194 protein-coding genes, 1 tRNA gene and 3 pseudogenes (1 of these 198 running past the window's edge) are annotated in these 214,718 nt (G+C 43.4%); 102 read left to right on the top strand and 96 right to left on the bottom strand.

All coding sequences use genetic code 11. The features are described from left to right. Together AC1DV1_RS03810 and AC1DV1_RS03805 are read right to left on the bottom strand one after the other, a co-directional pair. A partial coding sequence (locus tag AC1DV1_RS03810) for a transposase family protein (RefSeq protein ID WP_477355482.1) occupies positions 1 to 120 on the bottom strand: 120 nt, incomplete at its 3' end. A 132-nt stretch (positions 121 to 252) separates the two neighbouring features. Beyond that, entirely contained in the window at positions 253 to 675 is a 423-nt protein-coding gene (locus AC1DV1_RS03805) for a hypothetical protein (RefSeq protein ID WP_477355470.1), read from the bottom strand. Positions 676 to 819: 144 nt separating this feature from the next. Between AC1DV1_RS03805 and AC1DV1_RS03800 the strand changes: the two genes are divergently transcribed. Next, the gene (locus AC1DV1_RS03800; protein WP_477355466.1) at positions 820 to 1,086 is read left to right on the top strand and encodes a DUF2185 domain-containing protein; all 267 of its coding nucleotides are present in this window, start codon (positions 820 to 822) and stop codon (positions 1,084 to 1,086) included. A 4-nt stretch (positions 1,087 to 1,090) separates the two neighbouring features. On the opposite strand, the gene AC1DV1_RS03795 is transcribed toward AC1DV1_RS03800, so the two are convergent. After that, positions 1,091 to 3,454 (bottom strand): S9 family peptidase, encoded by a 2,364-nt coding sequence (locus AC1DV1_RS03795; protein ID WP_477355463.1) that lies wholly within the window; start codon positions 3,452 to 3,454, stop codon positions 1,091 to 1,093. A gap of 89 nt (positions 3,455 to 3,543) precedes the next feature. Between AC1DV1_RS03795 and AC1DV1_RS03790 the strand changes: the two genes are divergently transcribed. Then, positions 3,544 to 4,065, top strand: a complete 522-nt coding sequence (locus AC1DV1_RS03790; RefSeq protein ID WP_477355460.1) for a GNAT family N-acetyltransferase — start codon at positions 3,544 to 3,546, stop codon at positions 4,063 to 4,065. Here the strand turns inward: AC1DV1_RS03790 and AC1DV1_RS03785 are convergent. Further along, positions 4,062 to 5,399 (bottom strand): FAD-dependent oxidoreductase, encoded by a 1,338-nt coding sequence (locus AC1DV1_RS03785; RefSeq protein ID WP_477355457.1) that lies wholly within the window; start codon positions 5,397 to 5,399, stop codon positions 4,062 to 4,064. The two genes, AC1DV1_RS03790 and AC1DV1_RS03785, sit on opposite strands and share 4 nt — an antisense overlap. Positions 5,400 to 5,487: 88 nt before the next feature. On the opposite strand from AC1DV1_RS03785, the gene AC1DV1_RS03780 reads away from it, so the two are divergent. After that, positions 5,488 to 6,018: a YfiT family bacillithiol transferase gene (locus tag AC1DV1_RS03780; RefSeq protein ID WP_477355454.1), complete on the top strand. Its 531-nt coding sequence runs from the start codon at positions 5,488 to 5,490 to the stop codon at positions 6,016 to 6,018. 56 nt (positions 6,019 to 6,074) lie between these two features. Here AC1DV1_RS03780 and AC1DV1_RS03775 read toward each other — a convergent pair whose 3' ends face one another. The 4 genes from AC1DV1_RS03775 to AC1DV1_RS03760 all read right to left on the bottom strand — a co-directional run bounded on the left by AC1DV1_RS03775 (position 6,075) and on the right by AC1DV1_RS03760 (position 11,911). Then, entirely contained in the window at positions 6,075 to 9,782 is a 3,708-nt protein-coding gene (locus tag AC1DV1_RS03775; RefSeq protein WP_477355451.1) for a sensor histidine kinase, read from the bottom strand. A gap of 91 nt (positions 9,783 to 9,873) precedes the next feature. After that, positions 9,874 to 10,761: an ACP S-malonyltransferase gene (gene fabD / locus AC1DV1_RS03770; RefSeq protein ID WP_477355448.1), complete on the bottom strand. Its 888-nt coding sequence runs from the start codon at positions 10,759 to 10,761 to the stop codon at positions 9,874 to 9,876. An 85-nt stretch (positions 10,762 to 10,846) separates the two neighbouring features. Then, positions 10,847 to 11,485: a GTP cyclohydrolase I FolE gene (gene folE / locus AC1DV1_RS03765; protein WP_147054189.1), complete on the bottom strand. Its 639-nt coding sequence runs from the start codon at positions 11,483 to 11,485 to the stop codon at positions 10,847 to 10,849. 9 nt (positions 11,486 to 11,494) lie between these two features. After that, entirely contained in the window at positions 11,495 to 11,911 is a 417-nt protein-coding gene (locus tag AC1DV1_RS03760; protein ID WP_477355479.1) for a 6-pyruvoyl trahydropterin synthase family protein, read from the bottom strand. A 97-nt stretch (positions 11,912 to 12,008) separates the two neighbouring features. On the opposite strand from AC1DV1_RS03760, the gene mqnB reads away from it, so the two are divergent. After that, positions 12,009 to 12,629, top strand: coding sequence for a futalosine hydrolase (gene mqnB, locus AC1DV1_RS03755; RefSeq protein WP_477355445.1), 621 nt, complete (start codon positions 12,009 to 12,011; stop codon positions 12,627 to 12,629). Between the two features lie 140 nt (positions 12,630 to 12,769). After that, positions 12,770 to 13,630, top strand: a complete 861-nt coding sequence (locus AC1DV1_RS03750; protein ID WP_477355442.1) for a menaquinone biosynthesis family protein — start codon at positions 12,770 to 12,772, stop codon at positions 13,628 to 13,630. A 114-nt stretch (positions 13,631 to 13,744) separates the two neighbouring features. Here the strand turns inward: AC1DV1_RS03750 and hflX are convergent, their stop codons facing one another. Next, complete coding sequence (gene hflX / locus AC1DV1_RS03745; protein WP_477355439.1) at positions 13,745 to 14,929, bottom strand: GTPase HflX; 1,185 nt, start codon at positions 14,927 to 14,929, stop codon at positions 13,745 to 13,747. 377 nt (positions 14,930 to 15,306) lie between these two features. On the opposite strand from hflX, the gene AC1DV1_RS03740 reads away from it, so the two are divergent. The 6 genes from AC1DV1_RS03740 (at position 15,307) to AC1DV1_RS03715 (ending at position 21,395) form a co-directional block, all read left to right on the top strand. Further along, positions 15,307 to 17,241 carry a DUF3857 domain-containing protein gene (locus tag AC1DV1_RS03740; protein ID WP_477355436.1) on the top strand — a complete coding sequence of 645 codons (1,935 nt, stop codon included), beginning with the start codon at positions 15,307 to 15,309 and terminating at the stop codon, positions 17,239 to 17,241. Between the two features lie 7 nt (positions 17,242 to 17,248). Continuing rightward, a complete protein-coding gene (locus AC1DV1_RS03735) occupies positions 17,249 to 19,186 on the top strand; it encodes a DUF3857 domain-containing transglutaminase family protein (RefSeq protein ID WP_477355434.1) in 1,938 nt (645 codons plus the stop codon). An 11-nt stretch (positions 19,187 to 19,197) separates the two neighbouring features. Continuing rightward, positions 19,198 to 19,836 (top strand): leucyl/phenylalanyl-tRNA--protein transferase, encoded by a 639-nt coding sequence (gene aat, locus AC1DV1_RS03730; RefSeq protein WP_477355431.1) that lies wholly within the window; start codon positions 19,198 to 19,200, stop codon positions 19,834 to 19,836. Between the two features lie 19 nt (positions 19,837 to 19,855). Next, the gene (ruvC, locus tag AC1DV1_RS03725) at positions 19,856 to 20,437 is read left to right on the top strand and encodes a crossover junction endodeoxyribonuclease RuvC (protein ID WP_477355428.1); all 582 of its coding nucleotides are present in this window, start codon (positions 19,856 to 19,858) and stop codon (positions 20,435 to 20,437) included. 257 nt (positions 20,438 to 20,694) lie between these two features. Beyond that, positions 20,695 to 21,108 carry a hypothetical protein gene (locus tag AC1DV1_RS03720; protein WP_477355425.1) on the top strand — a complete coding sequence of 138 codons (414 nt, stop codon included), beginning with the start codon at positions 20,695 to 20,697 and terminating at the stop codon, positions 21,106 to 21,108. An 80-nt stretch (positions 21,109 to 21,188) separates the two neighbouring features. Continuing rightward, entirely contained in the window at positions 21,189 to 21,395 is a 207-nt protein-coding gene (locus AC1DV1_RS03715) for a GIY-YIG nuclease family protein (protein WP_477355423.1), read from the top strand. A 22-nt stretch (positions 21,396 to 21,417) separates the two neighbouring features. Here AC1DV1_RS03715 and serS read toward each other — a convergent pair whose 3' ends face one another. Further along, entirely contained in the window at positions 21,418 to 22,689 is a 1,272-nt protein-coding gene (gene serS / locus AC1DV1_RS03710; protein ID WP_477355420.1) for a serine--tRNA ligase, read from the bottom strand. A gap of 132 nt (positions 22,690 to 22,821) precedes the next feature. Here serS and rsmI point away from each other — a divergent pair, with 132 nt between their 5' ends. Genes rsmI through lnt form a run of 3 tightly spaced genes read left to right on the top strand, consistent with a single transcriptional unit; the run spans position 22,822 to position 25,728 of the window. Continuing rightward, positions 22,822 to 23,544, top strand: coding sequence for a 16S rRNA (cytidine(1402)-2'-O)-methyltransferase (rsmI, locus tag AC1DV1_RS03705; RefSeq protein WP_477355417.1), 723 nt, complete (start codon positions 22,822 to 22,824; stop codon positions 23,542 to 23,544). A gap of 2 nt (positions 23,545 to 23,546) precedes the next feature. Further along, on the top strand, positions 23,547 to 24,083 hold the full coding sequence (locus tag AC1DV1_RS03700) for a DUF1572 domain-containing protein (protein WP_477355414.1): 537 nt from the start codon (positions 23,547 to 23,549) through the stop codon (positions 24,081 to 24,083). 19 nt (positions 24,084 to 24,102) lie between these two features. Further along, positions 24,103 to 25,728: an apolipoprotein N-acyltransferase gene (gene lnt, locus AC1DV1_RS03695; RefSeq protein ID WP_477355411.1), complete on the top strand. Its 1,626-nt coding sequence runs from the start codon at positions 24,103 to 24,105 to the stop codon at positions 25,726 to 25,728. 73 nt (positions 25,729 to 25,801) lie between these two features. Here the strand turns inward: lnt and AC1DV1_RS03690 are convergent, their stop codons facing one another. Next, positions 25,802 to 26,179 carry a DUF6249 domain-containing protein gene (locus AC1DV1_RS03690; protein WP_477355408.1) on the bottom strand — a complete coding sequence of 126 codons (378 nt, stop codon included), beginning with the start codon at positions 26,177 to 26,179 and terminating at the stop codon, positions 25,802 to 25,804. Between the two features lie 254 nt (positions 26,180 to 26,433). On the opposite strand from AC1DV1_RS03690, the gene AC1DV1_RS03685 reads away from it, so the two are divergent. The 5 genes from AC1DV1_RS03685 to AC1DV1_RS03665 all read left to right on the top strand — a co-directional run bounded on the left by AC1DV1_RS03685 (position 26,434) and on the right by AC1DV1_RS03665 (position 30,971). After that, positions 26,434 to 26,796: a hypothetical protein gene (locus tag AC1DV1_RS03685; protein WP_477355405.1), complete on the top strand. Its 363-nt coding sequence runs from the start codon at positions 26,434 to 26,436 to the stop codon at positions 26,794 to 26,796. A gap of 134 nt (positions 26,797 to 26,930) precedes the next feature. Beyond that, positions 26,931 to 27,272: a hypothetical protein gene (locus tag AC1DV1_RS03680; RefSeq protein ID WP_477355402.1), complete on the top strand. Its 342-nt coding sequence runs from the start codon at positions 26,931 to 26,933 to the stop codon at positions 27,270 to 27,272. 279 nt (positions 27,273 to 27,551) lie between these two features. Then, complete coding sequence (locus tag AC1DV1_RS03675; RefSeq protein ID WP_477355397.1) at positions 27,552 to 28,592, top strand: hypothetical protein; 1,041 nt, start codon at positions 27,552 to 27,554, stop codon at positions 28,590 to 28,592. Between the two features lie 116 nt (positions 28,593 to 28,708). Then, on the top strand, positions 28,709 to 30,295 hold the full coding sequence (locus AC1DV1_RS03670) for a hypothetical protein (RefSeq protein ID WP_477355394.1): 1,587 nt from the start codon (positions 28,709 to 28,711) through the stop codon (positions 30,293 to 30,295). Positions 30,296 to 30,536: 241 nt separating this feature from the next. Then, positions 30,537 to 30,971: a hypothetical protein gene (locus AC1DV1_RS03665; RefSeq protein WP_477355391.1), complete on the top strand. Its 435-nt coding sequence runs from the start codon at positions 30,537 to 30,539 to the stop codon at positions 30,969 to 30,971. A gap of 92 nt (positions 30,972 to 31,063) precedes the next feature. Here AC1DV1_RS03665 and AC1DV1_RS03660 read toward each other — a convergent pair whose 3' ends face one another. The 3 genes from AC1DV1_RS03660 to dusB form a co-directional block, all read right to left on the bottom strand. Next, positions 31,064 to 31,540 (bottom strand): HAD domain-containing protein, encoded by a 477-nt coding sequence (locus AC1DV1_RS03660; RefSeq protein WP_477355388.1) that lies wholly within the window; start codon positions 31,538 to 31,540, stop codon positions 31,064 to 31,066. 120 nt (positions 31,541 to 31,660) lie between these two features. Then, entirely contained in the window at positions 31,661 to 32,047 is a 387-nt protein-coding gene (gene apaG, locus AC1DV1_RS03655; protein WP_147054231.1) for a Co2+/Mg2+ efflux protein ApaG, read from the bottom strand. Positions 32,048 to 32,094: 47 nt separating this feature from the next. After that, positions 32,095 to 33,087, bottom strand: a complete 993-nt coding sequence (dusB, locus tag AC1DV1_RS03650) for a tRNA dihydrouridine synthase DusB (protein WP_477355385.1) — start codon at positions 33,085 to 33,087, stop codon at positions 32,095 to 32,097. Between the two features lie 40 nt (positions 33,088 to 33,127). Between dusB and AC1DV1_RS03645 the strand changes: the two genes are divergently transcribed. The 4 genes and pseudogenes from AC1DV1_RS03645 to AC1DV1_RS03630 form a co-directional block, all read left to right on the top strand. Next, positions 33,128 to 34,075, top strand: a complete 948-nt coding sequence (locus tag AC1DV1_RS03645) for a lysostaphin resistance A-like protein (protein ID WP_477355383.1) — start codon at positions 33,128 to 33,130, stop codon at positions 34,073 to 34,075. Then, positions 34,075 to 34,287 (top strand): hypothetical protein, encoded by a 213-nt coding sequence (locus tag AC1DV1_RS03640; protein WP_090651382.1) that lies wholly within the window; start codon positions 34,075 to 34,077, stop codon positions 34,285 to 34,287. Before AC1DV1_RS03645 ends, AC1DV1_RS03640 begins: the two co-directional genes overlap by 1 nt. Continuing rightward, a complete protein-coding gene (locus tag AC1DV1_RS03635; protein ID WP_477355379.1) occupies positions 34,284 to 35,090 on the top strand; it encodes a phosphatidate cytidylyltransferase in 807 nt (268 codons plus the stop codon). Before AC1DV1_RS03640 ends, AC1DV1_RS03635 begins: the two co-directional genes overlap by 4 nt. Before the next feature lie 26 nt (positions 35,091 to 35,116). Then, positions 35,117 to 35,770 (top strand): annotated as a pseudogene (locus AC1DV1_RS03630) (phosphatidylserine decarboxylase family protein); the annotation flags it as partial. Between the two features lie 245 nt (positions 35,771 to 36,015). On the opposite strand, the gene AC1DV1_RS03625 reads toward AC1DV1_RS03630, so the two are convergent. After that, positions 36,016 to 37,143 (bottom strand): SGNH/GDSL hydrolase family protein, encoded by a 1,128-nt coding sequence (locus tag AC1DV1_RS03625; protein WP_477355376.1) that lies wholly within the window; start codon positions 37,141 to 37,143, stop codon positions 36,016 to 36,018. Positions 37,144 to 37,181: 38 nt separating this feature from the next. Here AC1DV1_RS03625 and AC1DV1_RS03620 point away from each other — a divergent pair, with 38 nt between their 5' ends. Then, the gene (locus AC1DV1_RS03620) at positions 37,182 to 37,400 is read left to right on the top strand and encodes a hypothetical protein (RefSeq protein WP_477355373.1); all 219 of its coding nucleotides are present in this window, start codon (positions 37,182 to 37,184) and stop codon (positions 37,398 to 37,400) included. 97 nt (positions 37,401 to 37,497) lie between these two features. Here AC1DV1_RS03620 and nadB read toward each other — a convergent pair whose 3' ends face one another. Beyond that, entirely contained in the window at positions 37,498 to 39,090 is a 1,593-nt protein-coding gene (gene nadB, locus AC1DV1_RS03615; RefSeq protein WP_477355370.1) for an L-aspartate oxidase, read from the bottom strand. Positions 39,091 to 39,497: 407 nt separating this feature from the next. On the opposite strand from nadB, the gene nadA reads away from it, so the two are divergent. Together nadA and AC1DV1_RS03605 are read left to right on the top strand one after the other, a co-directional pair. Further along, a complete protein-coding gene (gene nadA / locus AC1DV1_RS03610) occupies positions 39,498 to 40,490 on the top strand; it encodes a quinolinate synthase NadA (protein WP_477355367.1) in 993 nt (330 codons plus the stop codon). A gap of 230 nt (positions 40,491 to 40,720) precedes the next feature. After that, positions 40,721 to 41,347, top strand: coding sequence for a hypothetical protein (locus AC1DV1_RS03605; RefSeq protein ID WP_477355364.1), 627 nt, complete (start codon positions 40,721 to 40,723; stop codon positions 41,345 to 41,347). Positions 41,348 to 41,442: 95 nt separating this feature from the next. Here AC1DV1_RS03605 and AC1DV1_RS03600 read toward each other — a convergent pair. Next, positions 41,443 to 41,515 (bottom strand) — tRNA-Gly (locus tag AC1DV1_RS03600). A gap of 113 nt (positions 41,516 to 41,628) precedes the next feature. On the opposite strand from AC1DV1_RS03600, the gene AC1DV1_RS03595 reads away from it, so the two are divergent. Next, positions 41,629 to 41,844: a four helix bundle protein gene (locus AC1DV1_RS03595; protein WP_477355361.1), complete on the top strand. Its 216-nt coding sequence runs from the start codon at positions 41,629 to 41,631 to the stop codon at positions 41,842 to 41,844. 290 nt (positions 41,845 to 42,134) lie between these two features. Then, entirely contained in the window at positions 42,135 to 42,644 is a 510-nt protein-coding gene (locus AC1DV1_RS03590; RefSeq protein WP_477355358.1) for a gamma carbonic anhydrase family protein, read from the top strand. Here AC1DV1_RS03590 and AC1DV1_RS03585 read toward each other — a convergent pair. From AC1DV1_RS03585 to AC1DV1_RS03565, 5 genes are all read right to left on the bottom strand, one after another. Continuing rightward, entirely contained in the window at positions 42,634 to 44,280 is a 1,647-nt protein-coding gene (locus AC1DV1_RS03585; protein ID WP_477355355.1) for an Ig-like domain-containing domain, read from the bottom strand. The genes AC1DV1_RS03590 and AC1DV1_RS03585 overlap by 11 nt on opposite strands. Positions 44,281 to 44,395: 115 nt before the next feature. Then, positions 44,396 to 46,258: a tRNA uridine-5-carboxymethylaminomethyl(34) synthesis enzyme MnmG gene (gene mnmG / locus AC1DV1_RS03580; protein WP_477355352.1), complete on the bottom strand. Its 1,863-nt coding sequence runs from the start codon at positions 46,256 to 46,258 to the stop codon at positions 44,396 to 44,398. Between the two features lie 423 nt (positions 46,259 to 46,681). Further along, positions 46,682 to 46,927, bottom strand: coding sequence for a CBU_0592 family membrane protein (locus tag AC1DV1_RS03575; RefSeq protein ID WP_477355350.1), 246 nt, complete (start codon positions 46,925 to 46,927; stop codon positions 46,682 to 46,684). A gap of 1 nt (position 46,928) precedes the next feature. Continuing rightward, the gene (locus tag AC1DV1_RS03570) at positions 46,929 to 48,797 is read right to left on the bottom strand and encodes an ABC-F family ATP-binding cassette domain-containing protein (protein WP_477355345.1); all 1,869 of its coding nucleotides are present in this window, start codon (positions 48,795 to 48,797) and stop codon (positions 46,929 to 46,931) included. Next, a complete protein-coding gene (locus AC1DV1_RS03565) occupies positions 48,794 to 49,450 on the bottom strand; it encodes an NAD(P)H-binding protein (protein WP_477355342.1) in 657 nt (218 codons plus the stop codon). Before AC1DV1_RS03565 ends, AC1DV1_RS03570 begins: the two co-directional genes overlap by 4 nt. Positions 49,451 to 49,620: 170 nt before the next feature. On the opposite strand from AC1DV1_RS03565, the gene AC1DV1_RS03560 reads away from it, so the two are divergent. The 4 genes from AC1DV1_RS03560 to AC1DV1_RS03545 all read left to right on the top strand — a co-directional run bounded on the left by AC1DV1_RS03560 (position 49,621) and on the right by AC1DV1_RS03545 (position 52,777). Next, positions 49,621 to 50,331, top strand: a complete 711-nt coding sequence (locus AC1DV1_RS03560) for a pirin family protein (protein ID WP_477355339.1) — start codon at positions 49,621 to 49,623, stop codon at positions 50,329 to 50,331. Between the two features lie 91 nt (positions 50,332 to 50,422). After that, a complete protein-coding gene (locus AC1DV1_RS03555) occupies positions 50,423 to 51,199 on the top strand; it encodes an MlaE family ABC transporter permease (protein WP_477355336.1) in 777 nt (258 codons plus the stop codon). A gap of 1 nt (position 51,200) precedes the next feature. Continuing rightward, the gene (locus tag AC1DV1_RS03550) at positions 51,201 to 51,992 is read left to right on the top strand and encodes an ABC transporter ATP-binding protein (RefSeq protein WP_477355333.1); all 792 of its coding nucleotides are present in this window, start codon (positions 51,201 to 51,203) and stop codon (positions 51,990 to 51,992) included. Further along, on the top strand, positions 51,989 to 52,777 hold the full coding sequence (locus AC1DV1_RS03545; RefSeq protein ID WP_477355330.1) for an MlaD family protein: 789 nt from the start codon (positions 51,989 to 51,991) through the stop codon (positions 52,775 to 52,777). The genes AC1DV1_RS03550 and AC1DV1_RS03545 overlap by 4 nt, the downstream gene beginning before the upstream one ends. A gap of 344 nt (positions 52,778 to 53,121) precedes the next feature. Here the strand turns inward: AC1DV1_RS03545 and AC1DV1_RS03540 are convergent, their stop codons facing one another. Then, on the bottom strand, positions 53,122 to 54,546 hold the full coding sequence (locus AC1DV1_RS03540) for a DNA/RNA non-specific endonuclease (protein WP_477355327.1): 1,425 nt from the start codon (positions 54,544 to 54,546) through the stop codon (positions 53,122 to 53,124). 525 nt (positions 54,547 to 55,071) lie between these two features. Between AC1DV1_RS03540 and thiL the strand changes: the two genes are divergently transcribed. Next, the gene (thiL, locus tag AC1DV1_RS03535) at positions 55,072 to 56,118 is read left to right on the top strand and encodes a thiamine-phosphate kinase (RefSeq protein ID WP_477355324.1); all 1,047 of its coding nucleotides are present in this window, start codon (positions 55,072 to 55,074) and stop codon (positions 56,116 to 56,118) included. After that, positions 56,119 to 56,544 carry a hypothetical protein gene (locus tag AC1DV1_RS03530; RefSeq protein WP_477355321.1) on the top strand — a complete coding sequence of 142 codons (426 nt, stop codon included), beginning with the start codon at positions 56,119 to 56,121 and terminating at the stop codon, positions 56,542 to 56,544. It begins immediately after the preceding gene. A gap of 72 nt (positions 56,545 to 56,616) precedes the next feature. Here the strand turns inward: AC1DV1_RS03530 and AC1DV1_RS03525 are convergent, their stop codons facing one another. From AC1DV1_RS03525 to AC1DV1_RS03505, 5 genes are all read right to left on the bottom strand, one after another. Next, a complete protein-coding gene (locus tag AC1DV1_RS03525; RefSeq protein WP_477355319.1) occupies positions 56,617 to 58,269 on the bottom strand; it encodes a M28 family metallopeptidase in 1,653 nt (550 codons plus the stop codon). A gap of 159 nt (positions 58,270 to 58,428) precedes the next feature. Next, entirely contained in the window at positions 58,429 to 59,841 is a 1,413-nt protein-coding gene (locus AC1DV1_RS03520) for a glycosyl hydrolase 53 family protein (RefSeq protein ID WP_477355316.1), read from the bottom strand. A gap of 97 nt (positions 59,842 to 59,938) precedes the next feature. Beyond that, positions 59,939 to 61,279 carry an APC family permease gene (locus AC1DV1_RS03515; protein ID WP_477355313.1) on the bottom strand — a complete coding sequence of 447 codons (1,341 nt, stop codon included), beginning with the start codon at positions 61,277 to 61,279 and terminating at the stop codon, positions 59,939 to 59,941. 2 nt (positions 61,280 to 61,281) lie between these two features. After that, the gene (locus AC1DV1_RS03510) at positions 61,282 to 62,148 is read right to left on the bottom strand and encodes a KilA-N domain-containing protein (RefSeq protein WP_477355309.1); all 867 of its coding nucleotides are present in this window, start codon (positions 62,146 to 62,148) and stop codon (positions 61,282 to 61,284) included. 150 nt (positions 62,149 to 62,298) lie between these two features. Then, positions 62,299 to 64,101 (bottom strand): M61 family metallopeptidase, encoded by a 1,803-nt coding sequence (locus tag AC1DV1_RS03505; protein ID WP_477355306.1) that lies wholly within the window; start codon positions 64,099 to 64,101, stop codon positions 62,299 to 62,301. A gap of 70 nt (positions 64,102 to 64,171) precedes the next feature. On the opposite strand from AC1DV1_RS03505, the gene AC1DV1_RS03500 reads away from it, so the two are divergent. Genes AC1DV1_RS03500 through AC1DV1_RS03475 form a run of 6 tightly spaced genes read left to right on the top strand, consistent with a single transcriptional unit; the run spans position 64,172 to position 71,506 of the window. Continuing rightward, the gene (locus tag AC1DV1_RS03500; protein WP_477355303.1) at positions 64,172 to 64,678 is read left to right on the top strand and encodes a MarR family winged helix-turn-helix transcriptional regulator; all 507 of its coding nucleotides are present in this window, start codon (positions 64,172 to 64,174) and stop codon (positions 64,676 to 64,678) included. Positions 64,679 to 64,691: 13 nt separating this feature from the next. Further along, positions 64,692 to 65,771, top strand: coding sequence for an efflux RND transporter periplasmic adaptor subunit (locus AC1DV1_RS03495; RefSeq protein ID WP_477355300.1), 1,080 nt, complete (start codon positions 64,692 to 64,694; stop codon positions 65,769 to 65,771). A 4-nt stretch (positions 65,772 to 65,775) separates the two neighbouring features. After that, complete coding sequence (locus AC1DV1_RS03490) at positions 65,776 to 68,904, top strand: efflux RND transporter permease subunit (protein ID WP_477355297.1); 3,129 nt, start codon at positions 65,776 to 65,778, stop codon at positions 68,902 to 68,904. 5 nt (positions 68,905 to 68,909) lie between these two features. Continuing rightward, positions 68,910 to 70,229: a TolC family protein gene (locus AC1DV1_RS03485; RefSeq protein WP_477355294.1), complete on the top strand. Its 1,320-nt coding sequence runs from the start codon at positions 68,910 to 68,912 to the stop codon at positions 70,227 to 70,229. A 45-nt stretch (positions 70,230 to 70,274) separates the two neighbouring features. Continuing rightward, entirely contained in the window at positions 70,275 to 70,655 is a 381-nt protein-coding gene (locus AC1DV1_RS03480; protein ID WP_477355291.1) for a response regulator, read from the top strand. Beyond that, positions 70,652 to 71,506: an N-acetylglucosamine kinase gene (locus AC1DV1_RS03475; RefSeq protein ID WP_477355288.1), complete on the top strand. Its 855-nt coding sequence runs from the start codon at positions 70,652 to 70,654 to the stop codon at positions 71,504 to 71,506. The genes AC1DV1_RS03480 and AC1DV1_RS03475 overlap by 4 nt, the downstream gene beginning before the upstream one ends. A 129-nt stretch (positions 71,507 to 71,635) precedes the next feature. On the opposite strand, the gene AC1DV1_RS03470 is transcribed toward AC1DV1_RS03475, so the two are convergent. Next, entirely contained in the window at positions 71,636 to 72,151 is a 516-nt protein-coding gene (locus AC1DV1_RS03470) for a DinB family protein (protein WP_477355285.1), read from the bottom strand. Beyond that, complete coding sequence (locus AC1DV1_RS03465) at positions 72,129 to 73,334, bottom strand: sensor histidine kinase (protein ID WP_477355476.1); 1,206 nt, start codon at positions 73,332 to 73,334, stop codon at positions 72,129 to 72,131. The genes AC1DV1_RS03470 and AC1DV1_RS03465 overlap by 23 nt, the downstream gene beginning before the upstream one ends. A gap of 245 nt (positions 73,335 to 73,579) precedes the next feature. Between AC1DV1_RS03465 and gltX the strand changes: the two genes are divergently transcribed. Next, entirely contained in the window at positions 73,580 to 75,100 is a 1,521-nt protein-coding gene (gene gltX, locus AC1DV1_RS03460; protein ID WP_477355282.1) for a glutamate--tRNA ligase, read from the top strand. 116 nt (positions 75,101 to 75,216) lie between these two features. Here gltX and AC1DV1_RS03455 read toward each other — a convergent pair whose 3' ends face one another. The 11 genes from AC1DV1_RS03455 to AC1DV1_RS03405 form a co-directional block, all read right to left on the bottom strand. Then, a complete protein-coding gene (locus AC1DV1_RS03455; RefSeq protein WP_477355279.1) occupies positions 75,217 to 76,857 on the bottom strand; it encodes a hypothetical protein in 1,641 nt (546 codons plus the stop codon). A 90-nt stretch (positions 76,858 to 76,947) separates the two neighbouring features. Next, complete coding sequence (locus tag AC1DV1_RS03450) at positions 76,948 to 77,469, bottom strand: CPCC family cysteine-rich protein (RefSeq protein WP_477355276.1); 522 nt, start codon at positions 77,467 to 77,469, stop codon at positions 76,948 to 76,950. 24 nt (positions 77,470 to 77,493) lie between these two features. Further along, the gene (locus AC1DV1_RS03445; RefSeq protein WP_477355273.1) at positions 77,494 to 78,054 is read right to left on the bottom strand and encodes a cytochrome c oxidase subunit 3; all 561 of its coding nucleotides are present in this window, start codon (positions 78,052 to 78,054) and stop codon (positions 77,494 to 77,496) included. A 144-nt stretch (positions 78,055 to 78,198) separates the two neighbouring features. Beyond that, entirely contained in the window at positions 78,199 to 78,612 is a 414-nt protein-coding gene (locus tag AC1DV1_RS03440) for a YeeE/YedE family protein (protein WP_477355270.1), read from the bottom strand. Continuing rightward, entirely contained in the window at positions 78,609 to 79,169 is a 561-nt protein-coding gene (locus AC1DV1_RS03435; RefSeq protein WP_477355267.1) for a YeeE/YedE family protein, read from the bottom strand. Before AC1DV1_RS03435 ends, AC1DV1_RS03440 begins: the two co-directional genes overlap by 4 nt. Positions 79,170 to 79,196: 27 nt before the next feature. Continuing rightward, entirely contained in the window at positions 79,197 to 80,615 is a 1,419-nt protein-coding gene (locus AC1DV1_RS03430) for an MBL fold metallo-hydrolase (RefSeq protein WP_477355264.1), read from the bottom strand. Positions 80,616 to 80,688: 73 nt separating this feature from the next. Continuing rightward, complete coding sequence (locus AC1DV1_RS03425; RefSeq protein ID WP_477355261.1) at positions 80,689 to 81,489, bottom strand: sulfite exporter TauE/SafE family protein; 801 nt, start codon at positions 81,487 to 81,489, stop codon at positions 80,689 to 80,691. Between the two features lie 73 nt (positions 81,490 to 81,562). Then, positions 81,563 to 82,207: a Crp/Fnr family transcriptional regulator gene (locus AC1DV1_RS03420; RefSeq protein WP_477355258.1), complete on the bottom strand. Its 645-nt coding sequence runs from the start codon at positions 82,205 to 82,207 to the stop codon at positions 81,563 to 81,565. Between the two features lie 55 nt (positions 82,208 to 82,262). Next, positions 82,263 to 82,718: a DsrE family protein gene (locus tag AC1DV1_RS03415; protein WP_477355255.1), complete on the bottom strand. Its 456-nt coding sequence runs from the start codon at positions 82,716 to 82,718 to the stop codon at positions 82,263 to 82,265. A 24-nt stretch (positions 82,719 to 82,742) separates the two neighbouring features. Continuing rightward, the gene (locus tag AC1DV1_RS03410) at positions 82,743 to 83,762 is read right to left on the bottom strand and encodes a c-type cytochrome (protein WP_477355252.1); all 1,020 of its coding nucleotides are present in this window, start codon (positions 83,760 to 83,762) and stop codon (positions 82,743 to 82,745) included. Positions 83,763 to 83,935: 173 nt separating this feature from the next. Further along, the gene (locus AC1DV1_RS03405) at positions 83,936 to 84,781 is read right to left on the bottom strand and encodes an N-acyl homoserine lactonase family protein (protein WP_477355249.1); all 846 of its coding nucleotides are present in this window, start codon (positions 84,779 to 84,781) and stop codon (positions 83,936 to 83,938) included. Between the two features lie 140 nt (positions 84,782 to 84,921). Here AC1DV1_RS03405 and AC1DV1_RS03400 point away from each other — a divergent pair, with 140 nt between their 5' ends. From AC1DV1_RS03400 to AC1DV1_RS03375, 6 genes are read left to right on the top strand one after another with little or no spacing between them, the layout of a single operon-like run. Continuing rightward, positions 84,922 to 85,248 (top strand): ArsR/SmtB family transcription factor, encoded by a 327-nt coding sequence (locus AC1DV1_RS03400; protein ID WP_477355246.1) that lies wholly within the window; start codon positions 84,922 to 84,924, stop codon positions 85,246 to 85,248. A gap of 50 nt (positions 85,249 to 85,298) precedes the next feature. Then, positions 85,299 to 85,859, top strand: a complete 561-nt coding sequence (locus AC1DV1_RS03395) for a DUF6428 family protein (RefSeq protein WP_477355243.1) — start codon at positions 85,299 to 85,301, stop codon at positions 85,857 to 85,859. A gap of 58 nt (positions 85,860 to 85,917) precedes the next feature. Beyond that, entirely contained in the window at positions 85,918 to 86,343 is a 426-nt protein-coding gene (gene arsN2 / locus AC1DV1_RS03390; protein ID WP_477355240.1) for an arsenic resistance N-acetyltransferase ArsN2, read from the top strand. A gap of 5 nt (positions 86,344 to 86,348) precedes the next feature. Continuing rightward, on the top strand, positions 86,349 to 86,765 hold the full coding sequence (locus AC1DV1_RS03385) for an arsenate reductase ArsC (protein WP_477355237.1): 417 nt from the start codon (positions 86,349 to 86,351) through the stop codon (positions 86,763 to 86,765). Between the two features lie 44 nt (positions 86,766 to 86,809). Beyond that, positions 86,810 to 87,889: an ACR3 family arsenite efflux transporter gene (gene arsB, locus AC1DV1_RS03380; RefSeq protein ID WP_477355234.1), complete on the top strand. Its 1,080-nt coding sequence runs from the start codon at positions 86,810 to 86,812 to the stop codon at positions 87,887 to 87,889. Next, positions 87,889 to 88,626 carry a metallophosphoesterase family protein gene (locus tag AC1DV1_RS03375; RefSeq protein WP_477355231.1) on the top strand — a complete coding sequence of 246 codons (738 nt, stop codon included), beginning with the start codon at positions 87,889 to 87,891 and terminating at the stop codon, positions 88,624 to 88,626. The genes arsB and AC1DV1_RS03375 overlap by 1 nt, the downstream gene beginning before the upstream one ends. A 453-nt stretch (positions 88,627 to 89,079) precedes the next feature. On the opposite strand, the gene AC1DV1_RS03370 is transcribed toward AC1DV1_RS03375, so the two are convergent. Further along, a complete protein-coding gene (locus tag AC1DV1_RS03370) occupies positions 89,080 to 89,661 on the bottom strand; it encodes an RNA polymerase sigma factor (RefSeq protein WP_477355228.1) in 582 nt (193 codons plus the stop codon). 138 nt (positions 89,662 to 89,799) lie between these two features. Between AC1DV1_RS03370 and AC1DV1_RS03365 the strand changes: the two genes are divergently transcribed. The 6 genes from AC1DV1_RS03365 to AC1DV1_RS03340 all read left to right on the top strand — a co-directional run bounded on the left by AC1DV1_RS03365 (position 89,800) and on the right by AC1DV1_RS03340 (position 98,842). Beyond that, positions 89,800 to 90,966 carry a FecR family protein gene (locus AC1DV1_RS03365; protein WP_477355225.1) on the top strand — a complete coding sequence of 389 codons (1,167 nt, stop codon included), beginning with the start codon at positions 89,800 to 89,802 and terminating at the stop codon, positions 90,964 to 90,966. 205 nt (positions 90,967 to 91,171) lie between these two features. Further along, entirely contained in the window at positions 91,172 to 94,507 is a 3,336-nt protein-coding gene (locus tag AC1DV1_RS03360) for a TonB-dependent receptor (protein WP_477355222.1), read from the top strand. Between the two features lie 10 nt (positions 94,508 to 94,517). Then, positions 94,518 to 96,038, top strand: a complete 1,521-nt coding sequence (locus tag AC1DV1_RS03355; RefSeq protein ID WP_477355219.1) for a RagB/SusD family nutrient uptake outer membrane protein — start codon at positions 94,518 to 94,520, stop codon at positions 96,036 to 96,038. A gap of 243 nt (positions 96,039 to 96,281) precedes the next feature. Next, positions 96,282 to 97,400 carry a Gfo/Idh/MocA family protein gene (locus AC1DV1_RS03350; protein WP_477355216.1) on the top strand — a complete coding sequence of 373 codons (1,119 nt, stop codon included), beginning with the start codon at positions 96,282 to 96,284 and terminating at the stop codon, positions 97,398 to 97,400. Positions 97,401 to 97,626: 226 nt separating this feature from the next. Next, positions 97,627 to 98,058 carry a response regulator gene (locus AC1DV1_RS03345; protein WP_477355213.1) on the top strand — a complete coding sequence of 144 codons (432 nt, stop codon included), beginning with the start codon at positions 97,627 to 97,629 and terminating at the stop codon, positions 98,056 to 98,058. 283 nt (positions 98,059 to 98,341) lie between these two features. Continuing rightward, complete coding sequence (locus AC1DV1_RS03340) at positions 98,342 to 98,842, top strand: lipocalin-like domain-containing protein (RefSeq protein ID WP_477355211.1); 501 nt, start codon at positions 98,342 to 98,344, stop codon at positions 98,840 to 98,842. A 23-nt stretch (positions 98,843 to 98,865) separates the two neighbouring features. Here the strand turns inward: AC1DV1_RS03340 and AC1DV1_RS03335 are convergent, their stop codons facing one another. The 6 genes from AC1DV1_RS03335 to AC1DV1_RS03310 all read right to left on the bottom strand — a co-directional run bounded on the left by AC1DV1_RS03335 (position 98,866) and on the right by AC1DV1_RS03310 (position 109,839). After that, a complete protein-coding gene (locus AC1DV1_RS03335; RefSeq protein ID WP_477355208.1) occupies positions 98,866 to 99,555 on the bottom strand; it encodes a pirin family protein in 690 nt (229 codons plus the stop codon). Positions 99,556 to 99,701: 146 nt separating this feature from the next. Then, a complete protein-coding gene (locus AC1DV1_RS03330) occupies positions 99,702 to 100,436 on the bottom strand; it encodes a dioxygenase family protein (RefSeq protein ID WP_477355205.1) in 735 nt (244 codons plus the stop codon). A gap of 297 nt (positions 100,437 to 100,733) precedes the next feature. Continuing rightward, positions 100,734 to 103,394 (bottom strand): hypothetical protein, encoded by a 2,661-nt coding sequence (locus AC1DV1_RS03325; protein ID WP_477355202.1) that lies wholly within the window; start codon positions 103,392 to 103,394, stop codon positions 100,734 to 100,736. Between the two features lie 147 nt (positions 103,395 to 103,541). Further along, positions 103,542 to 105,986, bottom strand: coding sequence for a hypothetical protein (locus tag AC1DV1_RS03320; protein WP_477355199.1), 2,445 nt, complete (start codon positions 105,984 to 105,986; stop codon positions 103,542 to 103,544). 426 nt (positions 105,987 to 106,412) lie between these two features. Further along, the gene (locus tag AC1DV1_RS03315) at positions 106,413 to 108,218 is read right to left on the bottom strand and encodes a serine hydrolase domain-containing protein (protein WP_477355196.1); all 1,806 of its coding nucleotides are present in this window, start codon (positions 108,216 to 108,218) and stop codon (positions 106,413 to 106,415) included. Next, positions 108,205 to 109,839 (bottom strand): amidohydrolase, encoded by a 1,635-nt coding sequence (locus AC1DV1_RS03310; RefSeq protein ID WP_477355193.1) that lies wholly within the window; start codon positions 109,837 to 109,839, stop codon positions 108,205 to 108,207. The genes AC1DV1_RS03315 and AC1DV1_RS03310 overlap by 14 nt, the downstream gene beginning before the upstream one ends. 221 nt (positions 109,840 to 110,060) lie before the next feature. Here AC1DV1_RS03310 and mutL point away from each other — a divergent pair, with 221 nt between their 5' ends. The 6 genes from mutL to cysS all read left to right on the top strand — a co-directional run bounded on the left by mutL (position 110,061) and on the right by cysS (position 117,097). Further along, the gene (mutL, locus tag AC1DV1_RS03305; protein ID WP_477355190.1) at positions 110,061 to 111,926 is read left to right on the top strand and encodes a DNA mismatch repair endonuclease MutL; all 1,866 of its coding nucleotides are present in this window, start codon (positions 110,061 to 110,063) and stop codon (positions 111,924 to 111,926) included. A 186-nt stretch (positions 111,927 to 112,112) separates the two neighbouring features. Beyond that, on the top strand, positions 112,113 to 112,670 hold the full coding sequence (locus tag AC1DV1_RS03300; protein ID WP_477355186.1) for a rhomboid family intramembrane serine protease: 558 nt from the start codon (positions 112,113 to 112,115) through the stop codon (positions 112,668 to 112,670). Positions 112,671 to 112,718: 48 nt separating this feature from the next. Continuing rightward, positions 112,719 to 113,594: a rhomboid family intramembrane serine protease gene (locus AC1DV1_RS03295; RefSeq protein WP_477355182.1), complete on the top strand. Its 876-nt coding sequence runs from the start codon at positions 112,719 to 112,721 to the stop codon at positions 113,592 to 113,594. Then, positions 113,584 to 114,699, top strand: coding sequence for an endonuclease/exonuclease/phosphatase family protein (locus AC1DV1_RS03290; RefSeq protein ID WP_477355179.1), 1,116 nt, complete (start codon positions 113,584 to 113,586; stop codon positions 114,697 to 114,699). Before AC1DV1_RS03295 ends, AC1DV1_RS03290 begins: the two co-directional genes overlap by 11 nt. 9 nt (positions 114,700 to 114,708) lie before the next feature. Further along, on the top strand, positions 114,709 to 115,551 hold the full coding sequence (locus tag AC1DV1_RS03285) for an NAD-dependent epimerase/dehydratase family protein (protein WP_477355176.1): 843 nt from the start codon (positions 114,709 to 114,711) through the stop codon (positions 115,549 to 115,551). Between the two features lie 82 nt (positions 115,552 to 115,633). Next, on the top strand, positions 115,634 to 117,097 hold the full coding sequence (gene cysS, locus AC1DV1_RS03280; RefSeq protein ID WP_477355173.1) for a cysteine--tRNA ligase: 1,464 nt from the start codon (positions 115,634 to 115,636) through the stop codon (positions 117,095 to 117,097). A gap of 129 nt (positions 117,098 to 117,226) precedes the next feature. Here cysS and AC1DV1_RS03275 read toward each other — a convergent pair whose 3' ends face one another. Next, complete coding sequence (locus AC1DV1_RS03275) at positions 117,227 to 117,907, bottom strand: hypothetical protein (RefSeq protein WP_477355170.1); 681 nt, start codon at positions 117,905 to 117,907, stop codon at positions 117,227 to 117,229. A gap of 319 nt (positions 117,908 to 118,226) precedes the next feature. On the opposite strand from AC1DV1_RS03275, the gene AC1DV1_RS03270 reads away from it, so the two are divergent. Further along, positions 118,227 to 119,099, top strand: coding sequence for a hypothetical protein (locus tag AC1DV1_RS03270; RefSeq protein ID WP_477355167.1), 873 nt, complete (start codon positions 118,227 to 118,229; stop codon positions 119,097 to 119,099). Between the two features lie 93 nt (positions 119,100 to 119,192). Here the strand turns inward: AC1DV1_RS03270 and AC1DV1_RS03265 are convergent, their stop codons facing one another. The 5 genes from AC1DV1_RS03265 to AC1DV1_RS03245 form a co-directional block, all read right to left on the bottom strand. After that, positions 119,193 to 120,791: a C45 family autoproteolytic acyltransferase/hydolase gene (locus AC1DV1_RS03265; RefSeq protein ID WP_477355165.1), complete on the bottom strand. Its 1,599-nt coding sequence runs from the start codon at positions 120,789 to 120,791 to the stop codon at positions 119,193 to 119,195. A gap of 284 nt (positions 120,792 to 121,075) precedes the next feature. Next, the gene (gene tnpA, locus AC1DV1_RS03260) at positions 121,076 to 121,543 is read right to left on the bottom strand and encodes an IS200/IS605 family transposase (RefSeq protein WP_477355162.1); all 468 of its coding nucleotides are present in this window, start codon (positions 121,541 to 121,543) and stop codon (positions 121,076 to 121,078) included. Between the two features lie 625 nt (positions 121,544 to 122,168). Beyond that, on the bottom strand, positions 122,169 to 123,677 hold the full coding sequence (locus AC1DV1_RS03255; RefSeq protein WP_477355160.1) for a phytoene desaturase family protein: 1,509 nt from the start codon (positions 123,675 to 123,677) through the stop codon (positions 122,169 to 122,171). A gap of 180 nt (positions 123,678 to 123,857) precedes the next feature. Further along, positions 123,858 to 127,700 (bottom strand): 1-acyl-sn-glycerol-3-phosphate acyltransferase, encoded by a 3,843-nt coding sequence (locus AC1DV1_RS03250; RefSeq protein ID WP_477355157.1) that lies wholly within the window; start codon positions 127,698 to 127,700, stop codon positions 123,858 to 123,860. An 11-nt stretch (positions 127,701 to 127,711) separates the two neighbouring features. Beyond that, positions 127,712 to 128,899: a DUF2062 domain-containing protein gene (locus AC1DV1_RS03245; RefSeq protein ID WP_477355154.1), complete on the bottom strand. Its 1,188-nt coding sequence runs from the start codon at positions 128,897 to 128,899 to the stop codon at positions 127,712 to 127,714. Positions 128,900 to 129,157: 258 nt separating this feature from the next. On the opposite strand from AC1DV1_RS03245, the gene AC1DV1_RS03240 reads away from it, so the two are divergent. From AC1DV1_RS03240 to AC1DV1_RS03220, 5 genes are all read left to right on the top strand, one after another. Next, positions 129,158 to 129,547 carry a hypothetical protein gene (locus AC1DV1_RS03240; protein ID WP_477355151.1) on the top strand — a complete coding sequence of 130 codons (390 nt, stop codon included), beginning with the start codon at positions 129,158 to 129,160 and terminating at the stop codon, positions 129,545 to 129,547. Positions 129,548 to 129,781: 234 nt separating this feature from the next. Next, positions 129,782 to 130,960, top strand: a complete 1,179-nt coding sequence (locus AC1DV1_RS03235; protein ID WP_477355148.1) for an acetyltransferase domain-containing protein — start codon at positions 129,782 to 129,784, stop codon at positions 130,958 to 130,960. Positions 130,961 to 131,374: 414 nt separating this feature from the next. Then, complete coding sequence (locus AC1DV1_RS03230) at positions 131,375 to 131,956, top strand: Crp/Fnr family transcriptional regulator (RefSeq protein ID WP_477355145.1); 582 nt, start codon at positions 131,375 to 131,377, stop codon at positions 131,954 to 131,956. A 123-nt stretch (positions 131,957 to 132,079) separates the two neighbouring features. Further along, positions 132,080 to 132,901, top strand: a complete 822-nt coding sequence (locus AC1DV1_RS03225) for an alpha/beta hydrolase (RefSeq protein ID WP_477355142.1) — start codon at positions 132,080 to 132,082, stop codon at positions 132,899 to 132,901. Positions 132,902 to 132,908: 7 nt separating this feature from the next. Beyond that, the gene (locus tag AC1DV1_RS03220) at positions 132,909 to 133,877 is read left to right on the top strand and encodes a zinc-binding alcohol dehydrogenase family protein (RefSeq protein ID WP_477355139.1); all 969 of its coding nucleotides are present in this window, start codon (positions 132,909 to 132,911) and stop codon (positions 133,875 to 133,877) included. A 104-nt stretch (positions 133,878 to 133,981) separates the two neighbouring features. On the opposite strand, the gene AC1DV1_RS03215 is transcribed toward AC1DV1_RS03220, so the two are convergent. Continuing rightward, positions 133,982 to 134,185: a hypothetical protein gene (locus AC1DV1_RS03215; RefSeq protein ID WP_477355136.1), complete on the bottom strand. Its 204-nt coding sequence runs from the start codon at positions 134,183 to 134,185 to the stop codon at positions 133,982 to 133,984. Positions 134,186 to 134,523: 338 nt separating this feature from the next. Between AC1DV1_RS03215 and efp the strand changes: the two genes are divergently transcribed. After that, positions 134,524 to 135,087 carry an elongation factor P gene (gene efp, locus AC1DV1_RS03210; protein WP_477355133.1) on the top strand — a complete coding sequence of 188 codons (564 nt, stop codon included), beginning with the start codon at positions 134,524 to 134,526 and terminating at the stop codon, positions 135,085 to 135,087. Between the two features lie 140 nt (positions 135,088 to 135,227). On the opposite strand, the gene cphA is transcribed toward efp, so the two are convergent. After that, complete coding sequence (gene cphA / locus AC1DV1_RS03205; RefSeq protein ID WP_477355131.1) at positions 135,228 to 137,855, bottom strand: cyanophycin synthetase; 2,628 nt, start codon at positions 137,853 to 137,855, stop codon at positions 135,228 to 135,230. Positions 137,856 to 138,110: 255 nt separating this feature from the next. Between cphA and AC1DV1_RS03200 the strand changes: the two genes are divergently transcribed. After that, on the top strand, positions 138,111 to 139,031 hold the full coding sequence (locus AC1DV1_RS03200; protein WP_477355128.1) for a cyanophycinase: 921 nt from the start codon (positions 138,111 to 138,113) through the stop codon (positions 139,029 to 139,031). Between the two features lie 115 nt (positions 139,032 to 139,146). Next, positions 139,147 to 139,989 (top strand): isoaspartyl peptidase/L-asparaginase, encoded by an 843-nt coding sequence (locus tag AC1DV1_RS03195; RefSeq protein WP_477355125.1) that lies wholly within the window; start codon positions 139,147 to 139,149, stop codon positions 139,987 to 139,989. Between the two features lie 14 nt (positions 139,990 to 140,003). On the opposite strand, the gene AC1DV1_RS03190 is transcribed toward AC1DV1_RS03195, so the two are convergent. Further along, positions 140,004 to 140,360, bottom strand: coding sequence for a bleomycin resistance protein (locus tag AC1DV1_RS03190; RefSeq protein WP_477355122.1), 357 nt, complete (start codon positions 140,358 to 140,360; stop codon positions 140,004 to 140,006). 144 nt (positions 140,361 to 140,504) lie between these two features. Here AC1DV1_RS03190 and AC1DV1_RS03185 point away from each other — a divergent pair, with 144 nt between their 5' ends. Beyond that, a complete protein-coding gene (locus AC1DV1_RS03185; protein ID WP_477355119.1) occupies positions 140,505 to 142,073 on the top strand; it encodes a M28 family metallopeptidase in 1,569 nt (522 codons plus the stop codon). 55 nt (positions 142,074 to 142,128) lie between these two features. Here AC1DV1_RS03185 and AC1DV1_RS03180 read toward each other — a convergent pair whose 3' ends face one another. The 3 genes from AC1DV1_RS03180 to AC1DV1_RS03170 form a co-directional block, all read right to left on the bottom strand. Continuing rightward, on the bottom strand, positions 142,129 to 142,578 hold the full coding sequence (locus AC1DV1_RS03180; RefSeq protein ID WP_477355116.1) for an RES family NAD+ phosphorylase: 450 nt from the start codon (positions 142,576 to 142,578) through the stop codon (positions 142,129 to 142,131). 1 nt (position 142,579) lies between these two features. Beyond that, the gene (parS, locus tag AC1DV1_RS03175) at positions 142,580 to 143,071 is read right to left on the bottom strand and encodes a type II RES/Xre toxin-antitoxin system antitoxin (protein ID WP_477355113.1); all 492 of its coding nucleotides are present in this window, start codon (positions 143,069 to 143,071) and stop codon (positions 142,580 to 142,582) included. Positions 143,072 to 143,148: 77 nt separating this feature from the next. Next, on the bottom strand, positions 143,149 to 144,552 hold the full coding sequence (locus AC1DV1_RS03170) for an MBL fold metallo-hydrolase RNA specificity domain-containing protein (RefSeq protein ID WP_477355111.1): 1,404 nt from the start codon (positions 144,550 to 144,552) through the stop codon (positions 143,149 to 143,151). Positions 144,553 to 144,715: 163 nt separating this feature from the next. Between AC1DV1_RS03170 and AC1DV1_RS03165 the strand changes: the two genes are divergently transcribed. Then, positions 144,716 to 145,087 carry a BlaI/MecI/CopY family transcriptional regulator gene (locus AC1DV1_RS03165; RefSeq protein ID WP_090638409.1) on the top strand — a complete coding sequence of 124 codons (372 nt, stop codon included), beginning with the start codon at positions 144,716 to 144,718 and terminating at the stop codon, positions 145,085 to 145,087. 2 nt (positions 145,088 to 145,089) lie between these two features. Beyond that, positions 145,090 to 147,099 (top strand): TonB family protein, encoded by a 2,010-nt coding sequence (locus AC1DV1_RS03160; RefSeq protein WP_477355108.1) that lies wholly within the window; start codon positions 145,090 to 145,092, stop codon positions 147,097 to 147,099. A gap of 140 nt (positions 147,100 to 147,239) precedes the next feature. Here the strand turns inward: AC1DV1_RS03160 and AC1DV1_RS03155 are convergent, their stop codons facing one another. Further along, complete coding sequence (locus tag AC1DV1_RS03155) at positions 147,240 to 148,643, bottom strand: tetratricopeptide repeat protein (RefSeq protein ID WP_090638257.1); 1,404 nt, start codon at positions 148,641 to 148,643, stop codon at positions 147,240 to 147,242. Positions 148,644 to 148,877: 234 nt separating this feature from the next. On the opposite strand from AC1DV1_RS03155, the gene amaB reads away from it, so the two are divergent. Genes amaB through AC1DV1_RS03140 form a run of 3 tightly spaced genes read left to right on the top strand, consistent with a single transcriptional unit; the run spans position 148,878 to position 152,622 of the window. After that, positions 148,878 to 150,419, top strand: a complete 1,542-nt coding sequence (gene amaB, locus AC1DV1_RS03150; RefSeq protein ID WP_477355473.1) for an L-piperidine-6-carboxylate dehydrogenase — start codon at positions 148,878 to 148,880, stop codon at positions 150,417 to 150,419. A 25-nt stretch (positions 150,420 to 150,444) separates the two neighbouring features. After that, the gene (locus AC1DV1_RS03145; protein WP_477355105.1) at positions 150,445 to 152,085 is read left to right on the top strand and encodes a S8 family serine peptidase; all 1,641 of its coding nucleotides are present in this window, start codon (positions 150,445 to 150,447) and stop codon (positions 152,083 to 152,085) included. Between the two features lie 18 nt (positions 152,086 to 152,103). Beyond that, the gene (locus AC1DV1_RS03140; RefSeq protein ID WP_477355102.1) at positions 152,104 to 152,622 is read left to right on the top strand and encodes an Imm42 family immunity protein; all 519 of its coding nucleotides are present in this window, start codon (positions 152,104 to 152,106) and stop codon (positions 152,620 to 152,622) included. 275 nt (positions 152,623 to 152,897) lie between these two features. Here the strand turns inward: AC1DV1_RS03140 and AC1DV1_RS03135 are convergent, their stop codons facing one another. Next, a complete protein-coding gene (locus tag AC1DV1_RS03135) occupies positions 152,898 to 153,029 on the bottom strand; it encodes a hypothetical protein (protein ID WP_262713510.1) in 132 nt (43 codons plus the stop codon). A gap of 313 nt (positions 153,030 to 153,342) precedes the next feature. Here AC1DV1_RS03135 and AC1DV1_RS03130 point away from each other — a divergent pair. Then, positions 153,343 to 153,609: pseudogene (locus AC1DV1_RS03130) on the top strand (SPW repeat domain-containing protein); the annotation flags it as partial. 2 nt (positions 153,610 to 153,611) lie between these two features. On the opposite strand, the gene AC1DV1_RS03125 reads toward AC1DV1_RS03130, so the two are convergent. Further along, positions 153,612 to 154,496, bottom strand: coding sequence for a PAS domain S-box protein (locus AC1DV1_RS03125; RefSeq protein WP_477355099.1), 885 nt, complete (start codon positions 154,494 to 154,496; stop codon positions 153,612 to 153,614). Between the two features lie 96 nt (positions 154,497 to 154,592). Next, a complete protein-coding gene (locus AC1DV1_RS03120) occupies positions 154,593 to 155,801 on the bottom strand; it encodes a BamA/TamA family outer membrane protein (protein ID WP_477355096.1) in 1,209 nt (402 codons plus the stop codon). A 340-nt stretch (positions 155,802 to 156,141) separates the two neighbouring features. Between AC1DV1_RS03120 and AC1DV1_RS03115 the strand changes: the two genes are divergently transcribed. The 5 genes from AC1DV1_RS03115 (at position 156,142) to AC1DV1_RS03095 (ending at position 162,186) form a co-directional block, all read left to right on the top strand. After that, entirely contained in the window at positions 156,142 to 157,176 is a 1,035-nt protein-coding gene (locus tag AC1DV1_RS03115; RefSeq protein WP_477355093.1) for an SAM-dependent methyltransferase, read from the top strand. Continuing rightward, on the top strand, positions 157,173 to 158,306 hold the full coding sequence (locus AC1DV1_RS03110) for an alpha/beta hydrolase fold domain-containing protein (RefSeq protein ID WP_477355089.1): 1,134 nt from the start codon (positions 157,173 to 157,175) through the stop codon (positions 158,304 to 158,306). Before AC1DV1_RS03115 ends, AC1DV1_RS03110 begins: the two co-directional genes overlap by 4 nt. Before the next feature lies 1 nt (position 158,307). After that, positions 158,308 to 159,600, top strand: coding sequence for an NAD(P)/FAD-dependent oxidoreductase (locus tag AC1DV1_RS03105; RefSeq protein ID WP_477355086.1), 1,293 nt, complete (start codon positions 158,308 to 158,310; stop codon positions 159,598 to 159,600). A gap of 281 nt (positions 159,601 to 159,881) precedes the next feature. After that, positions 159,882 to 160,727 (top strand): DUF1365 domain-containing protein, encoded by an 846-nt coding sequence (locus AC1DV1_RS03100; protein WP_477355083.1) that lies wholly within the window; start codon positions 159,882 to 159,884, stop codon positions 160,725 to 160,727. Positions 160,728 to 160,947: 220 nt separating this feature from the next. After that, a complete protein-coding gene (locus AC1DV1_RS03095; protein ID WP_477355080.1) occupies positions 160,948 to 162,186 on the top strand; it encodes a class I SAM-dependent methyltransferase in 1,239 nt (412 codons plus the stop codon). Between the two features lie 165 nt (positions 162,187 to 162,351). Here AC1DV1_RS03095 and AC1DV1_RS03090 read toward each other — a convergent pair whose 3' ends face one another. The 4 genes from AC1DV1_RS03090 to AC1DV1_RS03075 form a co-directional block, all read right to left on the bottom strand. Continuing rightward, entirely contained in the window at positions 162,352 to 163,698 is a 1,347-nt protein-coding gene (locus AC1DV1_RS03090; RefSeq protein WP_477355077.1) for an MFS transporter, read from the bottom strand. A gap of 240 nt (positions 163,699 to 163,938) precedes the next feature. Then, positions 163,939 to 164,733, bottom strand: a complete 795-nt coding sequence (locus tag AC1DV1_RS03085) for a molybdopterin-dependent oxidoreductase (protein WP_477355074.1) — start codon at positions 164,731 to 164,733, stop codon at positions 163,939 to 163,941. Further along, on the bottom strand, positions 164,714 to 165,427 hold the full coding sequence (locus tag AC1DV1_RS03080; protein WP_477355070.1) for a cytochrome b/b6 domain-containing protein: 714 nt from the start codon (positions 165,425 to 165,427) through the stop codon (positions 164,714 to 164,716). Before AC1DV1_RS03080 ends, AC1DV1_RS03085 begins: the two co-directional genes overlap by 20 nt. A gap of 270 nt (positions 165,428 to 165,697) precedes the next feature. Then, positions 165,698 to 166,492 carry a DUF1223 domain-containing protein gene (locus AC1DV1_RS03075; RefSeq protein WP_477355067.1) on the bottom strand — a complete coding sequence of 265 codons (795 nt, stop codon included), beginning with the start codon at positions 166,490 to 166,492 and terminating at the stop codon, positions 165,698 to 165,700. A 254-nt stretch (positions 166,493 to 166,746) separates the two neighbouring features. On the opposite strand from AC1DV1_RS03075, the gene AC1DV1_RS03070 reads away from it, so the two are divergent. The 6 genes from AC1DV1_RS03070 (at position 166,747) to AC1DV1_RS03045 (ending at position 170,086) form a co-directional block, all read left to right on the top strand. Further along, positions 166,747 to 167,319, top strand: coding sequence for a sigma-70 family RNA polymerase sigma factor (locus AC1DV1_RS03070; RefSeq protein ID WP_477355064.1), 573 nt, complete (start codon positions 166,747 to 166,749; stop codon positions 167,317 to 167,319). Between the two features lie 12 nt (positions 167,320 to 167,331). Beyond that, positions 167,332 to 167,610, top strand: coding sequence for a hypothetical protein (locus tag AC1DV1_RS03065; RefSeq protein ID WP_477355060.1), 279 nt, complete (start codon positions 167,332 to 167,334; stop codon positions 167,608 to 167,610). An 82-nt stretch (positions 167,611 to 167,692) separates the two neighbouring features. Further along, the gene (locus AC1DV1_RS03060) at positions 167,693 to 167,932 is read left to right on the top strand and encodes a hypothetical protein (RefSeq protein WP_147054586.1); all 240 of its coding nucleotides are present in this window, start codon (positions 167,693 to 167,695) and stop codon (positions 167,930 to 167,932) included. Between the two features lie 86 nt (positions 167,933 to 168,018). Beyond that, complete coding sequence (locus tag AC1DV1_RS03055) at positions 168,019 to 168,600, top strand: peroxiredoxin-like family protein (protein WP_477355057.1); 582 nt, start codon at positions 168,019 to 168,021, stop codon at positions 168,598 to 168,600. A 323-nt stretch (positions 168,601 to 168,923) separates the two neighbouring features. After that, a complete protein-coding gene (locus tag AC1DV1_RS03050) occupies positions 168,924 to 169,433 on the top strand; it encodes a hypothetical protein (RefSeq protein WP_477355054.1) in 510 nt (169 codons plus the stop codon). A gap of 5 nt (positions 169,434 to 169,438) precedes the next feature. Beyond that, positions 169,439 to 170,086, top strand: a complete 648-nt coding sequence (locus AC1DV1_RS03045; RefSeq protein WP_477355051.1) for a DNA-3-methyladenine glycosylase family protein — start codon at positions 169,439 to 169,441, stop codon at positions 170,084 to 170,086. Between the two features lie 52 nt (positions 170,087 to 170,138). On the opposite strand, the gene AC1DV1_RS03040 is transcribed toward AC1DV1_RS03045, so the two are convergent. From AC1DV1_RS03040 to AC1DV1_RS03030, 3 genes are all read right to left on the bottom strand, one after another. Beyond that, positions 170,139 to 170,906 carry an exodeoxyribonuclease III gene (locus AC1DV1_RS03040; RefSeq protein WP_090638585.1) on the bottom strand — a complete coding sequence of 256 codons (768 nt, stop codon included), beginning with the start codon at positions 170,904 to 170,906 and terminating at the stop codon, positions 170,139 to 170,141. 132 nt (positions 170,907 to 171,038) lie between these two features. Then, positions 171,039 to 171,749 (bottom strand): peptidylprolyl isomerase, encoded by a 711-nt coding sequence (locus AC1DV1_RS03035; RefSeq protein ID WP_477355048.1) that lies wholly within the window; start codon positions 171,747 to 171,749, stop codon positions 171,039 to 171,041. A 217-nt stretch (positions 171,750 to 171,966) separates the two neighbouring features. Then, positions 171,967 to 172,314, bottom strand: a complete 348-nt coding sequence (locus AC1DV1_RS03030; protein WP_477355045.1) for a hypothetical protein — start codon at positions 172,312 to 172,314, stop codon at positions 171,967 to 171,969. A 199-nt stretch (positions 172,315 to 172,513) separates the two neighbouring features. On the opposite strand from AC1DV1_RS03030, the gene AC1DV1_RS03025 reads away from it, so the two are divergent. The 3 genes from AC1DV1_RS03025 to AC1DV1_RS03015 all read left to right on the top strand — a co-directional run bounded on the left by AC1DV1_RS03025 (position 172,514) and on the right by AC1DV1_RS03015 (position 175,728). Next, positions 172,514 to 172,879, top strand: a complete 366-nt coding sequence (locus AC1DV1_RS03025; RefSeq protein ID WP_477355042.1) for a hypothetical protein — start codon at positions 172,514 to 172,516, stop codon at positions 172,877 to 172,879. A gap of 79 nt (positions 172,880 to 172,958) precedes the next feature. Continuing rightward, positions 172,959 to 175,472 (top strand): TonB-dependent receptor, encoded by a 2,514-nt coding sequence (locus tag AC1DV1_RS03020; protein ID WP_477355039.1) that lies wholly within the window; start codon positions 172,959 to 172,961, stop codon positions 175,470 to 175,472. Between the two features lie 85 nt (positions 175,473 to 175,557). Continuing rightward, positions 175,558 to 175,728, top strand: coding sequence for a hypothetical protein (locus AC1DV1_RS03015; protein WP_477355036.1), 171 nt, complete (start codon positions 175,558 to 175,560; stop codon positions 175,726 to 175,728). Here the strand turns inward: AC1DV1_RS03015 and AC1DV1_RS03010 are convergent. The 8 genes and pseudogenes from AC1DV1_RS03010 to AC1DV1_RS02975 all read right to left on the bottom strand — a co-directional run bounded on the left by AC1DV1_RS03010 (position 175,711) and on the right by AC1DV1_RS02975 (position 183,278). Then, positions 175,711 to 175,929: pseudogene (locus AC1DV1_RS03010) on the bottom strand (four-helix bundle copper-binding protein). The gene AC1DV1_RS03015 and the pseudogene AC1DV1_RS03010 overlap by 18 nt on opposite strands. A gap of 166 nt (positions 175,930 to 176,095) precedes the next feature. Next, complete coding sequence (locus AC1DV1_RS03005; RefSeq protein WP_477355033.1) at positions 176,096 to 177,217, bottom strand: DUF6515 family protein; 1,122 nt, start codon at positions 177,215 to 177,217, stop codon at positions 176,096 to 176,098. A 182-nt stretch (positions 177,218 to 177,399) separates the two neighbouring features. Next, positions 177,400 to 177,975, bottom strand: a complete 576-nt coding sequence (locus tag AC1DV1_RS03000; protein ID WP_477355030.1) for a thiamine diphosphokinase — start codon at positions 177,973 to 177,975, stop codon at positions 177,400 to 177,402. Positions 177,976 to 178,072: 97 nt separating this feature from the next. Further along, complete coding sequence (gene msrB / locus AC1DV1_RS02995; protein WP_477355027.1) at positions 178,073 to 178,594, bottom strand: peptide-methionine (R)-S-oxide reductase MsrB; 522 nt, start codon at positions 178,592 to 178,594, stop codon at positions 178,073 to 178,075. Then, positions 178,591 to 179,220: a peptide-methionine (S)-S-oxide reductase MsrA gene (gene msrA / locus AC1DV1_RS02990; protein ID WP_477355023.1), complete on the bottom strand. Its 630-nt coding sequence runs from the start codon at positions 179,218 to 179,220 to the stop codon at positions 178,591 to 178,593. Before msrA ends, msrB begins: the two co-directional genes overlap by 4 nt. 319 nt (positions 179,221 to 179,539) lie before the next feature. After that, positions 179,540 to 180,856, bottom strand: coding sequence for a leucine-rich repeat-containing protein kinase family protein (locus AC1DV1_RS02985; RefSeq protein ID WP_477355020.1), 1,317 nt, complete (start codon positions 180,854 to 180,856; stop codon positions 179,540 to 179,542). A gap of 12 nt (positions 180,857 to 180,868) precedes the next feature. Continuing rightward, positions 180,869 to 181,831: an AAA family ATPase gene (locus AC1DV1_RS02980; RefSeq protein WP_477355017.1), complete on the bottom strand. Its 963-nt coding sequence runs from the start codon at positions 181,829 to 181,831 to the stop codon at positions 180,869 to 180,871. 10 nt (positions 181,832 to 181,841) lie between these two features. Next, complete coding sequence (locus tag AC1DV1_RS02975; protein ID WP_477355014.1) at positions 181,842 to 183,278, bottom strand: peptidylprolyl isomerase; 1,437 nt, start codon at positions 183,276 to 183,278, stop codon at positions 181,842 to 181,844. A gap of 275 nt (positions 183,279 to 183,553) precedes the next feature. Here AC1DV1_RS02975 and AC1DV1_RS02970 point away from each other — a divergent pair, with 275 nt between their 5' ends. The 4 genes from AC1DV1_RS02970 to AC1DV1_RS02955 all read left to right on the top strand — a co-directional run bounded on the left by AC1DV1_RS02970 (position 183,554) and on the right by AC1DV1_RS02955 (position 185,584). After that, the gene (locus tag AC1DV1_RS02970) at positions 183,554 to 184,150 is read left to right on the top strand and encodes a hypothetical protein (protein ID WP_477355011.1); all 597 of its coding nucleotides are present in this window, start codon (positions 183,554 to 183,556) and stop codon (positions 184,148 to 184,150) included. 83 nt (positions 184,151 to 184,233) lie between these two features. Further along, on the top strand, positions 184,234 to 184,812 hold the full coding sequence (locus AC1DV1_RS02965) for a non-canonical purine NTP diphosphatase (protein ID WP_477355008.1): 579 nt from the start codon (positions 184,234 to 184,236) through the stop codon (positions 184,810 to 184,812). Between the two features lie 75 nt (positions 184,813 to 184,887). Next, on the top strand, positions 184,888 to 185,058 hold the full coding sequence (locus AC1DV1_RS02960; RefSeq protein WP_158642903.1) for a hypothetical protein: 171 nt from the start codon (positions 184,888 to 184,890) through the stop codon (positions 185,056 to 185,058). Positions 185,059 to 185,104: 46 nt separating this feature from the next. Next, positions 185,105 to 185,584, top strand: a complete 480-nt coding sequence (locus AC1DV1_RS02955) for a hypothetical protein (RefSeq protein WP_477355005.1) — start codon at positions 185,105 to 185,107, stop codon at positions 185,582 to 185,584. A 150-nt stretch (positions 185,585 to 185,734) separates the two neighbouring features. Here the strand turns inward: AC1DV1_RS02955 and AC1DV1_RS02950 are convergent, their stop codons facing one another. Then, positions 185,735 to 186,865, bottom strand: a complete 1,131-nt coding sequence (locus AC1DV1_RS02950) for a lactonase family protein (RefSeq protein ID WP_477355003.1) — start codon at positions 186,863 to 186,865, stop codon at positions 185,735 to 185,737. An 81-nt stretch (positions 186,866 to 186,946) separates the two neighbouring features. Next, positions 186,947 to 188,476 (bottom strand): pseudouridine synthase, encoded by a 1,530-nt coding sequence (locus AC1DV1_RS02945; RefSeq protein ID WP_477355000.1) that lies wholly within the window; start codon positions 188,474 to 188,476, stop codon positions 186,947 to 186,949. Between the two features lie 230 nt (positions 188,477 to 188,706). Between AC1DV1_RS02945 and AC1DV1_RS02940 the strand changes: the two genes are divergently transcribed. From AC1DV1_RS02940 to AC1DV1_RS02920, 5 genes are all read left to right on the top strand, one after another. Continuing rightward, positions 188,707 to 189,489 (top strand): lytic transglycosylase domain-containing protein, encoded by a 783-nt coding sequence (locus AC1DV1_RS02940; protein ID WP_477354997.1) that lies wholly within the window; start codon positions 188,707 to 188,709, stop codon positions 189,487 to 189,489. Between the two features lie 415 nt (positions 189,490 to 189,904). Beyond that, positions 189,905 to 192,751: an excinuclease ABC subunit UvrA gene (uvrA, locus tag AC1DV1_RS02935; protein ID WP_477354994.1), complete on the top strand. Its 2,847-nt coding sequence runs from the start codon at positions 189,905 to 189,907 to the stop codon at positions 192,749 to 192,751. A 40-nt stretch (positions 192,752 to 192,791) separates the two neighbouring features. Continuing rightward, a complete protein-coding gene (locus tag AC1DV1_RS02930) occupies positions 192,792 to 193,523 on the top strand; it encodes a phosphodiester glycosidase family protein (RefSeq protein ID WP_477354991.1) in 732 nt (243 codons plus the stop codon). 115 nt (positions 193,524 to 193,638) lie between these two features. Next, positions 193,639 to 193,893, top strand: a complete 255-nt coding sequence (locus AC1DV1_RS02925; protein WP_477354988.1) for a type II toxin-antitoxin system Phd/YefM family antitoxin — start codon at positions 193,639 to 193,641, stop codon at positions 193,891 to 193,893. After that, positions 193,890 to 194,144, top strand: a complete 255-nt coding sequence (locus AC1DV1_RS02920; protein WP_477354985.1) for a Txe/YoeB family addiction module toxin — start codon at positions 193,890 to 193,892, stop codon at positions 194,142 to 194,144. The genes AC1DV1_RS02925 and AC1DV1_RS02920 overlap by 4 nt, the downstream gene beginning before the upstream one ends. Here the strand turns inward: AC1DV1_RS02920 and AC1DV1_RS02915 are convergent. Next, a complete protein-coding gene (locus tag AC1DV1_RS02915; RefSeq protein WP_477354982.1) occupies positions 194,141 to 194,707 on the bottom strand; it encodes an RNA polymerase sigma-70 factor in 567 nt (188 codons plus the stop codon). The two genes, AC1DV1_RS02920 and AC1DV1_RS02915, sit on opposite strands and share 4 nt — an antisense overlap. Before the next feature lie 245 nt (positions 194,708 to 194,952). On the opposite strand from AC1DV1_RS02915, the gene AC1DV1_RS02910 reads away from it, so the two are divergent. The 4 genes from AC1DV1_RS02910 (at position 194,953) to AC1DV1_RS02895 (ending at position 202,755) form a co-directional block, all read left to right on the top strand. After that, on the top strand, positions 194,953 to 196,014 hold the full coding sequence (locus AC1DV1_RS02910; protein ID WP_477354979.1) for a FecR family protein: 1,062 nt from the start codon (positions 194,953 to 194,955) through the stop codon (positions 196,012 to 196,014). 263 nt (positions 196,015 to 196,277) lie between these two features. Continuing rightward, entirely contained in the window at positions 196,278 to 199,715 is a 3,438-nt protein-coding gene (locus tag AC1DV1_RS02905) for a TonB-dependent receptor (RefSeq protein ID WP_477354976.1), read from the top strand. A gap of 22 nt (positions 199,716 to 199,737) precedes the next feature. Further along, positions 199,738 to 201,519: a RagB/SusD family nutrient uptake outer membrane protein gene (locus AC1DV1_RS02900; RefSeq protein WP_477354973.1), complete on the top strand. Its 1,782-nt coding sequence runs from the start codon at positions 199,738 to 199,740 to the stop codon at positions 201,517 to 201,519. 105 nt (positions 201,520 to 201,624) lie between these two features. Next, positions 201,625 to 202,755, top strand: coding sequence for an acyltransferase family protein (locus AC1DV1_RS02895; protein WP_477354970.1), 1,131 nt, complete (start codon positions 201,625 to 201,627; stop codon positions 202,753 to 202,755). A gap of 68 nt (positions 202,756 to 202,823) precedes the next feature. Here AC1DV1_RS02895 and AC1DV1_RS02890 read toward each other — a convergent pair whose 3' ends face one another. From AC1DV1_RS02890 to AC1DV1_RS02825, 14 genes are all read right to left on the bottom strand, one after another. Next, positions 202,824 to 203,624 (bottom strand): hypothetical protein, encoded by an 801-nt coding sequence (locus tag AC1DV1_RS02890; RefSeq protein WP_477354968.1) that lies wholly within the window; start codon positions 203,622 to 203,624, stop codon positions 202,824 to 202,826. 21 nt (positions 203,625 to 203,645) lie between these two features. Continuing rightward, positions 203,646 to 204,146, bottom strand: coding sequence for a heavy-metal-associated domain-containing protein (locus tag AC1DV1_RS02885; RefSeq protein WP_477354965.1), 501 nt, complete (start codon positions 204,144 to 204,146; stop codon positions 203,646 to 203,648). A gap of 72 nt (positions 204,147 to 204,218) precedes the next feature. Further along, positions 204,219 to 204,608 carry an HYC_CC_PP family protein gene (locus AC1DV1_RS02880; RefSeq protein ID WP_477354962.1) on the bottom strand — a complete coding sequence of 130 codons (390 nt, stop codon included), beginning with the start codon at positions 204,606 to 204,608 and terminating at the stop codon, positions 204,219 to 204,221. A gap of 259 nt (positions 204,609 to 204,867) precedes the next feature. After that, entirely contained in the window at positions 204,868 to 205,548 is a 681-nt protein-coding gene (locus tag AC1DV1_RS02875) for a YiaD family glycine zipper/OmpA-like lipoprotein (protein WP_477354959.1), read from the bottom strand. Positions 205,549 to 205,781: 233 nt separating this feature from the next. Next, positions 205,782 to 207,116, bottom strand: a complete 1,335-nt coding sequence (locus AC1DV1_RS02870) for a sensor histidine kinase (RefSeq protein ID WP_477354956.1) — start codon at positions 207,114 to 207,116, stop codon at positions 205,782 to 205,784. Positions 207,117 to 207,120: 4 nt separating this feature from the next. After that, the gene (locus AC1DV1_RS02865; protein ID WP_477354953.1) at positions 207,121 to 207,804 is read right to left on the bottom strand and encodes a response regulator transcription factor; all 684 of its coding nucleotides are present in this window, start codon (positions 207,802 to 207,804) and stop codon (positions 207,121 to 207,123) included. 9 nt (positions 207,805 to 207,813) lie between these two features. Continuing rightward, positions 207,814 to 208,686 (bottom strand): hypothetical protein, encoded by an 873-nt coding sequence (locus AC1DV1_RS02860; RefSeq protein WP_477354950.1) that lies wholly within the window; start codon positions 208,684 to 208,686, stop codon positions 207,814 to 207,816. Positions 208,687 to 208,719: 33 nt separating this feature from the next. After that, the gene (locus AC1DV1_RS02855; protein ID WP_477354947.1) at positions 208,720 to 209,055 is read right to left on the bottom strand and encodes a hypothetical protein; all 336 of its coding nucleotides are present in this window, start codon (positions 209,053 to 209,055) and stop codon (positions 208,720 to 208,722) included. Positions 209,056 to 209,245: 190 nt separating this feature from the next. Further along, positions 209,246 to 210,187, bottom strand: a complete 942-nt coding sequence (locus AC1DV1_RS02850) for an FAD:protein FMN transferase (protein WP_477354944.1) — start codon at positions 210,185 to 210,187, stop codon at positions 209,246 to 209,248. A 332-nt stretch (positions 210,188 to 210,519) separates the two neighbouring features. Continuing rightward, positions 210,520 to 211,194, bottom strand: coding sequence for a metal-dependent transcriptional regulator (locus tag AC1DV1_RS02845; protein ID WP_477354941.1), 675 nt, complete (start codon positions 211,192 to 211,194; stop codon positions 210,520 to 210,522). A gap of 122 nt (positions 211,195 to 211,316) precedes the next feature. Next, a complete protein-coding gene (locus tag AC1DV1_RS02840) occupies positions 211,317 to 211,952 on the bottom strand; it encodes a hypothetical protein (RefSeq protein ID WP_477354937.1) in 636 nt (211 codons plus the stop codon). A 200-nt stretch (positions 211,953 to 212,152) separates the two neighbouring features. Continuing rightward, positions 212,153 to 212,674, bottom strand: coding sequence for a hypothetical protein (locus tag AC1DV1_RS02835; RefSeq protein ID WP_477354934.1), 522 nt, complete (start codon positions 212,672 to 212,674; stop codon positions 212,153 to 212,155). Between the two features lie 127 nt (positions 212,675 to 212,801). Continuing rightward, entirely contained in the window at positions 212,802 to 214,547 is a 1,746-nt protein-coding gene (locus tag AC1DV1_RS02830; RefSeq protein ID WP_477354931.1) for a S41 family peptidase, read from the bottom strand. Positions 214,548 to 214,614: 67 nt separating this feature from the next. Continuing rightward, a protein-coding gene (locus AC1DV1_RS02825) for a hypothetical protein (protein WP_090638442.1) crosses the window boundary here: on the bottom strand, positions 214,615 to 214,718 show its 3' end. The gene runs 112 nt beyond the window's last position; 104 of the gene's 216 nt are visible here — the last part of the coding sequence; its start codon lies off the right edge, out of view — the gene reads right to left on this strand; its stop codon occupies positions 214,615 to 214,617.

Genomic DNA, 214,718 nt, shown 5'->3' with positions numbered 1-214,718 from the left:
AGCACCACATAACACTGCCAAGACCGATAAAATGATTACTTCCAGTAAATTATGCTTCTTATTATTGCCCGTGCGTGGATCGGGTATCCATCTGAAATGATCGTGAAGGGATGTGGGCATATTCTTTTTTACAAAGAAAAAAACTTGAAAGCCTTTTTGACAACCGCAACCCTTAAACTTATCACCTCTTTATCAACATTTTGTTGGCAACACCTCCCGTTTTTAACGTTTCTTATGCGTCAGCCCTGAGGGTTATTGCTTAAAAATCAAATCTGTATAATGTAAGCTGCCCAGTTTATTTTTTCCTAATATAAAATCGGAGGCTTTACTGTTGGCATCATATTTATAATAGCGAACAAAATAAGTTTGGGCCGCTGCAAAAGGGGTATCGGGCGTAAATGTAACCACGCTATCAGCTACCGCGTATTTGCCCGGCTGAATAGGCTGATAGTTTTTCAGATCTGTATCGGCTGGCATTTTGTACACCGGCACCAGGCTCTGCCAGTTCCCGGCTGATGAATCGCGGTTAATATCCTGAACAATCAGCGGGTCGAGGCCGGTTATTTTGAGGGAATGTTTATCGGAGGTAAGGTTTATTTTGACTAAAGGTGCGTTTGCTGTGTTAGTATTACATGCACAACATATAATTACAAAAAGCATAATTAATTTATTCATGGAGAGGGATGCGCAATTTGGTTATGCACAAAATTAAACAGAAATTAGGGTGAATATTTCGGATTGGCAATTTAAAATGCTAAAAAAAACTTTAAGCTGAAAGCAGAACAGATCAGTAAACTTATTCCATCTATGGGTGGATGTATGGCGACGGATAAAATCACAGTTGATGGACTGCAAGTAATATACATGTACCGGGAAGAGTCTGATTTTCACTTAGATAGTGGCTGGCGTTTCTTTTCGGGTACAGAAACTCAGGAGTATGTTGACGATCCAAATAACACGATGATTTATGATGTAAACACGATTGCAAACTACGATAAAGCAATAATCCCATACCTGAATCTCCCTCTTGGTGTTGAACTAGAAAGAATTCCCGGAACCAACGAATTTCAGATGATCCCGGGATAAAAAATTATTTCTTCAACGTATCCTCAAATAATTTATAAATCCGTTTATACTCATCCGTCCAGCTGCTGGGTTGCTCAAAGGCGTGGTCTTCTACTGGGTACGATGCCAGTTCCCAGTTTTCTTTGTGCAACTCAATTAGTTTCTGCGTCAGGCGGATAATATCCTGGTAGTTAACGTTCTGATCTATCATGCCGTGCAGCATCAATAAATTGCCTTTTAAGCCATTGGCAAAGTAAATTGGTGAGCTTTTGCGATAGGCTGTTTCATCTGTAAAAGGCTCGTTCAAAATATTGGAGGTATACTCGTGGTTATAATGTGCCCAATCGGTAACCGAACGAATGGCGCCGCCAGCAGCAAAAACATCAGGTTCGGTGAACATACCCATCAGCGTAATAAACCCGCCATATGAGCCGCCATATAAACCAACATGTTTGGGGTTTACGCCATATTTATCAACCAGGTATTTTACGCCATCAACCTGGTCTGTCAAATCTTTGCCGCCCATATGCCGGTAAATGCCGGTGCGCCAGTCGCGGCCGTAGCCTGCGCTTGCCGTGTAATCAACATCCAATACGGTATAGCCGTTATCGGCCAGCATATTGTTAAACATAAATTCGCGGAAGTAATAGCTCCAGGAATACGTTACGTTTTGCAGGTAGCCTGCACCATGCACAAACACTACAGCCGGTTTTGCGGCGTCTGCTTTTTTGGGCAAGTACAAACGGGCGTAAACCTCGCTGCCATACCTGTTTTTAAAGGTGATGATTTCCGGCGCGCGCCACGGGTACGATTCGTATTCGGCGCTGATGGATTTGGTAACCTGTACCGCTTTGGCTCCAAGTTTATTGGCCTGCACATATAGTTCCCATGGTTTGTTGGAGTAGGAGTAACGGATAGCCAGCCATTTTTCGTCGGGCGATAGTGTTACATCGTTGCCGCCCTTTAAGCCTGTTATTTTTGTTGGCGTACCACCATCAACGGGCAGGCTGTAAAAATCGGTTAATCCGGGATGGTCGATATTGGCGGTGAAGTAGAACCTTTTTTTATCATTGGATAGCTGCAGAGTTTGTACTTCCCATTTACCGCTGGTAATTTGCTTTTTTACACCGCTAATAATATCTACTATATAAATGTGCGAGTAGCCGCTGGCCTCGCTCTGAAAATAGAAATGATCGTTATCAATAAAACCGACGTTCCCCGCCGCCGAGTTTTCAATTCCGGGACCACCTATCCAGGCTTCGTCGCGCTGCCGGTCAAGCAAGCTAAGTTTGCCGGTAAGGGCGTCTAATCGCATAATCCAGCGGTCTTTATTATCCTGGGCTGATATTACGACTACGGCATTTGCCGAGTTTTCGCTCCAGAATACGCCTTCGATAGCTACCTGCCTGTCGGCATCCGCTTTTTTATAGGCTTCCTGCTCCTTTGGGTAATCTTTTAAATAATCGGGCGCGTCTTTAATGCCCGGCAGGTCTGATGTTTTTATCCGGTAAACGCTATCGCGCTGCCTGTCGTAAATAAACGTTTCGGATGTTGATGATGGGCGGCCTACTTTTGAGCGGTTCGGAATATCCTCTGTGAAGCCCGATTCGGTTACATAATTAGAAACGATGGCGTTTTTAACATCGTCGGCCGGTTTTGTGAGCCGGTAAGTAACAAAGCGCTCATCGGGGCTTATTTTAATCCGTCCAACACGTTTAGTTCCAAAAACCAGTTCCCTTAATCCCTTCGGCGCTAAATCTGCTCTTTCGGCCGAGTCTTGTTTTTCGTCTTTCTTCTCCACCTTAACAATATCAAACAACTCCAGCTGCTGCTTTTTAAGCCATTTTTCTTCTTCGTTAAGTTCGTCGTTGCCTTTTTTACTTTTTGATTTAACAAAATTAGTTAGCTGCTCCAACCCATTTCCGTTAAGTTTCATGGAGAACAGGTTACTGCCTTGCGAAAATATGATGTGGCTTTCATCGCCACTAAAAACCGGTGAGCTTTCCCGCTCCTCAGTATGGGTAAGCTGGGTTATTTTGCCCGATTTAAGGTCTTCTAAAAATAAGTCGCCATTTTTTTCAAAAACTTTTTGGGTGCGTTTTTTATTCCAGCTACCGTTTTCAGCGGGTAAACCGCGCCTATCGGCAATGCTTACTTTTTGCGGCGTTGTACCGCCGGGCGTAGCGGCAAACAATTCATCGGGGCCGGTTTTACCAGGATTCCAGGTAAAAAGGATTTTTTTGCTATCATCGCTCCAGTGAATGTTTGATGGGGATACACCTATCCACTTTGGATCGCGCATAATTTTTTCAATGGTAAGGGTATCCAGTTTTTGGGCAAAAGCACCGGCAGTATTGGCCAGCAATAGCAGCGTAAATATTTTTTTCATGAGTCAGTCTTGTGTCGCGCAACTAATACGCGGATGCAATTTAACAGTTTGGCTTTGCTTTGCTAATTTTAGACGTTTTATTGTTACAAATGGAAATTAAAGGCGACGGTTTTATTTTACGGGAGTTGCGGTTGGCTGATGCTGAATCGTTGCAAAAACATGCCGATAACCCAAGGATTTTTGATGCCCTTCTTGATCGCTTTCCATCGCCATACACGCTTGCAGATGCCATTGATTTTATCGGGCTTGCAATGGCCGAAGAAGTGCAAACCAAATTCGCGATAGCTATTAACGGCGAAGTAGCCGGCGTAATAGGCATTGATTTAAGGGGAGATATTTACCGAAAATCGGCATTGATCGGCTACTGGCTGGGCGAGGTGCATTGGGGAAAAGGCTTTATGCCCAAGGCGGTGAAACTGATTGTAGATTATGGATTTGCCAACCTGGATATTGTACGGCTTCAGGCTGGTGTATTAGGCAACAATCCAAAATCGATGCGGGTATTGGAAAAAGCAGGGTTTGTAAAAGAAGCTGTCTGTAAAAATGCGGTTATTAAAAACGGCTTTATTTTAGACGAGCATTTATACGCCATACTTAAGCCTTCTGTCTAATTAACAAACCTACCCGATAAATCCACCGTTCGGGCAAAAGGGTTTAAAAACTGGTTAACCAATATAGCAAACTCCCGCCGGGTTATTGGCCGGTTAACATCAAAGTCCGATTGGAATTTATATTGATTTTTCCAGGCTTTGCCCATGGAGGTGTGCAGCGTTTTAGGATCCGTTAATGTTATTTCACTTATAAGCGATAATGTGTTTTCTACTGTAAATTTCGGCTTGGGTTTTTCCCTGTTAAACCATAAAAATGTGCGGGTATAAATATCATTTAATACCGGTTCAATCTCGGCGGTGTTAACTGCAGAATCGGGCATAAACAGCATACCTGATGTATTGCTATCCAATTTTTGCCAACCTTTTAATAACCCGGTAGCTGCAACCTGCTGCACCGACCTAAAATAACGATCGTTTTGGCCAACATCTGCAAATGGAAGCAGGTAGCTTTTAAAATCCAGCAGTTCGCCCTGCACGGTGCGTGCGTTTAATTTGTGGGTGGTGGTTTTAAAAAACGCGCAAAATGCCGCGGCAGCACCGGCACCCTGGCCCAGCATAAGCTGGTTGGGCAGGTATTGGATATCATCATCCGGAAAAAGCTTGCCTGTAACTAACAGGTTCCCGACGCCCGGCGCCACAATGGAGCTCAGCGGAATACAATATGATGGCAATCGCGGATAGTTGCCAGAAAGACTTTTTTTATCCCCATTTTGCCCCGGATAACCATCGCCTGTTGCAATGCTGGTGCGGTATGTGGCCGATTGATGGTTATCGGCCATCAAATCAACCGGTTTAAAATTGATATTCAATTTTTCGGCTATCGAAGCATTTGGCGTGGCATCGATAATCAGCTTTGCTTTTATTTGTTGCGATTTTGAATCCTGGCTAACAGTTACCACCCAACCGTCCCCATCTTTTTTTATCGTACTAACAACTGTATTTAATTTTATGGTGAGATTTTTAACCGTATCGGCCATTTTTTTGATAATGGCTGCACCCGTGTATGGCTCTAAGCTCAGCGGGGCATTATAAGCGGTATCGCGGCCCGGCGTATTTTTATAAAAAGTTATTACCCATTTTCGGAATTCCCCCCAAATACCCGATTGAAGGTTTCTCCCGTTACCGATAGTTGTCATTGTTTGAGCCTGCATTGATGGGCATAATTGCGCACCTGCTTCAACCAGTACTGTTTTAATTTTGCTGCGGGCTCCCTGTATGGCTGCCGAGGCACCGGCTGGGCCGCCGCCAATTACAAGGATATCGGTTTTAATGGTTTGGGCATATGTAAAGGAGCATTTTAACAGCAGCAGTACTAAAAACAGTTTTTTTATCATCGTTTTAACTAACACGTACAGAACGCTAATTTAGGTTAAAGCTTGCTGTAGTATAAAATTATCCCTAATTTAATTTTTTTAAACATTTATGACAGACGAACAAATGAGGTTCCCGATTGGGAAATTTGCACCACCGGCATCTTATACCGACGAAAACATCCGCGAATGGATAGATGATCTGCGCACATTGCCGGGTAAATTGCGTAATGCTATAGCTGGTTTAAACTACCAGGAACTGGATACCCCGTACCGAACCGGCGGATGGACATTGAGGCAAGTAATCCATCACCTGGCCGATAGCCACATGAACTCGATTACCCGTTTTAAGCTGGCACTCACCGAAAATAACCCTGTTATAAAGCCATACGAAGAAGCAGATTGGGCTTTACTACCCGATTATCGCCTCCCTGTAGAATCGTCATTAAAAATATTGGAAGGCATCCATATACACATGGTTGCCTTATTTGAAAGTTTTACCGAAAACGAATGGGAACGCACCTTTGTACATCCCGCATCCGGTGATACCGTTTCGCTTAAAAAGGGGCTGGCATTATACTCCTGGCATAGCAAACATCATTTGGCACATGTTACAGAGACAGTGACGAAGCTTAAAGCATAAAGCCAAAGGCAGAAAGCTTAAAAAAAGCTTTGGGCTTTCTGCTTTAAGCCTTCGGCTTACGCCGACGGAAAACTCAGGTAAAAAGTGGTGCCGATGCCAATGGTTGTCTCAAACCAAATTTTACCGTTGGCATTTTCAATTGAGTTTTTCACAAAGGCAAGCCCAAGTCCCGTACCAGAACTTTTGGTAGTAAAATTGGGCTCGAATATTTTTTCGCGCATATTTTCCGGAATTCCGTTACCATTATCTTTAATGGTAAGCAACACATTTTTGCTGGTTATAAGGTAGTTGATGTTTATCAGCCCATTTCTATCTGCTGGTGTGGCTTCTATGGCGTTCTTCAATAAATTGTTAAAGCATCTCAATAGCTGATCTTTATCAGCATTTATCATAAAAGGAGCATCGGGCAGCTGGTACACTATTTGCATATTATCCATCTGCTTAAATATGGTTACCGCCTGGTTAAGCATTTCAAAAACATTCAATAGCTCAATACGGGTATCGGGCATTTTCGCAAAAGCCGAGAACTCAGACGCGATGGACGATAAGCTTTCTATCTGTTCAACAAACGATTTGCTAAAACGTTCAAATTTCTGATCAAACTTAGGGTCCTTATCCCGCCACGATTTATCAAGTAGTTGCAACCCTAGTTTCAATGGCGTTAATGGGTTTTTAATTTCATGGGCTACTTGTTTGGCCATTTCGCGCCAGGCGCTTTCGCGTTCAGATTGCGCCAACCTGGTTGCGCTATTCTCAAGGGCCGAGATCATTTTATTATATTCCTTAACCAAGGCCCCAATCTCATCATTTCGTTGCCATTTTATCGGCTCGTTCTTTTTGCCGTATATGGTTTTGCTCAGCGTTTCCTGTATAAAACTAAGCGGTGCGGTTATTTGCCTGGCAATAATAATGGCCAATAAGCCAATGGCTAAAAACACCAATGCGTAAACATTTATCATCACATTCAACAACGAGCTTATGCGTTGTTTATAATCTGCCTCATTTGAAAAATAGGGCAGCTGGATGTAAGCGATAATCTTTTGGCCAGAGCTTACTATGGGTGCATAAGCGGCCTTGTAGTTCAACTCTCCTATTTTTTCATCATTCACAAATTCTGTTTTTTGCAGCCTGCTCAGGTAAATAAAAGCTCGGGAGTTCATTTTTTTTGCCACCAGGCCAGCCTCATACATTTTTGGCTGGGTTGTAACCAGTGGCACCCCGTTGGTATCAAACAGGATAAGGTCGGTAGAATATGTTTCGGCCAGTACGTTAAAATCAACCTGGTTTTTTTCGTTTACATTGTATATGTATCGGTTTAATGCGCCGGTTTGAAAAGTCTCGGCAATCCTGCTTATTTTATCGCGAATCTGTTTATCCTGCTGTTCATGGTATTGGCGCCCTATTGATACAAAGGTGATAAAGCCTACTACAATCAGTGTAACAACAACCGCAAATATCATTACAAACTGGATGCGGGTTCTATAAAGTACCTTATCAAAATTGATCTTGAATTTCCAGCGGATTTTATCATCCTTAATACTCAAAATCCTTACGCGTACCCATACGCCCCTGGCTATAATAATAACTGCACTAAATACCAATAGCGCCATAAAAAAGAAAGTGATAGAGGCCACCCCGTTATATAGTGGGTTTGTTTCCTTACTTACTACTATGATATTGCGTTTGTTGGGTTTATAAATCAGGTGGTCGTATTTTGTAAAAGCATTGTACCATTCGGGATTATTGAACCGGGTGGTTTTTATAATATAGCTTTTTAATACCCCTTTAAAATCTGGGTTATTAAGGGTGTAAACATAACTTCCCCGTTGACTTTGCAAGCGATTATCATAGTAATAAGCATACGAGTAATCTTTAAATTCGTCTTCGGATTGTAACGACCCTTCGATCAATAGATCCGGGAAAGCCCCAAGCACCTGAACAGGTTTTGATGTAAACTCAATGGCCAATGTTCCTAATTGCTTATTCCCGTTTTTTATGGGCAGTATCGCAAAATAACTCTGACGCCCAAACGATGCAGTGCCCCGGTAAAAATAAGATGTTGGTACAACCTTATATGAATTATATACAACCTGGTCTTTAAACCCGGTTATCGGGATGTCGTCGTTAGCCAGGGGCTGGTCATTGGCATCATACTCGTGTATTTTAATAACATATTTTGACAGGTACCCATCAAAATACAGTTTCTGAAAACGGGTTAACAAGTACTCGTTGTTATGTATATTTTCCTTAAAGTAGCGCACAATAGTTGTGTCAACAAGAATCCGCTTCTCAACCTTTATAAATGCGTTTTCGGCATAATGGTCAATTGGGTCGCCTAGCCGTTGCAGTAACTTTTTTCGTACCGACTCCTCTTTAATGCCTTCAAAGTGGTTTAACTTAATAGCCGAAATTACCGAGCAGATTAAAAGTACGCCCAAAAAGGCACTTGTTGTAAGTTTACCGCCCTGGTAAATAAACCCAAATGCCCTCATCACCACCAGCAGCATCCACAACAGGTAAAACAAGCTAAAATCGTAATTCCGGGCAAAAACAATTGTACTTATAACAACGCCTACTACCAGCAGTAATAACTGGTGCAATTTTGGCACATCCAGCTTGAGGCATATAAAAAGAACCACCTCATCAACAAGATAAAAAATGAGAAAACTAAAGCACAACATTAAAACACCCAGAATGCTGAATGATGATAAACCAAGTACATTGTTTACGTTAAAGTTGATGCCCGCATGAATAACCAGGTCATAAAACAGCCTTAACAGCGATGTGGATAACCCTATAAGCAAAAGAATACAGCCAACTACAATAAAATAGCCAACTGAGTTTTTGTAAACAGCTGTAAACAATCTTCGCCGTTGCAGGTAAATGAATGCAACAAACCAAAAAACACAAAGCAGGTTAATACACAGGTCGCCAAAAGACGGATACAAAACTCCGGAATGGTAAATGGCGGGATCAAACAATTTAAGCATCCCCCGAAAATCGGGCAGGTGATAATATAAATTAACAAAGCGGAGCAGGATTATGTACAAACCCAGGAAAACCACTGACAACCAGCCATAACCCTTTGCCGCCATATGGCAGCAAATATTATGAATTAATATACAAAGCGTTATGATGGTTAAAATCCAAAAAATAGCCTGGTAATATATAAATGCATAATTGACGCTGCTGGCTTTTTGTTTTACCGAGAAAAGATAATCGTTGTTGATGCTGTGTACATCGTAAGCATTTTTATCGCCCAGATCGGTAAGCTCAATATTATCTGTCGTTATTAAATCTTTAGCAAACGTGTTTTGAAGATACTGGTTGGTAAAGCTGTAATTGATTTTTACCGGGATAAAAAATATTACAGAAAAAGCCCCCTCCGTTTTCTTAATCGCTTCATAATACCCATTCGGCTGCCTGATAAAGGAATTGCCCTCGCGGATATTGCCTATGCTATCCGGCAAAACTTTAATACCGCTCCAAAAACTTAAATGGTTATTGTACGCTGTTATAAACCAGGTGTTCCTTTGAGTAGTAAATTCCTCTATCCTGTTAATGGCCTCCTGGTCATTATCGCCCAGGGTTTTAAATTTGTTAAGCTGTTCTTTATCTTTTAGCAGCTTATCAATATAAGCTTCCTTTTTGTGCAGGTTAGCCTCAAGAGCCAGGGCCGATTGATCGAGGTTATTTACCGGCGTATATGTTTTTTGGATAAAAATAGCGGTAAACAACAGCCCTATACCAATTAGGGTTAGCAACAAACGTATTTTTCCCGAGGTTGTCAAATTGCTATCAGATATTACTGGTTTAAAAACGAAAGGCACTACTAAATAGTGCCTTTTTTAAATATTATTGAGGTATAGCCGCGCTTTGGGTAACTATTGCCCTATCAACTTTTTTAACAAGCCCCTGCAATACATTACCCGGCCCAACCTCGGTAAATGAGGTAGCACCATCCTCCAACATATGCTTCACGGTTTGTGTCCACCTTACGGCGCCGGTAAGCTGGGCTATTAAATTTTGTTTAATAACAGCAGGATCGGTATAAGGTTTGGCATCAATGTTTTGATAAATAGGACAAACCGGGGCTTTAATTTCGGTGGCAACAATTGCCGCCTCTAATTCAACCCGGGCCGATTCCATTAACGGCGAGTGGAAAGCACCGCCAACTTTGAGTTTTAAAGCCCGCTTGGCACCAGCGGCCAGCAATTTTTCGCAGGCTTCGTCAATGCCTTCAATACTGCCGGATATAACCAACTGGCCGGGGCAGTTATAGTTTGCTGTTACAACCACGCCGGTAGCGCGCTGGCAAACATCTTCTACAGTAAAATCATCAAGCCCTAAAATGGCGGCCATTGTTGAGGGTTGCAGTTCGCAAGCTTTTTGCATAGCATTGGCACGTGCGGCAACCAGGCGTAAACCATCTTCAAATGATAAGGCTCCTGCAGCAACCAGGGCCGAAAATTCGCCAAGGGAGTGGCCGGCAACCATATCCGGTTTAAATTCATCGCCCAACACGGTAGCTAAAATAACCGAGTGCAAAAATATGGCCGGCTGGGTAACGTTTGTTTGAACCAAATCTTCGGCTGTGCCATCAAACATTACATCGGTAATCCGGAAGCCTAATATTTCATTTGCTTTTTCAAATAACTCATGGGCCTTATCAGATTGCTCGTACAAATCTTTACCCATACCCGGGAATTGGGCGCCCTGCCCTGGAAAAATATATGCTTTCATTGCTTTGGTTTATTGGTTGATTGAGTTGATTAAGTGAGTGGTTTTTGTTTTCTGAAACCACTCAACTAATCAACCATTCACTTAATCAACTTAATTTAGAACTTATTAAATTTAAAAATTCCGTACGGGTTTTTTCTTTTAAAAACTCGCCGGTAAAAGCCGATGTGGTGGTTACCGAGTTTTGCTTTTGCACACCGCGCATGCTCATGCACAGGTGGCGGCATTCAATTACTATGCCTACACCAACCGGGTTTAAGGTTTCCTGTATACAATCGCGAATTTCGTTGGTTAAGCGCTCCTGCACCTGCAGCCTGCGGGCAAAAGCATCAACTACGCGTGGTATTTTGCTTAGCCCAACCACATAGCCATTAGGAATATAGGCTATGTGCGCCTTTCCGAAAAATGGCAGCATGTGGTGCTCGCACATCGAGTATACTTCTATGTCTTTTACAATTACCATCTGGCTGTATTCCTCTTTAAACATGGCCGAATTCAAAATGCTTTTAGCATCCAGGTCATAACCATGAGTTAAAAACAGCATTGCTTTGGCTATCCGTTCCGGCGTTTTTAATAGCCCTTCTCTTTGAGGATTTTCACCAATTTGTTTTAAAACGTCAAGATAATGAGCCGATAGGTTTTCAATCAGTTGTGGGTTATACCTGTCTATTTTGGTGTAACCGTCAATATCATCGTCGCGGTCGGGGATGTGGTTTTTATCAATCATTTTATCCGGTTATCCGCCAAAATATTCCGCGGAATTATTTTCAGTTTCATATAGTTTTACCGAGTGTAAAAACACCCCCTCATAAGCCTCAATTGGCGCCTTAAGCTGATTAAAAATCTCGATGCAAAGCAACTCCGTAGATGCCATTTTACCCGCCATGAATTCAACATCCAAATTGATGTTTTTATGATCAAGCTTTTCAATAACGTGCTCGTTAATAATAACCTTAAGCTCTTTCAAGTCCATCAGATAGCCGGTAGCGTGGGTAACTTCGCCCTTAACCGTTACAAATAAATTGTAATTATGACCATGCCAGTTACGATTGGCACATTTGCCAAATACCTCATTGTTTTTTTCAGCGCTCCATTCCTCACGGTACATCCGGTGAGCGGCATTAAAATGTTCCTTGCGCGTTATATGTATCATCATAATAATAAGTGGGTGCAAATATACAAAACAAAAACAGGCCAGTTGTTTTATATTCGTGGTCAAAAATCTGTAAATAAAACGTACAAAAAGCAATATGCTTATATTAATTGTTGCCGCAACAGCACCCGAAGTTGAACCTTTAGCCAAATACTTTGGTAGCAAGATAGATGTTTTAATAACCGGCGCAGGCATGGTTCCCACAGCCTTTGCCCTGGGGCGTCATTTTGCTCAAAACAAGTATGACCTGGTAATAAATTTAGGTATTGCAGGCAGCTTCGACAGAAGCATTGAACCCGGCTTTGTAGTAGAAGTAACCGACGATACCTTTGCTGAAACCGGTGCGGAAGACGACGAACAGTTTATCCCCATGAACGTTTTGGGCTTTGGCGAGGTTACCTATAAACCAACAACTACCTTAGATGAGGTTGAAAGTAACTTTTATTTGAAAAAAGCCCGCGCCATTACAGTAAATACCGTTCATGGGAATGATGCCTCTATAAAAAAGGTTCAAGATCGCTTAAACCCACAACTGGAGAGTATGGAGGGTGCGGCTTTCTTTTATGCCTGCCAACAGGTTAACGTGCGTTGCATCCAAATCAGGGCTGTGTCAAATTATGTTGAAAAGCGTAATCGGGACAGCTGGCAGATAGGGCTGGCCATAAAAAATCTGAATACCTTTGCCATCGATCTGATTGACGCAATCATTCGGCTTTAATTACGGTTGAGGTTTTACGTTTGACGTGGTACGTTATACGTGGAGCTTCAAAAACGCAAGCCGAGGTTTTACGTTTGACGTAGTACGTTATACGTGGAGCTGTAAAATGTACAACTTAAAACGTAACACGTACAACCTATATGAAATTAACTCTCGGCTTTTCGCCCTGCCCCAACGATACTTTTATTTTTGATGCCCTTATTCACCATAAAATTGACACCGAAGGCCTGGAGTTTGAGGTTTTTTATGATGATGTAGAAACCCTGAACCAAAAAGCATTTCGCGGCGAATTGGATGTGACTAAACTTAGCTACCATGCCTTTGCTTACGTGGCCGATAAATATGTGCTGTTAGATTCGGGCAGTGCCCTGGGCTTCGGCGTAGGCCCGATGCTGATCTGCAAATCAGATCCGGAAAAACTACTCTCGCAACTCGAAACCGGCAACCCGAACCTCAAAATAGGAATCCCCGGCAAGTACACTACCGCCAATTTTTTATTAGGCAACGCTTTCCCCAAGGCGATTAACAAAGTAGAACTTGTTTTTTCTGATATCGAGAACGCGGTACTGGAAGGCCGGGTTGACGTAGGATTGATTATCCACGAAAACCGCTTCACCTACCAGGATAGGGGCCTAAAAAAGATCATCGATCTGGGCGATCATTGGGAAAAGCAAACCGGCTGCGCTATTCCGCTTGGCGGCATTGTGGCTAGCCGTAACCTGCCTGCAGATGTTCAGCATAAACTAAACAGGGTATTAGGTAAATCGGTTGAGTTTGCTTTTGCCAACCCAAAATCGGGCCTCGAGTTTATCCGCTCGCACGCCCAGGAAATGAGTGAAGAGGTGATGTACAAGCACATTGATTTATATGTAAATAAATATTCTGTTGAATTGGGAGAGGAGGGAAGGAAGGCGATAAAGTTGCTTTTTGATACGGCCCAGGAAAAACACATTATCCCGCAAATAAACCAGGAAATATTTCTAAGCCCCCTAACCCCCTGAAGGGGGAACAGTCGTTTAAAATAAAACGGCGCTTCTTTCATCAGAGGGGCCGTTTTATTTATGGACATAGTGAATCAAAAATCCCCCCTTCAGGGGGTTAGGGGGCTTCGCCGTTTAATACAACAAATGATCATACGGATACCTTTCGGTATGTATCGCTTTCACTTCCTCATAAAGTAAATTCCTGAACTCATCTACGTTTTCCCTTTTGGTAGCAGATATAAATATGGCCGGGCTATTGTTTTTGGCCATCCAGCTGTGTTTAAAATCATCCAGCGTTAGCGGCTCTTCCTGCTGCTCTATCTGGTGATCTTCCGGTTTAAAGGCATCTATTTTATTAAATACCGTTATCATCCGTTTATCAATAGCGCCAATATCTTTCAGGGTTTCGTTAACGGTACGTATCTGATCCTCAAAATTAGGGTGCGAAATATCTACCACGTGAACCAGAATATCTGCTTCGCGCACTTCATCCAGGGTCGATTTAAAACACTCTACCAGTTGGTGAGGTAGCTTGCGAATAAAACCAACCGTGTCTGATAACAGGAAGGGGACATTCTCCAGCACCACTTTCCTTACTGTTGTATCTAATGTGGCAAACAGTTTGTTTTCGGCAAACACTTCCGATTTGGATACCATGTTCATAATGGTCGATTTGCCAACGTTGGTATAACCTACCAACGCAGCACGCACCATCTGGCTACGGTTTTTGCGCTGGGTCTCATTTTGCTTGTCTATTTGCTTTAATCTCTCTTTCAGTAAGGCTATTTTATTCAAAATCAAACGCCTGTCGGTTTCAATCTGCGATTCACCCGGTCCGCGCATACCGATACCACCCTTCTGGCGCTCAAGGTGAGTCCACAAACGGGTAAGGCGTGGCAGTAGGTATTGTAGCTGGGCCAGCTCTACCTGGGTTTTGGCCTGGGCGGTTTGCGCGCGATTGGCAAAAATATCCAGGATAAGGTTATTCCTGTCAAGAATCTTTACCTGTAGTTCGTTTTCAATATTACGCAATTGCGATGGTGATAGTTCATCGTCAAACACCACCATATCAATCTCTTCTTCAATAACAAAAGCCTTAATATCTTCCAGCTTGCCGCTGCCCACAAAGGTAGCCCTATCGGGCCTTTGTAGCTTTTGGGTAAAATGAGTTATTGTTTCGCCGCCTGCCGTAGCAACCAGAAACTCCAATTCCTCTAAATATTCTTTCTCCTGCTCATCGGTTACGTGGGGTGTCATCACGCCAACCAAAACAGCTTTTTCCTGCTTCACAGCAGTATCATAAAATTTTTGCTTCATTAACTATGGTATATCAATCGCGGTGCCAATTTACTAATATAGCACAAACGGGCCTATTTAACGCCAAAATAGCACATACAAAGGTAATTGACTGTCATTACTAATAAAATATGTTTTACAAAAAACATAGGGCAAACGCATCTAATTGGGTTAACATAACTTAACACATTTCAGACATTTTTTTATAAGTATTTCACAATCAATATTTTGCATTTTTAACATGGTTAACACTAAACTGATCGCCGTTAACTATTTAAATGCGTTTGCCCAGCCAAAAACACGTTGCCCAATTACAAACAAATAAATAAATTGTTTTATTTATTTTAACAAGAATCATTTTCCTATTATTATATTCGTACTGATTAAACCTTATTGACATGAACAAAATCTTTTCCCTGCTATTGCTGGGATCTTTAGCAATTACCGCAAACGCACAAACTACTGCCCCCTTGCCAACCGCCCAATCTTTCGGTAAAGTTGATAAGGCCGACCTGGAAATGACCAAATGCGATTTTGAGCCCGATGCCAACGCCGAAATTCTATTCGATAAAGGCGATACGTATTTTGATACGCAATACAATATCAATACCGACAGGCACAAGCGCATCAAAATTTTTAACGATAATGGTAAGGATGAGGCCAACATCCGCATAAAATATTATAGCGCCAATCGCTCACAATATATAACCGGCCTGCAGGCTCAAACTATTAATTTAACCAATGGTGCCGTTGAAATTATTAAGGTAGATAAAAAGCAGATCTTTACTGAAGCCGTAGATAAGTACTACTCGGCGCTGGTTTTTTCATTTCCAAATGTAAAACCCGGTTGTATCATCGAATATAAATACCGCTTAACCAGTGCCTCTGTGAGCGATTTTCCCGACTGGTATTTTCAAAGCGACCTCCCCACCAGATACAGCGAATTAGATACTAACATCCCGGATATTTTAACTTATAAAAGGTTGCAAAATCTGCACTCGCCTTACGTAATTGATAAAACCAGTTCGTCAAATACCCATACCGAGGCTATGGCCAATATTCCATCGTTAAAAGATGAGCCCTATATGGACGCCCGCAATGATAATTCTGAACGTATCCTTTTCCAGTTGTTAAGTATTCGCATTCCCGGTTATTTCTATCCCAACTTCCAGGATTCGTGGAAAAAAGTTGGCGAAAACAGGATAAATAACGAGGATTTTGGCGGGCAGCTAAACAGGAAATTAACAGGCGAAGAGTTAATCATCAACAAGGCAAAAGCCCTTAAAACTGATGATGAAAAAATTGCCTATGTTTTTAACGAGGTTAAAAACACGATGAAGTGGAATGATATTTACGACATTAACAGTACAGACGGAACGCCGAAAGCATGGGAGAAAAAAGTGGGTAACTCTACCGAAATAAATGTTGTGCTTTACCACTTGTTAAAAAAAGCGGGATTAAAAGTTTACCCCATGATGGTAAGCACACGTGCAAACGGCCGCATAAACCCAAGCTACCCGAGCGTTTATCAATTTAACAGCATGATTGCCTATATCCCGGTTGATAGTGCTAAATATTACGCCCTTGATGCAACCAGCAAATACAACCTTTACAACAGAGTGCCCGATAACTTTTTAAACTCCTTTGGCTTTTATATTGATGACGCCAACAAGGTATATGAACTTTCGTTTTTACAGGAACCGGAGCCCGTACGCCAGGTTGTTTTATTGAATGCCGAAATTAAGCCCGATGGCAAAATGAGCGGCAGCGCCGATATCAGTAGCTTTAGCTACAACAAAATAAAATACACCAAAAAGTATAAAACCGACGGCGAAAAAAAATATAACGACTATTTACGCGAGGAAAATAACAACCTTAAAATATCGGCGCTTACGTTTGAGAATATGGATATTGACACGCTGCCGTTGCGTCAAAAACTCAACTTTAACCTCGACCTTACGGGCAGCGATGATAATTACATTTATTTTAACTCAAATCTGTTTACCGGCCTTAAAACAAACCCGTTTTTGGCCGAAAACCGCTTTACCGATATTGATTTTGGCTACCGCGATAACTACGCAATAACCGGCATTTTTAAAATTCCGACAGGATATAAAATTGATGCAATGCCCAAAAGCATCAGCATGGCCATACCCGATGGAACTGTAGTTTTTAAACGCATGGTTGCCGAGCAGGATGGATCAATAATGGTTCGCTTTAGCATCGATCATAAAAAGTCGATGTATTTTAAGGAGAACTACCCCGAGTTCCGTGAGTTTTGTAAAAAAATGTATGATATGCTTAACGAGCAGATTGTACTTAAAAAAGGCTAATACGATTATGTTTATTAAACATTACACCAGGCTGCTGCTCACCACAGCAGCCTTATGTGCGCTATACACCCAGGGGCATAGCCAGGATAAAAACATCCCTAAAGAGCTTTATATCGCGGCAACAATACCCGATTCGTTGAAGGAGGATGCAAATGCTGTTGTACGTTATTCAAGCGACGAAGTGATTGTAAAGAGCCTAGGGCATATGGTAAAAAAGCATCATAGTATTATTGCTGTTTTAAATGAAAAGGGCGACGGCAACGCCGCCCTGGTGTTAGGTTACGACAAAAAATTTACCAGCATAGATAATGTTCAAATGATGATATATAATGCTGCGGGCGTACAGATAAAAAAATATCGGAAAAGCGACTTTTATGACCATGCAGCCGTTGATGGAATATCAATCGTTACAGATGATCGTGTCTTGATACAGGAACATTCCATTGCGAGCTACCCCGCAACAATTGAGATAACCTATGAAAAAGACATGAACAGCTATCTTGATTTAAGCGAGTGGAATATTGAAGGCTCTGAAAAATCTGTTCAATTTGCCGAATACAAGATAAGCGTTAACCCATCATTGGGCTTTAGATATATGAACAAGCATATCCAAATTAAGCCCGAAAAAACCAAAGATGGAGAATTGGACAAGTATACCTGGCAGGTAAGCAACTTAAAGGCTATTAAACCCGAAGACGATGCGTTAGCATGGCAGGTACTTCCCAAAATCTTGTTTGCTACTAACTCTTTTCAGTTTGCTGGCCTGCCGGGGGATATAAGCAGTTGGGAAAGCTACGGTAAATGGCAGCTTGCATTAAATGCCGATGTATGTACGCTAAGTCCGGAAAGAGCTGATGCGATTAGGAAAATGACGGCCGATATAAAAACCGACAAAGAAAAAGTCAGATTTTTATACGAATATATGCAGCAGAATATGCGTTATGTAAGTATACAGTTAGGCATCGGAGGCCTAAAGCCATTTCCGGCAGCTTTTGTAGATCAAAAAAAATACGGCGACTGTAAGGCGCTTTCAAATTACATGTATGCACTGTTAAAGGCCGTTAATATTCCGTCCTATTATACGATAATAAATGCCGGCACAAATGAAGAGCCAGCAGAACCTTCGTTCCCAAGCGACCCATTTAACCATGTAATTTTGTGTGTGCCGCTTAAAAGCGATACAACATGGCTGGAATGTACAAGCATGACTCAGCCATTTGGCAAATTAGGGTCGTTTACCGAAAACCGGAATGCCTTGTTAGTAACAGAAACGGGAGGTAAATTGGTTTGTACCCCCAAAAGTAAGGATACCGATAACCAGTTTAATAGCGAAGCGCACTTAATATTAGATGCAGATGGCGGAGCCAGGGCGCAGATAAAGATTTCGAGCACTGGCGATTACAGGGACGGGTATATTGCCCTTGCGTCGTTAAAAACCGACGACCAAAAACAAAGAATGATACGACGGCTCAATATGAAACAACCTTCCGTTTTTGAATTCAAACCTTCAACAGATAAGGACGGCGTTAAAGAGATAAATATCGAATTGGAATACGATAAATTTGTTGACGTTGCGTCTGGAGATAAGCAGTTTTACCGTCCACGTGTTTTTGATTTATGGCAGTTAACTATTCCGGTTGTCGACAAACGCAAGTATGATTATTACTTTGATAACCCGATGTTAAAAACGTGCGTTACCACTATCGACCTTCCCCAGGGCTTCGAGGTTGAAACCTTGCCAGCCAGCCAAAGCCTCAAATTTGGTTACGGTACCTATGAGGTTAAGTACACATACGACGCTGCTAAAAACCAGGTAATTAATAGCACCAAATTCAATTTAACCAACCATGTAATCCCTGCAACCAAATACAACGAAATGCAAACCTATTTTGACGCCATTGCTAAAGCGCAAAATAAAAAACTGGTGATACGCCGCAAAGCTTAAATTTGCGCCTGATGATATTCAGGCTCGATGAACGTTTACTTTTTCCTGAGCCCGATCTGGCCGAACCAGACGGGCTTTTGGCTGTAGGCGGCGACCTATCAACCCAAAGGCTGTTGTTAGCTTATCAAAATGGCATTTTCCCATGGTATGGCGACGATTCGCCTATCCTGTGGTATTCGCCCCATGAGCGCTTTGTGCTGTATCCCGATGAATTAAAAATTTCCAAATCAATGGGACAAATACTCCGTTCCAACCGATTCAGGGTTACAACCAATACCTGTTTCGCCGATGTTATAAAAGCCTGCTCAACTGCGCCGCGCGAAGGGCAGGACGGCACCTGGATTACCGACGATATGCTTGCCGCCTACATCAACATGAATGCTGAAGGATATGCTTATTCTGTTGAAATATGGGAGCAGCGCCAGTTGGTTGGGGGGCTTTATGGCGTTTGGGTGGGCGATGTTTTTTGTGGCGAAAGCATGTTTAGCAAAGTAAGTAACGCTTCAAAAACAGCGTTAATTTACCTGTGCCAAACCAATAAATTTAAACTGATTGATTGCCAGGTGCATACCAGCCACCTGGAATCTATGGGCGCGCGAATGATATCGCGGGAGCAATATATAGCCGTTTTGCACAATAGTTTACTTTGATTGGTTACCTTTGAGGGGTATGCAACAGGCCAGCACAAAAGAGCGTATTATTTTAGGAATCGACCCCGGAACCGCCGTTATGGGTTATGGCCTGGTGAAAGAAACCGGCCCCAGGATAGAGCTTATTGCCCTTGGTGTGGTAAAAATGGAAAAGCTTGACGACCATATGCTGAAGCTACAGCGCATATTTGAAAAAACCGTTGCCCTTATTGACAATTACCATCCAGATTGCCTGGCTATCGAAGCTCCGTTTTATGGTAAAAACATCCAGGTAATGCTTAAACTGGGCAGGGCGCAGGGTGTGGCCATAGCGGCGGCACTATCGCGCAATTTAGATATTACAGAATATGCTCCCCGCAAAATAAAACAATCAATAACCGGCAACGGAAATGCCACTAAAGAGCAGGTTGCGGCCATGCTGCAAAACTTGTTAAAGTTTAAAGAAACGCCCGATTTTTTAGATGCTACCGATGGCCTGGCTGTTGCCGTTTGCCATTCTTTTCAAAGGATGGGTACAAGCACAAAATCTGCCTCGGGCAGTAAAAAATCATACTCGGGCTGGGATACATTTGTGAAAGATAACGCTAAGAGGATAGTATAAATTCGGGCCACCGGTGTCATCGTAAAAACCAACCAAGCCTCGGTAACATTTTGTGTTTTTCTCCCGTATAAGTCGCCATGGCCGACGAGGGTTAATTTAGGGGCAAAGCGATTTAACCCAAAAGAAACCCCGTGTCTGTCAACCTATTAAATTTGCAACAAACTATACTTTTTTGCATTATTTTTTTAAAATAAGCAATAATTTGTTGACAAAGTGCACTTTAACAATTACTTTTAAGTCCCCTTAATTGATTGATCATGATCCGAGTACGGTCTAAGAATGTGCTATTGGTTGCTCCCGATACTTTTTCGGTTGAGTTGTTGCCGAATAATAAACAATTTAAGCATATTTCGACGACGAGTCATATTTTCCCATCCATTCACGAGCAGAAACCCAACCTGGTAATTTTTGACTACGATCATTTAAACGCCGACATAGAAAAGATATTGCGTCGCTTACAATCAAACCCAGCCTACAATAAAATAAAGGTTTGCTGTTACAAGCAAAAAGAACATACCAGGGTTGATAGTCTTTTAAAAGTGCTGGGGGTTGATTACATTTTTTATCCCGAAGATTTTAAAAACGCCGAAAAGGGCAACAGCTTTGTAAATGCCTTCGCCAATATTTTCGACGCCCCGGTTATGGCTTTGATGGCAAAAGCATCAAGTTAGCAAATAAATTTACCCCCTTGTCATTGCGAGCGATAGCGTGGCAACCTCGTCGCCAACCTTGGCCGCCATGCACGTCAATCATGAAGGTTCACGAATACTATATCTACATCTTATCCAATAAAGCCAATACGGTCTTCTACATTGGCGTAACCAACGATTTACAAAGCCGCATTGCACAACGTAAGCAAAAAGTTAATAATGGAGTGCTATGGATAAATGTCATTGCAAGCGCTTTAAATTTGTTGGCGATGAGGTTGCCGCGCTGCGCCCGCAATGACATTATTTAATTTATGATACTGTTGCAAAAAGTTAATCAATCCACTCAAACTTAGTATAAGGCACCAATACCTCTGGTATTTTAATCCCCTTTTCAGTCTGGTTATTTTCTAATAACGTAGCAACAATGCGTGGCAATGCCAGTGCGCTACCATTTAAGGTGTGTGCTAATTGTGTTTTGCCTTCGGCATTGCGGAAACGCAGTTTGAGCCTGTTGCTCTGGAATGTCTCGAAGTTTGATACGGATGATACTTCCAGCCAACGTTGTTGCGCCGCGCTCCAGGTTTCCATATCATAAGTTAAAGCCGATGCAAAGCCCATATCGCCGCCACATAAGCGTAGCACACGGTATGGTAAGCCAAGATTTTGCAGCAAACCCTGTACATGGGTACTCATTAGCTCCAATGTTTCGTATGATTTATCCGGGTGTACCACCTGTACAATCTCTACCTTATCAAACTGGTGCAGGCGGTTTAGCCCGCGCACATGCGCCCCATAAGAACCTGCCTCGCGGCGGAAACATGGCGTATGCCCGCAATGTTTAACTGGCAAATCATCCCCCTTTAAAATTACATCCCTAAAGATATTGGTGATAGGCACCTCGGCGGTAGGGATCAGGTATAGCTCATCCTCATTTACAAAATACATTTGCCCTTCTTTATCAGGCAGCTGGCCGGTGCCAAAACCAGAATCTTTATTAACCATCAGCGGAACGCTTACTTCGCCGTAACCCGCTTTTTCAGCCTCGTCAATAAAATAATTGATGAGCGCCCTTTGCAGTTTGGCCCCTTTTTTTTTATAAACGGGGAAACCAGCGCCGGTTATTTTAACGCCCAGTTCAAAATCAATCAGGTTATATTTTGCAGCCAGTTCCCAGTGTGGCTGGGCGTTGGCTGGTAATTCCGGCTTTGCACCATTCTCCAAAACAATTTCGTTTTCTTCGGGCGTTAAGCCTTTGGGAACCGAGCTATGTGGCAGGTTGGGTAGCAACACCAGTTTTTGGTAAAGTTCTTCTTCGGTAGCAGCCAGTTGATCGCCAAATTTTTTGATGTCTTCTTTCCAGGCACCGGTTTTGGCTTTAATCTCTTCTGCCTCGGCTTTTTTACCGGCACGCATCAGGTCGCCAATTTGTTTTGATGCTGCATTGGCCTCGGCCGAAACGTTATCCATGCTGGTTTGGGTGGAGCGACGTTTGTCATCTAACCCTATTAACTCATCAACCAGTTCGGGCTGTTTAAAATTTTTTACAGCCAAACGTTCCAAAACCTGTTCCCGGTTATCCCGGATATAACTAACTTGCAGCATTATTTTATTTTTTAGGCAAAGATATAACGAGTTATCAGTTTGGAGTACTGAGTTATGAGTTTTTTGTAAATAGTTAATTTGCCCGAAACCCATCACTCAACTCAAAACCCAAAACTCAAAACTTACAACTACATGCCAGGCAAATTATATTTAGTTCCAACACCAATAGGTAATTTAGAAGATATCACCCTTCGGGCGCTTCGCGTGTTGAAAGAGGTAGACCTGATTTTGGCCGAGGATACGCGTACATCGGCACCACTGTTAAAACACTTTGACATTCACCAGAAAGTATTTGCCCATCATCAGCATAATGAGCACCAGTCGTCAAACGAGATCATTAAATTTTTGCTGCAGGGTAAAAACATAGCGCTGATATCCGATGCTGGTACACCAGCGATATCCGATCCGGGCTTTTTCCTGGTGCGCGAAGCTTTGAAATTCAATTTGGATGTGGAATGCCTCCCTGGCGCTACTGCATTTGTGCCGGCACTGGTAAATTCGGGGTTCCCTACGGATAAATTTTGTTTTGAGGGTTTTTTACCGTTGAAAAAAGGACGCCAAACCCGCTATAAGTTTTTGGCTACAGAAGAGCGCACGATCATACTATATGAGTCGCCGCACCGTTTATTGAAAACGCTGGACGAAATGGCCTTGTATTTTGGTGCCGACAGGCTCATTTCGGTATCGCGCGAGCTCACTAAAATGTTCGAAGAAACCGTGCGGGGAACGGTTGCCGAAGTAAAATTATATTTTGAAACACATCCGCTAAAAGGCGAGTTTGTAATGTGTGTGGCCGGTGCCGAACCGAAGCCGGCAAAGAACAAGTACAAAGACGACGATAACGACGACGAATAGCCATGGATATTTATTTGAAGAGTGCCATCACACAGTTTGCCTATTACAAAAAGTTRGGCGAAAAAACATTTGCGCAATTAAATGATGCCGACCTGTTTTGGCAGTTTAACGCCGAAAGCAACAGCATTGCCGTTATTATCAAGCACCTATCGGGCAACATGCTCTCGCGATGGACCAATTTTTTAATCACCGATGGCGAGAAAGAATGGCGAAACCGCGACACAGAATTTGAAGAAACAACTAATACCCGCGAACAGATCATGGCTGCCTGGGAGCAGGGTTGGGATTGTTTGTTTAACGCCCTAAACTCGTTAACCGCCGAAGACTGGGAAAAAACAGTGAAAATTCGCAACGAGCCGCACCGTATCGAGGATGCTATAAACCGACAGCTGGCCCATTATCCCTATCATATCGGCCAGATTGTTTTTATCGGCAAAATGATAACAGGATCAAAATGGCATTCGCTATCTATCCCAAAAGGAAATTCCGACAAGTACAACGCCGATAAATTTGCAAACCCCGGCGATACCTTTAAATAGATCCCTCTTACTCTTATTAATGAAAAAAAATCTTCCCTTAGCCATACTTTCCGGTTTATTGTTGTGGATAGCCTGGCCGCCAACACCTTATACAACGTTCCTTCTTTTTATCGGCTTTGTGCCCATGCTGCTGGCGATGGAGAACATCATCCAATCTACATCTGCCAAAAAAGGAAAACTGGTTTTCAATACTGCATTCATAGGCTTTTTTGTATGGAATGTAGGATCTGTATACTGGGTTTACAACGCCTTGAAACAGGTTGGCAACGTGGCAGCCATCCCGGTTACGCTGATCCCTTATTCATTAGGCCCATTGCTTATGGCTACTGCCTGCTGGCTATATTACCGCTTAAGGTTGTTAACCACCCGCAGCTGGGGCTTGGCCGGCCTGGTTTGCCTATGGGTAGGGTACGAATACCTGCACCAAAGCTGGGATTTAAACTTTCCTTGGATGACGCTGGGCAATGGCTTTGCTGTTAGCCATCAATGGATTCAATGGTACGAATATACCGGCGTTTATGGTGGCACCATTTGGATTTGGGTAGTAAACATCCTGGTCTTTTTAATTTACGTTGGCCTGCGCGAGGCACAAACCAAACAATTGAGGTTAAAGCTTATCAGCGGGTTTGTGGTGGCCATTGTTTTGCCACTCGGCTTCTCGTTATATACCTATTATAACTACACAGAGCAAAGCAATCCATCAAATATTGTTGCTGTTCAGCCAAATATCGATCCGTATGAAAAGGAGGGGACCATTCCCACGGCCACCCAGATTGATATTATGGTCAGCCTTTCAAAGGGCATAGCGCAGCCCAATACGGAGTTTATTTTATGGCCCGAAACGGCCATCCCCGATTATATAGATGAAGACCGGATACAGCAAAACCCTTACTACAGGCAGGCGCACGCCTTTTTGCATAACTATAAAAACGGCAACCTGGTAACCGGGGCCGAAACCTACAAACTATACAATACCCGCAAAACAGTTACCGCAAGCCCAACGCAACAACCTGGCGTTTATGCAGATAGTTTTAGTACTGCATTGAATATTGAAAACGACGGCGACCCGCAATTTTACCATAAATCGCGGCTGGTGCCGGGGGCCGAATCATTGCCTTTTGGCAAGGCCTTATCGTTTTTAAAGCCTGTTTTTGAGCACCTTGGGGGCGCAACCGGGGCCTACGGCAGCCAGGCAGATGCCGATGTTTTTTATTCGCAAAGCGGTATCGGTGTCGATCCGGTTATCTGTTATGAATCTATTTTTGGGGGATATATTGCACGCTCGGTAAAAAAGGGGGCGCAATTTATAGCCATTATTACCAACGATGGCTGGTGGGAAAACACATCGGGCAAAGATCAGCACCTGGATTATGCCAAACTGCGCGCCATCGAAACACGCAGGTGGGTAGCCCAATCGGCTAACACGGGGATTTCGGCATTTATTAACCAGCGGGGCGATGTTGTGCAGCAAACCAAATGGTGGACCAAAACGGCCATCAAACAAGATATCAACCTAAATTCCGACCTTACTTTTTATGTGATGCACGGCGATTACCTGCCCATGGCCGGCAGCGGCATAGCCGTTTTGCTCATCCTGTTTATCATCATAAAACCTTGGGTTAAAAAGAAACCTGTCGTCGCTTAATTCATTCCCGGCACAAACAAAAAAGGCCTTCCCGGTGATCAGAAAGGCCTTTTTTGTTAATTGGCTCAGTCAATTATTTCCCGGCCCTTGCGTCTTCTTTATCCAGCACTTCCTTTTTTTCTATCCGGTATGATAGGAACAAGCCGCCACCGCCAAATATGGCTATAAGTGAAAAGTAAAGTGCCGGAATATCATCGTTATCTATACTATGGAAAATCGTATGGCCCAAAACAAAAGCTAAAAACAATCCTATGCCGGCCCCAATAAGTAACAGGCCCCATTTTAAGTTTTGATAAGGTGCCGATTGAGGCTTGTAACTGCGTGGGTCCATACCCCGCTCTATCATTGCCAGCTTTTCGCGTTTGTTAAGATATACTATTCCAAATATCATTACAAACAGACCAAGTGAAACAATGATTACCATTAATACTGCTAAATTCCCGGTGTCCATTTTATTTAAGTTTTAATAAGTTAATAAAGTTCTTTTTTCAATCACCCAAACTGGTGTATTTGTAAGCTTTGACAACATGGTTTTGAAGGAGGTTACAGGCGGTATCAAAAAAGTTTAAATAAGTGTTAGCTTAGAGACAAGAATAGGAGAAAGGTATTCGGGAGACCGCACGTAATTCACTCATTATTGTTTACATCACCGGGCTTCGTGCGGACACGCGAACCCCAATCCATACAATCAATTGTAACAGAACAATGCGCTATTTAACCGAAGAACAATTGAAATCCAATTTAAAACTTGGAAAATCTGTTGAGCAGTGGATAAATCATGAAAAACACGATGGTTACACTGTTTTGAAATGGCTACGGATTGATAAAGAAAGAAATGCGACATATAGTATATGCTATATTGAATGTTTTGATGATGGCAATGAGCTCTTTACAGATATTTACCATTTTGATCCGTTAGATCCTGATGAACCTTATATTATCGATAATTTCGAATCCATAGATGAGGCACTGGCGTTTGCAATAAATAGTTATGCGGCTACAGAAACCAGGTTTGTTTCGGCCGGAATGATTCAGGAAGAATACAAGGATTTTCTTAATTCAAAATAAAGCTCCAAAGCCGTTGTTGGAGTTGCCGGGTAAACACCATGTTAAGTAATGAATATGCAAACCCTGTGTGCCCGTTTCATCCAGGATTTTGTACTTTAAACGGAGCAAAAGAACATCAAGCCAAATAATAAACAATGGGCACATTCAACACCCTAATTATCGATTTTAAGTGTGAGCACTGCGGGCAATTATTTACCCACAGGATTCAGTTTAAATTTGCAGAAACCTGGCAATACGAATATAAAGTAAACGATAAGCTGGCCCGCGGGAATCACCGCTATGATATTGGCGCTCCCGGCCTGGATAGGGTTAGGGCTTACGGTATCCTGGAAAATGAGCTTTGCCCGCATTGCAACGAGTTAAATTCAGAATACTGCGATGTTATCATTGAAAAAGACGTTATCAAAACCATTGCCCCGATGGCAGACGTGAAAAGGTATGACGATGATGATTACAATTATTATATCGATGAGTAACATTTCGGCGATAAATATTTTTCGGCGGCCATTTTTGGAGTTGTCTTTATAAACAAACAATCTATCACAAAGGCCGCTCGCCCGTTGCCCAATTAATTTATACTGAAAATATTTTTAAGATATCTCTTTGTAGTAAATTAATGATTAGCTAAGTTTGACTTAGTAAGACTCCCTGAATTACTTGATTTACAATACCTAAGCAAAATATTTAAACCTGGTTAAAATCATTAAAAAACATTAACGCGGTATCTTATTAATTAACCTAAATTTTTTTTCACGATGAGCGGGTTCCCAATACTTGACCTTGTAATAGGTTTATTTTTTATCTTTTTCCTTTTAAGTATAATTTCAAGTTCGATAGTCGAAATTGTTTTAACCGTCACCATGGTGAGGGCAAAAATATTGGGCGAATGGCTGCTGCGTATTTTCGATACCGAAATAACAGATGCTAAGGGAATTAAAACGCCGCTGGGGCAGGTGATCATGAACCACTGTGCTTTAACAGCATTGTCGCCTACAAACAAGGCCCCATCATATATTGATGCTAAGAATTTTGTTTCTGCTTTGTTGGATAAGATTTTCACCTTTTCTACCATTTCCGGCCCTAAATCTATCGACGAGATTATTTCTTCCATCAGCAGTTCCACGGCTCTTTCCGACGAACTAAGGCGCACCTTCCTCATCTACGCAACCGAAGCAAAAGATACCTTTAAAGCCATGACCGTTAAAACCACCGGAGGAATTGAACTATTCCGGTCAAAAATGGAAAACTGGTACGATAGTAATATGAACAGCCTTACCGGTACGCTAAAACAACAATATACTCGCAGGTTTACCCTGCTTACCGGGGTTATTGTATGTATTGCATTAAATGCCGATACCATAGAAATTGCCAAATACCTGTACAATAACCCCCAGGCAAGGGCCAGCCTTGCAATTAAAGCTGATGCTGCCATTAAGGATAGTACCTATATAAAACAGGTTGCCAATATTAACAAACTTGCCACAACGGTTAAAGATACCGCGACAAAACAAAAACTGGAGGTATCTGCCCAACAACTGGTAAAAACCATGAATGAAAAAGTTGCCGATATTAGTGCAACCAAAGCAGTTTTGCAAGATTCGCTGCCCCTGGGCTGGAATGCCAGCGAATTCAATTTACAGGGATGGGATATTATCTTTTTTGTGCTTTCTAAACTTGTAGGACTGTCTGTTACCGTTGCGGCAATTATGATGGGCGCACCATTTTGGTTTGATGTACTCAATAAAATTTCGAACGTGCGCGGCGCCGGTACCAAGCCTAAACAAAGTGACAAATAAGAAAGTACCATGCTGCCGATAGCCGGACTATAGTCCCCATGTGGTATCATCGCCTATCGGCAAACACATTGGCTACACGGTTCGTAAATCACGTTACAATGCTTATCTTCATAGTTATGAAACGCCGCCTTATCATCCTCGTCCTTTTTTGCGGCTTATTCAACAAGGTTTGCGCCCAGTCGCCATCGGCTGCTGTTGACAGCCTTGTTAAATTCCGGGTAATATCGGCAAAACAGGTGGCGGCGCTGAAAACAGACCTTAAAAGGTATAAAAATGATGTTTCGTACCGTATTGCCATTCTTGCGGGCCTGCACGGCATTATGCTGCAAAAAGTATTTCATGTAAACCCTCGTAAAACGGGTATTTCTTTTTCTTATAGTGATAGCTATATAAAACATATAAAAAACAAGGACAGTATTAATATATCCCTGCGCGTTTTATTGAATAAAATTAATAAAGCCGGATTGCTCACCGATAGGGTTTATTCGCACACGCTTAAAGATATCGATAGCGGCCTTTACGTAGCCGAAGTACAATTGACAGGTAGTTTGGTAGAAATGAGTTCGCGGCTGGAGTGGCTGGCTCCGGGCAAATTGATGCCGGTTGCAGAACAATTACACAAAAGCGGCATAGTAAATGATTCGTCGTTCGTGCGGCTGCAGAACGATATCCGGACTGGCAAAATAGAATCGGCATTTGAGCTGAACGACTATTGCACGCTGGACCGAACGCTCAACCTTAAAAAATATCCTGATGATCCGCACCTTTGGCTGGAGCAGATGCACCGGGATATTGCATCAATACTGCCTGGGCTTAATTTTACCAACTTTAGTTACACTACAGCCCGTGATTCGGCTTCATCAATACCCGGTATGCCGGAAATTAAATATAAGGTGAGTTTAACCTGCAACGGGCGTGTTTATAAGCACACCAGCAATACTTTCGAATATGGAAACAAGAAAGGGATTCAACCCACCTATGCATTTACCGGTTTCCTTTACCGCATTTTCAATAAGGTTTTGGCAGATCAGCAATCACCATTCCGGCTGCATAATATCATGTTCAGTATGGGTGCCCGCCAGGACGGTATTTACCGGCATATCGCCCTTATTGCACTGCAGGCAGAGCAGGCCGAAATATTTATGAAAGATCCCTGCATGTCCTACATGCTTGTAAGCATGGATAGTTATGACAATACGCTAACTTCGGGCAGAATTGATAGTACCATAGCCGGCTGGAGAAAGATTGGCCTTTTTGCACATCTTTCGGAAGCTGAAATAGCAAAGGCTATTGATGATGCCGAAGCGGATAACCGATACTCGATCAATAAATTGTTATCAAATTTTCCTGGGGTAACCTATTCTTTACGTTCGGAGATGATGAGCCCGCAGGCTCCCTATAGTGAGGGTTTAAAGAATCTTGCCGGGATTACCCATGGTGCATTTAATCCAACCAAAATCACCCAGAAAAAAATAAAAGGCGGCATAAAATTGCAATATTTATTTAATGGAAGGTTGCACGCTCACACATTCTATACAGCGAACGGATGGCTGGGTGATGCGTTTGCCTCATTCATTAAACACTTAGGCCAGGAAAATAATTTGGCGGGAAGTTTCTACATACTTCCGTACGAAGACGAGGTTGTTTATCTGACGGATGAACAGCATGCCGATGTAGTAAAGAATAAATTGCTGGATTTTTAAGGGTGGGCGGAAAGTGCGAAGGAAAACCGATAGGAGGGCGATAGCTGCCGATAATTCAATCAACGACTATCTGCTGGCGCAGTCTTATGCGGGGCACTGCAGGTCCGCTCAATGTGCCTAATAAACGAAAAGGGCAAAACATCGCTCAACCTATAACTCCTGTGCCAAAATTTTGGCAGTTATTTTGTGCCCTATTCTTTATTACTGCAAAATCTAAATTTTATAGCACATTTGTTTTATAATGGCCCATCGTTTAATTTTTATCTTCAGCTTTTTTGCGATTGTATTGGTATATGCCATTCTTTATTTCTTTTATTCACTTTTTAAAGCTCACAACAAATGGAAAGAGGGAATTAAAAACAATCCTAAAGACAGGATGAATAAAAGCAAACAAAATTTTATTGACTTTTATCTGAACTTAGGTTATGAAGAAAAAAGTATTGTCTTCGTTTATAGTCAAACACAGAAATTTTTAAGGGCACAGGATTTAGTCCTGCTACATACCGACGATATTGTAAACCTTTACGAGCGAGGAGAAGAAGAATGGTTTTATATTCTGAACAGATGGCTTAAACAACTTGGCTATGTTGAACTTTCTGAATCTGATTTTAAAGACAAAAGTGCTAAGGCTTTGGACTTTGAATTTTTAATCCGAATAATCCAATTGCGGGGGTGATTTGGACCTGAGGTGTTTTACTCACTCCGGTGATCATGAATTGGTGTAGCGTTTGTTTCTTTCTTACCCACAAAAAAGCCCGGACAATTAGGCTATGCAAGTATTTCCCGCTGCCGCATATGCAAAATGGAAATAGCTTCATCGGCAAGATCATCGGTTAAGCCAACTGAAGGGCTGGTCAAGACCAGGTTGTTTTTTATATTTTCAGGCAAATCATTTAACCTTTTGTCGTCGTCGATAATAACAAATTCCTCGTTGGCTACATGCTTTTTCTCATACCATTGCAATATTTCATCTTTACGACTTGTTTGCAAACTGTTTGTCGTCAGTCTTTGTGCTCTTCGGGGCTCAATTCCTCTTGATTTTAATAAGTCTCGCCATTGCGCTACATTATATTTCGTTTTATGCGAGGTTGTTAATAAAACAGATGCGTTGGTTTCAGAAAGAATTCGCTGAAGTGCTTTTACCGATCTTGAATTAAACATAGGAAAGCCATCGGCCATGAACTCTGGTTCTCTCCACGAGTTTGCAGGGACTAATACACCATCTATATCTAATAAAATCAACATAATACAAATTTATACTAATTATTCATCTTAAAGGAAACTCCACTTCCACCCACAAAAAAGCCCGGACAATCACTCATCCAGGCTTTATATTTTCTTCCTCCCCCTTCAGGGGGCCGGGGGCTAATTCATCCTATACGGCGCTATCAAATAAAACTCCGGGATTTGTACATTAAAGCTGGCGTTATCCATCAGGCGGGTCATCTGGTATTCGCCTTTCATGCTGCCCATATCGGTTTTAAGGTTACAGCCCGAAACGTATTCGTGCGCATGGCCTGGTTCTATCACCGGTTGCTGGCCTACCACACCTTCGCCTTCCACTTCGCGCTTGGCGCCGTTGGAATCAAAAATATACCAGTGGCGGCTAATTAGCTGGATAGCATAATTGCTCATATTTTCGATGCTTACCTTGTAGGCAAACATAAAATGATCATTAGCCGGGTTAGAATACTCGGGCTGATATATGGTTTCTATGGAAACCTTAACACCGTCAGTAATAGTGGTAACCATGAGGATTTTGTCTCGTTAAATTCAAATATAATGAAAGCGAACAAATATTAAGCCATTTCTATGGCATATTTTTCGTCAATCTCGGCCAGTATCTGTTGCACCTCCTCTAAATTGCCTGCCGTTACCAGCCTCATCCGGAATTCTTTAAAGTGTTCAATCCCTTTAAAGTAGTTTGAATAGTGCCTGCGCATTTCAAAAATGCCCGTTTTTGGGCCTTTCCACTCTATAGATTTTTGCAGGTGGGTTGAGCAGGCTGCAATACGTTCGGTAATGGTTGGTTTATCTAAATGCTGGCCGGTATTAAAAAAATGTTTTATTTCCCTGAAAATCCATGGGTAACCAATAGCCGCACGCCCTATCATCATACCATCAACGCCGAATTCCATTTTCCAATCGGCCGCTTTTTCGGGCGAATCGATATCCCCATTGCCAAAAATGGGGATTTTTATACGCGGGTTTTTCTTAATATCCCTTATTAACGACCAATCGGCCACGCCTTTATACATCTGCGCGCGGGTACGGCCGTGAATAGTGAGGGCTTTTATGCCTACATCCTGCAGCCTTTCGGCCACTTCATAAACATTTTTGGTATTATCATCCCAGCCTAAACGGGTTTTTACAGTTACGGGCAGGTGGGTAGCGTTAACAACCGCTTTGGTCATGGCCACCATTTTATCAATATCCTGTAGCAAACTGGCGCCGGCGCCACGGCAGGCTACCTGTTTTACCGGGCAGCCGTAGTTAATATCCATCAAATCGGGCCCGGCAAGGGATGCTATTTCGGTAGCCTCGCGCATATGATCAATATCGCTGCCGAATATCTGGATGCCAATGGGCCTTTCGTACTCAAAAATATCCAGTTTCTGGCGGCTTTTCGCTGCATCGCGGATGAGGCCTTCGCTCGAGATAAACTCGGTATACATCATGTCCGCACCGTTTTGCTTGCACACGTAACGGAAGGGAGGATCGCTCACATCTTCCATCGGCGCCAACAACAGCGGGAACTCTCCTAAATCAATATTTCCTATTTGTACAGACATGCTTATCTTTAGCCCTGCAAAAATACGAAAATTACCCTAAATGATACAAGAACCTATAAAACAGTACACTCCGCAAACAAATACCATTAATCCCTTCCTGCAGTTTTTAACCATTACCGGGGTAACTGTTGGCCTGGTAATCGTTTTTTCGGCGATAGCAGCCGGCGTTATAATGGCTGTTTTTGGGATGAAAACCCTTACCGATACCTTCGCATTTAATACCGGCAACCCACATCTGGGTTCGGCGTTGTGGATATTGCAAATAGTAAGCACAACTATCCCGCTGTTTCTGGCTCCGGTAATTTTCGCCCGCTTGATTATGAACAATACCCGCGAGTACCTGAAGCCCTCCTTCAACTTCAACCCGGTGTTTTTGCTGCTGATATTTACCATTATGCTGTTTTCAAATCCCATAATGGAGGCTTTAACCGATATTAATCAAAAGCTGGTTTTACCCGCTTCGTTAAAAGGACTGGAAGAGTGGATGCGGGCGGCCGAGCAATCGGCACAAAAAGCTACTGAAGCTATGCTCAGCATGAAAAACATCTGGAGCATGCTTTGGGCGGTGTTTGTGGTTGGCCTGCTTACCGCCATTGCCGAAGAGTTTTTGTTTCGCGGGGTTATCCAAACCATTTTTGTACGCCTTACCAAAAACAAACATGCCGCCATCTGGATAACTGCTATCCTGTTCAGTGCTTTTCACATGGAGTTTTTTACTTTTTTGCCGCGGGTGTTTTTGGGCGCCATATTTGGATATTTTGTAGCCTATAGCGGCAGCATCTGGACGGGTGTTTGGGGCCATTTTTTAAATAATGGCTCGGCTGTGGTTATTACTTATCTGTATAATCAAAAAATAGTTAAGCTTAATCCCGATGATCAGCACGTATTTAATTTATGGGCCTATGCTTTTAGCTTGATAATTGTATTATTTTTGCTTTTTATATATAGAAATGTATCGATGCAAAAAAAACCGGCGCTGAGTAATTAATGGAAAAAAACTGGGTCAAAATTTTTAGTTCATCCAATTTTTATCAATCAGAGATTGTTAAACAAGTACTTATCCGCCATCATATCGATACCGTTTTATTAAACAAACAAGATTCATCGCACCGTGCCTTCGGCGATATTGAAGTTTACATTCACCAGGAGGATTTTAGCAAGGCCATCGAGATCATGATCCTCAATCAAATTAGTTTATGAAATTACGCGCCATCACCGGCTTTTTTTTTATTATCGTGATGATTGCCTCAAACCTGTTGGGCTCATACGTTTTCAGCGGGTTTTACCTTTTATTATCCGCCTTTTGCCTGTTCGAATTTTATAAACTGGTGCGGGAGGGAGGCATGACAGCCAGCCGCGAAACCGGCATTATCAACGGTGCCTTGTTTTTTTTGCTGGTTGCCGCTAATTTTTACTTCCCCGCCTGGCGTTTAATATTTTTATTACCCCTTACTTTCAGCGCCATTTTTATACAGGAATTATATAAAAAAACTCCTGCACCGTTCACCAACATTGCCTTTACTTTCCTGGGGATAATTTTTGCTGTAGTGCCATTCATGTTTTTCCACGCCATGGCTTTTATGGGCGCGGGCGCTGTTTTTAACTTCCATATCCCGCTGGCCTTCCTCATTATTTTGTGGAGCAACGATACCGGCGCTTACCTGGTAGGCAGCAAAATGGGCAAAACCAAGCTGTTTGAACGTCATTCGCCTAAAAAAACTTACGAGGGCTTAATTGGCGGCATCATCATCAGCGCCGTTGCCGCTTTAATACTTGGCCACTTTTATACCGAACTTACCTGGAAACAATGGGTAACCATAGCTATCCTTATTTCGTGTTTCGGTACCCTGGGCGACCTGGTTGAATCGATGTTTAAACGCAGCATCAACGTAAAGGATAGCGGCGGCATTTTACCCGGTCATGGCGGCCTGCTGGATAGGTTCGACGGATTATTAATGGCCGCGCCTATTGTTTATGCTTACTTATACTTCATTTCAAATTAGTAGTTTTGTAATAAATCATCTATAATATGACTTTTCATAAAGAAGGATACACCTCATTAGCCATAACGGTACTTTTTATTTTTGTACTTAACGCGGTTGTACAGTTTTACTTTCCGCAGGCGCATACGCTTAAATGGTTTATTTATATTTTATCGGGATTCTTTTTCCTGGTTATCGTACAGTTTTTCCGCAGCCCGTTTTTTGACATCAACACCGACGAAACCACTGTACTTTGCCCTGCCGATGGAAAAGTTGTAGTGATTGAAGAAACCGAAGAAACCGAATTTTTAAAAGATAAACGCATCCAGCTGTCGGTATTTATGTCGCCGGTTAATGTGCACGTAAACCGTAACCCAATTGCGGGTGTGGTAAGTTATTTTAAATACCACAAAGGCAAATACCTGGTGGCCTGGCATCCAAAATCGTCAACAGAAAACGAGCGTACTACCATCTGTGTACAAAATAGCGAGGGTGTGTCGGTTTTGTTCAGGCAAATTGCAGGAGCGTTGGCTCGCCGTATAGTATGGTATGTAAAAGAAGGTGATATTGTTGAGCAGGGCCAGCAGTTTGGCTTTATCAAGTTTGGCTCGCGCGTGGATGTATTTTTACCTTTAGGAACCAAAATTTTGGTAAATATTGGCGATGTGGTAAAAGGCGGTCGCACCATCCTGGCCGAACTGCCAACCGGATTAGCCGCGGTTGCCGAAGAACAACATGCAAAAATAAACAGGCCCGAAAGTTTTGATGATGAACCAGCCGAAATAGTTAACGAAGGCCATCAGCAGGAATTGCCCTTAGTTATTGATCATCCCGAAGTTGAAAAAACCGAAAAACCGGCTAAGAAAGCTGCACCCGCTAAAAAAGCACCGGCCAAGCCGAAAGGGAACGCGTAGTTATCCGGGTTAAAAATATGGAAAAGGGGAGGTCACCAATTTGACCTCCCCTTTTTTTGCGACTGTCGGTTCGCTTTCAACAACCCTTTAAAAAATGGCTTAAGCTCATCGGCCAGTATTTGGTGATCGGCCACGCTGGGATGGCCCGAGCAGCCGTGAGCATCCATCGCCTTAAAAAAGAAGGTGGCTACCGGTTTATCATTGGGGTAAATGATATCTATTTGCTTTTTGATGCTGATTAGGCAGTGCTGTAAAATAGTGTTCGATGTATCACGTATCATGGGGCTGCTCAGCAAGGCTATCTGCGCTTTGGAATATTTTGATTTTACCAGCTGCACAAATTTTACATAATCGGCCACAAATTGCAGGGTATCAAAAGCCGCCCGGGCGCTGCCGTCGCCTTTGCTCATATCGTTTGTGCCTAAGGCTATGCTTACAATTTTAGGGATATAGGTATTAAAGTCCCATTTCTGCAGGTTGCTTACCTGGAAATCGGCATGCTCATATACCTGCGGCATCGAAGGGCCATTCCTATTCCAGGTACGGTAAATGCCAATACCGCTTACACTGGCCAAAACAAAATTGGCATTTACTGCCCGGCTTACCCTTGGCCCGTAAGCCATATAGGCGTTGTGATGGTCATGATATTCGCCGGTTCCGCAGGGTATTTCCGAATCATCGGCCGCAGCGCCGCAGGTAATGCTGTTACCTATAAACTCAATTAACGGAAGTTTGGGTATCGCCAGGCTTTTTATACCCGGGGCAGCTATTTTTGAAATGATTATTGCACCGGTATGTGCTTCGGTTGCTTTATATACCCAAACACTGTGCTTACCAGGGTCATCCGCCTTTATGATAACCGGCGCGGTTACACCACCGTCAATCCTGATCCTTTTTTGGTAAACACCATCCAACTCATATTGCAGGTAATTATGCTGGCCGGTTGCAGCAATTGTGGCATATATCGCGCACGCTGTCCCCTTAAAGCTAAAGCCAAAATGTGCTGCCGATGTAATCAGCTCCAATTGATTCTGCCCGTTGATTATGGTACGCCCGATAGGTTTTAACTGCGCTGCAAAAATGGTATCTGTTGATTTTGCGTACCCATAGCTTTCGCCCGCGGCCAGTATAATAAACGCTATTGCTAATCTTATTTTCATAAAAGTTGTATTGAACAGGCAATATTGATCATATTTTGATGAAATACAATATTGGTCAAATTATTGGCATAAAAGGCTATAAAAATACCAGGGCGGAAAAAACCGCCAGGCCGGTAAATGCGGTATCCGCCGAAGGCGGGAAAAATTTTTTGGGAAAAAGGGGACTACAAATACCCAATTGTCATTTCGACAAACCGAGTGGGCTTGCGTGCTGGAGTGAGGAGCAATCTTATACACCCTGCATTACGAAAGGCTAAGGCGATGCACAGCGTATAAGATTTTTCGCTACGCTCAAGATATAGTTTCTCACTCGTACCTCGTTTCGAAATGACAACAGTTTTATTAGGATTCCCCCTAAAACACCGTATCCTTAACCTCCTCCGCATGCACGGGGTAATCTGTAGTATAATGCAGCCCACGGCTTTCTTTCCTTAACATGGCCGATTTTACGACGATGAATGATACCTGGATCAGGTTACGCAACTCGCAGAGTTTTACAGATAGCTTGGTTTTTTTGTAGAATGATTCTGTTTCTTCGTACAATAAACCTAAACGACGCATGGCGCGTTCCAGCCTGAAATCGGAGCGGACGATGCCCACGTAATCATTCATCAGCTTTTGCATTTCGCGCACGTTGTGGGTTACCAGGATGTCTTCGTTTGATAGTTGTACGCCATGCTCATCCCAATCAGGAATATTTTCGGGGATCACAAAACTTTCAAATTTTCCTATCGCATCTTCATAAATACGGTGCGCAAAAACCAAAGCCTCTAATAACGAATTGGATGCCAACCTATTGGCGCCATGTAAACCGGTTGACGAGCATTCGCCGCAGGCATATAACCTTAATATTGATGACTGCCCAACGTGATTAACCATTATACCACCACACATATAATGACAGGCCGGTGCAACGGGAATCATATCCTTGGTCATATCTATCCCAATTTCCAGGCATTTGGCATATATATTAGGGAAATGGTTTAAAATATCTTTCTTACTGCGATGGCGGATATCCAGGTACACAAAATCCTCGCCCGATTTTTTGATCTCGGCATCAATGGCTCTTGCTGTTATATCCCTTGGCGCCAATGATTTACGCGAATCGTATTCCTGCATAAACTCTTCGCCATTGGTACGTTTTAATACGCCGCCAAAACCACGCACCGCTTCAGATATCAGGAACGACGGATATTCACCCGGGTTATATAACGCAGTTGGGTGAAACTGGATAAATTCCATATTCCTTACTTTACCCTTGGCGCGGTAAACCATGGCAATACCATCACCGGTGGCAATGGTAGGGTTTGTGGTGATAGAATAAATATGGCCGGCACCGCCCGATGCCATTACGGTTACTTTCGACAGGATCTTTTCCACAACATTACTTTCGGTGTTAAAAGCGTAAATACCATAACACGTAATATCGGTACTCGATTTACCTACCAGCTGGCCCAAATGGTGCTGGGTAATCAGGTCGACAGCAAAGTAATGTGTTAATATCTCAATATTCGGGTTCTTGTGGATCTCGGCCAACAACGACCTTTCAATTTCCAGCCCGGTTACATCCTTATAATGTAATACCCTGAATTCGGAGTGGCCACCCTCTTTTGCCAGGTCGTAAAAGCCTTCGTTGGTCTTGTCAAAATTGGTTCCGTAATCAATAATTTCGTTAATCCGCTCGGGACCTTCTTTAACAACGGCTTCCACAACTTCGCGGTCGCAAAGGCCGTCGCCGCTTATTAAAGTGTCTTCGATGTGCTTTTCAAAAGAATCTTCCTTTTTATCAACAACTACTGCTACACCGCCCTGGGCATACTTCGTGTTCGATTCGTCTTCGTTTGATTTTGTAACTATCAGCACCTTACCGTGTTTGGCTGCCTTAAGGGCAAAACTTAATCCGGCGATGCCTGATCCTACGATCAGAAAATCAACATTTCGGGTCATATTTTATGTATATATGTGTAAAAGTACACTTTGTGTTAATAACCGGTATAAAACATGTTAATTTCGTGTAAACAAATAGCTAACAAATAATCAAAGTGTGGAGAACTCCACTTTTGATGCTGAAAGTGAATAATTTTTCAGCGACTTTTGCGCAGTTTAAACACTAAAGCTAACATTTTACAGGTTACCTAATTATTAACAAATAACTTTTTAAATTAAAATTTGATTGTCATACAAATCACAGGATCAATTCAATAGAAAATAAAAACCTGTGAAAAAATGTTAATAAAAAGTGAAAAACAACTTTTAAAGCATTTTTTTAAATGACTTTTGCACATAACTAACACCATAACAAACAATAGTTTTATTTATATATAAAATTAGTTGTTATTAATTGATTTGTTGAAATGGATATCTTCGAAGAAATAAATGTGACGGGATTTGTGGACGAATACATCGACCCAACCCTTGACTTGTTTGATGAAATTGAAAAACTCAAAAAGGAAAAAAATGCAGTCATTTTGGCCCATTACTACCAGGATCCCGATATACAGGATATTGCAGATTATATTGGCGATAGCCTTGGGCTATCGCAGCAGGCTGCCAAAACCGATGCCGATGTTATCGTTTTTGCCGGGGTACATTTTATGGCCGAGACTGCCAAAATACTTTCGCCTGCAAAGAAGGTTTTACTACCAGACGTAAAGGCAGGTTGCTCATTAGCAGATAGTTGCCCGCCACATTTGTTTAAAAAGTTTAAGGAAAATTATCCCGATCACCTGGTGATCACCTACGTAAACTGTACTGCCGAACTGAAAGCTTTAAGCGATATTGTGTGTACATCAAGCAACGCGGTGCAGATTGTAGAAAGCCTGCCGAAAGATCAGAAGATCATCTTCGGCCCAGATAAAAATCTTGGTGCTTACGTAGCCAAAAAAACAGGCCGCGACCTGGTATTGTGGAACGGGGCCTGCATGGTTCACGAAATTTTCAGCCGCGAAAAGATCACCAAACTGAAGGAGAGGTACCCCGGCGCAAAGCTGCTGGCGCACCCCGAATGTGAAGAAGTGATATTGCAAATGGCCGACTATATAGGCTCTACAACGGGTATTTTAAAGTACGCAAGTACTCACCCCGAAAAAGAGTTTATTGTGGCTACAGAGGCCGGAATACTGCACCAGATGCAAAAAGAGAACCCGGATAAGATATTTATTCCGGCGCCGCCAAATAACAGCTGCGCCTGCAACGATTGCCCGCACATGAAACGCAACACACTTGAAAAATTGTACCTGTGTTTAAAAAATGGATATCCTGAGGTTACCGTACCACAGCATATTATTGAAAAGGCTGTGAAACCAATTGAGAGGATGCTGGAGATATCGGCGAGGTTGGGGTTGTAAAGGGGTGAATAAATTCGTGATCTGCAATTCAGAAATGAAAAGATAAAACTATGTCATTGCGAGGAACGACGCAATCGCGAACTATGCAAATTCGCTATGCCCGCTACTAGATTGCCACGCTATCGCTCGCAATGACATGTTCAATTTCCTGTCATCCTTCGTACCTAGGATTGGCAGTCTGTTATTGTTAGTATGGGTGGTAATATGACTACTTACAGTATAAATTTTTAATGAAACCACTACTACTACCGCCTACCATACGTACTGCCCGGCCTGATGAGGTACCAAAGGATGAAAAAATACTAAACCGTATTGCCGAGCGGGAACATGCCAATATTGTGGAGGGATATACCTTGAAGCTTAATACATCCGATGAGCTCCCCTTCGAGTTTTCGGCCGAGATCAATATAGATAATAACCGGCTGTGGCTTTTATTTAAAACACTTACACTGCAATTACCTGAAGAAGTTGCCTGCATTTATCATCATATTGATGACGAACCTACTTACGGCATTTATACCGATAAATTTACCCTGCTAAACCATTTAGAGCAATACAAAATTGAAATAGCGCAGGATGGATTTATAGAAATAGGCGTAATATTTAATAACGAAGAATTTTTAGAAGAAGCATTTGTTAAAAGGGCCAAATATATCCAGTACTGGGGTATGGATCAAATCCGTTTTGAAGATACCATGCATGAGTTTGAACTATATCAGCTGGATGATATTAACTTTATGGATGAATACCCGCTGACCACTGAATCGCTAAAAACGTATAACCCGGCCGTACATGATACAGATGAGTTTTTGGAGGAGTTGGATAAATTGTTTGTAGAGGACGGAGATTTTGAGTAGTATGAGTATCGAATACCGTCATAACGATTTTTTTCAGGTTTTACCTGATGATTACTCGAAATTAAGGTAGTTTAGGATATTGGTTTAAGTATAAGAGCGGAAAACGGGATTCGAACCCGCGGCCTTCAGTTTGGGAAACTGATGCTCTACCAGCTGAGCTATTTCCGCTTATTTTGTAGTCAAACATAACAATAAAAAATAATTATTGAATTATTGAATTATTGAATTATTGAATTATTGAATTATTGAATTATTGAATTATTGAATTAGCTTAGGTATACATGAATGATGTTAGCAGAATTGAGTTTGCCGAGATGTTTAAAAAACGTACAAAGAAATTTGTCGTCGATAATATTAAGCTTTTCAAGTCTTTACCCAAAATAGAGGAAGCGAAACTAATAGCGAGACAGTTATTACGCTCGTCTTCGTCTGTGGGTGCAAATTATAGGGCTGCTTGCCGGGCACGGTCTCAGAGTTTCATGCCAAGTTATCCATAGTAGTTGAAGAAGCGGATGAATCTGTATTTTGGATGGAGGTATTAGTCGAAGCTGAAATCATTAAACTTTCCGATATTGCAGTTTTGATGGATGACGCTAACCAAATTCTGAAAAATAGTGTCAGCATCCAGAAAAACGGTTACCATCAATAAGTCGTAAAGTAAGTAATTGAAAGCATTTAATTATTTTGATAATTAGCTAAAGAGTGCAGTTCCAATCAATAATTCAATAATTAGCTAAGAGTGCAGCTCCAATCAATAATTCAATAAATCAGTAATTCAATAATTAAAATGGTCATACTACCTGTAAAAGATAAAAGCCCGATCTGGGGCGAAGATTGCTTCATCGCCGAAAATGCCACCATTGTTGGGGATGTGGTAATGGGCAGTAATTGTTCGGTTTGGTTTAACGCGGTTATCCGTGGCGATGTGCATTATATCAGGATAGGGGATAACACCAATATCCAGGATGGTGCGGTGATACATGCTACGTATTTAAGGGCGCCTACCAATATTGGCAGTAATGTATCTATAGGCCATAACGCCCTGGTGCACGGCTGTACACTGCATGACCATACCCTGGTGGGCATGGGTGCCATTGTAATGGATCATGCGGTTGTTAACCAGTTTGTGATCATAGCTGCCGGTGCAGTAGTATTGGAAAATACCATTTGCGAGTCGGGTTTTTTATATGCCGGTATGCCTGCTAAAAAAATAAAACCTTTAACAGATCAGCAAATAGAGCTGCTTAAGCAGCTTCCAAAAAACTATATCATGTATTCGGGTTGGTTTATGGAGTAAGTGGCTCCCTGGGCACTACAATAGGCTCCTCGGCCTCCCAATTGGGTCTCAGGGTAATCTCTTTTTCGTTTACCCAGGTATTTTCGGGTTGCTTTTTTAGGTGCACGTTACCACTGTCCCAACGGCCGTTTTTATTTTCATCGTAAATTACCCGGATGAAGTATTTGCCGGTTAAAATAGTTTTATAAACTACAGGGCCGCTTCGCCTGATAGGGGTTGTTTCCAATACTACCTTTTGATCATTCAGCAACTCAACAACGTAGGCCTTTGAGGTATCGGGTAAGGTAACTTTCAACGTAAGCGAGCTATAGTTTTCGGGCTTATCAGGCTGGAATTTTTTTGAAGTAAATTTATTTTTATCGCCGTATATATCCGTGAATGCACCGGGATTAAAAATAAGCTCGTATTTGGCGTTTTGCCGCCAGCGGTATTTAAGCGTTAAACTCTTAACATTACCGGTATCTTTTTGCAAAGTATAATCGGATGAGCCCAGGCCAATAGAATCCTCCTTTAGTGTGATCTGCGCATTGTCAATAACGTCTACCGGCAGGTTACTGGTAATTTTAAGATCGTTACCTGGTTTCAGCTTATCGTTTGATATATTGTATTTAAAATTGAATACCCTGGTGAAGGTTTCTTTTTTCTGCTTTAGCAGGTAGGTGGTATCAACCGGTTTATTGTTATCATAAACAGCCACCCGGATAGAATCGAAGTTCATGTATTTTACAAATACTGATGCAGTATCCTTGGTCTTACTAAACTCAACGTATTTTTGGTTATTGATATCTGCCGGGTAAATTATTTTTAACGATGGGTTTTGCAAGGCCTTGTTAAACACGAACAGCATTTTTCCATCCACGTCAAATCGTTTTTCTGAGAACCTGAATTTTTCGGGGAATTGCTTAAACAGGTTTAGTTTGATATTTGCTGTATCAGATTTAAGGTTGATTGGTTTCTTTAAAAAAGCGATGAGTTCATTATCGTTATTAAAAATTTTATCGGGGCTTGCTTCTTTTAACGCGTAGATGCGGTACTGGTCTTCATGTAAATTATTCAAACTAAAATTACCCGATGAATCTGTAGTGGTAAAAATTGATGGTTTCTTTTTACCAAACAGGAGGGAGTCTTGTTTTAGCGGGAAAAGCATTACGGTTACGTCTTTTTCTTTTTCCTGGGTCAGGGTGTTATTTACGTTGCCGGAGATGCTGAGCGAATCGATATGCGGACCGGTTGAAAAAACGTAGGTGAAATTTTTCATTACGTTACTTTCGTTTACATCCTGGATGCCTTTTCCAAAATTGATAACGTAGGTTGTATTTTTTTTAAGGGTGTCTTTAAAAACTATGCGCAGGTGTTTTTTGTTGGCGGTGTACTCCGGTTGTTTTTCCATGGTGGGGCTCATGGTAATTTCGGTGTACTGGTTGGCCAGTTTTATAAACTCGTCAAATTCCAGGTTAATTTCTTTGGCGGCAAAATTACGGGTCTTGTTGGCCGGCAAGGCCTTCACCAAAACCGGCGGTGTTACATCCCTGGGGCCTCCCTGCGGTTGTTGCTGGGCTGCGCAGCCAAAAATGACCAAAGCGACAAAAATGTAAAAGAAAAAATTGTAAAAATTAGCCGGTTTTTGATTTAACATGGTTTTTAGGCGATATAAGCGATTTTTATATTTTTACGAATCCTGCTATTAAAAATCTAAAATAATTGATTTAAAAAGACTTTTTGTAAATTATTAATTATCAGTTAGTTATAGATTATCTGGACACGTGAACCATTAAAACCGAAATATCCGACGGCGAGACGCCCGAAATTCGGGATGCCTGGCCTAAAGTGCGTGGTTTTATCTTCATCAATTTTTCGCGGGCTTCTTTTGATAACGAAACTAAAGTGTGATAATCGAAATTTGGATTGATCTCGCGGTCTTCCATTTTTTTCATCCGGTCAACAATTTCCATTTCTTTTATAAAGTAACTCTCATATTTGATTTTTATTTCAGCCTGCTCAATTGTTTCTTTGTCATAGGCCGATAATAATTCTTCCAACCCGGTGTCCGCTTTTTTAAGATCGTTGAAACCAACCTGCGGGCGGCTTAGCAAATTGAAGAGTTTGGCACCCTGGTTTATGGCCGATGTTCCCAGCTCATCCAATAAACCATTTACTGCAGATGGGTCGATTGATTTGGTGCGGGTGTAGGCAACAATATCATCCGAGTTTTTAATCTTCTGATTTACCTTATCCAAACGTTCGTCGCTTATCAAACCTAAATCATGGCCCATAGGGGATAGGCGGATATCGGCATTGTCCTGGCGTAATAACAAGCGGTGCTCGGCCCTTGAAGTAAACATGCGGTAAGGTTCTTCGGTGCCTTTGGTTACCAAGTCGTCAATCAATACACCGATATATGATTCGGATCTTTTCAGGATCAGCTCATGTTTATCGTTGATTTTTTGATGCGCGTTGATGCCTGCAATGAAGCCCTGCGATGCCGCTTCCTCATACCCGGTGGTACCATTGATTTGCCCGGCGAAGTAAAGATTGCTGATCAACTTGGTTTCTAAAGTGAGCCCTAACTGGATAGGCGGGAAGTAATCATACTCGATGGCATATCCCGGGCGGAACATTTTAGCTTTCTCGAAACCTGGTATCTGAATTAATGCTTTATACTGTACATCTTCGGGCAGGGAGGTTGAAAAACCATTTACATAAATCTCTACCGTGTTCAATCCTTCAGGCTCAACAAAAATCTGGTGACGGTCGCGCTCTGCAAAACGGTTAATCTTATCTTCAATAGATGGGCAATATCTTGGGCCTAATCCTTTGATGCGGCCGGTAAACATTGGCGATTTTTCGAAGCCTTCTTTTAACGTTTCGTGTACATTGGTATTGGTATAAGTAATCCAGCAGCAGCGTTGCTGTTGTATCATTTCAACATCGGTGTAGGAGAAACGACCACGTTCTTCATCGCCCCATTGCTCTTCCATCAGGGAGTAATTTAGGCTGCGTCCGTCGATGCGGGGAGGGGTACCGGTCTTCATCCGGCCGGCATCAAAACCTAATTCAGTCAGTTGTTCGGTAAGGCCGGTTGCCGATTTTTCGCCGGCCCGGCCACCTCCAAATTTCTTTTCGCCTATGTGAATGATACCATTTAAAAAGGTACCATTAGTCAATACAACCGCGTCGGCTTCTATCTCGACACCTAATGAAGTACGTACGCCTGCAATGGTATTTCCTTTGATTAAAAGGGACGAAACAGTATCCTGCCAGAAGTCGACATTTGGTGTACGCTCCAATGCTAAACGCCATTCTTCCGCAAATCGCATACGGTCGCTTTGCGCTCTTGGGCTCCACATAGCAGGGCCTTTTGATTGATTGAGCATTCTGAATTGGATAGATGTTTTATCGGTGATAATACCCGAGTAGCCGCCCAATGCATCAATCTCGCGCACTATCTGTCCCTTGGCAACACCGCCCATAGCGGGGTTACAACTCATCTGTGCAATCACGCCCATGTTCATGGTGATGAGTAAAACAGACGATCCCAGGTTGGCTGCTGCTGCCGCTGCTTCACAGCCTGCATGCCCTGCACCAACCACAATAACGTTATATTTCTTAAACATTTTATACCTCCATGTTCCACGTGGAACAATCAAATTTGTAACACTAATTATCTCGAATTTTCCGAATCACACGAATAAAATCTGAATGAGTTATACGCTGTAATTGGTTTTAATCGGTGCCGATTAGTATCTATTTAAACTACAGTTGGTACCTCTTTTGCTAATACCGAACTAATGATGGTATCCTTTTTATGTTCCACGTGGAACATAAAATTACGAGGATTGAAACTGAATATATCGTGACAGGACGGCTCTGTTTTGTACTCATGTTCCACGTGGAACATGAGTATCGATATCAGCCTGTCGCTTGTAATACTTGTATTAAAAAGTATCAGTTTATTACATAAAAATGCAACTTTATTGTTTAATAGTATCTCATTTGTATAGCATTTGTGTGTTATAGGAGCTATAAATAATATCCTTTTAAACTGACGTTCCACGTGGAACCCGCAATAAAGAAACCAGTGCCACAGTACCCCAAACACCCTCTAAAACAACAAAAGGGTAAAAACTTACCATGTAAGATGCGTAGCAACAAGTGCCTGCACCAATAAAGTTCAACAGCTTGTAAACCCTGCTGTCTGACGACAGTTTATTCAGTAAATTAAGTACAAAGGCTATCAATAAAATGATAACACCAATAGATGCTATGATATCTGATAGTTTCATTTTATACTCCGCTTAATTCTGTTAGTTCCATCCAGCGGGCGCTTTTAGTATCCAGTTTTTTATTCAAATCAGCTATCTGCGCTATGGTTTCATTTAGCTTTGCCAGCTCAATACCCACCTTGTTTAACTCATCGGTTTTAGCTTTTATACTGTTTTCTATAACGGTAATTTCTGCTTCTATAGTCTCCAGTTCCTTAGCTTCTTTAAAGCTTAATTTACTTTTTTTAGCAACAGGAGTAGCAACAGGAGTAGGGGCGGTATTGCCTTTTTTATTCTGTTGTTTGGCTTCATCCAGCTCAACCCGGTATGATGAATAGTTGCCGTTATATATGCGCACCTTACCTTGTCCTTCCATAATAAATAGCTGGTCGGTTAGTTTATCCAGTAAGTACCTATCGTGCGATACCATCATTAATATACCCGAATAGTTGGTTAAAAACTCTTCCAATACATTCAAAGTATCAATGTCCAAATCATTGGTAGGCTCATCCAGGATCAGGAAATTAGGGTTCTTCATCAGGATGCTCATCAGCTGCAAACGTTTCTTTTCGCCACCGCTTAGTTTGGATATAAAACCATACTGTTTGGCAGGAGGGAACAGGAACAAAGTGAGCAAGGCCGAGGCGGAAATCATTTTACCATCGGCCATGGTGATAAACTCGGCCACGTTTTTTACCACATCTATCACGCGGTCGTCTTCTTTAAAAACAATTCCCGATTGGTGAAAGTAGCCGATAACCGTGGTTTCGCCTTTTACAATGGTTCCTTTATCAGGCTGTAAGCCTCCCGTGATTAAGTTTAGCAGGGTTGATTTACCTGTACCATTTTTGCCGGCTAAGCCAATCCTGTCGCCTTTTTTAAATACGTAGCTGAAGTTTTCGATATAAGTATTGCCATTGAAGCCTTTATACAGGTGCTCCATCTCCATGATCTTGTTTCCCTGGCGTGCTGTTTTAACGCTCAGTTCAACCTTTTCACGGGCTCCACCCTGTTTGGTTTTATCTTCCAGGTCGTAATAAGCATCAATACGGGCTTTTGATTTAGTACCGCGTGCTTGTGGCTGGCGGCGCATCCATTCCAATTCTTTCCTTAAAAGGTTGCTGTTTTTCTGGAACGATGCTTCGTCAGCTGCATCCCGCTCGGCCTTCTTTTCCAGGTAATAGGCGTAGCTGCCGTTGTACGGTACTATCTTACCACGGTCAATCTCCAATATCTCGTTACAAACGTTATCTAAAAAGTACCTGTCGTGCGTAACCATCAATATGGTTTTCGATCCGTCGGTCAGTAGCTTTTCCAGCCACTCTATAGTATCAATATCCAGGTGGTTGGTAGGCTCATCTAAAATATAAATGTCCGGGTCTTCAATCAGCAGCTTGGCCAAAGCCAAACGTTTCTTTTGTCCTCCCGATAGTGTGCTGATATGCTGGTTAAGATGGTGGATATCCAACCGGCCCAAAATGGTTTTTATTTTGTACTCGTACTCCCAGGCGTCAACCTCGCTCATCTCTTCCATGATCTTTTCAAGCGCCTTGGCATTGTCAGGGTCGTTTTCCAGCAATTCCTCGTATTTACGAATCATTTGCTGCTGTACATCATCAGCATGAAAAATATAATCGCTGATGGTTACGGCATCCTTAAAGCCGGGATCCTGTTCAAGGTAGCCCATATTCAGGTCGCGCGCCTGCACCACCTTGCCTTCAGTCGGTTTTATATAGCCGGCCAGTAATTTTAATAAGGTTGATTTGCCGGCGCCGTTAACACCAACCAATGCAACCCTGCGGCCGCGGTTAATGCCTATGGTTATATTTTTAAATAACCAGTTGTCATGAAATTGATGGCCAAGGTTCTCGGCAGATAGATAAGTACTCACGATAGTTGCTTTATTTGATCAGACTCGTATATAAACGTGCCAGTATTGTTTTTTGTTGATTGTTTGTACATGGCCATAGCCACCGTTTCGCCGGCTATGCTCCTGTATTTTTTCCAGCTGCCAAATAACAGGGGATCTATTATTTTATAGAAAGCGATCAGCGCTTTTTCCATTGATCGTTTTTCCTGCCTGTTGCCAGTTAACATTGATGGGCGGTAGATATATAACCCAGTTAACCCTAATTGCCGGATATCTACTTCTGTTTCGCCCTTGGTTTTAGTATAAAAAAACGACGAACCGGTATCTGCACCTATGGATGATACCAGGTGATACTGCCCGATACCATTCTTTAAGGCCAATTGTGCCAGGTGAACAGGATAATCATGATCGATATGCCTGTAAACTGTTTTATCCGGCGTTTTGGCATTGGTTGTACCAAGGCAACTGAATAAAGCATGCCCCGTTAGCGCATCGGCATAGCTATCCAACTGGTCGAAATTGACCACCAGCTGCGTTAGTTTTTTATGATCGAGATCGATTTTTTTCCTCACAAGGATCAAAACTTCGTCGTAAAAGCTTTCACGCAGCAAAATTTGGAGCAATTTACTGCCAATAAGTCCTGTTGAACCTGCAATAATAGCTTTATTTGCCATTGATACTTAATTTTTTGCAAAAATACACATAATTAAATCAGTGTAAATATGAGGTGGTTTGAACGGGGGCGCAGCCTCGTCGGGTGAGTCTTCGCCGCCCTATTAACCTGCCAAGCCGGCCTCTTGGCACATATATTGATGTTTAAACATATAAAAAGGAAAACATAACAATGAAAACAATATTTTACCCCGAAAACGAACGTGGAAAAAATGATATAGGCTGGTTAAAGGCAAATTTCTCATTCAGCTTTGGCCCTTACTATAACCCCGAACTGATGAGTTTTGGAGCTCTTAGGGTTTTAAATGACGATATTATAGCCGGAGGCAAGGGTTTTGGCCTGCACCCGCATGATAATATGGAAATTGTGACTATCCCGCTGGAAGGCGGCCTGGAGCACCAGGATAATATGGGCAACAAAGGCGTTATTAATGCCGGTGATGTACAGGTAATGTCGGCCGGAACCGGTGTTTATCATTCAGAATATAATGCGTCGAAAACGGCAATAGCTAAAACCTTACAGATATGGTTGTTTCCGAAAGAGCGAAATGTAACACCACGATACGATCAAAAGAGTTTTACTGATCAGTTTAAGCTAAATGAACTCACCATCCTGGTATCGCCCGATAGGAGCGACGGCAATCTTTGGCTGCACCAGGATGCCACTTTCAGCATGGGTACTTTCGAGGCCGGAAAGGCTTTAAATTATGCCATAAAAACGCCAGGCAACGGCGCTTATGTGTTCTTGTTAAATGGCCTTGCTAAAATAAATGGCATCCTGTTAAACAAACGCGATGCTATAGGTGTTCATGATAGTAGTTCATTTACAATTGAAGCCGAAGAAGAATCCCGTTACCTGATCATTGACGTACCCATGTCATAAATCCTGCAAGCCGACCGCCAAGAGCCGATTTTTTCTGAACTGCAAAACATTTTGACAATACGTTGTTGTATGTCAAATTATAACCTAATATATGGCAGAACAGGTAATTACCGGCTGGCGCAAGTGGATGTTAAACATTGGCGAACAATGTGTTTTCTTCGGCAGATTTTTTAGAAATATTTTTGCAGGCGGCTTCGAATGGTCGGAGTTTGTGCGGCAATGTTACGAAATTGGCTACAGGTCCCTGATGTTGGTGGGCATTACCTCCTTCATCATGGGCTTTGTACTTATTCTCCAGCTCAGACCATCGCTTGTTGCCCTTGGCGCGGCAAGTATGCTGCCTAAAACCCTCGCGGTATCTTTTATCCGCGAAATGGGCCCCGTAATTACTGCCATTATCTGCGCAGGCAAAATAGCCTCCAGCATCGGCGCCGAACTGGGCAGCATGAAAGTTACCGAGCAAATAGACGCCATGGAGGTATCGGGCGCCAACCCTATACAGTACCTGGTGGTAACCCGCATTATAGCAACCAGCTTAATGGTGCCATTATTATCGGTAATTGGCGATGTAATAGGTTTGACGGGTGGTTTCCTTGCCCTTAATATTAACGATAAAATAAGCTTCACGCTGTATTTTCAGAAGTGTATAGGCTCTCTTGATTTTTCGGATTTTTTGCCCGCGGTTATAAAAACCATCTTCTTTGGTTTCGCCATCGGTTTTGTGGGATGCTATAAAGGCTATCACTCCAATAAGGGTACGGAAAGCGTAGGTATTGCGGCAAATTCTGCTGTGGTAACCGCTTCGCTTTGGATCTTCGTTATTGATGCCATCGCGGTACAAGTCACCAGTTTACTATTTTATCATTGAGATGGCAGCAAAAAAAGAAGATATCGAAACTAAAGAAAAGCCATCTGCATCAAAAGATGAGGTGGTTGTACACGCAAAAGGACTCAGAAAAGCTTTTGGTGACAAGGAAGTATTGAAGAACATCAACTTCGACCTGAAACGGGGCGAAAACATGGTAGTACTGGGCAAATCCGGGCAAGGCAAATCGGTAACCATACAATGTATTGTAGGTATGCTTAAACCCGACGGCGGCGAACTTACCGTTTTTGGAGAAGAAGTGGCCCAGATGAGCGACGAGGAATTAAAGCAGCTACGTATGAAAATAGGTTTCCTGTTCCAGAGCGGGGCTTTATATGATAGCATGACGGTGCGGGATAACCTCGAATTCCCGCTTACCAGGGTGCTTAAGCTTAAAGACCAGGCCGAGATTGATAAAAGAGTAGAAGAGGTATTAGACAACGTGGGATTGCTTGATGCGATAGATAAAATGCCATCCGACCTATCGGGAGGGATGCGCAAAAGGGTAGGGCTGGCCCGTACGTTGATTGTAAACCCCGAAATTATGCTTTACGATGAACCTACCACCGGCCTTGACCCGATAACATCTCGCGAGATAAGCGAGCTGATATTGCATATGCAAAAAAAATATAAAACCTCGTCCATCATCATTACCCACGACCTGGAATGTGCACGTATTGTGGCCGACCGGATTGTAGTAATGAACGATGGCGAATATATAGCCGAGGGCTCCTGGAAAGAACTCCATAAGTCTGATAACGAACTTGTAAGATCATTTTTTAACGAAACAACATGAAAACCACATCATCACAAAAAATAAGAATAGGCCTTTTTACCTTCCTTGGGTTGGTGATACTGGGACTCGCAGTTTTTTTTATCGGGAGCCAGAAAAGTATGTTTAACTCCACCTTTACCGTTTATGGCACCTTTAAAAATGTAAACGGCCTGCAGGTGGGCAACAACGTACGCTTTGCCGGTATTAACGTTGGCGTGGTACAATCTATCAACATTGTAACCGACAGCTCGGTTAGAGTTGATCTTACCTTGAACGACAAGGTAAGGCAATTTGTAAAAACCGACTCGAAACTAAGTATCGGCAGCGATGGTTTAATGGGCGATAAGCTGGTGGTTTTAGCTCCCGGCGGCATCTCCAGTAACCAGCAGGTTGCAGATGGGGGCCGGCTGGCCTCAGTAAACCCGGTTGATGTGGATAGGATAATAACCAAACTAACCAGGGTAGCTGATAATGCCGAAGAGATGACCGGCGACTTGGCAGAGATTGTAGGTAAAATAAATAGTGGAAAAGGTAGTATTGGCCGGCTATTAAATAACGATAACCTATCCAGGAGCCTGGAAAGTACTGTGCGGCAGGCCAAAACAACGATGCAAAATGTGCATGCAACCACCGGTACTTTAAATGAAGACCTGAAAGCGGCGCAATCAAATTTCCTGCTAAAAGGGTTCTTTAATAAAAAGAAAAAGGCAGCCAAAGCCAAACAAGATTCCATCAAAAAAGCGCAGGAAAAATTACAAAAGGGCCAGGATAAGGGTGCAAAAGATAAGGCAGACGATAATAACTAAAAAATTCCGTTAAAAGGGGCCATGCTTATACTGTAAGAGGCATTAAGCGGAGAATGTAACCACTTCAGCACTAAAAGCTAAACCGACTATAAGCGAACATGTAAAAAATATTTTGGAGAGGCCGAACTTAATGAAAATTTAGTTGTTCGGAATTTCCGAACAACTGCCCCGGATGGTAAAAACTACGACACTTTTTTTATAACCTGGAGGTAATTATATCCGTTGGTTATCGGGTAAAACGATCGAATTAAAGCCAACAATAATGATTTTTTAATTAAAAAGGCCCCGCTTTATAACTAACTTTAAAGTACAAAGGAGGGCCTTTTTTGTGTTTGCGAGTATTGTTACAGGTTATCCTTTTTAGTTTCTACGGCATCCTGCACCGCTTGCGGCAGGTTTGATAGCAGGTTATAACCGGTAGCCTTCTCAATGTCCCGCACGGTTACGCGGTATTGTTTCCAGTCGGCATTAATGGTGTTAACGTTGGGTGTATTAACGGCTATTACCCTTGTGGTTGTTGTAATCCTGTTAACATCGCCATCGCCGGTTGGCACAACAACTGCCACTTTCCAAACGTTACTTGGCACCGTTACATGGCCGCTGGTAATAGTACTTACAGAGCCATTTGAGCCAGTTCCGCCGGTTCCGTAACTCCCCATTACTATATACACTTCATTCCCGGCTACAACCTGCTCGCGCAGGTAATTTTCAAGGTTAGCCCAGGTTTGCTGGTTGTTTTGCGGCGCCTGCGGTATCATATTGGTCATTAGGAATGTGGCCGAATTGGCATTAACCGAACTTGTCCGATCGGCCGAAGGGCAGTTATGCCCTCTGTCAAACCCCGAGCCAGAATAGCTGTTGCTTTCTACCTCGTAAAAGCCTGTAGGTAAGCCGTTAAAACCGGCAAAATTATCCAGGCGGGCAGAGGCATTGGTAATATTGGTAGCATCAAGATGCCAGCTAACCCAATTTGGCGTGCCGCGTGTGCTATTATATGATTCTTCGTAATATTTTTGATCGATGAGGTAGTTATTGGCCATAACAATAGCAGGCTGTGCATCTGATGGGTTGCCCAGCAAAATGTTGCTATTGTCGCCGGTTGTTGGCTGTGCATCGGTACCGGCAATAACCCCTCTGTCGGGCGCTGCTGTACCGGTGTTGCCCGTAGTATCGCTCCCGCCGGTATCGGGCGGGCCGACAATAATTCCCGGATCGCCAAGTCCTTTGAAGGTAATATCATCAATGTTTATGCGGGTGGTACCCAGTTTCCTAATCTGAAAACGGACCTTTGCTGTAGTGGTCACTTTAAATGAGTCGGTAACCAGGCTGGTGCTGTTTTCGGCGATGTCTGTTCCCAATTGCGTAAAGGTAGCTCCGCTATCTGTCGACATCATCAGTTGCCAGGTTGATGCTGCATCATTCCCATATTTGGCATGTTTGATGCTGATTTGCTTTAAGCCTTTTACATCAAATTTCATGGTGATATCGCCGGTGCGCAGCCTTACTGCTTTATTGCCATCTTTAACATCAGCAGCCAGGCTGCCTATCAATGCGTCGTTAAAACTCCACAAACCGGTACTCAGCTGAACGTTTGCAATGGCATAGGCTGTTTTGCTGCCGTTTTCAAAATTTTCAACAACCATATAAGGCACCGGCTGCTGGATAATCGTGGTATCGCCGGGCGGGATGTGCGGGTTTTGCAGGTCTTTTTTACAGCTGGCCACGGCCAGCATTAAGCCAATACAGATAAATAAATTTCTTAATTTCATAGGATAGTTTTTAATGAGGCAAAAATCGGCAATTGATATTAACCAAACATTAATAAACTATAGTAATACTATATTATCGAATTGTCTATCGTAATAATTACAAATTCAAGGCTTTACCAAGGCAAATGAATCTAATTATTTAGCGCGATGAACCGTTATTTAATGGTAGTTAAGGGAAGAAGCTTAGGAGGTGAAGAAGATATAAGCATCAAACGATGACTGGCGTTATTCCCTGGTTCCGATTAAAGGATCCATGTCCATTGGGCACCTGTTTTGACCAATAACAAGCGCAAATATTTGTGTGCGCTTAATTTGCATGAAGCATCAATTTAGTGTTAACCTTGCAAAAACGATAAAATATTGATTGGCAAATATTTATGAAGACTTTTACTTGAAATGTGTTAAGTTATGTTAACCCAATTTAAATGCGTTTTCCCGAAACCCTTACCTTCCGTCGCTTTACCTAATGGGAATAATTGTATTTTTGCTGATTGATGGCAAGATGCCGGCGTAATTACAAAAAACATGTTTGAAAATCAGGAAAGAACAAATCTGGAAGAATTAGGTGAATTTGGCCTGATAGGCCATTTAACCCAAAATATAAAACTAACGCAGCCAAGTACCAATAAGGGAGTAGGGGACGATGCCGCCGTGCTTGATTTTGCAGGTAAAAAAGTTCTGGTAAGCACAGACATGCTGCTGGAGGGCATTCATTTTGATTTGGCTTACACTCCGTTAAAGCATTTGGGCTACAAGGCAATCCAGGTTAACCTGAGCGACATTTACGCCATGAATGGCACTGCTTCACAGGTTACGGTATCTATCGGCATGTCGAGCAAATTTCCGCTGGAAGCAATTGAAGAACTGTACGAAGGCATTTACATAGCCTGCGAGAAATATAATGTCGACCTGGTTGGCGGCGATACCACCTCATCAAAACAGGGGCTGGTAATTAGTGTAACATCAATAGGTTATGCCGACGACGCTGATGTTGTTTACCGTAACGGGGCAGGCGAAGGTGATTTGATTTGCGTATCAGGCGATTTGGGCGGCGCTTATACCGGCCTGCAATTACTGGAACGCGAAAAGCTGATTTATTTGGAAAATCCCAATATTCAGCCCGACCTGGAAGGTAAAGATTACATCGTTGAGCGCCAGCTAAAACCGGAAGCCCGCCGCGATATTGTGGAACTGCTTAAAAGCATCGAGGTAAAACCTACGGCAATGATAGATGTATCTGACGGCCTTGCCTCTGAGATACTGCACATTTGTAAGCAAAGCGACAAAGGCTGTAATTTATACGAAGAAAAGATCCCACTTGATCCGATGACCTACGAAACAGCCCGCGAGTTTAACCTTGATCCAACAGTGTGCGCGTTAAGCGGCGGCGAAGATTATGAACTGCTGTTCACGGTAAAACAAACAGACTACGATAAGATAAAGTTTAAAATGGATATCACTATTATCGGGCATATTACCGAGGCTTCTGCCGGGTGTAACCTGATCACCACATCAGGGAACTCGCACCCGTTAAAGGCGCAAGGATGGAACGCGTTTAAAAAAGCCGAATAAATGTCGGGCAAGCTTTTAAACAGGTTTTATTTAAATAATCATCCGGAAGGCAATGTTCCTGCTACCGTAAAAAGAGGTGTAGTGTTGCTTTATTTAGCATTGATTATTCAAATGGCCAATAACTCGCTTGATCATATCCACCCATTTGAGTTTATTACCCAATTGCTTTTGGCTATATACATTATATTTGCTACAGGCGAGGGGCGCAAATGGGCCAGGATAGTAACATTGATTTTTATTGTTTTTAACCTGCTATCGTTCATATGGGCTTCGGTAGTTTTCTTCCAAAAAAATCCGGTTGTAAAATTAAGCCCGTTAGTAATGGGGTTGTTTCTAGGAGAGATCCTGTTAGAAGTTACTGCTATCATTATGCTTTTTTCAAAGAGCGCGGCCATTTGGTTTAACAGGCCAAGGGTTGCCCTATAAATATAAAATGGCCGGGAGCTATAGCAGCCGGCCATTTTATGTTGCTTTAAGCCTTCGGCGTTCTGCAGAAGTTTATTTACCCATAGATTTATCCCTTGCTGCTTTAAACTCCGAACCGGGTTTCCAGCCGGGGAAGGTAGTTTCGTTACCCAGTTTGGTACCTATCCTGAAAAGGATATCGGCTATCTGGGCCATGCCTGTAGCATCCATATCGGGCGTGTAATTATCGGCTTGCTGATGATAGCGGTTTTCGTTATAGTCTTTTTCTTTATCAGCACCATAGGTACCATCATGTGCTTTGCTGGTACTGCCAATGTTGATATCAAGCGCGGGTACACCCAGTTTGGCAAAATTGAAATGATCTGACCGGTAGTAGCTTCCAGAGCCGGGTGTACGGTCGCCAACTGTGGTAAGGCCATCTTGTTGTGCAATTGCACCAACATAATCTTCCAGTTCATTTTGCCCTTTGCCGGTTATGGCAATGTCTTTGGTTTCGCCATAATCGCCAATGGCGTCGATGTTCAAATCGGCAACGGTTTTGTTAAGGGGATAAATAGGGTGCGTTGCATAATACTCAGAGCCTAATAAGCCCTGCTCTTCGCCCGTAACCGCTAAAAACACAATGGAACGCTGCGGCTTTGCCGTTGATTTTTTAAACGCGTTGGCTATCCCGATAATGGATGCCACGCCATCGGCATTATCAATTGCCCCATTGTAAATGCTATCGCCCTTTGCGTTCGGTTTGCCAATACCTAAATGATCCCAATGGGCGGTATACAACACGCATTCGGTAGGCCTGGCGCTACCCTTTAAAATGCCGATGACGTTATGAGATGTAGAATATTTTAGTTTGGTGTTAACAGTTAAGTTAACAGCCCTGTTAAGCGAAACAGCCTTAAAATTTTTATCGCGGGCAATGGAGCGAAGATCTCCGTTGATGCCGGCATCTGCAAAAAGCTTTTTGGCAGCCTCTTCGGTAATCCATCCCTCAACCTTACAGCGGTTCATGTGCTTGTCGGGTTGTGTCAAATAAAGTTTTGCTCCCGAGTTACTGTTCGAAACAACACTCCAGCCATAGCTTGCCGGCACAGTTTGGTGAACTATGATAACCCCAGCGGCACCCTGGCGGGCGGCTTCTTCAAATTTATAGGTCCAACGGCCGTAATAGGTCATGGTATCACCCTTAAATAAACCTTTCCGCCCCGATTTAAAGCCCGGATCATTTACCAGCACCACTACCGTTTTTCCTTTTACATCCAGCCCTGCGTAATCATTCCAATGATATTCGGGTGCTACAACACCATATCCTGCAAAAACCAAAGGAGAGTTTTTAAGCTCAACATTAGCCACCTCGCGACGGGTGAAAGCCACAAAATCGCTGGTAACATGCAGGCTTAATGGCGATTTGCCTCCACTAATCTCCATGGTTGGCGATGGCGTGCTGGTAACCTCAACCATAGGAACATCCTGGTAGTAACTGCCATTATTTCCCGGCTCTAACCCGGCCTTTTTAAACTCAGATGAGATGTAGGCAATGGCTTTGTTCTCCCCGGCGGTAAAAGGCTTGCGGCCCATCATCGAATCGGCTGCCAATACCGCTATTTTTTCTTTGATTTCTTCCGGGCTGACGGCCTTGGCGGCCTCTTCCGTTTTTTTATCGTGTTTACAACCCGTAAATACAACGGCGCCGGATAATAATAAAAAACAAAATTGTTTAATATTCATATAGGTGGTGTTTTTTCAAATGTAATTAATTGAGGTTGATTATAAAAGCCGCCTCTATTAGGGTATCAACGATAAATTGGCGGATTGTATTAGCCCCAAGCCCTAAGTTCTAATTCAAAAAAATCAACTTTAGACTTATGAGTTACTTTAGACTTAACACTATGGCTTAACGCCGTATTTGCGCGCAATTTGCGGGTACACATCAATCAGCGCGTTTGATTTGCCGTCCCTGTCAAAAATCTGCTCCCAGGTGCTCAGCGGTTCCCATATGAATGATCCAATACCTTTGCCGCCAGGTACTGTAAATGCAATATCGTTAACTTCTCTCTTTAGTTGAGTGTACTCGGCAACCATAACCTGTTTATGATAACGTTGGGCCATATCGGCCATGTTGGCTTTCAAATCATCGGGGGTGCCATGCCATTTGGGATAGTACGACAGCCCTATCACATCAAACGGTAAATTTCTTGCCGCCATGTTGTCCATGAAAAACCGCGACTCGAGGTTTTGGCCGCCTAAGGCAATATGCACCATGATAATGGTTTTCGGGCTAACGGCTTTTACTCCTTTTACACCGGAGTAAATCAATTGCGCCAGGCTATCCAGATTGTTAATCTGCCCGTCGGGCCAAATCATGCCATGATTAATCTCGTTGCCAACCTGCACCATTTCGGGCGTGGTGTTTTGATCTTTCAGCTGTTGCATTACCATCGTGGTATAATTTTGAACCGATTTTTTTAGGGTGATAAAATCCTGCCCAACCCAGGCGGCCGGTTTGTTTTGCTGCTGCGGATCGGCCCAGTAATCGCTGTAATGAAAATCGAGCAGCAGCTTCATGCCCGCAGCTTTTACACGTTTAGCCATTTTCTTGGTATGATCCAGGTCGCAAAACCCCTTTGTTGGCGAATATCCTTTGGGCCTGGCAGGGTCATTAAAAATACGAAGGCGGATGTAATTGAAGCCATGCTCCTTCAATATTTGAATGGCATCTTTTTCAACGCCTTTATCGCTGAATTTAACCCCTTTTGCTTCCAGTTCCGGCAGGAAAGAGATATCAGCACCCAATATTTTGTCAGTCACCTTTTTGGCAACGTACTTATCGTTGGTTACCCTATGTGGGCTTCCGGGTTGTACGGTGTGAATTTCGGTTGATCCGGTCCATAAGCTATCGCTTTTTGCCTCAAATTTTATATGGCCACGGGTACGGCCGGCAATTAGCTTTACCCAAAGCTGGCCGTTTTTCATATTGGCCCGCGCCGATGTATCGGCTATAGTAGCTGCAGCATCCGCTTTGCCAGACGTTGTTATTGCCGCTATCCGCGCATCACCCTGTACCGAAAAATGGATAAGGTTACTGGCCGTTTTTACTTCGTCACCCTTACTGTCAATTACCACCACTTTAATCATTACATCGTCGGTACCATTGGCAATAACGGTAGTTTTATAGGGTGTAATTTGTACCTCGGCCGGCTGACCAGCCGGCTTCACCGCCCGGCGACGCTGTGCAAACGAAGTAGAACCGAATAAAAGCAAGGAACCAATGATAGTAAAAGAGAAAAGGGATTTCTGCATAACTTTATAAATGGTTAATAAAGGTAAGGCTTTGGCGGTGGCGATGTGATGGATAACATGATCTTTACAAAAGCGCACGTATATATAGCAAGGCTATTTACGACCAGTTTCTTTTATACCATCGTTTTAGCCGGGCGAAAAAGGCAATGCGCTGCCAGGCAACCTCGGCACTAAGCAGTGCGATAATGGCGAATACAGACGCCTTTACGGCATCGCCCTCTGAAGAGAATGTTCCGGCCAGGGCTATCACATATACCAGAACAGGGAGCATTAAAAGGATACAAAGCCCCGGCACGCCCAGGGGGATCTTGAAAGGCCTTGCCCTGTCGGGTTCTTTTATGCGCAGTTTTACCAGCGAAATATACTCTAAAGAAAGGCCTGCCCCATATACGGTTACGTCGATAATAAACAACTCGCCCAGTTTCCATAATATCATGAAGCTCACCACCAGCGAGCAAATAATGATGGATACAAAGGGCGTGTTAAACCGTTTATGTAAACGGTTGATTCCGGCCGGCAGCAACTTGTCCTGGGCCATTACGTGCGGCACCCGCGAAACGGATAATAACACAGCGGCATAAATACCTAAGGAACTCGCCATACCTCCTACGGCAACTACAACGCCGAGCCAATGCCCGGCTATCAATACGCCCAATGCCGGCATTCCTTCATCTGTAAATTTAGTATGATTGATGCCCGATTGCTGGGCTACCCAGGTGATAAAAAAGTAAACCACTATAACCAGCGTAAACGCGATGATTATGGATATGATATAGGAGCGCACCGGCTGCTCTACCTCCTCGGCATAGGTTGTTACGTTATCCCAGCCCAGGCAGTTCCACATCACCGTATACAAGGCCATTCCGAACGATGGAAATGTAAGGCCTTTAAAAGATGGCGCAGGCAGCGTTAATGGCCCTGTATGATGATGAATGGCCAGCACAATTACAATGACCACCGGTGCCAGCACAATTGCGCTTAAAAACAAGCTTGCTTTACCCACCGGTACAATGCCCAATATATTTAAGCCCGCTGATGCCCAGATGACGAGCAAGCAAACCTGTATTTTATATTGAGCCAGTTCGGGGTAAAAAAAGGAGGCGTACATTACAAACAGTACGGGGTAAATGGCCAGGTCGACAAACGTATAAAGCCAGGTCCACCATCCTTCATAAAAACCCCAGCGGGTACCAAGGGCGTGTTTTACCCATTTATAATAGCCGCCGTTCACCGGCATCATGCTGTTTAATTCCAATACGGTTAATATGGCAGGCACATCCCACAAAAGCGGAGTAATTAACAGGATAATCAATGCGGCATGATTGCCGGCATAGCTTAACAACGGCTCCAGGCCGTAAGGCCCACCAGATACGGTAAAGAAGATAACAGCAATAAGCTGTATAGGCCTTATCTTTTTTAATGCGGCGGGTGATGGCATTTTTATTTATCCGTTTTTTTTGACGGTTTCCCGACGGGTAAAAAAGGGCTTTTTATTTTTTCTTCGGTATAGATAGATTTTCGTAGTGCCCTAAGCTGTTGTTCGGCTGCTTTTTTTAATGCGAGCAATCGTTGGTATTTATCAATTCCTTGTTCAATTAATATTGCATTATATCCCTCAAGATTAGATAAAACGAGCAATTCATGGGCATCTGCTAAATCTCTCATGTTTAGCCCTTTTAAGTGTAGTTGGGGATTGGTCTCTCGCCATTGTTTTGCCGTAAATCCAAAGATTCCTACACTTAGCAAATCGGCTTCGCTTGCATATATTAGCCACTCTCTATCTTTTTCGAGGTTTAATTGGGGAATTACAAAATCCTTTATCGCCGCAGTATGGATCGTGTAATTCGCTTTAGACAGAAATCTTCTATAGTCCCATTCCGAACCAAGGCGCCTTTGCTCCTCGTCTTTTAGTCGTTGAAACTCTTTTACTAATAATAATTGAAACCGTGGACTTATCCACATGCCAAATTGAAATGCGATGTCTTTATGGGCGTAAGTGCCCCCGTATCGCCCTGGTTTTGCTGTAATTCCAATCGCGCCTGTTTTTTCTATCCATTCTTTTACCGACAACACAAAGTTATTTCCTCCTGCGGTGTTTTTAATTGTACCGAAATCGGTATAATTAAACTTTTCATTAAACATCGCCTCCCACTCGCCCAGGTACTCAATTGTATTTTTTAAACTAAGCCATTTTGTAATGATGATGTTTTCATGTTGACTTTTAGCCATATCTGTCAGTGATATGTAATCGGTATCATTTTGAGAAAAAATGGCAATTTCAACACCTTCAACATTAATTTTACCCATAAAGATTTAATTATAGTACGAGTATAAACATATATACTTTAAGAAGAAAACATCCGTGACTTTAACCGGATTTAAGATATGGTTTTTGTCATTCGTTATCACAAAAAAAGCCCCGATATCCCGGAGCTTTCAATAATCTAAATAGCGTAGTTATAAACTCAGCCACTTCGTACGCACGGCCAACTGCTGTGCTGAAGGGCTATCAACGGGTACTACCTTATATTTCACCCTGTTACTTTTCAACAATGTTATTGGCAAGGTAACAGATTGCCCGTCGCGGTTAACGGTTACCTGTATTTTATCGCCGGGGTTTTTGCCGGTTATCAGGTTTGAGCCGTCGGATATGGGGTTGCCGTCAATGGCTGTTATTTCGTCGCCAACGTTAATGCCATCAATATAAGCCGCGGTGCCACGGGTTACACTGGTAACCATTACTTTTTTGGCTGCGGTGGTGCCGGTGGTAATACCCAGGGCAGCATCATTGTTACCGGCCAGTTCGTCAACTATTTTGTAGCCGGCGTAACCCAGGTATTTGTTGTAGTCAACAGGGTCAAGTCCGTTTATGTATTTTTTATAAAAATCATCCAGCTTTTTGCCTGCAAACATTTCAAATCCTTTTTTAAACTCAGCATCGGTATAGCCACGTTTTTTGTTTTTGTAATAGGTTACATACATGTACTTCATTACATCGTCAAGATTGTGTTTTTGGGCCGAGTTGTTGATGATCTCCAAATCCAGCATCATGCCAATTATAGCGCCCTTGGTATAATAAGAAATAGTGGTATTGTTTGAGTTTTCGTTGGGACGGTATCCTTTTATCCAGGCATCAAAGCTCGATTCGGCTACGGTTTGTACGTTTTTGCCCGGCAGGTTTTCTAGCACGTTAAACTCGTTGGCTATCTGCTCCAGGTAGTTTTCGGGCGGATAAAGATTGGTGCGGCGAACTGCTATCTCCTGGTAATATTCTGTGAAGCCTTCGGCAATCCAAAGATTGGTGGTATAATTTTCGTTATCGTAATCAAAGGGGCCTAAAACAATAGGCCGCAAACGTTTCACGTTCCAAAGGTGAAAGTGCTCATGAGCTACCAGGCCCAGGAAACCCTGGTATCCTTTTTCGCTGCCATAATTATCGCGGCCAATGCCCAAAACAGTAGAGCCAAGATGCTCTATTCCGCCTCCGCCACGCAAATGATTATGGATAATAAAAGTGTAATGTTTATTGGGGTTTTCGCCAAATATGGCTGCTTCCTGCTGAATAATGGCATGCATATCTTTTTTAATGCGTTCTTTATCGTAGTTGCCGCCTCCGTACATACATACTTCATATTTAACACCGTCAACATCAAAACCAAAAACATCCTGGTTGCCTACTTCGATAGGTGAATCGAACAAAATATCAAAATTGGGCGAGTGGCGTACAAATGGGTTGCCGTTAACCATCTCTAAACTGGTTGAAACTTTAGCCCAGTCTTTATATGGGGTAATGGTAATAGTTGATGGCGAATGCAACATATTTGCGGGATAAATAAATATACCCGTTGTTGAAAGGAAAGCATGTGTTACATCAATATAGCTGGTACGTACAGATACTTCGTTGGCATAAACACGATACTTGACAGTAACAGCCGCCACACCTTTTGTAGTAATGCGCCAGGTGTTTTTATTGATTTTGGGCGAGGCTACAATTTTGCCATTGATGCTGGCGCTAAAGGCCTCGATGTTTTTGGCAAACTCTCTAACCAGGTATGATCCGGGTGTCCAGACAGGCATTTTAAGATCGAGCGTGTTTTGCTTAAGCCCGGTGATATTCATCTCTATTTCGGCATAATGGGCCTGGGCTTCGGGAAAGGAAACCGTATATGATATATCCGATGGGGGTTGCGCCTTACTGGCGTTTACATTCATAAAAAGTAAAATTAATGATACAGTCGCGGTCAGCTTAATTGGTTTCATGCGTGCAAGTTATAAAAATTATATTTTTTTAAAATATCGGCCTTGTTTACACGTGTAAAATGGTTGATACATGCAACTAATTAACCTTGTGGGTCAGTATGTTTGCTGCCGCTTATTTAAGATGCAGCTGATAGAACCCATATCCCGGAAACTGATACGTTTAGGTAAGTTATACCTGAATGTACTGGCAAAGCATACCGCCCACCTGGATGTTACCCGGTACCACTTTATTCTATCGCTTATATACTACCACGACGGGCAGCTTACCCAGAACGCGCTGGCGCAAATATTGGATAAAGACAAATCGGCAATGGTAAGTATTATTAACATGCTTACCGCAAAGGGCTTTGTTTACCGCGAGAGCAATCCGAATGACCGTCGCGAACACCTGCTGAGGGTTACCGAAAAGGCCAGGCTGGCCGTGCCGCAAATTGTAGAAACTTTTGAGCACATCAACGCTGATATCACCAAAGGCATATCTGCGCATGAGTTGAAAATATTTGAAAGCGTACTGCAAAAAATGCAGGTAAATATAAAGCCCTTTACAACCGAACCCAATTTAAAGATCACAAAATGATTGTTGATTAAATATGAAAACAAAATATATTATTTACACGGCGCTGGCACTGCTGGTTGCTTATTTAGTTTACAACAAGTTCTTTAGCAAAAGCGCCAAAGAAAGCGCGGCAGCACAAGCCGGCGGTAAAAGCGGCAAGAAAAAGAACGGCCCGGTAAACGTGAACATCATGATTGTGAAAGATACCGCCGTAAATAACATTATTGATGTAACCGGCAGTATTGATGCTAACGAAAAGGTGAACCTGGTAAGCCAGACAGCGGGTAACATTACCGGGATTTATTTTAACGAGGGCAGCAAAGTGCAAAAAGGCCAGTTGCTGGTTAAAGTATATAACCAGGATTTAGAAGCCTCATTGGCTCAAAACCAGTACCAGGTAACACTGGCCAAACAAGTTGAGTATCGCAATAAGGTATTACTGCAAAAGGAAGCGATAAGCCAGGAAGAGTATGATACTTCGTTAACCTCGCTAAACTCGTTAAAAGCGGCTGCTGATGTAATTAAGGCACAAATATCCCGTACCGAGATCCGGGCGCCGTTTTCGGGCACTATCGGGTTGCGTAATGTGAGCCCCGGCAGTTATCTGTCGCCGGCATCGCCTATTGCGCAGCTGGTAAATATCGACCCTGCGAAAATCACGTTCTCGGTTCCTGAACGATACCTGACCATACTTGGCGTAGGCAGCAAAATCAGGTTTAATACCGAAAGTTCAAGGGAAAACTTTATAGGAAATGTTTACGCTATTGAACCTTCTATTGATGTTAACTCGCGCACAATCACTGTACGGGCCAAAGCGCCAAATCCCAAAGGCTTGTTAACCGCAGGCAGCTTTGCCAAAATTAATTTAACGCTCGACCAAATCCCCAAAACTATCTTGTTACCTACGGAGGCAGTTATCCCCGATTTGAAAAGCAGTATTGTTTACGTTGCCCACAACGGGATTGCCGTTGCCCGCCCGGTAAAAACAGATTTGCGTACAGATACAAAAATCCAGGTGATTGATGGTTTAAAGCCTGGCGACAGCGTAGTGGTTTCGGGCCTGATACAAATGAGGGCGAAAGTTCCTTTAAAAATTATTAAAGTAATAAAGTAACGCCATGAGTTTATCCTCAGTAAGTATAAAAAGGCCGGTATTGGCAACAGTAATGTCAGTAGTTATTGTTGTGTTTGGCATTATCGGATACAAATTTTTAGGGGTGAGGGATTTCCCGTCGGTCGATCCGCCAATTATTTCGGTATCTACCAGTTACTCGGGTGCGAATGCCGATGTAATTGAATCGCAGATAACCGAGCCGTTGGAAAAATCGATCAACGGTGTGCCCGGTATCCGTAATATATCATCAACAAGTTCGGTTGGATCAAGCAATATTACGGTAGAGTTTGACCTGGACGCTGATCTGGAAACAGCGGCTAATGACGTTCGCGATAAAGTAGCGCAGGCACAGCGCCAGCTGCCGCAGGATATTAACGCCCCGCCCGTAGTAACCAAAGCCGATGCCAGCGCCGACCAGATCATCACCCTTACCGTGAGCAGCGACAAGCGTAACATTACCCAACTGGATGATTATGCCGAAAACGTATTGCAGGAAGGCCTGCAAACCATACCTGGTGTAAGTACTATTAATATACAGGGCCAGCGCCAGTACGCCATGCGCTTATGGATAGATCCTAACAAACTGTCGGCCCTTGGCCTTACGGCTACCGATATTGGCGCCGCCCTGGCCAAAGAAAACGTGGAGCTGCCTGCCGGTAAAATTGAGGGGAATAACACAGAAGTAACCATTAGGGCGCTTGGTAAATTATCAACCGAAAAAGATTTTAACAACCTCATCATCCGTGCCGATAGCAGCCGGGTTATTCACCTGAGCGATATTGGCTACGCGGTTTTAGGATCGGCCAATGAGGAAACCATATTTAAGGAATCGGGTGTACCCATGGTTGGCCTGGCCATTGTACCACAGCCTGGAGCGAATTACGTTCAAATTGCCAAAGATTTTTATGCCCGTTTAAAACAGATCCAGAAAGACTTGCCGCCCGATATTAAGGTAAAGGTGGCACTGGATAATACCCGTTTTATCAATCAGTCAATCACCGAGGTGCAGGAAACACTCATTATTTCCTTCGTGCTGGTGGTTATCATCATTTACCTGTTTTTCCGCGATTGGCTTATCGCTTTCCGCCCGCTGATAGATATCCCGGTATCATTGATCGGGGCCTTTTTTATCATGTATGTGTTTGGCTTTTCCATTAATATTTTAACCCTGCTGGGCATTGTACTGGCAACAGGGCTGGTGGTTGACGATGGTATTGTAGTAACAGAAAACATTTACAAAAAAGTAGAGGCCGGGATGGCTATCCGTAAGGCAGCATTTGAAGGGTCGGCCGAAATTTTCTTTGCGGTAGTATCAACTTCGGTAACGCTGGCGGCTGTGTTTTTACCTATTGTGTTTTTACAGGGTTTTACAGGCAGGTTGTTCCGCGAGTTTGCGGTGGTAGTTGCCGGGGCAGTTTTAATATCGGCCTTTGTGTCGTTATCGCTAACCCCGATGCTGAACGTGAAGCTGATCCGTAAGAACAATAAAAAGTCGAAATTTTACGAGCGAACCGAACCGTTTTTTGTGAACATGACCACATCATACACCGAAACGCTTATCAAGTTTATGAAAGTGCGCTGGGTGTCATTCGTTATCCTGGCAGCGTCGTTGTTAATCATTGGTGTATTGGTGAAAGTGATTCCATCCGAGTTGGCTCCGCTTGACGACAGAAGCTTATTGCGTTACAGCGTAACCGGATCTGAAGGCGCGACATACGAGTACATGACCCGGTACATGGATAAGGTTTCAAATATGGTGGCCGATTCGATACCGGAAGCCAATATTAACCTCGAGATCGTTTCGCCTTCATTTGGCGGCGGCGGCGCAGCAAACACCGGTTTCGGCCGCGTTGGTTTGGTAGCGCCCGACGAGCGTACGCGCACCCAACAACAACTTGCCGACTGGATGAACAAAAAACTGAGCAAAATGCCCGACGCCCGGGCTATTGTTGTGCAGGAGCAAACCATAAGCGGTGGTGGCAGCGGCGCGCGTACATCATTGCCGGTACAGTATGTTATACAAAACCAGGATTTTGAAAAGATAAGAAAAGTACTGCCAAAGTTTTTTGCCGAGGTTTCCCGTAGCCCTGTTTTCCAGGGAACGGATGTGAACCTTAAATTTACCAAGCCCGAATTAAGGGTGGTAACCGACCGTGACAGGGCACGTGATTTGGGTGTTTCTGTAGATGATATAGCGCAAACGCTGCAATTGTATTATAGCGCCGGTCGCCTGGATTACTTCCTGATAAACGGAAAGCAGTACCAGGTAATAGCCCAGGTTGACAGGGCCAACCGTGATCAGCCGCTTGATTTGAGATCGGTATACGTGCGCAGCACCAAAGGGAACCTGGTGCAACTGGATAACGTGGTTAAAACTACCGAAGGCGCCACGCCGCCGGCTATTTATCACTTTAACCGTTATAAATCGGCAACCATACAGGCTGGTTTAGCCCCTGGCAAAACAGTTGGCGATGGTATTGCCGAGATGGACCGCATCTCCAAAAGCCTGCTCGACGAAACATTCAGCACCGCCCTTAGCGGCCCATCGCGGGATTATGCCGAAGGATCATCAAATATCTTGTTTGCTTTTGGCTTTGCACTTTTGCTGATATACCTGGTTTTGGCTGCACAGTTTGAAAGCTTTATGGATCCATTCATCGTGATGCTCACCGTACCGCTGGCTATTTCGGGGGCATTTTTATCATTGTGGCTGTTTAATCAAACACTGAACATTTTCAGCGAAATAGGTATCATCACCCTGGTGGGGCTGGTAACCAAAAACGGGATCCTTATTGTGGAGTTTGCCAACCAGCGCATGGAACATGGTGTCGCCAAGTACGAAGCCGCTATTGAAGCCGCGACAGCGCGCCTGCGCCCAATACTTATGACCAGTTTGGCCGTTGTATTAGGCTCGGTGCCAATTGCCTTCGCGCTGGGTTCGGGTGCAAAAAGCAGGGTGTCGTTGGGTATTGTTATTATGGGCGGGATGCTGTTCTCGTTAGTATTAACCCTTTATATTATACCATTGATGTATGTGATCTTCGCATCAAAAACCCGCCGCGATCCGGATGAAGAGCCTGCAGAAGAAACAGAGCCAGAAAAAAAAGAAATGAAATTGATTGAAAATCTTTAACTGATATGATCATTAAAAAAACAGCTTTCCTGCTTTGTTGCTGCGCCCTGCTGCGAATGCACACATGGGCGCAGGAAGCACCGCTGCTTACGTTAAAAGACGCGGTAGAAATAGCTTTAAAAAACAACTATAATATAAAGCTTTCGCAAAACAACAAAACCATCGCGGCCAATAATGTTACGCTTGGCAATGCAGGCGTTTTGCCAAAGGTTAACGGTAATTTTGCATCAACCAACAGCCGCTTAACTACCAAGCAAACCCGCTCAGACGGCACAGTTAATAATATCCATAATGCCCCCAACACGGGCATCAATTACGGCGTTGCCCTTAACTGGACAATTTTTGATGGTTTTAACATGTTTGCCACGTATGACCAGTTAAAGCAACTTGACCAGCTGGGTTCGTTGCGCTTGCAGGACACCATACAGCGGACGGTAGCCAACGTGATAACTACTTATTATGACCTCATCAGCCAAAACGAGCAGATAAAGGCCCTGAAGGGTGCGATAGAAATTTCGCGCACGCAGCTGCGCTATGCCAATGATAAGTTTCATGTTGGCCGCGCCTCAAAGCTTGATGTGTTAAACGCCCAGGTAAATTTAAATACAGATACCGCCAACCTGGTTACCCAATACCAGGTATTTAAAACGAGTAAAATCCAGCTTAACCAAATCCTTATCCGCGATTTGCAAACCGATTTTTCGGTTGCCGATACAATTGTGGTTGATGATAAATTGTTGTTGGGTAATATTTTAAGTAGCGCGCAATCGCAGAACCCAACCATATTATCAACCCAGATAAACCGCCGCCTGGCCGAGATTAACCTTAAGCAGGTAAAATCAACCCGCTATCCGCAAGTGGCTGTGACAACAGGATATACTTTCAGCGATAATAAGACCCCGGCCGGCTTTACGCTGCAGCAAAACCAGCATGGTTTAAATTACGGCCTTACTGCAACCATCAATATTTTTGATGGCTTTAACCAGACCCGCAAGGAGCGAAACGCGAAGATCCAGATAGATAATGCCAACATCAGCGCTAAACAGGTGCAGCTTAATATCGAAGCCCAGATAAATAGTTTATATGCCTCATACGTTTCGGGGCTCGACCTGATTGCTTTAGGTCAGGCAAACGTGGTTATAGCTAAGAAAAACCTGGATATATCGCTTGAAAAGTATAAACTCGGCAATATTACGCCGCTCGAAATCCGGGAAGCGCAGCGCAATTATCTTGCGGCCCAATCAACTTTTTTTGCTGCCCAGTATCAATCAAAACAGGCAGAAATTACTTTAAAACAGATAACAAGCAGCATAAATATTCAATAGCGGGATTATTTTATTTTAAATATAAAAACACATATATTTGAAAACATGTCCAATCCCTACAAAACCTGTCTGTTGATTGATGATAACTACATCGACAACTTTGTTACGCGCAAGGTTTTGGAGGCAAGTAACTTTGCCGAAACGATAGTTGTGCGCCAATCGCCAACAGAAGCGATTGATTCCCTGCGATTTGGAATTATTACACCCGATGTAATTTTCCTTGACATCCGTATGCCTACAATGAGTGGTTTTGAGTTTTTAAGGGAGTTTGATTTGCTGGATATCGATAAAAAAAACATCAAAATATTCATGCTTTCGTCATCGCTTGATCCTGTTGATATGAAACAATCGGCAAACAACAAATATATTACCCAGTTTATCCATAAGCCATTAACTTTAAAGGCCCTCGAAGAACTTAGTGCATGATTTTAGTAGCCGATAGCGGATCGTCAAAAACAGACTGGTTACTACACATTCCTGATCAGCAACCAGTAGCATTTAAAACAGCAGGGTTAAACCCATACTTTTTAGGCGAAAAAGAGATAGCCAAAATAATTGCCGACCAGGCGCCCGCCATGCTGGCATATGGCGACACAATTGAAGAGATTTATTTTTTTGGTGCGGGCTGTTCCAGCCCCGATAGGCATGAAATTGTGTCTAATGCCATTAGTCAGCATTTTCCAAAAGCCTACATCTGTGTGGATAGCGATCTTTTGGGTTGCGCCTACGCTACCTGCGGCCATGAAAAAGGGATTTGTTGCGTTATGGGTACCGGGTCAAACATCTCGTTTTTTGATGGCGAGGAGATTTTTGAGGGGCAGCACGGCTTAGGCTATGTGTTGGGCGATGAAGGATCAGGCACCTGGTTTGGCAAAATCCTGATAACTGATTTTTTGTATGGCCGCATGCCTGTCGAAATTAACTCGAGATTTGAAAGCGCCTATCACCTTAATAAAGATATCGTTATAAAAAATGTATACCAAAAGCCTAACGGCAACACGTACCTGGCGTCATTTTCAAAATTTGTAAGTGAGATAAAAGCAACGGCGTATGGCCAGGAGATATTGGAACGGGGCCTGCTGGAGTTTATCCAAACCAATATCAAATCGTACCCTGAGTACCACAAATATAAATGTCATTTTGTAGGGTCAATAGCTTTCTTTTTTAAAGACGAACTTGCCGCACTCTGCCATTCGCAAGGTGTAAAAACCGGCAAAATCATCAAACAGCCAATTAATGACCTGATGGCCTTTATTTTGAAACGGAACGAGGGATAGAGCTGGAGATGTGCAGATTATAGATTTCAGATGTGCAGATGGAACCTCCGGACACTTTTTTGTAATGGCGCTTAACTATGTTTTGTGGTTTTAGTAGCATTTGCAAAGCCGATTTTCAAATTCCATCAATTACCCAATCCCGTACCTGTCCCTGAAAATATTGAGGTGATGCAGCTCGTGCCCGGCCAGCATATATACAAATGCCCGTACGGTAAAGCGGCTGCTGCTGGCAATGCCGGCGCGCAAGAGCTGTTCTTCGCTAAACCCTTTGACCAGGTAAACATTTGACAGCCTGGTGGCTTTAAATTCTTCTGCCAGGTCTTTAATACTAATGTGGCTTACGTCGGTATTGGCTACATAAACGTCTTGATCAAAGCCGGGCAATTCAATATGGTTACGCGAGAAAACCATGGCGCGGTAGGCAAAGGTGCGTTCGGTATCAATCATGTGCCCAAGCGCCTGTTTAACCGTCCACTTGCCAGGGGCATAGGCGTAGGCACCCTGTTCTTCGGTAAGGCTGCTAAATAATTGGTAGCTTGATTCCTTTAGCTGTTCCAGCTTTTCAATCACATTTTCATCAGGTACCAATCCTATGTAACCGGTGGCAAATGGTGAATACTCATCACTTTTGGGTCTGCTTATCATTGCGCGTGTTTTTTAATACGATCCTAAACGTTGTGCCTTTGCCCAGTTCCGAGTCTTTTACAAAAATTTGCCCGTTATGGTAGTTATCTATCATTCTTTTGGTGAGCGAAAGGCCGAGGCCCCAGCCACGCTTGCGGGTGGTATAACCCGGCTGAAATACAGTATCAAATTTAGAGCGGGGGATACCTTTACCGGTATCTGTTACATCAATAAATACCTGGTTTTTTACCTTGTTGCCGCTAATCTCAACCTTAATGCTGCCTTTGCCGTCAATAGCGTTAACCGCGTTTTTTAGCAGGTTTTCAATTACCCAGTCAAATAACGGAATGTTAATACCCGCTTTCAGGTGAGGGTTGCCGCTCATTTCAAAAGTAATGTTTTTGCTGACGCGTACTTTAAAATAATCTACAAAGTCTTTAACCACGGCATAAACGCCATGCTCTTCCAACACAGGCTTCGAACCGATTTTTGAAAAACGGTCGGCAACAATTTCCAGCCGTTTTACATCGTTTTCCATTTCGGCAACCAGCACATCGTCTTCGGCGTTAAACTTCTCTTTCATCAGCTCAATCCAGGCCATTAATGATGATATGGGCGTACCCAGCTGGTGAGCTGTCTCTTTGGCTAATCCCACCCAAACCTGATCCTGCTCCGATTTGCGCGACGAGCTGAAGGCCGTATAAGCCATTAGTAAAAATACGGCGATAACAGACAGCTGTACGTATGGAAAAATTTTGAGTTGTGTTAACAGTGGCGAATCTTTATAATAAACAAAGTTTTCTTCGCCCAGTATTTGCAGCCTGATGGGTTCATGCTGCCCTTTCATGTATTCCAGCTCGTCCTTAAAATACTTCAAGTCGTATTTTTTACCCGGCGAAGGCAAATCGATATACGTTTTGGTGGTATCCAATCCGCGGGATAAGCGGATATCTCCTTTGGCATCGGTAACAATGGCGGGCACCACCAGGCTATCGCGAACGGCAATGGTGTATTTTAAGAAATCGTTGTCGTCGGAGTTCAGGATCTGCCGCATGCTCATGGCCCAAACCTGCGCACGGGTACGCTCGGACCTGGCTATGTTTTTAACCAGGTAACTGGTGTAAAATAACGAACCGCTGGCAATAACACACGCAAATGCGAGCAGTAAATACTTCCACCTTTTTTTTTGCTGATACGGGTTTATACTGGCCACGGTTCAAATAACGGGATTTTTATTTAAATGTGCAGATTACAGATGTGCAGATTTTAAATGTGAAAAAGCATTAATGATAACTAATCCTTAACGTAAATTATTAGATTATTATTTAAAGGCCGATAAATAAAGAGAATTCTATCTTGTGCGGCCCGGCCATCTGCACATCTGTAATTTGAAATCTGCACACTTGCTTCATATTTGCACATCTAAAATAACCTTATCTTTGCCCAACTATGACCGATAAAAAAGTAAGAGTACGTTTTGCACCGAGCCCTACAGGTGGTTTGCACCTGGGTGGCGTACGCACCGTGTTGTTTAATTATTTGTTTGCCAAAAAACACCATGGCGATTTTGTTTTGAGAATTGAAGATACCGACCAAACCCGCTATGTGGAAGGTGCCGAAGAATATATTTTAGATTGCCTTAAATGGTGTGGCCTGCATCCCGACGAAAGCCCGGTTGCCGGCGGCCATTACGCCCCCTACCGCCAAAGCGAACGCAAAGCCATTTACCGGGAATATGCCGAACGCCTGGTAATGCAGGGCCATGCTTATTATGCCTTTGATACTGCCGAAGAACTGGACAAAAACCGAAAAGAGATCCCCAACTTTCAGTATGGGCAGGCATACCGCAGTATATTACGGAATTCGGTATCGTTGCCCCAGCATGAGGTTGATGCACTGTTAGATGCACACACACCGCATGTTATCCGCATAAAAATGCCGGCCGATGAAACGGTGAGTTTTACCGATATGATTCGCGGACATGTGAGTTTTGAAACCAACCTGGTTGATGATAAGGTATTGCTGAAAGCCGATGGTATGCCAACCTACCACCTTGCGGTGGTAGTTGATGATTACCTGATGAAAATCTCGCATGCTTTCCGCGGCGAAGAGTGGCTGCCATCTGCCCCGGTGCATTTGCTGCTTTGGGAGTATTTAGGCTGGAAAGCTGATATGCCGCAATGGGCGCATTTACCGCTGATATTAAAACCGGATGGCCACGGCAAGCTAAGCAAGCGCGATGGCGCCCGCCTTGGTTTCCCGGTATACGCCATGAGCTGGTTTGATGCCAAAACAGGCGAACTAACACCAGGCTTTAGAGAACTTGGCTTTTTGCCCGAAGCATTTTTAAACCTGCTGGCTACCCTTGGCTGGAACGATGGTACAGGCCAGGAGTTATTTACACTGGATGAACTGGTAGAAAAGTTTTCGATAGAGCGCGTGAGCAAAGCGGGCGCTAAGTTTGATTTTGAAAAGGCCAAATGGTTCAATGCCGAGTGGATAAAGAAGTCTGAAGTCTCAAGTCTGAAGTCTGAAGTTGTCCGGGTGTTGGGTGATAAAGGTATCGTTGTAATTGATGATGCAAAACTGGAAACAGTAATTAACCTTGTAAAAGACCGTTGTGTTGTATTGCCTGATTTTTACCAGCAGGCCGGTTACTTTTTTGAGCAGCCGAAAGAATATGACCTTAACGCTGTAAAGCCTAAATGGACAGATGCCAAAACCGATTTTTTTAACGCGCTTATTTCCTTATTAACCGCCGAAGCCAGCATCGAAGCCCACGACCTTGAAATGAAATTTAAGGCCCTTGCTGAAGAAAAAGCGCTGAAAGTTGGCGATGTAATGCTTCCGTTCCGTATTATGTTGGTTGGTGGCAAGTTTGGCCCGCACGTGTTTGATATAGCGGCTTTGTTGGGCAAGGCAGAAACCATCAGCAGGATAGAGAAGGCTTTGGCGGCCTTTGCTGCGTAGGGCGATGCTTTGAATTAAACGCAAGGATATTAAAGGAATGACACCTGTTGCCGGAAAAGAAGAAAAATTTGCCATCTATACCCGGTAAGCTTGCCGGGTATAGATGGCAGAATAACTTACCGGATGCCTGGCTGTAATGCAGTTCCCAAATCCAGAACAACTGCATCCCCTTCTGGTGTTAAGCGCCAGGCGGAACCGTTGGCCGGTTTCGAAAACGTTCCTTGCAAAGCCTTTAGCTTATAATTTGTGTTTTCAAACCTACAGTTCAGTTGCTTCGGGTTGATGTTAGTGTAAGGTGTTGCAGCGCCGGGGGCTACATCCATGTCCAGATACCAATTATATTCGGCCTTGCTATCCATGTATATTTTAATTTGCTTCTCGGTCAAATCTATTTCCAGCATGCCGCCTTCATTCAGTCGCCATGATATATGCAGGCTGTTTTTGCCGGTGTTTTTAAATATGGGCGATTGCCCGGTTGCCAGGGTCTCTTTTCCAAGTTCCACTCGTTTAAGCCGTAAGCCGGCAATATGATCGGGTTTACTCCAAATATAGCCGTCTACTACAGGCAGGGTAAAAAAGGTACACTCATTTGATGTAGCCACTTGTTTTTCGTAAACCGATGGGAATTTTTCATCAAATAAATGAATATCGCGGATGCGCAGGCTGCCCTTTTCCCAAAGCAGGTTAATTCGGTAAAAGCGGCTGTTATACCAAAGGGTTTTCAAATCGCTGCCGGGTATATCTTTTGTTACCGTAAATGAAGTGGCCGGTGTAACGGGGTATTTCATTTTAAACCAACGGCCCGATCGCTCCAGGGTTTCAACCCTTACTTTATGCTCGTCGCGTAGTTTGGCAATCAGTGGCATCTGCATTTCTAAGCCTTTGGCCATGGCATCCCAGGTAAATGAGTTTTCCTGTCCGGCTTGTGTATAATTAAAGCCGAGCGAAGGATCATCGGTAAATGATTTAAAAAACCAGTTTACCCAGGTCGAATCGCCGCCGCCAAATTTGTAAACAGGCTCCAGTGTAACTACACCCTGCCTTGTTGTGCCAAGGCCGTTATCGTACTGCCGCACCGGATCGCTGCCCAGCATCCGGAAGATGGGAACAGGGATCTGATTTTGCGCGTGCTGGGCGGGCATATACGAATTTATTTTGCTTGGATAATAGGCCTGGTTCCAGTAACCACCCCAAAGTGTATAGCCGTCCGTACCGTATTGGTCCTTGCAATTTGCTGATGCCACAATATGGTATTTTTGATACATGTAGTTAATGCTATAAGCATCAATAAACCACGAAGCCACCGATTTGGGGTAATAGCCAAAAATCTTTTTAAAACCGCGGAAGTATACATCTATCAGTTTTTCGCGCTCCTTTGGTGTATAGCCGGTAGAAAAGCCAATATTGGCCCGCCAGTCCCAGGGATAACGGCCGCGCCATTTAAGGCCTGCGTTTTCCACCATAGGTTGCGGTATCTCCCACCAGGCACCAATCTCAAAAGTTCCTTTTGGAAGGGTTGCCAACAGTTTTTGATATCGCTTATCCATCAGCGCATCATACTGTAAAAGGAATGTACCGCCCAGGTGATATTTTTTCATGATCTCTACCTGTTTTACCACTGTTTGGTACAATACGTCTTCGGTAATTGCCGGATCCCGTGGTTCCAGCAGGCGAATGAAGTTAACGATGTTAACAATTTTGGGCGTACTATCGGCGGGTGTTGGTTTTTTATTTTGGGCGATTGCAGTTATCGCCATTGAAATAAACAAAGTGCAAAAAATGAATTTGCAGGCTGCCTTAGCTTTTGTAAAAATCATAGGGTAGGTAATGTGTGGTCAAATTGGATATTAACTTACTAACGTAGTAAATTGATGGGCGTTTGGCATCCTTATCTGTCTGATGAGGGCATTATTTTGCGAAACGCAGGAAGCGATGTTTATGTACGCTATCAAGAAAAAGTCTTGCATTACGCCAATTTCTAAAAAATTAAGCCTTGCTTCACCCAGATGCATATGGTTTACTGAGCTTAATTTTGAGGGATCGTTCTCTCCATCGTCCTCCCAAAAGCAAACAGCACATATGTCATAGTGGGCCCTGCTTGATAAGGTTTTATATCCGCAACAAGGGCAGGGATAAAGCCTCGGCTGGCGGCCTTTTACCCTGACTTCTTTTTTTAACTCAGCAGTTAGATATAATGCCAGGTATTGATTGGTAAAGGATTTAAAGGCATACACAACGTGTTTTCTGCCATAAAAATTTGACACCTCTTCTGTGGCTTCTTCAATTATCTCGCTCTTTTCGCTGGCGGGAAGGTTCAAAAAATGTATAAAAGAGGATAAGATAATAGCTTCTTTTCTTAACAATATCATATAGGCAGTAATTATTGGGGCTTTTTATTTCAACATCAAAAACAAATAAAGATATACCCACAAAATATCTATAAAATGCCAAAAGGTGGCGCTCATTTCCATGCGGTATAAAACCCTGTACCGAGGCTTGTTTTTTAACGAACCGGATAGGGTATACCCTAATAAAGCTACGCCGGTTATAATGTGTAAAAGATGAACGGCCACAAAAACATAAATGAACGATTGGTAGCTTTTGTGCATATCAAAATAAACTTTTTGATGAAGCAATGTACCCCAGGCAACAGCCTGCAGCAACATAAACAATAGCCCCAACGCAATCGTGAGCTTTAGGTACAAGTGGAATTTAGCATTTTGCAGGCCCTTTAAACATTTGCCGGCTACATTTAAAGTGCCACTGCTGCCGAGTATAACAACCGTACTGATGATAAACACAAAGGGCAATTGAGTGTGTATGGCATCACCTGCTGAGGTTGAAATAAGGAACACGCTGGTTAGCCCGGCAACCAGCATAAACGAAGATGTTATGGCTAGCCAAACCATAAACTTGCGGGCATTCAGGTTTTGCATATCTTTGCGGTCGTTCATGCCGAAAATTAGTGAATTCTCGCTTTAAAGTTAACAGCCGGGTTGTGTAAAAGACTTGGGCATAAGAAAATGTTTTTTAGAAAAACACCATCATCATAATGGCATCGGGATGATTACCTTAAAAGCGCTAAAACAAATTGGGTTTTAATGGGGCAGCTTACGCCGCAACAAACCATATAGGAACGTACCTGTCAACGCGCCAATAACCACAATGATAAAGGATGCATAACCGTAGCCGATATTTACAAACATGGGACCTGGGCAAGCGCCGGTAAGCGCCCAGCCAAGGCCAAATATCAGGCCGCCGATGATATAATTTGCCCTGGTTTTTTCTTTATCGGTAAATATAATGGGGTTGCCCTGCGAATCTTTGATGTGGAGCTTTTTAATAAGGTAAACGGCCAATGCGCCCAATACCACAGCGGTGCCAATAATACCATACATATGAAACGACTGGAAGCGGAACATCTCCTGGATGCGGTACCAGGACACAGCTTCAGACTTGGTCATGATGATGCCGAAGATAACGCCGGCGATAATAAATCTTAATCCTTTCATATCGATAATATCAGGGGCAATAAAAAGTGTGTCATGATAAGCCCGCCGGCAAAAAAGCCAATGACCGCTAAAAGAGAAGGAAATTGCAGGTTCGACAGGCCACTGATGGCATGCCCCGATGTACAGCCGCCCGCATACCTGGAGCCAAGGCCTACCATTAAACCACCGGATAACAGGATGACGATGTTTTTGAAAGACAGGCTATGGATCCCAAAAAGCTGTGCCGGATTTAGTTGCCCATCAAAGTTTATCCCGATGGCTTTTAGGTCGGTTACCGTAGCGGTGGCCAGCTTTAATGGCGCGTCGTTTTTTAACAGGGTGGCAGATATCAGTCCGCCTAAAACCGAGCCCACTAAAAACAGCAGGTTCCATTTTTGAGCCTGCCAGTTAAAATCAAAAAACGGAACTTTTTTACCGGCACCGGCCATGGAACAGATGGTGCGCAGGTTTGATGAAAAACCAAATGATTTTCCGAAATAAAGCAATAAAACCATGATAGCGGCAATTGCAGCCCCCGAAGTATACCAGGGCCAAGGTTGTTTGAGCAAATTAAGCATCGTTGTATATGTTTTCTTATTATAAAATCAGGGCATTGTGCTTGGGCACACATAAGCACTTACATTAAACCTGCCAGAATCTTTTATGGCTTTAAAACCTCCCTGAACATCAACCAGGTTAGTAAAGCCCCGCGCCCTCAACATCGAATTGAATATCATTGAACGATATCCCCCGGCGCAATGCACATAGTAGGTTTCATTTTTATCCAACTGGGCCATGTTGCTGTTAATGTCATCCAACGGCAGGTTTTCGGCGTCTAAAATATGTTCCGCATAGTACTCCGGTGCTTTACGCACATCAAGAATTTTTACCGGGCTATGGTTGCTTAATTTATCCGCAAGTTCATCAGCAGTTAAGGATACAATACTGTCTGTCTCGTTGCCGGCAGCTTGCCACGCAGCAATTCCGCCTTTTAAATAACCAATGGCATGGTCGTATCCCACACGGGCCAGGCGGGTAACAACCTCTTCTTCGCGCCCTTCGTCGGTAATCAGTAAAATTTGCTGGTTAATATCTGGCACCAATGCGCCAACCCAGGGGGCAAAGCTCCCATCGATGCCAATATTGATAGAGTTGGGCACAAATGCTTTTGCAAAAACCTGGGCGTCGCGGGTGTCAAGCAAAATGGCGCCGGAGGTGTTGGCCGCGGCTTCAAACGCTTCGGGGGATAATGGCTGGGTTCCCTGGCTCAGTACTTTTTCAAAGCTTTCGTAACCTTCCTTATTCATTTTAACATTTAACGGAAAATATACCGGCGGAGCGGTTAATCCGCGGGTTACTTCGGCTATAAATTCATCGCGGGTCATGTTAGGCCGCAGGGCGTAGTTATATTTCTTTTGGTTGCCCAGGGTATCGGTGGTTTCCTTGCTCATGTTTTTGCCGCAGGCAGATCCGGCACCGTGTGCGGGATAAATAATAACATCATCGGGCAATGTCAGGATACGGGTGCGCAACGAATCGAACAAGAAACCTGCCAAACCTTCTTGAGTTAGCCCTGACGCTTTTTGCGCAAGGTCGGGCCGGCCAACATCGCCGATGAATAAAGTATCGCCAGAGAACAACGCGGTTTCTTTGCCAAATTCATCGCTTAAGAGGTAACAGGCCGACTCCATGGTATGGCCGGGCGTGTGCAGCACCTTTATGGTGAGTTTGCCAACTTTAAAGGTCTCGTTATCTTTAGCTATGTGCGCTTCAAAGCCAGTTACCGCATTTGGCCCATACACAATCTGTGCGCCGGTTTCCCGTGCCAGGTCAATATGTCCCGATACAAAATCGGCATGGAAATGAGTTTCAAAAACATACTTAATGGTGGCCCCGGCCGCTTTGGCTTTAGCTATGTAAGGCTCCACCTCCCGTAATGGGTCAACAATGGCAACCTCATTTTCTGATTGGATGTAGTACGCCCCCTGGGCCAGGCATCCGGTATATATTTGTTCAATACTCATGATATTTTCTTTTACTTTAACAAAGGTGCAGTTTAGCAAGCAGATGGTAACCAACGTCACCACCCCATCAAAATTATTTAAAAAACAGTTCTTTAGCCAATATATAAATACCCATTACCAGTACAAACCAGCCAAAACCCTTTTTTAGTTTGTTGCCGTCAATCCGGCGGCTGATTAACCCGCCTGCAAATATACCGGCTATGGCTATCGCCGTTATTTTTAACAGGAATATCCAGTTGATTGCAAAATGGCCCAGGTCGCCAGTGAAGCCAATGAGCGAATTCATGGCGATGATAAGCAGCGAAGTACCAACAGCCTGTTTCATGGGCAGGCCTACTAATAAAACAAGGGTAGGTATTAGCAAAAAGCCGCCACCAGCACCTAAAAAGCCGGTTGCCAGTCCTATACCTACGCCATAAAGCAATAGTTTGGTAATGGTGAGTTTTTTATCGCCGGTGTGATGTGAATCATCTATTTTACTGCCGCTTTTGATCATGGCTGTTGCTGCAGCCACCATTAATACGGCGAAAAACACCATGGTAAGGATATTTTGGGTGAGTTGAAAGCGGCCTATTCGCAAAATGTTATGAGGTATCAGTGGTACCAGGAACTTACGCGTAATAAAAACAGTGCTGATAGATGTTAACCCAAAAAGCAGCGCTGTTTTAATATTCACCAGCCCCTTGCGGTAATTGGTAAAAACACCCACCATGCTGGTTGAACCAACAATAAATAAAGAATAGGAGGTTGCTAAAAGCGGGCTGGTACCAAAAAGGTAAACCAGCACAGGAACCGTAAGGATAGAGCCGCCGCCCCCAATAAGGCCAAGCGAAATCCCAATTAAAGCCGATGCGAGGTAAGCGAAAAACTGCATGTTTAAATAATTAACAACGCAAAAGTGCTTGTTTTACCCGCCCGCAACGGTGACTTATGTCACCCTCTAGTTTTTATTTTTTCCACTCAAGAAAATTGCGGTTCAGCACGATATCGCCCCGCTGCTCCATTTTTTTAAGCAACCGGGAAATAACCTCGCGCGACGAGTTCAGGTCGGCGGCAATCTGGCTGTGGGTTATTTTTAGTTCGCGTGTTTTTAGTTTTTGATATTGATTTTGCAGGTAATAGTATAAACGTTCGTCCATACCCTTAAAGGCGATATGGTCAATTACTATCAGCAGTTCTTCGTACCGGGAGCGGTAGGTTTCCAACACAAAATAGTACCATGTTTTGTAGCTGGTCATCATTTGGTCCATTAAGGCTAGAGGCATGGCCAAAACGGCGGTATCCTCAATGGCTTTACCCATCACCTCGCTGGTTTCCTGTTTGGCGGCGCAAATCATGGTTAGGGCACAGGCATTGCCCGGTTCCAGGTAGTACATAAAAAACTCGCCCCCATCATCGCCTTCACGGTATAGCTTTACCCGGCCGTTTAAAATCATCATGGTTGATTTGATGTATTGACCGGTGCGCAACACAACCTCGCCGGCAGGGACATGAATAACCGACGCGTTTTGAACTAAAAAGGCCTTTAATCCTGGCTCAAACTGAGGGAACAGGCGGTCTAAATAGTCCTGGATAACGGATTGATCTTTCATAAAAACGGGTAAAAACAAGAATGATGTTTAGTTTGCCAAAAGGAGCGGGGTAGGCTTAGGGATGAATAGTTGCCCATCCATCGGCCTGGCGGATAATAATTTCGCCATTGCCACTGGGCACATAGCTTATAAACGAAAAAAGCGTAGCCTTATCAATGTGCCGTTCCCTTACCGTATTGCTGCATTGCGCCAGTATCACTCCTTTTTGTAATAGTTTTTGCAGCTCGGCTTCGTATGGCCCTGCTTTATCGTAAACGGCAACACCATCAGCAAAAGCAATAAGTTCCATTTCCAGTTTGCCTTTTAGCCGGGTGTCTTCCAGGGCATTGTCCATGTTACGGAGGGTTTGTTTAATCTTCTTCGGGTCCGATTCGTCAAGGTAATAAAGCGCTTTATAATGGGCTTGACTGGCTTCGGCGCCTTTAAATTCCGATGCGGCTGTTTGGGCGAAAGCTGGTTTAATAAAAAGCAAACCGGCAAGCACGACGAGTAAGGAAAAACGGTTTTTCATGGTTATAGATTTAAAGAGGTTAATTTATACTTTTTTACGATGGAATTGCTGAATGGGGCCAAATGGCCCGTATTTATGCTGACGGGCGGTAAAGCCATCGGCATACGGCCCAAAGGGTAAATCTATGGGCTTTTGCTGTAAGTCGGGGTAATCTTTGTGTTGATCTTTGTGTGGCCGGGGTTGCGAGTTGATGAACGCTGCAACATCCCAGCATTCTTTATCGGTTAACTGCGGGCTTTGGTAGGTGGCGCCAAAAGGCATATTGGCCTTCACAAAGCCAGCCAAATTGCCTATCCTGTACATGCCCGCACCATCGTTATAACTGTCCGGCCCCCATAAGGGTGGGTAGGTATATGATTGTTTATCTACCGCCAGCAACCCCTCGCCGTTTGCACCGTGGCAACTGCGGCATTTTTGAATGAAAACAGCCTTTCCGCTTAACGGATTGGCTGCGCTATCCGTAAATTTTAAACGTGGTGTAGTACTACCGAATAGCACCTTTCCCTTTTTTGCATTTTTGCCCAACCATTGCATGTAAGCCATTATTGCCTTAATTTCTTTAGTACCGGCATCGGGCATGGTGCCATTCAGGCTGCGCTCAAAACACTCCGAAATTCGCACAGATGCCGATATAACCACGCCGCTACGGGTGCTTTTTTTAGGATAGGATGCCGTAAACCCGGCGAAGTTGTTGGCAAATAACCGGGTGCCCGCATCCAGGTGACAGTTTTGACAGTTCATGCCGTTACTGATGTGGGCAACGGACCCATTGGGGCCAAAATATAAGGCCGTTGAAGTAATTAACATTCGGCCATACCTTATCAAATCGCCCTTTTTACCTGCAGGTATATTTTGTGTTTGCGGCGGTAGCCCGGCACCAGCAATATCTTCCTGTTTTTGGCCGGCTTTGAGAGATGTATCAACTGCCACGTCTTTATAATCACCCTTTTTTTCCGGCCTGTTGCATGCGGAAACAAGCGATACTATAACAGCGACAACCAGTAATAATGAAACCGATATTAGGTCACGCGAAACTTTAGTCATGGCTTTTATAGTTTTTATATCGATGTTCATATGTGCGTCGGCGCAAAGCTGCACAATTTACCAAAACATCTTGGTGATTTAAGTCACCAAAAGCCGGGGTGGTGCTAACACAGAAACGGGATGGGATAAAGCTCAAATGGTAAGCTTAAGCGCCAAACGGCTAATAGTGTATCCTACTTAATTTCTACCACGCCCGCAGCCACGGCCGGAAACCTGGAAAACACGGCGGCATCGTGCCCTGGCACAATGAACCTTATATTAGTAACCATAGTTTTCATTCTTTGCATCGCTTTTACATAGCCTGCCGGGTCGAGCGTTCCCCCATCTGCGGGCGGCACCAAATGGTCGAGGCTGTAGTATATCCAGATATTGTCGGATGCCAGTACAATCCTGTTATTTCCTGTATTTACCAATACGTATTCTGAATTAAAGGTATGTCTTGATCCGGTGAATACTTTTATGCCAGGGATAATTTCCTTGTTGTCGCCATCTACCAGCGTCACCTTCCCGGCTAAATTTAAATCAACCATCATCCGTACGTCTCTTTTGTTAAATCCACCGCTACCTTCGCCTTTTTGCCAGGCCGCCCCCACAAAATAATTAAAATCATCTTTTTGGATCCAAACATGGGCATTGGGAAACAATCCCACACCATCTATATGGTCCCAGTGTGGGTGAGACATGATAACGTCTGTGATATCGCCTGCTTTTAAACCCAGTTTATATAGTGCGCTATCGGGCCGGATGTAATTAATTACTTTAAACTCTTTGGCATCTTCAATATCACTTAAAAAGCCCGCATCAACCAGTATGTTGCGGCCATTGCCTTTGATAAGCCATACCATAAAATTGAATTTCAGGCTATCGGTGGCCGGTGCCCCCTTGGCCCAGTCGGCAGCTGTAAAGGGGTAGGCCGAGCCAGCAAATTTAATGGCATAAACTTTATAAACCGGGGTTTGTGCACGGGCGCCAAGCACGCCCGACAATACTACCAGGGAGAGCAGGAAAAGCTTTTTCATCCCGTAAAGATAGGCCGTAAAACCAGAAGTTAAAAGCAGGGACAGATAATAGTAAGAAGGAGAAAACAAGAAATTGTCCCTACAAATTATTTTCATTTTTTTCTTGCATATCAAACATTAATCGTAATATTGCAATATATATGGGCTTAACAAAAACAGAAATATTTACTGACGAGCAAAACAGGCTGGCTGTTATGCTTAAGGCGATGGCTCATCCCGCACGCATAGCTATTTTGCAACAAATACTTAAAGCTAATGCCTGTATTTGCGGCGACCTGGCCGACGAACTGGGCCTGGCGCAGCCTACCATTTCGCAACATTTAAAGGAGTTAAAAATGGCCGGGTTGATACAGGGAACCATTGAAGGTGTAAGCGTTTGCTATTGCATTAATCCAGTAGTATGGAATATGCTTAGCAACGAATTAAAGGACTTTTTTGCGGCTTACGAAGCCCCTAAGTGCTGCTAAAAAAATTTGACCAAATCAATCGCAATATTGCAATAATAAAATTAAAGATTATGAATAAGATAGAAACCATCAGCTGGAAAGTGTTTAAGGATACGTTGTTACAACACCCCGATTTAACCCTGCAGTTTCAATATGCAGAAAACCAATGGGTGAACGCGGCTTACCATATCACCGAAATAAAACAGGCGCCCATCACATCGGTAGATTGCGGCGGTGTAATGAATGCCTGGACAGAAATTATTGTACAACTATGGGAGCCCGAAGGCCAACAGCAGGATAGGGCGATGGCCGTTGGCAAGGCCCTGTCAATTGTTAACCTGGTAGAAAAAGCGTTGCCTTTAAACCCTAACGGCATCGTGAAAATTGAATTTGGCAACTCCGAATTTGATACCCGCCAAATGCTGCCGAAAACGTTATTGATAGATGGTGATAACCTGGTTGTTGACTTAAGGCCAGACGCCGTACAGTGCAAAGCTATAGAAAGAGGCGGTAGCTGCGGCACCAATGATAAAGGAGAAGAATGCTGCGCACCAGCAGCAAAACCTAAAATTCAATTGAAAAACCTGGTTACCGACGCTGCCTGTTGCACCCCGGGTTCCGGCTGTTGCTAATTGAACTAAAGGCACAAAGCGGAAATACTGGTCGATACGAATACTTAGCTAATAAGCCATGCAAATAGAAAAAGCAGAAAACTACAGGGCAAAAGCGATTGTCCTGCTGGCAAATGAAAAACTCCCTACCGATGACTTGCCGCAAACACTTGAAAATTTTGTGGTAGCCAAACAGGGCGAAGAGGTAATAGGCATTGCCGGCATCGAGATTTATGATAGCTACGGCTTGCTGCGCTCTGTTGCGGTATCTGCGGCAGAGCGTGGTAAGGGTATAGCTAACCGGTTGCTTGACAATGTAGAAAAGCTTGCCGCCGCCCAATCGCTGCAGGCAATCTTTTTACTTACCGAAACTGCCCCCGAATATTTTAGCAAAAAAGGCTATCAAAAGATTACCCGGGCCGAGGTGCCGGCCGAAGTTCTGCAATCAACGGAGTTTAGCCATGTGTGTCCGCAATCGGCTATTGTTATGAAAAAAATATTATAAAAAGCATGAAAAACATTTTAGTATTATGTACCGGCAATAGCTGCCGCAGCCAGCTGGCCGAAGGTTACCTTCGTTTTTTTGCCGGCGATAAAGCCAACATTTACAGCGCGGGGATAGAAACCCACGGAGTAAACCCCAAGGCTATACAGGTAATGGCCGAAGACCATATCGATATTTCAAAACACACCTCAAACCACGTGGATGAGTATATTAACATCCCGTTTGATTACGTGATAACCGTTTGCGATAACGCCAACGAGGCCTGCCCGTTTTTTCCGGGTAATGTACAGCGCTTTCACCATAACTTTCCCGATCCGGCAAAAGCCAAAGGTACACCAGAGGAGATATTGAATGAATTCAGGGCTGTTAGGGACATCATCAAAGCCTATGCGGCCAACTTTGTAAAACAGCATGTCGGGTAAAACCGGCGCCCTCGCTTTTTAATATCCATTACAGTAAAATCAATATGTCAGCAAATAACTGCGCCCCAGTGGCCGAACGTAAAAAATTAGGTTTCCTTGATCGTTACCTTACCCTGTGGATCTTCCTGGCAATGGCCATCGGGGTTGGCGTGGGGTATTTTATCCCATCGTCGTCGGGCTTTATCAACTCGTTTTCCAGCGGGACAACTAATATTCCTTTAGCTATAGGGTTAATCCTGATGATATACCCGCCGCTTGCTAAAGTGAAGTACGAAAACATGGGCGAGGTATTTAAGGATACCAAAGTATTAAGCGCATCCTTAATTTTAAACTGGATAGTGGGCCCTATCCTAATGTTTGTTTTAGCCATAACCTTACTGCGCGATCATCCTGCTTATATGGTTGGGCTAATCCTGATAGGCCTGGCCCGCTGTATTGCCATGGTAGTAGTTTGGAACGAACTTGCTGAGGGCAACCGCGAATACGCAGCCGGGCTTATAGCGCTGAACAGCATTTTCCAGGTATTACTGTATAGCGTTTATGCCTATGTGTTTATTACCGTATTACCGCCGCTATTTGGCCTCAAAGGCTTAGCTGTAAATATTACCATTGCCGAAATTGCCAAAAGCGTGGGCATTTATTTAGGTATTCCCTTTGCCGCCGGCATCATCAGCCGTTATACACTTATCAAAATGAAAGGCGAGGCCTGGTTTCAAACCAAATACGTACCCTTTATATCGCCGATAACACTGGTAGCCTTGTTGTTTACCATTGTGGTGATGTTTAGCCTGAAAGGGAACCTTATTGTTCAAATTCCTTTTGATGTTATCCGCATAGCTATACCGTTGGTTATTTACTTTACCATTATGTTTGTGCTGAGCTTTTTTATCGGCAAATCATTTGGCGCCGATTACTCGCGCAGCACATCTATCGCCTTCACAGCTACAGGCAATAATTTTGAATTAGCTATAGCTGTTGCGATAGGCGTTTTCGGTATTAACTCGGGCGAAGCATTTGCCGGGGTTATTGGTCCGCTGGTTGAGGTACCCGCGCTTATTGCCCTGGTTAACCTGGCCTTTTATTTCCGCAAAAAATATTATACCGCAAAAGTATCCGTACAATAATGAAAATCGCGCTTTTTTCAGATGTTCACGCCAACCTGCCTGCGTTTGATGCCATGCTGAACGATTTGAACAGCCGCCAGGTTGATGCTGTTTACTGCCTGGGCGATTTGGTGGGATACAACGTTTGGCCCAATGAGGTAATTGCCCAAATACGTAAACGCGGCATCGCAACGCTTGCCGGCAACCACGATCTGAAACCGAAAAAAATGGTTACAACATCACAAAGTTTAACTGAACCGGGGAAAAGCCACGCCTATCATTTGATTAATGATGAGAACCGCAAATACCTTGCAACGCTTCCGGCACACATTAGGCTTGAATTTAAGCCGACTGATGAGCCGCTAGATGTGGTGCTGGCCCATGGCAGCACCCGCAGTGTCGACGAATACGTTTTGGAAGATTTGGACGAGACTTACGTGCTAGCAATGATGGAGGAAGCCAATGCCGATATATTGTGTGTTGGCCATTCGCATAAGCCCTACCATCGTGTTATTAAAACAGGCGGTCAAAAATTCAAACACGTTATCAACATTGGTTCGGTGGGCAAACCAAAAGATGGCAACCCCCACGCCTGCTATGTCATATTAAGCCTGAACGAAAATAGTAGCATCAGCAACAATAACAGCATCTACACGGAATTTATCCGGGTTTCGTACGATGTCGAGAAAGCAGCAGCCGCGATAGAAAAAAGCCCCCTGCCGGATGAATTTGCAGATAGACTGAGAAAAGCTTATTGATGCGCTGATATGTTCAATGCTTCTTCGTATTCATTGTAAACCAATTCGAGGATTTGCTGTAAGCGATACCCTCTCCTAATATTATCAAGCTTCGGCGAGCTATGCCCCGAAACGCTACTCATCGATATAAAAGGCCTGTTCGCCGATATTTGCTGTTTTACGAATTCACTTTGGCCTATTTTCACTGCTGAAAATTAAAACGGCTAATTAACACTGCATGAATAAACTAATACTATAATCCCATGGGGAGGTTTGCGTTGGCAAATCATCACACTCTCGTCGTTCTTTACCAGTTTCTTCATACTTGTTAAGAAGATACTTTCAGTTAATAGTTAATTAATCAGCGCCTGCTCAGAGTGCGGCGCTTTTTATTTCTCTCTCCACTCAAACAGGGGATGTTAGCGCTTTCGCCATGAAAAGCCTGCTCCAATCCGCAGACACTCAATAACCGACTTACTTTAATAGGTACATCATCAACATAACAGATGATACATGTTTAAGGCAAACCCTGAGGTGCTTTAGGGCAACCGTAATCTGGTTTTCTACGGTACGTTTTGATATACCCAACTGGCCGGCAATTTCCTGGTTCGAGAGTTGTCTTACCCGGCTTAAGTAAAATATTTCCTGGCAGCGCCTGGGTAGTTGTACCAGGTATTGGTCCAGCTCTTGCTGAAACTCCTGTATCATAATATGACTCTCGCCCGCGTTGCTATCCAGTGGCTCGCTTATATCCAATCCTTCGGGTACTAAAATAACGGGCGATTTTGCCGATCGCATCCGGTTATAAACCTGGTACCTGGTGGCAGTAAGCAAAAAGCCTGGGAATGATTCGATCTCGAGCACGTCCCTGCGGTTCCAGATATTCAGGAAAACATCGTGAACAATTTCTTCGCTTACCTCATGATCTTTAATGTAAACCTGCGCGGTTTTGTAAAGCCTTACCCAGTACCGGTCAAAAAGAGCGGTAAAAGCGGCTTCGTCATTACGGCGGATAGCAGCCCAAAGTTCAGCGTCGCTAAGCGTGGAGTTAAGCATAATTGGTTGGGTAAAAGTATGAAAAGCAGGCAAATAATGTCGAGGTTTCACCTGTTGCAAAATAAAAGTTACAAAAGTATGTGTGTGATTAAATGTTATCTACACATATAATGTATAAACCTGTAATATACATTCCTGATGATAACCAAAGATGAGTTTGTGGTTTTGTACCAAAAGTACATGAACGGGCAATGCAGCCCCATGGAAAAGGAGCTGCTTGACGCCTACAGCGACGAAATGAAATTGCTGGACGACACCTGGGCCGATGATTTGGTTAATAAAAATGACGCCCGCGACCGGATTTGGCAAAAATTAAGCGATAGCCGCAAAGTGGTTGAAATGGCACCGCGCAAAAACACCCGCTACCGCTGGATGGCCGCTGCCGCTGTTTTACTGCTTACTCTGCTTGCCAGCTTATTTTACATGAAAAATGAAAAGCCAGAACACCACGCATCTGCGATGGTAACCAAAGGGAACCCCAAGCCAATAGTGCCGGGTGGCAACAAAGCCTATCTTACCCTGGCCAATGGCACCAATATTATTCTTGATGATGCTAAAAACGGTGAGATTACAGCAAAAACCGGCGTTAAAGTAAGCAAAACCGGTAACGGCATGCTGGTTTATCACTTTGAAAATAAGGCAGGCGAGACAGCTGTAAATGCAGCCCCAGAGTTTAACACCATAACCACGCCACGGGGCGGGCAATACAAAGTTGAACTGGTAGATGGCACCAAAGTGTGGTTAAATGCAGCATCGTCAATAAAGTTTCCGCAGGCTTTTACAGGTGCCGACAGGGAGGTTGAATTAACAGGCGAAGCTTATTTTGAGGTGGCAAAAAACAAGGCAAAGCCTTTCATAGTAAAAGCCAATGGCACACAGGTGCAGGTATTGGGTACCCACTTTAATGTAAATGCCTACAGCGATAATGCCAATATAACCACAACGCTGATAGAAGGATCGGTAAGAATGTCGAACGCCGGCTCGGCGGTTATGCTTTCACCCGGGCAACAAGGAACGACAACCGAAAAAGGAGCAGCCATTAAAGTTAGCCGGGCTGATACCGAAGAAAACCTGGCTTGGATAAAAGGCTTTTTTGTGTTTCATGACGAAAGCATAGTAAACATTATGAAGCAGGTAAGCCGCTGGTATGATGTGGATGTGGAGTACCGGGACGATGTACAACAGAACGAATTTGGAGGTACCATATCCCGGTACAAAAACATAACCGAACTTTTAAATAACATGCAATTAACCAGGACCATTCACTATAAAATTGAGGGAAGGAGGGTAATCATTATGAAGTAGTTGTATCTGCCAATAATGTTAACCTGTATATAATAACCAGGAGCGTTCGTACCGCCCCTGGTATTAAGCTGTGAAGCTGCCAGGTAAAAACCAATGATCATTTTTCTCATAACCAATTATTTAACCTAACATTCAAATGTATAAAATTTTCGCTGCAATTAGATGCAGGGAACTCCCCCGCGTCCAATCTAAATTATTTCTGATTATGAAATTGTCGGTCTTTTTATGTTTGATTTCTATACTGCAGGTTGGTGCCGCCACTACCTATGCACAAAAAATCAGCATGAACAAAAGCAATGCTTCGCTATCCGAAGCATTAAAGGAAATTCACAGGCAAACCGGCTTTAGCGTGCTGTACAATGCCAAAATGCTAAAAAAGGCAGTACCTGTAAATGTAAACCTGCAAAACGCCGACCTGGAAGATGCCTTAAAAAAATGTTTCCAGGACCAGCCATTTACTTACATAATCAATAATACCACTATTGTGGTAACACCAAAAACCGAAGAAAATAAACCCGTGGCAGCAATTACCATTACCGGCCAGGTTAAAGATAATAAGGGCCTGCCCTTACCCGGTGTTACCATTAAAATAAAGGGATCTGACGTTGGCACCCAAACCGGAATTGATGGTAATTACAACGTAAGCGTGCCCGATAGCAAAGCCGTATTGGTATTTAGTTTTATTGGTTTTGTTACCCAGGAAATTCCCGTTGGCAGCCAATCAAAAATTGATGTGGTATTAAAAGAACAAACATCGGCGCTTAATGAGGTTGTGGTTGTGGGCTATGGTACGCAAAAAAAGGTAAACCTGACCGGCGCGGTTTCGTCTGTTAGCGGCGAAACGCTGAACAAGCGCCCGGTTGTTAATCCTGCCTCTATGCTGGAAGGCCTGGCGCCTGGTGTGCAGATTAATACCGGCTCGGGCGAACCCGGTAACGAGAACGTATCTATCCGCATCCGCGGTAACGGAACATTCAGCGGCGCGGGCTCAGACCCGCTAATATTGATTGATGGTGTTCCGGGGAATTTCAGCGATCTTAACCCTACCGATATTGATAATGTATCCGTTCTTAAAGATGCGGCCTCTGCCTCCATATATGGTTCAAGGGCGGCAAATGGTGTAGTACTGGTTACTACAAAACAAGGGAAAGCCGGGCAACTGTCCGTTACCTATGACGGTAACGTGGGTATTTATAAACCCACTAAAATGTTTAAACTCATCACCAATTCGGCACAGTATATGGAGCTTTTTAATGAGGCCCATATCAACAGTGGAATTACCGATCCGGGCTCTCTTTATCCGCAGGATCAGATAGACCTGTACCGCAACAGCACAGACAAGCTGCATTATCCTAATACCGACTGGTTAAGCCTGATATTTAAAACGGCGCCTACCCAAAACCACAATGTTACCTTTAGCGGCGGTACCGATAAAACAACCTACAATGTGTCATTAGGTTATATCGACCAGAATGGTATCATGAAGGGTTTTAACTATAAAAGATACAATGCCCGCATAAACTTAACCTCCAGGGTTAACGATCATATAAAATTCGGGACAAACGTACTGTTAAAATCGGGTACAAGAGATGCTGTGGCAGGTAATCCTTCATCAGCCAGCCAATGGGATGGTTCTTCCATGGACCTTTTCCTTTCGGCCATGTCGCAAGCACCTACTTACGGGCCATATTTAACTGACGGCAGCGGACGCTATACCTATAAAGCCTATGATTTTGAATACAACAACAAAAACCCTGTTGCCGAACTGGACAAAAACTTTACACGTGTAACAAATGATTATGCAGTAAATGCCCAGGGATGGTTCGAAGTACAATTTAACAAAGACTTTTCCTGGTACACCAAAGGTTCTGTAAACATGAATATGGATAAGTACAAGGACTATAAATCGACCATAGACGAGTACAATTTTAAAACCAACCAATTACAAACATCGCTGGATCTGGGGCGTGGCTTAACCGATCAGGATGAGCAAACCGTATACACAAACCTTTATAGCTACTTAAACTATAATCATGATTTTCATGGTCATAACATTAAGGCACAATTTGGCTACAGCATTGAGCAAAGCAAGTATCAATATTTGCAAGGTTACCGGAAAAACTTCTCGAGCGATCAGCTTCAGGAAGTAAACGCGGGCGGCGCGGATATACAAAGCGCCTACGGTACATCAAATCAATGGGCTTTAATGTCATATTTCGGCCGTTTGAATTATGATTATAAAGGTCGGTATTTATTAGAGGCTAATATTCGCGATGATGGCAGTTCAAGATTTCCCGATGCCAATAAATGGGCCATATTTCCATCATTTTCTGCCGGCTGGCGCGCTACAGAAGAGCCGTTTGTAAAAGCGCTAAATTTAACCTGGCTGGATAACTTTAAATTAAGAGGGTCGTGGGGCCAGCTGGGCAATCAAAACATTGGTAACTATCCTTTTCAGGCACTGCTTAATTTAACCGGAGCCTACTCTTTTGATAGCTCAACTTTAACAACCGGTGTAGCCCAACAGGCATTAAATAACCCATCTATTAAATGGGAAACAACCACCATGACAGATGTGGGTTTGGATGTAACTATTTTCAGGAATTTCAACTTAACAGCCGATTGGTACAATAAAACGACATCTAACATTTTAAGGTACTCTCAGGTAACGGGTGTTGTGGGCTTAAGTCCGCCAATAATTAACGATGGTATTGTTAACAACCGTGGTGTAGAGCTTGGCATTGCTTATAATAACGTGATACGCGATGGTGCTTTAAACGGCTTTGCATACAACGTAGGCGTTAATCTTGATCATAACACCAATAAGCTGGTGCAATTTGGCCAAACAGAAATTGGCGGTTACACCATTAACCAAAACGGCCAGCCCTGGAATTCATTTTATATGCTGCAGGTGGTGGGTATATTTCAAACAGCGGCAGAAGTTGCCAGCTCGCCCAAACAGTATAATGATAACACCTTACCCGGCGACTTAAAATATAAAGATGTAAATGGCGACGGCAAAATTGACCAGAATGACCGCACCATCATAGGCGGTGTTTACCCTAAATTAAATTATTCGTTTAACTTATCGGCCAGCTTTAAAGGCTTTGACCTGACGGCTATGATGCAGGGCGTTTATGGCGATAAATCATACGTATCTGGCTGGGGAACCTTGCCTTTTGTACAAGGTACTGCCCCAACAACAGATTGGATAAACCGCTGGACCCCCGCAAATCCTTCAACCACTATGCCGCGGATATATTGGGGACAAGGTGCGCCGGATAAAATTACCCGCCCATCAACTTTCTTTTTACAGGATGCATCGTACTTAAGGCTTAAAAATTTAGTGTTTGGCTATACACTCCCGGCTAAGATGACCAAAAGTATAGGCATCAACAGGGTAAGACTTTACTTTGCCGGCGACAATTTATTTACCATAACCAAATTCAAAGGTCTTGATCCTGAACGTTATGGCAGCGGCGACTTAGTACAGTACCCGCAAAATAAAATATACTCTTTTGGTGTAAATGTCACTTTTTAATTAGCCCCACATGAAAAATCGTATTATAATAACAACCATATTAATAACATCCCTGTTTTTAGGAGCATGTAAAAAAACGCTGGAGTTAAATCCTTTGGATCAGATAGCCACCGCCACATTTTATAAATCTAAAGGCGATTTTGACCAGGCCCTTGCCGCGGTTTACGCCGCGCTGCAACCAGAAGAGTTTGCCGTTGGCATGGGTTTCAGAGATTGCTTTACCGATAATGGCTATAACCAGTTTAATTCGGGGAGCTCAAAGGATTTTGTTCAGGGGAACTTTAATCCCACTACAGGGGGCTATGAAACAGCCATCTATAACGATAGTTATACGGGTATTGCCAGGGTAAATTTGTTCCTGCAAAATTTGGGCAACTACAACGGCTCTGATATCTCTGACGCCCAGCGAAAAGTGTATGAAGGCGAGGTAAGGTTTATCAGGGCGTTTTTCTATTTTCAATTATATAGTATTTATGGTGATGTGCCCTTGGTTTTACAGCCACTTGATCTGTCTACCCAAAAACAGCCCAAAGTACCTGCCCCCCAGGTGCTGACCCAGATAACAACCGATCTGGACTATAGTATTGCCAATTTAAGCACCAGTGCGTATTATGCCAATGGAGGGCACGCGGCTGCTTCATCGGCAAAGGCGTTAAAAGCACGGGTACTGTTATTTGCTGCTTATGGCAAAACCGGAACGCCAGATCCTGCGGTTTTAACCCAGGTAAGGGATATTTGCCTTGATTTGATGGGACAATATAAACTGAGCACAAATTTTGAAGATGTATTCAGAGACGCCACACAAAAAAACAATACCGAGATTATTTTCTCTGTTAATTTTTTGTCGCCTAATAATACTGCTCCCTGGGATTTGTATTACGGAGACTACGATGCCTGCGCCCCGCTGCAAAACATGGTTGACGCTTTTGAATGTACCGATGGTTTGCCATATGGCACATCGCCGCTTACCGATACAAAAAACCAGTTCAATAACCGCGACCCAAGGCTACGTAAAACGGTATATGCCGATTCTGTTTATTTTGGACCAGGGAAAGTGTACCATCCTTCAAATCAGCGCCCGACCGGTTATGGTACCATTAAGTTTTTGGAACCTAATAATATGCCGTATGGTTTTTCTACCCTTAGCCAGCAGGATGCTGTTATACTGCGCTTAGCCGAAGTAATGCTGATGTATGCCGAGGCGCAGAACGAAGTAGTAGGCCCCGATGCAAGTGTTTATAAAGCAATGGCCGATTTGAGGGGGCGTGTAGGGATGCCTCCGTATCCGGCCGGGTACACCCAGGCGCAAATGCGGGAAAGGATAAGACATGAGCGGAGAATTGAGCTTGCGTTTGAAGGCCTTCGTCATTACGATTTGTTGAGGTGGCATATTGCAGGCGATGTTTTAAATAATGTTAAAACATCCCTGATTATTTATCACTTTGAAGATAAGTTTTACAAATGGCCGCTGCCGCAAACAGAAATTGATAAAAGTGGCGGCGTATTGGTCCAAAACCCTGATTATAAATAGTCAGCTTTAATTTTTTTATTTTAGATGATTGCAAAGCGGCGGGTAAGTTTCCTGCCGCTTTGTTTTTGTCAACTCCTCTATTATTTCCCCGGGGTACGACTCACTTTAAACTACAAATGTTGCGGGCTATTATTTTCAATTGTAAAAAGGTAATAGCATTAGAAACATATACACAACCATAATGTTAAAGTATTTAAAGAAATGAGTAATTTGTGATCGCCAAACAAACTAAACAACCTGGTTATGAATTCACGCCGCGACTTTTTACAAAAAATTGGGCTATCGGCCCTGGCTTTGCACCTTGCACCCATTTCGGGATGGGCAAATGGTGCAGATCATCATAACGAAGCCTATGACGGGCCGGTACTGCGCGTGGCCATTATGGGCCTTGGCAGTTACGGAACCCGCGTTGCTGAAGCCATGCAAGCATGTACCAAGGCCAAACTGGTTGGTGTAATTAGCGGCACGCCATCAAAAGTTAAAGAGTGGCAAAGTAAGTATGGGATACCCGAAAAGAACTGTTACAATTACGAAAACTTTGATAACATAAAAAGCAACCCCGATATAGATGCTGTTTATGTAATAACACCAAATGGATTGCATCATGACCAGGTAATACGTGTGGCCAAAGCCGGTAAGCATGCTATTTGCGAAAAGCCAATGGCCGTTAATGCCCGCGAAGGGCAGGAGATGGTTGATGCCTGTAAAAAAGCAAACGTGAAATTACTTGTAGGCTACCGGATGCATTTTGAGCCCAAAACACTGGAGGTTATCAGGATGAGAAAAGCCGGTGAGTTTGGAAAAATTCTTTTCTTCCAGGGGCTATGCGGATTTACCATAGGCGACCCTACGCAATGGCGGTTAAACAAACAACTATCAGGCGGGGGATCTATAATGGACATTGGTATTTATGCCATCAATGGTTCGCGGTATATGACCGGCGAAGACCCGGTTTGGGTTACGGCGCAGGAAACTAAAACCGATCATGTAAAATTTAAGGAGGGCGTTGATGAAACTATTCAATTTCAGCTTGGTTTCCCAAGTGGGGCTGTTGCGTCCTGCTTATCAACCTACTCCATGAACAACCTCGACCGTTTTTTCCTGAACGGAGAAAAGGGATTTGCCGAGTTATTGCCATCTACCGGTTACGGGCCTATTATGGGGCATACCCATAAAGGCGAACTGACCCAGCCCGTTACCGTTCATCAAACAGTGCAGATGGACCAAATGGCTGGCATTATTTTCGAAAACAAACAACCCGTTGTACCAATAGACGGCGAAGAAGCGGTAAAAGACCTGAAGATAATTGACGCGATTTACCTGGCGGCTACAACAGGAACAAAAGTTAATATTAAGCTTTAACGCGTTGCTCATAAATATCATGCTTGTATTTTAAAGGGCTTCGGCTTTATTTCAAAGGGCTCCCGTGAACCCCGATCTATAAATAACGATAGCCGGGCAACACAGCAGGCGGGAATTTATTTACCCAATAGTTAAACTTTATCCCGGTATCCACACATTCCATCAACAAATTCAGCTTAAAAACGGGCATATTTAAATTGGTTCGCTTTTTGAATTTAAGGTCAACATGTATGATTTTAACCTTGCTTGTGTAATTGATGACGACAGTATTGCCCGCCTGATGTCGGAGATTATGATCTTCAATTATAAGATAGCAAAAAAAACCGTCACCTTCGAAAACGGGAAAGCAGCGCTCGACTACTTTAAGTTGTTTAAAGATAAACCCGATATGTTACCCGAGCTTATCTTGCTGGATATTAATATGCCTATACTTAATGGATGGGGATTTATTGAACGTTTTGCCCGGCTGGCACCGGATCTGTCCAGGAAAGTTGTAATTTATTTAGTGAGCGCATCTATAGACCCACATGATCACCAGCGGGCAACCGATCTTGAATTGGTTTCGGGGTTTATTATTAAACCGGTTAACAAAACAGCGTTAGAACAGGTTGTTAAAGCGGCAATGGCCGATAAGTTGCCCGTTTACATCAGCAAATAATACTTTACAACAGGTACATGAGGCCGGGTTGTAGCCGGTTTGTATGTTTATGTTTTCACATCTCTTCCAATTCCAGGGTTTTTAGCTGAATGCGCAGTTTTTATTCGGCTGGACTATTATTCCCGGCAATCACCTTAAAACGTAAGGCGCCTGGCCACGACGCGGCTGAAAGTTCTGGCGTCGAATAAATGGTGGTATCCGTAGAAGATAAAAGTAACCTGGTCTAAAATATTATTAGGACCGGTTTGTAATAGACAGCTTTGGTCAATAAAAAAGCAATGTCATGAAAAAACAAACCAATGCCTTAAAAAAAGGCTTTTTATTAATCGCGTTGGCCTTTGGTACAATGCCGGCCTTTTCACAATCCAAGCTACTTGTGGGTACATGGCGCCTGACCGCGGCCGACAAGATACTTGCTGACGGTACCCGGCAGTCCGACTATGGCCCCAATCCCCACGGCATCGCCATTTTTACTGCCGACGGGCATTATGTGGTAGAAATATTTAGGTCGGACCGGACTAAATTCGCCTCGGGCGACCGGGCGAAAGGTACTCCGGAAGAGTACCAGGCGGCCCTTCTAAGTGCCAGCTGCCATTTTGGAACTTACTCCGTCGACCCGGTGAAAAGCACCATCACTTTCCATACCGACCGGGCTTCTTTCCCCAACTGGGACGAAACAACCCGCGTAAGCAGCTTTTCCCTTGAAGGCGATAAGCTAACCTGGCATGTGCCGCCCCGTCCCGATGGCGTTATCCCGGTATCCGTTTTCAACCGGGTGCCATAACGGGCGGGCAAGCTGCGCAATACTTATTGTGGTGCAATTTCAATCAGCATAATGATGGCGTTATTTGATAGCGCTTCCATCCCAGCCTGTTCCAAATCCCATAAAACCAGCCCGTCCCTGGCGTGCATCAGGCGGTACTGAACTTCAAACGCACCCTCAATAACGTAGGCAAACAGGGCGTTTCCCGGTTTGCTTACGCGGAGAGTGGTTTCGGCGCGGCCATCAAACTGGCCCATGTAACCAATGGTGTTTCCAAGCCTGAAAATTTCGGTCAGTTGGCTCCGGTTTGCAGGTAAATCGAAACTGAAATCCTGGTTTGCCGGGGTTTTTATTTTGATCCAGAGTTGCAAAAAATTAACCAGGTCTGTTTCTTTTTTGTACGGATTATTAACCTGGAACCCCGAACCGGGCGGAAGTGCCAATAGCTGTACCATTCCAGGTTCTATCAAGGAGTGGTCGCCGTTATGGTCCCGGCACCCTATGGCGCCAATAACCGGGATGAGCAAAACGGCCGTGTGTTCTTTTACACTCATCCTGATGCTTTCTTCTGCGGCTAGCGTATCGTCATTTAAAACATATAAGTTGCTGAACGGCTGCTTATGGCCGTTATAATAATTGCCGAAATTGAAAGTGTGATAACTGCGGTACCAATCATGCTGGGTTAGTCCGCGTTCGTCTGATAAAAACATCTTGCCTTTGGATTGCGGGATCATATGGCTTTGGTGCTAAGTTAAATGGCTGATTAAGAAATAGGTTTTTGCAGGTGTTGGTAAATAGCCGCCGGGGCGATTGCACGAATCATGCAATCGCCTTTTTTAGGGCTTACAAACAGGTAGTCGGTTTTAATATTTACCGGTAATCAGGCGGCAACGCCTATGCTTATGGTAAGCACGTAGCCGGCCGAAACGCTGCCCGTAACGGTTGATAACTCGGTGGCAAGCGAATCGCTGAAAACCATATCCGCAGTGTTTGCCGTATCCTGAACCCCGCGTGCCTTGTAGTCAGTTGCGGTGGTATAAACGGTATTGCAAACATCTGTAGGGAAAGCAATCTGCGTGATAAGCAACGACGTGCCCGACGAGTTATATACGTGCACGTGGATGTGCGGAGCCCGCGGAGAGTACCAGCCCGGAAAAATACTGGTAAACGTAACCAGGCCATTACTATCGGTGGTTTGCCGTCCGCGCAAAAAATGCGACGATGTATAATCAATAGTGGCATAGCCGCCGCCGGGGGTATCGGTATATTCAGAGTAGTAGCCCAGCGAGGTACAATGCCATATGTCTACCAGGGCACCCGTTAATGCCGCGCAACTACTGTTGGTATTGGTAAACGTGAGTTTAATAGTTAACGGTACCCCCGACTGCCCATCAACAATATTGCTCCTGACGTAACTTGATGGCGTAATGGTAGGGTAGGGCCCGGCAGTTTCTGAAGCCCCGGTAGTACAGGTCCCGCTTGTGGTTGTGGTAGTGGTTGTTGTGCTGGTTGTTGAAGTGCTTGTGCTTTCCTTTTTGCACGAATTGGCAAGGGACGCAATAGCGGCAAAGCCTAATGCCGCAAGCCCGCTGGTTAAAAAAGTTTTTCTTTCCATGATATGGTAATTGTTTGAGCGTGATTATTAGCTGAAAGTATCCATATACAAGCTTCCGGGCTAAAATGTATCGCCCAATTGTAGATATCTGTCGATGAAGCGTTGAAAACAGGGAGAGGGCATAGCGTGGCCGTAAAAAATTAGCTTAATGCCCCGAAAAAATTAGGAGAAAAGACCGCGGGGACAACTATAGCAATGGCCACAATTTTGACAAAGGCGAAGGACGATACGAAGTTTTAAACCTTCGTATCGTTGCGGTGTTTATAACTTAAACAGGCTCACAAACTATCGAACGCCTCACTTTACCCTGTGTGGCGAATTAAGTATAGTTGCAATTGGTATATCAATTAATATACTGACATTAAAGACGTTTCTGGGGTCAATCACTTTAAAAGTATTATCGCTTGCCGAAAAGAATAATTTAGGTGTCCGCCTCCAGCCAAATCCAACTGCTATCGGCCATTTGGGTATATCATAAAATAATTGTGCCGATGGCGATATAATGCTTTCCAGCCGTACATCCTGCTTAAGCTTACTGGTGCTATCCGCTTTTAAATTATAGGATGCCAGGCTGCCCACATCAATTACCGAAGCGAAAAGAGTGAAGGCGCCGCTATTACCTTTACATAGGCCTAAAGTGGCCGAAAAGCCAATCGGCGCATAAATGCCATTTGCAAAAAGATACTTAGATTGCAGGCTCACCTTGTCGTAATCAAACGCGTACCCAATATAACCATTCAATGATATATTGAACGCCGATTTTTGCTTGATGGAGTAACTGCCTACGGGTAAAGCTGCAGCTTCAATGGCATTTTCAACCTCATCGCTTGTTTTAGCAGTGGCCACGGCAGCCATAAAGCTGGTGTATTTTATAAACTGGTTTTGTTTGGTTTTGTCAATCCCGCCCGAGTCAATAGCGGTTGCCGCAACTGCTTTGCCTTTAACAGTTATTGCTGCAGTTTTGTTGGCCCATATCTGCTGTAATGAATCGGTTGTTGTTTTAAGGGCAGCTATCTTATCGGCTTTTCCATCCCCCTTTTTTGCCGGCGCCTGCGGCGTTTTTACAAGCGCTTCCGATACAGGTACAGTTGCATTTCTTACTGTGCCTGCGGTGGCGCCATCTCTGTTTGCTGATCCATTGACGTCACTACCATTACCGCCTGCTGCTAACGGGGCAGCAACCTTCGTTTTACTTTTAGTTGCATCTGTGGCCGGAAACTTCGCCATTATTTCGTTGTAAATAAACACAGCGTTGTTAATGGCCGACGAATAGTTTTTACGGCTTATATCAACAGTCATATCTGCTATATAGTTTGATATATCAAAGTAGGGCTTAAAGCGCTCGTTGAATTTTTGGTTACCAAAGGCCATATAAATTGCCATCGGTTGCCCATTAACCCGGGGCAAAGGTAAATTTCCCACTTCGCCCGCTTGTTGCAGCAGGCCAACTGTTGCTTTGAAGTAAGCCGCGTATCTTTCTACCGATGCCGAATCGGGCTGGTTTTTATCAGCCTTTATCATTTTGTTTAACTGATCGGCCCGGATACCAAAGTCTGTAATAAACTGCTTATAGGTATTATAAGTTTCTTTTTCCTCATTCATTTTAAGCGCAACCAGCTTTAAAACGCTCACTAACGAATGTCCGTTATCGTCATAAGCTATACCATTGTACGGGCTATTCATGGCCTTTTGGTACAGCAGGGCCATAAAAATTTTAAATGTTTCCTCGTCCTGTGTCAACTTCCTAATTTTTGCGATACCAACCCAATATGGTGCATCATCGCCCGATGCTGTATCGCGCAGCGCGCCATTTAATAATTGTAATGTTTGAATTGAACCTTTGAAATAGTGCTTGGTGGAGTCTTTTGAAAACCCATCAAACTTATTAAGTATATCATCCGGGATATTTGCCAGTATGTCGCCAGGGTGGGCTTCTAATTGTACCTGGGCCGCAAGATAACAGGCGCCTAATAATTCGGCCTCCAGTTTCTTATGCTTTTTAAAATAGCCAGGGTGATTATCAACAATACCCGGGAGGCTTTTAGGCAGCGAATTGATATCCTTTTTAAAAGCCTCCCTTAGGTTTTGCAGGTAAGCGCTGTAATTATAAATATCCTTATCGATAGCCTGGAGTAGTGGATACGTAGTTGGAAATAATGTTTGCAGATCGGGATAGCCATCAATAGCTTTTTTAAACTTTTCAAAAAAGCTTAAGCTTAGCTCCTGCTTACCTCTTTTTATCAGGAATTTAGATATACCGTCTGCGATGGTGGTTACACCCAGGCCACCTATGGAAGCGCCAACGCTTGATACAAGGCTTTCCCCACCCTGCGCTGTCGCCCCCTTTGTAGGATTAACTGCATTTGCTAACTTGTTTAACGAATCTTTTTTCCTCAAAGAGGTCTCTACCGCTATCAAACGATTTTGAACCCCTTTTGCTTCCATTAAAAAAGGGTTGGTTTTAATCATTTTTATAACGGTATCGTGCGGAACCGTTTCGCTACCAGCCAAATCATAGCCCTGTATATAAGTTTTCAAGATCGAATCTATGAGAGAGTCACGTGTTGTTACGGTGTTTTTAAGAGCAAACACATCATAGTAAGTAAAACCAAGTTGATACACCGGGGCAACTTTAGTGCCATCAGTTTTTTTGAGTGGAGATACTGGATTTGGGGGGAGAATAGCTTGGCTGGTACCTGCAACGGTAGTAACAGGCCTTGCGCTATTTACAACTTTGAGATTTATGGTTTTTTTAATTGGGGTACCATCAACGGACATTTTAAAAACGCCGGCTAGGTTTAGTCCTTTATATTTTAGTGAGTTATCTATTTTAAAAGAATCACGTTCAAAATCAATATTTTTTAATGTATCCTTTTTTCCGCCCGCTTCTAAAATAACTTCAAAAGGTTTGTCTTCCGTATTTTTTATTTGAAATTCAAGATAATTTCCTTTTGTCATCGAAATATTTATATAGTCGGAACTTGAAGGGGGATCATTACCAATCGCAACACTTTTATTTTTTATATCAATTGTAATTTTCGTTTGTGCAAATAAATACTGAGCAAATAATAAGGGTAGTAGAGCGAGGTATGTTTTTTTCATAATTTAAGATAAAAAAGGGATATAATAGTCTTTTAAGTCATCGTCGGCAAATACATTTGTCAGTTTTACAGCATAAGAAAAATTCGCATCTCCTCCCACAATAATGCCAAGCGGATACCCATTTAAATCAACAACAAGGGCACCTGAGTCGCCTCTGTCTGATGGGGCAACTGGAATTTCACCCTCGTACCTTGTAATGCTGAATAAATCGTTCATTAAATAATAGTCTTCGGTATACGGATGATAAATATTTTGAGGGCCAGGCGCATTGTTATAAATTTTAACTACCCCGGTTGATATGCCCGTTTTTGCACCATGAAACCTAACCTTGGTTTCCTCTTTGGCATCGTGCAGGCTTACTTCACGAACAGGGAATTTAAGGCCTATTGAATTATTGCTGAAAGGTGGTTTTACAACAAGTTCTGCAAAGCCGACATCAAGGGTGCCGGTTAGTTTCCCATCGCCAACCACGGCTATCTTTTTCCCTTTATTGTTTATATCGTTTCCCTTTTCCTGTAGTACATGCCAGCACGATAGCAGATAATCCTTGCCTGTAAATACCCTGTTTTTGACAAAACAGCCCAACGTACCGGGGCCAATTCTTGAATTTGCATTAATTATACCATCACCGTCGCCTAAATGGGCTGTAATTATTGTATTCTCTATAACATGAACCGGCGCGTTGCGATAGCCTTCTCCAACCTTTGTTTTTATCTCGTCAAATTTATCCTTGATTACATGTATTTCAACAGCTTCCACTTTTGTCCCATCAACCCATTTAAAACCCGGCCCAATGCTTAATACTCCTGGAAAACTCCCATACCTGTAATTCAATTCCTGTACAGCGCTTGCAATATAATTGGAACTAAGCAGCCTGGTTGGGGCTAACGATTGTGCAGCGTTTGCATTGTTGCCTTTTGCCACAGCATCGGTAAGTAAATCCGTATCGTCCTTGGGTTTTGCACCAGCGCCCCTTAGCGCAATGAGTTTATTTAACAGCCCGAACCAGAACGGCGCACCCAGCGATAAGGCAAAGCCCGTAATAATAAACCCCCAGAAACTCCAGCTTAAAAACCCAATACAAAAAAAACGCCCGGTCTTTTCCCAAAAAGTAAGGTGCCGGGTGCCGGTAATAACAACAGTTTTATTTTTATACTCAACAGATTGCAGACTTATATAATCTTCTTTCGCCTTTTGATTGAATGCATCACGTGCGCTGTCCAAAATCCGTATTTGCGGAATGATGTCGTCAGAATCTTTTTTTATTGCCGATTGGCTGTCGAAGATCTTGAGATAATAAGTGCCGATATCGGAAATCTCGCTATTAAGTCTTTCTTTAAACGGAACCTGTTCTTTCCCGTCAGAAATATACTTCAGTTGCTGCCTCTTTAATAAGGTGTCCTGCGCTATACATTGAATTGATACCCTTAAAGCTGCGATGTTTTTCCTTTGCAATGCCGCATCTTTACGGATAGCCTTTACTGCACTGTCGGCCAAGCACACTTTCTCCTGATAAATTAAGTAATCTCCAAACTTGCCTGTATCTTTTATCGTGGTCGAGGCCTTTTTTATCTCCGAAAAGTCCCACCCTAATCCCAAAATAAAATTAGCCGCACCAATATCTTTTGATACGCGGGCAAAGCCGCTGTCTATCACCGCGCGCGAGGGTATGGTATCGTTTCCACTTACAAAGCCTTTGTATCGTGTACTATCCTTCGATAAGGCTATGCCCATATTTACCAGCTGGGTGCGGGCATCTTTATCCTTTGATAGGATGTGGGCTATTTTAATACTATCCACATTGAAGGCGAAAGCCAATAGGAAGCCCGCCCAAAACAGTATAAAACTTATTTTGCGCTTATACCAGCCACTCGTACGGTCCTGGGTTTCATTATACCAGACTATGAGGCCTGCCTTATAGGTATCCAAATCCTTGCCCGATGAATTGTAAATGTTCCGTAGCTGTTTAATGCTTTCCGGCTCGATGGATAGGGTGTTGTTTTCGAGGCTGAATACCAACTGATCGTATTTGGTGGTGCCGGCACCGTGATCGCACAATATATTGATAACCGTTGCCGCGAAATTGTCGGGTGTAATATAAGATGGTTTGGTTTGCCCGAAGATAAAGGTCTGGCCAGGCTCAAGTTTGGCCAGGTATTTAACAGATGGATAATTATAAAAAAGACCGGCAAAACTACTGTTAAAGGAGGGCGGCTCTTTTAAAAAGAACCGCGCCAGTGCCGAGGATACTTTATTGTGCCATTTATCACCGGCTCTTTTTAGGTCAAGGCCATCGTTGAGCATCCTTTCGATGGATATACGCAAAATACGGGCGCGCAGGCCAAACCAGGCGGCCAGTAATTCGCCAAGAATGGTTATTAACAGACTGTATAAAAGGTATACCAATACCAGTCCAATTACTACATCGAGCGCGGTGTTATTAAACATGATAAATCAAACGATAAGGAGGTTTGTAAAGGCATTGTTAAGCAAGTGGTTAAGGCTTTTAAATATAAAAAATATTCTTAAAAGTTTTCGGAACAATTTTATATTAAAAAGGAACGGTTAGGCAGGAATTACCTTGCTGCCTTGCAGGTTGAATGTTACCTGCTGGCATTGCAAAACAGGGTGCGGTTATTTGGCAAACCCGGTATAAGCCATGGAGCAAAAGAAGGCTGAGTTTAAAGGGGTTGCCAACGGAGCAGTAAATGACTAACGATTATGTGGCAACAGGTTGGTGAGGTGTGGTTGCATGTGTGGGCATAATGGGGGGCCTTTTTTACCCTCGTTAAGGGCTCTAAAAAGAGGCCATGGCAGAATCCGAATTTTGAGAAAACGGTGTTCGGGCAACCTAAGCCCCGAACACCGGCTTGCTTACATCCCCTTATTGATAGCCTCATACACCACGTCCTGTATTCTTGGGCGGATGTTGAGGCTGCCCAGTTTGCTGCCCACATTGGGGTTTACCCGGTTGGACAGGAAGATGTATACCAGGTTGTACTTAGGGTCAACCCATACGCAGGTGCCTGTAAAACCGGTGTGGCCAAAAGTTTGGTCGGAAGCCAGTTTAGATGGGTAGTGCCTGTCTGCAATTGGGTCCCAGCGGTCAAAACCTAAGCCACGCCTGCTTACTGGCGATTGTTTGGAGGTAAACAGGTCTACCACCTCGGGTTTAAAGAATTGTACGCCGCCGTAGGTGCCCTTGTTCAGCAGCATCTGGTATAATATGGCTACATCGTTGGCACTCGCGAACAGGCCGGCATGGCCGGCAACGCCGCCTTTGAGTGCGGCGGTAGGATCATGCACATAGCCGTCCAATAAACTCATGCGGTACTCCTGGTCGTTTTCGGTAGGGATGATCTGTGCCGGGTTAAACCTGTGCAGCGGTAAAAAACCGGCTGTTTGCATCCCCAGCGGGGTATAAAACTGCTGCTGTACATACACGTTCTCGGGGATAGCGGTAATGCTTTCTACTACCTCCTGCATAAACAGCATGCTTACGTCGCTGTACACGTACTGCCCCCGGGTTTTCAGTGGCGAATTGAGCATGTCGGGCAGCATTACATCTTTAAAATAATCCTTTCGCAAAAAGTAATGTTCAGATACCCTGGTAGGGTAGGCGGCCGATGAATCGGTACTATGATCGGACGGTTTTACCTTTTCAAATGATTGGATATCGGGAATAAAGCCGGCCTGGTGCAGCAATACCTCGCGCAGCTTTACATCGTTTTTATTGCTGGTGCGCGCCAGGGGCAGGTAATCGCCTAAGGTGTTTTCAACACTCAGCTTGCCCTGGTCAACCAACTGCATTGTTTCCACGGTGGTAGCCGATATTTTTGTCATGGATGCCAGGTCGAAGATATCGGTCAGCTTGTCGGGCATTACATTATCGTAGGTGTGGTAGCCATAGGCTTTATTAAATATCACCTTGCCATCTTTGGCAACCAGTACCACGCAGCCCGGAGTGGCATGTTGGGTAATGGCCTCGCGGGCTATCTGGTCAATCTCCTGTAAGTTATTGGAATTGATGCCTACGTCCTCGGGCACGCTGTATTGCAGCCTGGTTTGCTGGGTAACAAACCCCATTCCGCTGCTATAAACAGGCGAGTAGGTTTTGACTAATTTTTGCGTAATAGCCACGCCGCCAAATACGGCCTGGGCAGCATATGAAGCCGATACCGGCGATACCCTTTCGGACCAGATTATCGGCACTGTTGCATTATTTAGCTTGTTTAACAGTGCGCCATTCCCAAACGCGGCGATGATAACCCGCTTTATTTTTTGGTTGGTGGTAATAAAATCTAACAATAGCGGGTTACTCAGATCTGCATCATTTACCTGTAAAACAATGGTGTTGTACCATTTTAAATCGGCGGCAAGCGTGTTCAGGTTTTTGCCATTGCCGTCAAACACCTGCACTTTGCAGTATTTGTTAAGCAGGCTATCAAAAACGCCGGCGTACTGGTTGGTAAAATGCACGCTGGCAATTTTTAAGTCTTCCAGCTTTTGCAGCGGGATAGTATATTGAGCGTTGTTGAGCAAAACGGTTGAGTTTTGAACCAATCTTTCTTCAGCAACATAGGCACGCCCGGTAAAAGGTGGATTTTGTGCGCAGGCGGTATTAAATAATGCAAACCCTAATAGTACTACAGAGACACAGCCCCATTTATTTTTTATCATATACTTTAACTCCGTTTATATAGGTTTGGGTTACTTTGGTGGTTGGTAATTCGGCGCCTTTTACCTTCATGATATCCTTATCCAGTATCACAAAATCGGCGTACTTACCGGGTTCAATACTGCCTTTTTCTTTTTCTTCAAAGTTGGCTTTTGCAGCCCATATGGTTATCCCTCTTAACGCTTCGGTACGGCTTAAAGCATTTTCCTTCTGGAAGCCGTGTTCAGGAAACCCCTTCAAATCCTGCCGCTCTACCGATGCATAAAACGTATACATAGGGTTAATGTTTTCTACCGGGAAATCTGTGCCCAGCGGAATCCATCCGTTTTGTTGTAACAGCGTTTTATAAATATAGCCCGATGACTTCAGCCTTTTATCACCCAGCCGCTTGCCAGCCCAGTACATATCTGATGTAGCATGCGTGGGTTGTACGGATGGGATAATGCTGTTATCGCCAAAAAGTTTAACATCCTCCGGCGCAATAATCTGCGAATGCTCTATCCTCCAGCGGCGGTCGTTTTTGCCTTTTAAAACAGATGCATATATTTTTAACATTACCCGGTTGGCCGAATCGCCGATGGCATGGGTGCACATCTGAAAGCCTTTGGCAGCTATTTTCGTTGCCACCTCCTCAAAGTGGGCCTGGCTGCTCAACAAAAAACCACTCCATTTTGGCTGGTCGGCATAGGGTTTTAGTAAACAAGCACCCCTGGACCCGAGGGCGCCATCGGCATAAACTTTAAACGCGCGAACATTTAGGCCCGGCGTTTTAAACGCGCCACGTTTAAACAGGTAATCGTAATTCTCCGGCCTGTCTGATAACATCACATACATGCGCATTTTTAATGATCCTTTATGCTGCAAATCGGCAATAGTGTTGATCATGGTATAAGGCAGCCCACAATCATCAACCGTGGTTAAGCCAACAGCAAAACAGTTTTTTTGTGCCGATAGCAGGGCATTCTCTACAATAGGAGCCGTTGGCTCGGGCACTTTTCGGGTAACAATACCTACCGCGTTATCAACTAGGATGCCGGTGAGCTTTCCGTTAATGGTTTCTATCTCGCCGCCGGTTATGGCTTGACCGGGTTTTACACCTGCTATGTTTAACGCCGCCTGGTTGGCAATAATGGCATGCCCATCAACCCGGCTCAATATTACAGGGCGTACCGGGAACAGGCTATCCAGTTTAGCTTTGTCCGGAAACTGCTTTTTAACCCAATCGTTTTGGTCCCAGCCCCGGCCAATAATCCAGCCATCGGGGTTGCGTGTGGAGTAAGCCTGTACTGAATCAACTACCTCGCCCCAGCTTTTGGTGCCATCCAGGTTTACTTCCTGCAGGCCTAATCCATATTCATAAAAATGGGCGTGGGCGTCAATAAAGCCAGGATAAACGGCAGCGCCTTTGGCATCAACTACTTCATGGGCCAGGTATTTTTGTTCTAACGTATCTGCGTTGCCAACGGCTACAATTTTACCTTTGCTTACCACAAATGCGTTGGCTGTAGTAAAAGCGCTATCAACGGTATAAACAACCGCGTTTTTTATCAGCAGATCGGCACTATACTCTTTTTGTTTGCAGGCTGTAGCCAGGAGCAGCAGCGCAGGCAATAGTTTTTTCATAGGCGTTTTAAGTATCAAGTAGTTAGTATCAAGTATCAAGACCGAATGCAAATTTGAATAACTTGCAAATTATCAGTTAAGTTGTATTAAACACAAAGTTAAGGTATTCCAAACCAAAAATCTTGATACTTGATACTAACTACTTGATACTACAATCATAAAGTTATGCCTTCAAATATTTAATTTAGCATCGAAAACGAAATTGAAGGGAATTTTTTTAAATGTCAGATATAATTCAGCTTTTACCAGATGCCGTTGCCAACCAGATTGCCGCTGGCGAGGTGGTACAACGACCGGCATCGGCGGTAAAAGAATTGGTGGAGAATGCGATTGATGCCGGAGCGGGTAAAATTCAGCTCATTATTAAAGATGCCGGAAAATCATTGATACAGGTTATTGATGATGGCTGCGGCATGAGCCTTACCGATGCCCGCATGTGCTTTGAACGGCATGCTACATCAAAAATTCGCAAGGCCGAAGATCTGTTTGCCATCCGCACCATGGGTTTCAGGGGCGAGGCCATGGCATCGATAGCCGCAATTGCGCAGGTGGAATTAAAAACCCGCCGCCATGAAGATGAGTTGGGTACCTGTATTTTTATCGAAGGATCGGAAGTAATTAGCCAGGAGGCGTGTTCGGCTAATACCGGAACCTCTATATCTATCAAAAACCTATTTTATAATACACCCGCCCGGCGTAACTTTTTAAAAAGCAACCCGGTAGAAATGCGCCATATTATCGACGAGTTTCAGCGGGTTGCGCTGGCCAATCCACAAATATTTTTTACTTTGCACCATGATGGTCAGGAAGTTTATCATTTGCCTGGCGCTGCTTTAAAGCAACGGATAGTACACCTGTTTGGTAATAACTATAATCAGCGACTGGTACCGGTTGAGGAAGATACCACCATTATTAACCTGCGTGGGTTTGTTGGCAAGCCCGAGTTTGCCCGTAAAACACGGGGCGAGCAATTCTTTTTTGTAAACTACCGCTTTATCCGCGATGCGTATTTGAACCATGCGGTGCTTACAGCTTTTGAGGAATTGTTGCCCGATGATTGTTACCCGTTTTATGTGCTGTTCATCGATATCGATCCATCAAAAATTGATATTAACGTGCATCCCACCAAAACCGAGATTAAGTACCAGGATGAGAAGGCCATTTATGCCATCATCCGGTCGGCGGTAAAACGATCTTTAGGCAGGTATAACATTACCCCAAGTTTGGATTTTGACCAGGAAAACAGCATTGAGCACCTGATAACCCCCAAACCTTTTGAGGAGATTATTGCGCCCACCATTTCCTTTAACCCGGATTTTAATCCATTCGCAGCAGAGAAAAGATCATCGGGAACGCGAGAACAGCATCCTTTCTTGAGGGACAACAACGATTACCGCAATACACCAATACCCAATAACTGGGATACCCTGTACGAGATAAGCAAAAAAGAAACCAACCAGCAGCAGCAGATGCACGATGAAAAAAGCATTGCTGTTGACGAGCAGGAGGTAAGCAAACCCAGCGAACGGCAATTGTTCCAGATCCATAACCGGTTTATTTTGTCGCAAATTAAATCGGGTTTTATGCTCATAGGGCAGCAGGCCGCACATGAGCGTATTTTGTATGAACGTTTTTTACAACAATTGCAGCACCACTCGGGCGTAAGCCAGCAAAGTTTATTTCCGCAATCGGTAACACTAAACGGCAGTGATTTTGAGTTATTGAGAGAGCTTTTGCCCGATATTAAAGCGCTGGGCTTTGACATCCGCGAGTTTGGTAAAAACACCGTTGTTGTTGACGGCATACCGGCCGATTTGAGCAATGTTGACGAGCACGAACTTTTAGAACATTTACTGGAAGGGTTTAAAAACAATATGGCCATTTTAAAAGTAGATAAGCGGGATAACCTTGCAAGGTCATTAGCCCGCAATGCCGCGCTTAAAACCGGCACTAAATTGTCTTTGGAAGAAATGAACCAGCTTATCGACCAGCTTTTTGCCTGCCAATCGCCCAACCAGGCATTGAACGGTAAGCCCGTAATCAGTACATTTACGCTGGCCGAATTAATGGAACGCTTTGAAAAATAGCCACGGGGCTTTAACTATACTATGAACGGATACAACCAATCGCCTTTTGCCAATATCACACCGGTAGTAAAAAACCTGCTGATTATAAATATCGTTGTTTTTATCGGGGCTGTTTCTGTCGGTCGATTTTTTCCGAATGTGATGCAGTACCTGCCGGTTTACTACTTCAATTCGCCAAATTTCAAGTTGTGGGAAATCATTACATACATGTTTATGCATGCTGGTTTGGATCAGCCGCAACATATCCTTTTTAACATGTTTGCTCTTTTTTCTTTTGGGCCAATATTGGAGTATTCTCTGGGACCTAAAAAATTTTTGAATTTGTATTTCCTTTGCGGTATTGGGGCGGTTATTTGTAATCAGGCAGTGCAGGCTTACGAGGTGCATGCAATAACCGGCTCATTTACCATAGCGCACCCTGAAGCTATTTCATCTTTTGAGGCTTACGGACCGGTGCTTGGCCAGAAGCTTTATGATATTTACACTACTCGGGTTGTTGGAGCATCTGGTGCCATTTTTGGTTTATTGGTAACATTCGGCATGATGTTTCCTAATATGGAGCTTATGATGTTATTTATACCGGTACCAATGAAAGCAAAATACATTATACCAGGATATATATTACTTGAACTCTGGCTGATTTATAAACAAAGTCCAACGGATAATGTTGCCCATTTTGCCCACATTGGCGGTGYACTAATTGGTTTTATTATGGTAAAAATTTGGCGATTGCAGCATAACTGACAATTTTTATGAACAAACAGGAGTTATCAAACTAATAATGGTTTTATTATGAGCACCCTTTGGCAAAATATCCAATACAAAATGTTGCGGTCGGGCAATAAGCTCAACCTGCTTATTGGTATTAATGTGATTGTTTTTTTAGCGATCAATTTATCTGCAATTGTCGAGCAGCTTTTTACGGGCTTTGGCAATAGCGCCATACTAAAATATACCACCGAATATCTTTTGCTGCCAGCCGCACTGCCGAAAATGCTAACCCATTTTTGGACGCTGCTTACTTATATGTTCATGCACGCTGGTGTCTTGCATATATTATTTAACATGCTATGGCTGTATTGGATGGGGCAAATATTTGAAGAGTACCTGGGCAATAAGCGCACCATAGGCTTGTACATTATGGGAGGACTCGCGGGAGCACTGCTTTATTTACTTTGTTTAAATGTACTGCCCGCTTTTACCAGTTTAAACGCCGCGGCCAACAGTACCATTGTCGGTGCATCTGCCAGTGTTATGGCTATAGTGGTGGCCACAGCTACATTATTACCTAATTATACCATATCCCTCATATTTATTGGCCCGGTAAAACTAAAGTGGATAGTGCTTTTTATACTGATAATTGACTTTTTAAATATTGTTGGCCCTAACGCCGGTGGCGAAATTGCCCATATCGGCGGAGCTTTAGTTGGTTTCATTTATATCAAGCAGCTTCAAAAAGGGCACGATTGGATAACCGGTATCGCCAATATTTTCAAATCAAAGTCAAAATTAAAGGTGGTATACAGTAATACCGGTAAAAACAGCGCCGAATATCCCCGCCAGGACGAAATTGACCGTATATTAGATAAAATATCACAAACGGGCGTTGATAGCCTGAGCAGACAGGAGAAAGAGACATTAGCCCGTGCAAGCAAGAATGAAAAATAAAAAAAGTGGATTAGGTTTTATTGATAAAGTATTTTTATGGATAAACCTGCTGCTTTGCGTTGCTTTATTACTTAGTTATCTGGCACCCTCCGTTAACCCCAAAACTTTTTGGCTGATTGCTTTTTTTGGCCTGGCCTACCCGCCAATACTTTTGCTTAATGTAATCATGATGCTGGTTTGGCTGTTGCGCTGGCGCTGGCCTGCGGCGCTTTCTATGATCACAATTTTGATTGGCTGGGGTGTGCTCAATAACAATGTTGGATTGCGTACGGCATCAACATTTTCGCCGGCGCCGGGCATCAACTCGGTAAGGTTGATGACTTATAACGTGCATAACTTTAAACGTTATGGTGCAAAAAATGATGTATCTACCAAGCACGAGATCCTGGAACTCATTAATGATCAAAAGCCGGATATAATCGGTTTCCAGGAGTTTTATACCCGCTACAAGGGCGAGTACGATATGCGCGACTCTATTGTAAAAATAATGGGCGCTAATAATTACTATTTCGAGCCACTTAATTTCAATAGTTCGGAGGCAATTGGGATGGCTGTTTTCTCAAAGTATCCCATTGTAGCCAAAGGCTTAATCCAACTGGCTGCCGATAGGTCATCGGCAAACCAGTGTTTGTACATCGATGTAAAAAAAGGCGAAAAAACATTCAGGGTTTACAGCCTTCATTTACAATCAATAAAATTTAACCCCGAAGATTATAAATACCTGGATAGCGTATCAAAAAAAGGGAAAACAGATATGCAATCAACCAAAAGGTTGGGCGGCAAATTAAAAGCTGCATTTATAAAGCGTAGTGAACAGGTTTTTAAAATAAAAGCGCATGCCGCGCAATGCCCATATCCCTATATCATATCCGGCGATTTTAACGATACACCTACATCCTTTGCGGTTAACCAAATGGCAAAAGGACTTAAAAACGCGTTTCGCGAAAAAGGTGCCGGGTTTGGACGCACCTATAATGGCGACTTCCCTAATTACCAAATAGATTATATTATGGCAAGTCCGCAATTTGATGTGGCATCGTACCTGATTATAGAGAAAAAGCTTTCTGACCACTTTCCGCTGCGGAGCGACCTGGTTTTAAATTAAATATCGGGCATGAAAGTTCTGGTTACAGGTTCATCCGGTCAGTTGGGTTCGGCCACCGTAAAACATTTAAAGGCGTTTGGCCACAATGTTACCGGTATTGATCTGATACCCTCGGCTACTACCGACAACATTATCGACATAAAAAACAAAAGCGAGACCGAAAGCCTTTGCCGCGGCTTTGATGTCATTATCCATACTGCAGCCGTACATGGCAAGCACTATGAGCTTAATTACCCAAGGGAGGCTTTTATACAAACAAATATTATAGGTACGCTTAATTTACTTAACGCCTGTGTTAAACATGGTGTTAACAGGTTTTTGTATACCAGCACAACATCCATTTATGGGAGCGCTTTAGTTGACCACGCGAAGGCAGTTTGGGTGGATGAAAACCTGCCCGAAAAACCACGCGATATTTACGATATCACCAAGCAAACAACCGAGCATCTTTGCAAAGATTTTTTTTATAAAGAAGGCCTGCAAACATCAGTATACCGGGTTGGGCGGTTTTTGCCCGAGGAAAATAACCTTAAAATAAATCACCGGATTTATAGAGGCCTGGATGAGCGCGATGGCGCCGAGGCTTTACGATTGGCATTGGGTATTACATTTGCCGATTTTGAAATTTTCAATATATCCAGCGGGTCGCCATTTGGTAAGGATGATCTTGTGCAGCTTAAACACAACCCCGAAGAAGTTATCCTTAAATATTTCCCCGAAGCCAAACATATCTATCGACATAAAAACTGGGTATTCCCCGGAAGTATTGATCGTGTTTATGTTTGCGATAAAGCAAAACAGGTTTTGGGTTACCGGCCCCAATTTGATTTCGAATATTTATTGCATCAATAAAGACTGTATCACTGGGGTGTAAGCTTTAATAATCGGGCTGCGTGCATTAGCTAAAAATTGAAAAAATCGTAAGTTTGCCCTCATGAAACAAAAATTGTTTGTTTACAATACGTTATCCCGCAAAAAAGAAKAATTTAAAGCCCTTAACGCCCCGCATGTGGGCATGTACGTGTGCGGCCCAACTGTTTACAGTGATGTACATTTGGGAAACTGCCGTACCTATATATCTTTCGATCTGATGTTCCGTTACCTTAACCATTTAGGGTACAAGGTTCGCTATGTGCGTAATGTAACTGATGCCGGCCATTTGGAAGGCGATGCCGGCGACGAAGGCGAAGACAAAATTTCGAAAAAAGCAAAACTGGCCCAACTGGAGCCTATGGAAATTGTACAAAAGTATACTGTAGGTTTTCATGACGTAATGCAGATACTGAACACGCTGCCGCCAAGCATTGAACCAACGGCTACCGGTCATATTATTGAACAGATAGAAATGGTAAAAGTTATTCTTGAAAAAGGATATGCTTATGAGGTAGACGGCTCGGTTTATTTTGATGTTGAAAAATATAACAAAACCAAAGATTACGGCGTGCTAAGCGGCCGCAACCTGGAAGATTTACTGAACAACACCCGCACGCTGGGCGGCCAGCAGGAAAAACATGGCAAGCTTGATTTTGCCCTATGGATAAAAGCCAAGCCAGAGCACCTGATGAAATGGCCATCGCCCTGGGGCGTGGGCTTCCCGGGCTGGCACCTGGAATGCTCGGCCATGAGCCAGAAATATTTGGGCGACCAGTTTGATATTCATGGCGGCGGGCTCGATCTTGTGCCAACCCACCACACCAACGAAATAGCCCAACATGTGGCCTGCTGCGGTAAAAATCCAGCCAATTACTGGGTGCATACCAATATGCTTACGGTGAACGGCCAGAAAATGTCGAAATCCCTGGGGAATAGTTTTTTGCCCCACGAACTTTTCAGCGGCGAAAACTCTATCCTGAATAAGGGTTACAGCCCCATGACTGTGCGTTTTTTTATGCTGCAGGCACATTACCGCAGTACGCTTGATTTTGGCAACGATGCCATGGAGGCCTCTGAAAAAGGGTTTAAGCGATTAATGAACGCCTATGCCTTACTGGATGGCCTAAAGACATCAGGCAGTACTGAAATTGAAATAGAGCCCCTGCTGGAGCGTTGCTATGCTGCAATGAATGATGATTTTAACAGCCCGGTATTGATTGCCGAACTGTTTGAAGCATCGCGTATCATCAACTCAGTACATGATGGCAAAATGAAGATTGACGAGGTTAATCTGGGCTTGCTTAAAAGCCTAATGAAAACGTTTGTGCAGGATGTTTTAGGGCTTAAAGATGAACAGGCCGATAATGATGATTTGCCTAAAATACTGAACCTGATAGTTGAACTGCGTAACGAAGCCAAGGCAAATAAAGATTATGCCACCAGCGATAAAATTCGTGAAGGCCTGTCAAAAGTTGGGTTTCAGCTAAAGGACAGCAAAGAGGGAACGCTCTGGAGCAAAAATTAGAATAGAGTCAAGAGATAAGAATCAAGAGTTAAGACTTTTTTGGTTATACGAGCATAACGAACTAAACGATAGATAGCAATAAAGTTTTCCTCTCTTGACTCTTGATTCTTATCTCTTGACTCTTTTTCCCTACAACGAGTTATAGTACGTAAACAATTTGGCCAGGTCCCGGTCGCTTTTAAAATCAATTTTATTGGTTTTTATGAAGGTTTGTACTTGGTCTGTTTTGTCGGCCAAAACGGCAGCAACTGTTTTTTGTGCAGGCTTAAGCCGGGTTATTTTATTGTCGGTAACGGTGTAATAAAAGGGGCCTGTCATTTCAAAGGTTTTCGTTACCGTTGCCGAGTTAAATGCCTGATCGGTACGGATGCGTTTTTGGTAACGTTTTAGCAGCTTAACCTTTCCGTCGGCAATCACCTGGTAAAACGAGGCCGGAGTTTGATCCTCTACCGCCGGGTATCCGCTGCTAAAGATGAGTGGAGAAAGATTGCTCTCGTCAATTTTAAATGGCCCCAAGCTAAACCCCTTAACGGTGTTAACAAAAACCATGGCCGACGAATCTTTTGGGTTTTGAAACAGCAATTCGTCTTTCACCAGGTCATATTTCAATTTAGCACTTATTGGTTTATTGCCTGCAAGTTCAACCTCGCCATCAACCCAATTGGATATAAGGTAAGGCTCGCCCTGCACGTCGGTATAGCTTTGCTCAACATAGGCTTTGCCCTGGTAATCGTGTATATATTGCGCATTAACTTTAATGCCGGCAAACAATGTTGCTATTGCAAAAAAACAAAAAACGGGTATTTTCATAATTGCGTAAATTTATGAGCTAACGGCGTAACATGGCTTTTAAACGAAACATTATGCATATTATTGGGTTACTTGTTTGCGAACTTATGCAATGGCATTGTGTTTGAAGCCTTGTTAACTGATAAGATAATTACATGAACGAAACAAATTTTTAGATGCATAAACCCGCTTCGCCCACAATTAAATATAACGGTTTTCGTTTCACATTAAGCAGGTAAGCTGCAAATAGCGTACAGTTATTCATATTTAAAGCAATTTGTAATTGCATAACCGACTTAAAATTTATTACTAAATTGCCTCCCCAATATCCCATTAAAACATGAAGAAAGTATTATTAGCCGCCACATTTATGAGCTATAGCGTTTTAGCCATGGCACAGTCAGCACCGGTTAAAGTAAGTAAAGTTGTAAATGCCGAAGAAGCATTTAATAAATTAGTTGAACGTAAAGGGATAAAAGACGGCTTTTTAGCCGTTGCCGCACCCGATGGTATTGTGTTTAAACCGGATGCAGTTAAAATAGTTGATTTTTATAGCAATATTGACAAACAAGCAGGTAAATTAAGCTGGCAGCCAAAATTTGCGCGGATATCTGCCAATGGCGATCTTGCTTTTACCGCAGGCCCCTACGTTTATCAAAATGGCAAAACCGATGATGATAAAGTTTTTGGCGATTATGTATCCATTTGGCGCGCCGATGTTGACGATAACAATAAATTAAAACTGCTGGTAGATTTGGGTATACAGCACCCCGAACCTGAAGGAGAAGTAGTAACTGATTTTAAAGAACCGGATGCTACCACAAAATCGGCCCCAAGTAAGGACCCCTTTACGGCCAAAAGCGTTATAGTAAACACCGATAAGATATTTAACCACTCGCTTACCATATCAACCATGGCAAGCTATAAAGAGTTTTTGAGCGCCGAAGGTCGTTATTATTTTCCGGGCTTTGAGCCAATGACCGGCCCTGATGTTATCATGAAGTTTATTAACAACGAAGCGATAAGCATAACCGCCGAAACCACTGATGCCGGCAGGTCGGTAAGTAACGATTTGGCGTATAGTTACGGCCATGCACGTATAACCAAAGGCAATGTTGTTGGTAATTATAACTACGTACGCATTTGGGAAATAGACCCAAACAAAAAGTGGAATATTTTACTGGAAGTTTTTTCGGCTATTGAAAACGAATAAGACTTAAAAAAAATCGGACAAAAACAGCGATGGGGGATACTCATCGCTGTTTTTGTTTTGGAGCCGCAGTGTAAAACCAGCCGGTTATTCTATTTAGCTGTTTTTCTGTTTCTCGTTACACTTTTTAATTTGCATTTTAATATGCTCTTCCTCTTTTTTGGTGGCTATTACTTTGCTTAGCGCCCTTTTATAATATCCCAATGCTTTCTTATAATCTTTCAGTTTAAAAGTATAATCGCCGGCTATCACGTAAGCAAAGTAATATTGTGGATTTGTAGCTACCAGGCTATCGGTATTGATGGTTTCGCCATCGAGCACGCGCTGGCGCATCTTGCGAAAATTCACAAAATCTTTGTATTGCGCGGTTGACAGAAAAGTATCCGCCGGCACAGTAAGGTTTTGCTCATTAATCTCCCGGTCCTGCTTCATGCCACTAAGGCCGAATACTTTTTTCAGGTCGTAGCATACATATTCGCCCAATTGCCAGGGTGAGGTGCTTACCCAGACCAGCAGCTTTTTAGGCTCAAATACAATGCTGTGGTGGCTCATCAGCTGGTTGATGGCCTTCTCATTACCCATACCTATATTCTCGCCGTGCATGCCCTTCTGATCGCGCAGGATGGCTATGGTTTTTTGTACAGTATTTTTGCCATTGGCATTCAGCAATTCCTTCAAACGGTTATAGCGGTATGGCGAGGCGCTTTCGGCCATCTGAACTTTATTTTCTTTAGATTGACTGAGGCCCTTACTCTGAAAATGATTGGCGCAAACAATGTAATCCTGATGCGGATCGTACATATCCAGGGTATCGGGCGTTTTTTCAATTACAACAGCTTTATTATCGGCGGCAGATGCCACCAGGAACGCCTCGGATACAAACATCTTTCGTTTTTTGGCAATAGCATAAGCCTCCTGTGTGTTTTTAGCGTATTGCAAAATCTCGCGGGCAACCAATGATACAGGGGTTGCGGCCCCGGTCGGGATATTGGTTTTATCGGCATTAATAGTAACGCTTACACCTTTCTCATTCATACCGCTTACCGCGCCAATAAAACCACCCCAGGTAACGGTCATGAATTTATACCCATCGGATGGGGCAAAGAAGGCTACAATTTTATCCTGCGCAAATTTATCCCCCACGTAAAAATCAAAATTACGACCGATGATCATGGTGCTGTCCTCGCTTTTTACACCCCAGGTACCAAAAGAAGTACAGCCTACCAATGCCATGCTTTGCAGGGCGTGGCCAATATCATGAGCCGCGTGATAGTTTAAAATACGCTGGTAATTGGAGCCAATGTATTGGTATTTATCCGACGCGGATTTAGAGATGCCGTAAATCTCCTCTTTATATTCTTCGGTAACGTTTTTATCAAGGTTGCGGTTAAACCAGGCGATGAAATACTTTAAAAAATGACGGTAAAAGTTAGATGGTACAATACGGCTTATCTGCTCCACAAAATGATCTTCCTGCGCTACCACCAGTTCCTGGCTCAGCTTGCCGTTAATAACGCCACGTTCAAAAGGTTTGCCTTCTACATACATCTCAAACAAGCCGCTTTTGCTTTTGCGGAACCAGCTGTTGTTGATGGTATAAAATCCTTTGGATGGCTGCTCTCGTTTGAGGTTAAGGCTGCTTTGGTCCTTAGGTTCGGGCGGGTAATCAATGGCTACAATGTACAGGTACACCATGCCGATAATAATAAGCCCGAGAAAGCCAAGGAAAGCATATAACGTCCTTTTTCCAAACGTTTTCCAGCTGAATTTTTTATAATGTTTCAGTTTTAAATTATTTAGTGTTTATATAAATGTTTGATACATTAACGCCAGGACAAAGTTACTCTTAGAATATTCAACCTGCAATCTTTTGGGCGGGCTTTTCACTGCCGTTTTTGAATATTAAGGCCTGCCCCGGTAGGGGCAATTCATTTGTAGCATCTAACCGTTGTTCGTTTGTGCCCTGTAAGGGCGCTTCATTAGTCGTCTGACAATTCGTGAAAAATATACCTTTCGTCGTATTCTATGGCGTAATCCTCTAGTATTTCCAGGTATTCTTCCCTGAATGTCTTTTTTAAATGGTGATGTTTTTGATTCAGTATATATTTTACCACTCCATCAATTTGTGACCGGCTGTTACTAAAGGCACCATAGCCATCCTGCCAATGAAACTTCCGTTTAGTAAGGCCCTCGTTATTAATAAATACCGAACTGCCGGTTTTTACAAGTCGCAGCATATCTGAAATGGATTGATCAGGACTCAGGCCGACAAAAAAGTGTAAATGATCTGGCATGGTGTTTATTGCCAATAATTTATGTTTATTGTTTTGCAAAATGCCCGTAATATACCTCTGAAGCCTGTCTTCCCACTCGGTCTGTATCATTGCCTGCCGGTATTTTACAGCGAACACACAGTGAATGTACAATTGAGTGAAGGTATTCGGCATAGAATTTAAAGTCAGGCATAAATGTAATGAAGCGCCCCCAAAGGGGCGCAAATATTCTTCGCTTTTTTTCTACAAATGATCTACCCCAAATGGGGTAATACCATTATCAAATTGTCAGGATCCCCCCAAAGCAGCCTTACAGCATCCACCTTGCATAAAACCATTTAAACGTTTTACGTATAAAATACGATGCCCCGGTAGGGGCAATTCATTTGTAGCACCTAACCATTATTCGTTTGTGCCCTGTAAGGGCGCTTCATTATTCGTTTTACAATTCGTAAAATTGTATCTTTCGTCGTATTCCTGTGGTTCTTCCAGGTATTCTTCCCTGATGCCTTTTTAATAGTTTTTTTTCGGTTCATGGTTTAACTTACTGCAACGTTTATTTGCGATAGACCATTATAACAGGCAACATAATTACGCTGCTAACCAAAATCATAATTTAATGAAGCGCCCCCAAAGGGGCACAAATATTCTTCGCTTTTTTTCTACAAATGATTTACCCCAAATGGGGTAAGGAAGAATAAGGAGCAGTTTTAAAATTCAAGAATTAACTAATGCTATACACCTGCCGCATGTGGTAAAGTTGTTTATACAACGCACATTGGCAATAATTGCATCTCTTTTACGCATTCCGTATTTTTCCTATAATGGCATCGTCACCAAGTAATGTGGTGCAGGTAACAATAGCGCTCATGGCCGTGCCTAAAATACCATGCAGGTTAAGGTTTTGACCGGTAAAATACAAGTTAGGTATTTTGGTGCGCGGCGATATAAAAGTTTTTAAAGTGTGCTTATAATCTTTTACAATGCCATAAAGTGAACCATCGCCATTGCCGATGTAATCGCGGTAACTAAGCGGCGTTGCCGAATAATAAGATTTAACATGGCTCCTGAAACCGGGGAACTTCTCTTCCACCATATCCAACAGCTTCTCACTTTTGCGGATCTTAAACTCCTCGTAAGTTTCGCCCCGTTCATTAACGTTTGATACCGTGTTAAAGGTATCCTTCCAGGGTTTCATCTCCTCAAAGCGCATATAAGTAAGGATTGACGCGCCATCGGCATAATTTGGCGATTTGGACGATGGGGCCATGAAGTAAGCAAAACCCAGGGGCCAGTTCTCTTCAGTATACTCGGCAATATCCCACACATGGCCTTCTTTACCAATATAATAGTTGGTGTTAAAATATGGGAAGCTATCCTTTTTAAAAACCACATTTAAGGTAAATGACGATACGGAGTTTTCAAGCCCTTTCAACCGGTTACGGTAAGCCAGCTTGATGATATCACTATCGGTCATCTCCAGTGTTTGCACGGGGTGAATATTGCTGATAAACTGTTTGCCATAAATTTTACCGCCGCCGGCAATCTCTACGTGCGATACCTTGCCATCTTCAACTACAATGCGTTTTACCTCGCAATGGCGTTTAATAACACCGCCTCTTGCCCGGATATTTTTGGCAATATACTTAGCTATCTGCGAACCGCCATCCACGCATTTATACGAGCTTTCAATATAGCTGTTCAGAATGAGTGCGTGTACATAAAAGGGGGTTTTATCGGCCTGCCCGGCATAAAGCGCATTATTGCCTGCAAGCACCGCCTGTAAACGGGGGTCATCGGTTACCGATTCAATAAAACCTTTGGTGTCAATTTCAAGGACGGCAGATTTCTCGTTAAAATCGTCGCCGCTATTAAGGTTGTACAACGAAAACTTGCTGCAAACTTCTTTGATCTTGTCGCAGTAAGCGTTAAGCGCGGCTTCCTCACCGGGGAAATGTTGTAATATATGGGAAATGAAGTTATCATAACCCTGCGCATATTCGTACTCAATGTCTTCGCCGTGGATGCCTATCTTGTCAAAAACAACATCCTGTTTTTGCAGCTTCAGCTTATCAATAATGTCGATGTATTTGAATATCTGGTATAGGTTTTGGCCCTCGTCCAGCCCGCCAAGGTAATGTACGCCCGAATCAAAGATCACTTTATCGCGCACATAAGTTTGCAACGAACCACCTATCTGCTGGTTTTTTTCAATGACGCAAACTTTAAAACCTTCTCTGCCTAATAAATCGGCGCTCACCAATCCCCCCATGCCACTGCCGATAATTACGGCATCAAAAATCTCCATTTATCTAATCCCTGTTTTTATATATTCAGTTTAAATCCGTTATGGTTTAAAACGGGCACCGGGCGAGGGATCCCCTCTTGAGAGGGGCAGGGATGTGTTATCGCGCGTTTAAACACACCCCTGCTATTTCGCTATCCCGGCCCGCCCCCTCTCAAGAGGGGAATTGAAACCAAATCGTCATTATTCAATTACAAAAATAATATTTGACGTGAACTTTGTCTCATCTATTATTTTGCAACTCATGTTGTTAGCCGCCGCAATCCCTTCCACCAGTTGTGCTGATAAAAATGATAGCCCCCGGCTTGCCTTGTTAAACTTGATGAACCTGGTCGAGAAAAACTCGGTCAGCTCTGTGCCACGGTGCTTTTCCTTCAAATCTTTATTGCCATCACGAATGATCAGTTTGCCGCCGGCGTTAAGGCTTTTCATACACCTTTCTATAATCAGTTTTTGATCATCGGGCAGCATATAGTGCAGCACATCGGCTATAATAATGGCATCGTATTTTTCAAATTGAAAGCTTAATACGTCGGCATGCTCAAAATAGATGTGTGCATCCTTACTAAAATTATTGTTGGCAACTTCTATTTTATCTTCGTCATAATCAATTCCGGTAAACTCGCGCTGTGGTGCGGCAAAGTGCAGCATATAAGGCATAAAACCGTAGCCACAGCCAATATCAAGCATCTTACCTTTGGCGGGCAACAAAACGTGAAACTGCTGGTAGTTTTTTTCCAGACTTACTTTTACTTTCATGTACCATTCCAGTACCGGCCCTTTGTACAGGTAATTGTAAATCAATTGCTCGCGATAAAAGCGTGGCTGTTGTATCTCTGTACTAAGCTGTTTAAACTCTGCTTTAAAATATTTGCTGATGGCTTTGGTGCGTTCGGCGTAGCCGGTTCCAAAATTGGTATCAGCGGGTTTTATGCGGGGCAGGTATTTCAGGGTGATCTTACCGTTCTTCAGCAGGAAATCGCCCTTGGTCATGCAGTATCCTGTGCCATGGATCAATATGGGTTGGATGTCCATTTTCAAAGCCTCGGCCAGGTAAAACGCCCCTTTATGGAAACGCTTGATCTCGCCGTCTTCCGACCGGGTACCTTCGGGGAAGATGACTATAGAATACCCTTTTTTTACCCTGTCGGCCAATACATCAATACTTTCTTCGGTGCCCTGCGCTACCGGGAAATAATCGGCCATACGCACCACGGCGCCAAATACCGGCGAATTCCACACCCAATTATTGGTAAATAAAATGAGCCTTGGGTTCAGCATCACCAAAATCAAAATATCTAAAAACGACTGGTGGTTAGCGATAATAACCGAAGGGTTTTTAAAATCGGCCGGTTGCTTATTGATGATCTCCTTTTTTACATTACCCATAATGTAAATCATCGACCAGGAGAACCGTGCTAAAATAGCATGGTACACCAGCTTGCCTTTTTCTTTGCTAAATGGGTTTAGCCGGAATAAAAAACCTAATGCCGATAGTATCAGGCAGCCGGTAACAAAATACGCAAATGCAAAAATGCTGATCACAAAGCCGCTGATGGTCCACGGGAAACGTTTCTTTTCTGCCCGGTTTTTAATGAGGATATTGAACAGGAAGGGGATTAGTATCTGCGACATGATAACTACGCAAACAATCCCGATGATGGATATAGCGGCTATTGACCGTAATGCCGGGTGCCTGGCAAAAATCAAAACCCCAAGCCCGGTTATGGTAGTAATGGCCGATAAAAAGATAGATGATTTGTAGGATGACAATACCTTTTTGCCGGTTTTGTACTCCTGTAACAGGCCATCCATTATGTACAGGCTATAGTCATCGCCCAGGCCAAAAATGAGTGCTGAAATAATGATGTTTACGATATTGAAGCCGATACCGAAGATGCCCATCAGGCCCAAAATCCAGATCCAGGAAATGGCCATGGGGATAAAAGAAACCAGCGCCAGCTCCATGCGGCCATAGGTAAGCAGCAGTACCACAAATACCAATAAGGAGGACATGACCGCTATTTTGGTAAAATCGGCGTTGATGATCTCTACCAGTTTATTGGTAAGGTATTGTTTATCAATAACGGTAACATTCGGGTCGTTTTCAAAAGCTTTGTATATGGCTGCTTTTTTTTCGGGCGACGTTTGTATTAGTGTTACTACTGTGGAATGGCTCGGATATTCGTTGATAAAATTATCCAGGAAACTCTTCCTGATCTCGGCTACGTCGTCGTCGTTGGTGTGCGAAAAATCTTTGTTCAATAATATTTTAAACTTTTCGAACGCCGATGCGCTAAACCCTTTTAGCTTGCCTTCGCTTTCAAGCGAAGCAAAAAGTTTTTGTTTCTTCTCGGCGGTCCAGTAATTATTCCAGCGGTTAACCCGTTCTTTCTGCAGCGAATCGGAGATAATGAAGGAGGATACATCTGACGATTTTTTGACGATGCCCTGCGCTTTGAGCTTTTCAATCTGCCCGGCCAGCTTTTCGTTATTTACCAGCGCCCTGTCCAGGGTTTTTCCTTCGGATACCAGGTAAACAGATTGCAGCGCGTATTGGTTAATTTTATTGAGCTTGTTTTGCGATTGCTGCAGCGCAGGCGACATGTAGTTCATTTTGGCTACATCAAACTCAAAGGTTACATCATTGGCCTTGTAAAAAAACACGCCTGTAAGCAGGATGATGCCGATAACAATGTATTTGTTGTACTCGGGGTTAAATGAGGCCAGTTTGTCAATCCACGATAGTTGGGTAAAAGTGTGGTTTTCCTGCTCTTTTTTTGTCGATATAAATTGCGGCAAAAATACCAGCGAACAAATGGAAGCGCCTATTAAACTGAAAGCCGCGAATAAACCCAGATCTTTCAGCATTTCCGATTCTACAAATTCCAGGCACAGGAAACCACCTATTGTTGTAAAACTGCCTACGGTAAGTGGGAGGGTAAGATCCCGGATAACCTGCTCCACACTTTTGGTATGCCGGTAATGGTTAAACACGTGCAGCGAATAATTGATGGCGATACCCAGCACCACCGAACCCGTGCCCAGTGCAATAACAGAGATACTTCCCTTTAAAAAGTAAATAGCGGTTAAAGAGAATAGCGAACCAAACAAAACCGGGATGAGGATAATGATAGGTGCCCTTTTTTTACGGAAGTACAAACCTAAAAACAAGATGAGCACAACTACGGTAGCTCCTTGTGTAAGTGCTGTATCACGCCTTAACTGCTGTGCGTTGCCATAATAAACAGCTGCCGAACCAAAGTAGGTTGCAGTCGCGATGCGTTTTGGCTTGTTGCTAAGGCTGTCGATCAGTTGGTCGAGTCGCTTTATCAATACCGAATTTTTTCCCGTATTATTTGGCGGATAAGCCGGCGTGATAAACATCAACAGATTTTTATGATCCTTGGTTACCACGTAATTATCGTACAGTTCAAAATTTTTATCGTACTGTAGCTGCTGTAATTTTTTAAGACCGATAAACGAGATGCCAACCGGATCATTACTAATAATGCTTTTGAGCGCTATGCCCGCAGGCGATGTAAGCGTGCGGTAATCATAAGCCAGGGTTTGCTTAACTTTTTCAGGAGTTATAAGCGTATCGATGGTTTTGTAATCCTTCTCCGTTAAATAAATGGGTAAACGCTGGCTTATAGTGCCAAACAGTTTCATCACCACATCATCATCTACTTTAAAATTGGCTTTGCCTATATAGGGTTTTAGTTTGGGCTCAATAGCAGCGGCAAACCCATCGGCATAGGCAACCAGGCTATCCGGATTGGCAACGGCTGTACTATCTTTAAGCGACACCATGATCACCAGTTTATCCAGGAACTTGGAGTTTTGAAAAACCTCGTTTAGCTTGGCAATCTTTTTATCCTTTGGGATAACCTTGCTGATATCTTCCTCAAACTTTACACGCGATGCAAAGTAGCCCATCGCCAAAAAGCATGCGGCGAATAGGGTATAAAAAACAAGCTTGTGTTTATAAAAATAATGATATATGAGGATTAGGCCTTTTTCCATTTAAATGGGAACTATAATGCAGCAGGTGACTTTTTAAGCAATTTTAATAACCCATAGGTTATCAGCCCAATACTTAACGAAGCCACAACAGCTAAGGTTAAACTGCCATAAATATACTGCTCTAAATGTGCCCCGATAGATTTAAAAGAAATATGCGAACTGAAAGCGATATTGGCAACCCTGTCGCCCATCCAATACTCGCCGGCTTTATAGCTTAAAAAGAGAATAACCGGGATCATGGGCGGGATACTGATATGTGCCGAGAACACCACCAGCGCCTTGTTTAGCTTAAATATAATAGAAAGGAATATGGCCACAGCAAGCTGAAAACCCCATATAGGCACTATCCCCATAAAAATACCAAAGCCGATAGAGAGGGCTTTGGTCTCATCCGAATCGTTGGGATTATACAGGGTGGCTAATATTTTTTTACGGCCTTTTTTTTTTAGTAAATCGCGGAAGAAGTTGCGCGGCTTAATCCAGGCAAAGGCGATGACTACCAAAAAGGCGTTCAACACACCCACCCGCGAAAAATCAGTGAAGGGACGGAAGTGCGATACCCGGGTTTCTTTGGGCGCGTAATACACCGTAACCGGTACCGAATCCATATGCACGCCACGCCAAACGGCACGAACGATCACCTCGATCTCAAACTCGTACTTTACGGCGTGAAATTTCATGCCCTTCAGCAGATACAATGGATAAAGCCTGAAACCAGATTGGGTATCGGGGCAATGAATGCCGGTTTCTACCCAAAACCAAAAGTTGGAAAACTTGTGGCCAAAGCTGCTTTTGCCCGGTACGGCCGCCTGGTTCATATTGCGGGAGCCAATGATGATGGCATCGCGTACATCTTCCAGTTTATTTAAAAAGGTGGGGATGTCTTTAGCGAAATGTTGCCCGTCCGAGTCGATAGTTAGGGCATATTGGTAACCTTTTTCCATCGCGTAAGCAAATGCCTGGCGTAATGCCCAGCCTTTACCCACGTTTTGAGGATAGCTGATGAGTTGCACCTGCGGGAATGATTTTACAATCTCTTCTGTATTATCTGTAGAGCCATCGTTAACTACGATGATGTGGTTACTATAGGCCGCCACATCGGTTATTACACCAGCCAGGGTAAGGTGGTTATTATAGGTAGGGATTATAACACAAACCTGCAAGTCCTCAAACCGTTTACTGATATCCTCAAATTCCATTAATTACCCCTGATCTGTAATAAAGTCAACACAACATTTTTATACATAACAAAATTAGTGTTAATGCTGACAAACCAATTAAATAGTTTCAAATTAATAAAACAGAAACTTTTGATTAACATATGAAAGTTATGCCGGAAGTAATTAATATGCGGAAACATATATTACCCACAGCTAAAAAGGACGATATATAATTATATATATTTTTTTCGGCACGGCGCTTGTTGCTTATATTGTGGATATTTAATAATTTAAAAAATGAAAATTATTTTAACCATAATATTATTGAGCGCCCTGTTAAGCGCCTGCGAAAACGGAAGCGGAAACCCACCGGTAAATATTGAAACAAAGCGCGGGTTAAACGGCGTTGAAATTGTGGAAACCAGCGATAAATATGATGTTACCCAGGGTTTATACTATGTGCATGCAACCATAAAAGCAACTGGTAACCAGGCGTTTAGAAATGTTTATGTGGATGCTACTTATTACAATGCCATGGGCCACGTGGTGGCGCAATCAAAGGGCGAAGCCGATTTGGTATTAAACCCCGGCGATAAGGACGTTGTTGAAACGGCTTGTTTTTTCCCAACATCATCAGATATGCCAACCAGGGCGGTGTTAACTACCAGGGAAGAGTACTCGAAGTAATTTTCCCCCGTTGGGATTTGGCAAAGCAACCGGCGCTTGCCCGTGGAAATTTTGCCCGAAAAAGCCGACCTCTCATTGGTTATTTCGCTCCCCAAAATACCCCAAAGATGTGATACCCCATTTTTTAAAACCGGGCTAACTTGCAAATAGCTTATACCGGATAATAGGCGCTGCCCCTGTGTTTACGGGCCGGTTGTTTGGTATGCTCTATAACCAAATAAACACCACAGCACGATGACCGCCATAGCAGCAAGTCCGGTAAAACAGCGCATAGCATCAATTGATATTTTACGCGGAGCGATCATGCTGATTATGGCAATTGACCATGCGCGCGATTATTTTCATTTGGGCATTCCCGACGCAACCAACCTGGCTATCACCACGCCGTTTTTATTTTTCACCCGTTTTATAACTCATTTTTGCGCACCCACATTTGTGTTTCTGAGCGGCATATCGGCTTACCTTGTGGGTACCCGGCGTACCAAACGCCAGCAAAGCTCCTATCTCATCAAACGGGGAATCTGGCTCATTTTTGCGGAGTTTGTTATTATAAACTTCGCCATGACCCTTGATGTTGGTTACCATACCCAGGTGTTCCAGGTGATTTGGGCTATTGGCGGCAGCATGATAATCCTGGGACTGCTGGTATACGCGCCCCTGCCGGTTATCGGCATTATTGGTGCAATTATTTTTTTTGGCCATAATATACTTGATATTATAAATGTAGGCCCTGTTGGCCAAACACTCTGGTTTAAACTGATCCTATCGTCAAATGGTTTTGGCAACTGGTGGCCTTACGGCCCTGGTCGCAACCTGATTTTGGCCTACGCCCTTTTACCATGGACGGGTGTTATGCTTATAGGCTATGTGTTTGGCTCGTTATACCAAAAACAGGTTGATGTTTTCAGGCGGCAAAAAGTATTGTTTTTTACAGGCTTAGGCCTGTTATTATTGTTTGTGATATTAAGGACATTCAATATTTACGGCGACCCGGCCCCATGGTCGGTTCAAAAAACAACGGTGCTTACTATTATTTCGTTTTTAAACGTGAGTAAATACCCCTGCTCGTTGCTATACCTGTGCCTAATGTTAGGCGTGTCGACAATTGTATTGGCATTTACCGAAAATGTGGGCAATAAGGTTACATCCATATTAATGGTTTATGGTAACGTGCCGTTTTTTTACTATGTATGCCATTGGTATCTTCTCCGTATAATCAGCTTGATTGCGTTTCCTTTGCAGGGATTTAAATTAAAAGATGCAGTAAGTTTTGATCCGCCTGCAACCTTTGGTTATTCGCTTGGCGGCGTTTACCTCATCTGGTTTTGTGTTATTGTTGTTTTATATTTTCCCTGCCGTTGGTTTGGCAAATACAAAAAAACGCACACGCATTGGTGGCTAAGCTATTTGTAAGAGATTCTTTTTTTGTAGAGGCGCATCTCATACGTCTTCGGCATGCAAATCCATGCCACCTTAATGGGCTTCACCATCAGGGCAAACACATCTAAATAGCTAATGGAATGAACGATATAAACATCAAACAACACCTTGTTTTTATTGGCTGACCCAGGATAATTGATCCGGCTACCAAAGGGAATGTATTGGCCAACAACAGGCAAAAGTATTTGGATACACCTAAATCGCGCGACAGTTTATGTTAACCATGATAAAATATAAAACATTGATTATTAAGTTATTGAAAATTATTTTTTTGAAATGTGTTAAGTTATGTTAACCCAATTACATGCATTTTTCCCTGGCTTCACCATCAGGAAATGGATTGTTGTAAATATCATTCTGTATATTAGTGCCTCGTAATATTACATAGTGTCTATCAACAAGCTCCTTTCCTGTTTCGATAAATACCTGCCCCTGGATGCGGAAGAAAAGGCCGACCTTGCCCAACGGGTAACCGAGCGGAAAATTAAACGTCGCCAATTCATTCTGCAGGAAAACGACATTTGTCGGCATTATACCTTTGTTGCCGAAGGTTGTTTCAAAAAATTCCAGGTTGATAAAAAAGGGACGGAGCATAACCTGCAGTTTGCCGCTGAGGGCGACTGGCTAATGGAGATAGATAGTTTTTATTTTGAAAAACCGAGCCGCGTTTATATTGAGGCTATTGAGCCCGCTGTTATTTACCAGTTAAACAAGGCCAACCTGTTTTACCTGTTCACCAACAACCCCAAATTCGACAGAAATTTCAGGGTAATTGTAGAGGATCGTTTTGTTGAGCAGGAAAACCGCATCCTGCAAACCATCAGCTCAACAGCCGAAGAGCGCTACCTGTCGTTTATTAAACAATATCCCCATTTATACCAGCGCCTGCCGGGTACACAGATAGCATCGTACCTGGGCATTACCCCCGAGTTTTTGAGCAAGGTGCGTAAAGACATCGCCAAAAAATAACAGCATTCTTAAACTACATTAAGGGTATTTCTTAAGCTACTTTATAGGTAACTCCCCGTGTATACCGCCACCTTTGTACAGCACAAGAGATGATTTTTCATCCATATAAAAAAGCACAAAGCAATGGAAGATATAAAAAAACGAAGAGAACGGTTTGAAACCCTGGGCGCAATTTATCCTAAAGCGCCATCGGTAAAAACAGAACAAGTATTGATAGCCGGCGTTAATTGTTATTGGCTAACCCCGGTTAATGCCAACCCTAAAAAGATAGTTGTGTACCTTCACGGCGGCGCATTTGCGGTTGGCTCCATCCGCTCGCACGAGGCCCTGGTAAGCCATTTTGCCGTGGCGACAGGCGCAAATATCTTGTTTGTCGATTATTCGCTGGCGCCCGAAAACCCATTCCCGGCAGCACCCGATGATGTTTTTGCCGTGTACACAGAACTGCTTAACAGCTACCCCGGCTACCAGGTTGATTTTATCGGAGATAGCGCCGGCGGCGGTTTAATTGTGTATGCCGTTGCTCAAATGCTTAAACAAAAAGTTCAACCTCCCAATGCGGCAGTACTGATTTCGCCATGGATAAGTTTGCACTGCGATAATCCATCGCATGAAGAAAACCGCGCCATTGATCCGGTGCTGAGCCGTGAATATGCAAAGGCCTCGGCCGCCGATTATATTGGCGATTCGCCCCTCGGAACAGTAAGTCCCGAAAACGTGCAGTTAAGCAAATTCCCACCGGTGCTTATTGTGGTTGGCAGCAATGAGATATTGCTGGACGACAGCAGGAACTTTTATGATACGGTAAAACAAGTTCAGCCCGATGCAACTTTAACCATTTACGAAAATCAAAACCACGTTTGGCCGTTATCGGGTATCGATACCGATGCATCACAAAGATTGCTTGGCCAGGTTGCAGAATTTTTAAACGCTCCTAAAAACTAACAACAGCATGAAAGCAGCAGTAACCACACAACCCGGTATGCCCGGAGTTATACAAATACAGGACCTACCCATACCAGCAGCAAAAGAAGGCTGGGTGTTAATTAAAATAAAAGCCTTTGGCTTAAACCGGTCGGAGTTATTTACGCGGCAGGGTCACTCGCCGGGTATCATGTTTCCGCGCATACAAGGTATTGAATGCGTAGGCGAGGTGGAGAATGATCCGTCGGGTACTTACCACAAAGGCAAGAAAGTGGCTGCCATAATGGGCGGCATGGGCCGCGAATTTGACGGAGGATATGCCGAATACACGCTTGTTCCCAATACCATTGTTTTTCCGTTTGAAAGCGATTTGCCCTGGGCGGTGCTTGGCGCCATCCCCGAAATGTTCCAGACGGTTTCGGGCTCGCTGAATGAAGCATTGGAAATAAAAACAGGCGAAACATTACTCATTCGCGGTGGTACATCATCTATTGGTATGCTGGCCTGCCAGCTGGCGAAAAGTAAGGGGTTGACGGTGATTTCAACTACCCGGGATGAAGCTAAAGTTGCCCACCTGAAAGAAAATGGCGCCGATCATGTGATCATTGACGATGGCGATGTTAATTCAAAACTAAGGCAAATATATCCGCAGGGCGTTGATAAGGTGCTTGAACTGGTTGGTATCGCAAGCCTTAAAGACTCGCTTAAATGTATCAGGCCCAAAGGCGTAGTTTGCATGACCGGTATACTGGGCGGCAGCTGGACGATGAACGAGTTTACCCCCATGGGCGATATTCCGTCACTGGGCCGCCTCACAGTTTACATGGGCGATGCCTCCAACCTTCATAAAGACCATTTACAGGAATTTATAGATGCCGTAGCTGGTGGAACAATTAAACTCAACATTGATAAAGTGTTTAAACTTAACCAGGTTGCCCAAGCACATACCTACATGGAAAGCAACCAGGCTAAAGGAAAAATTGTGGTGGAAATTTAAAAGCGATATAACTGTAAAGTAGGCTGATAATTGTTGCCAAAATCCCGTTTTTTACGAGCCTGGATTTAAGGCCGAACTACAGGAACATGCCAAAGTAATGGGCTTTAATAAAGGGTGATGTAATTGTGTATGATGGGCAGTTTGTAAAGTTTCTGCCTATTGTTATTAGAATCGCCGTCAGGCTGTTCGGCAAAAGGAGGATATGGGATTTTGAAGGCCGAAGAAACTTGCTCCATGTCACTTGCGGCAGTTTGCTTTAATAATAAACACATTGCATAGGGCTGCTCTGTCTTCATATAATTATCCATGAAGGATCTTTTTTACTTGTTTTCAGTAACAACGCTTATGGTTTGGCGAGAATTAAATCAAAGAGAATAATGATTTTTCTTTTATTTATGCCGTCCGGCGGCTTGTTTGTAAAATAGGTTTGAAAATAGCCGGTTTTAAAACTATGCCCATCATAGCGGGCGCAGTAATGTTGTCCACTTAAACTTCTCAGTTTGGTTCAAGTAAGCAAGTCGTTTTGGTTGTTCAAAGTCCCAACGTTCGGGGCTTTAACCTCTTGATTATCTCCGGTATAAAAATCTTAAATCTCATATCCCACATCTCAAATCTAATTTTTAGTTTTGCGCCTCAATATTATTTTATGGCCAAAGCATCAGATGTTAAAAATGGAAATGTGCTTCGCTTTAATGGCGAGTTAGTGCAGGTAGAAGAATTTTTGCACCGGACACCAGGTAACTTGCGTGCATTTTACCAGGCCCGTATGCGTAACGTAAAATCGGGAAAATTGGTTGAATACCGCTTCCGCACTGACGAGGAGGTTGATATAGCCCGTGTTGAAACCAGCGATTATCAATATTTATATGAGGATGGCGATTCGTTAGTAGTAATGGATAACGCCACTTATGATCAGCATAACGTTCCCAAAGCTTTATTTGGCCCGGCGGTTAAGTTCTTAAAAGAGGGGATGAACGTTATAGTAGCTTTTGAAAGTGATGAGCCTATCATGGGCTCAATCCCCGGATCGGCCGAGTTGGAAATTACATATACCGAACCTGCCGTTAAAGGCGATACCTCGAGTGGTGCTCAAAAGAACGCTACTGTAGAAACCGGCGCAGAGATTCGTGTGCCACTTTTTATTAACATTGGCGACAAGGTAAAAGTTGATACCGCTACCGGAACCTATGTAGAAAGAGTGAAAGGGTAGGCCCCCTCTGCCCCCTGAAGGGGGTACTTTTTTTATTAACGTATTCACCAATATTATTAAACAACAAATCCCGGTTCGAATGGACCGGGATTTGTTGTTTATGCAAGTCAAAAGTACCCCCTTCAGGGGGCGGAGGGGGCTTAAATATTAAACAACCCGTTCCTTTCCTGCTCCTGGTAATTTTGTACCGTTTCGATGGCGTTATCAACGACATCACTAAGGGCGGTTATAAAACTGCCTGGTTTGGCCATGCTCATAGCGTGTTTAATGGCGTCAATTTCTTTTGATACCACTTCGCAAGGCTTATTGGCGTCAACAGAGTAAATACCCTCTTTAAGCAGGGTTAATATGTTTTCTTCGGTACGGCCGCGGAGGTGTTTTTCTTGCCGCAGGATGATGTAATCAAACATTTCGGCGGCTATTTTGCCAACCTCGCGGATGTCGTCATCGCGCCTGTCGCCGGTGCCGGCTATAATGCCAATTTTCAATGGCGAATCGATATGCCTTAAAAACTCCTTGATGCCGTTAAAGCCGTCCGGGTTGTGCGCAAAATCAATCATGAACCTAAAATCTTTAAACTCAAAGATGTTCATACGCCCCGGCGTTTGCGCTGCAGAAGGAATAAACGTCTCTAACGACATTTTGATATCCTCGGTCTTGAACCCCCATAGGAAGGTTGCCAACGTAGCCGCAAGTACATTCTCGATCATGAACGGTACCGTACCGCCAAAAGTTAAGGGGATAAGGATAGTGCGTTGTACGCGGATTTTCCAATCGCCTTTTTGGATGGTGATAAAGCCATTCTCGCAAACGGCAGCTATCCCGCCTTTGCGGCAATGCGCCTTGATGATAGGATTGTTTTCGTTACGGCTAAAATAGGCTATGTTGCAATCGGCCTTGTTGCCTAAACGAACGCAATACTCGTTATCGGCATTTAAAACGCCCCAGCCATCTTTTTTTACTGAATTTAATACAGTGCCTTTTACCCTTGCCAGGTCGTCGAGTGTATGAATATCGGCCAGGCCAAGATGATCTGCCTGGATGTTGGTAATTACACCAATATCGCAAAAGCCAAATCCCAAACCCGAGCGCAGGATTCCGCCGCGGGCGGTTTCCAATACARCAAAATCAACGGTAGGGTCTTTCAGGATAAACTCCGAACTTACCGGGCCGGTAGTATCTCCTTTAAGCATCATGGTGTTTTGCACATAAATACCATCAGATGTGGTAAAGCCTACCCGATGCCCGTTATTTCTTACAATATGCGCTATCAGGCGGGTTGTGGTAGTTTTGCCATTGGTGCCGGTGATGGCAATAATAGGGATACGAGCCGACTTGCCCGGAGGATAAAGCATATCTAACACATGCCCTGCAACGTTGCGTGGCAGGCCCTCGCTTGGCGCAATATGCATCCTGAAGCCGGGCGCGGCATTAACCTCCAGTATTACGCCGCCGTTTTCGGTCAGGGGCTCGTGCAGGTTTTCGGCCATAATATCAATGCCGCAAATATCAAGGCCTATTATTTTTGATATGCGTTCGCAAATAAAAACGTTTTGCGGGTGCACATGGTCGGTAACATCAACAGATGTGCCACCAGTGCTTAAGTTGGCGGTCGACTTTACAAACACTTTTTCCCCTTTGACCGGCACCGTATCAAGTGTGTAACCCTTTTTTTCAAGCAGGTCCAAAGTATCCCGGTCAATAGAAATCAGTGTTAATACATTCTCGTGTCCGTATCCGCGGCGTGGGTCGGTATTTTCCTTGTCAATAAGTTGCTGTATGGTTAATACACCATCACCTGTTACATGAGCCGGGTCGCGCAGGGCGGCGGCAACCATTTTGTTATCAATTACCAGCACACGGAAATCATAGCCGGTAATAAAACGCTCCACAATAACCCTTCGCGAAATTTTGGCGGCATGCTCATAGGCAGCAATAGCTTCTTCTTCTGTCCGGATATTGATAGAAATGCCCCTGCCATGGTTGCCATCCAGCGGCTTAAACACCAACGGAAAGCCCACTTTACGAATAACTTCGGCTACGCCGGCAACAGATGATATGGTCATGCCCTTAGCAACCGGGATGGCTTGCTCCTGTAGCATGCGCTTGGTTTCATCCTTATTGCTGGCAATATCAACGGCTATACAGCTTGTTTTCTCGGTCATTGTAGCGCGGAAACGTACCTGGTTTTTGCCATAGCCCAACTGTACCAATGATTGATTGTTGAGCCTGATCCATGGGATATCCCTTGCAATGGCCTCTTCTACAATTGATCCTGTGCTTGGCCCTAAACGGGTGTTTTCACGAATTTCGCGCATCTCCTGTATATCTGCCTCCAGGTTATAGTCTTCGCCTTTTATAAGGGCTTCTGCAATCCGCACGGCTGATTCTGCCGCAAAGGCACCAACCTTTTCTTCAATATAGGCAAACACCACGTTGTAAACGCCCTTTGTTTTAGTTTCACGCGTACGGCCAAAGCCGGTGTCCATGCCGGCAAGGGTTTGTATTTCAAGCGCTATGTGCTCAATAACGTGTCCCATCCAGGTGCCGGCAATAACCCGCTGAAAAAAGCCGCCTGGTACTCCGGGCGAACAGCGGTGCGAGTATAACGAGGGAAGCAGTTTTTCTAAACGCTCATAAAAGCCATCAATCTCGTTAGTTGGCTTGTGTTCCATTTCCTGCAGGTCAAGCCGCATCTGTATTAATTTTTTGCGGTTTATGCTCCAGATGTTCGGGCCGCGCAACACTTGTATATTCTCAATCTTCATAGGCTTGCTTCAAAATTCTTTAAGGGCTTAATTTCTTTAAAACTATAAAACTTAACACTGTAAATAAAACTTTTAAAGGTAAAAAGGCATTATTTGTTTATAACAGACTGTGTTTTTGGTTCATTTTATCGTAATTTGTGGTTTTATTAGTTGATTGGGTTGGATTAGGTTGATTGAGAGAATGGTTGCTTTTGTTTTTGGGCAAACTAAACTAATCAACCTAATCCAACCCAATCAACCCAAAACTTAAAAGAAATGATTGTCCCGAAAGGAAAACTAATAATTATAGGCGGTGCGGTTGATATGGGGAGCAACGTAACCATACAGGAACACATTTTGCAGCCTGACTATATTAAATTTTTTGAACAGGGCATTTTAAAGCGGATTATTACCGAATCGGCTAAGCACCATGGCTCGTTAGTTGAGGTTATTACCACTGCGTCGCAGATTCCGGAGCTGGTGGGCGAAGAGTATATTAAAGCGTTTGGGCAGCTTAATGTTACCCACGTTAACGTATTGCATATTAAAAGCCGCGAGGACGCAGCAAAAAAAGAGTATTTAGACCGCATCCGCAAAGCAGACGTGGTTATGTTTAGCGGCGGTGACCAATTAAGGCTGACCGCTATTTTTGGCGGAACGGAGTTTTTACAGATCCTGAAAAAGAGATATCTGCATGAAAACTTTGTGATAGCAGGCACATCGGCAGGGGCTGCAGCGGCATCAACGCATATGATTTACCGAGGCCAAAGTAACGAGGCGCTTATTAAAGGCGAGGTGCAGATAACTGCCGGATTGGGTTTTGTGGACTCTGTAATTGTAGATACCCATTTTGTACAACGCGGCCGCATAGGTAGGTTAATGTACGCCGTAGCAACCAATCCCGGCATTTTGGGTATTGGCCTGGGCGAAGACGCCGGTTTGCTGATAACCGAAGGCAACATCATGGAAGCCATTGGTTCGGGCTTAATTATTTTGGTGGATGGCAGGAATATTGTAGCTACCAATATTTATGATGTCGAAATTGGCTCGCCGGTTTCTATTGAAAATTTAAAAGTGCATGTGATGTCTATATATGATAAATACGATTTGGCACAACACCGCTTATTGATTAAAAAGACAGTTAAGGTGGAAGAGGGTGTGTTTATACACGCGCCCGACAGCGACCTTTTGCAATAAGAGTCTCACCCAACCCTCTCTAAAAAAAGAGGGCTTTAGCCTGGCTGTTTTTTAATAAACCTATCCCAAAGCGTTTATTTTACACTAAATTTTTGAATCATCTAAATTATTCAAAATGAAGATTATTATCCATGGCGGTTTCTTTAGCGAATCGCAAACTAATCAGGAAGTAAAACAAGCCAAACAACAGGCTTTAAAAGATATTGTGCTGGCGGGTCATAGATACCTGTTAAGCCATACCGCGCTGGAAACCGTTGTTTACACCGTTAGGCTGCTGGAAGATTGCGACCTGTTTAATGCCGGTACCGGTTCGCAAATACAAAGTGATGGCAAAATTCGCCTGAGTGCTTCATTAATGGATGGTAAAACGCAAAAGTTTTCTGGTGTTATCAATATCGAGGATGTAAAAAACCCTATATGTATAGCCGAAAAGCTGATGGCTTATGACGACCGTGTTTTGAGCGGCAAAGGCGCCAAGGATTTTGCTACAGAAAATGGAATAGCCTATTATAACCCCGAAACTCCGCAACGCAGGCATGAATACGAAAAAAAACTGAGTGACTCGATTAGGTTAGGCACTGTTGGCTGTGTGGCGCTCGATCTTTATGGCAACCTGGCAGCCGCTACATCAACAGGTGGCAAAGGCTTCGAAATTCCGGGCCGGGTAAGTGATTCGGCAACTACCGCCGGTAATTATGCCAATGGTTTTGCAGCGGTATCCTGTACGGGCGTTGGCGAAGACATTGTAAGTGGTTCGGTAGCGACAAAAATTGTCACCCGGGTTACTGATGGTTTGCCAATTTCGGTTGCTGCCGGGAAAACCCTAGACGAAATGAAACCCTACGACGGCTTTGCCGGCATTATCGGTATTTCGGCCGATGGCCATATTTACCATGCCGATACCCATCCCTATATGGTTTGGGCGCTGCATGACGATGATGTAGAGGTTTTTGATTAACGATCAGTTTACTTTTATACTTCGACCGAAGTATCCTCTCCAAAATGAATAATATTACCGTTGTTATCCAGGATGCTAAACTGGCGCCTTTTCCAGGGCATGTTTTTGAGTTTGCCATTGGGGTGCACTACGCCTTGAGGCGTGTATTCGGCGTATAGCTTATCAACCTCGGTTACGTTGATGTAGCAGCCGGTATTTTTAGGAAGTTCGGGGTCGTCAGTAGGCCAAAGGTGAATGGTGATTTCGTCCCGGTTAAAAATAACATATCCATCCCAATTAGCCACTAATTCAAAGTTTAGCTTTTCGGTATAAAATTGTATGGTTTCTGCTGCATTCAATGATGCCAGGATGGGGATGGCTTTTTGTAACATGGCTTAAAAATTGGCTTAATTCAGGGATAAACCCAAATATACCTCAAAAACTTTTACATGTAACAACTTTGTTAAGGCGTGGCCGCGGTTTTTTGTTGATTAATAAATAGGTTTGTTATTAACTGATCTTATTAATTATTAACTATGAAACTAAAACTACTTTTTTCATGCCTGCTTTCTGCGGGCATAAGCGCACAGTTGTTCGCACAGGAAACCGTTGATCCTGCCGTGGTTCAAAAAATTCGCGAAGAAGGCCTTAACCATTCTAAAGTGATGGAAACCGCCTTTTACTTAACCGATGTATCAGGCCCACGTTTGGCAGGGTCGCCGGGTTTAAAACGCGCTCAGAACTGGGCAGTTGAACAGTTGAAAACCTGGGGCGTAGCCAATGCCAAGCTGGAATCGTGGGGTAAATTTGGCAAGGGTTGGGAAGTTCAAAAAAACTACGCGGCTATTACCGTGCCATACTATCATGCCATTATAGCTATCCCTAAAGCATGGACCCCAGGTACAGGTGGCTTGATAAAAGGCGACGTAATGGTAGTAAAAGCCGATTCGGCCGCCGACCTGGAAAAGTACAAAGGTAAGCTGGCCGGTAAAATTGTAATATTTGATACCAAACCACTCACCGAACGGACATTTAAATCAGATGCAGCCCGTTACACCGATGAGGAGCTTGATAAGATGGAAAAGGCCACCATGGCCCCTGCCCGCCAGCGTACTGCATTTGATCCAAACTCGCCGCAGTTTGCAGCAATGCGTAAACTGCGTGCGTTCAGGACTTCGTTAGGCACATTTTTGCAGGCCGAGAAAGTTGCCCTTGTACTAAGCCAGGCCCGGGGTACAGATGGTACCGTATTTACCACCAACGGCGCATCATATGCCGATACCGCAAAGGCCGTTGCGCCTGAACTGGAAACCAGCAGCGAAGATTTTCAACGTATTTTACGCCTCGTAAATGCAGGCAAACCAGTACAGCTTGAAGCAGATATTAAAACCCAGTTTTTTACCGATGACCTGCAAGGTTATGACGTAGTTGGCGAAATACCGGGTACCGACAAAAAATTAAAAGACCAGGTGGTAATGATAGGTGGTCACCTTGATTCGTGGCATGCCGCTACCGGCGCAACTGATAACGCTGCCGGCAGCGCGGTAATGCTGGAGGCTATGCGTATACTGAAAGCTATTGGCTTTAAACCAAAACGCACCATCCGTATAGCATTATGGAGTTCGGAAGAACAGGGGCTGTTTGGTTCACGTGGATATGTGCTTAACCATTTTGGCGATCCTAAAACTATGGAATTGAAACCTGAGCAGGCCAAGCTATCGGCTTATTATAACCTTGACAATGGTACCGGTAAAATAAGGGGTATCTATTTACAAGGCGACTCTGCTGCCGGTCCGATATTTAAATCATACCTGGAGCCGTTTAAAGACCTTGGCGCCACTACGGTTACCATTAGCAATACAGGCGGTACAGATCATCAGTCTTTTGATGCGGTTGGCATTCCGGGCTTTCAGTTTATACAAGATGCTATTGACTATGGCTCGCGTACACACCACAGTAACCAGGACACCTATGATCGCCTGATTGAAGATGATTTGAAACAGGCTGCAACCATCATAGCATCGTTTGTGTACAACACCAGCCAACGGGCAGAAATGATACCACGTAAAGAATTGCCTAAGCCACAACCGGCGCGGGGATTTTAATTGATGGAATTATATCAAACAGCATAAAAAAGCGATGGGTTATCTCATCGCTTTTTTATTGCTTTATCCGTTTATCAAACGTAAAGGGCTCTGTTTTAATTAGCAGGATAGCTTTAAAGTCGTCGTGTTTTGGGTTGATGAGGTAGTTTATTTCTTCTTCAATTATCGAGGATGGTACAGCTAATATGGCCGAGCGTTTTTCGTTGATCCAGTTTTCGCCCAATTGCTGGGTATACAACATTTGTTCATATTCCTGCCAGTTAAGTTGTAAATCTTCCTTTTTTATACTGAGTATGGTTAACTCATCCGGTACTGCAATTGTCATCACGTTGAAAACAAGGGTAAGCCCTGCCTCGCTTCGGTGAACAACATTCTCGAGGCAGGCAAGCGAGCGGGACGATGCGGTATATACCATTTCCACATCATTAGGATTCCACCGGGCCGCCCTGCCCGAGGCGGCAAGTTTGTGCGCATATTTTTGGAGGGCAATACGATAAACCAGCATCTTAAGCCAAATCGCCAAATTGTAAGCGGATAAGCTCTTCTTCGATAAGTTGGATGCCGGTAATAGTATCCATCATATCAAAAGGCAACCTGTTACCAAGCCCATAAGCCGGAGTAGTAAGCCATTGATGAAAAGCCCGGCCAGATCCAAATATTTCAATGCCGGTATCAAATAGCGCAAATGATTTAAGCAGCTTTTCGCTTAGGGAGGCGTCCAGTTTTAAATCCTTGTTAACATGGTTTTGGATAGTTTTAACTGTGGTTTTAAATGTTTCCTGGAATTCGTCCTGTGTAAAACCCGATAATGCCAAAAAATCAAGGGCGGTTTTTGCTTCCAGGCCTTTTTTTGAGGTATTGAGCAAGCTGATCGCATCTGTATACTTTGGCTGGCGGATATAGGATCCTTCAAAGTCATTTACAACGCTTACCATTTCGGTATCCTTATATATTACAAGGGCTTTTTTTTTGCCGGTTTGTTGCTTGTCGTTTGCCATTGGGTTTGATATATATATATATATATATATATATCCAAATTTAGAAAAATTTCCCAAAAAAATAGAATTTTTTCCAATTATTTTATTTCGATTTTTTGGTGCTGGTAAGGGATTTCAACCCGTGTAAAACCATTGTCCTTTAGTTTGTTGCTAAAATGTTGTTGAACGTCGTATTCGCCATGAACAAGAAATACCTCTTTTACTTTCGCCGGATCCTGGCAGGCCAAAAAGTGCAGCAAGTCGTCATAATCGCCATGGGCGCTCATTGATCTTATCGAGCGTACTTCGGCATTTACAGGGTACATTTCACCAAAAATGCGTACCTCATGATCGCCGGCAAGCAGGTGCCCGCCAAGAGAGCTTGGTTCGCAGTAGCCTACCATCAAAATGGTGTTTTTATTATTGTTGATGTTGTTTTTAATATGGTGCTTAACACGCCCGGCCTCGGCCATACCCGATGAGGAGATGATAACGCATGGTCGCGGGTCATCGTTCAGCGCCTTTGACTCTTCGGTTGACTGGATAAAACGCAGGCCCTTAAAACCGAAAGGATTGGCATCAACTTTTAATACGGCTTTAACCTGTTTATTATACACTTCGGGGTGGTTCATTAAAACCTCGGTAGCTTTTTCTGATAGGGGGCTATCTACATAATAGTGCAAATCGGGCAATGAGTCTTTTAACTCCAAGGCGTTTAGCGCGTAGAGTAGTTCCTGCGTGCGGCCAACGCTAAAAGCCGGTATTATAACTTTGCCGCCTTTAACCTCGCAGGTTTGTTTAATAATTTCCAGTAAAGCTTCCTCAATCGGGCCCTGGTCCTTGTGTAACGAATCGCCATAGGTAGATTCAAGTAAAATATAATCGGCCTGGTCAAACGGTTGCGGATCGTTCAGCAGCATATCATCATAACGGCCAACATCGCCGCTGAAGGTAATGTTGGTAACTTTGCCATCCTCGGTAATTGCCAAGTGCACCGCCGCACTGCCCAAAATATGCCCGGCATCGGTAAGCTTTAGTTTTATCTGTGGTGTAATCTCAAACTCTTCGTTGTATTCAACAAGTTTAAAAAGCCTTAGTGCATCCATGGCCTCTTTATCTGTATAAAGCGGCTCAAGCAGGGGTAAGCCTTTGCGTGCGCGGTGCTTGTTGCTATACTCGGCATCCTGCATCTGGATATGTGCCGAATCCATCAGGAGGATGCGGGCAAGATCCATGGTGGCGGGGGTGCAATAAATAGGGCCGTTGTAACCTTCGGCAACCAGCCGGGGTATTAATCCGCAATGATCAATGTGCGCATGCGATAATACCATATAATCAACCTTTTTCGGGTTAAACCCGAAATGCTCGTTCAGGTTGTCAGATTGATCGCCCATGCCCTGGAACATGCCGCAATCCAATAATATGGAGGTGTCGTCTTTTAGGCGGATAAGATGCTTGCTGCCGGTAACGTTACGTGCAGCGCCATGAAAAGTTATATTCATTTATAATTGGGTATAAAGTAACATAACGAAGATGAGGATTTAATGTTTAATAAAACAAAACTAAGTTTTTAGTTGTTATTTTGATTTATAGTTTCTAACTTAGATTAACCAATTGGATAGCCGGTGTGATTTAAAAAACATTGGCATTTTTTACACAACGCACATGGAAATTAAAGAATTAACCCGCGCCGAAGAACAACTAATGCAGGTATTATGGCAGCTTGAAAAAGCATACGTAAAAGATGTTATTGACATGCTGCCCGAGCCAAAGCCGGCTTACAATACAGTATCAACCATTATCCGGATACTGGAAACAAAGGGTTTTGTGGGGCACACCGCATTTGGTAAAAGCCACCAGTACCATCCCATAGTAAGTAAAGACCAATACCAGGATTTTGCATCGGATAAATTACTGAGCGGATATTTTGATAATTCGGTTAACCGGATGCTTTCCTTTTTTGTAAAGAAAGAGAAAATTGATCTTAAAGAGGCTGATGAGATCATGAAACTGATTGAAAAACTTAAAGACAAATAGTTATGAGCTGGTGGCAATATTTATTACTGGTAAACATTTACCTGGTTTTATTTTATGCGTTTTATGTTTTGTTGCTGCGTAAAGAAACCTTTTTTCAATTAAACAGGATTTATCTTGTCACGGCCGCTCTTCTTTCATTTTTTATACCCGTTATACAGGCCGATTGGGTTCAAAATCTTTTTATAACCCAGCAGGTAAAATACACCATTTATAGCCTCCCAGCTATTCAATACCAGCTTAATGCAACGGAAACCAGCCACATTAAAATGGGCGAAATATTGGCCTCGCTGTATTTATTGGGTATTTTGATTTTATCGGCAAAGCTTACCCTGCAGCTGTTTAAACTGCGCCGGGTTATGCGTATGCCCAAGGCCGAGGTTCCTTATTCTTTTTTTAAAACGGTAAAGCTAAGCGAAGATGGCCCGGATAACGCTGTTATTGAAGCGCATGAACAAGTACACGCGCAGCAATGGCATTCGGCCGATGTGCTGCTTGTAGAAATGGTAATGATCATTAACTGGTTTAACCCGGTTGTTTATCTTTATCGTATTGCAATTAAACACATTCACGAATACATTGCCGACAGGCAAGCCGTACAGGCTGGCACCAGCAAAGCCGAATACGCCTTATTATTATTAAGCCAAACGTTTAACACGCCAACCCACCGGCTGGTGAACCCCTTTTTTAACCATAGTTTGCTGAAACAACGCATCATGATGCTGCAAAAAAACAAATCGCAGCGCATCAGGCTTATTAAGTATGGTTTATCTGCACCGCTGTTCATTTTAATGTTGATCCTGTCATCTGCTACCATCAATAATAGCCAGGCCGTTACGGCTATTAACAGTAAAGCGCAGGAAATTTTTATTACCCCGGCCGCACAGGTTGATCTATCAACCGTGCTTAGCGAAAGCGAACCGATAAAAGGCGTCGAAATCAAAAGCCTGGCCGATACTACAGGCGATGCTGTGTTTTCATCGGTAGAAACATTGCCAGAGTTTCCGGGAGGCATTGGGGCTTTTAGTAAATTTATAGCATCAAATATCCGGTATCCTGTAGTAGCCAGGCAACAGCACATACAGGGAAGAGCAATTTGCACCTTTATTGTCGAAAAAGACGGTAGTCTGTCAAATATCAGGGTACAGCGCAGCGTAAGCCCCGAAATTGATGAGGAGGCGATAAGGGTTTTAAAGCTTTCGCCAACCTGGAAGGCCGGGATTCAAAATCATCATAAAGTACGTACACGGTTTTCTGTACCTATAGCTTTTACGTTAGATAAGGGCGATAAAACAGCAGACGCAGGCCAGCAAGGCGATCCGCCACCTGTAATTGAGCAATTACCGCCAAATTCAACCAATAGCGTGTTTGCTTCTGTTGAGCATTTGCCCGAATTTCCTGGTGGGGTTGAGGCATTTGTCAAATTCCTGGGATCAAATATTCGTTACCCTAAAGATGCCCGCGAAAAAGGAATACAAGGCCGGGTGATAATTACATTTGTGGTTGAAAAAGACGGCTCGCTGTCGGGCAACAAAATTGTCAGGGGAGTAAGCCGAGATATTGATGCTGAAGCACTCAGAGTGCTGGCAATGTCGCCCAATTGGTCGCCTGGCACGCAAAAGGGCAAAGCTGTGCGGGTGCAATACTCCGTCCCTATTAGCTTTAAACTGGCTGATGATAACAAGCCTGCCAAAGCCACAGAAAACAAAACAGGGAAAGTAATACCATCAAAAGATAATACCCCATCCTACACAGGGGTTGTAACCCAACAAGATACATTTAAAGGACGTGTTGCAGGCAATGCTGACCAAAAGGGCTACTTCACGATGAGAAGAGATAGCAAGACCAACGAGCCGCTTTATTTGCTTGATGGTAAAGAGATAGCCGCTGCCGGTGTAAAAAACATCGCTGTAAACTGCATTCAAAGTATTGATGTACTAAAAGACCGATCCGCCATCGACATATATGGCGACAAAGGCATCAATGGCGTTGTAAAAATTACTACGAAGAAGTAGGTGTTTTTCGATGTGCAGATATGCAGATTTCAGATGTGCAGATGATAAAAGGGGATGATGATTTGATCAGCAAATCGTCATCCCCTTTTCTTATTTATAGTAACATACCCCGTTCAATCAATCATCTGCACATTTGAGATCTACTTCGTGTACCGGTTAATAATATCCACAATCACTTTGTTTTTTTGTAATTGAGGCAGGTAATCAAATAAAATATAGTGCTTTTCCGGATCGCTTGTGAGGGCCATTTCCAGGTGGTTTAGTGCTTCGTTGTATTCGCCTTTGGCAAACAGATAGGCAACCATCCTGTAGTACAGCTCGGCAGCTTCAGGGTTGTTTTTAATGGCTTGTGATATAATCTCGATAGCGCCAACTAATCGTTGCTGCTCATACAATATAGACGAGTAATCCAGCCAGGCATCAATATCCAGCGGGTTTAGCTCAACCACCTTTTCATAAGCCTGTTCGGCCTCGGTCATGTGGCCCAGTTTGTACTCGGCATCGGCAATAGCAAACCAGTAGTCGGCATTGGCAATATCCAAATCAAGGGCTTTTTTGTAAAAATGAAGCGCCTCAAAATAGCGTTCCTCAAAATCAAGTGTAACCCCGATACCAAACCAGGCATCTGCCAGTTTTGGATCCATTTTTACCGATTTTTTATAGAATGCACGGGCGTCATCCATCTGCTCCAGCTTTTCGTAGCATTCGCCTATGGCGCAATAAGTATCGGCATTGGGCTGCTCGTACTCAAAGGTGTGGCGGTACACTTCAATAGCTTCGGCATATTTTTCCAGGTTAACCAGGGCATTACCCTTGTTAAAGTAGGCCGATGCAAAGCTATCCTTAATCAGGATGGCATAGTCATACGCATCAATAGCTTTTTCAAACAAGCTCAATTTGGTATAGGCATTGCCCAGGTTGTACCATGCGGCGTAGCTATAAGGCTCGTTGTCGATGTATTGCTGGTAAAACTGTACGCTTTCCTGCTGGTTGTCCATTACATCGTAGCAAAAAGCCAGTTCGTAAAGGGCATCCTGATTTTCCATATTTTGCTTAAGGCACAGCTTAAGATAACTTATGGCGGTATCATAATCGCCCATGTTCTGGTAAACGTAAGCTATATGCAGCAGTATTTCGTCGGTTTCCTCGGCCAGGCCAAGGGCTTTTTCATAATTTTCCAGGGCCTCGCTAAAACGCTCCATACTCTCGTACAGGTTGCCGCGAATGATGTAAATATCGGCATCTGAGGCCTCCAGCATGGCTGCTTTTTCAAGCGCTGCAAAAGCTTCGGGTACCTTATTGCCTACTACCAGTAACTGGGCCTGTTTAATTAAAAATACCGCTGCAAATGGGTGCTGATTGCGCGCATACTCTGCTACCTGTAGTGCCCTGGCCGGATCATTCTTTTCGATGTAATAGTCGATAATGTTCTCAAACGCCTGGGCATCAAAAAAGTACTGGTCTTGATTTCGAATCATTTCCTCGTACCGCTCTACCGAAAATTTGGGATCTTCAGTAAAACCAAATTCAAATTCTTCTTCCATTCAATTTTGTTTGCAGAACATCCGCTTTAGGTTAACAATTGTAATTGTCTTGTAAAGACTTATTGAAAGTCAAAATACAAATAAGTAAGCAACCAATTTGCAAATAAGTTTTCAACATTCAAACATTGTTAACAACCGTTAATTACAAAGTATTGATAATTAACAGTAATCATTAAAAACCCGCAATTCAAAAAATTGCTTCAAAGATTTCTACCTTTGGCAAAAGTAACAATTATGGGCCTTGATATAACAGACATTCTAAAACGTTTACATATAAACGATGTAAATGATGCTTTTAGTACAGGCAGCAACTGGGGCAGCAGCGCCGGTGCAGCAATAAAAAATATTACATCGCCGGTTGACGGTCAAAAAATAGCGTCGGTTAAATTTGCTACCGAAGCCGATTATAATCAGGTAGTTGAGCAGGCCGCTGCGGCGTTTAAAACCTGGCGTACAACGCCGGCCCCTAAACGAGGCGAGATTGTACGCCAGATAGGCGAGGCCCTGCGTGCCAATAAACAAGACCTGGGTACCCTGGTATCCTACGAGATGGGTAAAAGCCTGCAGGAGGGCCTGGGCGAAGTGCAGGAAATGATTGACATTGCCGATTTTGCAGTTGGCCTGAGCCGCCAGCTGTACGGACTAACAATGCACAGCGAAAGGCCAGAACACCGCATGTATGAGCAATACCACCCGCTGGGTATTGTAGGTATTATATCGGCCTTTAATTTCCCGGTAGCCGTTTGGAGCTGGAACTCGTTGTTGGCCATGGTTTGTGGCGATGTAAGCATTTGGAAACCATCCGAAAAAACACCTTTAACGGCCATTGCCTGCCAGCACATAGCGCAGGAGGTTTTAAAGAGGAATAACATAGCCGACGGTGTATTGAATTTAATTAACGGCGACCGTAACATTGGCGAACTGATGGCCAATGATACCCGGATACCGCTGGTATCGGCCACGGGATCAACCCGTATGGGTAAGGCTGTTGGCGCGGCTGTTGGCGCACGACTGGGCAAAAGCCTGCTGGAACTTGGCGGTAACAACTCCATCATTATCTCCGAAAATGCCGACCTGGATATGTCGTTAATTGGCGCCGTATTTGGCGCGGTGGGCACAGCCGGGCAGCGTTGTACCAGTACACGCCGACTCATTATTCACAAAAGTGTTTACGATACCTTTAAACAAAAACTGGTAAGCGCCTATGGCCAGATACGTATAGGCAACCCGTTAGATGAGCATAACCACATGGGGCCGCTTATTGATACCGAAGCTGTTACCCTTTATCTTAATTCGATTGAGAAATGCAAAGCCGAAGGCGGAAACTTTGTGGTAGAAGGCGGCAAGCTGGAGGGCGATGCCTATGCTTCGGGCTGTTACGTAAAACCTTGTATTGCCGAGGTAGAAAATCACTACAAAATTGTACAGCACGAAACCTTCGCCCCAATACTATACCTGATTAAATATTCAACCATCGAAGAGGCTGTTGAGCTGCAAAATGGGGTGCCACAGGGCTTATCATCGGCCATTATGACCAATAATTTACGCGAGGCAGAACAATTTTTATCCTATGCTGGTTCTGACTGTGGAATTGCCAACGTAAACATTGGTACATCGGGGGCCGAAATAGGCGGTGCCTTTGGCGGCGAAAAAGAAACCGGCGGCGGCCGCGAATCGGGATCTGATGCGTGGAAGGTTTACATGAGGAGGCAAACCAATACTATTAATTATTCAAAAACGTTGCCTTTAGCCCAGGGGATCAAATTCGACCTCTAATTTTTTTATTTTCTAATACTTGTACATGTTCAATTTTCGTCCATTTATTTTAAGCAGCCTTTTATTTTCGTCACTAACAATAAGCGTATCGTCCCAGGAGGCCGTGAAAAAGCCCGAGCCCGAACCACCAAAGTTCTGGCACCTGATGGATCTTAAAACTGAGGGTTACTTTGGCATCAGCTTAAAACAAGCTTACCTTTTTGTAAAAGGCAAGCAAAGTAAAACAGTAGTGGTAGCCACATTGGATAGTGGTATTGACACCTTGCAGAAAGACCTGAAAAGTATTTTATGGGTAAATAAAAAGGAAATTCCGGGCAATGGTATTGATGACGACCATAATGGTTATGTGGATGATATACATGGCTGGAATTTTTTGGGCGGCGCCGGAGGCAAAGCCGATTTTAACGAAACTACCGAGGAGGTGCGCGAGTATAATAAGCTGAAAGGCAAGTACGCAAATGTTACCGATAGCACCGCTACCAACAAAAAGGAATTTGCTTATTGGCAGCGCGTTAAAACTATTTATGATACCACGCTGAACAAGGCAACTACCGAAACCACGCAGCTGCAGCCTATCATGAACGCGCTGATGGCAACCAGCGGGTATATTAAACAAGCGCTTAAAATAGGGGCAAGCGGCACTTTTAGGGAAACGGATTTGGTGAACATGAAAACCGCCAACGATACGTTGAGCCAGAGTAAATATGTTTGGACAACCATATTTTCACAGGAAGGCGGCAATAAAACCAATGCCGAAATTATTAAGGATTTGAGCGAATACCTGGCTAAACTGAACAATGACCTTGCGCCCGACCTGGAAGCCCGTAAAAGAATTGTTGGCGACAATGTAGATACCATGGACCATAAGCCTTACGGTAATAACCTGTTAAAATTTGCCGATGCATCGCACGGTACAGGCGTGGCCGGGCTTATTGGCGCTGTACGCAATAACGGCTATGGAATCAATGGCGTGGCCGATAATGTGCGCATTATGGCCGTTAAAACGGTGCCCAATGGCGATGAATACGATAAAGATGTTGCCAACGCCATCCGCTACGCGGTTGATAATGGGGCCAAAATCATTAACATGAGCTTTGGAAAGAAATTATCACCTCATAAGCAATGGGTTGATGACGCGTTTAAGTATGCCGCTTCAAAAGACGTGCTGTTGGTACTGGCTGCCGGAAATGATAACGACGATATGGATAAGAATCCCGATTATCCGAATGATTTATTTGCCGATGGATCATCAACAGATGCAGATAACCTGATCAATGTAGGTGCTTCATCAGCAAAATTGGGCGATCACCTGGCCGGCGACTTTAGCAACTACGGCAAAAAGATGGTGGATGTTTTTGCCCCGGGGGTAAAGGTTACCACTGTTGATACCGATGCGGAGTTTAACACCGAGGATGGCACCAGCTTTTCGGCACCTATAACATCAGGTATAGCGGCTCTTTTATTAGAGTATTATCCCAATCTGAGCGCCAAACAGCTAAAACAGGTGATCCTGGCATCGGCCACGCCGCTTACCGGCACCATGGTTTACAAACCAGGCAGCAAAACTGACAAAGTTGATTTTACAACACTGAGCAAAACCGGCGGTATTGTAAACGCCTATAAGGCATTGCAGATAGCAGCAACCTTGCAGGGCGAGAGGAAATAGTGATTTGTTAAAGGTGCAATGAAAATTATAGGCGATAAAAGTTTATTTGCATACCAATGGGAACTTGTAGATCATGGCAAAAACGATTATTGGGGAAATTTTTGTTTTTGGATAGGGGACGTTCAAGTTGGTATTTATGAAGAATTTACGACACTGTCTATTTCTTTATCCTATCTGAAAGATTTTCTAAAGGAATCGGGAAACCGTATCTATTTCAGATCTGAAATAATACCAAAGGATGAGCTATTTTATGACGTATATGAAAAGTATTTCGACGATGATTATAAAGGAAATACGAGTGCGTCTTACGGTTATTTTAGAGATGTATTTTGGTTGGATAAAGTCGGGGAAGACAGCATAAGGGATAAGATAGGACTCATACTACTCAATGAACCTATTGAAAACCGCCAACGATTTATATGGAAAATTTATAAAACAAATCAAATTGAAGAGGCATTTATACCTACGAATTATTTTGAATTCGTTTCCCGGCAATTTATAGAGGCACTGTCTGTTGAAATTGATTCTATGGAGTAATCTACCTATCGAATATGTCTCCACAGGCGATGAGTCGATAGAAAAGTTGGCTATGGTGCCGACACATCCAATGAATACAGAAATGACAAAATAAACTATGTCATCGCGAGGTACGAAGCAATCGCGAACTATGTAAATCCGCTATGCATACGACGAGATTGCCACGCTATCGCTCGCAATGACATAATATTCTTGTCGCGGCTGGTTTCTACCGAGACACTCCACGCTATTTACTTTCGGAGATCCCTCGTCCGAAAATCTTCGCCCGCTAAAAACTACTTTTTCTTATCGGCATTAATGGGTTTTACCACATTGGCTTTGCCCGATTGATAATCAGATGGCGCTTTTTTACCGCCCTCGGCGGCAGGTTTCTTTTTTTCTTTTACGGCTTGTCTGTCCTTGCTCATGATGATTCTGTTTTATAGATGTTAATATTAGGCCAGCAAACTTGGCAGCCTGGTTTAATTTGTATTGGAAATGGTACTTAGCCGGGAGTTTCTTTTGCCCCGCCATTAAAGGAAGAAAAGGAATTGCTTTATTTTTTAAAACGCTTATCTTTGAATCGAATTACTAAAGCAATTAATTAAAGGTACTTGTTTTAAGTAATATAAAACGTTACGGCAGATTTTAAATATCAAAAAACTGTATAAATGTTTAACTTTGAAACGGTTTTTAACATACGTACGATAATATAATTATAACACAACAATAGCTACAACAATGAAAAGCTTCATTCCTACAACTACTTATGCAGTTTTAAATTATGTAATTGCCCTTTTACTAATTTCGACACTGTGGACATTTGATACCTTGCACATTGGTGGCGCGGCTTTATTTTTACCATTAATTATAGGATGGTTGCAATTGATCATGGCTATTTTTGCCAATAACAAACTGGGCTTTTTAAAAGTATTCCCGATGAGCATGCATAATGTAAACGATGTAATTATGGGTTCGTTTTTAATGTGCTCGCCTTGGGTGTATGATTTTCATTCAACTATCTGGATTCCGCAGGTACTTTTTGGTGGCGCGTTATTTATCATGGGCATCTTTACCCAAGGTTCGCCATTGATTAATAAAGAACATACATTGCAACAAGGAGGTATCACTTCAACCGATTCATTGTAATTTCGGGCTGCATAGATTATGAAATAATAAAAAAGGGGCGCAATTTGCGCCCCTTTTTTATTCAGGAGCTTTTTGTTCCTGTGCTTGTTCCCTTTCGCGCAGGTTGCGCATAATCTTGGTATATCCGCGATGCCGGTTCTGATCGTCATGCAGCGGAAATACCAGCCCGCTGCCCCAAAAAGGGTGCCATCTTTACGCATATGATAGCGTTCGTCGATAGCGCGGCCTTCTTTCAGGGCAGTTTTTAACTCCTGCTCCGGCACACCGGCTGCAACATCTTCAGGCGTAAAAAACACATCGGCGCATTTGCCTAAAATCTCATGCTCTTTATAACCCAACACCTTTTCGGCGCCGGTATTCCAGCTGTTGATGTCGCCATTGGTATCGGTAGTAATTACCGCGTAATCTTCCAGGCTTTCCAATACCTGCCTGAAAAAATCTTCGCTCATCCTGAAATAGCGGTCGTCAAATAATTCGTCCTGGGTGATGGTATCATCAATAGTATGATATTCAATAAAAATATTGCTGCTATCTACACCGCAGGCCAATTGCATCGGTTCGCGTGTAATTTTATAAAAGGTTTCGTAACCATCTGGCAGGTTGCTTAACGCCGGTTTTTGTTTTACCGGCATCATGGTAATGGTAACGGCTTCGTCGGTAAGCTGGCTGTTAATATTTACTAAAAGATAACTGTATCCTTTTTCTATCAGGTTGCCAAGCAGCTCAGGGGTTAATGGAACGCGCATTTTTGTTAAGGTTAAAACTGTTCGCTTTCCCCTCGCAAAAATGAAACCATTTGTGGTTTATAGTTAACAGAAGTGTTTTATATGTAAATAAAGTATTTAAAACACTTCGTTAAGCCCTAAAAAAAAGCCATTGGAACCATAGCTGCCGCGGGCGTAATCAAAACACATGTTTGATCGGGTGTATTTATTAAACAGCAACCTTAATCCAAAACCTGCGCCGGGCTCCCAATACCTGAATAATTTGATATCCCGCTGGTTATTGGCCGATTCGATATTTACAAAAGTAACACCGCTTAAAAGCTTATTTTTAGTTAGCGGGAACCGGTATTCGGCTTCGTTATAAACAAAGGAGGGCCCCTTAAACCGCCCTATTATAAATGCCCGGCCAATACGGCCATAAGCATCGCTTGCGGTGCCGGGTAATTCAAGGTAAGGTAGCGATCCGCTCAGGAGGTAGTTGGCCCAGTGCCAAAAGGCCAGCACGTTTTCGGGGTCGGTATCGCTCAGGCTCCAGTATTTCCTGAATTCGGCTTTTAGCTGCACTGCGTTATGGTTGCTGCCCAGCCAGCCCTGGTTTGTACGCAAAATCACATCGGCGTAAATACCTTTAAATGCCCGGTTGGGCTGGTCGCGGCTGTTGTACTGAAAATTTAGCAGGATGCCGTTTGCATTGTATCTAAAAGGATAATAGCCCTTGCGGATACTATACCTGTAGTTGTGTGTTTCTTCAACCGGGATGTTTTTGCGGTTGTCGTCAATGTTGTTATAAAAATTAAAGCTAAGGCCGGCACCCACATAAATATGGTCGGTTATTTTCCGGTAAATACGTTCGTTTATTTTTAAGTAAGTATACCTGATAGGAAACTCATCGGGGTTATCGTCAAAGTGCTGATCGCCCATATGAAAGGGTCCGTCGCCAACACTACGCCGCCCGGTGCCCAGGCCATTATCTTTGGCTATGGTTTTGCCTACCTGTAGGGTGCCCTGCAGGTTCCAGATATTTTTTGAAGTAAAAGCGTTGTGTTTAAACTCAAGTGTGGATAGGCCGTTTGTGGATATGTAAGCCCCGGCGTTCATAACCGATAATATGGTATTGCGCCTGTCTCCAAAATATTTGCCCGCGGCCGATGTTGCGCCTACGGCAAAGCCCACACTTGGATTGTAGGCTGCGGAAGGTAATACCGCCCAAAAAAAGTTTTTTTCCTGGCGGCTGGTATCTGCGGTTGCCGGTTTTTTACTGCTGAAAAAGGAATTTAAAAGACCATTGGCGTCACTCTGGGTTTTTAGCGAATCCTCTAAACTCATCCTGGTTTGCGCACGAATGGCAGTTGCGGTTGAGATAAGAAAAAGTAGCGCAAGAGCAAACCTGCAAATTAGTGAAATCAATTTAGGGCATTAATTAGTGATTGCTAATATAAACTTATCATTTTGAAAGTGCGCATGTTAAGCGGGATTTTGTTTGATTTTTAGAGAGGTATTTGTGCCGTTAAAAATTAAACAACACTTCCGCGGTAAGGTGAAAAGTCGAGATAAATAATAAAAATAGCTGCGGCGAAATCCAAGTTATAACGTACAACGTATACCTCTAAAAATCAACTCAACAAAAAAACGTATAACTTAACACGTTAAACGTACAACCTAAAATATGTGGTACGATAAACTAATTGAACAAAACAAAGTTCCGGACCTGCTTTTAAGGCAGGGGATTCGTAAATTATTAAAGCAACGCCTTGCCGATGAAAATAAAGGGGATGTAGAGGCTCAGCAGGTACATTTAATGTCGTTGATTGCCCAGCTAAAGTCATCGCCTATAGCTGTTAATACCGCTGATGCCAATGAACAGCATTACGAAGTACCAACCCAATTTTACCAGTACTGCCTGGGCAAAAATTTAAAATACTCAAGCGGTTACTGGAAGCGTGGGGTTACCGATATTGATACATCTGAAGATGATATGCTGGAACTTACCTGCCAGCGTGCCGAACTAACCGACGGCATGAATGTTTTGGAACTGGGTTGTGGCTGGGGTTCATTATCCTTGTACATGGCAGCTAAATTTCCGCAAAGCAATTTCACGGTGGTGTCCAATTCCCGTACCCAAAAAGCCCATATTGATGAGCAGGCCGATAGGCGGGGAATAAGCAACCTTACTGTGCTTACCGCCGATATGAATACTTTTACGATAGCCGATAAATTCGACAGAGTGGTATCGGTAGAGATGTTTGAGCATATGCGTAATTACCAGTTGCTGATGGCCAAAGTAGCGTCGTTTTTAAAGCTGGATGGCAAGCTGTTCATTCATATATTTACCCACAAGGAATACGCTTACCTGTTTGAGGTAATTGACCAAACCGACTGGATGAGCAAATACTTTTTTACCGGCGGCATTATGCCCAGCGACGACCTGATGTTTTATTTTAACGACGACCTGTTGGTTGAAAAACACTGGCACGTAAGCGGCAGCCATTACGGCAAAACATCCGAGGCCTGGCTAAACAATATGGATAAACACAAAGCCGAAATTATGCCATTGTTTGAGCAAACCTACGGGAAAGACCAGGCCGTGAAATGGTGGGTGTACTGGCGTATATTTTACATGGCCTGCGCCGAGCTTTGGAGCTATAATAACGGTAACGAATGGATTGTAAGTCACTATTTATTTCATAAAAAAGCAGCATGATCCGTTTTGTAATCTGCATTATATTATTGCTGATATCCTTACTCTCAATTTTTAAAGCCTTTGAATACACCATGTGGATGGTATCCATCATCGCCACAGAGTTTTGCTGGGTGTTTATGCTGTTTAGTTTAGCCGCGCTTTTGTCGGGATTTTTTTCGGCAAAATACCAACTCGCCGGAACGATTACGGGTGTTTTGGCCCTTATTTTATTTACCACACCAATAATTAGGGCCTATAATGTAGCCGCAAATCTTAAGCAGAATTTTACCGCAGCGTTTGGCCCGGGCAGCACTATTATTGATGGTGCCAATACACAGCCACCGTATAGTTTTTTTAATATGTTCAGGGGAAACAAGGAGGTTGCATTTAAAACCTATATCTACAATAAGTACCCGGATTTAAACCTTACGATGGATTATTTCCCATCGCAAAAAGTGGGTAACCGGCCCTGCGTAGTAGTTGTACATGGCGGTTCATGGAATAAGGGCGATAATAAACAACTGCCCCAATTAAACAGCTACCTGGCAAGCAGGGGTTATAATGTGGCTGCCATAACTTATCGCCTGGCGCCCAAATACCAAACGCCTGCGCCGGTTGAGGATGTGCATGCCGCTTTTGCCTACCTGCGTGCACATGCAGCGGAGTTACATATCGATACCAACAATTTTATTTTGCTGGGCCGGTCGGCCGGGGCGCAGATAGCTTTGCTGGCTGCTTACACCTTGCATGAGCCTGGCCTGAAAGCAGTAATTGATTATTATGGCCCGGCAGATATGGTTTGGGGATATTCCATACCATCAAGCCGGTTGATCATGGACTCGCGTAAAGTGATGCGCGATTACATCGGGGGCACCTATCAGCAGGTACCGCAAAAGTTTGCGGCTTGCTCGCCACTGGAGTTTGTGGGTAAGCAAGCCTTGCCTACATTGATCATCCACGGCGAAAACGATGTATTGGTATCGCCCGAGCACAGCCGCAGGTTAAACCTGAAGCTAAAACAAAACGGCATCAAGCATTTTTACTTAAAACTGCCCTGGGCCACCCACGGCTTTGATTTTAATTTAAACGGGCCTGGCGGGCAGCTGGCTACCTATACTGTTGAACGCTTTTTAAATACGGTAACAAAATAACATGTTAAAAACGGCTATTATAGGCACCGGTATTGCCGGTATGGGCTGCGGCCATTTCCTGCACCCCAACAGCGACCTTACTTTTTACGAGCAAAATAACTATGTTGGCGGCCATACCAATACTGTAACGGTAGACGAAGAGGGTAAGCCCGTATATGTAGATACCGGCTTTATGGTTTTTAACTATCATACTTACCCCAACTTGTGCCGACTGTTTGCCGAGATTGGCGCGCCGGTTAAAAAAACAGATATGTCGTTCAGTGTGCAACATGTGCCTACCGGGCTGGAGTATTCGGGTTCGAGTGTAAACCACTTGTTTGCACAGCGCAAGAACATTTTCAATATTAAATACATTAAGATGCTGATGCAGATTGGCAGGTTTAATAAAGAGAGTGTTAAAATTGTTGACGACCCGAAGTATGCCAGTTATTCGATAGGCCGGTATGTAAAAGAGTTTGGTTTTGGAGAAGAAATGCTGTGGAAATACCTGGTGCCCATGAGCTCGGCCGTATGGTCAACCCCGATGGAGCAAATGCTGGATTTTCCGGCGGTAACGCTTATCCGATTTTTTCAGAACCATGGCTTTTTAGGGCTGGATACCCAGCACCAGTGGTATACGTTGGAGAAAGGAAGTCAATCGTACCGGGAGATCCTGATCCGGCCGTTTAAAGACCGTATTCATATAAACCGCAAAGCTACCAGGGTTGTGCGTACCCCTGATGGAAAAGTAACGGTATATGCAGCCGATGGCTCGCAGGAAACATTCGACAGGGTGATTATAGCCACACACGGCGACCAGGCCCTTGCCTTGCTGGATACGCCTACGCCGCGCGAGCACAGCCTGCTATCCTGCTTTAAATACCAGTACAACAAAGCCACCCTGCATACTGATGAAAGCATTATGCCCAAAACCAAACTGGCCTGGGCCAGCTGGAATTACCGCATCCAAAATGAAAAGGGCAAACTTAACCCCAGCACCATTTACTGGATGAACATGCTGCAGGGCGTATCAGATAAAAAGAACTATTTTGTATCTATCAACCCGCACGATAACATCGACCCCAAAAAGATCATCCGCGAGATTGATTATCACCACCCTTTGTTTGATGTGCCCGCCATAAACGCGCAGGAGCAGTTGTATAAGCTAAACCTTGATGGGCCGGTTTATTTCTGTGGCAGTTATTTTAAATACGGCTTCCACGAGGATGCCTTTGCCAGCGCCGTTAAACTTTGCTCGCAATTGCTGGGCAGGCCGGTGTATGATGAAAGTGTGGCGATCCAGCCGGCGGTGTAGGCATCTTAAGCACTTTCCCGGAAAATAGGTAGCCCCGAGGGGGCAAAAAGATCTTTGTTTTTTGTGCTACAAACGGGTAGCCTCTACGAGGCATACCAGCATTGCACTTTTGCCTCGTAGAGGCTACCCGTTTGTAGAAGATATTGTCTCTCCCTTTTTTGCCTCGTAGAGGCTGCCTGATCCTTTTGACGCTCGTAATTTCCGGAATTTAAAACACCTAATTTTTCGGTAAGCTACCGGCCTTGCTAAACCAGTTGGCCATTTATTCCGTATATTCATACATGGCAATCACCGCTATCAATTCCTGCTTATACAAGGCAAAAGTGATGCACCACCGGCTTGCGCCAAAGGTGCATAGCTTTCACTACGAGGTGTTTATGTTTTACCTCGACCTGGACGAGATTGATAGCCTGGGCAAAAGCCTGAAGCTGATGAGCCGTAACCGGTTCAACCTGTTCAATTTCAGGGATAAAGACCATTTGCAACTGCCGCGCGAAAATCCGGATGCCTCCAAAAACATCCGCCAGCATATCACCGCTTATCTGCAACAAAACGGCGTGGATATTGGTGCCGGCCGTATCATGGTGCTTACCAACCTGTGCACCATGGGCTACCAGTTTAACCCGGTATCGTTTTATTTTTGCTATCACGAAAACGGGCAAATTGCCTGTTCAATAGTGGAGGTTTGCAATACCTTTCTGGAGATGAAGCCATACTTTTTAAGCGCCGGGGCTATGCAAGGCGATCAGTTTAAACTGAACACCGAAAAATACTTTTATGTATCGCCGTTCATCGATATGGATACCAATTTTGATTTCGACCTGCACATCCCCGGCGAAAAACTGGACGTGAGAATTGATGATTTTGATAAACAAGGCAACCGTTTTTTTATCAGTACGTTAAAAGGAGTAAGAAAACCCCTTACCGATGCCAACCTGTTGCTTTATTTTATCAGCTTCCCGCTCATCACCCTAAAAGTAATTACGCTTATACATTGGCAGGCTTTGAAGCTTTGGCTTAAAAAAATCCCTTTTCATAAAAAAGACGATCAAAAAGAACTGCAAAAAGAAGTGTTCAGACCTTTTGGAAGAGAACCAAGAGGCAAGAATCAAGAGTTAAGACAATAAAAAGTGCTTGAATATAAAAGCTATCAGTTTAGTGGCTTTTTCTTGATCGAAATTAAATATAAAAATTGATCATTGTTTTTGTCTTTCTTGATTCTTGAATCTAATTTCTTGACTCTTTCATATGCCTTATTGCAATTTTTTGTAATTGTATAAAACCTTGCACCAATTAAATTACGTAACTATTACAAATAACCATACCAGCATAATAGTTTTCTGAACCATGGCCAGCACGCTTACAATCACAAAAAACAATAGCTTTTACCAGGATATCGTTTTGAATATCCTATCAAAAATGGATAAGGGAACCCTTTACCTTACTTTGCCCGATGGCGGGCAAATGGTTCTGGGCAACGGCACGGGTAATGTTACTGCAAGCGTTACCATAAACCACAGCGAATTTTATAAACGCCTTATTTTATTCGGCGACATTGGCTTTGGCGAGGCTTATGTTGACGGGCTTTGGGATACCGATAACATTACTAATGTAATTAAATGGTTCCTGCTGAATATTGAAAATACACCGGGCCTTTCGGGCAGCAAAGTTCAAACGTTGTCGCTTAACATCATGAAGTGGTTTAATAAAATATATCATTTTAAAAGGGCCAATACGGTTGAAGGCTCGCGAAGGAACATCTCGGAACACTACGATCTGAATAACGATTTCTTTGCCAGTTTTCTTGATCCTACCATGACTTACTCGGCTGCTTACTTTTATAAAGATGGCTTAAGCCTGGAAGAAGCACAGATAGCCAAATATGACAGGCTGTGCCGCCAGCTACATTTAAAACCAACCGATCATGTGCTTGAAATTGGCAGCGGCTGGGGCGGCAATGCCATTTACATGGCCCAAAAATATGGCTGTAAAGTAACCTCATTAACGATATCTGAAGAGCAGCACAAATTGGCCGTTGAGCGTGTTGAGGCAGCCGGTTTAAGCGATAGGGTAAGCATCCTGGTAAAAGATTACCGCCAGATGCATGGCACTTTTGACAAGATAGTATCTGTTGAAATGCTGGAAGCCGTAGGCTTTAACTATATGGATGTTTACTTCCAAAAATGCCATGAGCTGTTAAAGAGAGATGGCATCCTGGCTATCCAGGTAATAACCTCGCCCGATTCACGCTACAAAGCCCTGCGTAAGGGGGTTGATTGGATTCAGAAACATATTTTTCCCGGTTCGCTGCTGCCATCGGTAGGCGCCATCAACCAATCTATTAACCGCACCGGCGATATGACGATGGTTGATTTGAAAGATATCGGGCTGGATTATGCAAAAACCCTAAAATTATGGCACGAAGCCTTTAACGCCAACCTGCCTAAAGTAAGATCATTGGGCTTCGACGATAAATTTATCCGCAAATGGAATTATTACCTGTGCTATTGCGAAGCCGCCTTTGAAATGCGCAACATCAACGTGATGCATTTGGTTTATACACGGCCTAATAATATTGGGAGGTAGTGTTTGGGTGAATGTTGATTGAGTTGATTGGGTGAGTGGTTTTTCAAATCTCCTCAAGAGCGCATGCGCCGCAACAGTGACGCGGCGCGAGGGCGTTATTCCGGCGATAAGAAATCAATGCCTACGCTTCATTACATTTTCAAATCCTCAAATTTTCAAATTCCCTCATCCACTCACCTTCTGCTCCCTGAACCGGCTAAAAAATACAATAGCCAGCAGGCAAAGCACCGCACCGCAAATACCGTTAAGGCGCAGGCCGTAATCATGGCCCGGATCTTTACCATATACGGTTAAAAAAGCAAACAGGGCTATACCCAGTGTTTGGCCTAATTTTACAAACAGGTATTTAACAGCAAAAAACATCCCTTCGCGGTTTTCGCCCGTACGCAGGGCCTCGCTTTGGGCAATCTCGGCAAGTATTGCATTCGGGAGGATGCCTAATGATGCCAGCGGAAAAGACGCGCTTAAAACCAGGATATAAATTTGTACCTGCGGCGCAAACGGGAATTTACCCAGGAAAAATATCGCTACAAAAATGAGGCTCAACAGGCCAAAAGAAAAAAGCACGATTATTTTTTTACCGATTTTTTTAGACAGGAAATTAACAATGGGATAAAACACCAGCGAAAACAACACCATCGATCCCATTAAAACCCCGCCCATTGATTCGGGCAGGTTAAGCAGTACGGTTAAAAAATATAACAAGCCACTTGATATGATACTGAGCGACATGTAGTACGAAAAATCGGATATGAGGTAGTACTTGAAATTTCGGTTTTCAAACGTTTTTCTGATAGCCGGAATCAGCCGTAAATGGGTTGGCTTGCTGCTGGAGTATTTTTTTTCATCGATACTTAAAACGGGCACCAGCATGATTAACCCGGCAAAGCCGCACAAGCCCCAGATGGTATACTGTACAGCCGAATTGCGGTCGAAAATGTGGAAGCTATGCTGCACCAGGTCGGCAAAATTATTTACCATGGCCGATATGATAATGCCGATAACAAAACCCACCTGTTGAAACGAGGAGAGCTTTACTTTTTCGGCTGCGGTATCGGCCATTTCCGGCAATAGCGCGTTATAAGGGATAATGTAGCTGGTGGCAGCCATAAAAAAGCAAACAAGGGTAAACGTGATCCAGGCCGCATTTTTCATGCTTTCCAATCGGGTTACCGGGTGAAAAGTAAGCGCGCAAAAAACAACCGCCGGCAAAATAGCCCATTTCATGAAAGGGATACGCCGCCCTCGCGGGTTTTCGCTTTTGTCGCTCAATGAACCTATAAAGGGATCAAAAACAGCATCAACAAACCTGCCTGAGGCTACGATGATTGACATGATATTGAGCACGCCAAACACCAGCAGCTGCGGCACCAGCGGAATTAAGCCCGAGTTGGATGGCGGCAGGTAAAAGTAAGGCAGCATCACGATAATGATATTAGTCATCACGCTCCAGCCTATCATCCCGCAGGCATAAGCAAGTTGTTTTGAAAGTGGAAGTTTAGCTGCCGGCATGTATTGCAATATGCAAATATTAACTCAATGCCGCAAAGGTGAGAGGCGAAAGGTAAAAGGCGAAAGGTAGCTTCGGCGGCCGCCGGGCAGGTAAAAGGTAAAAGGCGAAAGGTAAAAGGCAGCTGCGGCTGACGGGGATAAGCTACCGGAGAAAGGTTATTTGAGGGGTAAAGGCGAATCATTCACCCTTTCCCCTTTAACCTTTCCCCTTTTACCTTTGACCTTTTACCTTTCCCCTTTTTAAAGTCCCGAGTAATAATCATAGCCTTGCTCGGCCCAGTAATCGGGCGGGCGGTTATCGCTAAAAGTCATGGTGCCTATGCGTTTCAGGTTTTTGATGCCGTATTTAACCGGGATAATGAGCCTTAAGGGCGCGCCGTGTTTTGGCGGCAGCGGCTGTTCATTTACCTCGTAAGCCAGCAAGGTTTGCGGGTGCATGGCGCTTGGCATATCAATACCTACATAATACACTTTATCGGGCGTTGCCAGGCCTACGTATTGTAATTTTACCTGGTCGTCTAATTTAAAATGGCTTATAAAATCGCTGAATTTTACGCCGCCCCAATGCGATATCTGGTCCCAGCCTTCCACGCATTTAAAATCATAAACAATATCTGTTTTTGGCAGGGCTTTAATGTCATCAATAGAGATGCTCAGCACCTCGCCCGATTGCTTTTTTACTTGCAAACGCCATGCCGCTGCCTCTATTTTTCCGTCGTTACCAATGTCTTCATTATGGCGTACATTTTTTGCAGCCATTTCTTTAGGATAAGTTTTTACCAGGTTATTATTGCTGAATACCCTGCGGAAGGCAAGTTCGGTTTTGTTTAAGGCGCGGCGTAAAGGAGCCCGTGCCCCGGCGGTTACGGTTGCCGTTTCCTCGGGCGAATTATAAAGCCATTTCCAGCCACCATAGGCGGCCCCGGCAGCTATAAAAAAGGTGCCAAATGATATAAAAGTACGACGGCTGATCTTTTGCTCAACCGTAAGAGTTTTTTTAGGGCCTTTATTTTTTTTATTGAACGGGGTTTTCATCTGTAGTTAGGGTTGGGGTTTCGGTAATAGGTTCAGGATCTTTTACGGTGATAACTTCAAATCCGGATATCACCGAACGGAAATTATTCCAGCCGGCAAGTATCACCTGTACAATATGGATCAGGAAGAAAAATACATAGCCAATGGTTAAAGCAAAGTGAAGGATGCGCGCAAAATGATATCCGCCACAAAACCAGGTTAAATAATAAAACTGCACCGGCTTGTAAATAGCCAGCCCGGTTATCAGCGAGCCAAAACCCATTACAATAATTGCGGTATAGGCTATGCGCTGGGCCGCGTTGTATTTATTTTGAGGCGGTGCCATTTTACGGATGTGCAAATCATGCAGCAACACCAGCCAGGCTTCTTTAAACGATTTTTTTTGCGGTACCAGTTCGCGCCATTCGCCCGATATGATGGTGTACAATACGTAAACCAGGCCGTTAATTGCAAAAGCCCACATAAACAGGAAATGGAAAGCCATCCCCTCAGATAACCGGTGGGTTATGTTAAAGGCATGGTAAAACCCCTGGGGAAAAAAACTAAAAAAGGTATGCCCAAACAGCGTGATGCTGTACTCATCATTGGCCCAGTAAATAAGCATCCCGCTCCAGATCATAATTGTAAGGATGGGGAAATTCACCCAATGCGTCCACCGCATGGCCAGCGGGTGTTTTTCTTTTATTATTTTCATTTAGTGTTGGTTTGGTGTTTGACTTGGAAAATTAAAGCGTTGAATGTTCAAAAGAGCGCCGGCTTGTGCGATTCCTTCCTTGGGGAAGGAGGAGGTAGGGGTTAAATCAGGCATTCAAGCACCATTCAGCTTGTCGCTCGTATAACCCCTCCCTGCCTTTGCGCTCATTGTCAGCCGCACCCCTCCCATTGGGAGGGAATTAAAAAAACTTTCTGAAATTCCTTGTTTGTAATCCACACCCGTTTGTGAACAACAAAGCTTTCTCTTTTATTATTTACTTACACCGGTATCAAAGCCCGATTTTGCCGCGGCCAATATGGCGCCAGTGCCGTTGTTTTGTACAAAGCCAATAACCTCGTAACTGGCGGCGTTAAAACCATTGGGCAAAGCAATATTTGCTGCGCCGGTGCCAGCTGTGTTTAATACCACGCTTTGTAGGTTACGTACTATTTGCACATGCGATAGTGTGCGGCCGCCGTTTTCGCCGCGCTGCACTTTGGTTTGCCCGTTTTTTTGCACCAGGGCCAATAGTAATGTGGTGTTCTTGCCTGCACCTTCGGCCTTGTACTGCACGGCAATATGGCCTGCGGTATTCTGCGCGTTAAGAGTTAGCCCACCCGCCGGGGCGGCGCGTAAGCCGGCGGTAATAGCATTACGCAAAGTACCCTCTTCTGATCCTACAAATTCCTTATGCCCGTTAACTACTACTTGTGGCGTATAAACCGATTGCAGGTTTAGCCAGTTAGCATATTGGTTTTGGCGTTTCGAATAATCAGCACTGCTAAAAGGGTCTTTCCAGCCCAGGCGGTTCCAGTAATCAACATGGAAAGCCAGAATGTAAACCGGTTTGTCAACGTCTTCTTTCTGTACCCGAGCCACCAGCTCATCGGCCGGCGGGCAGCTGGAGCAACCCTCGGATGTAAAAAGCTCAATTACCGCAAATCCGTTGCCTGTAATTTTGGGATAACTTTTTTTTGCCCCGCTACTATGGATAGTAAATGCTGTTGTTGCCAAAACTGCTATTGAAAGGCCGGCAGCAACGGCCAATATTTTAAATCGTTTCATAATTTTTATCAGTTTGATATACGTTTTTATGGCTTAGTCGGCTTGTTTGGGATATCCTTACAAAAAATAATTTTTTATTCGGCAGGCCCGGTAACAGGCAAATAAATGCGTAATTAAAATATAATCAACAGGATATACGTAAATTTAAGCAATTATAAACCGGTTTTGGGCAAGTAAAAAAAGCAATATTTTATTGTAAGGATTGGACGGCATAAACGACTAACAGAATAAAGGTTTTATGAAAATACTATTTAATGGCTGCTGATAACCAACTTTTAAACCCCAGGCTTTGGGTTGAAACTCATGCCGATTATTTGTATGGCTATACGCTGTCGCGATTGAACGATGAAGAAATGGCTAAAGACCTGGTGCAGGAAACTTTTTTGGCGGCTTTACAAAGGGCCGATAAGTTTGAAGGCAAAAGCTCCGAACGTACCTGGCTAACAGCTATCCTTAAAAATAAGATCATTGATGTTTACCGGAAAAAATCATCGGGCTTAAAAAACACCGATGTTAAACAGGCCGAAGAGGAGCAGCAGGATTTTTTTGACGAAGACAACGGGCATTGGAACAAGGCCTACCAGCCAAAGCCTTTTGGTATTGAAGACCATGACCCGCTGGCAGGCAAGGAGTTTAACAGCATATTACAAAAGTGCATGCAAAAACTACCCGCTCTTTGGATGGCTATTTTTACCATGAAACATATTGATGATGCCACTACAGATATTATTTGCAGCGAGCTTAAAGTTACACAGGCCAACTTTTGGGTAATTATTCACAGGGCCAAGCTTAACCTGAGGGCTTGCCTGCAAAAAAACTGGGTTTAAAAAAAGAGCAACATGAGTCCACTAAAACATATTATATACAATTGCAGGCAGGCTACATTTTTGATTGAAAAAAAGCAATACAAAAAATTAAGCTTCCGCGAATTTATCGAACTGCGCATCCACCTGGCGGGATGCTCGGTTTGTACATTGTATAACAAGCAAAGCCGTGTTATTAACCAAATGGTGCAGCAACTTTTTCATGACTCGATGAAAACCGAAGGAGCGCATCTTGACGATGGTTTTAAAAAAGAGCTGCAACACCGCATTGATGAGGAATTAAATAAAAATTAAAATATTTTGTAAGGTATCATTAAGCCGCCCGACTAAGGTTGAAATGTTAGTATAAAACAACATGAAAACTAAAAATCAAAGTATGAAAACAATTATTTCAGGCGCATTGGCAGCAACAGTAGTTGCACTATGTTTAACCCTTAACGTGCAGGCTAAATCATTAACACCCGCAAATTTAAAAGTATCGGTTACCGCAGTAAGCGATACCGGAAAAATGGCCAAGGGCAAAATGAAAATGGCTAAAATGGAAAAGAAAAAAATGGCCAAAATGGAAAAAGGGAAGATGGATAAAATGAAAAAAGACACAGCCGGTAAAATGTAACCTGGTTTTTGGTTTGTTGATCGTTTAGAGGGAGGTGATGCTCCCTCTTCTTTTTTAATCCTATTTTATAATGCTTAATTAATTCAATGATGAAAAAATACATTTTAATTTTAGTGCTTGCTTTTACAGGCTTACAGCTTTGCGCGCAAACAGGGCTTAGCAAAGGGGACAATGCCCCCGTTTTTAGTACTACCGATAATGCAGGTAAGTCCGTTGATTTGAAGACATTATTAAGGGCGCATAAATCTGTGGTGCTGTTTTTTTACCGTGGCGAATGGTGCCCTTATTGCAATAAGCACATTGCCCAGTTGCAGGACTCTTTACAACTACTGAGTGCAAAGGGGGCCTACGTAATTGCGGTAACTCCCGAAACTAAGGAAGGCATTGATAAAACTATCCGGAAAACACATGCGTCATTTTCGATAGTGCAGGATAAGGGGTATACCATTATGAAAGATTATAAGGTAAACTATGTACTTGATGATGCTACTGTAGCTAAATACAAGGGCTTTGGCCTTGACCTGAATGCAAGCAATGGCAATACCGACCATGTACTGCCGGTGCCGGCCACTTATGTAATTAATCAATCAGGGAAAATTACTTTTGTACATTTTAATAAGGATTATACCAGGCGGGCATCAATAAGCGATATTATGCGGGCTTTGTAATGGCAGTGCGTTGGATTGTCCGGTCATGTCGTCGGGAAGCTAAAAGCATCAAACGAAACCTTGTTTTATTGGCTGCCCCAGGTAAATGATCCAGGTACCGAAGGAACTTTATTGGCCAACAGGCGCAAATACTTGGATGCACCTGAATTACGCGCTCAGTTTAGTGTTAACCATGATAAAATATAAAATATTGATTATCAAATATTTGCAAAAGTTTGATATAAAATGTGTTAAGTTATGTTAACCATGTTTTGGCGTGTGTTCAGGTATAATCGGGGAGTCTTGTTTAAATTTTCAATAAGGCTCCCTATATTTACCAAACCATGAAAAAACTACTACTAATTGCATTACTATATAGCACGGCTGCCTTTGCCCAGGAAAAGATTAACCAAACACAAAAGTTCAGCATTACCGGGCAGGTTGTAAAAGAATCGGTTGTTACCATTGATTCCATTATGCAATACAAGGTGCAGGATATTGGCGAAATGAACGTGACCAACCACTTAGGTGAGTTTAAACACAAGGACGACCAGCTAAAAGGCGTTTTACTGAAAGATATTTTAAGCCACACGGCATTTAAAACCAGCAGCCCCAAGCTGCTAAGTACTTTTTATTTTATTTGCCAGGGTAACGATGGCTACAAAGTGGTTTACTCCTGGAACGAGCTATACAATACCGAGGTAGGTAATCATGTTTTTGTGCTGACAGAAAAAAATGGTATAAAAGCCGATAAAATGCCCGAAAGCCTGCAAATGAGCTCGGCTGCTGATTTTAAAACCGGCCGGAGGTATTTGCACAACCTGGATAAGATCATTGTAAAACAAGCCGAATAACGCCCATGTTTGGCCGGATAAACCACACCAACTATCACCAGATTTGTGATGAACTTGCTTTAGCCGATCCTGATCTGGCTGATATCATTAGCGCATACGGCTATCCGCCGCTTTGGTCGCGGCCCAACACGTTCGAAACCCTGGTGCACATTATCCTGGAGCAACAGGTTTCGCTGGCCTCGGCGCTATCCGCATTGAACAAAATACGTGAGCGGGTACAGGAGGTCACACCGGCGAGGGTGTTGTTACTTACCGACGAGGAATTTAAAAGCTGTTACTTTAGCCGGCAAAAAACCAGCTATACCAAATACCTGGCCGAGGCTATCATCAGCGGCCAGATGGATTTAGCAGCCCTTAAACAATTACCTGATGATGTTGTCCGCACCAAACTTACCGCCCTGAAAGGCATCGGCAACTGGACAGCGGATGTTTACCTGATGTTTGTACTACAACATGCCAACATATTCCCCATTGGCGACCTGGCCGCTGTGAATGCCTTAAAGCGGGTGAAAAAATTACCAAAAGATACCAGCAGGGAAGAAGTGCTTGCCGTAGCAGAGCAGTGGGCGCCCTATAAAACCGTGGCGAGTATGTTGTTGTGGCATTATTATTTGTCGGCAGCCGCCCGGCCCCCTAAAGGAGGAGTTTTTTGAAAGCTATAAAGGCTTTATGCAAATGAGTTCCCCCTTCAGGGGGGTTAGGGGGTTAAAACTCCAGCTCCAGTAACACTGGGCAATGATCTGAGTGTTTGGCTTCGGGTAAAATAGCAGCTCGTTTGATGTTGGCTTCCAGTTCTGTACTGGCCATGGCGTAATCAATGCGCCAGCCTAAGTTTTTGCCGCGTGCGCCGGCCCTGAAACTCCACCATGTATAGTTATGGGGCTCTTTATTCACATGGCGAAAGGTATCTATAAAACCTCCTTCTATAAATTTCTCCATCCATTCGCGCTCTTCGGGTAAAAAGCCGGATGAGTTGGCGTTTGATTTTGGGTTGTGGATATCAATGGGGCGATGGCAAATGTTATAATCGCCGCAAACCACCAGGTTAGGGATTTCTGATTTTAAGAGCGTCAAATACCGGCCAAATTCATCCAGGAAACGGTATTTAAAAACCTGCCGTTCATCGCCGCTTGAGCCGGAAGGGAAGTAAGCGCTCATGACCGATACCTCGTCAAAATCAACCCGGATACAACGGCCCTCGCGGTCAAAATCGGGGATGCCGCAGCCATATTCAACATGCTTGGGCAGTTGTTTGGTAAATATTGCAGTACCACTGTACCCTTTTTTTTCGGCCGGGAACCAGTAGTGTTGATAGCCCATCTGGTCAACCAGCCCCAGATCAGTTAGTACATCGGGCGTAGCCTTAATTTCCTGAAGGCAAACTACATCGGCATCAGTAGCCTGTAGCCAGGCCAGCCAGTTCTTGCTTATTGCCGACCGGATACCGTTAACGTTATAAGTGATTATTTTCATGCCCCCTAACCCCCTGAAGGGGGAATTTTTGATTTAAATGATTGGAAAATACTTTTTGCAATATTAGTTATATCCGCAATGTTTTGATACCATTTATCAAATATTGTAAGATACTATTTAATCACTCCCCCTTCAGGGGGCCGGGGGGCTCAGCAGTTTATCCAGTTGTTTACACTCTTTTTTACTTAGTACATCTACTTTCATTGGGATATCGGTAAGCGGGCGGTCCCTTTCATCTTTTTTTACCGCGGCAATATGGTCAACCATATCAAAACCGCTTACAACCTCGCCGTAAACGGTATAACTATGATCAAGCTGGGCTGTACCGCCAACTGTTTTATAATATTCGCGCTGCCAGGCAGGTATTTTATAACCTTTTAGCCGTCCGTTTTCCAGCGAATCCATTTTGGCATCGCTAAGGCGCTTGCCTTCCACAATATAAAACTGGCAACCGCTTGATGCTTTTTTGGGGTTGTCATCGCGGGCGGCCGCCAGCACCCCGCGTTTGTGAAACAGGCTGTCCCTGAATTCGGCCGGGATAGTGTAGCCAACATCGCCATTGCCCAATTCGGCACCGGGTTTGGCTTTGGCCGGGTCTTTCGAATCGGGGTCGCCGCCCTGGATCATAAAATTCTGTATCACCCGGTGAAACAATATGCCATTGTAAAAACCTTTTTTGGCCAGTTTGATAAAATTATCGCGGTGCAAAGGGGTCTCGTTATACAGTCGGATAATCACGCTCCCGTAGGTGGTGCTGATGCGCACGTACTGGTTTTTGGGAGGCTTTGCAAAGGCAATGGCAGTGATGAATAAGAGTAAAGTTAGGGTAAGGATTTTTTTCATATATCGTCTGAAATCAGAATTTTTTGCATGTTGTTTTTTGGTGGCGCTCAAGAGTGCTACGCAGTTTTCCGAATTTAAGAATTAGCAGAATATCTGAAAAGCCAGAATTTTTCACTTGGTGTTTGTTTTCAAATGTGTTCAAAAGGGCTGCGCCGTTCGTCGAATTTAGGAATTTTCAGAATAATAATCTCGCTCTCCAAATCAACCATTCACCACCCTATATCACCCCAAGCTCTTCAAAATAAGTGATGATTAATGATTTTATGAGCATTTCCTGCTCCAGCATGGTATAATTAGGAATAACTTTAACAAGTTTCCAGTGTGGCCAGCCATCCTGGTCAAGGCCTTCCAGCTCGTAAAAACCCATCATGCTCATGAGTTTGCAGTTGGCAATATGCATCAGTTCTTCTTTTTGGCGTTTGCTGAATTTGCGCGGCCCCTGGCCAAGTTCCTGAACGCCAATTAAAAACAATAGTACTTTTATATCGGGTTTCTCGTTATCAAAATCTTCGGCAATACGGTTTTGCAACGCACTCCACTTAATATTAATTTCTGCCGGTTTCATATTGGCAAAGGTACGTTCATTTTTCGTTCATTGGTTCATTTGTTCATTGGTCTCTTCTGGCTGAATTGCGTTGATGCGCCGGTTTATTTGTCTTTTCTGATAATCGTATGACTTAATTTTAGGCAATTAGTCAACCATAGACCAATGAACCAGTGAACTAACGATATTGTTACAATGTTGCATTAAATTGCTCGTTTAAATGCTTACTTTTGCTTTATCCTACAAAAAGGGTGTTGACGTGAAGAAAAACAAAGTAAATATTATTTACTCGTGGTTGTTACTGGTTTGCTTTATTGCAGGGCAGTACATGGTTTATACACACCAGCACCATGTATTAAAGGGTTTTTCAAAATCGGTATCTATATCCAATACCCATCCACAACAAACGGTTAAAGAAAAATGCGATATGTGTGATGCTATGCACCACAATTGCGCGGTAATTGACAATGCTTTATATACAACGCACCAAACAGCGGTGATGCATGTTTTTAAGGCCTGCAACTATGATTTTGTAAGTTTTTCGCTGGTACTGGCTGCCGGTCGAGCTCCGCCGGTGCTTTCGTAACAATTCCACCCTGTTATCATTTTTTATTAAGAACCCCGTTTTATAAGCGGTATTTATTGATTTACACCCCATTCTTGTTATGAAATTAAAGCTGATTAGCTTCTATATATTATTATTTGTAGGTTTTGGCGCGCAGGCGCATATTGCTTCACTTGTTCTTAAGAGCCCGCCCCCCGAAGATGTTATAGGAACATTATCCGGCACTATTACCGATAAGGCCGATGGCAAACCCATTATTGGCGCCACTATTACCATCCCCGATTTACGTAAAGGGGCCGTTACCGATGCCGACGGTAAGTATACGTTTAACAATATCCCAAAAGGTATTTACCTTGTGCAGGTAAGCTATATTGGTTACCTCACCATTAACCAACGCGTTGATTTTTCGAAAACCAAGGTGTATGATGTAAAAATGCAAACATCATCTGTTGAGGCCGGCGAGGTTGTTATCACCGGCGTGAGCAAGGCTACCGAAATAAAGCGCAGCCCAGTGCCTATGCTGGCTGTTGGCAAGGCTTATTTAGAGCAGCGTGCGGCATCGGGCAATATTATTGACCAGATAGCCACACTGCCAGGTGTAAGTGCCGTTACAACGGGGCCAAACGTATCCAAACCCTTTATTCATGGCCTGGGCTATAACCGGGTAATTACGCTGATGGACGGCATACGCCAGGAAGGCCAGCAATGGGGAGATGAACACGGAATTGAGGTTGACCAAAACTCGGTTGACCGGGTGGAGGTAATAAAAGGCCCGGCCAGTTTAACTTATGGCTCGGATGCCATTGGCGGGGTGGTGAATTTGATTTCGCCGCCACCCGTTCCAGAAGGCACTATTGCAGGTTCGGTACAGGGAATTTATGGTACCAATCAGGGTTTGTTGAACGGGTCGTTCCGCTTGCAGGGCAATCAAAACGGCCTGGTGTGGGGAACTGTTGTATCGGCCAAAGAGGGCAAAAATTACCAAAATCAGCATGATGGCCGGGTTTATGGTACCAACTATAAAGAAAAGGACGCCCGTGTAATGGTGGGTTTAAATAAATCATGGGGTACATCGTACCTGAACGCCTCGGTATTTGACGACGAGCAATCCATCCCCGACGGCAGCCGCGATTCATTAACCCGCCAGTTTACCCGCCAGATAACCGAGGATGATGCCTTCCGGCCTATTGTTCCCCAATCTGTGCTAAACAGTTATGCAATTCCTACCCTGCACCAGCATGTGCAGCTTTATCGCATTTACAACAACAGCAACTTTAGGCTGGGCGATGGTAACCTGATTGTAAACCTGGGCTACCAATACAGCCACAGGCGCGAGTATACCCACCCCGAGGCTGGTGATGTTGCCGGGCTTAACCTGCATTTAACTACTTATACCTATGATGTTAAATACAACTTTAACTTGGGTAACGATTATGAAACTACGTTGGGCATCAACGGGCAATATCAAAACAATACCATTGGCGATGCCACCGATTTTCCTATCCCTGCATATCACCAGTTTGATATAGGGCCTTTCTTTGTAGTAAAGAAAAGCTACGGCAAGCTTGACCTGTCGGCAGGAGCAAGGTTTGATAACCGGTCATTCAGCAGCAGCGCCGCTTATGTGGATACTTTGGGCGCGAATGGCTTTCCACAGTTATATACCGGCGCAAATCCAACATCCACGCCAAATGTAACTACACAGTTTGACGCTTTTAGCAAAACGTTCCGGGGTTTTTCGGGCAGTTTTGGCGCTACTTACAATGTGTCTGATGCGTTTTTGGTAAAGGCTAATATTTCACGTGGTTTCCGGGCACCAAGTATTGCGGAAATATCGGCCAACGGACCAGATCCGGGCTCACAGATTTACCATATCGGCGATAAAAACTTCAAACCGGAGTTTAGCTTACAGGAAGATATAGGCACCTTTTTAACACTGCCCAATGTAACGGCCAGTATTGAATTGTTTAATAACGATATCTCCAATTACATTTACCAGCAACAGCTATTAAACCCGGATGGCAGCCCGGTTTATACCCAGGGTTATACTACTTTTACCTATGTACAAAGCAAGGCCCGTATTTATGGCGGCGAGGTAAATGTAGATTTGCACCCTATTTCGTGGCTTCACTTTGAAAATGCCATGAGCCTGACTTATGGCGAAAACAAAGGCAATGGAGGCTCCGTTGCTGATAGTTTGAAATATCTGCCATTTATCCCGCCGCTGCATACCCACACTGAACTGCGCGGGACCTTCAATGGCGGTTTTGACAATTTCAAAAACCTGTATGTATTTGTCGGGTTCGACCATTACAGCGCCCAAAACCGTTTCTTTGCAGCTTATGGAACAGAAACCTATACGCCTGGCTATAACTTGCTAAGCGCCGGTTTTGGCGGCAATATTGTAAACAAAGCGGGCCAGCCAGTAATTAAATTATTTATTGAGGGCACCAACCTGGCCAATGTTAATTATCAATCAAACATGAGCAGGCTAAAGTATTTTGATAATTCAACCGTACCGGCAGGCGTCCGCCCGGGTATTTTTAATATGGGACGTAACATCAGCTTTAAAGTGGTTGTTCCGTTTGGGTTTAATACGGGGAAGAAATCGTAAGGTAGTTTTAAACCCGTAAGGCATTTATAAAACAAAGGCGAACTATGCGGGTAAACCCGAGGTAGTTCGCCTTTATTGATTAAGCTTGCTGCAGGCCTCGTGGCAGCAGCTATTAATCCTGCGTAACCGGCCGATGGTGTTCATGACAAGCTTCGGCACAAACCAGGCAGGCCTGGGCACATCGTTTACAATGATCGTGTTTATGTTTACCACATTCGGCTGCGCAACGGCGGCAAATCTATTCGCGCAGCACTAGGTACTGATGAGCTATTAACAAGTCCCGCTGTAATAGGCGTGCACCCCGGGCGCAAATATCGGCACAGTCACGGTCGAGCCGGATTCAATCTGCCATCATTTGCACATCGTCTTCACTTAAACGCGCTGTTGCACAGTTTTCGCATGCTGCTACGCAATTCAACAACCGTTGAATAATTGCGCTGTGATCGTGATTTTCCATATCGGTATTTGTTATAGTGCTTAATAACAATCCCTATAGTTGGTAAATGTTTTGAAGCATTTAAAATGCCCCGGAAAAGCCACGCAAAGCTTAGCCGATGAGCCCTAAAACAAAACAGGCTCCCTCGTTACCGAAGCAGCCTGTTTTTATAGTGTTTGAATTTTTATTATTGTTGATCTGGCTCGTCAGATGGAGTGCCAACAATTTTGTAAATGGTATCGCCATTGTTGTTTTTGCTTTCCTGATAGTAAAAACCATCGGGAGAAACAAACAACTTTTCGCCATTAATCTTGATCTTGCGGCAGTCATCTGGCAACTGTGTTACAATATCGCCAATTTGCGGGCCTTGCTGTACATCGCCGTTGCCACCATTATCGGTATTTAACTCACCGTCTTTACCGGCAATCACATAAACCTGGGTGCCGTCATCTTTTGTGTAAGGCTGATAGTACACGCCGTTTGATTCATAATATTGCTCGCCATTAATCATGATAGATTTTGCATCTGACGGCAGGTTTTTAACCTCGGCGCCAACAGGAGGCTCAACTACAGTATACTGATCATTATATTGACGGTAGTATAAACCATCGCTATAATAGTACTGGTAATCGCCATACCAGAACGGATAGTATCCGTAAGGCAGGAAGCCTATGCTAAAGCCGATACGTGGATAATAATATGAATTATAGTAGTTGTGGTATGGGTAATAAACATGGCTGCCAAAATAACCACCGCGGCCGCCGTAACGATATCCACCTGTGTAAACTCTTTGGCCATAACCGGCACCGCCGCCATAGTAATTACCACGGCCGCCATTGTAGGCGCGCCTGTCAAGGCTGTTATAGCTGCGTGTGCCGCTGTATACACGTTGACCTGCGCCGTTAACGCTGCTGCGTTGAGGAGCAATGGCCACGTTATTTGATCTGTTGCCGTAACCATAGTTGCCGCGTTGCGGTGCAATTGCCTGGCTGCCACGGTTAACACTGCCGTTTCCGCTAAAGCCACGTGAAGGCTGTGCTACAGAAACGCCCTGATTGCCACCACCGCCATTATACGATGGGCGCGCAACTCCTATGCTACCACCACCACCAGAAGGACGTGAAACGCTAACGCTGCTACCGCCACCACCGCCGGATGAACGGGAACCGCCGCCTCCGCCACCACCGCCGGATGATCTTTGGCCGCCGCCACCGCCGCCACCACGTTGGGCGTTGGCAGTAAATGCTAAAGACAAGCTTAACAAGCCAACTAAAGCGAATGAAAATAAATTTTTATATGTCCTTTTCATGATTGAAAGATTTTTAACTGTTCGGCAGATTTCTCTGCCTTGTATAAATATATAGACTAAAAAATGTTTAAACGGTTTAATTGATGTTTAATATTATTTTATATAACAATGCAAAAAACGCACCAATAAAAAAATTACCTACACAACAACCTCAAAATCGCCTTTTTATTGCTTTGTGCTTACTAATTTAAAGCCTCGGCAATCACTAAAAATGGCTCTTCAAATTGTAGGCTGAAAAACCCATCTGCAATAGTTTGATAGTAGTTTTCGCCATTGTCCTTCAAGCCATTATATCTAAGCGCTTTTGTTTTCGACAATAATTCAATTTGCTCGCCTGCTGGTTTCCACTTGCTGAATCCCGACGTTACCGGATAAATTTTTTGCCGGGCATTAAAAATAACCAGGTTAATTTTATCGGCGTAAGGCAAAAAATCGTTCAGCTCCAGGTCGTCGGCTATCACATTAACCGCGGGATAATTATTAACGGTAAGGAACTTTAGCGCTGCCTGTGTTATATTGTTGTTTCCGGCAGCAATCAACTTTACATCAGACTGGGCCGTAGCCGCTCCGTCATCATCGGTAATAATCCAATCTATCTTAATGCCAAAACTGTTCAGCTTTTCGGCGGTGTCGGGTGTTGTTATCACCGTCGGACTCCATTCCAATAATTGCCCCAGCAGTTCCTCCTCAAAATTATCTATCCCCAATACAAGTAAAGCAGGCTCCTGTTTCTCGCGAACGATATGATGCGACGACATTTGATAAAGTTAAGGCGAATAAATGAATATTGGATGAAAAGAAACAGGCCCGAAATGTTAAATTATTTGATTTAACATTTCGGGCCTGTTAAAAAGGTTATTTGCCTAGGTTATCGGGCTGGAAATCCAGCGATATCGAGTTCATGCAAAAGCGTTTGCCGGTAGGCGGTGGGCCGTCGTCAAAAATATGGCCCAGGTGCGAATCGCAACGGGCGCAAATCACTTCGGTACGCTGCATACCTACGGAATTATCTTCTTTATAAATTACGCTGTTTTTACGCACGGCCTGGTAAAAACTGGGCCAGCCACAATTACTGGCAAACTTGGCATCCGACCGGAAAAGCTCATTACCGCAAACGGCGCAATAGTAAGTACCCCTGGCGTTTTTGTCCCAATATTGGCCTGTAAAGGGCCTCTCTGTAGCCTGTTCACGCGCCGTGGCATATAACGCAGGCGACAGGATCTTTTTCCACTCCGCATCGCTTACTGCTAAATGTTTGGTATCGGTATTGGAGTAATAGGGGTTATTCTCGTGTCCTTTGTTTGATTTTAGATGCTGGGCGTTAGCGCCACATGCTGTGCCGGTTAAAATGGCTAATACTATTAATGCTAATCTCATTTTTTTAATTTTCCTTTAAATACACTCCTGAATTTTTCCAGCTCGGGCTGTATCACATATTTGCAATAAGGCTGTTCGCCATTTTGGTTAAAATAGTTTTGATGATAATCTTCGGCTTTGTAAAATACCGTATAGGGATTTACCTGGGTAACTATTTTATTGGGATAAACCTTTTCGGCATTCAGCTTATTGATATAATACTCGGCCTTTTGCTTTTGGGCCGCATTGTGATAAAATATAGCCGACCGGTATTGTGTACCTACATCATTACCCTGCCGGTTAAGCTGTGTTGGGTCATGTGCTACAAAAAACGCGGCTAACAATGCATCATAAGTTACTTTAGCCGGATCATAAATAATGTTACAGGTTTCGGCATGGCCGGTTGTGCCGGTGCAAACCAGTTTATAGCTGGGGTTGGCCACGTGGCCGCCGGCAAACCCGGATACAACTTTTACAACCCCCTCAATCTGTTGAAACTTGGCCTCGGTACACCAGAAACAACCGGTGGCAAAAGTGGCGGTATCAAGTTTTGGAGCGTTTGAATTATTGGGATTGATGACCGGTTTGGCAAACGCAGATGCCCCGGTAATGATGAATAGCAGTACTTGAAATGTTATTTTTTTCATGTTTTAATCGATCGGTGCAGCTTTTGTTTTTGCTGCTAATGTTACTAACGTAAAAAACAGATGTTTGGTAACCATGTAGTCGGGATTTCGGGGATATCCTTACAGATTTTTACTCAAAGGTGATAATTTGTTAGCAAAGCCAGATGCATATACAAATTTACAATAACGAAATAATGACACCTTAATTTATCAGATTTCAATTGATACGCCCTTATTTATTATGTAAGAGAAGGCAATTCATTTGCAACCACTATTTTTAGTAAATGCACTTCCTGGTCTACTTATGAAGGAGTGCATAATTTTAATCCAGGATCCATAATTATCGCGGATTGGTCAATTGTAACTTTAGCAACTCGTCATTTAAATAGCGAAAATCCGGCCTCAATAAAACATCCTGCACCATACATGCATCCCTGATAATGCCGAGTTTTGCCTGGGTATCGTTGCTTTGTTCGCTGCTCAAATTAAGTAAGTCGTCCAGTAAACAACCAAAAGCCCTTACCTCAAGCCGTTCAAGTGCTGGGGCTAAGTCGCTGTTGTTTTTGTTATAAAAACAAGCAGCTCCAAAATCGCCAAACAGGGTGTTTGCATCATCATCAACCAGGGTGTTATGGGCGTACATATCGCTGTGCATTATGCCCCTGTCATGTAGCTGGAGCGCAACGGATGCAATTGTAGCGGCAATTTTGACTATTTGTAGGGTTGTGAGCGACAGGCCTTCTTTAAAAACATCCCGGGTGCAGCTTTGTAAGCTGGGGGGTAGGCCAAGGTTATAAAAAGAGGGGGGAATTAAGCCCATTACAAGGCCTTTTTTATCTTCGGGATGTGCTGTTATTTGCCCGATGAGCTGTACCAACCCGGGGTGAGCACCGGCGGCAACACAAGTATTCATTTCATCCTCTGGCGAACCATCGCTCGTAACAGCGCCTTTAAATATTTTTATGGCTACTTCCGGCGTTTCTGTCACATTGCGCCAGGTGGCTTTGTGTATAACACCTGACGCACCCTCGCCAAGGTGCTCATTCAAATCCAGGTCGTCCCAATGGATAAGATCAAGTGATTGTGCCGAAGGGATTGCGCAAAAAGGGTTTCCCGAAAATGCCAGCCAGGAAAGCCTGGGCATATGTAACAGCCACAGCGGCAATTCGCTTAGCCTATTGGCTGAAATTCGCAGCAGCTCCAGGTTGCTGCAATTGCTAAGCTCCTGCGGTAACGTGGTCAATTGGTTACCGGCAAGCATCAGTTTTTGCATCTTTTTGCAGTTGCCAATCGTGGCGGGTAAATCCGCAATCCTGTTGTTGGTAAGTATTAGCCAGCGCAGGTTGGGATTAAGCGATTTTGAAGGAACAGTAGCAATTTGGTTTGCTTTAAAGCCAGCAATATCAAGCAATGGACAGTCGGCCAGAACTTCGGGTAAAACGGTAAACGGATTTTCTGAACAAAAAAAGATTTTCAGCTTTTTCAGTCTGCCAAAGTCTGTAGGTAGTGCGCTGAGGTTGTTATAGGATAGGTCAAGCCTTTCTAAAGTATCTGCCAGTTCAAATATTTCTTCCGGGAAATGTGAGAGTCCCTCGGCAAGCGTAAGCGAAGTAGCGCCTTTTAGTTCGCCGTTTTGTAATTGTACTAAAGTTTGCATGACAGGGTTTCCTTAAAACAGCCCCTCAATGATATTGGCGGCAGATAAACCCTCCGCTTCGGCGTGGTAACTACGTACAATACGGTGGGTTAAAATGGGTTTGGCAACGGCTTGTACGTCCTCAATATCGGGCGAATATTTTCCGTTGATAACAGCATGGCATTTTGCTCCGAGTATCAAAAATTGTGATGCCCGCGGGCCGGCTCCCCATGTTAATAACCGGTTTACCTGCGGCGTGGCAAACGGGGTATTAGGGCGTGTTTTTGATACCAGCTTTACCGCATATTCCATCACATTATCGGTAACCGGAATGTTGCGTACCAGTTGCTGAAAATAAATGATTTGCTCTGCGTTCAGTATTTTTTTAACATCAGCCTTTAAGGTGCTGGTGGTGTTTTTAACAACCTGCAATTCCTCTTGAAACGAGGGGTAGTTTAAAGTTACGTTGAACATAAACCTGTCCAGTTGTGCTTCGGGCAGGGGGTAGGTACCTTCTTGTTCAATAGGGTTTTGGGTGGCTAACACAAAAAACGGCTGGGCCAGTTTATGGGTAATCCCGGCGGCCGTAACCGCTTTTTCCTGCATAGCCTCTAATAAGGCGGCCTGCGTTTTTGGCGGGGTACGGTTTATCTCATCGGCCAGGATAATGTTGCTGAAAACAGGGCCGGGTATAAATTTAAAATTACGGTCCTCGCCTAAAATTTCAGACCCTATGATGTCAGATGGCATCAAATCGGGTGTAAATTGGATGCGTTTAAAATCGAGGTCTAATACCTGCGATACGGTTTGCACCAATAGTGTTTTGGCCAAACCGGGTACGCCTACCAGTAAACAATGGCCGTTGCTGAAAATAGATATCAGCACAAACTTAACAACCTCATCCTGCCCGATTATTACTTTGCCAATTTCGGCACGTATTTGCTGGTAGGCCAGCTTTAAAGCATCTGCGGCTTCAACATCAGAGCGGTGTGGCATAGGTTGTATATTATTTAGCTTGGGCAGTTGTTGTTACGGGCGGTGTTAACCACTTCTTTAATATGTCGCAAGTTTGGTATTCAGGGTCAATTTTGATGAACGTTTGTTTACGGCGTTTATCAAACCATTGGTTTACTACCCTTGTGTTTTTATCCTGGTAAGCAAAATCTTTCAGCTTAGGAAAATCCTGCGCCAGGTTGGCCTTGTGGGCATCGGTTGCCGATTTAAGGAATAGTATTTTATAACTCTTTTTACCATCGGCACCGGTGAATACATCGGGTTTAGATATGCTGCCAACTTTCATGGTATCAACAACCAGGGCAACTTTAGGGTCAAGCTTATCGGTAGGGATAAAGGTTGTACGGGTTTGTACGTTTTCGGCGTTCAGCATCATACCTCCGTTAAATTTGGTTTCTTTATCGTCTGAGTAAAAATTCGCGGCGGCAGAAAAATCAAGGTCTTTTTTATGCGCAATCATAAGCGTATAAATACTATCGGCTTTTGCCTTGGCCCTATCCAAACTGGCCTGGGTTGTAGCCGGCGCTATCAGGATATGCCTTACGTGTACCTGCTCGCCACGGCGCTCAATAACCTGTAAAAAGTGAAAACCAAAGTCTGTTTCAAATACAGGCGAAATCTCCCCGGCTTTAAGCTTAAAGGCATTGGCTGTAAATTCTTTTACAAATGTGGTACGATCGGCAAAGCCAAGATCGCCACCTTCAACTGCCGATTGCGGATCTTGTGAGTACAAACGTGCTAAAGTTCCAAAGTCCTCGCCCTTTTTTACGCGGGCAAGCAGTTCTTCGGCTTTTTCTTTATATAGCTGTTTTTCTTCTTTACTTAGTTTGGGCTGAAAAACAATTTCGCCAACCTCAACCTCTTTGTTGAATGAAGGCAAGCTATCCTTAGGCATTTTGTTAAAATAATCTTTAACATCCTGCGGGGTAACATTTAGCTTTTCAGTTATTTTTTGCTGCATTCTTTGAGCAATCATCTGCTCTTTCATGTCCGGGCGAATCTCGTCCTTATATTGAATTATCGACCGGCCTAAAAAGGCTTCCAGTTTGTCCTGACCACCTGCACGCTGCATCATTTCGCGCATACGGCGGTCAACACTGGCGTCAATGTCATCATCCTTTACATCAATACTATCAATAATCGCCTGTTGTGCCAATAGTTTTTGTGTTAATAACGATTGCAGTATCTGGCATTTTACAGACGGATTTGGCTGCATACCCTCAACCAGGTAACGGGCGTATGATAGTTCAATATCCGACAATAAAATAGGGCTGTTACCAACAATTGCGGCAATTTTATCTAATGTTTTTCCTGGTGTTCTGGCAGTGTTGGTATCTGGTTTGGCTGCTGTAGCGTCTAAAGTAACTTGTGCCTTTGCAACTGATATTATGGAGATAAACCCTAAAACTAATAACCCTAACTTTCTCATGTAATGCTTTATGTACTAAATAAAACGGAAATAACAATTCCGTTAAAACTTCAAATTTCGGTAAAATTTATTAATTATAGCGGCACAATTAAATTGAATAAAAAAACAGAGTATTAAGTCGGTAGTCGTCAGTTTAAAGTCAGAGGTCGAAACGCCTCTTTTTTTTGACTTAAAACTTAGTACTTCGGGCTTCAGACTAAGTACATGCTATAATTGTGCTAATATGGTTATAATGCTTCAAACGGTTTAACTACTTTTGGTTAAAATTTGTTAAAGTGAAAGTTGAAAACCCGGTTGCCCTGCGCTTTATTTTACAGGATGAGCTTTATTTGCTCAAAGCAGATAAGGCGATGTACGAAAACCTTGCAATAGCCCAGCCCGAAATTGAAAATATTACGCCCGCTGTAACCGTAGTTGTCTCGCCCCCGCCAATTACCAAACAACCGGAACCAACGGCCCAACCTCCCGCACTGGAAGTTAAAACGCCTGAAGTAAGTTTTAATTATTTAGGTAAAAACTTAAAACGCTTTTTGGTACTGGTATACTATCCCGAAATGGAATTTATTGACGACGCCCACTTGGCCGCACTTACCAATATTATTAAGCGGAAGGATTTAAGTATAGACGATGTTGCCATTTTAAACATTGCCCGGCATGCCGGCGTACAATATAATGAACTGGCTAGTTTTTTTAAACCCACCAGGCTGTTGGTGCTGGGTAAAAATGCAATGCCACAAGGCATCGCACCCCTGGCGTTAAATGCCCCCAGGGCTTTAGGAGATATTACAGGCTTATACAGTTTTGCATTCGGCGAAATGATGGATAACGTAGAACACAAGAAAGCTTTTTGGGAACAAATGAAAACACTATAATTTGAGGATTTGAAAATGGGGACATCCTGATAAAAATATCATCTTCAAATTTTCAAACCCTCAAATTTTCAAATAGATTCAATATGACGGAATTAGTATTCGCCACAAATAATCGCCACAAGCTCGAAGAAGTAGAAGCAAAACTTCAGGGTAAAATTAAACTGCTTACCCTTAACGATATTGGCTGCTATGATGATATTGAAGAAACCGGCACTACTTTTAAAGCAAATGCTTCAATTAAAAGCCAATACATATATAATAGGTATAAACTGAATTGTTTTGGCGATGATAGCGGCCTTGAAATAGATGCCCTGAATGGCGAACCGGGCGTTTATTCGGCCAGGTACGCCGGCGAGCACGGTAACCATGCCGCCAATATTAAACATGTACTGGATAAATTAAAGGACGAAACTAACCGTAAAGCGCGGTTCCGAACCGTAATATCATTAATATGGAACGGCGAAGAATGTTTTTTTGAAGGAACAGTTGAAGGAACTATCCGCACGACACCAAGCGGAACAGACGGCTTTGGATACGACCCAATATTTGAACCCCTTGGTTATGCTATAACGTTTGCCGAAATGACCATGGACGAAAAAAACCAGATAAGCCACCGGGCAAAAGCCATGGAAAAACTCATTGCTTTTTTAAGCAATGCTTAAAAAGAACAATCTCAGTTAATTTTCGTAACCTTAATGGAACACTATGCGTAAAATAGTGCTATAAGGAATATACCTATGAATCTTATTAATAAAATCAGCCGCTCGTTATTTTCAAAGGATACCGACCACCGTTTTGCCAAAAGCCTTAAAAATGTTAAAGAAGCCGACCTGGTTGTAGCATCTATTAACCGGCGGTTATTCGAACTTGAAAGGGAATTAAAATCAGAAGTGGTTAAATACAGTTAAGTTTTTGGCAGGGTTTGTGCTTACTATGCATTAAATAACTTCTGTCATGAAAAACTTATTAAAAACCCCGGTAGCAATACTATCCCTTATCTTTTTATTTGCGGCCTGTTCAACTCCGCAAAATGCAACTACAACTAACGTATCCCGCGGTAAATTCACCGGCACCTGGACATTGAATAATGTAAGTTACCAGGGCCTTGTGCAAGGCGCCGTTCAAAATGTGTTTGACCAGGCAGCCCCCGAAGCATTTGTTGGCAGCACCTGGAAATTAACCAATAGCGGCAACGGCGTTTACACTTTAAGCAATGGCACAGCTCAAACTATTTTCTGGTCGGTTTATAACGGCGGTACAACTGGGACCCAATTCCAGTTTAAGAAAATTTACCAGGGAGATAAACCTAAAAACGTAGCCGAAGGCTACCGTTTGGATATTGCCAGCAACGATGGCAACACTATGGTACTTAAATCGCCTGTTGATGTAGGTGGTAGTACCGGGTATATTATTTATTCATTCACTAAAAACTAGGCGAAAGGGTAAAGGAGAAAGGTAAAAGGTTTTCCTTTTACATCAAGAGAAAAGGGTAAGTACAATTTGTAGTCGTGCTTACCCTTTTTTGTTTTTACCAATGGGCTCCTTTCGCCTTTTACCTTTCGCCCTTATCCTTTCACCTCAAAACTATTCCGCTGCTGTAAATTTCAAACAAACCGGATTGCCAATTTCTATCTTAATGCCTGTTTGGGTTAGCTTACCTGTATTTTGGTCTATTTTAAATACAAACATGCTATCGCTGCCCTGGTTGGCTACCACCAGGTAATTGCCCGATGGGTCGATGGCAAAATCGCGCGGGTTTTTACCATAGGTTGATTGGCGCGATACAAACGTAAGTCCGCCAGTTTCCTGGTTAACCGCGTAACAAATAATTTCGTTGGTCTCTAAACGGTTTGACACATACAGAAAACGGCCATCTGGCGATAAGTGGATAGCTGCGGCAGCTGTTTTCCCTGTAAAGCCGTCAGGTAGTAACGTTATCACCTGTTTCTGTTTAAACTTGCCATTATCGTAATCAAACACAAATACATTCGATCCCATTTCGGTTGCCAGGTAAACATGCTTTTTATCCAAAGAATATTCCAGGTGGCGCGGGCCTTCGCCGGGAGTAACACTTACAAAAGTAGGATCGGTTAATGGTGATGCCTTACCCGCGCGATAACGATAGATGTTTATCCTATCGGTGCCCAAATCATTATAAAACAGGTATTTTTCATCGGGCGATAAAATGCTCATGTGCGCATGCGGGCCCTCCTGACGTTCCTTGTTAGGGCCTTTGCCTTCTTCGTTGCGTACAGTTTCAATGCCATTGCCTAATGAACCGTCCTTATTAACCGGCAGTACAGCAACCTGGCCGCTTGAATAGTTGGCTACAAACACATTTTTTTGTGCTTTGTCTACGGCAATATAGCATGGGTCGGCACCTAAAGACGATTGTTTGTTGATGAAATCTATTTTGCCGGTTTTGGCATCAAATGAAAATGCGCTTACCTCGCCTTTAGTAACTTCGTTTACGGCGTAAATAAATTTATTGTTTTTGCTGATAGTAAGGTACGATGGGTTGGTAACGCCATCTATCTGGCTTAAATAAGCCAGTTTGCCGCTCTGGGTATAAAAGCGGTAAACCATAATCCCCTTACTGGTACCTGTTGTATACGTACCTACAACCAGGTCAAATGATTTGGGAATTGGCTTTTTATCCTGGGCGTAATTAAACAAAGGCGATAGCATCGCTATGATCAAAAGAACTTTTTTCATGTGGGTACAAATTGATTATGGAGCGCAAGTTAACAAAATAGACAAAAAAAACGCCCCGATGTTTAGCGGGGCGTTTTATAATTATTTTATCAGGTGTTTAAGCTGGATGATCTCGCTTTCTTCCAAATGGCGGTAACGACCGCGGGGAAGGTCTTTTTTGGTGAGGTTGGCGTAAACCACCCTATCAAGCTTCACAACTTCATAACCAAGGCTTTCAAAAATACGGCGTACTACACGGTTTTTACCACTGTGAATCTGGATGCCCACTTCTCTTTTTGATGCACCGGCAACGTACGATACCGAATCGGGTTTAATTAAACCATCTTCCAGCTCAATACCATAAGTTATCTTGTTCAGATCGCCTTGTGATAAAGCCTTACTTAATTCAACCTGGTATAGTTTACTGATGTTGCTGCGTGGGTGCGATAATTTATCGGCAAGGTCGCCATCGTTGGTCATTAATAATAACCCGGTGGTGTTCCTGTCTAAACGGCCAATTGGATAAATGCGCTCTTTGGTTGCTTTTTCAACCAGGTGCATTACAGTACGGCGTTCTTGTGGGTCTTCGGTAGTAGTAATGTAATCCTTTGGTTTATTTAATAATACATAAACCATTTTTTCGCGGCGCAGGGTTTCGCCGTTATATTTGATCTCATCCTTACGGGGATCAATTTTGGCGCCTAATTCGTCAACTACTACACCATTTACCGATACCACACCGGCAATGATCAGTTCGTCGGCCTTACGGCGAGAACAGATGCCTGCATTTGATATATAACGGTTAAGGCGGATAAGGCCATCATCCTTAGTTTTGGTTTCGGCTGGTTTTTTACGGCCACGCATCGTCCTTTCGGGCGCGCTGGTATCTTTGGTAATCTTATCGTAAGTAGGCTTACGTTGTGGCTTGTCGGCATTGTAAGCCGGTTTATCTTTTGAAAAACTGCCTTCGCGTTTCTTAAATCCGCCTTCGGGTCTTTCTCCAAATTTTTTATCTGTTGATCTTTCTGTGCCTGCGCCAAAACTTCTTTTGGGCTTATCGCCAAAATCGGTATTTGATGTACGGGTGCGTGGAGAAGAGTATGGTTTCTTTTCGCCGGCACCGCTGCCGCCAAAGTTTCTTTTTGGTCTTTCTTCACCTTCGCCCGAAGTTGGACGGCCTGAGTAGGGTTTTCTTTCGCCGCTTGCTGATGAGCCTGCGCCGAAGCTTCTTTTTGGCCTGTCTTCAAAATCGCCACCTGTTGGCCTGCCGGAGTAAGGCTTGCTGCGGGGCGAAAAACTTTTTTTGTCGCCAGATGATGCACCGTCTCTAAAGTTGCTTTTGGGTTTGTCGTCACCTGCAGATGGTCTGCCGGAATATGGCTTTGACCTGCCCGACGATTTTTTGTCGCCAGATGATGCGCTGTCCCTAAAATTGCTTTTGGGCTTATCGTCACTGAACCTGTTGCTTTGGAATGGTTTATCCGGTCTGGATAATTTTTTCTTTTCTCCGTCCGGAGTGGCTTTACCTTTTGCGGTTGCCGGTCTTTTTGGCTTGTCGTCGCCTCTTGAGCTCCTGCCAGTTGATTTTCCTGGCCTGTCATCGCGACTACCTGTTGGTCTCTTAAATACCATATTTTTTTGTTTAGCGCTTTCGCAGCGTGAGGGTCAAAGTTACGCTTTTTTGGCACAGTTTAATCAAAAAAAATAAAAAAATGTCGGCAAACAAAATCACGGTTTAAACGGTTTTAAACACGGTTTTTGAACCGAAAACCCATGCTAAAAAAGTTGGCAAAATCCTAAGTATTTGATTATGTGATTTGTATGACATACCTTTGCAGCACATTTTACCTAATGTATAGTTAATGATAAAAAAAGAAATGATTAAAAAACACTTACTTACGTGCTCCGTAATCCTGGTGCTGGCCCTCATTTCAAAGCTTAATATCTACGGCACAACAATTGCCGAAACGGTTGCAAAACCGGCCAAATTAAGCCATCGGACCTCGAAATTTATTTTTATTAAAAGCACTACGGCTGCCTATAATTTTGCCGACGAAGCTTTACCTGTTAACGATGCCAGGGTTACCAAAAAACTCAACAAATCGCTTAGCCAACATTCTTTTAAAAGTGTTCAGTCAACCTTGCTGCACCGCAAGGCCGAAGTGCTGTTCCCTATTATTGAGCCAATTTTAAAGTTTTACGGTATTCCGGATGATTTTAAATACATCCCGTTGGTTGAATCGGGCCTTAAAGGCGGCACTTCATCAAAAGGGGCGTCTGGTTTATGGCAGTTTATGGCGGGTACCGCGCGTACTTATGGCTTAAAGGTTGGCCATGGTGTTGATGAGCGTCAAAATGTGCGCAAATCGACAATCGCTGCCTGCAAGTATATCAAAGAACTATACGCCGAGTTTAACAGCTGGACGCTGGCTGCAGCAGCTTATAACAATGGCTCCATTAAAATGGAACGCGCCATTAATAAGCAAAACGAGGATAATTATTTTCGCATGAGCCTGAACCGCGAAACCGGTTCATACATCTACAAGCTTATTGCGATGAAAGCAATTATCGAACAGCCTAAAAAGTTTGGGTATAAGGATTACATTGTTATCCCACCTACAACACAACTGTTAGCCTTTAATTGATATCAATTAATGAATTAATGAATTAATGAATTAATGAATTAATGAATTAATGAATTAATGAATTATTTCTTTTCACTAATTCACTAATTAAAATTTTACGGAGCACTTGAAAGCCGATCTTCCTGGATGGAAGGCCGGCTTTTTTTATGTCTTGCTATTCAACAATGTACTTGCTCAATATCATGGTAAATTGATCATTGAGCCTTCTGTTTTAGGCTTTCTGCCTTAAGCTCTCTATTAAAACAAGTTAAAAAAACAGCGGTTACATTAGGGCTGTTATTTTTAAGTCAAATAACGTTTCGGGCCGTTGCATATCTTATAAAGCATCAGCTTTTTACATATATTTGCGAAAAATATTAGTATAGTTGGCCGGCCTTTTTAAACCGGCTAAACTGTATTATTTTTAAAAATACATATGATTGAAAAAACCATCGACCTGGGCGAACAAAGCGAAGTTGAAGTTTACGGGGCCAGGGTACATAATTTAAAAAATATTGATGTTTCTTTTCCGCGCAACCAGCTGGTGGTAATTACCGGCTTAAGTGGCAGCGGCAAATCATCATTAGCATTTGATACCATTTATGCCGAGGGGCAGCGCCGATATATGGAAACATTTTCGGCCTACTCGCGCCAGTTTATGGGCGGTATGGAGCGGCCGGATGTGGATAAAGTGTCGGGCTTAAGCCCGGTTATTGCTATTGAGCAAAAAACAACCAGCAAAAATCCACGATCAACAGTTGGTACCATTACCGAGATTTACGATTTTATGCGTTTGCTTTTCGCCCGTACGGGGGATGCCTATTCTTACACAACCGGCGAGAAAATGGAGCGCATGAGCGAGGATCAGATCCTGAAAACCATTACCGAAAAATTCGACGGTCAGCCCGTGAACATCCTGGCCCCCGTTGTAAAAGCCCGCAAGGGCCATTACCGCGAGCTTTTTGAATCTATCCGTAAACAAGGCTACCTTAAAGTATGGATTGATGGCGCCATGGCCGATGTGGAGCCAAAAATGCAGGTAGACAGATACAAGATACATGATATTGATATTGTGGTTGACAGGCTGGTGGTAACCGAAAAAGACAGTAAGCGTTTATACACCTCAGTACAAACGGCGCTAAAAATTGCCAAAGGCATTATTCGCGTGGGTGATAAGGATGGTAACGTAGCTTATTATAGTAAGTATTTGATGGATCCGGTTTCGGGTATCTCGTACGATGAACCACAGCCCAATACATTCTCGTTCAATTCTCCTTACGGGGCCTGCGAAAAATGTAATGGCTTGGGGTATATTTTTGAGGTTGATGAAGCATCGGTTATCCCTAATCCTAAGTTGACTATCATGAATGGCGGCCTGGCACCGATAGGGGAGTACCGGGAAACCTGGATTTTCCAGGTGCTGAAGGCGCTGGCTAAAAAGTATGAGTTTTCATTAACTACACCGATAGAAAAGTTAAGCCGCGATCATTTAGATATTATCCTTAACGGAGCGCCAGATACTATCAGTGTTTCTGTTGAGTACAATAAATGGAATGTTCAAAGTTATACCATCACTTTTGATGGTATTGTGCGTATGCTGGAAGAGCAGCAGGAGCGCCGAAACGATGAGGGTATGGACGATATGGAAAACTATCGTGTACTTAAAACCTGCCCGGTTTGTGATGGCGCAAGGCTGAAAAAAGAATCGCTGCATTTTAAGGTAGATAACAAAAATATATTTGAGCTGGCCTGCATGGATATCAATCACCTGCAGGAATGGTTTAACGGCCTGGAAGGCAGGTTGAGCGAACGCCAGAATGTTATTGCCAAAGAGATCCTGAAAGAGATCCGCGCACGTATCGTGTTCCTGCTGGATGTGGGGTTGAGTTATTTAACGCTTGATAGAACGGCCAAAACCCTTTCGGGGGGCGAGGCGCAGCGGATCCGTTTGGCTACACAGATAGGCTCGCAGTTGATGAACGTCATGTACATTTTGGATGAGCCGAGCATCGGCCTGCACCAACGCGATAATGAGCGGCTGATAAACGCCCTTAAAAACCTGCGCGACCTGGGTAATACGGTTTTGGTGGTAGAGCACGATAAAGATATGATACTGGAAGCCGACCATGTTATTGACATGGGCCCGGCAGCCGGCGTACACGGCGGGCAGATTGTTGCGCAGGGAACACCTGCACAGCTGATGAAAGAACATACGCTCACTACATCGTATATCAACGGCGAGCGTTCTATCGCTATACCCGAGAAACGGAGGGACGGCAACGGAAAAACACTAAGCCTTAAAAAGGCAACCGGCCATAATTTAAAAAAGGTTTCTGTTGATTTTCCGTTAGGTAAATTAATTGGTGTTACAGGGGTATCCGGCAGCGGTAAATCAAGCTTAATTACCGAAACGTTATATCCTATATTAAACCATCATTTTTTCAGGGCCAAAAAGCATCCGCTGCCATATGAAAAAATTGAGGGTTTGGAGAACATCGATAAAGTGATCGAGATAGATCAAACGCCCATCGGCCGTACACCGCGATCAAACCCGGCTACTTATACCGGCGTGTTTTCAGATATCCGTAACCTGTATGTTGCACTGCCCGAGTCAAGGATCAGGGGATACAAGCCCGGCCGTTTCTCATTCAACGTAAAAGGAGGCCGCTGCGAAACCTGCCAGGGCGCTGGCATGAAAGTTATCGAGATGAACTTTTTACCTGATGTGCAAGTGCCATGCGAAGAATGTGGTGGCCGCCGGTATAACCGCGAAACGCTGGAGGTGCGCTACCGCGGCAAATCTATCAGCGACGTGCTGGATATGAGCATTGAAGATGCTACGCCATTTTTTGAGCATATCCCATCTATATACCGCAAGGTAAAAACCTTAAATGATGTTGGTTTAGGTTACATTACTTTAGGGCAGGCATCAACTACACTATCGGGTGGCGAGGCGCAACGTGTTAAACTGGCTACCGAGCTATCTAAAAAAGATACAGGTAATACCTTTTACATTTTAGATGAGCCTACTACCGGTTTGCATTTTGAAGATATTAACGTGCTGTTAGGCGTGCTTTATCAACTGGTTGATAAAGGCAATACGGTTTTGGTAATTGAGCATAACCTGGATGTAATTAAAGTGGTTGACCATGTGATAGACCTTGGTCCCGAAGGGGGTTCTGGTGGCGGTAAAATTCTTTTTAGCGGTACACCCGAAGGATTATGTAAAGTGAAAGAAAGCTTTACCGGCCAGTTTTTGAAAAAGGAAATGGGCATCAAATAAAATATCGATATATTGTGGATAGAAACTAATGCCGATTGAAATGAAAAAGAGCAGGGGCTTTCTATCCACAGTATTTGTCCTGCTTTTTGCGGTGGCAGCACTGGCTTTTGCATGGACACATCAGGATGAAGACCGTTTTCTTAGTTACCAGGTAAACCCGAAAAAACACGAACTGAAACTTTATTGGAAGGACGATAGAAATTCGAATTTCGGCAGTATCCAAAACCTGAAGCTTTGGCTTGAAAGTAATAAGCGTAAGTTGGTATTTGCCATGAACGCGGGGATGTACAAACAGGATGGATCGCCGCAAGGGCTGTACATCGAAAATAAAAAGACATTATCGCCATTAGATACGTCATCTGGTAATGGCAATTTTTACCTGAAGCCTAACGGCGTTTTCTATCTTACGATAACCAATACCGCGGTCGTTTGCAACACAGCCTTGTTTAAAGATAGTGGTGATATCAAATACGCCACCCAATCAGGGCCGATGCTGGTGATAGGCGGTCAAATTCATCCATCATTTAAAGCAGAGTCAACAAACCTGAATATCAGGAATGGCGTTGGCATTTTACCCACCGGCGAAGTTGTTTTCGTAATATCTAAAGTGCCCGTAAACTTTTATGATTTTGCAGCTTACTTTAAAAATATGGGCTGTAAAAATGCCTTGTATCTTGATGGTTTTGTTTCCCGGGCTTATTTACCCGAAAAGAATTGGGTGCAAACGGACGGGAACTTTGGGGTGATGGTTGGGGTAACCGAATCTAAATAATGTTTTACAGGCAGACCAAACCGGGAGATTAAGGTAATGTCAGGTTTTCAAACACGCATGTACAATTTGTTGTACATGCGTGTTTTGTTTTATATCTTTATTTAAAATTTAACAAATGGAAGTTACCACATATACAACATTTAGGCGGCAACTGAAATTTTATCTGGATAAAGTTCGTAATGATCATAAACCCTTAGTGGTTACAAGTACGAATGCAGAGGATGTTGTAGTTATTTCCAAAGCTGATTATGAAAGCATGGAAGAAACATTTTACTTGCTTAAGAGTCCGGCAAATTCTGCCCGGCTGATGAAAAGTATCGGGGATTTGGAAAATGGTTTAGGTACCGAAAGAAAACTGATTGAAGAGTGAGGATTGTTTTTTCCGATCAAGCCTGGGAGGACTATTTATACTGGCAGGCTACCGATAAATCTATTTTCGGAAAGATAAATGCTTTAGTAAAAGAAATAGAAAGAGCTCCATTTGAAGGTTCTGGCAAACCAGAGCCGTTGAAGCATAACTTAGCAGGTTTGAGATCTCGCCGGATAAATTTAGAACATCGTCTGGTATACAAAATTGGCAACGGATCAATTCATATACATCAATGCCGCTATCACTACTAAAACATCAACAAATAACTCACATGCTTCAGGGTTTGCCTTAACTTCTCTAACGCAATGCTCACCTGGCGTTCAACCGTTTTAGGCGAAATGTTGAGCTCGCTGGCAATTTCCTTATACTTCATATCGCTAAAACGGCTCAACACAAAAATTTCGCGGCATTTTTCTGGAAGGGTGTTTATAGCTGCTTTTATCTGGCAGGCCAGTTCTTTTTCTTCGTACCCGTTTTCAACGGCGCTGCGTACTTCGTCAAGCAGGTTGTTTTTTTGCAGGTAATCAACGTAAAGGTTTTCTATTTTTTGGTGCTTCAAATAATTAAGGCTACGGTTTTGCGCCATTTTATAAAGGTATGAGCTTACCGATGTTGAAAAGGTAACTTCATGGCCTTTCTCCCACAAGTCAGTAAATATTTCGGCAACTATCTCCTCGGCCACCGGCAAATCATTCACAAAACGATTGGCGAAAAGCGTAAGGCGGGTATAATGAAGTTTAAATAAAACTTCAAACGCGCCGGCGTCGCCCTGCATGAGTTTTGTTATTGATGTGTTGGCTTTTGAGGTAATCATTTATTCATAGGGTAGGTAAAAAAGAATTACTTTTTAAAAAACTTTAACAAGTTAACGATTAAATTTTGAAAGCATCAAATTTAATATGGAAATATTGGCAAATGCACTCGCGAATATTTTGCATTGTGGGCATAATTCGCAATTAGCACGGTGAAATTTTGTCTTTGTCCGAATTTAATAAAGAAATATTTTAATTCCGTTTGAGGGTACGGGGTTTCTCAGTTGTCTTGCTAATAAGAACACGAATGGACAACGAAGAAATAAAACTGTTACTGGTAAAATATATAACCCGCGAAGCCGATGAAAAAGAGGTGGAGCAGGTGAAAGAATGGGTTAATGCGCACCCCGAGAATGAACAGTATTTTGCCCAGTTATATGAAACATGGCAAAATATGCTATACCTGAAGCCCGACGTTATTAATGAGGAGAAAGCATTCGCCAAATTTTCGGCGGCAACCATTCCGCATGAACCAAAATACAGGGTGCTTGTTTTATGGAGCAAAGTAGCTGCAGTTGTGGCCCTCTTTGGCCTGCTAACAGCTGTGCTCATAAGCCATTATTCAAAAAATGTGCAGAGTACAAGGCAGGTATCTGTTAATAATGGGGGCATAAAAAAAATAGTTTTAAGCGATGGTACCATCGTTTGGCTAAATGCAGGCAGTAAGCTTAAATACAACACTGATTTTAATAAAACAAACCGGACTGTTTACCTGGAAGGCGAGGCTTTTTTCGACATTGCTCCCGGTAGCAAAACTATCCCGTTTTTGGTTAACACTAAAAATTATACCATCAGGGATATCGGCACAAAATTCAACCTGAAAGCTTATGCTAACGACTCTTTTTTTGAAACCACGGTGGTAAAAGGCGAGGTAGCGGTTGAGGGTAACATAGATAACAACACCCGCGAGATGAACCGCATCTATGTTAAGCCGCACCAGGTGCTCAGGATATATTATCCCAGTGCCGAAAAATACGCGGTAAAGCAGGATGATAAAGAATTGAAAAATCTAAACGAGATACAGGTATCGCAGGTTGATTCGGCAAAAATGGACCGCTACGATGGGTGGAAGGATGATTTGCTGGTATTTGATGGTAATACGCTCGACGAGATATCTAAAGTGCTGGAACGCAGGTACAATGTAAAAATTATTATGGACGATGCCGAACTGCAAAACATTCGCTATTCTGGCAGTTTCAAAAGCATAGCCAGTATAGATAAGGTTTTGGAACTGATAAAAGGCAATACAGCCATTAACTATTCTATTGCCGGCAATACAATAAACATCACAAAAAACAATAAAAACTAATCTGTTAACCCTTTAAAAACAAAATAACCTATGGAGATAAACTAACGCTCTCTCTTTCAAAATAAAAAACCCGGTGTGCGCTAACACTCCGGGCTTCAATAAAATCAATAGCTAATACCCTACGCTTGGGGAAGCATCGTATTAACTGATTAACAAACAAATTTATGATAAATTTTGACAGAAAATCTGTAATGGCTGCGCGTGCGTGGCAAAAAACGATTAAAATTATGAAGCTTGTAACTGTTTTACTCTTGACGGGAATAATGCAAATACACGCAGCTGTTTTTTCGCAAAACGTTTACAACTTTAATGTAAACAATATATCTGTTAAACAGATGTTTAAGCAGATTGAAAAAAGCAGCAAATACACGGTTTTTTACCGCCTTGACCAGGTTAACATTGATAAAAAAATTAATGTTGAACTGCAAAACGCCAGTATTGAAACGGTAATGAAAGATGTGCTTAAAAACCAACAGCTTACCTTCCAGGTGGTTGACAACATCATTATTATTAAACCGGCCGATGGCAAAACTATAGCAACCGTTACGGTTACCGGTACCGTTACAGATGCTGCCGGGCTGCCGCTACCCGGAGTTAGCATAAAACTTAAAGGGAGCACATTAGGAACAGTAACCAACATCGACGGAAAATACAGCCTTACATTGCCCGATGGTACAGGTACGCTACTGTTTAACTTTTTAGGCTTTACACCACAGGAAGTGCCCATTGGCGGCCAAACATTGGTAAACGTAAAGCTTGTTGAAGAATCAAAAGCCTTGAATGAGGTTGTAGTGGTTGGTTATACCACTCAAAAGAAAAAAGACCTTACCGGTGCCGTAGCAGTAGTTAATGTTAAGGATTTGAATAAACAGGCTTCATCATCGGTAAACAGCCAGTTACAGGGGCAGGCATCGGGGGTTACAGTAACGGGATCGGGTCAGCCGGGCGAAGAGCCCCAGGTACACATCAGGGGTTTTAACACGTTTGGCGATAACACCCCATTGTACGTGGTTGATGGGATGGAAACTTATGATGTAAGCACACTTAACCCAAATGACGTTGAATCGTTACAGGTATTAAAGGATGCAAGCTCAGCTTCAATATATGGTGCCAGAGCTGCAAACGGGGTTATCATCATTACCACCAAAAGGGGCAAGGGCAAAGTGAGCATTCAGTATGATGCTTATTATGGCTCGCAGGTACCTAAAGGGGGTAATGTTTGGCATACCTTAAATCCGCAGCAAACGGCCGACCTTCAGCTAATGGCCGAAAAAAATTCGGGAATAACAGATTTTACCGACCCGCTTTACAATCCAACAGGCGCAAATTCAAAATTTACATTACCTGATTATATTACTCCTGCCGGTGCAAAAGAGGGAAGCGCTGCGGTAAATCCCTCGAAATATTATGTTAATCCGTTGTATACTTCGCCGGATGACTATAATAACTTTTACCGCATAACAAGGGCAAATAAAGCAGGCACCGATTGGTATCACGAACTATTTAAATCAGCACCTATAACCAGCCATAACATAACCCTAAGCGGCAGCAGCGACCAGGCGAACTACCTTTTCTCGCTTAATTATTTTAATCAGCAGGGAACATTGATTGACACTTATTTAAAACGGTACACCTTACGCTCAAACACTACATTTAATATTACCAAGCATATCCGGGTAGGCGAAAACCTGGCCTACTCTATTACTAAAAACCCTAAAGTAAGTACAAACAATCCTGATGGTGTTATTGCCATGGCCTTACGGGAGCAGCCAATTATTCCGGTATATGATATTAAAGGTAACTACGCCGGCAGTTACGGCACCGGCTTGGGCGATGCTAACAACCCGGTGGCCATACAGCAACGTTCAAAAGTAAGCGGCGCTACAGATTACCGCCTGTTAGGTAATATGTTTGCCGAAGCAGACATAGTTAAGGGGCTAACCCTGCGCACCAGTTTTGGTGGCGACATTACCAACGGTAACGACCATTACTTTAACTACCCAACCTATGAAAATGTCGAAAATTCGCAAACCAACAGTTATGGCGAAGATTCATACAGTAATTATACCTACAACTGGACAAACACCCTTACCTATCAAAAACAATTCGGAAAGCATAGCCTTAATGTGGTAGTAGGTACCGAATCTGTTGAAACTTACAATAGCGGGCAGGGGGGCAGCATACAGGGCTTTTATAACTTCGACCCAGATTACGTTAACCTTTCTACAGGGACCAACAACAAAAATATTTACAGCGGCAAAAGTGCTACCTCGCTTTTCTCGGAGTTTGCCCGCCTTGATTATATTTTTGATAACAAATACCTGTTTAATGCTACCATTCGCCGTGATGGTTCGTCTAAATTTCCGGTAACCCAGCGTTATGGCTACTTTCCAGCTTTTAGTGCCGGCTGGCGTATTTCCCAGGAAAGCTTTTTGAAAGAAGTAAAATGGCTTACCGACTTGAAAGTGAGAGGCGGATGGGGTATTATGGGTAACCAGATTAATATGGGGGCCAAAGACGCCTTTACTACTTTTAACACCAATATAGGTCAGTCATACTATCCTTTAGATGGTAATGCAGCTTTGTTGCCAGGTTTTTACCAGGACCAGATAGCCAACCCCAACGCATTGTGGGAAAAGGATATCAACTCCAACTTTGGTTTTGATGCTACCATCCTTAACGGAAAAGTAGCTATAACCGCCGATTACTACCGTAAAGACATTAAAGATCTTTTATATGCAGCCAAGCAATTGGGTACTGCCGGTAATGGTAATGTGCCTGCACAAAACGTAGGTAAAATGAAAACAGACGGGTTAGATATATCTGTAACAACCAATTTAAACGTAAATAAGGAGCTAAACTTTAGTGCCACAGGAACCTTAACCACCTATAATAACAAAATATTAAAGGTATCTGATGATAGGGATTATTTCCCGGGCGATGCCACCAGCCGCTTTGATGGCCCGATAACCAGGAGCGCAGTAGGCCATTCATTAGGCGAATTTTATGGCTACCAGGTGGATGGTTTTTGGAACACCCAGGCGCAAATTGATGCCGCCGATGCCAGCGCTCAAAAAATAAGCGGCGACCCAAATGCTGTTTATCAATCGGATACCAAAGTTGGCCGGTTTAAATATAAAGATGTTAATGGTGATGGTATAATTACCGATGCCGATCGTACATTCATCGGTAACCCTAACCCTAAATTTACAACCGGTTTAAACCTGAGTGTAAATTATAAAAACTTTGATGCCAGTGTATTCCTTTACGGCTCATTTGGCAATAAGTTATGGAACAGCGTTAAATACTGGCGAGACTTTTACGCCTCGTTTGGAACGGCCAAAAGCTATACCGCGCTTAATGATTCCTGGACGCCCACGCATCAAAATGCAAAAGCGCCTATACAGGAGCTGGATGCATCAACCAGTAGCGGCGCAACGCCAAACTCCTATTTTGTTGAAAACGGTACCTACGTGAGGATGCGCAACGCGCAAATTGGCTACACCTTTAAAATTCCCGGCCTGAAAAAGGCAGGCGTTCAAAAATTAAGGATCTATGTATCGGCCACCAACCTATTCACATTAACCGGTTATAGCGGCATCGACCCGGAATTGAGCGGCAACACCAAAGATTTTGGTATTGATGAAGGCAGCTACGCCAGTCCACGTACATTTTTATTCGGAGTAAATTTTTCATTATAAACACAGCATTAAAAGTATTACAATGAAAGCAAAAAAATATTTCAGCATCCTGTTGCTTAGCGTTTTTGCGCTGGGTGCATGTAAAAAAACATTTCTTGATAAACCAATTAACGGCGCGCTTGAGCCACAGTTTTTACAAACCGAAGCCGGTGCCCAGGAATTACTGGTAGGCGCCTACGCGGCCCTTGACGGCCAGCAGGGCGGCGATGCTGCCATAGGTGGTGGCGGCTCATGGGAGGCATCGCCCGATAACTGGATTTACGGCGGCGTGGCCGGCGGGGATGCTTCAAAGGGAAGCATTGCCGGCGATCAGCAACCTATTGAGCCCATTATGAAGTATAACCCCGATGCCAGTAACGGTTTTTTTGACAGCAAATGGAGGGCCGATTATGAAGGGATTTCAAGAACCAACAATACTATTGGTATCACCAACAAAGTTGCCACTATTGCCGCCGCTACCAAAACAAACATTATAGCACAGGCAAGGTTTTTACGCGCCCATTACTATTTTGATCTGAAGAAGATGTTTAACAATGTGCCGTATCTTGATGAAACTACTACCGATATCAATCAGCCCAATACAATAGATATATGGCCAAAAATTGAGGCCGATTTTCTGTATGCCTATAATAATTTGCCCAATACACAGGCTAATGTAGGCCGGGCCAACAAATGGGCAGCGGGAGCATATTTGGCAAAAACATATTTATATGAGCATAAATATACCGAAGCTAAGACTGTTTTTGATGCCGTTATTGCGCAGGGTGTAACCGCATTGGGCTTAAAATATGCGTTAAACGAAAAGTTTAATGATAACTTCAGAACGGCCACCAATAATAGCGCCGAGTCGGTTTTTGCTGTTCAGGCAGCCGCAAACAGCGATCCCAACGGGCCTTCAAACGCCAACGACGGCGATATGCTGAATTTTCCGTATGGTAACAGCAGTCCGTTTAGCTGCTGTGGTTTTTATCAGCCATCAATTGAGCTGGCCAACCATTTCCGTACCAACCCGGCTACCGGCTTGCCATACCTGGATGATTACAACAGCCACGCTTTGACAACCGACATGGGAGTAGCGGCAGGTGATGATTTTACACCCGATGGCGGTACCATAGATCCCCGTCTTGATTGGACTGTCGGCCGCAGAGGCATACCATATCTTGATTGGGGTATCCACCCGGGCACCGATTGGGTACGCGATCAGCAGTACGGGGGCCCTTACTCACCCATAAAAAATGTATATGGCCAGGCCGAGCAGAGTGAAAACGGGGACAATACTTCGTGGGCGCCGGGTTCGGGTATTAATGTAAACCTCATTCGCTATGCCGATGTGCTATTGATGGCCGCCGAAACTGAAGCCCAACTGGGTAATTTTGACAAGGCTGAAAGTTATGTAAACATGGTACGCAGCAGGGCTACCAACACATCTGGATGGGTACACAACTATAAAGACAATGATAACCCTACCGCTGGTTTCACCAACACACCAGCCGCTAATTATAAAGTTAGCGTTTACCCTGCCGGTGCTTTTACAGGTAAAGATTTTGCGCTGAAAGCCATTTATTTTGAACGTAAAATTGAACTGGCAATGGAAGGGCATCGCTTTTTTGATTTGGTTAGATGGGGTATTGCCGATACCGAGTTGAATGCCTATATAACCTATGAAAGCAAGTTTACCAACGATGTTAAGGGAGGTAAGTTTTTAAAAGGCAAAAGCGAATATTACCCTATTCCGCTTATTGAAATTGACCTGAGTGCCAAAGGCGGTTCGCCGGTGCTTAAACAAAACCCGGGTTACCATTAATAAATTATAATTATATCTGCCGGGGTTTTTATATCCCGGCAGATTTTCTCAAATTGCTGCGTATTACCTCCTGCAGTAAACCAGCCAACAACTATAAACCAAAATATGAACACATCATCGACACGATTTTTATCGCTGGATGTATTTAGAGGGATGACTTTATGTTTTATGATCATCGTGAATACACCAGGGAGCGGGGCTGACGCATTTGCACCCCTACAGCATGCGGCCTGGCATGGGTTCACCCCAACCGACCTGGTATTTCCATCGTTTTTATTTGCGGTAGGCAACGCCATGAGTTTTTCGATGAAGCGCTATATCGAGATGGGCAACGCGGCCGTACTTACCAAAATATTTAAACGCACGCTATTGATATTTTTAATAGGGTACCTCATGTATTGGTTCCCGTTCTTCAATTTTGATAAAGGGCACTTTGAGTTTTCGCCGATAAGCCACACCCGTATTTTTGGGGTTTTGCAACGCATAGCGTTGTGTTACTGTTTTGCGTCGCTCATGATCCATTTTTTATCAAAGCGGTCGGTTATTATTTTATCCATCCTGTTCCTGGTAGGTTATTGGATTATCCTGCTTGTTTTTGGCGATCCGCTAAACCCATTAAGTATGACCGGAAACGCGGGCTATTACCTGGATAAGCTAGTACTTGGAGCCGATCATATGTACCATGGCGAAGGAAAAGCATTTGATCCCGAAGGTATCCTTAGCACCTTACCGGCTATTGTAAACGTGGTGGTTGGCTACTACGCCGGTAAATTTATTCAGCAAAGAGGCAAAGGGTACGATGTGATATCAAAAATGCTGCTCATGGGCTGCCTTTTCATCTTTATTGCTCTATGCTGGAATATGGTGTTCCCTATTAACAAAAAGCTATGGAGCAGCCCGTTTGTACTGATAACAACAGGCCTTGATCTGGTGATCCTGTCATTCCTGGTGTATGCCCTGGAGATTAACGATTGGAACAAAGGCAACTGGACAAGGTTTTTTACCATCTTGGGCAAAAATCCACTACCGCTTTATGTATTGTCAGAAACTTTGGTGATTTTCTTTTACATGTTTACTGTAAAGGGTAACAGTTTATACAATTGGATAAATACCAATATATACCAGGCTATAATACCCGGTGCAATTGGCTCATTGCTATTTGCCATAAGCTATATGCTTATTTGCTGGTTTGTAGGTTACCTATTGGATAAAAAGAAGATTTATATCCGCGTGTAAGCGTTAAACCTGCAAATAAACCGAAAGGCGCTGTCATGTGATGGCCGCGCCTTTCAGTTTTGAAAGAACTACAGATTAAAAAAGTTATACTCCAGTCTAACCAGGTACATGTTTTTGGAGTTACGCTCCATGGCATTGTACAGTGGTGTGCGGTATGAAAAATCCAGCCGGCACAAACTGTTAAAAATAAACTGCACAGCTGGTGCAACATCCAGGTAACTTTGCGCATGGCCCGGATTGGTTTTGCCTAACAGCTCTACATATAGGTTCATATTTGTCTGGCTATAGTCGCGGTAATGGCGGGGTAATAGCAGGTAACCCGCCGATAGGGTATAGGCGGCGGCATTCCTGGCCTGCAATGCAGGTAGCGTATGTCCACCGGCATTATCAAACGCCCTGATATAGCTTGCCGAACCGGATATAGCCAGTTTATGTAGCAGTTGCGTAAATACAACGCCGCTTTGCAGGCCGCTGTTATCGCCCTCTAAAGTTATTTCCTGGTTGGGCGCCGGGTTATTGATGCTGGCCAGTTTAACAAAAGCGGCGCCCCTGAAATGCTGCTGAACGGTGTCAATCGAAAGGAATCGATATTTGGCGTATATGCTACCCCCATCAAAATGTTGATTGTTGCTGTAATAATCAGACATGTAAACAGATCCATGTACCATCAGGTGGCGGCTTACGCCATACATAGCCTCAATAGTGCTGCGGTTTTTGTAGGTAGGACTAAAAAAGCCCTGGTTTTCTATCCGGATACCTAATGAACTGGTGGCCATGTTACTGGCTGGTTCGGTATTTACATACAATTCCTGCGAAAAAACAGGACATGCCATAGCTGTTAGGCAAATAGCCAGAATTAAGATTCTCATAAAAAAGGATTAAATGAAAAACTATATGGCTAAATGATAAACACGGCCCGATGCGGGTGCTGTATCAGTTACCTGGCCCAGGTATTTTTTTGATACCGATTTTGGTGCAAATCCCTGGTCAACAACGGTAACATTAACTGTGCCGCTGGTTGGTTTATTGGCAGGATTAAGCAGCTTGTAAATATCGCCCCCGTAGCTGAAATTGTTATCGGCTACTTTGGTGTTATCAAAGTTGTAAGTGGCTTTCAAGCTGTTTACCGAAAATCCCGAGCCTTGTACTTTTTTGCTCATTAACTCAAAATTTACCGGCACATCGTTTTTAAAGGTAATGAGATAAGTATTACGGATCAGGTCTGTTTTAATGTCGCCTATAAAAGGCAGGGTGCGGAGTGCTTTTTCTGTTGATTTGGCGCAAAGGGCGCAGGTAAGCCCGCTAACCTGTAATTCAGCTTTGGTGAATTGAGCTTTTGCAACGGTAGCAGATAGAGAAAATATAATGATGAATATTTTAAGCGTTTTCATTTGAATCTTTTTAAATTAATATTGAATTAAACTGTGGTAAAATACCTGGTTATTAAGGGTTCAATTAATTTATCAGATCCGGAAAATACAATTTTTGATAAACGATGCTATACTTTGCACGGGCTCATCGGGAGGTGCACGGTCAAAATATTTTTCGAGCGATGGCTGCTGCGGAAAAAAGGAATAATTACCAAATGGAAGGTGAGGCAATTCAAAACCCAATATTTGGCTTAAAAAAGATGTTTCTTCGGCCTGGTGTACATCTTTAACCTTTACCTGCAACTGGCTGTCTTTGCAGCAATTCATTTTGCCCGCAACCTTATCCATGCCGCAGGCAACAGCAGGTGCGTTAATTTTAACAGATGAGATGTTGTTGCCGCAATAATGCAGGTTAAGCGCAAAGCCTAATACTGTAACAACGTACAGCATAGTCAATAACACCGCTCCTGGTTTTTTTAGCATATAGCAAAAATAGGTGATTAACTTGTTGATTACAAATTGTTTTTGGAGAAGAAAGTTGATGTAATGAATATTACTATACTTGTTGCCGTTTTTGTTGTGCTTAATAGTAATGTTGTAATTGGAAGGGGGCTTCCGTGCATTGCCAAATAAGCCACTTGTAACAACCGGGCAAAGATAGTTTCCGGGGCTAAAACAAGAAAACCCGGCCCTCGCGGCCAGGTTTTTCTAATTAACGTGATCTTAAAACTAATAAATTATATTATTGAGCCGACTGTTTAGCCTGGTCTTTCATGGTTGAGTTGGCAACAATTACAATTTCTACCCGGCGGTTTTTTGAACGGCCATCTACTGTTGTATTGTCGGCAATTGGTTCGGTTTCGCCCTTGCCCGAAGTTTGTAATCGTGATGCAGGAACATTTTGAGCTGCGATGTATGATTTTACAGATTGTGCCCTTTGTATTGATAAATCCATATTGTGCGCGTCACTTCCTGTATTATCGGTATGGCCAACAATTAAAATATTGGTTTCGGGGTTGTTTTGAAGCGATGCTGCAAGTTTTTGCAAATTGCTTTGTGCTTCTGCTTTTAAGGCAGATTTATCGGTATCAAACAAAATGCCCGAGTCGAATTTCACCAGGATACCTTCGCCCTCACGGGTTACAGTAGCGCCGGGTACGGTTTGCTTAATTTCGGCAGCTTGCCTATCCATATTCCGGCCAATAAATGCACCTGCTGTACCACCTACGGCACCACCAATAATAGCACCCAAAGCAGTGTTACCTGCAGCCTTGCCAATAAAAGCGCCTACAGTACCACCGGCACCTGCGCCAATAGCAGCTCCTTTTTGTGTTTTAGTTAATGAGTTACAGCCCGAGCCTAATATTCCAACGGTAGCCAATGCTAAACTTAAAGTTGCTACCTTGATTTTTAAAGATTTCATAATAGTATAATTGTATATATAGATTACCATTTGCAAAGCAGATGCCAAAAGCCCAATTGGGATAAACCAACCAGATTTGCCGATAAACCTACACTGTCGCTATATTTTTTTAACAATTAAGAAACCAGGAATTTGAAAAGAGAATAGCGTTTAGTCCTAATCAAAGAATTCGACTAGTTTTTAGTACATGAATGTAAAATTCCAGATACAAAAAGCAAGCGAAAGAAAGGTGCTTAGCTAACTATGATTAACGTAGCCGGGAAGATGAGTTTGAAGGTGCTGCCTACATTTTTTTCGGATACCACATCAATTTCGATATCATGAAATCCGGCTATTGATTTTACAATGGGCAAGCCAAGGCCAAAGCTGTCCTGTTGTAATGACTGGCGAAATTTTTTAAAGCGGTTAAATATAAGAGGAATGGCGTCAGTATCGATACCTATGCCGGTATCAGTTATACTGATTAAAAATTTATCGTGAACAGCCACCGCGGCAACCCGGATACTACCACCTTCGCGGTTATATTTTATGGCGTTGTTAATCAGGTTAAAAAACAAGTTAAATAACAGGAATTTGTTGATATTAACCATGTACCAGTTATCCGGGACTGAAATTTCATAACTTATGTTTTTATCCTGTAGACGTATAGAAATTTCGTCATAAACATCTTGTAACAGCTCGGCAACTGAAACTCTGTCTTCTTTTAAAAACTGTTCATTTTCAATCTGCGATATCAGCAGCAGCGTTTTGGTGATACTTTTAAGCCGGTTAAGAATCTTCTGCATTTCCAGCAAACGCACCTTTAGCTCGTCATTGATATCCTCTTCCTCAAACATGTTTTCAATTTTTGATTGAAGGATAGATATAGGCGTCATCAACTCATGCGATGCATTGGAAATAAACTCACGTTCCCGGTGAAATTTATCGGCAATAGTCTCAATCATTTTATGGATGCTCAGATCAAGATGCTCAAAATCAGATGTGGTAGTGCGCACCTTTCGGTACGACTGGAAATTAGGAAACTTTTGACCTACCAGCTTGGTTTTTATAATGATGCGTAGTGGCTTAAGCACATAATTGGAGTAAACCTGGTCGGCAAGTACAGTAAGTAATATCATACCTAACAATACCTCGAATGCCAGGTTTTGCAACGGCACACTGGTTTCGTCAAGTGTATCCACGCTTTTGCCAATCTCCAGCAGGTAGTTTTTGTTTTTAACTTTAAAGGTATGGCTCAAAATGCGGTATTCAAGGGTATCACCCTCGCTAAAAAGGCGTTTACCGCGTTGGATGGTATCTAAAAAATATTTAGAGTCAACTTCATCAAGGCTGATGTATTCGTCTTTAAGGGGCAGGTAGCTGCCGTATCCTTCGCCGTTTACAATATAAGTTTCAATGCCCTGGCTTTTTACAATTTGCAGCAGCTTGTTTTTTTGCTTTATCAGCTTGCTATCAACATAACTGCTACTTATGTTTTTTATCAATACGGGCACCAGCAATACAAACAGTATCACAATCACCAATTTTGATATGGCGTTAAAAAGCGTAAGTTTTGTCCTTAATTTCAAATATTCAGGCGTTTATCTTTACTTTATATCCCAGCCCGCGCACGGTCTCCAGCCAATCGGGCGATGCAAATGCATTTAGCTTTTTCCGTATATTTTTGATGTGCGCGTCTATATAATTGGAGTCGTAATCATTATTAACTACACTACCCCAAATATGTTCGCTTAACTGCATCCTGGTAAGCGTACGGTTTTTATGCAGAATGAGGTAAGCAATCAGGTCAAATTCCTTTTTTGTAATGGTATTAACCATGCTGGTGCCGTATGAAATGGTACGGTTGGTTAAATCAATCAGGAAGCCATCAAGATCAATTATGTTATTTTTTACCCCAAACTTGCGGCGGATAATGGCCTGCATCCTGCTTTGCAGTTCAAGTAACGAAAAAGGTTTGGGCAGGTAATCATCGGCCCCTAAATCAAGCCCTTTAATACGGTCATTAATCTCGGTACGGGCGGTTAGTATAATACAAGCCGCATCTAAGCCCAGTTTTTTTACTTCTTTTAACAGGTCAAGGCCATCGTAATCAGGTAAGCCGAGGTCTATCAGGATAAAATCATATAAATTGACGGCAATTTTTTCTGATGCCGAAGCCCCGTCATAACAAACCTCGCAGATGTAATTATAATTTGTGAGGAATATTTCCAGCTCATGTGCAAGCGCTTTTTCGTCTTCGATGATCAAAACATTCATGCGCAGTTGCTAATAAAACAAGTAAAAAAATGTAAGGTTGAAAAACGATTCTTTGTGATTTTCAAGCACCCCCTCTACATTAACCGGGATTGAATAACGCCATGAGGCCTCAAGGGTATAATGAGGCCGGTTATAAGCAACAGGTACTTTAAAGCTGTAGTTAAGCATTTTAAACTTGCGGTTATAACGCGCCGAGTTTGGATCATCGAACACATAAATATTGTCAATCTCCTGCTTAAAACGATGATCTACCGAGTAGCGCTGCACAAAATTTTGTGTACCTGTTATAAAGTTAAATGATGGATTAAATGAAAGGTAATCCTGGTCGTCAAAAATACTCCAGCTGGTTTCAATGTATTTGGAGTTTGTAACGGTAACAAAAAAATCGTTTGATTTGCCAAAAAGAAAGTCGGCTATAACGCTGGTTTTCAAAAACTTCCAGTCGTATGAGTTTTTCAGGTTGATATCATTTGACGAGGCCGACTTAATAACATTGGCCTGTTTATTAAATATAAACCGGGTATAGCTTACTGCTCCTGAAAACTGTTTAGAAAATTTATAAAAGTAGCCGCCGCCAACATCAACTTCGTCAACCGGCGCATACCCTAAAACCTTTAAAATGGAGCCGTAAGCAAAAAAACCCTGCTTAGTGTTATAAATAACATCGCCCGTAACAAAGGGATATTTAACCGGGCTGGTGCGCCCGAAAAAGAGCGCGTCGCTGCCATAGTTTACCCCTACCGAAACAGACTGTTTCCTGATGATGGTATCTGTATCGGCCACAATGTGGATGTTGCCACCGGTAAAAAGCGTATTGTTAATACCCGTAGCATATAAGGCATTACTGCCGGCAATAAAAAAAAGTAAGCAAAGGTACTTCATCAAAAATTGGTAAATTGTTTGTTAACCACCTGTTTAATCGCCATTTCGTCGAGGTATTTCCGGCGGACGCTCCAACCCTTCAGGGCGGCGCTGTCTTTTAGGCTTGGGTTTAGGCGGCACGGGCGGAGTGTTTTCATCTACCTTTGCCGGCTTGGCCTGCCGTTTTGCTTTAGCTACCTCTTTAATTTTATTTTTTTCTTCCTGCTCCTTTTTACTTTTTAACGTAGTATCGACCGGTAAATTATGATACTGCATCTTAATTGCACGACGGTATTCAACCGGATGTGATGGGCTGTTTGTAGTACCGGCAGCTGATAATCGTGGCGTAAATATCAATAACAGGACAATATACGCAAACCACTTTACCATTGAGAGGAAGAAAAACTTAAAATTATATTCAAATATCGGTCAATATAAACAGTAATACCCAAACCGGGGGTACTGTTGATAACAATTATCACCAGTTTATTTCAGCAGGGGACAATGCTTGCATAAACAAGTGACTACACACTTGCCGGAATAATTATGATTGGTTTAAAATTAATGCAGTTAAAGCGGGTTATAGGCTAACGCCTTTTGAAGTGTAAACACGGTTCTGGTCGTCAACAATAACACAAGCAATTTGGTTTAGCTGGTTTATTAAGTACATACCTGCGTTAATACCAATGCTTATCATAGGAGATGCCATGGCATCGGCCAGTTCGGCAGTGGGGCTAAGTATGCTTACACTTTTAATTTCGCTTACCGGGAAACCTTTACTGGTACTGGCAATACTTTGAAATTTTTTCTTGCTGATGCTGGCATATTTTTCGGCATTTACCGATGTAGCAAAAGCCATATTGCTGATGTTAAGATGGGCAAAAGGTTGTTTCCTTTGTTCAGGGTCGGCAGTGCCTACAGTCCACGGCTTGTTGTTGGGTTGTGTACCCCAGGTTAATAGGTCGCCGCCCGAATTGATAACGCCGCTGCTAACACCATTCATTTGTAAAACAAACTTTGCCCTATCGGCAGCATAGCCTTTACTATTGGCACCAAAGCCAATACGCATACCTTTTTCTTTTAAAAAGATAGTTTGCCTGGTGGTATCAAGTACAACATTTTGATAGTTGGTTTGCATTACCGAGTAAGGGGCCGTTTTAACAGTCACGTTTTCAACAGAAGTTGTATCGTTGCCGGTATTACCGGTAAAATAGGTGATATCAAAAGCACCGTGTGTAAGTTCAGATATCTGTAAAGCACGGCTAATTAACCTGAAAATTTCGCCATTAGCCTTTACGGGCGCAACGCCGGCTTCGCGGTTAATTTGTTTAATATTGCTGTGATCGCCAAAAGCCGAAAGCAGTTTTTCAACACGGTTGATCTCGCCGATAGCAATTTCTATTTGTTCATTGGCCAATAATGGATCATTCCCAACCACACTAATCTCAAATTTATCACCCATAGCGTGTACATTACGTTTGTAGGTGGTTAAATTGTTACTTAAAGTTTTTACTGCCAGCATAAAATAAATTTTTTATCGTCAAAAAATCAAACTACTCTAATCCCGCTGTAGGATGATTTTGTTTATAACAAAAATGTTACCTCTCACCTCTACAACAACTAAAGTAGATTGCTTGTATGAAAATAAGATGAAAACAAGATTGCGAATAACGTAAATCGACGATTTGGCTGTAAATTGGAGCAAAGAGTAAGAAATAAAGACAAAAAATTGACAATTTTTTCAAATAGACCGGAGGGCAATTTATTTGCGCAAAGACGCAAATATGTTACGACGAAAAGTAACTTGTTTGTTTTTTTTGCTCGTTAGCGCCTTGGTGTGAAAAAAAACGGTGCTCAATCAATCAAAATATTCTCGCCAAATTTTTGCGATACGGTAGTGTTTTCTTTACCGTTGATGCTGATCACGAGGGAATTATCAAAAGGTATTTTTTCGATGAGCTGGATGCGGGTACCAATGCCAATATCGAGTTTGATGAGGTACTGCAGAAACGAATTACTGGTATCGCGCACGGCAGCCACGCGACATGCCCCACCGGGCTTAAGATCGGTTAACGTCACCGAAAATGATTTAGGCACCTTTCCGTTGGCTTTTGGAATGGGATCGCCATGAGGGTCGTATTCGGGAAAGCCCAGGAACTTGTCAAGCCTATCGGCCAGTGTTGCATCGCTGATGTGTTCTAGTTCCTCGGCAATATCGTGAATCTCGTCCCAATGATAGCCCAGTTTTTCTAACAGGAAAACTTCCCAAAGGCGGTGCCTGCGCACAATTAATACCGCATCTTTTAAGCCTTGTGGGGTAAGTTTTACGCCCACTTTTTTATCATAGGCTATCAACTCCTTTTCGGTAAGCTTCCTGATCATATCAACTACCGAGGCTGGGTTGTTACCCAGCGCTTCGGCTATAGCAGTTGGCGTTATTTTAACGTCCTTTTGCTGCGCGATACGGTAAATGGCCTTTAGATAATTTTCTTCTGATAATGTATACATCCGTTGTTGCACTGGAAACATACAAACATAAATAAAAACCAGCCGGTTTGTAATAGTTAGGGATGCCTAATTATTGCGAACCCGCTTTAAACAAAACAGGCCTCCGTGTTACCGGAAGCCTGTTTTGCTATTTTATTTGGTTATTAATGATGGCCATGACCACCGCCATGTTCGCCACCTCCACCGTGGTTACCACGACCGCCACCGCCATGGTTGCCATGATCGCCGCCACCACCGCCACGGTTACCACGATCGCCACCAAAATGACCGCCGCCGTTGCCATGAAATTGAGGCCCGCGGCCACCGTGGTTGCCATTATCAAAGTGGCCATTACCACGGGTGTATGCTACCCTGCGGTCGTGATTGCCTCTCCAGTAGTTGGCATACCTAACATCGCGGCTGTTGCGGATAACAACCTGGTCATGACGGCCTCTGTAACCGGCATACCTTGTTCTGTAAACATCGTTTCTTATCCATGGGTTGCGATCATTGATAACCACTTTATAGCTGTGGTATAAATCATAGTTGCGGTACCGTACCGGTAAGTAGGCGCGGTGCACCCACACATTGTTATCAAAATATACATACTGGTGTGTTGGCACATCATAGTAAGTATCAATATCGGGCATGTAATAATAGTTGGCATAATCGTATCCAACCGGGCCCCAGGCTGGTTGGCTGCCAATATTTACCCCAAAGCTTACGCTTACCTGGGCGCTGGCTGTTTTAACAGCGAAGCAGCTTAATAATATTGCTGCCGACAGGATCATCTTTTTCATTTGTTTTCTGTTTAAGTAGTGCCCCTTTGTTTGGCGACCAATAGATTGCCAAACGGTAGCATTGTTTGGATGTATGACAATATTTAATCAAAAAAGTTTAAATATTAAAAGAAACACTTTCGCACGACCATCTGGCGCATAAAAAAACAGGCCCTGGTGTTACCCAAAGCCTGTTTTGTATAAAAATTAACAATCAAAAATTAATCTTTGTGTCCATGACCTTTATCTTGATGACGGTCATCGTGGCGATCATCATGACGGTCGTTGCGTACCTCTTTGTGTACAATTACCTTGCGGGAGTTACCGCGGCCATTGCCATTCCAGTGGTCTTTGTACTTAACCTCGCGGCTATCGCGAATGATGGTCTGGTTACGTTTGCCCTTGTAGTTTGCATATTTAGTGCGGTAAACGGTGTTATGTACCCATGGGGTACGCTCGTTAACAACTACTTTATAGCCATTGTAAACATCGTAGTTGCTATACCTCGCAGGTAACGCAGCTGAGTGGATCCATACATTGTTGTTAAAGTATACATACTGGTGCGCGTTTACATCGTAGTATGAATCAATGTCGGGCATATAGTAATAGTCGGCACGGTCATAACCGGTTGGGCCCCATTCGGGCTGACTGCCAATATTAATGCTTAAACTAATCTGGGCGCTTGCGGGTTTTATTGCTAAACAGCCTAAAAATATCGCGGCTGTTAAAATGATCTTTTTCATAGTGCTATTGTTTTGTTTGGATGTATGACAATAACCAGCAGAAAAAGTTTAGTTTAAAGCATAGGTGGCAGGGTAACTAATCAGTTACAACAATTACAATGGGGCTAAGCGTCAGTTAATGAGTTGTTTAGTTGTTGTCGTCGTCGGTATCTTTCTCGGCAGCAACCTTTTTGCCGGCCATGGCCAGCATCGGTTTGCCAATCACTTTGTAATTGCCTTCGCCTTTAAGAATGGAAGCCAGCTGGGTTTTATCCTGCATGGTTTTTACGGCCTGGGCCAGTTCCTTATCGTACTTAAAGTTTACTTCGTAACGGCCCTTTTCATAGTAATAGCGGGAGGCTATCTCGTTTTCAAGCACTTGTTTTATTTCGTCCTTATGTAGCTGCAGGTCGTTCTTTTTGGTAGTCATCAACTTGGCTTTCAACACATCGTATTCGGCCTGTATGTCGGTAAACTGTTTTTCTTTGGTGGCTTCGGTTTTCAAACTGTTCAGCACCTTTTCTGATGACGTGGTGTAGTTATAATTTTTATCGGCCAGGTATTTTACAAAATCATTGTAGTCGCCCTCAGATAAAACGAACGATTTAGTATCGGCTATTTTAGGGTGTTTATCACGATAAACAGTAGCATAATCAAATATCAGCAGCTTGCCTACCAGGGCCTGGGTTACGTTGGCAAATTTTTCCTGTTTAATAAAAATATCGGGGTAAATAGCGCTGCCATCGTAAACCGAGCGGCCATTTTTAGTTTTAAACTCGTGGATTAATGAATCGGCCACTTTAACTACGCTGCCATCATCCTTGCGGTGCGTATAATCCAGCTCCTGGATACAGCGACCCGACGGGATGTAGTATTTGGCAATGGTAATTTTAACCAGGCTGTTATAAGGCAGGTTAAAGGTTTGCTGTACCAGGCCTTTGCCATAACTGCGCTGGCCAATAATAATAGCACGGTCAAGATCCTGTAACGAGCCGGCAACGATTTCTGATGCAGATGCCGAGTGGCTGTTAACTAATACCACTAATGGCAGGCTTGGCTCAAGCGGCGTGCTTACGGTGCTATAAGTAAAATTCTTTTCTTTTATTTTTCCTTTTTGCGATACTACCTCCACATCTTTTTGAACAAAAAGATTTACGATTTTTACAGCCTCCTGCAAAATACCGCCGCCGTTTGAGCGCAGATCAAGGATGATGCCGTTAGGGTTATTCTTTTTTAGGGTTACCAGGGCGTTGGTTACCTCGGCGGCCGAGTTTTCTAAAAACTTATCCAGTTTAATATAACCCATGTTGCCCTGCACCATACCAGCGTATGATACGTTTGGTTGCTTAATTTCATCACGTACCAGGTTTTTTTCAAAGGGCTGGGCCACGTTATCTCGCTTAATGAATAGCTTAATGGCTGCACCTTTTGATCCTTTGAGTAATAGGCTTACCTGGTCGTTATTTTTTCCGTTAAGGTCAATGTCGTTTATTTTAAGCACCTGGTCGCCGGGGTGTACATCACCCTTTTGGGCCGGGAAGCCCTCAAATACATCAGATACGTATACTTTGCCGTTGCGGGTAAAAATGCTTGCGCCAATACCGCCGTACTGGGTACTTACATAGTGCAGCTTATAGTCTTCAATTTCCGATTCGGGTACAAATTCGGTATAGGGATCCAGGCCATCTAGCATAGCATCCACGCCGGTTTTTACCAGCTTGGCCGAGTTAACATTATCAACATAGTTAATGTTTACCTCTTTATAAACCGATGCAAAAACATCAAGGTTTTTTGATATCTGGAACAGGTCATCGTCAAAAGCGGCAACGCCAACGGCCAGCATTACAACGCCGGCACACAAACCTATCTTTCTGTATTTTTTTGAGATCACCATACCCGGTACAACTTTAAAGCATATAAAAATACGAAAAGCTATCGATTTTTTACAACTAAACGCTTATTTACAGCCTGTTATTGTCAATATTCACCAAAGCTTTTTTTAGGGTGAATACCACATATTCCCTGTTACGGTTTACAAGCTCCATAAGTTTGGTTATCAGTGCCT

The sequence above is a fragment of the Mucilaginibacter sp. P4_D1 genome, from assembly GCF_056401935.1.
The sequence above is the reverse complement of the archived record's forward strand: the minus strand, read 5'-3'. Positions and strand labels throughout refer to the sequence as shown.

Excerpts from the sequence above, each read along its gene's own strand:
- AC1DV1_RS03565 (WP_477355342.1), bottom strand. The coding sequence starts at position 49,450 with ATGGCAAATAAAGCTATTATTGCAGGTTCAACAGGACTTATTGGCAGT.
- rsmI (WP_477355417.1), top strand. The coding sequence starts at position 22,822 with ATGCCAGGCAAATTATATTTAGTTCCAACACCAATAGGTAATTTAGAA.
- AC1DV1_RS02915 (WP_477354982.1), bottom strand. The coding sequence starts at position 194,707 with ATGATTACCTCAAAAGCCAACACATCAATAACAAAACTCATGCAGGGC.
- lnt (WP_477355411.1), top strand. The coding sequence starts at position 24,103 with ATGAAAAAAAATCTTCCCTTAGCCATACTTTCCGGTTTATTGTTGTGG.
- mqnB (WP_477355445.1), top strand. The coding sequence starts at position 12,009 with ATGCTTATATTAATTGTTGCCGCAACAGCACCCGAAGTTGAACCTTTA.
- AC1DV1_RS03685 (WP_477355405.1), top strand. The coding sequence starts at position 26,434 with ATGCGCTATTTAACCGAAGAACAATTGAAATCCAATTTAAAACTTGGA.
- folE (WP_147054189.1), bottom strand. The coding sequence starts at position 11,485 with ATGATTGATAAAAACCACATCCCCGACCGCGACGATGATATTGACGGT.
- AC1DV1_RS03225 (WP_477355142.1), top strand. The coding sequence starts at position 132,080 with ATGGAAGATATAAAAAAACGAAGAGAACGGTTTGAAACCCTGGGCGCA.
- AC1DV1_RS03420 (WP_477355258.1), bottom strand. The coding sequence starts at position 82,207 with ATGAAAGATCAATCCGTTATCCAGGACTATTTAGACCGCCTGTTCCCT.
- arsN2 (WP_477355240.1), top strand. The coding sequence starts at position 85,918 with ATGCAAATAGAAAAAGCAGAAAACTACAGGGCAAAAGCGATTGTCCTG.
- AC1DV1_RS03445 (WP_477355273.1), bottom strand. The coding sequence starts at position 78,054 with ATGAACGACCGCAAAGATATGCAAAACCTGAATGCCCGCAAGTTTATG.
- parS (WP_477355113.1), bottom strand. The coding sequence starts at position 143,071 with ATGGCAAACGACAAGCAACAAACCGGCAAAAAAAAAGCCCTTGTAATA.
- AC1DV1_RS03070 (WP_477355064.1), top strand. The coding sequence starts at position 166,747 with ATGGCTGCTGATAACCAACTTTTAAACCCCAGGCTTTGGGTTGAAACT.
- msrA (WP_477355023.1), bottom strand. The coding sequence starts at position 179,220 with ATGAAAAAAATAACATTTCAAGTACTGCTATTCATCATTACCGGGGCA.
- AC1DV1_RS03715 (WP_477355423.1), top strand. The coding sequence starts at position 21,189 with ATGAAGGTTCACGAATACTATATCTACATCTTATCCAATAAAGCCAAT.
- AC1DV1_RS02905 (WP_477354976.1), top strand. The coding sequence starts at position 196,278 with ATGCAAATACACGCAGCTGTTTTTTCGCAAAACGTTTACAACTTTAAT.
- AC1DV1_RS03690 (WP_477355408.1), bottom strand. The coding sequence starts at position 26,179 with ATGGACACCGGGAATTTAGCAGTATTAATGGTAATCATTGTTTCACTT.
- AC1DV1_RS03255 (WP_477355160.1), bottom strand. The coding sequence starts at position 123,677 with ATGGAGATTTTTGATGCCGTAATTATCGGCAGTGGCATGGGGGGATTG.
- AC1DV1_RS03505 (WP_477355306.1), bottom strand. The coding sequence starts at position 64,101 with ATGAAACCAATTAAGCTGACCGCGACTGTATCATTAATTTTACTTTTT.
- AC1DV1_RS03315 (WP_477355196.1), bottom strand. The coding sequence starts at position 108,218 with ATGATAAAAAATAAATGGGGCTGTGTCTCTGTAGTACTATTAGGGTTT.
- AC1DV1_RS03185 (WP_477355119.1), top strand. The coding sequence starts at position 140,505 with ATGAAACTAAAACTACTTTTTTCATGCCTGCTTTCTGCGGGCATAAGC.
- AC1DV1_RS03480 (WP_477355291.1), top strand. The coding sequence starts at position 70,275 with ATGTCCAATCCCTACAAAACCTGTCTGTTGATTGATGATAACTACATC.
- uvrA (WP_477354994.1), top strand. The coding sequence starts at position 189,905 with ATGATTGAAAAAACCATCGACCTGGGCGAACAAAGCGAAGTTGAAGTT.
- AC1DV1_RS03200 (WP_477355128.1), top strand. The coding sequence starts at position 138,111 with ATGATTGTCCCGAAAGGAAAACTAATAATTATAGGCGGTGCGGTTGAT.
- AC1DV1_RS03605 (WP_477355364.1), top strand. The coding sequence starts at position 40,721 with ATGAAACCACTACTACTACCGCCTACCATACGTACTGCCCGGCCTGAT.
- AC1DV1_RS03000 (WP_477355030.1), bottom strand. The coding sequence starts at position 177,975 with ATGTCGTCGCATCATATCGTTCGCGAGAAACAGGAGCCTGCTTTACTT.
- AC1DV1_RS03805 (WP_477355470.1), bottom strand. The coding sequence starts at position 675 with ATGAATAAATTAATTATGCTTTTTGTAATTATATGTTGTGCATGTAAT.
- AC1DV1_RS02985 (WP_477355020.1), bottom strand. The coding sequence starts at position 180,856 with ATGCAAACTTTAGTACAATTACAAAACGGCGAACTAAAAGGCGCTACT.
- AC1DV1_RS03500 (WP_477355303.1), top strand. The coding sequence starts at position 64,172 with ATGCAACTAATTAACCTTGTGGGTCAGTATGTTTGCTGCCGCTTATTT.
- AC1DV1_RS03290 (WP_477355179.1), top strand. The coding sequence starts at position 113,584 with ATGAAAAATAAAAAAAGTGGATTAGGTTTTATTGATAAAGTATTTTTA.
- AC1DV1_RS03095 (WP_477355080.1), top strand. The coding sequence starts at position 160,948 with ATGGCCAGCACGCTTACAATCACAAAAAACAATAGCTTTTACCAGGAT.
- AC1DV1_RS03005 (WP_477355033.1), bottom strand. The coding sequence starts at position 177,217 with ATGAAAAGGACATATAAAAATTTATTTTCATTCGCTTTAGTTGGCTTG.
- AC1DV1_RS03325 (WP_477355202.1), bottom strand. The coding sequence starts at position 103,394 with ATGACAAAAGGAAATTATCTTGAATTTCAAATAAAAAATACGGAAGAC.
- AC1DV1_RS03345 (WP_477355213.1), top strand. The coding sequence starts at position 97,627 with ATGTATGATTTTAACCTTGCTTGTGTAATTGATGACGACAGTATTGCC.
- AC1DV1_RS03590 (WP_477355358.1), top strand. The coding sequence starts at position 42,135 with ATGGTCATACTACCTGTAAAAGATAAAAGCCCGATCTGGGGCGAAGAT.
- AC1DV1_RS03330 (WP_477355205.1), bottom strand. The coding sequence starts at position 100,436 with ATGGAAAGAAAAACTTTTTTAACCAGCGGGCTTGCGGCATTAGGCTTT.
- AC1DV1_RS03270 (WP_477355167.1), top strand. The coding sequence starts at position 118,227 with ATGAAGAAAGTATTATTAGCCGCCACATTTATGAGCTATAGCGTTTTA.
- AC1DV1_RS03785 (WP_477355457.1), bottom strand. The coding sequence starts at position 5,399 with ATGATAAAAAAACTGTTTTTAGTACTGCTGCTGTTAAAATGCTCCTTT.
- AC1DV1_RS03495 (WP_477355300.1), top strand. The coding sequence starts at position 64,692 with ATGAAAACAAAATATATTATTTACACGGCGCTGGCACTGCTGGTTGCT.
- AC1DV1_RS03540 (WP_477355327.1), bottom strand. The coding sequence starts at position 54,546 with ATGAAATTAAGAAATTTATTTATCTGTATTGGCTTAATGCTGGCCGTG.
- nadA (WP_477355367.1), top strand. The coding sequence starts at position 39,498 with ATGGATATCTTCGAAGAAATAAATGTGACGGGATTTGTGGACGAATAC.
- AC1DV1_RS03110 (WP_477355089.1), top strand. The coding sequence starts at position 157,173 with ATGATCCGTTTTGTAATCTGCATTATATTATTGCTGATATCCTTACTC.
- AC1DV1_RS02880 (WP_477354962.1), bottom strand. The coding sequence starts at position 204,608 with ATGCTAAAAAAACCAGGAGCGGTGTTATTGACTATGCTGTACGTTGTT.
- AC1DV1_RS03240 (WP_477355151.1), top strand. The coding sequence starts at position 129,158 with ATGAAAATTATTTTAACCATAATATTATTGAGCGCCCTGTTAAGCGCC.
- AC1DV1_RS03405 (WP_477355249.1), bottom strand. The coding sequence starts at position 84,781 with ATGAAAAAGCTTTTCCTGCTCTCCCTGGTAGTATTGTCGGGCGTGCTT.
- AC1DV1_RS03165 (WP_090638409.1), top strand. The coding sequence starts at position 144,716 with ATGGAAATTAAAGAATTAACCCGCGCCGAAGAACAACTAATGCAGGTA.
- AC1DV1_RS03760 (WP_477355479.1), bottom strand. The coding sequence starts at position 11,911 with ATGATACATATAACGCGCAAGGAACATTTTAATGCCGCTCACCGGATG.
- aat (WP_477355431.1), top strand. The coding sequence starts at position 19,198 with ATGATATTCAGGCTCGATGAACGTTTACTTTTTCCTGAGCCCGATCTG.
- AC1DV1_RS03335 (WP_477355208.1), bottom strand. The coding sequence starts at position 99,555 with ATGATCCCGCAATCCAAAGGCAAGATGTTTTTATCAGACGAACGCGGA.
- AC1DV1_RS03410 (WP_477355252.1), bottom strand. The coding sequence starts at position 83,762 with ATGACTAAAGTTTCGCGTGACCTAATATCGGTTTCATTATTACTGGTT.
- AC1DV1_RS03665 (WP_477355391.1), top strand. The coding sequence starts at position 30,537 with ATGGCCCATCGTTTAATTTTTATCTTCAGCTTTTTTGCGATTGTATTG.
- AC1DV1_RS03385 (WP_477355237.1), top strand. The coding sequence starts at position 86,349 with ATGAAAAACATTTTAGTATTATGTACCGGCAATAGCTGCCGCAGCCAG.
- AC1DV1_RS03180 (WP_477355116.1), bottom strand. The coding sequence starts at position 142,578 with ATGCTGGTTTATCGTATTGCCCTCCAAAAATATGCGCACAAACTTGCC.
- AC1DV1_RS03560 (WP_477355339.1), top strand. The coding sequence starts at position 49,621 with ATGAAAACAATATTTTACCCCGAAAACGAACGTGGAAAAAATGATATA.
- AC1DV1_RS03515 (WP_477355313.1), bottom strand. The coding sequence starts at position 61,279 with ATGCCATCACCCGCCGCATTAAAAAAGATAAGGCCTATACAGCTTATT.
- AC1DV1_RS02840 (WP_477354937.1), bottom strand. The coding sequence starts at position 211,952 with ATGAAAAAGATGATCCTGTCGGCAGCAATATTATTAAGCTGCTTCGCT.
- AC1DV1_RS03525 (WP_477355319.1), bottom strand. The coding sequence starts at position 58,269 with ATGAATATTAAACAATTTTGTTTTTTATTATTATCCGGCGCCGTTGTA.
- AC1DV1_RS03425 (WP_477355261.1), bottom strand. The coding sequence starts at position 81,489 with ATGCAGTTTTTCGCTTACCTCGCATCGGCTTTAATTGGGATTTCGCTT.
- AC1DV1_RS03145 (WP_477355105.1), top strand. The coding sequence starts at position 150,445 with ATGTTCAATTTTCGTCCATTTATTTTAAGCAGCCTTTTATTTTCGTCA.
- AC1DV1_RS03800 (WP_477355466.1), top strand. The coding sequence starts at position 820 with ATGGCGACGGATAAAATCACAGTTGATGGACTGCAAGTAATATACATG.
- AC1DV1_RS02835 (WP_477354934.1), bottom strand. The coding sequence starts at position 212,674 with ATGAAAAAGATCATTTTAACAGCCGCGATATTTTTAGGCTGTTTAGCA.
- amaB (WP_477355473.1), top strand. The coding sequence starts at position 148,878 with ATGGGCCTTGATATAACAGACATTCTAAAACGTTTACATATAAACGAT.
- AC1DV1_RS03490 (WP_477355297.1), top strand. The coding sequence starts at position 65,776 with ATGAGTTTATCCTCAGTAAGTATAAAAAGGCCGGTATTGGCAACAGTA.
- AC1DV1_RS03350 (WP_477355216.1), top strand. The coding sequence starts at position 96,282 with ATGAATTCACGCCGCGACTTTTTACAAAAAATTGGGCTATCGGCCCTG.
- AC1DV1_RS03545 (WP_477355330.1), top strand. The coding sequence starts at position 51,989 with ATGAAAACCACATCATCACAAAAAATAAGAATAGGCCTTTTTACCTTC.
- AC1DV1_RS03160 (WP_477355108.1), top strand. The coding sequence starts at position 145,090 with ATGAGCTGGTGGCAATATTTATTACTGGTAAACATTTACCTGGTTTTA.
- AC1DV1_RS03360 (WP_477355222.1), top strand. The coding sequence starts at position 91,172 with ATGAAATTGTCGGTCTTTTTATGTTTGATTTCTATACTGCAGGTTGGT.
- AC1DV1_RS02940 (WP_477354997.1), top strand. The coding sequence starts at position 188,707 with ATGATAAAAAAAGAAATGATTAAAAAACACTTACTTACGTGCTCCGTA.
- AC1DV1_RS03250 (WP_477355157.1), bottom strand. The coding sequence starts at position 127,700 with ATGGAAAAAGGCCTAATCCTCATATATCATTATTTTTATAAACACAAG.
- AC1DV1_RS03285 (WP_477355176.1), top strand. The coding sequence starts at position 114,709 with ATGAAAGTTCTGGTTACAGGTTCATCCGGTCAGTTGGGTTCGGCCACC.
- AC1DV1_RS03075 (WP_477355067.1), bottom strand. The coding sequence starts at position 166,492 with ATGAAACGATTTAAAATATTGGCCGTTGCTGCCGGCCTTTCAATAGCA.
- AC1DV1_RS03105 (WP_477355086.1), top strand. The coding sequence starts at position 158,308 with ATGTTAAAAACGGCTATTATAGGCACCGGTATTGCCGGTATGGGCTGC.
- AC1DV1_RS03435 (WP_477355267.1), bottom strand. The coding sequence starts at position 79,169 with ATGCTTAATTTGCTCAAACAACCTTGGCCCTGGTATACTTCGGGGGCT.
- AC1DV1_RS02900 (WP_477354973.1), top strand. The coding sequence starts at position 199,738 with ATGAAAGCAAAAAAATATTTCAGCATCCTGTTGCTTAGCGTTTTTGCG.
- apaG (WP_147054231.1), bottom strand. The coding sequence starts at position 32,047 with ATGGTTACCACTATTACTGACGGTGTTAAGGTTTCCATAGAAACCATA.
- AC1DV1_RS03750 (WP_477355442.1), top strand. The coding sequence starts at position 12,770 with ATGAAATTAACTCTCGGCTTTTCGCCCTGCCCCAACGATACTTTTATT.
- AC1DV1_RS03595 (WP_477355361.1), top strand. The coding sequence starts at position 41,629 with ATGAATGATGTTAGCAGAATTGAGTTTGCCGAGATGTTTAAAAAACGT.
- AC1DV1_RS03790 (WP_477355460.1), top strand. The coding sequence starts at position 3,544 with ATGGAAATTAAAGGCGACGGTTTTATTTTACGGGAGTTGCGGTTGGCT.
- msrB (WP_477355027.1), bottom strand. The coding sequence starts at position 178,594 with ATGAGATTAGCATTAATAGTATTAGCCATTTTAACCGGCACAGCATGT.
- AC1DV1_RS02860 (WP_477354950.1), bottom strand. The coding sequence starts at position 208,686 with ATGAAGTACCTTTGCTTACTTTTTTTTATTGCCGGCAGTAATGCCTTA.
- AC1DV1_RS03215 (WP_477355136.1), bottom strand. The coding sequence starts at position 134,185 with ATGGATAATTATATGAAGACAGAGCAGCCCTATGCAATGTGTTTATTA.
- AC1DV1_RS02975 (WP_477355014.1), bottom strand. The coding sequence starts at position 183,278 with ATGAGAAAGTTAGGGTTATTAGTTTTAGGGTTTATCTCCATAATATCA.
- AC1DV1_RS03450 (WP_477355276.1), bottom strand. The coding sequence starts at position 77,469 with ATGATATTGTTAAGAAAAGAAGCTATTATCTTATCCTCTTTTATACAT.
- AC1DV1_RS03415 (WP_477355255.1), bottom strand. The coding sequence starts at position 82,718 with ATGAAAAACCGTTTTTCCTTACTCGTCGTGCTTGCCGGTTTGCTTTTT.
- AC1DV1_RS03365 (WP_477355225.1), top strand. The coding sequence starts at position 89,800 with ATGATAACCAAAGATGAGTTTGTGGTTTTGTACCAAAAGTACATGAAC.
- AC1DV1_RS03510 (WP_477355309.1), bottom strand. The coding sequence starts at position 62,148 with ATGGGTAAAATTAATGTTGAAGGTGTTGAAATTGCCATTTTTTCTCAA.
- AC1DV1_RS03295 (WP_477355182.1), top strand. The coding sequence starts at position 112,719 with ATGAGCACCCTTTGGCAAAATATCCAATACAAAATGTTGCGGTCGGGC.
- mnmG (WP_477355352.1), bottom strand. The coding sequence starts at position 46,258 with ATGTTTAAGAAATATAACGTTATTGTGGTTGGTGCAGGGCATGCAGGC.
- AC1DV1_RS03140 (WP_477355102.1), top strand. The coding sequence starts at position 152,104 with ATGAAAATTATAGGCGATAAAAGTTTATTTGCATACCAATGGGAACTT.
- AC1DV1_RS02965 (WP_477355008.1), top strand. The coding sequence starts at position 184,234 with ATGACGGAATTAGTATTCGCCACAAATAATCGCCACAAGCTCGAAGAA.
- AC1DV1_RS03065 (WP_477355060.1), top strand. The coding sequence starts at position 167,332 with ATGAGTCCACTAAAACATATTATATACAATTGCAGGCAGGCTACATTT.
- AC1DV1_RS02885 (WP_477354965.1), bottom strand. The coding sequence starts at position 204,146 with ATGAAAACGCTTAAAATATTCATCATTATATTTTCTCTATCTGCTACC.
- AC1DV1_RS02950 (WP_477355003.1), bottom strand. The coding sequence starts at position 186,865 with ATGAAAAAAGTTCTTTTGATCATAGCGATGCTATCGCCTTTGTTTAAT.
- AC1DV1_RS03430 (WP_477355264.1), bottom strand. The coding sequence starts at position 80,615 with ATGAGTATTGAACAAATATATACCGGATGCCTGGCCCAGGGGGCGTAC.
- AC1DV1_RS02955 (WP_477355005.1), top strand. The coding sequence starts at position 185,105 with ATGAAAAACTTATTAAAAACCCCGGTAGCAATACTATCCCTTATCTTT.
- AC1DV1_RS03030 (WP_477355045.1), bottom strand. The coding sequence starts at position 172,314 with ATGAAACCGGCAGAAATTAATATTAAGTGGAGTGCGTTGCAAAACCGT.
- serS (WP_477355420.1), bottom strand. The coding sequence starts at position 22,689 with ATGCTGCAAGTTAGTTATATCCGGGATAACCGGGAACAGGTTTTGGAA.
- AC1DV1_RS03470 (WP_477355285.1), bottom strand. The coding sequence starts at position 72,151 with ATGATAAGCAGACCCAAAAGTGATGAGTATTCACCATTTGCCACCGGT.
- AC1DV1_RS03455 (WP_477355279.1), bottom strand. The coding sequence starts at position 76,857 with ATGGCGATAACTGCAATCGCCCAAAATAAAAAACCAACACCCGCCGAT.
- AC1DV1_RS03310 (WP_477355193.1), bottom strand. The coding sequence starts at position 109,839 with ATGAAAAAACTATTGCCTGCGCTGCTGCTCCTGGCTACAGCCTGCAAA.
- AC1DV1_RS03635 (WP_477355379.1), top strand. The coding sequence starts at position 34,284 with ATGAAATTACGCGCCATCACCGGCTTTTTTTTTATTATCGTGATGATT.
- AC1DV1_RS03040 (WP_090638585.1), bottom strand. The coding sequence starts at position 170,906 with ATGAAAATAATCACTTATAACGTTAACGGTATCCGGTCGGCAATAAGC.
- AC1DV1_RS02945 (WP_477355000.1), bottom strand. The coding sequence starts at position 188,476 with ATGGTATTTAAGAGACCAACAGGTAGTCGCGATGACAGGCCAGGAAAA.
- AC1DV1_RS02925 (WP_477354988.1), top strand. The coding sequence starts at position 193,639 with ATGGAAGTTACCACATATACAACATTTAGGCGGCAACTGAAATTTTAT.
- AC1DV1_RS02830 (WP_477354931.1), bottom strand. The coding sequence starts at position 214,547 with ATGGTGATCTCAAAAAAATACAGAAAGATAGGTTTGTGTGCCGGCGTT.
- AC1DV1_RS02895 (WP_477354970.1), top strand. The coding sequence starts at position 201,625 with ATGAACACATCATCGACACGATTTTTATCGCTGGATGTATTTAGAGGG.
- AC1DV1_RS03155 (WP_090638257.1), bottom strand. The coding sequence starts at position 148,643 with ATGGAAGAAGAATTTGAATTTGGTTTTACTGAAGATCCCAAATTTTCG.
- AC1DV1_RS02890 (WP_477354968.1), bottom strand. The coding sequence starts at position 203,624 with ATGAGAATCTTAATTCTGGCTATTTGCCTAACAGCTATGGCATGTCCT.
- AC1DV1_RS03395 (WP_477355243.1), top strand. The coding sequence starts at position 85,299 with ATGAATAAGATAGAAACCATCAGCTGGAAAGTGTTTAAGGATACGTTG.
- AC1DV1_RS03400 (WP_477355246.1), top strand. The coding sequence starts at position 84,922 with ATGGGCTTAACAAAAACAGAAATATTTACTGACGAGCAAAACAGGCTG.
- AC1DV1_RS02855 (WP_477354947.1), bottom strand. The coding sequence starts at position 209,055 with ATGGTAAAGTGGTTTGCGTATATTGTCCTGTTATTGATATTTACGCCA.
- AC1DV1_RS03090 (WP_477355077.1), bottom strand. The coding sequence starts at position 163,698 with ATGCCGGCAGCTAAACTTCCACTTTCAAAACAACTTGCTTATGCCTGC.
- AC1DV1_RS03375 (WP_477355231.1), top strand. The coding sequence starts at position 87,889 with ATGAAAATCGCGCTTTTTTCAGATGTTCACGCCAACCTGCCTGCGTTT.
- AC1DV1_RS03245 (WP_477355154.1), bottom strand. The coding sequence starts at position 128,899 with ATGGAATTTGAGGATATCAGTAAACGGTTTGAGGACTTGCAGGTTTGT.
- AC1DV1_RS03190 (WP_477355122.1), bottom strand. The coding sequence starts at position 140,360 with ATGTTACAAAAAGCCATCCCCATCCTGGCATCATTGAATGCAGCAGAA.
- arsB (WP_477355234.1), top strand. The coding sequence starts at position 86,810 with ATGTCAGCAAATAACTGCGCCCCAGTGGCCGAACGTAAAAAATTAGGT.
- AC1DV1_RS03550 (WP_477355333.1), top strand. The coding sequence starts at position 51,201 with ATGGCAGCAAAAAAAGAAGATATCGAAACTAAAGAAAAGCCATCTGCA.
- AC1DV1_RS03780 (WP_477355454.1), top strand. The coding sequence starts at position 5,488 with ATGACAGACGAACAAATGAGGTTCCCGATTGGGAAATTTGCACCACCG.
- AC1DV1_RS03370 (WP_477355228.1), bottom strand. The coding sequence starts at position 89,661 with ATGCTTAACTCCACGCTTAGCGACGCTGAACTTTGGGCTGCTATCCGC.
- AC1DV1_RS03625 (WP_477355376.1), bottom strand. The coding sequence starts at position 37,143 with ATGAAAATAAGATTAGCAATAGCGTTTATTATACTGGCCGCGGGCGAA.
- AC1DV1_RS02980 (WP_477355017.1), bottom strand. The coding sequence starts at position 181,831 with ATGCCACACCGCTCTGATGTTGAAGCCGCAGATGCTTTAAAGCTGGCC.
- AC1DV1_RS03640 (WP_090651382.1), top strand. The coding sequence starts at position 34,075 with ATGGAAAAAAACTGGGTCAAAATTTTTAGTTCATCCAATTTTTATCAA.
- AC1DV1_RS03195 (WP_477355125.1), top strand. The coding sequence starts at position 139,147 with ATGAAGATTATTATCCATGGCGGTTTCTTTAGCGAATCGCAAACTAAT.
- AC1DV1_RS03265 (WP_477355165.1), bottom strand. The coding sequence starts at position 120,791 with ATGGTGTACCTGTACATTGTAGCCATTGATTACCCGCCCGAACCTAAG.
- AC1DV1_RS03485 (WP_477355294.1), top strand. The coding sequence starts at position 68,910 with ATGATCATTAAAAAAACAGCTTTCCTGCTTTGTTGCTGCGCCCTGCTG.
- AC1DV1_RS03795 (WP_477355463.1), bottom strand. The coding sequence starts at position 3,454 with ATGAAAAAAATATTTACGCTGCTATTGCTGGCCAATACTGCCGGTGCT.
- AC1DV1_RS03120 (WP_477355096.1), bottom strand. The coding sequence starts at position 155,801 with ATGAGTTTAGAGGATTCGCTAAAAACCCAGAGTGACGCCAATGGTCTT.
- AC1DV1_RS03220 (WP_477355139.1), top strand. The coding sequence starts at position 132,909 with ATGAAAGCAGCAGTAACCACACAACCCGGTATGCCCGGAGTTATACAA.
- AC1DV1_RS03670 (WP_477355394.1), top strand. The coding sequence starts at position 28,709 with ATGAAACGCCGCCTTATCATCCTCGTCCTTTTTTGCGGCTTATTCAAC.
- AC1DV1_RS02960 (WP_158642903.1), top strand. The coding sequence starts at position 184,888 with ATGAATCTTATTAATAAAATCAGCCGCTCGTTATTTTCAAAGGATACC.
- mutL (WP_477355190.1), top strand. The coding sequence starts at position 110,061 with ATGTCAGATATAATTCAGCTTTTACCAGATGCCGTTGCCAACCAGATT.
- AC1DV1_RS03555 (WP_477355336.1), top strand. The coding sequence starts at position 50,423 with ATGGCAGAACAGGTAATTACCGGCTGGCGCAAGTGGATGTTAAACATT.
- AC1DV1_RS02845 (WP_477354941.1), bottom strand. The coding sequence starts at position 211,194 with ATGTTTCCAGTGCAACAACGGATGTATACATTATCAGAAGAAAATTAT.
- tnpA (WP_477355162.1), bottom strand. The coding sequence starts at position 121,543 with ATGCCGAATACCTTCACTCAATTGTACATTCACTGTGTGTTCGCTGTA.
- AC1DV1_RS03055 (WP_477355057.1), top strand. The coding sequence starts at position 168,019 with ATGATGAAAAAATACATTTTAATTTTAGTGCTTGCTTTTACAGGCTTA.
- AC1DV1_RS03680 (WP_477355402.1), top strand. The coding sequence starts at position 26,931 with ATGGGCACATTCAACACCCTAATTATCGATTTTAAGTGTGAGCACTGC.
- AC1DV1_RS02865 (WP_477354953.1), bottom strand. The coding sequence starts at position 207,804 with ATGAATGTTTTGATCATCGAAGACGAAAAAGCGCTTGCACATGAGCTG.
- AC1DV1_RS03620 (WP_477355373.1), top strand. The coding sequence starts at position 37,182 with ATGAAATACAATATTGGTCAAATTATTGGCATAAAAGGCTATAAAAAT.
- dusB (WP_477355385.1), bottom strand. The coding sequence starts at position 33,087 with ATGTCTGTACAAATAGGAAATATTGATTTAGGAGAGTTCCCGCTGTTG.
- AC1DV1_RS02850 (WP_477354944.1), bottom strand. The coding sequence starts at position 210,187 with ATGCTGGCAGTAAAAACTTTAAGTAACAATTTAACCACCTACAAACGT.
- AC1DV1_RS02875 (WP_477354959.1), bottom strand. The coding sequence starts at position 205,548 with ATGAAATCTTTAAAAATCAAGGTAGCAACTTTAAGTTTAGCATTGGCT.
- AC1DV1_RS03735 (WP_477355434.1), top strand. The coding sequence starts at position 17,249 with ATGTTTATTAAACATTACACCAGGCTGCTGCTCACCACAGCAGCCTTA.
- nadB (WP_477355370.1), bottom strand. The coding sequence starts at position 39,090 with ATGACCCGAAATGTTGATTTTCTGATCGTAGGATCAGGCATCGCCGGA.
- thiL (WP_477355324.1), top strand. The coding sequence starts at position 55,072 with ATGTTTGAAAATCAGGAAAGAACAAATCTGGAAGAATTAGGTGAATTT.
- AC1DV1_RS03045 (WP_477355051.1), top strand. The coding sequence starts at position 169,439 with ATGTTTGGCCGGATAAACCACACCAACTATCACCAGATTTGTGATGAA.
- AC1DV1_RS03050 (WP_477355054.1), top strand. The coding sequence starts at position 168,924 with ATGAAAAAACTACTACTAATTGCATTACTATATAGCACGGCTGCCTTT.
- AC1DV1_RS03115 (WP_477355093.1), top strand. The coding sequence starts at position 156,142 with ATGTGGTACGATAAACTAATTGAACAAAACAAAGTTCCGGACCTGCTT.
- AC1DV1_RS03080 (WP_477355070.1), bottom strand. The coding sequence starts at position 165,427 with ATGAAAATAATAAAAGAAAAACACCCGCTGGCCATGCGGTGGACGCAT.
- AC1DV1_RS02930 (WP_477354991.1), top strand. The coding sequence starts at position 192,792 with ATGAAAAAGAGCAGGGGCTTTCTATCCACAGTATTTGTCCTGCTTTTT.
- AC1DV1_RS03575 (WP_477355350.1), bottom strand. The coding sequence starts at position 46,927 with ATGAAACTATCAGATATCATAGCATCTATTGGTGTTATCATTTTATTG.
- efp (WP_477355133.1), top strand. The coding sequence starts at position 134,524 with ATGGCCAAAGCATCAGATGTTAAAAATGGAAATGTGCTTCGCTTTAAT.
- AC1DV1_RS03035 (WP_477355048.1), bottom strand. The coding sequence starts at position 171,749 with ATGAAAAAAATCCTTACCCTAACTTTACTCTTATTCATCACTGCCATT.
- AC1DV1_RS03585 (WP_477355355.1), bottom strand. The coding sequence starts at position 44,280 with ATGTTAAATCAAAAACCGGCTAATTTTTACAATTTTTTCTTTTACATT.
- AC1DV1_RS03475 (WP_477355288.1), top strand. The coding sequence starts at position 70,652 with ATGATTTTAGTAGCCGATAGCGGATCGTCAAAAACAGACTGGTTACTA.
- AC1DV1_RS03275 (WP_477355170.1), bottom strand. The coding sequence starts at position 117,907 with ATGAAAATACCCGTTTTTTGTTTTTTTGCAATAGCAACATTGTTTGCC.
- AC1DV1_RS03060 (WP_147054586.1), top strand. The coding sequence starts at position 167,693 with ATGAAAACAATTATTTCAGGCGCATTGGCAGCAACAGTAGTTGCACTA.
- AC1DV1_RS03440 (WP_477355270.1), bottom strand. The coding sequence starts at position 78,612 with ATGAAAGGATTAAGATTTATTATCGCCGGCGTTATCTTCGGCATCATC.
- AC1DV1_RS03340 (WP_477355211.1), top strand. The coding sequence starts at position 98,342 with ATGAAAAAACAAACCAATGCCTTAAAAAAAGGCTTTTTATTAATCGCG.
- AC1DV1_RS03135 (WP_262713510.1), bottom strand. The coding sequence starts at position 153,029 with ATGAGCAAGGACAGACAAGCCGTAAAAGAAAAAAAGAAACCTGCCGCC.
- ruvC (WP_477355428.1), top strand. The coding sequence starts at position 19,856 with ATGCAACAGGCCAGCACAAAAGAGCGTATTATTTTAGGAATCGACCCC.
- AC1DV1_RS03675 (WP_477355397.1), top strand. The coding sequence starts at position 27,552 with ATGAGCGGGTTCCCAATACTTGACCTTGTAATAGGTTTATTTTTTATC.
- AC1DV1_RS03235 (WP_477355148.1), top strand. The coding sequence starts at position 129,782 with ATGACCGCCATAGCAGCAAGTCCGGTAAAACAGCGCATAGCATCAATT.
- AC1DV1_RS03020 (WP_477355039.1), top strand. The coding sequence starts at position 172,959 with ATGAAATTAAAGCTGATTAGCTTCTATATATTATTATTTGTAGGTTTT.
- AC1DV1_RS03740 (WP_477355436.1), top strand. The coding sequence starts at position 15,307 with ATGAACAAAATCTTTTCCCTGCTATTGCTGGGATCTTTAGCAATTACC.
- fabD (WP_477355448.1), bottom strand. The coding sequence starts at position 10,761 with ATGAAAGCATATATTTTTCCAGGGCAGGGCGCCCAATTCCCGGGTATG.
- AC1DV1_RS03720 (WP_477355425.1), top strand. The coding sequence starts at position 20,695 with ATGATCCGAGTACGGTCTAAGAATGTGCTATTGGTTGCTCCCGATACT.
- AC1DV1_RS03645 (WP_477355383.1), top strand. The coding sequence starts at position 33,128 with ATGATACAAGAACCTATAAAACAGTACACTCCGCAAACAAATACCATT.
- AC1DV1_RS03530 (WP_477355321.1), top strand. The coding sequence starts at position 56,119 with ATGTCGGGCAAGCTTTTAAACAGGTTTTATTTAAATAATCATCCGGAA.
- AC1DV1_RS03085 (WP_477355074.1), bottom strand. The coding sequence starts at position 164,733 with ATGAAAACCCCGTTCAATAAAAAAAATAAAGGCCCTAAAAAAACTCTT.
- hflX (WP_477355439.1), bottom strand. The coding sequence starts at position 14,929 with ATGAAGCAAAAATTTTATGATACTGCTGTGAAGCAGGAAAAAGCTGTT.
- gltX (WP_477355282.1), top strand. The coding sequence starts at position 73,580 with ATGACCGATAAAAAAGTAAGAGTACGTTTTGCACCGAGCCCTACAGGT.
- AC1DV1_RS03320 (WP_477355199.1), bottom strand. The coding sequence starts at position 105,986 with ATGTTTAATAACACCGCGCTCGATGTAGTAATTGGACTGGTATTGGTA.
- AC1DV1_RS03025 (WP_477355042.1), top strand. The coding sequence starts at position 172,514 with ATGCTTACTTTTGCTTTATCCTACAAAAAGGGTGTTGACGTGAAGAAA.
- AC1DV1_RS03660 (WP_477355388.1), bottom strand. The coding sequence starts at position 31,540 with ATGTTGATTTTATTAGATATAGATGGTGTATTAGTCCCTGCAAACTCG.
- AC1DV1_RS03355 (WP_477355219.1), top strand. The coding sequence starts at position 94,518 with ATGAAAAATCGTATTATAATAACAACCATATTAATAACATCCCTGTTT.
- AC1DV1_RS03125 (WP_477355099.1), bottom strand. The coding sequence starts at position 154,496 with ATGCGCGTTCCATTAACCCCTGAGCTGCTTGGCAACCTGATAGAAAAA.
- AC1DV1_RS03520 (WP_477355316.1), bottom strand. The coding sequence starts at position 59,841 with ATGCAGAAATCCCTTTTCTCTTTTACTATCATTGGTTCCTTGCTTTTA.
- AC1DV1_RS02910 (WP_477354979.1), top strand. The coding sequence starts at position 194,953 with ATGGACAACGAAGAAATAAAACTGTTACTGGTAAAATATATAACCCGC.
- AC1DV1_RS03170 (WP_477355111.1), bottom strand. The coding sequence starts at position 144,552 with ATGAATATAACTTTTCATGGCGCTGCACGTAACGTTACCGGCAGCAAG.
- AC1DV1_RS03100 (WP_477355083.1), top strand. The coding sequence starts at position 159,882 with ATGGCAATCACCGCTATCAATTCCTGCTTATACAAGGCAAAAGTGATG.